General features: G+C 69.1%; 221 protein-coding genes, 4 tRNA genes, 4 pseudogenes and 1 riboswitch (1 of these 230 only partly in view). Of the genes and pseudogenes, 150 read left to right on the forward strand and 79 right to left on the reverse strand.

All coding sequences use genetic code 11. The features are described 5' to 3' along the window. Window positions 1–372, forward strand: a pseudogene (locus tag ACWDAG_RS20775) (RICIN domain-containing protein); the annotation flags it as partial. A 181-nt stretch (window positions 373–553) separates the two neighbouring features. Here ACWDAG_RS20775 and ACWDAG_RS20780 read toward each other — a convergent pair. After that, complete coding sequence (locus ACWDAG_RS20780) at window positions 554–1954, reverse strand: glycosyltransferase family 39 protein (RefSeq protein ID WP_450697066.1); 1401 nt, start codon at window positions 1952–1954, stop codon at window positions 554–556. Window positions 1955–2516: 562 nt separating this feature from the next. On the opposite strand from ACWDAG_RS20780, the gene ACWDAG_RS20785 reads away from it, so the two are divergent. Further along, window positions 2517–2873 (forward strand): hypothetical protein, encoded by a 357-nt coding sequence (locus tag ACWDAG_RS20785; protein WP_450697067.1) that lies wholly within the window; start codon window positions 2517–2519, stop codon window positions 2871–2873. Between the two features lie 183 nt (window positions 2874–3056). Here ACWDAG_RS20785 and ACWDAG_RS20790 read toward each other — a convergent pair whose 3' ends face one another. The 10 genes from ACWDAG_RS20790 to ACWDAG_RS20835 form a co-directional block, all read right to left on the reverse strand. Next, window positions 3057–4250 (reverse strand): peptidoglycan DD-metalloendopeptidase family protein, encoded by a 1194-nt coding sequence (locus ACWDAG_RS20790; protein ID WP_450697068.1) that lies wholly within the window; start codon window positions 4248–4250, stop codon window positions 3057–3059. Between the two features lie 340 nt (window positions 4251–4590). Beyond that, on the reverse strand, window positions 4591–5661 hold the full coding sequence (locus ACWDAG_RS20795; RefSeq protein WP_450697069.1) for a pentapeptide repeat-containing protein: 1071 nt from the start codon (window positions 5659–5661) through the stop codon (window positions 4591–4593). Between the two features lie 177 nt (window positions 5662–5838). Beyond that, window positions 5839–9081 (reverse strand): type ISP restriction/modification enzyme, encoded by a 3243-nt coding sequence (locus tag ACWDAG_RS20800; protein WP_450697070.1) that lies wholly within the window; start codon window positions 9079–9081, stop codon window positions 5839–5841. Between the two features lie 359 nt (window positions 9082–9440). Next, window positions 9441–10265 carry a phosphotransferase gene (locus ACWDAG_RS20805; RefSeq protein WP_450697071.1) on the reverse strand — a complete coding sequence of 275 codons (825 nt, stop codon included), beginning with the start codon at window positions 10263–10265 and terminating at the stop codon, window positions 9441–9443. Beyond that, window positions 10246–11154, reverse strand: a complete 909-nt coding sequence (locus ACWDAG_RS20810) for an aldo/keto reductase (RefSeq protein WP_450697072.1) — start codon at window positions 11152–11154, stop codon at window positions 10246–10248. The genes ACWDAG_RS20805 and ACWDAG_RS20810 overlap by 20 nt, the downstream gene beginning before the upstream one ends. Continuing rightward, the gene (locus ACWDAG_RS20815) at window positions 11151–12338 is read right to left on the reverse strand and encodes a cupin domain-containing protein (RefSeq protein WP_450697073.1); all 1188 of its coding nucleotides are present in this window, start codon (window positions 12336–12338) and stop codon (window positions 11151–11153) included. Before ACWDAG_RS20815 ends, ACWDAG_RS20810 begins: the two co-directional genes overlap by 4 nt. A gap of 16 nt (window positions 12339–12354) precedes the next feature. Next, window positions 12355–12501, reverse strand: coding sequence for a hypothetical protein (locus tag ACWDAG_RS20820; protein ID WP_450697074.1), 147 nt, complete (start codon window positions 12499–12501; stop codon window positions 12355–12357). Window positions 12502–12677: 176 nt separating this feature from the next. Then, window positions 12678–12812, reverse strand: a complete 135-nt coding sequence (locus tag ACWDAG_RS20825) for a hypothetical protein (RefSeq protein WP_450697075.1) — start codon at window positions 12810–12812, stop codon at window positions 12678–12680. 46 nt (window positions 12813–12858) lie between these two features. Beyond that, window positions 12859–13275 (reverse strand): hypothetical protein, encoded by a 417-nt coding sequence (locus ACWDAG_RS20830; RefSeq protein ID WP_450697076.1) that lies wholly within the window; start codon window positions 13273–13275, stop codon window positions 12859–12861. Then, window positions 13275–13694, reverse strand: coding sequence for a hypothetical protein (locus ACWDAG_RS20835; protein ID WP_450697077.1), 420 nt, complete (start codon window positions 13692–13694; stop codon window positions 13275–13277). Before ACWDAG_RS20835 ends, ACWDAG_RS20830 begins: the two co-directional genes overlap by 1 nt. Before the next feature lie 119 nt (window positions 13695–13813). Between ACWDAG_RS20835 and ACWDAG_RS20840 the strand changes: the two genes are divergently transcribed. The 4 genes and pseudogenes from ACWDAG_RS20840 to ACWDAG_RS20855 all read left to right on the forward strand — a co-directional run bounded on the left by ACWDAG_RS20840 (window position 13814) and on the right by ACWDAG_RS20855 (window position 16834). Next, on the forward strand, window positions 13814–14857 hold the full coding sequence (locus tag ACWDAG_RS20840) for a helix-turn-helix domain-containing protein (protein ID WP_450697078.1): 1044 nt from the start codon (window positions 13814–13816) through the stop codon (window positions 14855–14857). Further along, window positions 14854–15541: pseudogene (locus tag ACWDAG_RS20845) on the forward strand (YdcF family protein). The gene ACWDAG_RS20840 and the pseudogene ACWDAG_RS20845 overlap by 4 nt, the downstream one beginning before the upstream one ends. After that, window positions 15483–16277, forward strand: coding sequence for a WbqC family protein (locus ACWDAG_RS20850; protein ID WP_450697079.1), 795 nt, complete (start codon window positions 15483–15485; stop codon window positions 16275–16277). Before ACWDAG_RS20845 ends, ACWDAG_RS20850 begins: the two are co-directional and overlap by 59 nt. Then, window positions 16274–16834 carry a flavoprotein gene (locus ACWDAG_RS20855; protein WP_450697080.1) on the forward strand — a complete coding sequence of 187 codons (561 nt, stop codon included), beginning with the start codon at window positions 16274–16276 and terminating at the stop codon, window positions 16832–16834. The genes ACWDAG_RS20850 and ACWDAG_RS20855 overlap by 4 nt, the downstream gene beginning before the upstream one ends. Here the strand turns inward: ACWDAG_RS20855 and ACWDAG_RS20860 are convergent, their stop codons facing one another. The 5 genes from ACWDAG_RS20860 to ACWDAG_RS20880 form a co-directional block, all read right to left on the reverse strand. Then, complete coding sequence (locus ACWDAG_RS20860) at window positions 16835–18532, reverse strand: relaxase/mobilization nuclease domain-containing protein (RefSeq protein ID WP_450697081.1); 1698 nt, start codon at window positions 18530–18532, stop codon at window positions 16835–16837. Continuing rightward, window positions 18529–19140 (reverse strand): plasmid mobilization protein, encoded by a 612-nt coding sequence (locus ACWDAG_RS20865; RefSeq protein WP_450697082.1) that lies wholly within the window; start codon window positions 19138–19140, stop codon window positions 18529–18531. Before ACWDAG_RS20865 ends, ACWDAG_RS20860 begins: the two co-directional genes overlap by 4 nt. Window positions 19141–19271: 131 nt before the next feature. Beyond that, window positions 19272–20033 (reverse strand): DUF2637 domain-containing protein, encoded by a 762-nt coding sequence (locus ACWDAG_RS20870; protein ID WP_450697083.1) that lies wholly within the window; start codon window positions 20031–20033, stop codon window positions 19272–19274. 212 nt (window positions 20034–20245) lie between these two features. After that, window positions 20246–21502 (reverse strand): DUF3631 domain-containing protein, encoded by a 1257-nt coding sequence (locus tag ACWDAG_RS20875; protein WP_450697084.1) that lies wholly within the window; start codon window positions 21500–21502, stop codon window positions 20246–20248. Between the two features lie 139 nt (window positions 21503–21641). Continuing rightward, the gene (locus ACWDAG_RS20880) at window positions 21642–21890 is read right to left on the reverse strand and encodes a helix-turn-helix transcriptional regulator (protein ID WP_450697085.1); all 249 of its coding nucleotides are present in this window, start codon (window positions 21888–21890) and stop codon (window positions 21642–21644) included. Window positions 21891–22259: 369 nt separating this feature from the next. Between ACWDAG_RS20880 and ACWDAG_RS20885 the strand changes: the two genes are divergently transcribed. Beyond that, on the forward strand, window positions 22260–22568 hold the full coding sequence (locus ACWDAG_RS20885; protein ID WP_450697086.1) for a helix-turn-helix domain-containing protein: 309 nt from the start codon (window positions 22260–22262) through the stop codon (window positions 22566–22568). Between the two features lies 1 nt (window position 22569). Continuing rightward, window positions 22570–23901 (forward strand): tyrosine-type recombinase/integrase, encoded by a 1332-nt coding sequence (locus ACWDAG_RS20890; protein ID WP_450697254.1) that lies wholly within the window; start codon window positions 22570–22572, stop codon window positions 23899–23901. A gap of 72 nt (window positions 23902–23973) precedes the next feature. Here ACWDAG_RS20890 and ACWDAG_RS20895 read toward each other — a convergent pair whose 3' ends face one another. The 7 genes from ACWDAG_RS20895 to ACWDAG_RS20925 all read right to left on the reverse strand — a co-directional run bounded on the left by ACWDAG_RS20895 (window position 23974) and on the right by ACWDAG_RS20925 (window position 31039). Beyond that, entirely contained in the window at window positions 23974–24519 is a 546-nt protein-coding gene (locus tag ACWDAG_RS20895) for a Pycsar system effector family protein (protein WP_450697087.1), read from the reverse strand. Between the two features lie 54 nt (window positions 24520–24573). Further along, on the reverse strand, window positions 24574–24957 hold the full coding sequence (locus ACWDAG_RS20900; RefSeq protein WP_399077209.1) for a hypothetical protein: 384 nt from the start codon (window positions 24955–24957) through the stop codon (window positions 24574–24576). Next, window positions 24954–25928, reverse strand: a complete 975-nt coding sequence (locus ACWDAG_RS20905) for a hypothetical protein (protein ID WP_450697088.1) — start codon at window positions 25926–25928, stop codon at window positions 24954–24956. Before ACWDAG_RS20905 ends, ACWDAG_RS20900 begins: the two co-directional genes overlap by 4 nt. A gap of 99 nt (window positions 25929–26027) precedes the next feature. Next, a complete protein-coding gene (locus ACWDAG_RS20910) occupies window positions 26028–28295 on the reverse strand; it encodes a hypothetical protein (protein WP_450697089.1) in 2268 nt (755 codons plus the stop codon). Beyond that, the gene (locus ACWDAG_RS20915; protein WP_450697090.1) at window positions 28292–29122 is read right to left on the reverse strand and encodes a hypothetical protein; all 831 of its coding nucleotides are present in this window, start codon (window positions 29120–29122) and stop codon (window positions 28292–28294) included. Before ACWDAG_RS20915 ends, ACWDAG_RS20910 begins: the two co-directional genes overlap by 4 nt. Window positions 29123–29291: 169 nt before the next feature. Beyond that, the gene (locus ACWDAG_RS20920) at window positions 29292–29966 is read right to left on the reverse strand and encodes a Crp/Fnr family transcriptional regulator (protein WP_450697255.1); all 675 of its coding nucleotides are present in this window, start codon (window positions 29964–29966) and stop codon (window positions 29292–29294) included. 434 nt (window positions 29967–30400) lie between these two features. Continuing rightward, window positions 30401–31039 carry a hypothetical protein gene (locus ACWDAG_RS20925; protein WP_351462708.1) on the reverse strand — a complete coding sequence of 213 codons (639 nt, stop codon included), beginning with the start codon at window positions 31037–31039 and terminating at the stop codon, window positions 30401–30403. A gap of 386 nt (window positions 31040–31425) precedes the next feature. Here ACWDAG_RS20925 and hemL point away from each other — a divergent pair, with 386 nt between their 5' ends. From hemL to ACWDAG_RS20965, 8 genes are all read left to right on the forward strand, one after another. Then, window positions 31426–32757: a glutamate-1-semialdehyde 2,1-aminomutase gene (hemL, locus tag ACWDAG_RS20930; protein WP_450697091.1), complete on the forward strand. Its 1332-nt coding sequence runs from the start codon at window positions 31426–31428 to the stop codon at window positions 32755–32757. Next, window positions 32754–33452: a histidine phosphatase family protein gene (locus tag ACWDAG_RS20935; RefSeq protein ID WP_450697092.1), complete on the forward strand. Its 699-nt coding sequence runs from the start codon at window positions 32754–32756 to the stop codon at window positions 33450–33452. Before hemL ends, ACWDAG_RS20935 begins: the two co-directional genes overlap by 4 nt. A gap of 237 nt (window positions 33453–33689) precedes the next feature. Then, complete coding sequence (locus tag ACWDAG_RS20940; protein WP_450697093.1) at window positions 33690–34982, forward strand: hypothetical protein; 1293 nt, start codon at window positions 33690–33692, stop codon at window positions 34980–34982. 66 nt (window positions 34983–35048) lie between these two features. Beyond that, a complete protein-coding gene (locus tag ACWDAG_RS20945; RefSeq protein ID WP_450697094.1) occupies window positions 35049–35672 on the forward strand; it encodes a TlpA family protein disulfide reductase in 624 nt (207 codons plus the stop codon). Between the two features lies 1 nt (window position 35673). Continuing rightward, a complete protein-coding gene (locus ACWDAG_RS20950; protein WP_450697095.1) occupies window positions 35674–36447 on the forward strand; it encodes a cytochrome c biogenesis CcdA family protein in 774 nt (257 codons plus the stop codon). 3 nt (window positions 36448–36450) lie between these two features. After that, a complete protein-coding gene (gene resB / locus ACWDAG_RS20955; RefSeq protein ID WP_450697096.1) occupies window positions 36451–38217 on the forward strand; it encodes a cytochrome c biogenesis protein ResB in 1767 nt (588 codons plus the stop codon). Further along, window positions 38214–39317: a c-type cytochrome biogenesis protein CcsB gene (ccsB, locus tag ACWDAG_RS20960; protein WP_450697097.1), complete on the forward strand. Its 1104-nt coding sequence runs from the start codon at window positions 38214–38216 to the stop codon at window positions 39315–39317. Before resB ends, ccsB begins: the two co-directional genes overlap by 4 nt. 25 nt (window positions 39318–39342) lie before the next feature. Beyond that, the gene (locus ACWDAG_RS20965) at window positions 39343–39735 is read left to right on the forward strand and encodes an SRPBCC domain-containing protein (RefSeq protein ID WP_450697098.1); all 393 of its coding nucleotides are present in this window, start codon (window positions 39343–39345) and stop codon (window positions 39733–39735) included. Here the strand turns inward: ACWDAG_RS20965 and ACWDAG_RS20970 are convergent. Further along, entirely contained in the window at window positions 39722–40696 is a 975-nt protein-coding gene (locus ACWDAG_RS20970) for an isopenicillin N synthase family dioxygenase (RefSeq protein ID WP_450697099.1), read from the reverse strand. The genes ACWDAG_RS20965 and ACWDAG_RS20970 overlap by 14 nt on opposite strands. After that, entirely contained in the window at window positions 40689–41156 is a 468-nt protein-coding gene (locus ACWDAG_RS20975; protein WP_450697100.1) for a nucleoside deaminase, read from the reverse strand. The genes ACWDAG_RS20970 and ACWDAG_RS20975 overlap by 8 nt, the downstream gene beginning before the upstream one ends. Before the next feature lie 99 nt (window positions 41157–41255). Here ACWDAG_RS20975 and ACWDAG_RS20980 point away from each other — a divergent pair, with 99 nt between their 5' ends. Continuing rightward, window positions 41256–42569: a PucR family transcriptional regulator gene (locus tag ACWDAG_RS20980; RefSeq protein WP_450697101.1), complete on the forward strand. Its 1314-nt coding sequence runs from the start codon at window positions 41256–41258 to the stop codon at window positions 42567–42569. A gap of 73 nt (window positions 42570–42642) precedes the next feature. Here the strand turns inward: ACWDAG_RS20980 and ACWDAG_RS20985 are convergent, their stop codons facing one another. Continuing rightward, window positions 42643–43620, reverse strand: coding sequence for a quinone oxidoreductase family protein (locus tag ACWDAG_RS20985; RefSeq protein WP_450697102.1), 978 nt, complete (start codon window positions 43618–43620; stop codon window positions 42643–42645). 135 nt (window positions 43621–43755) lie between these two features. Here ACWDAG_RS20985 and ACWDAG_RS20990 point away from each other — a divergent pair, with 135 nt between their 5' ends. Together ACWDAG_RS20990 and ACWDAG_RS20995 are read left to right on the forward strand one after the other, a co-directional pair. Continuing rightward, the gene (locus ACWDAG_RS20990; protein WP_123966838.1) at window positions 43756–44091 is read left to right on the forward strand and encodes an ArsR/SmtB family transcription factor; all 336 of its coding nucleotides are present in this window, start codon (window positions 43756–43758) and stop codon (window positions 44089–44091) included. Window positions 44092–44151: 60 nt separating this feature from the next. Further along, on the forward strand, window positions 44152–44781 hold the full coding sequence (locus tag ACWDAG_RS20995) for a hypothetical protein (RefSeq protein ID WP_450697103.1): 630 nt from the start codon (window positions 44152–44154) through the stop codon (window positions 44779–44781). Here the strand turns inward: ACWDAG_RS20995 and ACWDAG_RS21000 are convergent. Further along, the gene (locus tag ACWDAG_RS21000; protein ID WP_450697104.1) at window positions 44754–46166 is read right to left on the reverse strand and encodes a purine-cytosine permease family protein; all 1413 of its coding nucleotides are present in this window, start codon (window positions 46164–46166) and stop codon (window positions 44754–44756) included. The two genes, ACWDAG_RS20995 and ACWDAG_RS21000, sit on opposite strands and share 28 nt — an antisense overlap. A gap of 179 nt (window positions 46167–46345) precedes the next feature. Here ACWDAG_RS21000 and ACWDAG_RS21005 point away from each other — a divergent pair, with 179 nt between their 5' ends. Next, window positions 46346–47308, forward strand: a complete 963-nt coding sequence (locus ACWDAG_RS21005) for a DMT family transporter (protein ID WP_450697105.1) — start codon at window positions 46346–46348, stop codon at window positions 47306–47308. Here ACWDAG_RS21005 and ACWDAG_RS21010 read toward each other — a convergent pair. The 4 genes from ACWDAG_RS21010 to ACWDAG_RS21025 all read right to left on the reverse strand — a co-directional run bounded on the left by ACWDAG_RS21010 (window position 47205) and on the right by ACWDAG_RS21025 (window position 50280). After that, window positions 47205–48089 (reverse strand): LysR family transcriptional regulator, encoded by an 885-nt coding sequence (locus ACWDAG_RS21010; protein ID WP_450697106.1) that lies wholly within the window; start codon window positions 48087–48089, stop codon window positions 47205–47207. The genes ACWDAG_RS21005 and ACWDAG_RS21010 overlap by 104 nt on opposite strands. Window positions 48090–48104: 15 nt before the next feature. Further along, window positions 48105–48503, reverse strand: a complete 399-nt coding sequence (locus ACWDAG_RS21015) for a PLD nuclease N-terminal domain-containing protein (protein ID WP_450697107.1) — start codon at window positions 48501–48503, stop codon at window positions 48105–48107. 221 nt (window positions 48504–48724) lie between these two features. Further along, window positions 48725–49645 carry a pyridoxamine 5'-phosphate oxidase family protein gene (locus ACWDAG_RS21020; protein WP_450697108.1) on the reverse strand — a complete coding sequence of 307 codons (921 nt, stop codon included), beginning with the start codon at window positions 49643–49645 and terminating at the stop codon, window positions 48725–48727. Then, window positions 49642–50280 (reverse strand): hemerythrin domain-containing protein, encoded by a 639-nt coding sequence (locus ACWDAG_RS21025; protein ID WP_450697109.1) that lies wholly within the window; start codon window positions 50278–50280, stop codon window positions 49642–49644. The genes ACWDAG_RS21020 and ACWDAG_RS21025 overlap by 4 nt, the downstream gene beginning before the upstream one ends. Before the next feature lie 213 nt (window positions 50281–50493). Here ACWDAG_RS21025 and ACWDAG_RS21030 point away from each other — a divergent pair, with 213 nt between their 5' ends. Genes ACWDAG_RS21030 through ACWDAG_RS21045 form a run of 4 tightly spaced genes read left to right on the forward strand, consistent with a single transcriptional unit; the run spans window position 50494 to window position 56849 of the window. Further along, window positions 50494–53832, forward strand: a complete 3339-nt coding sequence (locus ACWDAG_RS21030; protein WP_450697110.1) for a BTAD domain-containing putative transcriptional regulator — start codon at window positions 50494–50496, stop codon at window positions 53830–53832. A 49-nt stretch (window positions 53833–53881) separates the two neighbouring features. Beyond that, window positions 53882–55333: a menaquinone biosynthesis decarboxylase gene (locus ACWDAG_RS21035; RefSeq protein WP_351462667.1), complete on the forward strand. Its 1452-nt coding sequence runs from the start codon at window positions 53882–53884 to the stop codon at window positions 55331–55333. Next, window positions 55330–56232 (forward strand): menaquinone biosynthesis prenyltransferase MqnP, encoded by a 903-nt coding sequence (mqnP, locus tag ACWDAG_RS21040; protein WP_450697111.1) that lies wholly within the window; start codon window positions 55330–55332, stop codon window positions 56230–56232. The genes ACWDAG_RS21035 and mqnP overlap by 4 nt, the downstream gene beginning before the upstream one ends. A gap of 44 nt (window positions 56233–56276) precedes the next feature. Continuing rightward, window positions 56277–56849: a Uma2 family endonuclease gene (locus ACWDAG_RS21045; RefSeq protein ID WP_450697112.1), complete on the forward strand. Its 573-nt coding sequence runs from the start codon at window positions 56277–56279 to the stop codon at window positions 56847–56849. Here the strand turns inward: ACWDAG_RS21045 and ACWDAG_RS21050 are convergent. Continuing rightward, a complete protein-coding gene (locus ACWDAG_RS21050; RefSeq protein ID WP_450697113.1) occupies window positions 56840–57445 on the reverse strand; it encodes a rhomboid family intramembrane serine protease in 606 nt (201 codons plus the stop codon). The genes ACWDAG_RS21045 and ACWDAG_RS21050 overlap by 10 nt on opposite strands. 144 nt (window positions 57446–57589) lie before the next feature. Between ACWDAG_RS21050 and ACWDAG_RS21055 the strand changes: the two genes are divergently transcribed. From ACWDAG_RS21055 to ACWDAG_RS21085, 7 genes are all read left to right on the forward strand, one after another. Beyond that, window positions 57590–58222 carry a UbiX family flavin prenyltransferase gene (locus ACWDAG_RS21055; RefSeq protein ID WP_450697114.1) on the forward strand — a complete coding sequence of 211 codons (633 nt, stop codon included), beginning with the start codon at window positions 57590–57592 and terminating at the stop codon, window positions 58220–58222. 58 nt (window positions 58223–58280) lie between these two features. Continuing rightward, the gene (locus ACWDAG_RS21060; RefSeq protein WP_356446292.1) at window positions 58281–58736 is read left to right on the forward strand and encodes an Lrp/AsnC family transcriptional regulator; all 456 of its coding nucleotides are present in this window, start codon (window positions 58281–58283) and stop codon (window positions 58734–58736) included. 59 nt (window positions 58737–58795) lie between these two features. After that, complete coding sequence (mqnE, locus tag ACWDAG_RS21065; RefSeq protein WP_030945402.1) at window positions 58796–59959, forward strand: aminofutalosine synthase MqnE; 1164 nt, start codon at window positions 58796–58798, stop codon at window positions 59957–59959. Between the two features lie 78 nt (window positions 59960–60037). Next, complete coding sequence (locus ACWDAG_RS21070; RefSeq protein ID WP_450697115.1) at window positions 60038–60685, forward strand: UdgX family uracil-DNA binding protein; 648 nt, start codon at window positions 60038–60040, stop codon at window positions 60683–60685. A 16-nt stretch (window positions 60686–60701) separates the two neighbouring features. Next, window positions 60702–61226, forward strand: coding sequence for an N-acetyltransferase family protein (locus ACWDAG_RS21075; protein ID WP_450697116.1), 525 nt, complete (start codon window positions 60702–60704; stop codon window positions 61224–61226). Window positions 61227–61324: 98 nt separating this feature from the next. Then, entirely contained in the window at window positions 61325–61633 is a 309-nt protein-coding gene (locus ACWDAG_RS21080; protein ID WP_450697117.1) for a DUF4229 domain-containing protein, read from the forward strand. 38 nt (window positions 61634–61671) lie between these two features. Next, entirely contained in the window at window positions 61672–62322 is a 651-nt protein-coding gene (locus ACWDAG_RS21085; protein ID WP_450697118.1) for a TetR/AcrR family transcriptional regulator, read from the forward strand. Here the strand turns inward: ACWDAG_RS21085 and ACWDAG_RS21090 are convergent. Continuing rightward, a complete protein-coding gene (locus tag ACWDAG_RS21090) occupies window positions 62317–63180 on the reverse strand; it encodes a MaoC family dehydratase (protein WP_450697256.1) in 864 nt (287 codons plus the stop codon). The genes ACWDAG_RS21085 and ACWDAG_RS21090 overlap by 6 nt on opposite strands. A gap of 283 nt (window positions 63181–63463) precedes the next feature. Here ACWDAG_RS21090 and ACWDAG_RS21095 point away from each other — a divergent pair, with 283 nt between their 5' ends. Then, the gene (locus ACWDAG_RS21095; RefSeq protein WP_450697119.1) at window positions 63464–65416 is read left to right on the forward strand and encodes an AMP-dependent synthetase/ligase; all 1953 of its coding nucleotides are present in this window, start codon (window positions 63464–63466) and stop codon (window positions 65414–65416) included. Window positions 65417–65653: 237 nt separating this feature from the next. Continuing rightward, window positions 65654–67570: an AMP-dependent synthetase/ligase gene (locus ACWDAG_RS21100; RefSeq protein WP_450697120.1), complete on the forward strand. Its 1917-nt coding sequence runs from the start codon at window positions 65654–65656 to the stop codon at window positions 67568–67570. Between the two features lie 401 nt (window positions 67571–67971). Here ACWDAG_RS21100 and ACWDAG_RS21105 read toward each other — a convergent pair. Next, a pseudogene (locus ACWDAG_RS21105) lies at window positions 67972–68735 on the reverse strand (PIG-L deacetylase family protein). Window positions 68736–68802: 67 nt separating this feature from the next. On the opposite strand from ACWDAG_RS21105, the gene ACWDAG_RS21110 reads away from it, so the two are divergent. The 3 genes from ACWDAG_RS21110 to kstD all read left to right on the forward strand — a co-directional run bounded on the left by ACWDAG_RS21110 (window position 68803) and on the right by kstD (window position 71633). After that, window positions 68803–69303 (forward strand): RipA family octameric membrane protein, encoded by a 501-nt coding sequence (locus ACWDAG_RS21110; RefSeq protein ID WP_450697121.1) that lies wholly within the window; start codon window positions 68803–68805, stop codon window positions 69301–69303. Further along, the gene (locus tag ACWDAG_RS21115) at window positions 69300–69599 is read left to right on the forward strand and encodes a DUF7701 domain-containing protein (protein ID WP_450697122.1); all 300 of its coding nucleotides are present in this window, start codon (window positions 69300–69302) and stop codon (window positions 69597–69599) included. The genes ACWDAG_RS21110 and ACWDAG_RS21115 overlap by 4 nt, the downstream gene beginning before the upstream one ends. Before the next feature lie 249 nt (window positions 69600–69848). After that, window positions 69849–71633, forward strand: coding sequence for a 3-oxosteroid 1-dehydrogenase (kstD, locus tag ACWDAG_RS21120; RefSeq protein ID WP_450697123.1), 1785 nt, complete (start codon window positions 69849–69851; stop codon window positions 71631–71633). Here kstD and ACWDAG_RS21125 read toward each other — a convergent pair. The 3 genes from ACWDAG_RS21125 to ACWDAG_RS21135 form a co-directional block, all read right to left on the reverse strand. Further along, window positions 71630–72313 carry a class I SAM-dependent methyltransferase gene (locus ACWDAG_RS21125; RefSeq protein WP_450697124.1) on the reverse strand — a complete coding sequence of 228 codons (684 nt, stop codon included), beginning with the start codon at window positions 72311–72313 and terminating at the stop codon, window positions 71630–71632. The genes kstD and ACWDAG_RS21125 overlap by 4 nt on opposite strands. 188 nt (window positions 72314–72501) lie before the next feature. Further along, the gene (locus tag ACWDAG_RS21130) at window positions 72502–72816 is read right to left on the reverse strand and encodes an AzlD domain-containing protein (RefSeq protein WP_450697125.1); all 315 of its coding nucleotides are present in this window, start codon (window positions 72814–72816) and stop codon (window positions 72502–72504) included. Beyond that, window positions 72813–73496 (reverse strand): AzlC family ABC transporter permease, encoded by a 684-nt coding sequence (locus ACWDAG_RS21135; protein WP_450697126.1) that lies wholly within the window; start codon window positions 73494–73496, stop codon window positions 72813–72815. Before ACWDAG_RS21135 ends, ACWDAG_RS21130 begins: the two co-directional genes overlap by 4 nt. A gap of 92 nt (window positions 73497–73588) precedes the next feature. Between ACWDAG_RS21135 and ACWDAG_RS21140 the strand changes: the two genes are divergently transcribed. Next, window positions 73589–74155: a helix-turn-helix domain-containing protein gene (locus ACWDAG_RS21140; RefSeq protein WP_450697127.1), complete on the forward strand. Its 567-nt coding sequence runs from the start codon at window positions 73589–73591 to the stop codon at window positions 74153–74155. A 97-nt stretch (window positions 74156–74252) separates the two neighbouring features. On the opposite strand, the gene ACWDAG_RS21145 is transcribed toward ACWDAG_RS21140, so the two are convergent. After that, a complete protein-coding gene (locus ACWDAG_RS21145) occupies window positions 74253–74456 on the reverse strand; it encodes a cold-shock protein (RefSeq protein ID WP_003992177.1) in 204 nt (67 codons plus the stop codon). Between the two features lie 308 nt (window positions 74457–74764). Here ACWDAG_RS21145 and ACWDAG_RS21150 point away from each other — a divergent pair, with 308 nt between their 5' ends. Next, entirely contained in the window at window positions 74765–75613 is an 849-nt protein-coding gene (locus ACWDAG_RS21150) for a menaquinone biosynthetic enzyme MqnA/MqnD family protein (protein ID WP_450697128.1), read from the forward strand. 67 nt (window positions 75614–75680) lie between these two features. Continuing rightward, window positions 75681–77480, forward strand: coding sequence for a protein kinase domain-containing protein (locus ACWDAG_RS21155; protein WP_450697129.1), 1800 nt, complete (start codon window positions 75681–75683; stop codon window positions 77478–77480). Between the two features lie 12 nt (window positions 77481–77492). Here the strand turns inward: ACWDAG_RS21155 and ACWDAG_RS21160 are convergent, their stop codons facing one another. Further along, window positions 77493–78614 (reverse strand): sugar ABC transporter substrate-binding protein, encoded by a 1122-nt coding sequence (locus ACWDAG_RS21160; RefSeq protein ID WP_450697130.1) that lies wholly within the window; start codon window positions 78612–78614, stop codon window positions 77493–77495. A 151-nt stretch (window positions 78615–78765) separates the two neighbouring features. Beyond that, window positions 78766–80532 carry a sigma-70 family RNA polymerase sigma factor gene (locus ACWDAG_RS21165; RefSeq protein WP_450697131.1) on the reverse strand — a complete coding sequence of 589 codons (1767 nt, stop codon included), beginning with the start codon at window positions 80530–80532 and terminating at the stop codon, window positions 78766–78768. Window positions 80533–80755: 223 nt separating this feature from the next. Between ACWDAG_RS21165 and ACWDAG_RS21170 the strand changes: the two genes are divergently transcribed. From ACWDAG_RS21170 to ACWDAG_RS21190, 5 genes are all read left to right on the forward strand, one after another. Continuing rightward, complete coding sequence (locus ACWDAG_RS21170) at window positions 80756–81211, forward strand: SsgA family sporulation/cell division regulator (protein WP_450697132.1); 456 nt, start codon at window positions 80756–80758, stop codon at window positions 81209–81211. A gap of 43 nt (window positions 81212–81254) precedes the next feature. Continuing rightward, window positions 81255–81881, forward strand: coding sequence for a prepilin peptidase (locus tag ACWDAG_RS21175; RefSeq protein WP_450697133.1), 627 nt, complete (start codon window positions 81255–81257; stop codon window positions 81879–81881). Between the two features lie 49 nt (window positions 81882–81930). Then, window positions 81931–83130 carry a cyclic dehypoxanthinyl futalosine synthase gene (gene mqnC, locus ACWDAG_RS21180; protein ID WP_450697134.1) on the forward strand — a complete coding sequence of 400 codons (1200 nt, stop codon included), beginning with the start codon at window positions 81931–81933 and terminating at the stop codon, window positions 83128–83130. Between the two features lie 7 nt (window positions 83131–83137). Next, complete coding sequence (locus ACWDAG_RS21185; RefSeq protein WP_450697135.1) at window positions 83138–83584, forward strand: imidazolonepropionase-like domain-containing protein; 447 nt, start codon at window positions 83138–83140, stop codon at window positions 83582–83584. 110 nt (window positions 83585–83694) lie between these two features. After that, on the forward strand, window positions 83695–84387 hold the full coding sequence (locus tag ACWDAG_RS21190; RefSeq protein ID WP_450697136.1) for a demethylmenaquinone methyltransferase: 693 nt from the start codon (window positions 83695–83697) through the stop codon (window positions 84385–84387). A gap of 3 nt (window positions 84388–84390) precedes the next feature. On the opposite strand, the gene ACWDAG_RS21195 is transcribed toward ACWDAG_RS21190, so the two are convergent. Next, on the reverse strand, window positions 84391–84726 hold the full coding sequence (locus ACWDAG_RS21195; protein ID WP_450697137.1) for a PASTA domain-containing protein: 336 nt from the start codon (window positions 84724–84726) through the stop codon (window positions 84391–84393). A gap of 83 nt (window positions 84727–84809) precedes the next feature. Beyond that, window positions 84810–85334, reverse strand: coding sequence for a GNAT family N-acetyltransferase (locus ACWDAG_RS21200; protein WP_450697138.1), 525 nt, complete (start codon window positions 85332–85334; stop codon window positions 84810–84812). Window positions 85335–85433: 99 nt separating this feature from the next. On the opposite strand from ACWDAG_RS21200, the gene ACWDAG_RS21205 reads away from it, so the two are divergent. Beyond that, window positions 85434–86750 (forward strand): geranylgeranyl reductase family protein, encoded by a 1317-nt coding sequence (locus ACWDAG_RS21205; RefSeq protein ID WP_450697139.1) that lies wholly within the window; start codon window positions 85434–85436, stop codon window positions 86748–86750. Here the strand turns inward: ACWDAG_RS21205 and def are convergent, their stop codons facing one another. Continuing rightward, window positions 86751–87377: a peptide deformylase gene (gene def / locus ACWDAG_RS21210; RefSeq protein WP_450697140.1), complete on the reverse strand. Its 627-nt coding sequence runs from the start codon at window positions 87375–87377 to the stop codon at window positions 86751–86753. 90 nt (window positions 87378–87467) lie between these two features. Here def and ACWDAG_RS21215 point away from each other — a divergent pair, with 90 nt between their 5' ends. Next, window positions 87468–89288 carry a hydroxysqualene dehydroxylase gene (locus ACWDAG_RS21215; protein ID WP_450697141.1) on the forward strand — a complete coding sequence of 607 codons (1821 nt, stop codon included), beginning with the start codon at window positions 87468–87470 and terminating at the stop codon, window positions 89286–89288. A gap of 105 nt (window positions 89289–89393) precedes the next feature. On the opposite strand, the gene ACWDAG_RS21220 is transcribed toward ACWDAG_RS21215, so the two are convergent. Beyond that, window positions 89394–90188, reverse strand: coding sequence for a C40 family peptidase (locus tag ACWDAG_RS21220; RefSeq protein ID WP_450697142.1), 795 nt, complete (start codon window positions 90186–90188; stop codon window positions 89394–89396). Between the two features lie 766 nt (window positions 90189–90954). On the opposite strand from ACWDAG_RS21220, the gene ACWDAG_RS21225 reads away from it, so the two are divergent. From ACWDAG_RS21225 to recQ, 15 genes are all read left to right on the forward strand, one after another. Beyond that, entirely contained in the window at window positions 90955–91314 is a 360-nt protein-coding gene (locus tag ACWDAG_RS21225) for an NADH-quinone oxidoreductase subunit A (RefSeq protein ID WP_003992243.1), read from the forward strand. Window positions 91315–91327: 13 nt separating this feature from the next. Next, the gene (locus ACWDAG_RS21230; protein WP_003998928.1) at window positions 91328–91882 is read left to right on the forward strand and encodes a NuoB/complex I 20 kDa subunit family protein; all 555 of its coding nucleotides are present in this window, start codon (window positions 91328–91330) and stop codon (window positions 91880–91882) included. Next, complete coding sequence (locus ACWDAG_RS21235; RefSeq protein ID WP_450697143.1) at window positions 91879–92622, forward strand: NADH-quinone oxidoreductase subunit C; 744 nt, start codon at window positions 91879–91881, stop codon at window positions 92620–92622. The genes ACWDAG_RS21230 and ACWDAG_RS21235 overlap by 4 nt, the downstream gene beginning before the upstream one ends. After that, window positions 92619–93941 (forward strand): NADH-quinone oxidoreductase subunit D, encoded by a 1323-nt coding sequence (locus ACWDAG_RS21240; RefSeq protein ID WP_351462612.1) that lies wholly within the window; start codon window positions 92619–92621, stop codon window positions 93939–93941. The genes ACWDAG_RS21235 and ACWDAG_RS21240 overlap by 4 nt, the downstream gene beginning before the upstream one ends. Further along, complete coding sequence (gene nuoE, locus ACWDAG_RS21245) at window positions 93938–94813, forward strand: NADH-quinone oxidoreductase subunit NuoE (protein ID WP_450697144.1); 876 nt, start codon at window positions 93938–93940, stop codon at window positions 94811–94813. Before ACWDAG_RS21240 ends, nuoE begins: the two co-directional genes overlap by 4 nt. Continuing rightward, a complete protein-coding gene (gene nuoF / locus ACWDAG_RS21250; RefSeq protein WP_181922353.1) occupies window positions 94810–96159 on the forward strand; it encodes an NADH-quinone oxidoreductase subunit NuoF in 1350 nt (449 codons plus the stop codon). Before nuoE ends, nuoF begins: the two co-directional genes overlap by 4 nt. Beyond that, complete coding sequence (locus tag ACWDAG_RS21255) at window positions 96156–98660, forward strand: NADH-quinone oxidoreductase subunit G (protein WP_450697145.1); 2505 nt, start codon at window positions 96156–96158, stop codon at window positions 98658–98660. Before nuoF ends, ACWDAG_RS21255 begins: the two co-directional genes overlap by 4 nt. Next, on the forward strand, window positions 98657–100021 hold the full coding sequence (gene nuoH / locus ACWDAG_RS21260) for an NADH-quinone oxidoreductase subunit NuoH (protein ID WP_450697146.1): 1365 nt from the start codon (window positions 98657–98659) through the stop codon (window positions 100019–100021). Before ACWDAG_RS21255 ends, nuoH begins: the two co-directional genes overlap by 4 nt. Continuing rightward, window positions 100014–100655, forward strand: a complete 642-nt coding sequence (gene nuoI / locus ACWDAG_RS21265; RefSeq protein WP_099930706.1) for an NADH-quinone oxidoreductase subunit NuoI — start codon at window positions 100014–100016, stop codon at window positions 100653–100655. Before nuoH ends, nuoI begins: the two co-directional genes overlap by 8 nt. After that, complete coding sequence (locus ACWDAG_RS21270; protein ID WP_450697147.1) at window positions 100652–101494, forward strand: NADH-quinone oxidoreductase subunit J; 843 nt, start codon at window positions 100652–100654, stop codon at window positions 101492–101494. The genes nuoI and ACWDAG_RS21270 overlap by 4 nt, the downstream gene beginning before the upstream one ends. Further along, window positions 101491–101790, forward strand: a complete 300-nt coding sequence (nuoK, locus tag ACWDAG_RS21275) for an NADH-quinone oxidoreductase subunit NuoK (protein ID WP_020130147.1) — start codon at window positions 101491–101493, stop codon at window positions 101788–101790. The genes ACWDAG_RS21270 and nuoK (ACWDAG_RS21275) overlap by 4 nt, the downstream gene beginning before the upstream one ends. A 14-nt stretch (window positions 101791–101804) precedes the next feature. Continuing rightward, entirely contained in the window at window positions 101805–103751 is a 1947-nt protein-coding gene (nuoL, locus tag ACWDAG_RS21280) for an NADH-quinone oxidoreductase subunit L (protein WP_450697148.1), read from the forward strand. A 5-nt stretch (window positions 103752–103756) separates the two neighbouring features. Continuing rightward, complete coding sequence (locus ACWDAG_RS21285; RefSeq protein WP_450697149.1) at window positions 103757–105331, forward strand: NADH-quinone oxidoreductase subunit M; 1575 nt, start codon at window positions 103757–103759, stop codon at window positions 105329–105331. Continuing rightward, a complete protein-coding gene (gene nuoN, locus ACWDAG_RS21290; protein ID WP_450697150.1) occupies window positions 105328–106986 on the forward strand; it encodes an NADH-quinone oxidoreductase subunit NuoN in 1659 nt (552 codons plus the stop codon). The genes ACWDAG_RS21285 and nuoN overlap by 4 nt, the downstream gene beginning before the upstream one ends. A 168-nt stretch (window positions 106987–107154) precedes the next feature. Further along, the gene (gene recQ / locus ACWDAG_RS21295; RefSeq protein WP_450697151.1) at window positions 107155–109152 is read left to right on the forward strand and encodes a DNA helicase RecQ; all 1998 of its coding nucleotides are present in this window, start codon (window positions 107155–107157) and stop codon (window positions 109150–109152) included. 12 nt (window positions 109153–109164) lie between these two features. Here recQ and ACWDAG_RS21300 read toward each other — a convergent pair whose 3' ends face one another. The 8 genes from ACWDAG_RS21300 to fahA form a co-directional block, all read right to left on the reverse strand. Further along, window positions 109165–111930 carry a fumarate reductase/succinate dehydrogenase flavoprotein subunit gene (locus tag ACWDAG_RS21300; RefSeq protein WP_450697152.1) on the reverse strand — a complete coding sequence of 922 codons (2766 nt, stop codon included), beginning with the start codon at window positions 111928–111930 and terminating at the stop codon, window positions 109165–109167. An 11-nt stretch (window positions 111931–111941) separates the two neighbouring features. Beyond that, window positions 111942–112709 (reverse strand): ABC transporter ATP-binding protein, encoded by a 768-nt coding sequence (locus ACWDAG_RS21305; RefSeq protein WP_450697153.1) that lies wholly within the window; start codon window positions 112707–112709, stop codon window positions 111942–111944. Next, window positions 112693–113613, reverse strand: coding sequence for an ABC transporter permease (locus tag ACWDAG_RS21310; RefSeq protein ID WP_450697154.1), 921 nt, complete (start codon window positions 113611–113613; stop codon window positions 112693–112695). Before ACWDAG_RS21310 ends, ACWDAG_RS21305 begins: the two co-directional genes overlap by 17 nt. Further along, the gene (locus ACWDAG_RS21315; protein WP_450697155.1) at window positions 113610–114953 is read right to left on the reverse strand and encodes an ABC transporter substrate-binding protein; all 1344 of its coding nucleotides are present in this window, start codon (window positions 114951–114953) and stop codon (window positions 113610–113612) included. The genes ACWDAG_RS21310 and ACWDAG_RS21315 overlap by 4 nt, the downstream gene beginning before the upstream one ends. 16 nt (window positions 114954–114969) lie before the next feature. Then, on the reverse strand, window positions 114970–115197 hold the full coding sequence (locus ACWDAG_RS21320; protein ID WP_030347217.1) for a 4Fe-4S dicluster domain-containing protein: 228 nt from the start codon (window positions 115195–115197) through the stop codon (window positions 114970–114972). A gap of 42 nt (window positions 115198–115239) precedes the next feature. Continuing rightward, window positions 115240–116028: a GntR family transcriptional regulator gene (locus ACWDAG_RS21325; protein ID WP_450697156.1), complete on the reverse strand. Its 789-nt coding sequence runs from the start codon at window positions 116026–116028 to the stop codon at window positions 115240–115242. Between the two features lie 203 nt (window positions 116029–116231). Next, complete coding sequence (locus tag ACWDAG_RS21330; protein WP_450697157.1) at window positions 116232–117173, reverse strand: M56 family metallopeptidase; 942 nt, start codon at window positions 117171–117173, stop codon at window positions 116232–116234. 211 nt (window positions 117174–117384) lie between these two features. Further along, window positions 117385–118614: a fumarylacetoacetase gene (fahA, locus tag ACWDAG_RS21335; RefSeq protein WP_450697158.1), complete on the reverse strand. Its 1230-nt coding sequence runs from the start codon at window positions 118612–118614 to the stop codon at window positions 117385–117387. Between the two features lie 242 nt (window positions 118615–118856). Here fahA and ACWDAG_RS21340 point away from each other — a divergent pair, with 242 nt between their 5' ends. From ACWDAG_RS21340 to ACWDAG_RS21350, 3 genes are all read left to right on the forward strand, one after another. Next, on the forward strand, window positions 118857–120116 hold the full coding sequence (locus ACWDAG_RS21340) for a carboxylate--amine ligase (RefSeq protein WP_450697159.1): 1260 nt from the start codon (window positions 118857–118859) through the stop codon (window positions 120114–120116). A gap of 76 nt (window positions 120117–120192) precedes the next feature. Next, complete coding sequence (locus ACWDAG_RS21345; RefSeq protein WP_450697160.1) at window positions 120193–121395, forward strand: NAD(P)-binding domain-containing protein; 1203 nt, start codon at window positions 120193–120195, stop codon at window positions 121393–121395. Window positions 121396–121528: 133 nt separating this feature from the next. Then, a complete protein-coding gene (locus ACWDAG_RS21350) occupies window positions 121529–122386 on the forward strand; it encodes an HAD family hydrolase (protein ID WP_450697161.1) in 858 nt (285 codons plus the stop codon). Between the two features lie 125 nt (window positions 122387–122511). Here ACWDAG_RS21350 and ACWDAG_RS21355 read toward each other — a convergent pair whose 3' ends face one another. Continuing rightward, window positions 122512–122994: a transglycosylase SLT domain-containing protein gene (locus tag ACWDAG_RS21355; protein WP_450697162.1), complete on the reverse strand. Its 483-nt coding sequence runs from the start codon at window positions 122992–122994 to the stop codon at window positions 122512–122514. A gap of 4 nt (window positions 122995–122998) precedes the next feature. Beyond that, window positions 122999–123171, reverse strand: a riboswitch (cyclic di-AMP (ydaO/yuaA leader). Between the two features lie 766 nt (window positions 123172–123937). Here ACWDAG_RS21355 and ACWDAG_RS21360 point away from each other — a divergent pair. From ACWDAG_RS21360 to ACWDAG_RS21380, 5 genes are all read left to right on the forward strand, one after another. Then, window positions 123938–124948, forward strand: a complete 1011-nt coding sequence (locus ACWDAG_RS21360; RefSeq protein ID WP_450697163.1) for a polyprenyl synthetase family protein — start codon at window positions 123938–123940, stop codon at window positions 124946–124948. 158 nt (window positions 124949–125106) lie between these two features. After that, window positions 125107–126054, forward strand: a complete 948-nt coding sequence (locus tag ACWDAG_RS21365) for a CHRD domain-containing protein (protein WP_450697164.1) — start codon at window positions 125107–125109, stop codon at window positions 126052–126054. Window positions 126055–126308: 254 nt separating this feature from the next. Further along, window positions 126309–127556: a LolA family protein gene (locus tag ACWDAG_RS21370; protein ID WP_450697165.1), complete on the forward strand. Its 1248-nt coding sequence runs from the start codon at window positions 126309–126311 to the stop codon at window positions 127554–127556. Window positions 127557–127640: 84 nt separating this feature from the next. After that, window positions 127641–128618 carry an ABC transporter ATP-binding protein gene (locus ACWDAG_RS21375; protein WP_450697166.1) on the forward strand — a complete coding sequence of 326 codons (978 nt, stop codon included), beginning with the start codon at window positions 127641–127643 and terminating at the stop codon, window positions 128616–128618. Continuing rightward, window positions 128605–129483 carry an ABC transporter permease gene (locus ACWDAG_RS21380; RefSeq protein ID WP_450697167.1) on the forward strand — a complete coding sequence of 293 codons (879 nt, stop codon included), beginning with the start codon at window positions 128605–128607 and terminating at the stop codon, window positions 129481–129483. Before ACWDAG_RS21375 ends, ACWDAG_RS21380 begins: the two co-directional genes overlap by 14 nt. Here ACWDAG_RS21380 and ACWDAG_RS21385 read toward each other — a convergent pair. Next, window positions 129473–129982, reverse strand: coding sequence for a DUF6668 family protein (locus ACWDAG_RS21385; protein WP_450697168.1), 510 nt, complete (start codon window positions 129980–129982; stop codon window positions 129473–129475). The genes ACWDAG_RS21380 and ACWDAG_RS21385 overlap by 11 nt on opposite strands. 250 nt (window positions 129983–130232) lie before the next feature. Between ACWDAG_RS21385 and ACWDAG_RS21390 the strand changes: the two genes are divergently transcribed. Then, window positions 130233–131438 (forward strand): tetratricopeptide repeat protein, encoded by a 1206-nt coding sequence (locus ACWDAG_RS21390; RefSeq protein WP_450697169.1) that lies wholly within the window; start codon window positions 130233–130235, stop codon window positions 131436–131438. Between the two features lie 13 nt (window positions 131439–131451). On the opposite strand, the gene ACWDAG_RS21395 is transcribed toward ACWDAG_RS21390, so the two are convergent. The 4 genes from ACWDAG_RS21395 to ACWDAG_RS21410 form a co-directional block, all read right to left on the reverse strand. After that, on the reverse strand, window positions 131452–132396 hold the full coding sequence (locus ACWDAG_RS21395; protein ID WP_450697170.1) for a M28 family metallopeptidase: 945 nt from the start codon (window positions 132394–132396) through the stop codon (window positions 131452–131454). Between the two features lie 137 nt (window positions 132397–132533). Then, a complete protein-coding gene (locus ACWDAG_RS21400) occupies window positions 132534–133004 on the reverse strand; it encodes a VOC family protein (protein ID WP_450697171.1) in 471 nt (156 codons plus the stop codon). A gap of 169 nt (window positions 133005–133173) precedes the next feature. Then, a complete protein-coding gene (gene rarD, locus ACWDAG_RS21405) occupies window positions 133174–134124 on the reverse strand; it encodes an EamA family transporter RarD (RefSeq protein WP_450697172.1) in 951 nt (316 codons plus the stop codon). Window positions 134125–134306: 182 nt separating this feature from the next. Further along, a complete protein-coding gene (locus tag ACWDAG_RS21410; protein WP_450697173.1) occupies window positions 134307–135161 on the reverse strand; it encodes an SDR family oxidoreductase in 855 nt (284 codons plus the stop codon). Between the two features lie 94 nt (window positions 135162–135255). Here ACWDAG_RS21410 and ACWDAG_RS21415 point away from each other — a divergent pair, with 94 nt between their 5' ends. The 3 genes from ACWDAG_RS21415 (at window position 135256) to ACWDAG_RS21425 (ending at window position 136875) form a co-directional block, all read left to right on the forward strand. Next, on the forward strand, window positions 135256–135666 hold the full coding sequence (locus ACWDAG_RS21415; protein ID WP_450697174.1) for a winged helix-turn-helix transcriptional regulator: 411 nt from the start codon (window positions 135256–135258) through the stop codon (window positions 135664–135666). Window positions 135667–135903: 237 nt separating this feature from the next. Next, window positions 135904–136473 (forward strand): DUF6082 family protein, encoded by a 570-nt coding sequence (locus ACWDAG_RS21420; protein WP_450697175.1) that lies wholly within the window; start codon window positions 135904–135906, stop codon window positions 136471–136473. A gap of 144 nt (window positions 136474–136617) precedes the next feature. Then, window positions 136618–136875 carry a hypothetical protein gene (locus tag ACWDAG_RS21425; RefSeq protein ID WP_450697176.1) on the forward strand — a complete coding sequence of 86 codons (258 nt, stop codon included), beginning with the start codon at window positions 136618–136620 and terminating at the stop codon, window positions 136873–136875. A 63-nt stretch (window positions 136876–136938) separates the two neighbouring features. Here the strand turns inward: ACWDAG_RS21425 and ACWDAG_RS21430 are convergent, their stop codons facing one another. The 5 genes from ACWDAG_RS21430 to ACWDAG_RS21450 form a co-directional block, all read right to left on the reverse strand. Then, window positions 136939–138018 (reverse strand): 2-oxoacid:ferredoxin oxidoreductase subunit beta, encoded by a 1080-nt coding sequence (locus ACWDAG_RS21430; protein WP_450697177.1) that lies wholly within the window; start codon window positions 138016–138018, stop codon window positions 136939–136941. Beyond that, a complete protein-coding gene (locus tag ACWDAG_RS21435; protein ID WP_450697178.1) occupies window positions 138011–139939 on the reverse strand; it encodes a 2-oxoacid:acceptor oxidoreductase subunit alpha in 1929 nt (642 codons plus the stop codon). Before ACWDAG_RS21435 ends, ACWDAG_RS21430 begins: the two co-directional genes overlap by 8 nt. A gap of 289 nt (window positions 139940–140228) precedes the next feature. Continuing rightward, the gene (locus tag ACWDAG_RS21440; protein ID WP_311736815.1) at window positions 140229–140888 is read right to left on the reverse strand and encodes a response regulator transcription factor; all 660 of its coding nucleotides are present in this window, start codon (window positions 140886–140888) and stop codon (window positions 140229–140231) included. Window positions 140889–141250: 362 nt separating this feature from the next. Then, window positions 141251–142609: a sensor histidine kinase gene (locus tag ACWDAG_RS21445; protein ID WP_450697179.1), complete on the reverse strand. Its 1359-nt coding sequence runs from the start codon at window positions 142607–142609 to the stop codon at window positions 141251–141253. Between the two features lie 128 nt (window positions 142610–142737). Then, entirely contained in the window at window positions 142738–143931 is a 1194-nt protein-coding gene (locus tag ACWDAG_RS21450) for a sensor histidine kinase (protein ID WP_450697180.1), read from the reverse strand. A 251-nt stretch (window positions 143932–144182) separates the two neighbouring features. Between ACWDAG_RS21450 and ACWDAG_RS21455 the strand changes: the two genes are divergently transcribed. From ACWDAG_RS21455 to ACWDAG_RS21515, 13 genes and pseudogenes are all read left to right on the forward strand, one after another. Further along, on the forward strand, window positions 144183–144590 hold the full coding sequence (locus ACWDAG_RS21455) for an NADH-quinone oxidoreductase subunit A (protein ID WP_450697181.1): 408 nt from the start codon (window positions 144183–144185) through the stop codon (window positions 144588–144590). Continuing rightward, window positions 144581–145219 (forward strand): NADH-quinone oxidoreductase subunit B, encoded by a 639-nt coding sequence (locus ACWDAG_RS21460; RefSeq protein ID WP_450697182.1) that lies wholly within the window; start codon window positions 144581–144583, stop codon window positions 145217–145219. Before ACWDAG_RS21455 ends, ACWDAG_RS21460 begins: the two co-directional genes overlap by 10 nt. Continuing rightward, window positions 145216–146895, forward strand: coding sequence for an NADH-quinone oxidoreductase subunit C (locus ACWDAG_RS21465; protein WP_450697183.1), 1680 nt, complete (start codon window positions 145216–145218; stop codon window positions 146893–146895). Before ACWDAG_RS21460 ends, ACWDAG_RS21465 begins: the two co-directional genes overlap by 4 nt. Further along, window positions 146892–147860: a complex I subunit 1/NuoH family protein gene (locus tag ACWDAG_RS21470; protein WP_450697184.1), complete on the forward strand. Its 969-nt coding sequence runs from the start codon at window positions 146892–146894 to the stop codon at window positions 147858–147860. Before ACWDAG_RS21465 ends, ACWDAG_RS21470 begins: the two co-directional genes overlap by 4 nt. Then, on the forward strand, window positions 147860–148471 hold the full coding sequence (locus tag ACWDAG_RS21475) for a NuoI/complex I 23 kDa subunit family protein (protein ID WP_450697185.1): 612 nt from the start codon (window positions 147860–147862) through the stop codon (window positions 148469–148471). Before ACWDAG_RS21470 ends, ACWDAG_RS21475 begins: the two co-directional genes overlap by 1 nt. Before the next feature lie 35 nt (window positions 148472–148506). Beyond that, a complete protein-coding gene (locus ACWDAG_RS21480; protein WP_450697257.1) occupies window positions 148507–149199 on the forward strand; it encodes an NADH-quinone oxidoreductase subunit J family protein in 693 nt (230 codons plus the stop codon). Continuing rightward, the gene (nuoK, locus tag ACWDAG_RS21485; RefSeq protein ID WP_450697186.1) at window positions 149199–149579 is read left to right on the forward strand and encodes an NADH-quinone oxidoreductase subunit NuoK; all 381 of its coding nucleotides are present in this window, start codon (window positions 149199–149201) and stop codon (window positions 149577–149579) included. Before ACWDAG_RS21480 ends, nuoK (ACWDAG_RS21485) begins: the two co-directional genes overlap by 1 nt. After that, a complete protein-coding gene (locus tag ACWDAG_RS21490) occupies window positions 149576–151570 on the forward strand; it encodes an NADH-quinone oxidoreductase subunit 5 family protein (RefSeq protein WP_450697187.1) in 1995 nt (664 codons plus the stop codon). Before nuoK (ACWDAG_RS21485) ends, ACWDAG_RS21490 begins: the two co-directional genes overlap by 4 nt. 6 nt (window positions 151571–151576) lie before the next feature. Then, the gene (locus tag ACWDAG_RS21495; protein WP_450697188.1) at window positions 151577–153151 is read left to right on the forward strand and encodes an NADH-quinone oxidoreductase subunit M; all 1575 of its coding nucleotides are present in this window, start codon (window positions 151577–151579) and stop codon (window positions 153149–153151) included. Beyond that, window positions 153148–154668, forward strand: coding sequence for an NADH-quinone oxidoreductase subunit N (locus tag ACWDAG_RS21500; protein WP_450697189.1), 1521 nt, complete (start codon window positions 153148–153150; stop codon window positions 154666–154668). The genes ACWDAG_RS21495 and ACWDAG_RS21500 overlap by 4 nt, the downstream gene beginning before the upstream one ends. Before the next feature lie 192 nt (window positions 154669–154860). Then, window positions 154861–155724: a zinc metalloprotease HtpX gene (htpX, locus tag ACWDAG_RS21505; protein WP_450697190.1), complete on the forward strand. Its 864-nt coding sequence runs from the start codon at window positions 154861–154863 to the stop codon at window positions 155722–155724. Then, window positions 155721–156113, forward strand: a complete 393-nt coding sequence (locus ACWDAG_RS21510) for a YccF domain-containing protein (protein ID WP_450697191.1) — start codon at window positions 155721–155723, stop codon at window positions 156111–156113. Before htpX ends, ACWDAG_RS21510 begins: the two co-directional genes overlap by 4 nt. Window positions 156114–156232: 119 nt before the next feature. Then, window positions 156233–156768, forward strand: a pseudogene (locus tag ACWDAG_RS21515) (SMI1/KNR4 family protein); the annotation flags it as partial. A 214-nt stretch (window positions 156769–156982) separates the two neighbouring features. On the opposite strand, the gene ACWDAG_RS21520 reads toward ACWDAG_RS21515, so the two are convergent. After that, entirely contained in the window at window positions 156983–158233 is a 1251-nt protein-coding gene (locus tag ACWDAG_RS21520; RefSeq protein WP_450697192.1) for an APC family permease, read from the reverse strand. 183 nt (window positions 158234–158416) lie between these two features. Between ACWDAG_RS21520 and ACWDAG_RS21525 the strand changes: the two genes are divergently transcribed. Next, window positions 158417–158683, forward strand: a complete 267-nt coding sequence (locus tag ACWDAG_RS21525; RefSeq protein ID WP_450697193.1) for a GlsB/YeaQ/YmgE family stress response membrane protein — start codon at window positions 158417–158419, stop codon at window positions 158681–158683. Between the two features lie 139 nt (window positions 158684–158822). Here the strand turns inward: ACWDAG_RS21525 and ACWDAG_RS21530 are convergent, their stop codons facing one another. Next, the gene (locus ACWDAG_RS21530) at window positions 158823–159311 is read right to left on the reverse strand and encodes a YajQ family cyclic di-GMP-binding protein (RefSeq protein WP_030945172.1); all 489 of its coding nucleotides are present in this window, start codon (window positions 159309–159311) and stop codon (window positions 158823–158825) included. A 232-nt stretch (window positions 159312–159543) separates the two neighbouring features. Here ACWDAG_RS21530 and ACWDAG_RS21535 point away from each other — a divergent pair. Both ACWDAG_RS21535 and ACWDAG_RS21540 read left to right on the forward strand, forming a co-directional pair. Then, a tRNA-Tyr gene (locus ACWDAG_RS21535) sits at window positions 159544–159625 on the forward strand. Window positions 159626–160135: 510 nt separating this feature from the next. After that, entirely contained in the window at window positions 160136–160348 is a 213-nt protein-coding gene (locus ACWDAG_RS21540) for a hypothetical protein (protein WP_450697194.1), read from the forward strand. Between the two features lie 6 nt (window positions 160349–160354). On the opposite strand, the gene ACWDAG_RS21545 is transcribed toward ACWDAG_RS21540, so the two are convergent. The 3 genes from ACWDAG_RS21545 to ACWDAG_RS21555 all read right to left on the reverse strand — a co-directional run bounded on the left by ACWDAG_RS21545 (window position 160355) and on the right by ACWDAG_RS21555 (window position 163058). Continuing rightward, window positions 160355–160756, reverse strand: coding sequence for a nuclear transport factor 2 family protein (locus tag ACWDAG_RS21545; RefSeq protein ID WP_450697195.1), 402 nt, complete (start codon window positions 160754–160756; stop codon window positions 160355–160357). Between the two features lie 2 nt (window positions 160757–160758). Next, window positions 160759–161415: an NAD(P)H-binding protein gene (locus tag ACWDAG_RS21550; protein WP_450697196.1), complete on the reverse strand. Its 657-nt coding sequence runs from the start codon at window positions 161413–161415 to the stop codon at window positions 160759–160761. Window positions 161416–161753: 338 nt separating this feature from the next. Next, window positions 161754–163058 (reverse strand): amidohydrolase family protein, encoded by a 1305-nt coding sequence (locus ACWDAG_RS21555; RefSeq protein ID WP_450697197.1) that lies wholly within the window; start codon window positions 163056–163058, stop codon window positions 161754–161756. A 266-nt stretch (window positions 163059–163324) separates the two neighbouring features. On the opposite strand from ACWDAG_RS21555, the gene ACWDAG_RS21560 reads away from it, so the two are divergent. The 5 genes from ACWDAG_RS21560 to ACWDAG_RS21580 all read left to right on the forward strand — a co-directional run bounded on the left by ACWDAG_RS21560 (window position 163325) and on the right by ACWDAG_RS21580 (window position 164886). Beyond that, window positions 163325–163397 (forward strand) — tRNA-Thr (locus ACWDAG_RS21560). A gap of 46 nt (window positions 163398–163443) precedes the next feature. Beyond that, window positions 163444–163516, forward strand: a tRNA-Met gene (locus ACWDAG_RS21565). A 90-nt stretch (window positions 163517–163606) separates the two neighbouring features. Continuing rightward, window positions 163607–163771, forward strand: a complete 165-nt coding sequence (rpmG, locus tag ACWDAG_RS21570; protein ID WP_003948671.1) for a 50S ribosomal protein L33 — start codon at window positions 163607–163609, stop codon at window positions 163769–163771. 225 nt (window positions 163772–163996) lie between these two features. Next, window positions 163997–164449 carry an FAS1-like dehydratase domain-containing protein gene (locus ACWDAG_RS21575; protein WP_450697198.1) on the forward strand — a complete coding sequence of 151 codons (453 nt, stop codon included), beginning with the start codon at window positions 163997–163999 and terminating at the stop codon, window positions 164447–164449. Window positions 164450–164457: 8 nt separating this feature from the next. Then, window positions 164458–164886: a MaoC family dehydratase gene (locus tag ACWDAG_RS21580; RefSeq protein ID WP_450697258.1), complete on the forward strand. Its 429-nt coding sequence runs from the start codon at window positions 164458–164460 to the stop codon at window positions 164884–164886. A 59-nt stretch (window positions 164887–164945) separates the two neighbouring features. On the opposite strand, the gene ACWDAG_RS21585 is transcribed toward ACWDAG_RS21580, so the two are convergent. Beyond that, window positions 164946–165503 carry a hypothetical protein gene (locus ACWDAG_RS21585; RefSeq protein ID WP_450697199.1) on the reverse strand — a complete coding sequence of 186 codons (558 nt, stop codon included), beginning with the start codon at window positions 165501–165503 and terminating at the stop codon, window positions 164946–164948. 88 nt (window positions 165504–165591) lie between these two features. Between ACWDAG_RS21585 and ACWDAG_RS21590 the strand changes: the two genes are divergently transcribed. From ACWDAG_RS21590 to ACWDAG_RS21600, 3 genes are all read left to right on the forward strand, one after another. Further along, the gene (locus ACWDAG_RS21590; protein ID WP_450697200.1) at window positions 165592–166161 is read left to right on the forward strand and encodes a TetR/AcrR family transcriptional regulator; all 570 of its coding nucleotides are present in this window, start codon (window positions 165592–165594) and stop codon (window positions 166159–166161) included. Between the two features lie 131 nt (window positions 166162–166292). Continuing rightward, entirely contained in the window at window positions 166293–167735 is a 1443-nt protein-coding gene (locus ACWDAG_RS21595; protein WP_450697201.1) for a DHA2 family efflux MFS transporter permease subunit, read from the forward strand. Window positions 167736–168265: 530 nt separating this feature from the next. Continuing rightward, window positions 168266–169321: a UDP-N-acetylmuramate dehydrogenase gene (locus tag ACWDAG_RS21600; protein WP_450697202.1), complete on the forward strand. Its 1056-nt coding sequence runs from the start codon at window positions 168266–168268 to the stop codon at window positions 169319–169321. A gap of 19 nt (window positions 169322–169340) precedes the next feature. Here the strand turns inward: ACWDAG_RS21600 and ACWDAG_RS21605 are convergent, their stop codons facing one another. Then, the gene (locus tag ACWDAG_RS21605; RefSeq protein WP_450697203.1) at window positions 169341–169973 is read right to left on the reverse strand and encodes an NAD(P)-dependent oxidoreductase; all 633 of its coding nucleotides are present in this window, start codon (window positions 169971–169973) and stop codon (window positions 169341–169343) included. 103 nt (window positions 169974–170076) lie between these two features. On the opposite strand from ACWDAG_RS21605, the gene ACWDAG_RS21610 reads away from it, so the two are divergent. Beyond that, window positions 170077–170673 carry a TetR/AcrR family transcriptional regulator gene (locus ACWDAG_RS21610; RefSeq protein WP_450697204.1) on the forward strand — a complete coding sequence of 199 codons (597 nt, stop codon included), beginning with the start codon at window positions 170077–170079 and terminating at the stop codon, window positions 170671–170673. Between the two features lie 31 nt (window positions 170674–170704). Here the strand turns inward: ACWDAG_RS21610 and ACWDAG_RS21615 are convergent, their stop codons facing one another. Both ACWDAG_RS21615 and ACWDAG_RS21620 read right to left on the reverse strand, forming a co-directional pair. Further along, the gene (locus ACWDAG_RS21615; RefSeq protein ID WP_450697205.1) at window positions 170705–171733 is read right to left on the reverse strand and encodes an adenosine deaminase; all 1029 of its coding nucleotides are present in this window, start codon (window positions 171731–171733) and stop codon (window positions 170705–170707) included. 123 nt (window positions 171734–171856) lie between these two features. Continuing rightward, window positions 171857–173083, reverse strand: a complete 1227-nt coding sequence (locus ACWDAG_RS21620) for a pyridoxal phosphate-dependent aminotransferase (protein ID WP_450697206.1) — start codon at window positions 173081–173083, stop codon at window positions 171857–171859. Between the two features lie 282 nt (window positions 173084–173365). On the opposite strand from ACWDAG_RS21620, the gene ACWDAG_RS21625 reads away from it, so the two are divergent. The 17 genes from ACWDAG_RS21625 to ACWDAG_RS21705 all read left to right on the forward strand — a co-directional run bounded on the left by ACWDAG_RS21625 (window position 173366) and on the right by ACWDAG_RS21705 (window position 194500). Continuing rightward, window positions 173366–173438, forward strand: a tRNA-Trp gene (locus tag ACWDAG_RS21625). A gap of 108 nt (window positions 173439–173546) precedes the next feature. Further along, complete coding sequence (gene secE, locus ACWDAG_RS21630; RefSeq protein WP_099930761.1) at window positions 173547–173834, forward strand: preprotein translocase subunit SecE; 288 nt, start codon at window positions 173547–173549, stop codon at window positions 173832–173834. 80 nt (window positions 173835–173914) lie between these two features. After that, entirely contained in the window at window positions 173915–174745 is an 831-nt protein-coding gene (nusG, locus tag ACWDAG_RS21635; RefSeq protein ID WP_450697207.1) for a transcription termination/antitermination protein NusG, read from the forward strand. Between the two features lie 177 nt (window positions 174746–174922). Further along, window positions 174923–175357: a 50S ribosomal protein L11 gene (gene rplK, locus ACWDAG_RS21640; protein WP_037858373.1), complete on the forward strand. Its 435-nt coding sequence runs from the start codon at window positions 174923–174925 to the stop codon at window positions 175355–175357. An 80-nt stretch (window positions 175358–175437) separates the two neighbouring features. Continuing rightward, on the forward strand, window positions 175438–176163 hold the full coding sequence (gene rplA, locus ACWDAG_RS21645; RefSeq protein ID WP_450697208.1) for a 50S ribosomal protein L1: 726 nt from the start codon (window positions 175438–175440) through the stop codon (window positions 176161–176163). Between the two features lie 141 nt (window positions 176164–176304). Next, a complete protein-coding gene (locus ACWDAG_RS21650) occupies window positions 176305–177237 on the forward strand; it encodes a hypothetical protein (RefSeq protein WP_450697209.1) in 933 nt (310 codons plus the stop codon). A 109-nt stretch (window positions 177238–177346) separates the two neighbouring features. After that, the gene (locus ACWDAG_RS21655; protein ID WP_450697210.1) at window positions 177347–178204 is read left to right on the forward strand and encodes a DUF1396 domain-containing protein; all 858 of its coding nucleotides are present in this window, start codon (window positions 177347–177349) and stop codon (window positions 178202–178204) included. A gap of 280 nt (window positions 178205–178484) precedes the next feature. Further along, window positions 178485–179015 (forward strand): 50S ribosomal protein L10, encoded by a 531-nt coding sequence (gene rplJ / locus ACWDAG_RS21660; protein WP_365834949.1) that lies wholly within the window; start codon window positions 178485–178487, stop codon window positions 179013–179015. Between the two features lie 81 nt (window positions 179016–179096). After that, entirely contained in the window at window positions 179097–179525 is a 429-nt protein-coding gene (gene rplL, locus ACWDAG_RS21665) for a 50S ribosomal protein L7/L12 (RefSeq protein ID WP_450697211.1), read from the forward strand. 557 nt (window positions 179526–180082) lie between these two features. After that, window positions 180083–183568 (forward strand): DNA-directed RNA polymerase subunit beta, encoded by a 3486-nt coding sequence (gene rpoB, locus ACWDAG_RS21670; protein ID WP_450697212.1) that lies wholly within the window; start codon window positions 180083–180085, stop codon window positions 183566–183568. 99 nt (window positions 183569–183667) lie between these two features. Next, a complete protein-coding gene (locus ACWDAG_RS21675) occupies window positions 183668–187567 on the forward strand; it encodes a DNA-directed RNA polymerase subunit beta' (RefSeq protein WP_344404673.1) in 3900 nt (1299 codons plus the stop codon). Between the two features lie 145 nt (window positions 187568–187712). Next, window positions 187713–188363: a DUF1707 and DUF4190 domain-containing protein gene (locus ACWDAG_RS21680; RefSeq protein WP_450697213.1), complete on the forward strand. Its 651-nt coding sequence runs from the start codon at window positions 187713–187715 to the stop codon at window positions 188361–188363. A gap of 341 nt (window positions 188364–188704) precedes the next feature. Continuing rightward, entirely contained in the window at window positions 188705–189076 is a 372-nt protein-coding gene (gene rpsL / locus ACWDAG_RS21685; RefSeq protein ID WP_003948652.1) for a 30S ribosomal protein S12, read from the forward strand. Window positions 189077–189078: 2 nt separating this feature from the next. Beyond that, window positions 189079–189549 (forward strand): 30S ribosomal protein S7, encoded by a 471-nt coding sequence (rpsG, locus tag ACWDAG_RS21690; RefSeq protein ID WP_003992340.1) that lies wholly within the window; start codon window positions 189079–189081, stop codon window positions 189547–189549. Between the two features lie 39 nt (window positions 189550–189588). After that, window positions 189589–191715 (forward strand): elongation factor G, encoded by a 2127-nt coding sequence (gene fusA, locus ACWDAG_RS21695; RefSeq protein WP_450697214.1) that lies wholly within the window; start codon window positions 189589–189591, stop codon window positions 191713–191715. Between the two features lie 171 nt (window positions 191716–191886). Continuing rightward, a complete protein-coding gene (gene tuf / locus ACWDAG_RS21700) occupies window positions 191887–193080 on the forward strand; it encodes an elongation factor Tu (RefSeq protein ID WP_115906452.1) in 1194 nt (397 codons plus the stop codon). A 277-nt stretch (window positions 193081–193357) separates the two neighbouring features. Then, the gene (locus ACWDAG_RS21705; protein ID WP_450697215.1) at window positions 193358–194500 is read left to right on the forward strand and encodes an acyltransferase family protein; all 1143 of its coding nucleotides are present in this window, start codon (window positions 193358–193360) and stop codon (window positions 194498–194500) included. 119 nt (window positions 194501–194619) lie between these two features. Here ACWDAG_RS21705 and ACWDAG_RS21710 read toward each other — a convergent pair whose 3' ends face one another. Together ACWDAG_RS21710 and ACWDAG_RS21715 are read right to left on the reverse strand one after the other, a co-directional pair. After that, a complete protein-coding gene (locus ACWDAG_RS21710) occupies window positions 194620–195987 on the reverse strand; it encodes a S41 family peptidase (RefSeq protein WP_450697216.1) in 1368 nt (455 codons plus the stop codon). Between the two features lie 182 nt (window positions 195988–196169). Further along, complete coding sequence (locus ACWDAG_RS21715; protein ID WP_450697217.1) at window positions 196170–196334, reverse strand: hypothetical protein; 165 nt, start codon at window positions 196332–196334, stop codon at window positions 196170–196172. Between the two features lie 636 nt (window positions 196335–196970). On the opposite strand from ACWDAG_RS21715, the gene rpsJ reads away from it, so the two are divergent. The 31 genes from rpsJ (at window position 196971) to truA (ending at window position 214499) form a co-directional block, all read left to right on the forward strand. Further along, window positions 196971–197279, forward strand: coding sequence for a 30S ribosomal protein S10 (gene rpsJ / locus ACWDAG_RS21720; protein WP_003948644.1), 309 nt, complete (start codon window positions 196971–196973; stop codon window positions 197277–197279). Window positions 197280–197296: 17 nt separating this feature from the next. Further along, window positions 197297–197941 carry a 50S ribosomal protein L3 gene (rplC, locus tag ACWDAG_RS21725; RefSeq protein ID WP_189933353.1) on the forward strand — a complete coding sequence of 215 codons (645 nt, stop codon included), beginning with the start codon at window positions 197297–197299 and terminating at the stop codon, window positions 197939–197941. An 8-nt stretch (window positions 197942–197949) separates the two neighbouring features. Further along, window positions 197950–198606, forward strand: a complete 657-nt coding sequence (rplD, locus tag ACWDAG_RS21730; protein WP_266958977.1) for a 50S ribosomal protein L4 — start codon at window positions 197950–197952, stop codon at window positions 198604–198606. Beyond that, the gene (gene rplW / locus ACWDAG_RS21735) at window positions 198606–199025 is read left to right on the forward strand and encodes a 50S ribosomal protein L23 (RefSeq protein ID WP_099930777.1); all 420 of its coding nucleotides are present in this window, start codon (window positions 198606–198608) and stop codon (window positions 199023–199025) included. Before rplD ends, rplW begins: the two co-directional genes overlap by 1 nt. A 38-nt stretch (window positions 199026–199063) precedes the next feature. Continuing rightward, a complete protein-coding gene (gene rplB / locus ACWDAG_RS21740; RefSeq protein WP_115906448.1) occupies window positions 199064–199900 on the forward strand; it encodes a 50S ribosomal protein L2 in 837 nt (278 codons plus the stop codon). 12 nt (window positions 199901–199912) lie between these two features. After that, the gene (rpsS, locus tag ACWDAG_RS21745) at window positions 199913–200194 is read left to right on the forward strand and encodes a 30S ribosomal protein S19 (protein ID WP_030930516.1); all 282 of its coding nucleotides are present in this window, start codon (window positions 199913–199915) and stop codon (window positions 200192–200194) included. A gap of 43 nt (window positions 200195–200237) precedes the next feature. Continuing rightward, entirely contained in the window at window positions 200238–200585 is a 348-nt protein-coding gene (rplV, locus tag ACWDAG_RS21750; protein ID WP_003974262.1) for a 50S ribosomal protein L22, read from the forward strand. Beyond that, window positions 200585–201412: a 30S ribosomal protein S3 gene (rpsC, locus tag ACWDAG_RS21755; RefSeq protein WP_030839666.1), complete on the forward strand. Its 828-nt coding sequence runs from the start codon at window positions 200585–200587 to the stop codon at window positions 201410–201412. Before rplV ends, rpsC begins: the two co-directional genes overlap by 1 nt. Window positions 201413–201417: 5 nt before the next feature. Beyond that, window positions 201418–201837, forward strand: coding sequence for a 50S ribosomal protein L16 (gene rplP / locus ACWDAG_RS21760; RefSeq protein ID WP_009327094.1), 420 nt, complete (start codon window positions 201418–201420; stop codon window positions 201835–201837). Further along, window positions 201837–202061, forward strand: coding sequence for a 50S ribosomal protein L29 (gene rpmC / locus ACWDAG_RS21765; RefSeq protein ID WP_030930505.1), 225 nt, complete (start codon window positions 201837–201839; stop codon window positions 202059–202061). Before rplP ends, rpmC begins: the two co-directional genes overlap by 1 nt. Continuing rightward, window positions 202061–202351 carry a 30S ribosomal protein S17 gene (gene rpsQ, locus ACWDAG_RS21770; protein WP_450697218.1) on the forward strand — a complete coding sequence of 97 codons (291 nt, stop codon included), beginning with the start codon at window positions 202061–202063 and terminating at the stop codon, window positions 202349–202351. Before rpmC ends, rpsQ begins: the two co-directional genes overlap by 1 nt. 312 nt (window positions 202352–202663) lie before the next feature. Next, window positions 202664–203032 carry a 50S ribosomal protein L14 gene (rplN, locus tag ACWDAG_RS21775; RefSeq protein ID WP_003998823.1) on the forward strand — a complete coding sequence of 123 codons (369 nt, stop codon included), beginning with the start codon at window positions 202664–202666 and terminating at the stop codon, window positions 203030–203032. Window positions 203033–203034: 2 nt separating this feature from the next. Next, on the forward strand, window positions 203035–203358 hold the full coding sequence (gene rplX / locus ACWDAG_RS21780) for a 50S ribosomal protein L24 (protein ID WP_018543913.1): 324 nt from the start codon (window positions 203035–203037) through the stop codon (window positions 203356–203358). Then, on the forward strand, window positions 203358–203915 hold the full coding sequence (gene rplE, locus ACWDAG_RS21785; protein ID WP_007494758.1) for a 50S ribosomal protein L5: 558 nt from the start codon (window positions 203358–203360) through the stop codon (window positions 203913–203915). Before rplX ends, rplE begins: the two co-directional genes overlap by 1 nt. A 5-nt stretch (window positions 203916–203920) precedes the next feature. After that, entirely contained in the window at window positions 203921–204106 is a 186-nt protein-coding gene (locus tag ACWDAG_RS21790; protein ID WP_003948630.1) for a type Z 30S ribosomal protein S14, read from the forward strand. 213 nt (window positions 204107–204319) lie between these two features. Then, complete coding sequence (rpsH, locus tag ACWDAG_RS21795) at window positions 204320–204718, forward strand: 30S ribosomal protein S8 (RefSeq protein ID WP_115906446.1); 399 nt, start codon at window positions 204320–204322, stop codon at window positions 204716–204718. A 24-nt stretch (window positions 204719–204742) separates the two neighbouring features. After that, entirely contained in the window at window positions 204743–205282 is a 540-nt protein-coding gene (gene rplF / locus ACWDAG_RS21800) for a 50S ribosomal protein L6 (protein ID WP_030046383.1), read from the forward strand. 3 nt (window positions 205283–205285) lie between these two features. Further along, window positions 205286–205669: a 50S ribosomal protein L18 gene (gene rplR / locus ACWDAG_RS21805; RefSeq protein ID WP_147995165.1), complete on the forward strand. Its 384-nt coding sequence runs from the start codon at window positions 205286–205288 to the stop codon at window positions 205667–205669. Between the two features lie 36 nt (window positions 205670–205705). Then, complete coding sequence (gene rpsE / locus ACWDAG_RS21810; protein ID WP_009190144.1) at window positions 205706–206311, forward strand: 30S ribosomal protein S5; 606 nt, start codon at window positions 205706–205708, stop codon at window positions 206309–206311. Between the two features lie 2 nt (window positions 206312–206313). Then, window positions 206314–206496, forward strand: coding sequence for a 50S ribosomal protein L30 (gene rpmD / locus ACWDAG_RS21815; protein WP_003974250.1), 183 nt, complete (start codon window positions 206314–206316; stop codon window positions 206494–206496). 2 nt (window positions 206497–206498) lie between these two features. Then, a complete protein-coding gene (rplO, locus tag ACWDAG_RS21820; protein ID WP_003974249.1) occupies window positions 206499–206954 on the forward strand; it encodes a 50S ribosomal protein L15 in 456 nt (151 codons plus the stop codon). Window positions 206955–207141: 187 nt separating this feature from the next. Then, entirely contained in the window at window positions 207142–208455 is a 1314-nt protein-coding gene (secY, locus tag ACWDAG_RS21825; RefSeq protein WP_450697219.1) for a preprotein translocase subunit SecY, read from the forward strand. Further along, window positions 208455–209117, forward strand: coding sequence for an adenylate kinase (locus tag ACWDAG_RS21830; RefSeq protein ID WP_450697220.1), 663 nt, complete (start codon window positions 208455–208457; stop codon window positions 209115–209117). Before secY ends, ACWDAG_RS21830 begins: the two co-directional genes overlap by 1 nt. 99 nt (window positions 209118–209216) lie before the next feature. Beyond that, entirely contained in the window at window positions 209217–210053 is an 837-nt protein-coding gene (map, locus tag ACWDAG_RS21835; protein WP_450697221.1) for a type I methionyl aminopeptidase, read from the forward strand. A gap of 225 nt (window positions 210054–210278) precedes the next feature. Continuing rightward, a complete protein-coding gene (infA, locus tag ACWDAG_RS21840) occupies window positions 210279–210500 on the forward strand; it encodes a translation initiation factor IF-1 (protein WP_003948620.1) in 222 nt (73 codons plus the stop codon). Between the two features lie 59 nt (window positions 210501–210559). Beyond that, window positions 210560–210673: a 50S ribosomal protein L36 gene (gene rpmJ, locus ACWDAG_RS21845; protein WP_003998809.1), complete on the forward strand. Its 114-nt coding sequence runs from the start codon at window positions 210560–210562 to the stop codon at window positions 210671–210673. Window positions 210674–210869: 196 nt separating this feature from the next. Further along, window positions 210870–211250: a 30S ribosomal protein S13 gene (gene rpsM, locus ACWDAG_RS21850; protein WP_020135802.1), complete on the forward strand. Its 381-nt coding sequence runs from the start codon at window positions 210870–210872 to the stop codon at window positions 211248–211250. A 70-nt stretch (window positions 211251–211320) separates the two neighbouring features. Continuing rightward, window positions 211321–211725, forward strand: a complete 405-nt coding sequence (gene rpsK, locus ACWDAG_RS21855) for a 30S ribosomal protein S11 (RefSeq protein WP_003956432.1) — start codon at window positions 211321–211323, stop codon at window positions 211723–211725. A 149-nt stretch (window positions 211726–211874) separates the two neighbouring features. Then, complete coding sequence (locus ACWDAG_RS21860; RefSeq protein ID WP_003966937.1) at window positions 211875–212897, forward strand: DNA-directed RNA polymerase subunit alpha; 1023 nt, start codon at window positions 211875–211877, stop codon at window positions 212895–212897. Between the two features lie 85 nt (window positions 212898–212982). Continuing rightward, window positions 212983–213501 (forward strand): 50S ribosomal protein L17, encoded by a 519-nt coding sequence (gene rplQ / locus ACWDAG_RS21865; RefSeq protein ID WP_450697222.1) that lies wholly within the window; start codon window positions 212983–212985, stop codon window positions 213499–213501. 140 nt (window positions 213502–213641) lie between these two features. Next, window positions 213642–214499, forward strand: coding sequence for a tRNA pseudouridine(38-40) synthase TruA (truA, locus tag ACWDAG_RS21870; RefSeq protein ID WP_450697223.1), 858 nt, complete (start codon window positions 213642–213644; stop codon window positions 214497–214499). Here the strand turns inward: truA and ACWDAG_RS21875 are convergent, their stop codons facing one another. Further along, window positions 214500–215384 (reverse strand): hypothetical protein, encoded by an 885-nt coding sequence (locus ACWDAG_RS21875; protein WP_450697224.1) that lies wholly within the window; start codon window positions 215382–215384, stop codon window positions 214500–214502. A 337-nt stretch (window positions 215385–215721) separates the two neighbouring features. On the opposite strand from ACWDAG_RS21875, the gene rplM reads away from it, so the two are divergent. The 4 genes from rplM (at window position 215722) to ACWDAG_RS21895 (ending at window position 218892) form a co-directional block, all read left to right on the forward strand. Then, the gene (gene rplM, locus ACWDAG_RS21880; protein WP_030930458.1) at window positions 215722–216165 is read left to right on the forward strand and encodes a 50S ribosomal protein L13; all 444 of its coding nucleotides are present in this window, start codon (window positions 215722–215724) and stop codon (window positions 216163–216165) included. Between the two features lie 42 nt (window positions 216166–216207). Continuing rightward, a complete protein-coding gene (gene rpsI, locus ACWDAG_RS21885; RefSeq protein ID WP_115906438.1) occupies window positions 216208–216729 on the forward strand; it encodes a 30S ribosomal protein S9 in 522 nt (173 codons plus the stop codon). Between the two features lie 152 nt (window positions 216730–216881). Then, window positions 216882–218240 (forward strand): phosphoglucosamine mutase, encoded by a 1359-nt coding sequence (gene glmM / locus ACWDAG_RS21890; RefSeq protein WP_450697225.1) that lies wholly within the window; start codon window positions 216882–216884, stop codon window positions 218238–218240. Between the two features lie 118 nt (window positions 218241–218358). Then, on the forward strand, window positions 218359–218892 hold the full coding sequence (locus ACWDAG_RS21895) for a hypothetical protein (RefSeq protein ID WP_450697226.1): 534 nt from the start codon (window positions 218359–218361) through the stop codon (window positions 218890–218892). Here ACWDAG_RS21895 and ACWDAG_RS21900 read toward each other — a convergent pair. The 4 genes from ACWDAG_RS21900 to ACWDAG_RS21915 all read right to left on the reverse strand — a co-directional run. After that, entirely contained in the window at window positions 218889–219836 is a 948-nt protein-coding gene (locus ACWDAG_RS21900; RefSeq protein WP_450697227.1) for a DUF389 domain-containing protein, read from the reverse strand. The two genes, ACWDAG_RS21895 and ACWDAG_RS21900, sit on opposite strands and share 4 nt — an antisense overlap. Before the next feature lie 22 nt (window positions 219837–219858). After that, window positions 219859–220827, reverse strand: coding sequence for a type I pantothenate kinase (gene coaA / locus ACWDAG_RS21905; RefSeq protein ID WP_450697259.1), 969 nt, complete (start codon window positions 220825–220827; stop codon window positions 219859–219861). Between the two features lie 142 nt (window positions 220828–220969). Further along, window positions 220970–221692, reverse strand: coding sequence for a hypothetical protein (locus tag ACWDAG_RS21910; RefSeq protein ID WP_450697228.1), 723 nt, complete (start codon window positions 221690–221692; stop codon window positions 220970–220972). A 2-nt stretch (window positions 221693–221694) separates the two neighbouring features. Beyond that, a protein-coding gene (locus ACWDAG_RS21915) for an RICIN domain-containing protein (protein ID WP_450697229.1) crosses the window boundary here: on the reverse strand, window positions 221695–225696 show its 3' portion. 1023 nt of this gene lie beyond the right edge of the window; the window shows 4002 of its 5025 coding nt (coding positions 1024–5025); its start codon lies beyond the right edge, outside the window; it ends in the stop codon at window positions 221695–221697.

Consider the following 225696-nt stretch of genomic DNA (forward strand, 5'->3'; position numbering starts at 1 on the left):
ACCGACGTGTCGGACCGCGACGCGGGCTGGTACGCACAGCCGGCCCACGGCGGCAGTGACCACTTCTGGAACGACCAGAAGGCCGCCGCCGCACTCGGGTTCTACAAGACGATGGCCGAGTCGGTGGGCAAGCCGGTGGCCCTGTGGCAGATCCCCCTGGGCAACATGGCGCAGAACAACACCCTCAACCATTACAAGGACGACAAGGTCGACTGGTTCTTCTCGCACATGGACCAGGTGGCGAACGCCCATGTCGCCGGCCTGTTCTTCGGTGCAGGGCAGCAGGAACAGACCACGGTCGAGTCCGACGGCGGAAACCTGATCAACAAGACGATCGCGTACCACAACTCGGGCGGCACGCCGCTCAAGTAGCCACCCGCAGCCGGTCGGCCCACCCTTCGACGGGGCCGAGTTCACCGCCCCGTCGTCCCGCCGAGCACTTCTCGGCCGGTGCCGACCGGCTGCCGCCGTCTGCGGGCGCGGGCCGTGGCGCGCATTGGACACCGACGGCGGCAAGGCCCTGACCAGCTACGACAGCAATCGCACGGGTCGTTCAGCGTGCCGGCGCGAGTCGCTCGTACACCGTCACCCTTCGCCCGTGCACCTGCTGATCGGCCACGACCTTGAAGTACTTCTTCAGCACGGAGGTCTTCATCCTGTCCCGCTCGGTCGTCACCGGTCTCGCCACCTCGCTCGCGTCCGTCACCAGCAGGATGCGTCGCTGCATCAGCATCGAGGCACGAATTTGAGTCGGGTTCGCCTCGATGCCTTTCAGAGTCCCGGACTTCTGCGGGGTCTGCGTCAGAGCGATGTCCCGCAGGCCGTAAAAGGCGCTCGGAGTCACGGACTTGGTGTCCCTGCGCGCTGCGGGGACGAAGAGTACGGCATCCCCGATCTCCTTGATCTGCCGTACGTCCGAGGCGACCGCCAGAACGTCGTCCACCCGGCTGGAGGGGGATCGCTTGGCCAGCGACTGCGGCAGCAGCGCCACCATCGCCACGGCTGTCACCACGGGGAGAACCCACGCCGATGCTCTCGGGAGGCGGGGCTTCACCGCTTGTACCGTCGAGCCGATCACCGTACCGATCAGCAGTGCCAGCCCCAGCAGGCTGAAGAGAACGTACCGGTCCAGGAACAGCGGCTGGATCAACGACAGACCCATGAGGCCGATCTGCGGCACCGCCAGCAGCGGTAGCCCGACGGTCGCCACGGACAGCCGGCCCACCCGGGGGCGATCCAGCAGAGCGCCGAGTCCGCCTATCAGCAGCAGGACCGCCGGGCCGATCAGCATGTGCCAGGTGAGCGGCGGTATCCATGCCACCTGTGCGGCCTGACCCCGGCTGAAGAGCACCAAGGGCAGCGCGCAGGCCGTGGCGGTCGCGGAGGCGGCCGCCCAGCGGGTTCGGATCCCGCGGCCGGCCCGGGCCCAGACCAGCGTCGCCAGGTGTGCCGGAAGGATCAGGAGCGAGAGCCAGTTCAGCAGGGCGCACAGCAGGACCGTGGCGCCGTAGGCGACCCAGTGCACCGGGCGGACACGGCGTTGCAGCGCGGTCACGAGCAGCAGGGTGGAGATCCCGGCCCCGGCTGCGACAAGTGCGTACGGCCGACCCTCTTGAAGGTAGAACTGCACGGCCGGCAGCAGCCCGAACGCCATCCCTCCTCCCAGGCCCACCCACAGGCCGGCCAGCCGGCGGCCGATGACGCCCACGCACGCCGCCGCCACCGCCATGGCCAGCACCGAGGGCAGCCGCAGGGTCGTGGTGCCGGGCCCGAAGCACTCGAACAGGGCGTGCATCAGCAGGTAGTAGCAGCCGTGCACGACGTCGACGTTCCCCAGCATGTGCCAGATCTCAGCCGTGGAGCGCTCCGCCACCTGCCAGGTCGCGGCCTCGTCCAGCCACACGGTGTTCTGCCGCGATATGCCCCAAAGGCCGAGGGACACCGTCCACAGCATAGGTATCAGCCAGACGAGAACCACCTGATGCCGTGGCGTACTTGGCAATGCCTCAGGCGGTTTTCCGGCCCGGTAGGAACGCGGAGACGAGTGAAAGACATGGGTGATGGGCATGAAAGAGGGATTCCGGAAAGGCTGTTGAACAGGGCTGAGTGTCAGCGGCGCGAAGTGGCGGCTGCATGAAGAAGCAGCAGCGCGGAAGCCATTCATCGCCCGCGAAGCGTATGAACCCGAAGTCCCCCCGTGGATCCCCCGTGTGCGTGGCCCGGTCGAAGCCACCTTGATCGAGGATGCCATCACGGCGTCCGCATGTCCCACCCTTTTCGGTCACACCCCGGCCTGCGCCTCTTTTGGTCACGCCCCACCGCTGAATGACCGAAACCCGCCCAACCATTTGGCTACGGGTATTTCAGGTTGCCTTGACCGCGCAGCTATTCGGTTGCGATGCGGCGGCGGCAGTCCAAGCCTTCTGGGGCGAAGAACGTGGCTGAGTATGTGCGGGTAGCGCCGCGTTCCCCTTGCCTCCACAGCTGCTTTTCACCGTTTCAATTCTCCTGAAAGCGTGCTCGCCGAGCGCCCTCGACCTAGGTGTCCGATGCTGCATCGAGGCATACGATTCGTCCACGCCGCCCTTTCGGCGTTCTCCGCGGTACTGGCCTTTCCGTTCCTGCGTGGCATTCATGAGAACGCACCGTTGGGAAACTCGGCGCCGGTCGATGTTCTGGACCCCGACGACTCGGTGAGTGCGTCGTTCGCGGCCGAACGCGGAGTCGGCGTCGCTCGCGATGTGACCGATCTGAAGAACCCCGACGGGGTGCGGAATCTCCATGTGGCCTCAGACGGCTGCTACGTCGTCGACATCCTGTGCCTGGGTGGTGTTCGGGTCGCGGTTGAGGCCGCCGCGGGTGGCGTCGGGTGACTGGTCGCCGCAGTCGCCGGCGCCGAAGTACACGCCGATGCCCTCAGCCGCTGCCTGGCGGAACAGCATGTTCCAGGCTCTGATGAGGTCGGGCGTGAGGTGTGGCCGACTGCTGTGGATGACCTCGGCCCACGCGGGGAAGGGGTGTGGCGCATCGCGGGGTGTTGGAGGGCGCGTGCTGCTTCAGGCGCGGATCATCCGCCCGCGGTGCAGTCGCCCAGGCACTCCGGTGAACTCCAGGTCCAGCCCGATGCCGTCGCGTTCGGCGTGGATGTGCAGGTGCGGCTCGGTGGTGTTTCCGGTGTTGCCGACCTCGCCGAGGAGTTGGCCCGCGCGGACGATGTCGCCCTTGGCCACCGTCACCGAGCCGGGGCGTAGATGTGCCAGCTTGACGATCTCCCGGCCGGTGTCGAGGAACACGTGGTTGCCATAGGGCGGCTGGTAGCGGATTTCACCCGGCCGTTGGTCCTGGACCGTGTCGGCGGCAGAGATCACGCGGCCGTCGCAGGGAGAGCGGACGGGGCGCCCGTAGGCGGCGTATGCGGTCAGGTCACTGCCCGGCCGAATGCGGGTGCCTCGCGGGCCGAGCGCTACCAGGTCGAGGGCGCCGCGCTGCTCCGGTACCCGGGCATGGTGATTCAGAATGCGGCCGCCACCCTGCACGACGTACCACGTGCCCTCCAGCGGGAACAGCAGCGGCTGGGACAGCGGTGCCTTCCAGCGGTGCCGCCGGGCGGCGGCGACCAGCCACACGGCTCCCGCCAGGAGGGCGCCGCCGCCGACGAGGCGCAGGATGCCATGCCCCGTCGGCAGACCGGGCAGTCGGCATGCGGACGCGAGGGCTGCCACGGCGGCTGCTTCGACCGTGCGGCGCAGCAGCCGGGGTTGCTGCGCAGGCGCGCCGCATCCCTCGACGACCACGTAGAAGGTGGCCAGGCCCGCCATGCCGCCGAGCCAGGCGGTGCGGTCTGCGGCCGTCCAGACGGTCAGGACGTTCCAGAGGGTGACCAGTGCCAGATACCCCGCCCAGGCCAGAGGCGCGGGCAGACCCCGGCGACGCCGGGGTGGCGTGTAGCGGGCGCTTTCGATGCGCAGTGCCGTGAGTTCGCCGTCGGGTGCCGCTTGGGCCCAGGCGCGTACCTGGCCGTTGCTACCGGAAAGGATCAGCCCGTCGGGACTGTCTGTCACGGTGCGGAGCTCTCCGATGCGGGCGGTCGTGGCGCGGACGATCCGCTCCAGAGTGTCCGTTCCGACCTCTTCCGTCACGCGCGGTGCGAGGTGGGGCCACTCGTCCGGGCCCGCGGTGAGGAACCGCGACAGAGCTTGTGCTTCCGGCAGTTGGGCCGGGAGTTGCGGCTCGGGCGTCAGATCGCGCACGTATGCTCCCACGGCCCGGGGATGCGGTGCCGATTGCGGGCGACCAGTCTGTGGATCGCGTCGGCTGCATGCCGTACGCCCCTGGCCGCCTGACGGCCCCTCCCCGGCACCAAAAGGGCGAGGCCCGAAGACCCCGCCCGATCCGCAAGAAACCCCATCTCACGGCCACACAAGGCAATACGGCTGATGCCCCGCCTCATGCAACCGATGGCTGAAGTCCTGCCACTCGTGCAGCGATTGGTGACGGGAGGGCGCTGACCTGCGGTTTCGCCGGGAGATGTGCGTTGACCTGGGAAAACTCCTCTCGGTAGTTCTCACGGGTCAACGCCGTTTCCCGGGCTCATGTGCCCTGGATGTGCCCTGGGTCGCTCACTGGTGGGCTCGGCTCGGGAGGCGGAGTGGCTGAGCTGACCCGGCGGAGGCGCCGAAGCCTCCTGCGCTGGCCTTCATCCTGGGACTGCAGGTACGCAGGGAGTGCAGTCCGGCCATCAATATGCGCGAGCTCATGAAGGTTCGCAGGTAGGCCGCTGGCTTCTGAAAGATTGGCCCCGAGCAGGCGAGTGTTGTCCCATTTCGCGAGTCGGAGATCCGCTCCTCGAAGATCGGCTTGTTCCAACTCTGTGTGGGTCAGATCTACATCAATCAGGTTGGCAGAGGTGAGCCGAGCTGTGTTCAGGTTGGCCATCGCCAGCGTCGCGCCGTTCAGGTCCGCGCCGGAAAGGTCGACGCCCTCCAGGTGCGTATCGGTGAGGTCGACGCTGGGCAACATGGCTCCCGCCAGGTGCAGTCCGTGGAGGTCGAGGACGACCACACGCGGATCGGCGTGAAGGCGCATCAGATCGCTGGTGAGGGCTGTGAGGGCAGCCTGTACGTCGGCTGCAGGTTCGACTGGCAGTGAGATGTTGTCCCCACCGCGCATGCGTGCCAGCCGCTTTCGGCGAGAGCGTTGTGCCTTTGGCGCCCGGTTGCGGATGAAATGCACGAGGACCCGGGCGGCGTCCGGGGCTGCTTGTTCCGGGGCATCCTGAACGATCTGTTCCAGGTTGAGGACGCCACCTATGCGTACATATTCGTGCTCGGAGCCGAGGCGTTCCAGGGCCTTGTTGAATCGATCGGTGATCTGACCGCGACGTGTGAGGCGGTAGGTGCGGGCGGTGTATACCAGGGCCACGCCGGCACCGATCGCGGCAAGCATGGCGACCAGAGCGGTACGCAGGCCGCTCACGAGTGCCGCTGACCCCTTCGCCAGCTCCTCCCGGTCCAGGTACTCGCGGTCGAGTGCGTACGGTCCGCGCCATACGAGCCACGGGATTCCGATCAGCAGAATCAGAGACCCAATTACCCCTAGCGCGCGGATCAAGCGCTTCCGTACCCGCTGCTTGCGCCACAACTTGGCGATGCGCTCGTTCATGTTGGGGTTGGAGGCGTCTGTGGGGCCAATGAGATTCCGCTTCATGTCTCGTACACAAGCGCACGGTGCTTGCCGGTTGCATGCCCCGTGACATATCTGAGTCGCAACTTACCCTTTCGCCGTATTCACCCTGTGATTCTGGACAGAGGTGCGCCGCGATGCCTCTGTTGACCCGGCTCACCTCGTGAAATCGAAGCTTCCCTGGCCGGTTCCCGGGTCGCGCCGAGACGCTCGCGGTGCCTTCGGTTCCTTGGCCGCGTAGGGCGGGACCGGTAGGACGCCCTGCTCCTGGAGGTCGTGAGCGGTGATGAGCGGGCCCGCGGTCACGGCGTCCAGGAGCCTGGCTTGTTCGGGTTCGAGCGCTATGAGAAGGGCGAGAGCGTTGACGAGATCCAGCAGATCAATGGTCCATCGCGTAGGCCATGCTGGGGGCAGGATGTCGTTCAACGGGCTCTGCCACTCGACATCGGGTTTGCGCTTGCGGAATCCGAACCACTTACGGATTACCTGTACGCCGCCGATTCGGTAGTCCCAAACCTCCGCCGCCACAGGTCCGATGGAGCCAGTTCCAACAGTGAGGGTGCGGGTCTTCGCGTCGTAGGCGATGCTGTCGGGCATCCCGCTGCCGTCCTCACCAATAGGGATGGTGCAGATGGGCTGTTCCGCTTCGGGAAGTCTCGGGGTCTGACCGGATGGGCGGCCGTGCTGTGCCGACGCGAAACGCTGGCCGTATGTGTGTATCCATATCGTGCGTCGGCCTGCCTCAGCCACCTGCGACCACAGGTCGGGGTCCCGGGTCAGGGGGATGCGTGAGCCACGGGTCGTCAGGTGGTCCGCGAAATGGAGGGTGTAGCCGCTGTGGCCGGCTATTCCCGCGATGTATGCGAACAGATCCTCTGCTGTAACCGTCGCACCCAGAATTTGCGACAGCGCCTTCAGTAGCCCGGGCGTCACATTCGCCTCTGCAAGTTCCGCGTGTCGATAGAGCGGCGCGACTCGGCCGCCTTCTGTGCCTTTGAAGTGATGCATGTCGGGGATGAGAGCTGTAAATCCCACAGCCGGCCCCGCCCGCCCCGACTCCGAGTGTAGTTCGGACAGATAGATCTGGCGGTCGCTGTGAGCGAACCACAAGGCGGGTCGCGGAAAGTCGATCACGCGCCGGTCTGCAATGATCCATTGCCGGTCGAATGTCATCCTGCCGTACTCGGTGAGGACCGGTGAGCGCTCCGTCTCGTCGGCGAGAGGGCCCCGTCGTTCGTGTCCCGGAAGCGGCTGTTCAGGCTTGTCAGGGCGGCGGTCCCGAGTGCTCTTCAGCAACGCCCCTTTGGCTGATTTCGGAGCCTGGACGAGTGTCCGCCAGCGTTCTTGCAGAACGGTCTTGCTGGGCGAGACCGGCCAACTGCGATTGTTTTTGTTGCCGGAACTTGTCCAGGGCAACAGGGAATCCACGGTGGGCATCGCTGTCCACTCAGGGGCGGCTACGGCCTGAAAGGGGGTGGTCCACCCTGAGGAACAGGGTCGCCATGGTGTTCCGTCCTCGGCCTGGTGTCCGTTGATGCTGAGTCCGTCGAGCCAGCCAAACTTTTCTTCTCGGGTTCCGGCTGGTACGTCGAGTCGCCACACGCGCGCAGGCCGATCCGGGTCCGGGGACCCTCGGCGGACGAAGACTGCGATGCAGACTTCGCGCTTCACGTCCTGGAAGACACGTGTGCGAGGGTCGGAGTAGGAGCCTTCGGGAGAGAGCCCGATGATCCAGCCTTCGTCGGCTGCCTCGCGCAGATAGCGCCGCATGCCGGCGGCGCCCGCACTGTCCAGGAATCCGGAGTTGGTGATGAGGGCGACGATCCCGCTTGGTGCTTCCGGTGCGCCCAAGGCCGTCACCTGGTCGAAGACTTTCCAAGTCGACCACGCCCAGAAGTACACGTAGAGATTGTCGAGAGCATATCCGATACGCCCGTTGTCCTCGGGATGGAAGCGCGCCAGGATTGCCCCCCGGTCGTTCGGATTCCCCTCGGTGACCCAGCGCCCGACCCCAGACTGTTTGGCACCGCGTAGGTAGGGAGGGTTGCCGATGACCACCATCACTTTCTCCTCGGCCTTGACCTTGTTGGCCAGTCGGCGGTGTCGGGCGATTGCCTCGTACATCAGCCCCAGATGGTGCTCGACAGCCGGGTCGTCCAACGTGTCGGCCACCAGGAGCCTTGGCGCGTAACCGGTGATGTCGGTCCGATGGGCCTTGAAGGCGTGGTGCACACGGAGTTCAGCCACTGCGTAGGGGCCAGTCTGCTTCTCTAGACCGACGAGACGCCCCGCGAGTTCCCGGAGGAGTCCGCTCTTGAGGGCGTCACGATGCTTCAGCGCCAGATCCTTGGCAACGTGGTCGACGATGTTGATGAGGAAGGTTCCGGTGCCCATAGCGGGATCGACCACGGTGACGTCCTCACTGCCGTACCCGTCCTCCTGACTGAGTCGGTCACGCAGCACCTCATCGGTGAACCGGACCATGAAACGGACAGCCTCGCTGGGCGTGTAGTACGTACCTGTGCGTCGTCGCAGTTCCGGGTCGTAGGTGCTCAGGAACCCCTCGTAGAAGTGGAGGTAGGCGTCCCCACTGTTGTCCTTGAACATTTCCGGGTCGACAGCGGAGATGACGTCGATCAGCGTGTCGATGACTCCGCGAAGATCGTCAAGAGCTTCGTCGGTCAGCACCGAGAGGGCTTTGCCCATCAGAGAATGACGTTTTCCCAACCTTCCTGCGACGTCGGGTAAGGAGAGCCTCTCCATGTCGATACCCTCGAGGCGGGCCAGCAAGATCGCGAAGGTGAGCGTCTGGCTGTAATGGTCGGCGAACTCGGCTGGCAGGGCGTCTGGGAAGAGGAGGTCTTTCCAGTTGCCCGCGAGAATGGAGAACGCAGCGTCGGCCTCTCCGCGTTCCTCACGGGTGAGACGTTCCGTGACCTCGTCCCGTAGAAGGGCACAGATTCTAGCGATGCGCTTGACCAGTTCACTGATGCTGTCGACGGCCAAGGGCGCTGGAGCGAGGAAGAGGGCGATGGCCCGCTCGAATCCGTCGTCTGCTGGCGTGAGTTGTTGATTGCCGCTGAGCAGGTCTCCCGCCAGGTGTCCGATGGGGCCTATTTGCACGCCGAATCGGTACACAGCCCAGTCGTAACCATCGGAATACAGAACATTAGGGAGAGCCTTGAGCTTCTCCCACTGTTCCCGGTCATGGCTCTTCGCGGACCAAGTCTGTGGGTCGACGCCTTTGCCTGGACGCTTCAACTCGACGTGTCCGATGGTCCTTCCGCCAGCGCTGATGGCGAAGTCAGGCCGCACGCCAAGTCTCTTGATGCTGTTCTGGCCGTGAGCGATCAGCTTCATGTGCTGTCGCCCGGCCATGCCTCGCAGCAGCTGCTCCACCGGTGCGGTGAGGCTCTCCTCCTTCCCGCTGCTCGCCCCCGCGGGGCCCTGAAGCTTGGCTCTGACCTCCTGCCCGAAGCGGGCGACGAGGTCGGCGACCGACCTAGTGGCTCTGTTTCCTGCTCCGGTGTCCCTTCGTAGCAACGTCCACCCCCATGGCGGTGCGCACGCACGGTGATCGCACCCATACACACTGCCCATGATTCTGCAACTGGCAAACGCCTAGGGGCATTTGTCAGCGGGGATCCGGGCATACGCCGAACTCGCCTCGCAATGCCGCGAGGGTGGGCGGACAGCTCCTTGGCACCGGCTGGAGGCGGACGGTGCCAATCCCGGGCGGTCGCCGCGCAGCGGCCCGTTCAAGCAAGCTCTGCTGCGAGGGCACAGAGTGCTGGGACGAGTTCGGGATGATCTCCACGCGAAGCCGACTGCAGTAGCTCGGTGATGACGATGATCTGTGCGACGCGTCCGGGCTCCGTTTTGAGTACGGGGAACGCGTCGCGGACGCGGTTGGCGAAGGCCGGTGCGAGCAGGGAGTACGCCAGCAGCATGGCGGCGTCGTAGCCGACGGGCGCCTGGCCGAAGCCTTCCCAGTCGAGAAGGTAGGGGGTGGTGCTCGTGAGGTTGGCGGTGTGCAGGTCTCCGTGGGCCGTCGCCCAGTCCGTGATCCGAGGGCCGGGCATGTGGAGGAAGCGCGGGACGGTGCGGTCCACCCACTCCTGTCGCACGGCGAGGCGGTCCGTGGAAACGGTGTTCACGTGCTCCAGGTCGGTGCGTAGGGAATCCCACCACTTGGTCGGAGGGTCCAGGTCTGTGCGTAGGACGGGGCTGGGGGAGGCGATGGGGTCGGCAATGTATTGGTGCAGCTCGGCCTGGTACGCGTAGCCGTCGTCGCCTGACTTCTCGGTGTCGTAGAGCAGTGGCTTGTGGATGAGTCCGTCGAACAGCGCGGCGGCCTGGCGGTTGCCCTCCCAGATCTTGCCCGTTGCTTTGTCATGCGGTGCGGAGAGTAGCCTCAGCCAGCAGGCTCCTCGGTCCGGGTGCTCGACGTGGCTGCTGAGTGTGCGGCCGTGCCAGCCCCACACCTCGGGGCCAGCGATCGTGGCGCCCAGCGTCTCCGCTGACCACGCGAAGGCCCGGCGCATGCGCTGCTGGTCCGTGGGGTCAGTCGGCGGCGAGTACATCCAGCACCTTTCGTAGCGCAGGGACTGGGACAGCCGGCTTCTGTAGAGCGGCCTGGGCTTCGGCCCAGTGTGCCGGAGTGGAGGCAGAGAGCAGAATTCGTGTTACTCCGGGACAGGATGCTGCCGCCAGCAGGCATGCCTGGACGGTGGTGAGGTCCGAGTCCAGCAACGCGGTGAGTTCGCGTGTAGCCAGCTGAGGCAGTTCGCCGCCGAATAGGGGCGCCGAGGCATACACCTGCCATCCGAGTTCGGCGGCCTGCGCAATGGGGCCTTCGCCGTCCAGGGCTTGTACGAAGGCGGTGGCGGTAACGAGGGATACGGGTAGCTGGACGGCTCGCAGGTGGTGCTGCTTGGTGCCGGCCACCTCGGTGGCCAGCTGGTGCAGGGCGGGGACGCTCAGAGCACCGGTGTCGAAACCATCCCAGGTGGCGAGGCCGTACGCCCTCAGGGCGCCGGCTGCCGCTTCTGCTTCGAGGGCGGTGAAGGCATGGCGCAGGGCATCGTGCGGGTCGCCGTCCGTGCGTTCGGGGTTGTGCGCGAAGACGAGGTCGAGACGGTCACGGCCGAGTTCGGTTCGGTTGCGGGCGCACTGCCAGCGAACGTACGGCAGGCTCAGGCAATGTCTGCGTTCCGCTTCACGAGACGTGATGGCTCCGTCGGCGACGGCGTTCTCCGCGGTCTCAGTGGTGAGGAAGCCGATCTTCGTGGACACCGGGATCGGGTGCTGATCGAGGAACGGAGCGAGCAACGGCTGGGCTTGCCCGTCGAGGTAGTTGGGCGCGGTGTCGATCCATGCTGTCGCTGGATCCGCGGCTACGCGGGCCACGGCGTCGCTCAGCGCGGAGGGTCGAATGCGGTAGGTGCCCAGGCCCAGGGCTGCCTTCGTCATGGCTCGGTCCTCTCCACTGTGATCGCTTGGCCGACCAGGAGTTCGGAGACGACGACTGCCACATCCGCGACCGAGATTCCGGCTGCGTCGGCCAGTTCGTCGAGGGAGACGGCGGTAGGTGCTGCTGACATCAGCCGTTGGAGCAGCGGCATGGCTTCCTTTGCCATCTCCCACTCGTTGTCGCAGGCCCGGAAGACCACCCCGTCCTCGTTGGGCGCCAAGAGTGCCCGGGCGGTCGTGAGCCTGACGCGGATATTCGGGACTGCGGGGAGGCTGGTGAGGTGGGGGAGACTCGGCCGCAGGCGGGTGAGGTCGGTTCCGTCGCGCATCGCCGCATACCGGCCCATGAGCTCTGGGTCTTCCAGGGCGGTGGTGACCTCGTCGCGCAGCCGCTCCAGATAGATCACCTGCGCGGCGGGGGTCGCGTGAACGGGCAGGTCTTCGCGGAGGACGTCGTGTCGGCGCAGGTCGTCAGCGAGCCAGGACAGGAGTTGGGCACCGGTGGTGGTCTGGACGCCGAAGGTGAGGTGGAGTGAGTGTTCGCCCTCGGAAGCGGCCACCGAGTGCCACCAGCCGCGCGGCAGATACAGCATGTCCCCAGGCCGAAGCACGAGTTCTGCTACTGGCTTCTCCGGTGGAGGTTCGGGCTCGTCGGTGTCCTTGTACATGGGGGCGCTACGGGTCGGGCCGTAGAGCTTCCAGCGTTTGGCGCCATCGATCTGGGTGACGACGACGTCGTGGTCGTCCCAGTGCACGCCGAAGCCCTCGCGTGCGGTCCACGAGGCGTACAGGTTGGCCTGCACTCCCGTGCGCAGCCACCTTTCCAGCTCCATGGCCGCGCGGGCGACGGGCGGGTGCAGTTCGTCGACGGCATCGATGACCAGGGAGGCGCCCTCGGCGAGTCGGGCGTGCAGCTCCGCGGGGTGCAGGCGCTGCCAGACGGTGTGCCGGCGGGTGGTGACCGGCGCGGTGTAGCGGTGGGCCGACAGCATCTCGCCGTCCGCGGACAGGCGGAAACGAGGTGGCTCCAGGCGGTGGGTGGCCAGGATGGTGTTGACGTCGTCCCAGGTGATCAGCTTGTCCGGGTCCTGGATGGCTGCGGGGACGTGGCGGTAGCGGCGGTGGAGCACCTGGGCCAGGAACTCGTCCTGGCCCAGGTGAGCCGCCAGATTCAGCGGCGACAACGTGTTTCCTCCCGGATCAGTCGTTGCCGTCGGTGCGGCCGGTGCTGCCGCCGTCGGACGGAGTGACGCCGCGCTCGCGGGCGGCCTGGATCCGGCGGCGTGCCTTGACCAGTCCAGCCTGTGCCGGTCCGGTCGTCGGGGCAGTGACCGTGTTGTTCTGCATTGTTCCTCCTGTGGTTGGGTTGAAGTGGCCTTGCGAGCCCGCCCCGGACGGCGCTCGACCTGTCCAAGGGCGCGGGCGGTTGATCAGCCCGGGGCGGGGGTTTGCGGCCCGCCCCTGCCGGGGCTTCTCGGGGGTGGGGAGCCTTCCGATCGGCTACGTCCGGCAGGGACGGGAACTCAGGGGCCGGCCTGGGCGGTGGAGACCGCGACGCCGATCACGAAGCCGCACGAGGCGGAGATCAGCACGATCAGCAGCGGGCCTGTGTAGCGGGCCAGCCGGTCGACTGCGCGGCCCATCACGGCTTCCACCACGCCAGCCACGTTCGGGTGATGCCCTCCCAAACGACTGCGTGAGTGCTCACCGGCTCACCTCTTCCAGAGAGGCACCGATATACGAGTGCTGGAGTGCGGCGTGGAGGGTGTCGGCGTCGGTGAGGGTGTCGTCGCCGGGGAGTTCGCACCAGCCGCCGAACCAGTCGTCGATCAACTCCGGGCCGGGCGCGACGAGCCATGAGGTGATGGAGAGGTGCCGCACTGGCAGGTCTCCCCAGATGCCGGCGGTGCCGGGCTTGATGGCGTAGTAGAGACGTTCGTAGGGCCCGTCGTGCAGCACGGGGCCGATCACCGCTCCAGTTGCTCGCAGGTGGGCAAGGGCCAGAAAACCCATCTCTGCGGGGGTTCGTACGAGGTCCCAGTCGTCGCCCACTCGGAGCAGGCGCAGCCCGGGCACATCTTTGACCATCGGGGCGCTGCGCAGCGCGTCGCGGACGGACATCAGGTATCTCCCAGGCGCTGGAGGCCGGCACTTGCTCCGAGGGAGGGGGCGGAGGCCGTCGTCGTTCTGGTGGTGGAGCGGACCATGATCAGGCGGGCGCTCGACGCCGTTATCTGCCGCTTCCGTTCGCCGGAAACGCGCTTCGGGCCGAGGTGGCTGAGGGCGGGAACCACGGCGCCATAGGTATCGGGCAGTTCGAGCGCGTCCAGGAGGCCGACGAAGGCGGGGGAACGGACGGCCACCGCTGTGTCGCGGTCGGTGAATACGCCGCACAAGGTCAGCTCATGCTGTCGGCAGTACTCGGTGAGGCAGCCGACGAGCGCCGCGTGGCGGGCCAGGCCGCCGGTCACGTGGCGCAGGTAGCCGAAGACCTGGGGAAAGGCTACGGAGCGGCGTTCGGTGATGAGTTCGTCGTCCATGCCCACAGCTTCGATTGCTGCGAACGGCCTTGAAATGACCTGCTGTTGTACTTCCGTTGCACTTCCCGCCCCACGTCGTCACCGAGAGTGCTTCCATACGTGACGGAGGGAGGTCATCCGTGGTCAGTGTGCAGCAATGGACGGGTCGGGAGGCGAGCGCCTTGCGCGCCGCGCTGCGTATGAGCACGCGCGCTTTTGCCGAGCACCTCGGTGTCGCGCTGCGCACGGTGGCCAAGTGGGAGAGCCTCGGCACCGAAACCCAGCCCCGACCGGACACACAGGCCATCCTCGACACCGCCCTCGCCCGTGCGGACTCAGCCTCCCATTCCAGGTTCGAGGCGCTGTTGTTCCCCGAGCGGAAGAGCGCGCGGCCGGCGGACTATGAGACCTGGACCGAGGACATCGAGCGCGCTGTCGTCTGCGTCAGCCGCCAGAACTTCCCCTTCGCCGCCACGCTGTTGAACCGTTGGCTGGGCAGCCACGACCCGCATCGCCTGGACGACAAGGGCCTCTACCTCTACGGCCGTTCCCTCGTCCTTCTCGGCGACCTTCAGCGTGACCAGGGCGCGATCCTCGGTCCGCTCTCCGCCCGGCACTCGTACCTGACCGCCTGCGGCATGTTCTCCGAGCTCGACATCCCGCGCCGGGTGGCCCAGATCGAGCTCTCACTCGCCGTTGTCCAGGAGATGTCCGGTCAGCTGGAGGTCTCGGCCCGCCAGTACGAACTCCTCGCTGCGGATGAGCGCTTGAGCCCGCGCGACCGGGCCAGGGCTCGGCTTTGGGTGGGTACGGCGCTGAGCAAGGAGGGTGACAACGAGTACGCGACCAACGCGATGACGGCCGCCACTCGTGCCTTTGAGGACTTGGGCGAGCCGGAGGACTGGTCGGTCGCCCACCAGAAGCTGGCGCTGGCCCATCGCGGTGCCGGCGACCTGAAGCAGGCCCTGCACTACATCGACATCGCGCGCACCACCGGCACGGTCGACTCCCCGATGCAGCGGGTGAGGCTGGACACCGCGTACGGGCACATCCTTCTGTCGGATGCGGCGACCCGGAATGATGGGCTGTCCGTCCTCGATCAGGCGGCACAGGTGGCCCGGCAGTACGGGCTGAGCCACCAGCTGCGCAGTATTGAGGGCATCCGAAAGGGCCAGCAAGGATGAGCCAGGGAGTGCCAGTGCCGGAGCACGAGCAGCGCCAGATCACCGACGAGCAGTTCCACGACGCGACGCTGATCTGGAACTACCACCAGATGCGCCACGAGCAGCGGCCCTGCTCGGCGGCGATCGGCCTGGGTAGCCACGACCTCGGGGTCGCGACCACTGCGGTCGACCTTTATCGCGCTGGCCTTTTCCCGGTCGTGGTCTTCAGCGGCGGCAACAGCCCCACCACCCGCGCTCGCTTCCCGCGCGGCGAGGCCGTCCACTACCGCGAGCACGCGCTGAGCCTGGGGGTGCCGGACGAGGCGATCATCGTGGAGTCGAAGGCCGCAAACACCGGCCAGAACATCACCTTCTCCCGTGAGCTGCTGGCCGAGGCCCGGGTGGAAGCAGTCGCTGCTGCTGATCTCCAAGCCCTACATGGAGCGCCGCTCGTATGCGACCTGCCGCAAGCTGTGGCCCGAGGCTGAGGTCGTGTGCGCCTCCGAGCCGCTGGAGTTGGACGACTACATCAAGTCCATCGGCGACGAGAAGCTCGTCGTCGACATGCTCGTCGGTGACCTGCAACGGGTGATCGAGTACCCGAAGCTCGGCTTTGCCGTCGAGCAGGACGTACCGGGGGATGTGTATGACGCTTACGAGCGCCTCCTGGGCGCCGGCTTCGACAGCCGCCTCATCAGCACCTGAGCCGCCCCGCGCCGATGCGTCGGACGGGCTGTGCGCGATCCACCAACCGAACCTGTTTCCCCGGCTGTCCACGCTGGCGAAGCTGTTCTCCGCCGACCTCTGGATCGTCCTGGACGACGTGCAGTTCGCCCGGCGCGACTACCAGCACCGCGCCCGTCTCGCCGCCCTGGACGATCCATCCCGACAGCAGTGGCTCACGCTCCCGACGCACCTTCCTCACGGGCGCCCGACGTTGATCAGCCAGGCACGGCTCGTTGATCCGCGTCGCTCGCGCCGGACGGTCCAGCTCCTCGTCCGCCAGCACTACGGCCGCAGCCCCTACTGGGGCGCTGTGTCCGAGGTGCTGGACGCACTCGACGAGTCGGACCGTGTGGCCGACCTGGCGAGGACATCGACGATCGCCCTGCTCAGCGCTCTCGGTTGGTCTGGGAAGGTACGGGACAGCAGCGAGATCCCAACCCGGCAAGGCCGCTCCGAGCGCCTCGCCGACCTGGCGGCAGCCACCGGCAGCACCCACTATCTGTGCGGCACCGGTGGTCTGCGTTACCTCGACGGTTCTCCTTTCGACGCCCACGGCATTCCCGTGCTGCCCTTCCACACCCCTGTGGACAACCCGCTCTGGCGGTGGGCACGTCGATCCAGCAGCCTGTGGGCTCTGAGCAAGATCGGGCCCGCTGCGCTGGCCAATCAGCTGGCTGCCCAACGAAAAGCCCACCATCCTGGAGCCCACGCGTGACCGAGCCCACCACCAAGGAACCGGCCAAGAAGCCCTTCCTGTACGTCGTCGTCTGCGCGTGCGGCATCGCCGGTGACGTCGGCAAGCTGATCACCGCAGCACACGAACGGCACTGGGACGTCGGCGTCATTGCCACCCCGCAAGGGCTCGGCTTCCTCGACGTGGAGGCGGTCGAGGCGCAGACCGGCCGCCCCATCCGCTCGGCCTGGCGATCACCGGGCGAACCGCGCCCGACCCGGCCCGCGGACGCGATCGCGGTCGCCCCGGCCAGCTTCAACACCATCAACAAGTGGGCCGCCGGGATCTCCGACAATCTCGCCCTGGGCGTCCTGTGCGAAGCACCCGCCATGGACATCCCGGTCGCTGTGCTGCCATACCTGAACTCGGCCCAGGCGGCCCACCCCGCGTACCGCCAGAGCCTGGAACGGCTACGCGAGATGGGCGTCATGATCGGCTCGTACGAGCCGCACCGGCCAAAGGCCGGCGGCGGGGCCGACCGCTACCGCTGGGAGGAAGCCCTGGAACTCCTCGCGCCCAAGCTGTCCGCCCCCGCCTGATCAGCGCCGCCGTGTCGGTGACCCCTGTGGTGGCTGGCCAATGGCTGCCGCGGGGTGGACCGGCACGCTGGGCTGTTGCATGGCGCTGTGGGCCCTGGCTGCCTGGGCCCATGGACCGGGAACGTGGCGCTCGCCGAGGCGGCGGATGCGCCAGGTCAGCGCGCGGGCGGGACTGCGGGCGTCGTCCAGGGTGCGTTGGTGCAGCGCTTGGCCGAGGACGGTGGCTGCGTTGTGTCCTGCTGCCTCTGCCTCGGCGAGCACGGTGGCGAGTGCGTCCCAAGCGGGGTCGTTGAGGATGCGCTCGGCGTGCTCCGGAACCACGTCCTGAAGGTGGTGGGCGAAGCGGCGCTTGGTCTGTGGGCCGGGTGCCCGGCTGGCGAGGCCGACCAGGACGGGCTCGGCGGTCTGCGCGTACCCGGCCTGCAGGTGGAGGAGGGCCTGTTCGGCTGCCGCCTCCTGCTGGGCGTGCTGGCGGGCGCGGTGCCAGTGCAGCGCGAAGGCGACCGCGGTGAGTGCGGCGTCCAGGAGCATGGTGAGCCCGGTGCTGTCACTGTCCTGTGGCCTCTCGCGCCAGATGGTCTGGATGCTGCGGCGCAGGGCGCGGGTGCTGTCGAGGTCGGCGGCGATGCGGGAGCGGGTGGCGCGCTCGAAGGCAGCGGCGGCTTGTTCGAGGTCGGCCCGCGCCGCAATCGGTGCCATGACGGGCAGCAGGTCCAGCGCCGCGCCGAGCGCGACGAGTTGGCCTTGGGCGGTCTGCTCGTCGCTTTTCGTGAGGTGGTGGGGGATGCGTTCGGTGGCGGCGGTGGCCTGGTGCCAGGGGTTGCCTGGCTGGATGGTGGCCGGCTCGGGGCTGGTGGTGGCGAGGCGTTCGCGGATCTTGGGCAAAGAAAGGTCAGGGGCGAGGGTGGAGCCCGCGAACCACACCGGGTCGCCTTCCTCGTTCACGTTGCCGGGCAGGGCGAAGTTGCAGCCGAGCGCGTCGCCGGAGGGAGCGAGCTTGAGGCGTACGTCCACGCCGGTCGCCTCCAGCAGCGAGAAGAACTCGGCCTCGTCGGCCGCGGCGGCGACCGCGCGGCGCACCCGCATGCGCAAGATCTCGCGGGCGGTGGCGTCCTGGCCCTGGCGTTTGGCCTTGAAGTGTTCCTTGCTGGTGGGGCGTTTGGCGGCGGTGCCGTCGCCGGGCTTCAACCGCCTCAGCCCGTAGTCGACTTCGATCTGGCGGGCCTCGCGTTGGACGGCCCGGATGTCGTAGTCCCGTTTGGGGCGGCGGCCGTCTTGGCGGACGAGGGTGGCGGCGATGTGGATGTGGTCGTGGGCGTGCCGTACGGCCACCCAGCGGCAGGCTTCGGTGTCTCCGGCGGGGGCGATGCCGGCGGCAGCCACGATCCGGCGGGCGATCTCGGCCCAGTGGGTGTCGGACAGGATGGGGTCCTCGGGGGCGGCGCGGACCGGGCAGTGCCAGACCGTGGTCTGGGGAGCCCGGCGGCCGAGCATCGCCACCGGCTGGTCGAGCTGCGTGTAGAGCTGTTTCTCCACCTCCTTGGGGTCGCGGTGCGGGCTGCGGCCGGGGTCGGGGGCGAAGTCGTTCCAGGACGCGACCAGGTGCGGGTCGACGTGCTCGTTGGCGTCGCCCTTGCCGAAGAGGTAGGCGATCAGACGGCGGGTGCTGCCCTTGCCGGTGATGATCTTCGGTATCACCGGCCCTGCCGTCCCTCGGTGACCTGGGCGACGGCGGTGTCCACGTCGGCGATCGATGCTTCGACGCGGGCCAGAAGGCGGTGGACGACGTCGGGTTCGGGCCAGGCGCCGTCCTTGTTGAGGTGCCAGGTGAGCTGGTTGAGGTTGTTGCCGAGGCCGCCGAGCTGGCGGTTGGCGGCCATCAGTGCCTTGACCATGGCGCGGTAGTCGGCGATCGCGGCGGTGGGGTCCTCGGCGCGGGCGGCGGCGAGCGACGCCTCGGCAACGTAGCCGCCGATCTGCATACGGCTGAGCGCGGCGGCGTGGGCGAGGTCGGTGAACTCGCTGTCGCTGTAACGCGGATGGACGCGGCGCTCACGTAGGCGCGGCTGACGCAGGCGGCGCTGCGGCGTCGGCGTCTGCGCGGCGTGCGGCGACGGTCTGGTGGCTCCCGTCTCGGTCGGCTCCCCCGGGCCGGCCGATCCCGGTGCCCCCTCGGCGCCGGGTGCCTCCGCCACCCCAGGGGCGGAGGCCGGGTAAGGACTCCTTACCCGACAACTTGCTGCGCGGTTGAGGTCGGTGGTCATCTCCGGCTGGGGGGTGGGCAGTTCGTGGTGCGGGTTGTGCATGGGGGTTCTCCGGGGGTTGCTTGGGTGTCGGGTGCTTCGCTGTGCGCGGCCCCCGTGTCCCCGTGCTGGGCTGCACGGGGACACGGGGTGAGCCCGGGAGGGCGGCGGGGCGATTGGTGCGAACGCCTAGGTCAGGCGGCGCTGGCAGGGGCCTCGTCGAGTTCCCTGTGCTGCGGGGAGGCGGCTTCGTCGAGTTCGGCCTGGAGGATGTCCTTGAGCCTGTCTGCCTCCGTCCTTCCGATGGTCAAGTCCCTGCTGCGGAAGGTGGCTTCGATGTGGCGGCGCGAGGCGCGGCCCTTGCGTCCCAGTCGTGCGGTGCGCGCGAGGGCAAGGCGTTCGGGAGAGATTTCGCGGGGCTCGTGATCCTGCGGTTCAGCGGAGGATTGCGGGTCCTCAGCCACTTCGGTGGTGTCCGGAGCCACGTCGGCAGCCTCCCGCGCCACATCGGCGGGACCGTGAGCAGCTGGGTGGCGGTGGACGACGAGGTAGAGGTGGACCGCGCCGGCCAGGGCGAGTGGGGCGATGGCGGACAGGGCGCCGACGGTGAAGTCGTCCAGGCGGAGGCTGTCACCTTGGCGGGTCTGCTGGTTGAGGCGGACGGCATGCAGGGCGTTGGCCCAGATACTCGTCACGGTTGCGGCGCCGACGAGTGTCCATACGTAGGCACGGGACCATGCCGAGGCGGCGCGCAGCATCACGAGGGCGCCGACGCCGATGGCGATGAACCCGTCGATCACGAGGGGGAAGGCGAAGGTGAGCAGCCAGCGGATGTGGATGGCGACGGCCATCTGCCGCAGGGCGTCGTAGGAGAGAGCGAAGGCGAACACGGCGAGCAGGGCGATGCCGAAACGGATTGCGTCGGTGCCACGTATGGCGGTGATGCGGTCAAGCAAGCGGGGTACTCCAGGTGGGCTTGAGGGCGGCGGCCACGGCGCGGGGAAGGGCAAGGCCAGGCCGCCGTGAGGTGTGATGTCTCGTACCACTCGTCGCGTGCCTGGTCAGAGCAGGTACGAGTGAGCTGGTGATGTCGAGACGACTCGTTGCGGGCCGTTCACTCGTCCCCGCGCTGACCTGGGCGGGGACGAGTGCGACGAGACACGTCGGGTCAGGCTGCGGTGCCGGGAGGGGGCTCGGCCGCCGGTGCCGGTTGGGGGCAGTAGCGGGCCCAGGTGTCGAGGAATTGGTTGCGGGCGAAGCCCTTGGCCTGGGTGCCGTCGGGGAAGCGGCGGTTGGCCGAGCTGATGCCGTAGGGCTGCAGCAGCAGCTGCAGGCCGCGCGGGGTCAGGCCGTTGGCGCCGTACTCCGCCCACGGGGCTTCCTTGTCCGCGTTGAGGTGCTCCAGCAGGCGCCTGGTGCCCAGCACGGCCGGGTCGTTCTCGGCGGCGAAGGCGCGGCGGATACCGACCAGGAGGCGGGTGCGTAGGCCGCCTTCCTCGTCCTGCCCGGCCTCGTAGTCGGTCATGACGCGGCAGGCGGTGCGGGCGAGAGCGGGCCATTCGCCCCCGGCGAGGTCGGCGATGACCACCAGGGGTTCCCAGGTGTCGGCCGCGCGGTCCTCGACCGGCATGGGCGGCTCCATCCCCAGTGCCCGCTGGTACAGCGGCTGGAGCCAGGCGGAGAGCCGGTCGCGGATCGCGTGCAGGGCTGGGGTATCCCGGGTGGTGCGGAAGGCCGCGACCTTCTCGCCTGCCGCACGGCGCCGCATCCGGATGACCGCCGACCGGTCCATCACCGTGTCGGGCAGGTCACCGATCCCGGCGAGCGCCGCCATGGCGAACGTGGGGAACGCAGTGGGCTTGTGCTCGGGCCCGGTCACCCGCAGCGTGGGCCGGTTGCGCTGATGCCCGGCGTTGATCAGGCCGCGCACCTCCTCGTTCTTCTCCGCCGCCTTGACGGTGCCGAAGAGGGTGTCGGCCTCGTCGACCAGGAGCGTGGGCGGGTCCTCGTCGTCGATCGAGCGGAAGATCGCGGCGGGGCTGGCGTTGACCGTGATCAGGGCGTTGCGCACGGTCTCGGTGATCACGTCCAGCAGCCGTGACTTGCCGCACCGCTTCTCCGGAGCCACGATCGCCAGCCGCGGCGCGTGCTGCCACGCGCGCTGCAGGTGCGTCGCCGCGATCCACAGCGTGACCGCAGTCAGGGCCTCCTCGCTCGGCATCACCACGTACCGCTTGATCTGCGCCCGCAGGTCGGCCAGGATCTGCGCGCCCTCGGGCAGCAGCTCGGCCGCATGCGCGTCGTCGCGGTTCCCGTCCGGGGGAGGTGCGGCGAGGATGGCCGGCTGGCCGAGGACGCCGACGACCGGCGGCACGTCGGGCGTCGAGGATGAGGTGGAGGCGGGGAAGGACGTAGGTTCGTCCACAGGCGTTCCTCTCTGGTGGGCCGGACGGGCAAGGCCCGGCCGCACCGGATCGATCGTTCGGGCAAGGGCGATGAGGCAGGGACTCTCGCGGCTGGCGGCGGTGGCTCGCCGTCAGCCGCGTCGCTGTCCCGAGCGGGCTTTAGACCGCGAGGTCGTACGTGGCCTGGGCGTTCAGCCAGGCGTCCACCTCGGGCCAGCGGTAGCGCAGGTGGCGGCCGACCTTGTGGACGTTGGGGCCGATGCCCCGGTACTTCCACTGGTAGAGGGTCTTCACCGGCACCCCGAGGTAGGCGGCGACGTCGGCCGGGGTGGCCAACGGACCGCGCCCGGTTGCAGCGGCAGAGGCGGTGGTGGGGGTGCGGGTGTGGCGGGCGGAAGGGCTCGGCACAGGGCTCCTTTTCGGTATGGGACATTCGGGCCTGGACAACACAGCCACACCTTCGGCGAAGAAGTCCAGTGTTAGCTCTGAAACTCCGTACAACTTCTCGGTGTGGCCGGTGATGTCAAAACAGTAGGGGCGGATCCCCGGTTGCCGAAATCGCTATCGGCGGGGCCCAGAATTTCCGCACCCTGCTCCAGCGAGGGCAAGCTTGCTGCTCAGGACACCCGACGACCTTGCAGCATCAGGTTCGGGGACACCTTCACCGCAGCCCTGCTTACTCTCAAAAAATGGAATAGTGACAGCCACGGCCACTTTTCTTGAATGCTTGAGCTAACTATTGCCACGGCAGCCAATTGCAAGCTACATCTGTCTGTCATGCCAAACCGACCTGTAGAAATAGGCCCCGCCGGCCTGCACGCCGCCCGCGCCATCGAGCACCTACGTCTCGCGCGCGGCCTGACCCAGCAGCAACTCGCCGCCCGCTGCACCGCACTGGGCCGCCCCATGACCAACACGGCCCTCAGCCGCACCGAGCGCGCCCGCCGCCGCTGCGACATCGACGACCTCGTCGCGATCGCCACCGCACTCGGCATCTCCCCCGCGGCCCTCCTGCCCATGGGGCCCTCGGTGTCCCGCACCGCCCCAAAGCCCCTCGACCGCCTCCAGGAGGCCCTTCTTGGCTGACGTGTACGACCGCTGGCACAAGTCCCACCCCAAGCCCGCCGAGGCCGAGTGCGGCGAACACAAGAGCCGTACGAAGCGGATGGTCCCGACCGCCGATCACGGCATCGGCAAGCGCTGGCAGGTCCGATACCGCGACCTGGATGGCCATCAGCGCAAGGAGAACTTCCACACGAAGGCCGAGGCGGACAACCGCGCCGCCGAGGTCGACGTCGAGATCCGACGCGGCTCCTACGTCGTCCCGGCCGAGACGAAGCAGACGCTCAGCGCCTACGCGCAGAAGTGGCTCGACGCGAACTCCGTCGGCCCGACGACCGCGCTCCGCTACGAGGCGACCGTCCGCAACCACATCGTCGAGCACCTCGGCCGGCGCGAGCTGCGGTCCCTCAACCAGCCCTCGGTCATCCAGGGTTGGATCCGCACCCTCCAGGACGCTGGCCTTGAGGTGTCAACGATCGAGGGCATCTTCGACATCCTCTCCAGCATCCTCGGCACGGCTGTGGAGGACGGGCTGCTGCCGAAGAACCCCTGCAAGGCGAAGTCGGTCAAGCTGCCGACCGCGACCAAGAAGAAGATCATCCCTTGGTCGCTGGAGCGCGTCCGTGCGGTCATCGCCGCACTTCCAAAGCGCTTCCAGGGCGGCGGCAGACTCGCCTTCGGCTGCGGTCTGCGGCAGGGCGAGGTGTTCGGCTTCGCCGTCGAGGACATTGACTTCAAAGGCGGTTGGATCCACGTCAACCGCCAGGTACGGCTCGTCGGCACGAAGCCTGTCTTCGCCCTGCCCAAGGGCAACAGGATCCGGTCAGTGCCCCTGTCGGCTCAGCTGGCCTCGGCCCTCAAGGCTCACATGAAGGAGTTCCCGCCGGTCGAGGTCACCCTGCCCTGGGCCAAGCCGGATGGCGAGCCGAAGACCTTCCGCCTTCTCTTCGTCGACGAGAAGAAGCGGGCCTACAACCGCAGCGTGTTCAACATGGGCGCCTGGAAGCGCGCCCTTGCCGCCGTCGGCGTCATACCTCCCCGCGAGCGCGGCGCGCGCTACCTCCAGGCGGCCCCCGAGGACGGCATGCACGCCCTCCGGCACGCCTACGCCTCCGTACTCCTGGATGCGGGGGAGAGCATCAAGGCGCTCTCGGAATATCTCGGCCACTCGGATCCGGGCTTCACGCTGCGGACGTACACGCACCTGCTGCCGTCCAGCGAGACCCGCACCCGCAAGGCGATCGATGACGCCTTCACCGAGGCCAACGCTGAAGACCGAGGTAGCACTTCCGATGGTGAGGGCGCATCCGTGCCTACACCGCAACCAACGTGCGAGCGTTGCGCACTGGCCGCCTGACAGCCTCCTCCGGCACATGACGAGAGCGGGGCGGTGGGCGAAACGGCCTGCATCGATTGGATTGTTCGCGGCTCAGGCTGCTGCCAGCACGCTCCCCCCAAGGGCAATCGTTCCGAGGAGGAAGCAGACCAGTCCTGTCCTGATCCACCGGTGTTTGGCCGCGACGATGTCGCTCGTGTTGCGGAGCGCGATCACCAGGCCCGACATCTGCTCCTCTTCGGTGGTGCGCAGAGCATCAGCGAGTACTCCGGAATCCGCGGCCCGACGGATGTCGAGGAAATACGTCAGGGGACTGCCGGCCCGCCACTGGCTCGCCCGGTAGCGAGGGGCTGTCGCGAACAGTAGAAAGCCCAGTGCAAGAAACCAGCTCAGAGCACTGGCCGTGCCCAGGGTTCGACTGAAGCCTGTGGCCGGCATCCTGCTCCAGTACGTGCTCAGGACGACTCCGGCACACACACCCAGCGCGCCAATGAGAACCGATGCCTTGGTGTCGGCACGACCGATTTCGGTTCGCACCTCGGCCAGCAAGCGTTCCGCGGCATGCACACCTGCGGGATTGGAATTGAGCCTTGGGGCAGGCCCGTGAGAGGAGGACGTTGTGCTCGTGACACCCATCATCTTCGATTCTCCTGACATCGATTCAGGTTGGAGACATCCCCTGCGGCCTTCACATCACGGCAAGCCGGACCACAGGAGGGCACCGGCCACCAGCAGGCCGCCCCACAGGGCGCCGCGGTGACCGAGCTGGCCTACTGCCTCGCGCAGCGCCGACAGCACGGTGCCCACACAGCGGTGTCCGGCGCTTGCGACAGCGCACACCGCGTCTCCGTAGGTGTAGGCGAAGGGGGCGGCGTGGCCGGAGACACGGCGCTGCGCCCGGGTCCAGCAGTATTCGGGCAACAGCAGTCCGACGACCATGACATTCATCGCGTACTCCATGCCGGTCTCCAGGTGCGTCAGCAGTGGTACCGCAGCCCAGCGGAGCAGCACGTAGCAGGCGATGCCGACGACGAGAGCGGGCACGAGGGCCCGTTCAACGTCCGCGGGCGTGGTCACCGGTCTTCTCCCGATGCGTCCGGTCGCTCATCCTGATCACTGGTTCCCCGCTCCAGCTGTTCCCGGTAGAGGGGGTGTTTGCGTGTCCGGCCCCGGCCGGCGTCGTTGAGCCGCTCCTTCACAGCCGACAGAGCCGCCCGCGACGCATCTTCCAGCATGTGGTCCTCAACTGCTCCGGAGTCGAGGACCCGCTCGATGACGCGGATCTGGTTGGCGCTGGCCTCGCGCTCGTCGTCACGAATGGATTCGATTGCGAGCGGGATGTCGGCCGGATTCTGCGCGAGGTGCGCGCCCCAGCGCTCGAACTCGCCCTGAGACAGCAGCCGGGCGTAGAAGGAGCTGCGCTCCTCCATGACTTCGTGTTCGTTGTGGGTGCGCAGCCTGGTCAGTTCGTGCTCGCTCCGCGTCCGCTGCTTGGTGTAGTCGAGGGAGCGCAGTGAGGACAGTTGGCCGACCGCCTCCTCGTCGAGGCTGAGCCTGACTTCGCATTGGATGTCCAGCCCTTCGTCGACCGCCAGAGGCGTGGTGGCCAGCGCCTCCATCACTGCGGCCTCGGCAGCGGCGCTCTCCTCGATGGCGTACCGGCGGCTTTCCCGGCGCATCCGGGTCAGCAAACGGGGCTCCAGCAGCGCACGGACGTCGCGGATCTGCCGTTCCACCACCTTGGCGGGGTCGATGACCCGCCAGGTTAGATCGGTCTCCGCGGAGAAGAACGCGGCATCGCCGTCGCTAGGCAGCCGGTGCTCCAGCGACATGTGTTGGATGCCCATGTCCACTTCGTACAGTGTGCGGAAGTTGCTGGTCACCAGCTCTCCGCGGGTGGGCTGCTGATGCGGGAGATACGTCTGCGGTCGTCCTCCGGACGTCAGGAACACGAGTGCGCGTTCCGCGTAGGTCGGTGGCCGGTGGCGTACGTATTCGAAGCGGCCCAGGCTCCGTATCTGGCGCACAGGGTCGTTGACCAGTTCCATGAGTTCTCCTGTTTTCGGGGCATTGCATACGAGGCGGTGAGTCGCGTGAGGCTGGCCGAGTGTCGGCGGCGGCCGGAATCGGGGATGACGGGTCTGCCGTCACAGGGGACGGGGCAGTGCCGCGGGGCCTTTGGCGAGGGCGGTCCTGAGCCGGGCGGCCGTGGGGCTCTGGCCTCCGTCCGGGGTTTTGACCCGGCGCAGAAGGAAGTCCAACCGGTCCCAGTCGTTCTGGTTTTCGACCAGCAGAGGGAGCAGTCTGCCCAGCGCCTCCTCTACGTCCGACACCGTGTCGTACCGGTCCGTCTGCTCGAATGGCGCCTCGGTCGTAAAAGCTCGGTGCCGTGCCGCTTTCACGGACGCACGCTCTGCGACCCGGACCCAGCGAACCAGTTCGTCACGTGCCGCGTCGCGGCTGGAGCGACTGTCCAGCAACGCCCGCCATATCACGACGGCGTACCGTCGGGCGTGGGCGTCGTGTTCCGCCAGCCACAGAAGGCTCGGCCAGGTCGTCGCCTCGTTGCTCACGGCCCGGTGGCGCCTGCGCGCACCCCGCAGAAATCCTGCTACTGCCAGTTCGCGCAGGGGACCACGGCTTGCGTGCCACTGCACGAGTCGCTCCAGAACGGTGACGGCTGCGGGCCCCTGAAGCAGCGCCTCCAGGGCCTGCTCAAGCGCTGACTGGAGCGCGCTGTCCGGTGGCGGTTCGGTCGCGGCCATCCGCCCGATGTCCCGGAGCGCACTCGGGGCCGTGGCCCCGCCCAGCAGAGCGTATGAGCGAGCGACCGTCCACCTGCGTGCCAGGTGATGTCGGCTGCTCCAGTCGGAGAGTAAGCGCCTGACGGCTGTGTCCATGCCATGTTCGGCGGCGGTGTACAGCGCCCATGCGGCGAGCTGCCGCTGCATCGGCCTCGGCGAAGAACCCCACTGATTGAGGAAGCTGTCGTAGGCGTAACCGAAGTCCGCGGCCGCCAGTACTCCCGAGGCCACCGCGGCTCGGAGCCGTACGAAGGTCCGGCGGTCCGTCACGAGGGTGTCGAGCCAGGCCAACAAGGGCTTTCTGACAGCTGGATGGCTGGTCCAGACATGGCGCAGGGCGATGCTCCAAAGGGAGTCGTTCTGGAAAGCGACGACCCGTTCGGGCAAGCGTCCCCATGCGGTGTCGGTCTCTTCGTCGTGTTCCTGGGCCCTGGCCAACCTCAATCGGTCTTCCGGGGATGAACCGAAGACGGGATATCCGGCGGTGCGATCGGGTTCCTCGACGGTGCGAAGCCGCATGTAGAGGAGGTCTCCGAGTTCGGCCACCAACGGATATGGCAATCCGTCGAATACGGCGAGCGAGATCAGAAACGCCTTGTCGCGCAGCGGGGCGCCGCCCGACTGCTGGTCTTCACTGAACCACCTGCTGGCGATCTCCTCGGCCGATCTACGGCCGTACCCGGAAAGCTCCTCATCGTCGCAGCGTCCCGCTGCGTACTCCACGAGAAGCCGAGCGAAGTCGGCGGCCTCCGCGGGTGACGGGCCGGAGCTCAAATACCGTACGGTCGTCTCCAGTTCAAGCAAACGCCGCACCCTGTCGGCCGCCGCGGCATCACCGGCCGGTCCGTCTGCCGCTGAGCCCTGGATCGCGTGCAGCAAGTGAGCCCGTGTGATGTCGGCGGCGGGAAGCGGTTGCCAATCGTGCGCTGTCACTTCCTCCATGACGGTGCCGTGCGCTGCGACGACGACAAAGAGACCGTCGTCCCCGAGACCGCGGCGGATGGCGTTGAGATGGATGTCCCGCAACGGACTGTCCTGGCTGGTGATCGGGTCCACCACCACATGGGCCCTGCCGGGCTGGACGTGGTTGGCGAAATCGGCCGACTCCGTGCCTGGGTCCAGCGCAATCACTTCGCCGGCTTTCGGACCGACCTGCATGAGCATGTGCAGGGCCGCGGTCCTGCGACCGGTGCCGGGCCGCCCGCGTAGAACGAGGACGCGTCGGGCGCTGAGTTGCGCGCACAACTCGTCGTACCGCCGATTCGGTGCGAACGTCTCGGCCAAGTGGTCGAGTTCCGCTGTCGGCAGAGGGCCGACAGTGTGCAACCGGGGCAGGCGTCTTTCGTGCAGGTGTACATCGACGCGCTTGTCGCCTGCGACGACATCGCCGGATACCTGGGTGTCCCCCATGACATTGGCCCGCCCTGACCGCAGGTGCGGGGCGAGAGCAAAGAGCTGCTCGATGGCCTCCCATGCCTCCGGGGCGGGGTCTTCATCCGGTGTCGGTGGCACCACGTCCCCGGTGTCGGCGGCCCGCCCGGGATCCTTCTCTGCCTCGGGTCCGGCGCCGGCGTCCTCTGGGTCTAAGGAGGCGTCCACGTGCTGGTTCACTCTCCGGTTCCTTCCACGTCCCGCTGCCGAGTCGACTCGGTGGAACTGGTACCAACGTGCTTGTCACCCGCAATGGCGTCCCCGGCGATGCTCGCGGTCCCGAAGAAGAAATTGCCCGTGCGCGTGTGCAGCGCCGGAGCCAGAGCCGCGTCGGCTGAGTGCTCGGACCTGGGTACCGGTACGGCCGCCTGGGCGGGGATGGACGATGCGGTCGACTCCGCGGTGGGCCGCTCCGATCCGGCGGTGTCGGTGTGCTGTCGCGAGCTGTCGTGGTACCAGCCCGTCAGCGTGGCACCTTCTTTGCTGTCGACGGTCAGTGGATGGAAGTGCTCGGGCCGTACACCCGGATGCGCGTGACGCACCACGCCCTGATACACGGCGTTGGACACGCAAAGGACACTCGGCTCCGACCTCGCGGCAAGCTCCTCTCGTAGCGCCGGTGCGTCCAGGAGCCGGAAAGCATGGACGAGATCCGCGCCGACTGCACCGAACTCGTCCAGTGCCACTTCGCCGGTATGGACGACGATCCGCAGCCTGATCCGAGCACCCTCGGCGGCCAGCCGATTGGTGCTGACGAGTTGCTCAGGTGTCGCCGTCAGCAAAGCCCTGAGCAGCGCGGGCTTCGGCACGGCCGGATCGATAAGGACGAAGACGCCGTCGCCGCGGTCCTCGCTGCGATACTCGGTCGGCTCGATGGCGGCAGTCGACAGCGTCTCATGGAGGACTCTGTACAACATGCGGTGAATGACGGCTTGTTCGCTGTCGCGACGCCGACCCGATCCCTCCATGTCCATGAGCAGGATCGTCTTGTTGCTGGGTTCCGCCATGTGTCTCTCCTCAGAAGCGCGCGACCGGCGCGTCAGGCCGAATCGAAGTGCGGGAGGGGCAATCGACTGCCGGGCCGACCAACCTGGTCGGTCAGGACCACTCCATGCCCAGGGTCAACCAGCACGTCGTGCGCCGCGAGGATCGTTGCCGCACGGTTGATGTGACGGATTACGCAGAGCCGCCGATCCGCCGCAACATCTCCGGCTTGACCACCACCAGAGCTTGACGGTGTGTGGTGACATAGCCGCGCTCCCGTAGTTCGCCAAGAAGCCGGGTAACCGACTCACGGGACGCCCCCACGGCCCCGGCGAGTTCCTGCTGGGTGAGTGGCACCCTGACGAGAACGCCCTCCGGTACTGGCGCACCGTGGTACTGAGCCAGCTCCAGCAGCAGGCGCGCCAGTCTCTCCTTGACACTGCAGGCCGCGAGCTCCAGCCGCTTGCGATCCCCGGCGCGCATCCGGTCTGTGAGCACGGCCATGAGCTGACGCCCCGCGATCGGGTGCGCGTCAAGGAACGCCTTGAAGCGGTCCGACGAGATGACCACCGCCCTTATCGGCTCCAGCGTGGTCACCGAAGCGGACCGTGTCGTGTCCTCGAGTGCGGCGCTTTCACCAATGATGTCCCCCGGCCCGCGCAGAGCCAGCAGCGCTTCGTGCCCGCCGGGGGAACCGTCGGTCACCTTCAGCCAACCTTCCAGGACGAGCAGGACGTGGGAGGACGGCTCGCCCTTCATGAGCAGGACGGTACGAGCCGGATAACGCAGCTCGGATCCGGCGCTGATCAACGCTGCCGAGGCTGCCTCCGGGAGCCGGGCGAGGTAAGGGACGCGGTCATCGGTCAGAAGAGGTACGGCGGCCTCAGCCTGAGCGCGTAAGGCTCCTGGCTTCGCGCTTCCAGCGGCGCTCTCCACAGCAGTGTCCTTCCCGCAACGGAACTCACTCGCTCCCAACGCCGCCTGTCAAGCGGGCACCCAAGCAGTTCGCGGAAGCCTGCGGGATCGTCCGTGGCACGAGGTTTCGTCAAATGCCCGACGATTCTGGCGCATGCCTCTGACGATGGGCAATGTTGAATGCACAACGCGTCACCGGCATCCCATCGACCCACGCGCAGTACCGGGACGGGCAGAGCACCAGCTCCCGAGAGGGCGCGGGCGTACGCCAGTGCCCTGATCGCAACCCATGTGCCCTCAATGTGCCCTGGCCGCCTGACGGCCCCTCTCTGGCACCAAAAAGGGCGAGGCCCGAAGACCCCGCCCGAAACCAATGAAACCCCAGGTCAGGGCCACACCAGGCAATAAGGCTGATGCCCCGCCTCATGCAACCGATGGCTGAAGTCCTGCCACTCGTGCAGCAGTTGGTACACATTGAACGCATCCCGCGGTCCCCCGCGGTCCGGCACCGTCGACCAGATGAACGCCGCCGCGCCCACCGCCTCCTCGCCTATGCCGCGCAGTGGGTCGACGACCGTCATCGGGAGCTTGACCACCGCGTAGTCGGGGTGCAGGACGACCAGTTCGAGGGGCGGGACCTTGTGGAGGGGGACGCCTTCGATGCCCGTCAGCACCATCGCCGCCATCGTCTCCGGCTTGATCTTGGTGAACATGCCGTTCATGCCGAGCTCGTCGCCGCCGAGTTCCTCGGGGCGCATCGAGATCGGGACACGGGCCGCGGTCGCGCCGTCCGGCGCGCCGAAGTACTTGTACGTCACCCCCACCCGACCACCATTCCTGCTCCCCGCCCGGAGCGCGTCGCCCCGGCGGTCGATCCGCCGGTCGATCTGCTCGGGCTCACTCGGTGCACCCTGTCCCCGACGTGCCTCGGTAGCTTCCTCCGCCTCGCGTCGGTGCCTTCCTCGATGGGCACGTCGAGGACCCAGGTCATCAGTCCCCTCGCCCAGTCCGCCACCGCGATGCATATCTCCACCCGACTGCTTTTTTAGGACGCGTGGCCCCCGCCGCGCAACCCGATCATCGTGTCAGTGACCTCCCCCACGGCCGCCCGCCGAAACGTGCGCTGAAACACCTGTCCGCAGGATCTTCGCAGCCTCTGAACAAGCCTCCGTACACCTCGTCGTACACCTGGCCGCGCACCCGGTCGTACATCCGTCCGTACACCTATACGTACGCCGGCGCCGTATGAGCTGTGTGTATCAGGTCCCAGTTTCGCAGATCGCGCGGGGCGGCGGCTGTCTCTCCGGTCAGCAGCGGCGCCCGCTGCCGCCCGTGCACCCTGGCCTACCCTGAGGAGGTCACTGGCAACCGGAGCCCGAGAAGTCGGGGAAGGTCGGAGAAGTCGCAGGTCATGAGCGAACCGCCCAATTCACTGCCTTATTCATACGAAGCGCCCCACTCGCAGGCACTGTTCGACCGTGCTGCGGCCGTCACGCCCGGTGGTGTGAACTCCCCGGTGCGCGCGTTCCGTGCCGTGGGCGGTACGCCCCGGTTCATGGTGTCCGGTACGGGTCCGTATCTGACCGACGCGGATGGCCGGCAGTACGTCGATCTTGTGTGTTCCTGGGGGCCCATGATTCTCGGGCACTCCCATCCCGAGGTCATCGCCGCTGTTCAGGACGCCGTCTCGCGCGGTACCTCCTTCGGTACGCCCGGTGAGGGCGAGGTCGCGCTCGCCGAGGAGATCGTCGAGCGCGTCGGGCCCGTGGACCAGGTGCGGCTCGTCAGCAGCGGTACCGAGGCCACGATGAGTGCCATCCGGCTCGCCCGTGGGTTCACGCGGCGCACCAAGGTGATCAAGTTCGCCGGGTGTTACCACGGTCACGTCGACTCGCTGCTCGCCGCCGCCGGCAGTGGTGTGGCCACCTTCGCGCTCCCCGACACGCCCGGGGTCACGGGCGCCCAGGCGGGCGACACCATCGTGCTGCCGTACAACGACCTGGAGGCCGTGCACGAGGCCTTCCACCGGCACCCCGGTGAGATCGCCTGCGTGATCACCGAGGCCTCGCCCGGGAACATGGGTGTCGTACCGCCCCGGCCCGGGTTCAACCAGGGGCTCAAGGACGCCTGCTCGAAGAACGGTGCGCTTTTCATCTCCGACGAGGTCATGACCGGGTTCCGGACCAGTCGGGCCGGGTGGTTCGGGATCGACGGGGTCACGCCCGATCTGATGACCTTCGGGAAGGTCATGGGCGGCGGGTTCCCCGCCGCCGCCTTCGGCGGGCGCGCCGATGTGATGGCGCATCTCGCGCCCGCCGGCCCCGTCTACCAGGCCGGCACCCTCTCCGGGAACCCGGTCGCCACCGCGGCCGGCCTCGCCCAGCTGCGCCTCCTCGACGAGGCCGCCTACGACAAGGTCAACGCCGTGTCGGAGAGCATCCAGGGGCTCGTGACCGAGGCCCTGAGCAAGGAGGGCGTCGCGCACCGGCTGCAGAGCGCCTCCAACATGTTCTCCGTCTTCTTCACGGACCGGGAGGTCCGCGACTACGAGGACGCCAAGAAGCAGGAGTCCTTCCGCTTCACCGCCTTCTTCCACTCGATGCTGGCGCAGGGCGTCTATCTGCCGCCTTCGTCCTTCGAGTCCTGGTTCGTGTCCACGGCCCACGACGAACAGGCCGTACAGCGCATCGCCGACGCCCTTCCGGCGGCGGCCCGAGCGGCGGCGGAGGCCACGGCAGCATGAGTGACAGCAACAGCACGGCGGGCGCCGACATCACCGTCGTACACGTCATGCGGCACGGCGAGGTCGCCAACCCGGACGGGGTCCTGTACGGGCGGCTGCCCGGCTACCGGCTGTCCGAGCTGGGGCGGCAGATGGCCGACCGGGTCGCCGAGCACCTCGCGCCCCGCGACATCACCTACGTCTGCGCCTCCCCGCTGGAGCGGGCCCAGGAGACGGCCACCCCGATCGCCAAGACGCACGGACTCGACCTGGCCACCGACGAGCGGCTCATCGAGGCCGACAACGTCTTCCAGGGCAAGACCTTCGGGGTCGGGGACGGCGCGCTCAGGAAGCCCGGCAACTGGAAGCACCTCGTCAACCCGTTCAAGCCGTCGTGGGGCGAGCCGTACGTCGACATCGTCGTCCGGATGATGCAGGCGCTGGACTCGGCCAAGGACCAGGCGCGGGGGCACGAGGCCGTCCTCGTCAGCCACCAGCTGCCCATCTGGATCGTGCGGTCGTACGTCGAGAAGCGGCGGCTGTGGCACGACCCGCGCAAGCGGCAGTGCACGCTCGCCTCGTTGACGTCCTTCACGTACCAGGACGACAAGCTCGTGTCCGTCGGCTACAGCGAGCCGGCCCGCGATCTCGTCCCGGCCCATCTCCTGGCGGGCGCCAAGCCGGTGAAGGGGAAGGACAAGGCCTTCGGGGCGTGAGCGCTCCGCTGGTAGGCCGTTGATCATCTGCGGGTCCGTCGTGGCTGGTCGCGCCCACGCGGCGGAGCCGCATATCGACACAGCCCCGCGCCCCTTTCGGGGCGCGAGCATCCCCTTTTGGGTTTCATGACACGTTTGTGACATTTGTTGCGAGATCCATGTGATCGTGAGGAACCTCCGCCTTCGTCATGTCCTCTGACTGGGTGACCACCAAAGGACATGACGATCGGGGTTGGAATGCGCAATCGCAGCGCTCTCACTCGCAGGGGAATGCTCGGTATCGGCGCGGGCGCCGCCGCCGCTGTCGGACTGTCCGGATGCGGCACCCTCACGCCGTCAGACGGGTCGACCCGCTCCTCGGGTTCCCATGGCGGTGGCAAAACCGGCGGCACGTCCCACCCCGCCAAGCCCATCGGCGACGGCTCGACCTCCTTCACCGGCAAGCAGCCCCACCAGCCCGCGAAGCCCGAGCCGCTGGAGCCGGGGCAGACCCCGCCGCAGTTCGTGATCTTCTCCTGGGACGGCGCCGGCGAGGTGGGCAACGGGCTCTTCCCGCGCTTCCTCGACCTCGCCAAGCAGCACGGCGCGTCCATGACCTTCTTCCTCTCCGGGCTGTATCTGCTGCCCGAGTCGAAGAAGCGCCTCTACAACCCGCCGAACAACCCGCGCGGCGCCTCCGACATCGGCTACCTCACCGACGCGCACGTCAAGGCCACGCTCACCAACGTCCGCCGCGCCTGGCTCGAAGGGCACGAGATAGGCACCCACTTCAACGGCCACTTCTGCTCCGGCTACGGCACCGTCGGCAACTGGACGCCCGCGCAGTGGAGGAGCGAGATAGCGCAGGCCAAGGCCTTTGTGAAGGAGTGGCGGACCAACACCGGCTGGACCGACATGCCGTCCCTGCCCTTCGACTACGAGAAGGAGCTCGTCGGCGGCCGCACGCCCTGTCTGCTCGGCCAGAACAACCTGCTGCCCACCGCCAAGCAACTCGGCTGGCGCTACGACGCCTCCTCGCCCGGCGGCCGCCAGATCTGGCCGCAGAAGAAGCTGGGCATCTGGGACCTGCCGCTGCAGCAGATCCCGTTCCCCGGGCGCAGCTTCGAGGTCCTGTCGATGGACTACAACATGCTCGCCAACCAGTCGGTCAACTCGACCAAGGCACCCGCCTACAACTACCCGGGCTGGCGCACCCAGGCCTCGAAGGCCTACATAGCAGGCTTCCAGCGGGCATACGAGACAAACCGTGCACCCTTCTTCATAGGCAACCACTTCGAGCACTGGAACGGCGGCATCTACATGGACGCCGTCGAGGAGGCGTTCAAGCACATCGCACAGGAGAAGGAGAAGGGCGCGGACGTACGCCTCGTCTCCTTCCGGCAGTTCGTCGACTGGATGGACGTGCAGAAGCCGGAGGTGCTCGCCAAGCTGCGGACCCTCGAGGTCGGTCAGCGGCCGGTGGGCGGCTGGAAGGCGTTCCTCAAGGAGACCCCCTCCTCTTCTGCCTCGCCCACCGGGTCGGCCGCCTGAAATGCGGTTTTCCCCCCGCAAGGGGGGTGCGCACAACCCCCGGAACGGGCATGCGAAACTTTTCACATGAGTGCCGCCAGCCGCGCCTTCGTGCGCTCGAACCGCGCACGTCGCCGAGCCGTCCTGACCACCGCCGGTGCCGCGGTCGCCACGCTGCTGATGTCCGCCTGCTCCTCCGGAGGGACCTCCGGCGGCGGCGGTGACACCAACTTCGTGATGGGCAAGGACGGCATCTCCACGGCGAAGAAGGGGGAACGGGCCGCCGCGCCCGACCTCTCCGGCGAGACGGTCAACGGGGGACAGCTCGACGTCGCCTCCTACAAGGGCAAGGTCGTCGTCCTGAACGTATGGGGATCCTGGTGCGCGCCCTGTCGCGCCGAGGCGCCGAACTTCGAGAAGGTCTACCAGGACCTCAAGAGCAAGGGCGTCCAGTTCGTCGGCATCAACACCCGCGACACCAGCACCCAGAACGCGGTCTCGTTCGAGAAGCAGCAGGGCATCACCTACCAGAGCCTCTATGACCCCACGGGCAAGCTGATGCTCCGCTTCCAGAGGGGCACGCTCAACCCGCAGGCGGTCCCCTCCACGCTCGTCCTCGACCGGGAGGGCAGGATCGCCGCCCGCTCGCTGGCCGCGCTCGGCGAGGACAAGCTGCGCGCGATGATCGCCCCCGTTCTCGCGGAGAAGTGACGTGACCTCAGTCACCACGCTCGCCGCAGCGACGGGCTACAACGACACGGTGCTCAACGGCGCTCTGCTGCTCGCGTTGCCCATCGCGCTGCTCGGCGGACTCGTCTCCTTCTTCTCCCCGTGCGTCCTGCCGCTCGTCCCCGGCTATCTGTCATACGTCACCGGGGTCGCCGGCACCGACCTGGCCGAGGCCCGGCGCGGGCGGATGGTCGCGGGCGCCTCCCTCTTCGTGCTCGGCTTCACCGCCGTGTTCGTCTCCAGCGGGGCGCTGTTCGGCTACTTCGGCTACACGCTTCAGGACAACAAGGGCATCCTGTCCAAGGTGCTGGGCGCGCTCATGATCCTCATGGGTGTCTTCTTCATGGGCCTGATGCCCTGGATGACCCAGCGGGAGTTCCGCTTCCACAAGCGGCCCGTGGCCGGCCTCGCCGGCGCCCCGCTGCTCGGCGCGCTGTTCGGCATCGGCTGGACCCCCTGCGTCGGTCCGACCCTGGGCTCCGCGCTGTACCTGTCCGCTCAGCAGTCGAGCGCGGGCCGGGGCGCCCTGCTGACCGTCGCCTACTGTCTCGGTCTCGGTGTGCCCTTCGTGCTCGCCGCGGTCGCCTTCCGTAAGGCGCTGGGCGTCTTCGGCTGGGTCAAGCGCCACTATGTCTGGGTGATGCGGATCGGCGGCACGATGATGATCGTGACCGGTCTGCTGCTGCTGACCGGCGCCTGGGACCGCCTCGTGCAGGACATGCAGTCCTGGTCCGCCGGATTCGTCGTGGGGATCTGATCGATGAGCAAGACCACCAGCACCGGCACTACCCCCGAGCGGGCCGACGACCCGGATCTCGGCGCCGCCGGCTCCCAGCTCTCCACCGCCCCCAGGGAGGAACTGGCGAACCTGCCCGGCCTGGGCGTCATCGGCTGGGCCCGCTGGTTCTGGCGGCAGCTCACCTCCATGCGGGTCGCGCTGCTCCTGCTCCTGCTCCTCTCCCTCGGCGCGATCCCCGGCTCGCTCATCCCGCAGTCCGGCATCGACGAGACGAAGGTCGCCGACTTCCGCAAGGCGCACACCTTCCTCGCGCCGGTCTACGACAAGCTCGGCCTCTTCCACGTCTACAGCTCGGTGTGGTTCTCCGCGATCTACATCCTGCTGTTCGTCTCCCTCATCGGCTGCATCATCCCCCGCACCTGGCAGTTCATCGGCCAGCTGCGCGGCCGCCCGCCGGGCGCCCCCAAGCGCCTGACCCGGCTGCCCGCCTACACCACCTGGCGCACCGAGGCCGAGCCCGAGCAGGTCCGCGAGGCCGCCCTCGCCCTCCTCAAGAAGCGCCGCTTCCGCGCGCACCTCGCCGGTGACGCCGTCGCCGCCGAGAAGGGCTATCTGCGGGAGGTCGGCAACCTCGCCTTCCACATCGCGCTGATCGTGATGCTGATCGCCTTCGCCTGGGGCCAGCTCTTCAAGTCCGAGGGCAACAAGCTGGTGGTGGAGGGCGACGGCTTCTCCAACACCACCACGCAGTACGACGACTTCAAGTCCGGCAACCTCTTCAGCACCGACGACCTGGTGCCGTTCAGCTTCAAGCTGGACAAGTTCACCGGCACCTACGAGGCCAGCGGCCCCAACCGCGGCACCCCGCGCACCTACCAGGCCGCCCTCACCTACAACGAGGGCGCCTACGGCAAGGGCAAGAAGGACCTCGTCAAGGTCAACGAGCCGCTGGAGATCGGCGACGCCAAGGTCTACCTCACCGCCCACGGCTATGCCCCCCTCATCACCGTCCGCGACGGCAAGGGCAACGTCGTCTACCGCGATGCCGTGCCGCTCCTCCCGCTCGACTCCAACGTCACCTCCACCGGTGTGGTCAAGGTCCTCGACGGCTACAAGAACGCCGACGGCGTCAGCGAGCAGCTGGGCATCTCGGCCTTCCTCCTGCCGACCTACACCCCCGGCAGCGAGACGGCCTCCACGTTCCCCGCGCTGCGCAACCCGGTGCTGAACCTGACGCCGTACCACGGCGACCTCGGTGTCGACTCCGGCATCCCGCAGAGCGTGTACCAGCTCGACAAGGCGCATGTGAAGGAGTTCAAGGACTCCAAGGGCGCCCAGCTCAGGGACAACCTGAGGCCGGGCCAGACCATGAAGCTCCCGAACGGTGCCGGTTCGATCACCTACGAGACCACCAAGCAGTGGGCGAATTTCCAGGTCGTCCAGCAGCCCGGCACCACCTGGGCGCTCGCCGGTTCCCTCACCGCGATCTTCGGCCTCGCCGGCTCCCTGTTCATCCAGCGCCGCCGCGTCTGGGTGCGGGCAGTCAAGGGCGCCGACGGCGTGACGGTCGTCGAGATGGCCGGCCTCGGCCGCAGCGAGTCCGCCAAGGTGCCGGAGGAACTCGGCGACCTTGCCGGAATCCTGTACGACCAGGCGCCGGGCGCACCCGAGCCCGACGACGACACAGAAGACCACCCCGACGCCGAAACCGACGCCGGCTCCGCAGACCAAGACGACAAGACCACCCCCGACACCGAAGTCGTACCTGCCGAAGGGGCTGAGAAGTGACCCTCGCCGCCGGAACCGAGTTGGCCACGGCCACCAACGAACACCTCGCGAACATCAGCAACACGCTGATCTACTCCGCGATGGCCGTCTACACCCTGGCCTTCTTCGCGTACATCGCCGAATGGCTCTTCGGCAGCCGCAGCAGGGTCGGCCGCACGGCCGCCGCGCTCACCACGGAGGCGAAGGGGGCCACGGGCAAGGCCCCCGCCGTCACCGTGAACAAGGCCGGCGGCACCGCCGTACTGGAGCGGCCCAAGGTCGTCGTGCGGGCCTCGGCCGGTGCGCGGGACGTGCCCGACGGGCCCGGGGCGCACGGCGGGGACGAGCAGGGCGACCTCTACGGGCGTATCGCCATCTCGCTCACCGTCGTCGCGTATCTCGTCCACCTCGGCGGCGTGATCGCGCGCGCGGCCTCGGTGGAGCGGGCGCCGTGGGGCAACATGTACGAGTTCAACATCACGTTCTCCGCGGTCGCCGTCTCCGTGTACCTCACGCTGCTCGCGCTGAAGAAGAACGTCCGCTGGCTCGGGCTGTTCCTGATCACCACGGTCCTCCTCGACCTCGGCATCGCCGTCACTGTCTTGTACACCGCCAGTGACCAGTTGGTTCCCGCCCTCCACTCGTACTGGCTCTACATCCACGTCTCGACGGCCATCCTGTGCGGCGCGGTCTTCTACGTGGGCGCCGTCGGCACGCTGCTCTACCTCTTCAAGGACTCGTACGAGACGAAGCTGGAGAACGGCGGCACGCCCGGCCGCTTCGCGACGTCCTTCCTGGAGCGGCTGCCCGCCTCCTCGTCCCTGGACAAGTTCTCCTACCGCATCAACGCGGCCGTCTTCCCGCTGTGGACGTTCACGATCATCGCGGGCGCCATCTGGGCGGAGTCGGCCTGGGGCCGCTACTGGGGCTGGGACCCCAAGGAGACCTGGGCGTTCATCACCTGGGTCGCCTACGCCTGCTACCTGCACGCCCGTGCCACCGCCGGCTGGAAGGGCCGCAAGGCCGCCTATCTGGCGCTGATCGCCTTCGGCTGCTGGCTGTTCAACTACTACGGCGTCAACATCTTCGTCTCCGGCAAGCACTCGTACGCGGGCGTCTGAGCCACAGTCGGCCGACACTGGTGTCATGAGCGGTTCCATCGCGCAGGGCACCAGTCAGAGCCACGGGAACACGCACATGCTCCACTTCCTGGTGCGGGTCCCACGGCGCATGGAGGACGTCTGGCCGGCGGTGGCCACCCCCGAAGGGCTCGCGGAGTGGTTCACCGCCGCCGACGTCCTCGAACCCAGACTCGGCGGCGCGGTCACCCTGCGTGACCTGGGCAGCGGCCGGGTCACCGCCTGGGACGTGGACCGGGTCGCCGAGTACACGCTGGACGACGGCGACCGGATCCGCTTCCACCTGGAACGGGACGGCGCAGCAGGCACCGCCCTCCGCTTCACCCACGAGTACCGGGGAGACAGGGCGGCGGAGCCCGCCTGGCGGGCCCGCTTCGAGAAGCTGGTCAGCCGACCGTGATCGAGTCCAGCTTCTCCCGCAGATAGATGTGCGAGTCGACGGGCTCGTACGCCACCCGCCCCAGCGGCGCCGGTACGGACTCCACCAGCGTCCCCGGTGTGCATTCGCCGAAGTACACGAGCGACATCAGCTCCTCGGCGGGCGCGTCCGCGGGCGGCGGCAGCACCCGGTGGCGCCCCGACCGCCACCTGTCACCGGTCCAACGGGCCATCAGATCCCCGATGTTGATGGTGAAGGCCTCCGGGTCGAAAGGCGCGTCCTCCCAGCCGCCCTCGTCCGTGTAGACCTGCAGCCCGCCCTTGCCGGCCTGCCGGTCGAGGATCGTGACCGTCCCGAAGTCGGTGTGCGGACCGATGCGGAACTGACCCGGCTGCGGCTCCCCGAGCACCTCGGTGCCCGGGTACCAGTTGATGTTGAAGCCGTACGTCGGGTGGTCCATGTGCCGGGAGAAGAAGTCCGGTTGCAGGCCGAGCGCCTCGCCGAGCAGGGAGAGGAGCTGCTTCTCCAGGTCGCCCATCCGCTCCAGGTACTCCTCGCACAGCGCCCGGAGCTCCGGCACTTCCTGCGGCCACACGTTGGGCGCGTACCACTCCGCGTTGACGACGGGGTCCTCGAAGGGCTCGTGCGTCGCGAACGTCAGCGACTCCTTCAGGTCCGGCGGGGTCTGCGTGCCCTCCGAGTAGCCGTTGGCCTCGGCGCCCGGCCCGAGCCAGCCGCGGCCCCCGACCTTCGCCGCGTACGGCTGCTTGACACCGGCGGGCAGCCGGAAGAACGCACGCGCCGCCTCCCGGATCGCGGACCGCAGCGCCGGATCCACACCGTGCCCGGTGACCAGCAGAAACCCGGCGGTCTGCAGGGCCTCGTCGACGGTGCGGGCGATGGCGGCGCGGGCGTCCTCGTCGCCGTCGAGCCAGGGCCGCAGATCGATGGTGGGGATACGGGGGATACGCGGGTCACTCACCGATGTCCTCATTCCACAGTGCCGGATGGTTCTTGATGAAGTCGCGCATCATCCCGATGCACTCGGCGTCGTCCAGCAGCACGATCCGCACGCCGTGCTCCGCCAGCCAGTCGTGGCCGCCGTGGAAGGTGGCCGCCTCGCCGACCACCACCCGCGAGATCCCGAACTGGCGGACCAGACCGGAGCAGTACCAGCACGGCGAGAGGGTCGTGACCATCGTCGTACCGCGATACGAGCGCTGCCGTCCCGCATTGCGGAACGCGGCCGTCTCCGCGTGCATCGAGGGGTCGTCGTCCTGGACGCGCCGGTTGTGGCCGCGGCCGAGCAGGGTGCCGTCCGCGCCGTAGAGCGCGGCACCGATCGGGATGCCGCCCTCCGCGAGCCCGGCGCGGGCCTCGGCGACGGCGGTGGCGAGCCAGGTCCGTGCCGTCGTCCGATCCATGGGGTCCACAAGGTCCATGTCCTCACTCTGCTGTGGCCGAAACACGAGGGCAACGTGCGGAAAGTACTCTCCGGGCATCCCGCCGCCGGACGAACTGTCCACGCCCTGGAGGTGCCCGTGGCCGCACTCACCCTCCGCGAAGTCCTGGACCTCGATCCCGTACGCGCCTCCGAGCCCGTCCTCCTCGCCGGCGAGGGCGCCCTGGACCGCCCCGTGCGCTGGGTGCACTCCAGCGAGGTGTACGAGGGCGCCAACTTCCTGGACGGCGGAGAACTGCTGCTCACGAACGGTTTCGGCCTGACCGACGCCGACGAGGACGTACGGCGGCGGTACGTCCGCGAGCTGGCCGCGCGGGGTGCCGCCGGGCTGGCGGTGGAGGTGGGCCGCTCCCTGCCGCAGATGCCCCCCGAGGTCGTCGACGAGGCCCGCCGCCTCGGCCTGCCCCTGCTGGCCATGCACCGGGTCGTGCCCTTCGTGCGCATCACGGAGGCGGCGAACCGCGCGATCGTGGCGCGGGGGCTGTCCGGGCGGTCGGTGGTACGTCCCTGGGGCGGCGATCACACGGCCGCCCTGCTCGCCGACCTGGCAGACCGCGCGGCCCTGAACCAGCCGGAGGTCGAGGCTCGGTCGGCGCTCGCCGGGTTCCACCCCGGCCCGGGGGCCCGGCTCATCGGGGTGTCGGTGCACGGCACGCGCGAGGTGGGCGCCGTGGACCGGGCGGTACGGCTGCTGGGCGGCGCGGGGGTGCTGCGGGCGCCCTTTCCGGGGGATGTGCTGGCACTGCTTGCGCTTCCCGGCGACGGCGGCCGGGGCGGCGGGAGCGGGCGCGGTAGCGCGGGCATCGGCGGGGGCCTCGGCTCCGGTGACCCGATCCGCGCCGTCCAGGAGGCCTTTCGTACGGCAGCCGACGCCGGGCTCACCGTCGCCGTCGGGCACGCCGTCGACGCCGGCAGCGGCTGGCTGCGCTGGAGCGACACGCTGCGGGCGGCCCGGACGACGCTGGAGCTGGCGCTGACCGTCCCGGCGGCCGAACCGTCCGTCCCCGAGGGCCCGTTGGTCACCTCCGCCCGCGCGCTCGCCCTGGAACGGGAGCTGACCCGCGGCGGCATCGACACCAACCGTGACCGCCTCGGCCGACTGGTCCAGCACACCCTGGGCCCGCTGCTGGCCTGGGAGGCGGCCCACCCCAGCGACCTGGTCCGCACCCTGGAGGTCCATCTGCGCCACGGCTGCTCCCCGACCCGCACCGCGGCCCTGCTGCACATCGGCCGCCAGTCGCTCTACCAGCGCCTGGAGCGGATCGAGTCCCTGCTCGGCCTGGAGATCGACGATCCGGACCTGCTGGGGGAGCTGCTGGCGGCGGCGTGTGCGCATCGGGTCGTGCGGGGGATGGCGGCGGCCTCGGTCCACGGGCTGCGAACCGTTGCGTGAGCTCAGCGCAGGGTGAGGTGGCTCGGCCCGTTGTACGGGGCCGAGCACAGCACGGTCTGTGGAGCCGGGGCCCTCAGTCGCCCGCCACCCGCAACAGCAGCTTGCCCGTGCTCGTGCGCGTGCCCATCAGCCGGTGCGCCTCCGCCGCCTCCTCCAGCCCGAACTCGGTGGTGACCGGCAGGGACACCGTGCCGTCCACCGCCTTCGCGAAGGCCCGCTCGGAAAGGGAGCGCAGCTCGCCGGGGGCCGTCTTCGCCAGCGTCAGGATCGAGAAGCCGCCGACCGAGACCCCGGAGGGGTAGAGCTCCGGCTGCCCCACGTTCCACGCCGGTGCCGAGCTCGCGTTGCCGAAGGACACCAGGCGCCCGAAGACCGCGAGCGAGGCCAGGCTGCCCCGGAACGTCTCGCCGCCGACCGGATCGAGCGCGAGGTCGACGCCTCGGCCGCCGGTCGCCTCCCGCACCGCCCCGGTGAACTCGCCGACGAACACTTCGTCGTAGCCGTACTCCCGCGCGTACTCCGCCTTCGCCGCGCCCGACACCACGCCGTAGACCGCACCGGCGCCCGCCGCCTTCGCCAACTGCCCCACCGCCGTGCCGACGCCGCCCGCCGCACCCTGCACGAGCACCGTCTCGCCCGGCTGTAGCCGGCCCACCGCGTGCACCAGGATGTACGCCGTCGGCAGCACCGTCGGCAGGGTCGCCGCCGTACGCAGGCCGACGCCGGCCGGGACCGGGAAGACGGTCGAGGCGTTCGCCAGCGCCACATCCGCGTAGGCGCCGCCCTCCGTCAGCGCCGTCACCTCCTGGCCGACGGACAGGCCCGTGACCCCCTCGCCGAGCGCGCGGATGCGCCCGGATGCCTCCAAGCCCGGGACGAAGGGCAGCTGCGGTACCCGGTAGCCCTCGCCACGCGCCTTGAGGTCGGCGAAGTTCACCCCGGTGTACGCCACGTCGATGCTCACCTGGCCCGGACCCGGCTCGGGGACCTCCGCCTCCACGACCTTCAGGACCTCGGGTCCGCCGTACTCCTGGAACTCCACCGCACGCATGCCATACCACCCATGACTGTTCAGTCCACGACTGCTCGATGACTGTTCAATGAAAAGCGAACAGTCGCGAGTGTATGCTTTTCATCGAACACTCGGCAAGGCGTGAACCCTCGGCACGGCGTGAAGGAGCCCCGCATGGCGCAGCGCACCAGTCATCGGGCCGCCCCCGAGCACACCCACCCCGACGACGTCTCCGTCCAGACCGCTCTCGCCGCGCTCGCCGATCCCGTGCGCATCAGCCTCGTCAGGGAGCTGGCGGGCTCGGCGGAGTGGTCGCGCAGCTGCGGCAGCTTCGACGTGCCGGTCGGCAAGGCGGCGCTCAGCCATCACTTCGTGGTGCTGCGGGGCGCGGGCCTGGTCGAGCAGCGCGACGAGGGGCCCCGGCGGGTCAACCGGCTGCGACGCGCGGAGTTCGAGGCCCGCTTCCCGGGTCTGCTGGACCTCGTCCTGCGGGACGAACCGACGGACTGAACCCCTCCGCCCCCTCCGGCGTCACAGGGCTGACGTCAACGCACGGGGACGGAGGGGGACATGCGCAGCAACCGAACCTGGATCGCATCGGCAGGAGCGACCGTCGCGCTGGTGGTGGCCGCGGGCCTGTACGTCCAGGCACTGGAGATGGCCCGCACGGACGGAGGCCTGGTGGCGGATCCCGGCCGGATCAAGTCGGCGGCGGTGAACCGGACCTGTGTCGGCACCCGCCCGGTCGACAGCCTTCCCGGTCGCGACGACGACACCCCGCTGACGCGCGTGGTCATACACGTCGATGACCTGGCCGAGAAGAAGTACTCCGATGTCTACACCGGCCTCTCCGTCGACGAGGACCACCAGTCGGCCGACGTCTGGCGCATGGCCTCCGCCGCCTTCGACGACGAGGTCTGCGGGGCGGCCGCCCGGGGCGTGACCGTGCGGCTGCACGACACCGACGTCAGCGGAAAGACCCTCGACGCCCTCTCCGAGCGGATCGGAGACGACATGCGCCGCTGGGACGGCACCTTCGAGATGCGCGAAGTCGCCGCGGACGAACGGGGCTTCGTCGTCGTCGGGGTCGACGACCCCGACACGGCGGAACCGATCCTCAAGAAGGCCTACGGCGAGCACAACAGCAGGTACATCAGGGTCGAGTACGCGGATCAGGCGGAACCGCTGGACGCGGACTGAGGCTTCCCCCGGCGCAGCACCGCATACAGCCCTGCGCTCACCACGAACCCGACCACCGGCGTGATGTCGCCGAAGGACGGCCAGTGCTTCGGTACGTAGCCGACGAAGTCCTCCTGGTTGGAGAAGAGTGGGACCGACACCGCGACGCCGATCAGCAGGGCTGCCAGCCCCGGCCAGTTGGTGAAGGAGCGGTCGGTCAGGCGGGCCGCCAGCTGTGCGTCGGTCGCCGTGCGACCCTGCAGCCACCGCTCCACCAGGACGACCCCGAGCCACGGTGCCACCCAGTAGGCGATGACCAGCAGGAACGCCTCGTACGCCGAACCGGCGTCCGACAGCGACGCCCACGCCGCCGCCGTACCGGCGACGCCCGACACCACGACCAGCACGCTGCGGCTGAGCCAGGCGGGGAGCTTCAGGCCGAAGGAGGCGATGGAGATCGCGCCCGAGTAGATGTTGAGGGCGTTCGCGGAGATGCCGCCGAGGATGATGGCGAGGAGCACCAGGTCGCCCAGCCAGCCCGGGAGATGGCCGGTGAAGGCCGCCGTCGGGGTGGCGTCCTTCGGGGCCGCGATGGTCGCCGAGGCCGCGCCGATCACCGCTACCAGGGCGACGGACACGAACAGGCCGACAGCCGGGTAGAGGACCGTCCTGAACCTGTTCGCCGTACGCGGCAGATAGCGGGAGTAGTCCGTGGCGTACGGGTTCCAGCCCGCCGCATAGCCCCAGGCCGCGCTGAACGCGAGGAGGAAGCCGCCGATGCCGCCGCCGGTTCCGCCCCCGCCGAGGTCGGCGTCCTTGAACGTCCACACACCCGCCAGCAGGAAGATCACCGCGAGGGCCGGGAAGGCGTACCTCTCGAAGGTGTGGACGAAGTTGTGGCCGATGAAGCCGATGAGGATCTCGGCCACGACCACCAGGAGGAGGGAGGGCAGCGGGCGCAGGCCCGTCAGTGTGTTGAGGGCGAAGGCCGCGCTCACGCTGTTCACCGCGAACCAGCCCACGCCTGCCACCAGACCGTTGGCGGCGGACGGCAGGATGTTGCCGAAGTGGCCGAAGGAGAAGCGGCCGACCACCATCTGCGGCACCCCGAACCGCGGCCCGTCCAGGGACAGCACGCCCTGTGTGATCGCGCCGAGCGCGGTGCCCAGCACGATGGCGGCCGTGGCCTGCCAGAAGCTCAGCCCGAAGAACAGCACCGAGATCACACCGATGAAGACGGTCGCGAACTCGATGTTGGGGGAGGCCCAGGTCCACAGCAGCTGGATCGGCGAGCCATGGCGTTCGGCGTCGGGGATGGGCTCGGAGCCCGCCGTCTCGACGGCGATGACCTTGTCACCGTATTCGGGGGCGAGGGTGCCGGAGGAGTCGGCGGGAGCAGTCGTCATGCGAGGTAAGTGTCCGGTTCCGGCCGGTCCGGGCACAGGGGCGCATTGTCCGCACCGGGAGCCTCGTAGGCGTACAACCTGTAGGCACCTGGGGTCATCGCCGGGACCGATGGGGGCATCGGCAGGACACCCCACTGGCGCGTGGACCTGCGACGGAGCCCGCTCCTACCTTCGTGGTCATGACCACGCAGATCAAGTCCGCAGAGAGCAGGGGCGTCGCCCAGCTGATGACCGCGATGGTGCTGTCCGGCACCCTCGGCGTCTTCGTCGTCGAGTCCGGCGCGTCCCCCTTCAACGTCGTGTTCTTCCGCGTCGTCTTCGGCGCCCTCGCCCTCGGGACCTACGTCCTGTCCCGCGGCTGGCTCCGCGACCACGGCTTCACCCCGCGCACCTTCGGACTCGCCGTCCTGGGCGGCGTGTTCATCGTCTTCAACTGGGTCTTCCTCTTCCAGTCGTACGAGAACACGTCGATCTCGGTCGCCACGGTCGTCTACCACACGCAGCCGTTCTACGTGGTCCTGCTCGGCGCCCTCCTCTTCCGCGAGCGCCTCACGGCCGCCAAGGTGGGCTGGATCGCGCTGGCCTTCGTGGGCCTGATCCTGGTGTCAGGGGTGACCCCGGCCGACTTCACGAGCGGCGGCACCTACCTCACCGGTGTCGGCCAGGCCCTCCTCGCAGCGCTCCTCTACGGCCTGTCCACCCTGGTCACCAAGCGGATCACCGGCGTGCGCCCGCACCTCATCGCCCTGGTCCAGGTCGTCGTCGGCATCCCGCTGCTGCTCCCCTTCGCCGACTTCGGCGCGATGGCCGGCACCGGCTGGGACTGGGGCTGGCTGGTCGGCCTCGGCTTCATCCACACCGGCGTGATGTACGTCCTCATGTACGCCGCCTACGCCAAGCTTCCGACCTCGAAGATCGCCGTCCTGGCCTTCGTCTACCCGGCGGTCGCGATGGTCATGGACTGGGCGGTGTACGGCCACCACATCGGTCTCGTCCAGGCACTGGGCGTCCCGCTGATCGTGCTGGCGAGCCTGAAGGTCACCCTTGCTCGGCCACGAGCTTCCGTGTCTGCTCCAGAAACAGCCGTACGTGCGCCGGAAGCCGCTTCCCGGCCCGCCATGCCAGTTGAGTGCGAAGCGTGAACGGCGGCTCCCACGACAGCCGTACCAAAGACCCCTCCGCGAGTTCGGCGGCGACCGTCACCTCGGGCAGCAACGAGACCCCGAGACCGGCCGCCGCCGCGCGTTTGGTGGCCTCGATCGTCCCGAACTCCATGAAGTCGACCGGCTCACCGGACGACTTGAGCTCCAGCTCGAACAAGTCCCGGTAGGCGCAGCCCGGCTCGGTCGCGAGGAGGGGCTGCCGTACGAGATCGGTGGTGCCGAACTCCCGCCCGGCGAGGGCGTGTCGGGGCGAGGCGACCAGTGCGAGCGGCTCCTCGCACAGCACCAGGCTCTCCAGCCCCGGGTGCTCGGTCGCCTCCTCCATCAGGAAGCCGAGGTCGTACGTCCCCTGCCGCAGTGCCTGCCGGGTCTCGTCGCCGATCGTCGTACGCAGGGAGAGCCGCACCTTGGGATAACGGTGGTGGAAGAACTCCAGCAGCGGCGGCAGCCGGTACGAGGTCAGCGACTCCATCGTCCCGACCACCAGCGAACCGGCGGGCTCCTCGGTCCCGGCGACCGCGCCCCGCGCCTCCTCGGTGAGCTCGATGATCTGCCGCGTGTAGGGGAGCAGCCGCTCCCCGGCCTCCGTGAGCCGGATCCGGCTGCCGAGCCGGTCGAACAGCTCGACACCCAGCGACGACTCCAGGGCCCGTACCTGACTGGTCACGCTGGACTGCGCGTACTTCAGCTCGGCCGCGGCCTGTGTGAAGCTCAGCACGGTCGCGACCTTCTCGAAGGTGACGAGCAGCCGCAGTTCCATCAGTCCGCCTCGGGGTCAGTCGGCCTTGGGGTCCTCGCCGCGCTCCCGCCGCCGCAGCTCCTCCTCGCGGCGCCGCAGGTCGGCCTCCCAGTCCTTGAGCAGGGCCTCGTCCTTCTTGTTCTCCTCCTTGAGGGACTTCAGGAACTCGGGATTGTCGTCGGGTGCGACGAACTCCGTGCGGTGGTTGCGGTGCCACTCGGCGGGCGTGGATCCGCCCGCCGGGACGGGCCCGCGGTACTTGCCCGCGACCAGCCAGGCGATCGGCCCGACCAGCACCTCCCCGAACAGCAGGATGATGATGACCCAGACCACCTTGGGCAGCCCGCGCACCTGCTCCTCGGGGGTGTTCAGGCAGTCGATGAAGGCGTAGATCCACAACGCCAGGACCAGCAGGAACGGCAGATACCGGAACATGGTGTGCGATCCCCCAAAGACGGTGACGGGGCGCTGTCGGGCCCTTGTGACGGGGTCAGGGTAGCGGGTGGCCGCAACTCCTCCCCCGTCCGCCGGTCAGTGGTGGGGCGAGCGCATCACGTGCCGGATCCGGTCGGTGTCGGGGTGCCGGTGGGGCCGGTGGCAGAGGGCCCGGACGCCGGCCGCGACGCCCGCCGTGAGGACGAGGACGATCACGGCGGTCATCGTGGACCGGCCAGCGTCCGGAACGCCTCCCACCGCACCCGTGGCCGGGGCAGCCCACGCCGTTCCAGATAGCGTGCGGTGGCCCGCTTGGTCTGGCGCAGCACTCGTACCGCGTCGGTGGGGCGTCCGGAGCCCATAGGCTCCACCACCCGGCCGGGGACCAGCAGCCAGCCGTCGCCGGCCTGACGCAGCTCGCCGCGCACGAGCGTGTTCTGCATGTGGTTGAGCCGCTCGTCGTGCCGGTGCACCAGCAGGGAGGCGGGGCCGGCCGTCACGGCGCAGTCCGCGGGCACCGTCAGCGCGAAGCCCGCGTCCGTCGCCACCGGCAGGATCCGGGCGAGCACGGGCGCTCCCGTCTTGTCGCAGGCCGCCAGCACCGCGCTCGGGTAGCGGGCGAGCTGCGCGGCGCCGAGCGGAGCCGCGGCGGGCTCCGCCCCGGTGGCCGGCCCCTCCGCGAGCAGGGACGCCAGCGGAGGGCGTACGACGACCTGTTCCGGGGTGACGGTGATGAGCAGGCGCAGGTAGTACCACTCCATCAGCCGCCTGAAGCCGGGGGCGAGATAGGACCGGCTGTGCGGCTGCCGTTCGAAGAGCATCCGCCAGTAGTCCTCGGCGCCCTCCGGTCCCGTCATGATGTCGTCCGGGCACACGGCGAGGCCGCCGACGAAGATCTGCGGGGCGTCTTCGAGGCCGCTGCCGGTGGGGTCGGACCAGAGCAGGGCCACGCGCCCGTCGCGGCGCACGTTCAGCGCCTTCTGGGCGAACGCCAGGGACGTGGTCAGCAGCAGCGTCCCGTCGTCGTTGCGCCGGACCGCGGCGGGCCAGGCCACCGGTGCGCCGTCCCGGCCGAGCGTGACGAACTCGCAGGTCCGGTAGGCGTCCAGGGCGCCGAGGGGCGCGGAGTCGAGCACGGTCACCGGCCCGTCTCCTCGTGCAGTGCGCCGCGCAGGGCACGGCAGGACGCGGCGTACTTCCGCCGGCCGACGAGCCACCACATCAGGCGGCCGAGGAGCGGGGCCCGGCCGAGGAAGTAGGCGCGCTCCTCGGGCGTCGCGTCCTCCAGGATCGCGCCGACGGCCAGCAGCACCTTGTCCTTGGGCAGCCCCTCAAGACCGCGCCGGCCCACCAGCTCCCATTCGGCGACGCTCAGATGCTCGGCGACCAGCGGCAGCACCAGTCGCTCCTCGTCGTCGAGATGCTCAAGGAGGACCGTGTGGTGCTCGGTCAGCGCCAGGGCCAGTTCCTCCCGGGCGATGGGGCTCGCCTCCCGCAGCCATGCGGGCAGCCACTCGGCCACCACCGCGAGGGTCCGGTCGATGCGCTGGTGCTGCTCCTCCATCCGCTCGACCAGTCCGCCGTCCGCGCCCCGCGCGTGCAGCAGGGGCCAGATCAACTCGTCCTCGAGGGCGTGGTGATGGTGCAGCCCCATGACGTAGTCGTCCAGGTGGGCCGCGACCTGGGCCGCGCGGGCCGTGCCGCCGTCCGGCACGGCCCGTACCAGACGGGGAGCCAGCGCCGACTCGCGCCGGAAGACCCGGTGGACGACCACCATCTCGTGTGTGTAGGGCCGTTGGCCCGGGGGTGCGGGAAATGCGGTACTGCGGGACACGCCTGCCTGCTCCAAGGATGAGGTACCGATCAGGAACGCCCACCGTCGCGCGGCCGTCTTGGCGCCCACTTGGCAGCGCACTTGGTGCGCCGCCGACCAGGGCGTTTAGCGAACCGTTAACGCTCCGCAACCACCGCTCGGGTAGATTCGCGCGGCGTGCTGCGCATACGTATACGAGTGCTGGGCTCCCTGGGTGCCGAGGCCGGCGGGCTGCCGGTCGAACTGGGCGCCCCCCGGCAGCGGGCCGTACTCGCGCTGCTGGTCGCGGCCGGCGGGCGGGTGGTGCCCGTCGACCGCATGATCGACGAGCTGTGGCGCGGGGTGCCCCCCGCCAGGGCCACCGTGTCCCTGCACACCTACGTGTCCCATCTGCGCCGCCTGCTGGAGCCGGAGCGGCTCCCGCGCGCCCCCGCGTCCGTGCTGGTCACCTCCCCGCCGGGCTATGCCCTGCGGCTGCCCCCCGAGGCGGTGGACGCCTGGTGGTTCGAGACCCTGGTGTCCCGGGCCCGCAGCGCTCCGCCCGACCGGGCGAGGGAGCTGCTGTCCGAGGCGCTCGGCTGGTGGCGGGGTCCCGCGTTCCTGGAGCACGCGAGTGAACCGTGGGCGGAGTCCGAGGTGGCCCGGCTGACCGAACTGTGCGCCCAGGCCCGCGAACTCGCCGTCGCGGCCGACCTGCGCACCGGGCGCCCGGCCGAAGCGGTGCCGGCGGCCGAAGTCCTCGTACGGCAGAGCCCGTTGCGGGAGGAGGGCTGGCGGCTGCTCGCCCTCGCCCAGTGGGCCTGCGGACGTCAGGGAGACGCCCTGGCGTCCCTGCGCCGGGCCGCCGCCGTGCTTCGGGAGGAACTCGGCTGCGATCCCGGGCCGGCCCTGGCCGAGCTGGAACACGCCGTGCTCAACCGGCGGCTGGACGTGCTGCGCGCGGCCGTGCCCCTTGCCCCGCTGGAGACCGCTGCCCCCGCCGCACCCGAGGACGAGGGCGGCCTCTTCGTCGGCAGGGAGGCCGAGCTGGGTGCCGCGGCCGCGGCCGCGCGGGCCGCCCGGCGAGCGGGCGGTGTCGTCCTGGTCACCGGCGAGGCCGGAGCGGGGAAGTCGGCGCTGCTCGAACGGTTCGCGGGACGGCTGCGGGCGGCGGGGTGGACGGTGGTGATCGGCCGCTGCCCCGAGTACGAGGGCGCGCCGCCCGCCTGGGCCTGGGTGGAGGCGCTCGGCGCCCTGGCCGGTGTCGTGCCGCCGGCCCGCCCCGAGGAGCTGACCGCCCTGCTGCACGAGCCTCAGGCGGTGGCCGCCATGACGCGTGACGAGGCCGCCGCGGGCCGCTTCCGTACCCACCTGGCCCTCGCCGCCTGGCTGCGGGACGCGGCCGCCGGCCAACCCCTCGCCGTCGTCCTGGAGGATCTGCACCGCGGCGACGGCGAGACGCTGGCCCTCCTGGAGACGGCCGCGCAGATCACCGGCGTACCCCTGCTGATCGTGGCCGGCTACCGGCCGGCGGAGGTCGGCGATGACCTGGTCAAGACCCTTGGCCGGCTCGCTCTGCGGGCCCCGCGGCGCATCGCGCTCGGCGGCCTGTCGACCCGGGACGTCGCGACCGTGGTCACCGCCGTCTGCGGCGAAGGGGTCGACGACGCCACGGTGACCGCGCTCGCCGAACGCACCGGCGGCAACCCCTTCTACGTCCTGGAGAGCGCCCGCCTGCTGGTCGGCGAGGGCGCTCTGGTGGCCGTGTCGGAGGTACCCCAGGGGGTACGGGACGTGCTGCGCAGGCGGCTCGCCCTGCTGCCGGCCGAGGCCCGCTCGGCGCTGCAGCTCGCGGCCGTCGCGGGGCCGGAGGCCGAGGTCGCCCTCCTCGTCGACGCGGCCGACGCCGACGAGGACACCGTGCTGGCGGGACTCGACGCCGCGGTGAGAGCGGATCTGCTGACCGAGCCCGCGCTGGGCCGGGTCCGTTTCGTGCACGCACTGGTCCGCGACACCGTCTACACCGACCTGTCCGGGGTCCGGCGGGCCCGTCTGCACGACCGCATCGCGCAGGGCCTGCGCCGCCACCGCCCGCACGACCTCGCGGCCCTCGCCTTCCACTTCGCCCGCACGGGCCGTACCGCGAACGCGCCCCTGGCCGTCGACTACGCGCTGCGGGCGGCCGAACTGGCCGAGCGGCGGTACGCGCACGACGTGGCCGTCGAGCTGATCGAGCACGCCCTGGAGGCACACCGGGCGGCCGTGGCCGACCCCGATGCCGACCCGGACGACACGGTGGCCCTCCACGTACGGCTGCTGGCGGCACAGTTGCGGGCCGGGTCCACCGACGCCGCCCGGCACACCCGGCAGCGGGCGGTCGACCTCGCGGTGCGGGCCGGCCGGGACGACCTGGTCGCCGCGGTCTACGGCGCCTGGACCGAGCCCTCGCCCTGGCGCTCCCGGCTGGAGGGGCTCTTCGACCGCACCGCCCTGGCCCGGCTGGAACGGCTCGCCGACGACCCCGCGCTCGACGGCGCGACCCGCGCCCGGGTCCTTCAGGTCCTCGTCGACGCCGTGGCCGCCGAGGAGGCACCGCGGGCCCTGCGGGCGGCGCACGCGCAACTGGCGCTGGCCCGGGCCGAGGCCGAACCGCGCCTGCTGGCCTCCGCGCTGATGACATCCGCCAAGCTGCTGCCGCACGAGGCACAGGGCGCGCTGCGCACGCCGCTCGTCGCGGAACTGCGGCAGTTGGCCGAGGCACACGACCTGCCGGCCTACCGCTGGGTCTGCGAGCACCTCGACGGCATGACCGCCGCGACCCGCAACGACCCCGACGGGCTGCGCCGGCACAACACCGAAGCCCTGGAACTGGCCCGCCGCTACCGCATGCTGTGGGCGCAGGGCATCGCCGCCGCGACCTCGGCCATGCTGGCCACGGTCACCGGCCGCTTCGACGAGGCGGAGGCCCGCTACGCCGAGGCCGACGGCCTGCTGCGGCGCGTGGGCGCCCACCACGCCACCGGCCCCCGCACGCTGGGCCTGCTGACCATCCGGCTCGCCCAGGGCCGGGCGGCCGACATCGAGGGGGTCTTCCGCGACCTCTACGCGGAGATCGGCACCCCGGTGGCGGTGGCGCACGCCCTGGTCCTGGCCCGGCTAGGACGGCTGGACGAGGCGGCCGCGGTGTCGATCGCGCCGCGACCGGTGACGGACCACCTCTACGGCCTGGAGCTGGACTACCGCTCGGAACTCGCGGTCCTGCTCGGCGACACGGAGACGGCGGCCATGCTGATCGGACATCTGCTGCCGATCCGCGACCAGTTCGCCGGGACGGCCGGCGCCGCCTACGCCACCCGGCCCCTCGCCCACGCCCTCGCGGACCTGTACCGGCTCCTCGGCGAGGACGGGTCCGCGGCCGAGAACTACGCGCTGGCCGAACGCGTCGCGTCCGCCTGGGACTCGCCGCACCGCCTCGCCGAGGCACGCCGTGCGGCCGCCCGGCTGACCGCCGAGCGGGAGCGCCGGCGAACCGCCTGAGGGCGGGGCGGGCGTCGGGGGCCCCAGGGGCTCGGCGATACTGGGACGCATGGCTTACGACGATCTTCGCTCCCTGCTCAGGGCCCTGGAACGCGAGGGTGACCTCAAGCGCATCAAGGCCGAGGTGGACCCGTATCTGGAGGTCGGAGAGATCGTCGACCGGGTGCAGAAGGCGGGGGGCCCGGCGCTGCTCTTCGAGAACGTGAAGGGCTCCGCCATGCCCCTCGCGATGAACGTCTTCGGCACCGACCGGCGCCTGCTGAAGGCCCTCGGCCTGAAGTCGTACGGCGAGATCAGCGAGAAGATCGGCGGCCTGCTCCGCCCCGAACTCCCACACGGCTTCGTCGGCGTCCGCGAGGCCTTCGGGAAGCTTGGCGCGATGACGCACGTACCGCCGAAGAAGGTGAAGGAGGCCCCCGTCCAGGAGGTCGTCCTCACCGGCGACGACGTGGACCTCGACCAGCTGCCCGCCCTCTTCACCTGGCCGCAGGACGGCGGGTCCTTCTTCAACCTGGGGCTCACCCACACCAAGGACCCGGAGAGCGGCATCCGGAACCTGGGCCTGTACCGGCTGCAACGCCACGACCGGCGCACCATCGGCATGCACTGGCAGATCCACAAGGACAGCCGCAACCACTACCAGGTCGCGGCGCGGCGGGGCGAACGGCTGCCGGTCGCGATCGCCTTCGGCTGCCCGCCCGCGGTCACCTACGCCTCGACGGCCCCCCTCCCCGGCGACATCGACGAGTACCTCTTCGCCGGGTTCATCGCGGGCAAGCGGATCGAGATGGTGGACTGCAAAACGGTCCCGCTGCAGGTCCCGGCTCAGGCCGAGGTCGTGATCGAGGGCTGGCTGGAGCCCGGCGAGATGCTTCCCGAGGGACCCTTCGGCGACCACACCGGGTTCTACACCCCGCAGGAGCCCTTCCCCGCCCTCAAGATCGACTGCGTGACGATGCGGAAGCGGCCGCTGCTTCAGTCGATCGTCGTAGGCCGCCCTCCGACGGAGGACGGACCGCTGGGTCGTGCGACGGAGCGCTTCTTCCTCCCGCTCCTGAAGATCATCGTGCCGGACATCGTGGACTACCACCTGCCCGAGGCCGGGGGCTTCCACAACTGCGCGATCGTCTCGATCGACAAGAAGTACCCGAAGCACGCCCAGAAGGTGATGCACGCGATCTGGGGGGCACACATGATGTCCCTGACGAAGCTGATCGTGGTCGTCGACTCCGACTGCGACGTCCACGACCTCCACGAGGTCGCGTGGCGCGCGCTCGGCAACACGGACTACGCCCGCGACCTCAGCGTCGTCGAAGGTCCCGTCGACCACCTCGACCACGCCTCCTACCAGCAGTTCTGGGGCGGCAAGGCAGGCATCGACGCGACCAAGAAGTGGCCCGAGGAGGGCTACACGCGCGACGGCGGCTGGCCCGACATGGTCCTGTCCGACCCGGAGACGGCGGCGAAGGTCGACCGCCGCTGGAAGGAGTACGGCCTGTGAGCAGCGCCTCCGCCGCGATCCCGCAGCCCGGACGCACCAAGGCGTTCCTCCGCCTGGTGATGATCGAGCACTCGGTCTTCGCCCTGCCCTTCGCCTACATCGCCGCGCTCACCGCGATGTTCCAGTGGGACCGGAACATCCACTGGGGGCGGCTGCTCCTGGTCACCATCTGCATGGTCGGCCTGCGCACCTTCGCAATGGCCGTCAACCGGATCATCGACCGCGAGATCGACGCCCGGAATCCGCGCACGGCCCAGCGGGAACTGGTCACCGGCGCGATGTCGGTGAAGCACGCCTGGACCGGCGCGCTGATCGCGGTCGCCGTCTTCCTCGGATCGGCGGCCCTGCTCAATCCGCTGTGCTTCGCCCTGGCCCCCATCGCGGTGATCCCGATGGTGGTCTACCCGTACGGGAAACGCTTCACGAACTTCCCCCAGGCCATCCTCGGCCTCGCCCAGGCGATGGGCCCGGTCGGCGGCTGGCTGGCGATCAGCGGGGAGTGGTCCTGGGACGCCACGATCCTGGGCCTGGCCGTCGGCATCTGGATCGGCGGCTTCGATCTGATCTACGCCTGCCAGGACGTCGAGACGGACCGCGAGACCGGCGTCATGTCGGTCCCGGCGCGCTTCGGTGTCCCCGCCGCCATCTGGGGCGCGCGGGTCTGCCACGTCGTGGTGACGGCACTGCTCGTCTGGTACGCCGTGGTGACGGACGCGGGCGGCTTCTTCTGGGTGGGCCTGATGATCGTCGCGGGCGCGTTCGTGTACGAGCACAACATCGTGCGCCCGCACGACCTGTCCCGCCTGAACAGGGCGTTCTTCAGCGTCAACGGGTTCATCGGGATTGCCCTGTTCGTGTGTGCGCTGCTCGATCTTCTGGTTCGGGGTCTGACCGTGTAGTTACGGTGCGGCCTACCATCGAGTGCAGAGAGAGGGAGGCTGACGTGACCGTCTCGGACAGCGACCGCCTGCACTCGCAGCTCGCCCGGTACGAGGACATGTTCCGCGGATACCGGATGGAGATTGTCGAGGGCAACATCGTGATGAGTCCGCTCAGGCCGTTCCACAACGAGACCATCGTGCGGCTGTGGACCCAATTGGAAGCTCAGCTCGGCCAGGAGTGGGCCTTCATCAGCGATGTCGCGATCCCGTTCAGCGACGACTTCGAGTTCTGCCCTGACCTTGCCCTCATCCCGGCGGCCGAGAAGAACCGCAATCTCACCGCCTACGCGCCCGACCTGATCGAACTCGCCATCGAGGTCGTTTCTCCGTCCAGTGTCCGCAACGACTACGAGGTCAAGAACAAGCAGTACGCGGCACGAGGCATCCCGAACTTCCTGATCTTCGATCCCATGAAGGGACATCTCGTCACGCTCTGGAACCCCGGTCCAGACGGCTACCTGGGACGCGACACGTTTCCCTACGGCGGCAAGGTCACCGTGGAGACCAAGCTCGGACGGCTGGCCATCGACACCGACCGCCTTCCCGTGGATCCGGAAGCGCGCCCTCAGCCCTGAATCGCGCGGGGCTCCGCGGCCCGCCGCCGGAACCAGAACGCCGCCCCCACGCCCGTCGCCAGCCCGATCAGGTGGCCCTGCCAGCTGACGCCCGTCTGCAGCGGGGAGAGGCCGAGCAGGATCGAGCCGCCCCACACCGCACCCACCAGCAGACCCACCACCACGCCCAGCGGCCGGCGCTCCACGAACCCGCTGACCAGCAGGAAGCCGAACAGGCCGAAGATCAGGCCGGACGCGCCCGCCGTGTTGGTGTGCGCCGGGGCTATGAGCCACACCCCCAGTCCGTCGGCCACGATGACGACCAGGCACACGGCAGCGAACCGGCGTATCCCGCCAAGCGCAGCGAGGAAGCCCATGACCAGCAACGGCACGCTGTTGGCGGCCACATGGGCGAAGCCGAAGTGGATGAACGCGGCGGGCACGACATCCACCAGCTCAGAGGGCTCGCGCGGCGTGATGCCCAGCCCGTCCAGCGCATGGCCGCTGATCACGTCGACCACTTCCAGCAGCCACAGCAGCGCGACCCAGCCCACCATCAGCTTGGCCGCGGCCTTCGCACGGTCCCCGCGCGACCACTCGAGCCCGCTGTCCGACATGGCAACCCCCACCGCTCACTCGTCCCCGACCTGAAGAACGCCCGAGCCCCCTCGACCGGTTCCCACCCTGCGAGGCCGGATAGGCTCGGTGTTGTGAACCCAGCCAAGCCAGGAGAGACGGCGCGTACACCTTGGATCGTAGGGGTGTCCGGGGCCTCCGGCACGCCTTATGCCGCGTCGGTGCTGCGCGCACTCCTGGAGGCCGGCGAAAGCGTGGACCTGGTGGTCAGCCGGGCCTCGCGGCTCACGCTCCTGGACGAGACGGGGATCTCGTTCCGGGACGCACACTGGCAGGACGACCTGCGGGAATGGCTGGGCCGGGGAGCCGACGGCAAGCCCGGGGTGCACGACGCGGACATCGACGGGGTGCGGTACTGGCCCGCCGGGGACCTGGCCGCGGGGCCGTCCTCGGGCTCGTACCCGAGCAAGGGCATGTTGATCGTGCCCGCCTCCACCGCCTGTGTGGCCGGTGTCGCCCTCGGCCTTTCCAAGGACCTGCTCCAGCGCGCGGCGAGCGTCACGCTCAAGGAACGCCGGCCGCTGGTCGTGACCGTGAGGGAGACCCCCTTGAACGGTCAGACCCTTCGGCACCTGGTGGCGCTCGACGACGCGGGCGCGACCGTGGTGCCCGCCTCGCCCGCCTTCTACGCGGGCGCCACCCACATCCAGGACCTGGTGGACTTCGTCGCCGGGCGGGTGCTGGACGCGGCGGGCGTCGAGCACGGGCTGTACCGGCGCTGGGCGGGCGAACTGGGCGGCGGGAGCGCCGGCCGGTAGCGCACATGGCAGTACCTCTCATCTACTCGGGAATCTTCAGCGGAAGGCATCGAATCGCATGGACGCGGTGGACAGGCAGCTCATCCAGGCCCTGAGGGAGAACGGCCGGGCCTCGTACGCGGAGCTGGGGCGCCTCGTCGGCCTGTCGGGACCCAGCGTCACCGACCGCATCAACCGGCTGGAGGCGGCCGGCGTCATCACCGGCTACCGCGCCACCGTGGACGCCGCCTCGCTCGGCCTCGGCGTCACCGCCCTCATCGGTATCTCGCTGTCCGACGCCACCGACCACGAGGACGTGGCCCAGCGCCTGAAGGACCTCTCCGAGATCGAGGACTGCTGGTTCATCGCGGGCGACGACTCGTACATGCTCAAGGTGCGAGCGGCGGACGTGGACGGCCTGGAGAAGATCATCCGGCGGCTCAGCGGTACCAAGGGCGTCTCCCGCACCCGTACCACCATCGTGCTCTCCACGAAGTGGGAGAACCGGGTCGGGGAACTGCCCGAAGAGGTCTAGCCGTACGGTTGTCGGAGTCGTCGAAGACATCGTCGGTGTCGTCGGAGAAAGGTGTGGGCATGGACGTCGGGCTCAAGCGCGAGCTGGAGGACAAGGTCAGGGCCGGTGAACGGCTGACCCGCGAGGACGGCATCGCGCTGTACGAGTCGGACGACCTGGCGTGGCTCGGCGGCCTCGCCCACGAGGTGCGCACGCGCAAGAACGGTGACGTGGTCCATTTCAACGTCAACCGGCACCTCAACATGACCAATGTCTGCACCGCCTCCTGCGCCTACTGCTCCTTCCAGCGCAAGCCGGGCGAGAAGGACGCGTACACGATGCGCATCGAGGAGGCGGTGAAGCTCGCCAAGGCGATGGAGGGCGAGAACCTCACCGAGCTGCACATCGTCAACGGCCTGCACCCGAACCTGCCGTGGCGCTACTACCCGCGTTCGCTGCGGGAGCTCAAGGCCGCCCTGCCGAACGTCTCGCTCAAGGCCTTCACGGCCACGGAGATCCACCACTTCGAGACGATCTCCGGGCTGAGCGCGAGCGAGATCCTGGACGAGCTGATCGACGCGGGCCTGGAGTCCCTCACCGGCGGCGGCGCGGAGATCTTCGACTGGGAGGTCCGGCAGCACATCGTCGACCACCGCACCCACTGGGAGGACTGGTCGCGCATCCACCGCCTGGCGCACGAGAAGGGTCTGAAGACCCCGTGCACCATGCTGTACGGCCACATCGAGGAGCCGCGCCACCGCGTCGACCATGTGCTGCGGCTGCGCGAGCTCCAGGACGAGACCGGCGGCTTCCAGGTCTTCATCCCGCTGCGCTACCAGCACGACTTCGTGGACATGAAGGACGGCAAGGTCCGCAACCGGCTCCAGGCCCGTACCCAGATGGCCACCGGTGCGGAAGCCCTGAAGACCTTCGCGGTCTCCCGGCTGCTGTTCGACAACGTCCCGCACGTCAAGGTCTTCTGGGTCATGCACGGCGTCCAGACCGCGCAGCTCGCCCTGCAGCACGGCGCGGACGACATGGACGGGTCGGTCGTCGAGTACAAGATCACCCATGATGCGGACAATTACGGCACGCCGAACAAGCTGACCCGTGAGGACCTGTTGGATCTGATCCGGGATGCCGGGTTCCGGCCGGTGGAGCGGAACACTCGGTACGAGATCATTCGGGAGTACGACGGGCCCGACCCGGCTCGGCGGGAGTCGCCGCAGCCCATGCGGGTTTGAGAGCTTGTACTTCGTCTGCGGGTGTGTGGGGGGCTGTCGCGCAGTTCCCCGCGCCCCTTAGGGGGGTACCCGGGGCGCATGGTTACGAAGGCGCCCGAGGATGCCTATACCGCCGAACCATTCCTTCCGGAGCGCGGTGGGCTGTCTGCCCTGCGTAAGGCGGCGGCTGAGTGCCGGGGGTGCCCCCTGCACCTCGCCGCCACGCAGACGGTGTTCGGGGAAGGCGCCGCCCACGCGCGCGTGATGCTCGTCGGGGAGCAGCCCGGCGACCAGGAGGACCGCCAGGGAAAGCCGTTCGTCGGCCCGGCGGGCAAGCTGCTGGACCGGGCCCTGGCCGAAGCCGGTCTGGACCCCGCGGACGCGTACGTCACCAACGCCGTCAAGCACTTCAAGTTCACCCGGGCCGAACCCCGCAAGCGCCGTATCCACAAGGCACCCAGCCTGCGGGAGATGACGGCGTGCGGGCCGTGGCTGGCCGCCGAGCTGGCTGTGGTCGAACCCGAGCTGATCGTGGTGCTGGGGGCGACCGCCGGGAAGGCGCTGCTGGGCTCCTCGTTCCGGGTCACGCAGGTGCGCGGGACGGTGCTGGAGGAGGAGATCCACGGCAGGCGGGAGCGCCTGGTGCCGACCGTGCACCCCTCTGCCGTACTGCGGGCGGACGACAGGGAGGCGGCCTACCGGGGCCTCGTCTCGGATCTGGAGGTGGCGGCGCGGGCACTGTCGTAATGCGTACTATGGCGCGGTGTCCCTTACCTTCACTCTCGACCCCGCCGTCACTCCCGCCCTGCGCGACGGGATCCTCGACCTGTGGGCCGACGTCTCGAACGAGGGCGGTTCGGTCGGTTTCGTACCGCCGGTCACGGCCGAGGACGTACGGCCGGAGCTCGTGAAGCACTTCGTCGCCATGGCGGAGGGCCGGACCCGGCTGCTGGTCGGCCTGGACGAGTCCGGCACGGTCGCCGCGACCGCCTTCTTCAGCTTCAACACCCACCGGCTGATGACGCACTGGGTGTGGCTGTACACGGTGATGGTGCACCCCCGCCACCAGGGCAAGGGATACGGCCGGGACCTCCTCGCCGCCGCCGAGGACGCGGCCCGCGGCTTCGACGGGATCGAGGCGATCCGGCTCACCTGCCGCGGCGGGAACGGCCTGGAGCGCTTCTACGGCTCCTGCGGCTACAAGGAGGTCGGACGGGTCCCCGGCGCCATCCGCGTCGCCCCGGACGACTACCGCGACGACGTCTTCATGCTGCTGCCGCTGGGCTGAGGGGCCGCACACCCCCCTGCAAGATCGGGTCCCGGGCGTGCTTCACTGGACGGTGCCCTTTGGGAATGTTCGTACCGTTGACGGAAGAGTGGATTGAGATGCTCCGCTACACGCTGATGCGCCTCGGGATCTTCGCGGGCTGCTTCGTGGTCGTCTGGGGCCTCGTCTACTCCGGCATCGTCCCGCGCGGCTACGGCGCCTCCAACTTCATGTGGCTGCTCCTGCTGTCGCTGGTGATCTCCGCCCCCATCAGCTTCGTCGTCCTGCGCAAGGAGCGGGACCGCGCCTCCGTGACGGTCGCCGATCGCGTCGAGCGGATGAAGGCCGGCTTCGCGGCGAACGCCTCCCAGGAGGACGAGGCGGACGACGCGAGCCGCTCTCAGGGTCAGGCACCCCAGGCCTCCTGACGGGGTTGAGGGCGCCCGCTCCCAATTACCCTTGCCCCATGGGTGCCGTGAAGACCAAGCGGATGCCGCGCGCGGTCCGTGAGCAGCAGATGTTGGACGCCGCCGTGCGGACCTTCGGGCAGCGTGGGTACATGGCCGCGTCGATGGACGAGATCGCCGAACTGGCGGGCGTGTCCAAGCCGTTGGTGTACCTGTACCTGAACTCGAAGGAAGACCTGTTCACGGCCTGCATCCGCCGGGAGGCGACGGCGCTCGTCGAGGCGGTCCGGGCCGGGGTCAGGCCCGAGCTGCCCGCCGACCGCCAGCTCTGGGAAGGGCTGCGGGCGTTCTTCACCCACACCGCGCAGAACCCGGACGGCTGGGCCGTGCTGCACCTTCAGGCCCGTACCCGCGAACCCTTCGCGGCCGAGGTGACCGCGATGCGCGAGGAGATCGTCGCGTTCGTGACGCAGCTCATCGTGGTCGCGGCCAGGGAGGCGCACCGCAATCCGAACCTCCCCGAGCGGGAGGTCGCCGGGCTCGCCGAGGCCCTGGTCGGCGCCGCCGAGGCCCTCGCGGCCTGGGCGAACGCCACCCCCGGCACCACGGCCCGCCAGGCGGCGGCCACCTTGATGAACTTCGCCTGGGCGGGCCTGGGCAACCTCATGGACGGGCGGCCCTGGTCAGCGCCGCACACCCCGGAGTCATGACGCGGCGTCAGCCGCCCCGAGGTCGCCGACACTTCCGCTCACATGGACGCGGCCCCCGCTCCCGCGCAGCTCGAACCGATGCCCGTCCGCCGCATACGTCACCGTCCCCGGCAGCAGCACCGGCGCCCTGAACCGGGCCTCCACGCGGGCATGTTGGGGCACCCCGTGCGCGGCGAGGCAGCGGGCCACCGTCCACATGCCGTGCGCGATGGCGCGGGGGAAGCCGAAGAGGCGGGCGGTGAGCGGGTGCAGGTGGATGGGGTTGCGGTCGCCGGAGGCGGCGCCGTACCGCCGCCCGACATCGGCGGCCAGCCGCCACTCGGCCACGGCGGGCAGCTGTTCCCGGTCGTCCCCCGTCGGCTCACCCGGATGCTGCGTCCGGTGCCGCGCCAGATACGTGCTCCGCGACTCCCAAACGACCTCCCCGTCGTCCCCGTCGGCCCGCATCTCGGTGATCACCGAGGCCTCGGTGCCGCGCCGGTGCGGCTCCAGTCCGCCGATGTACACGGCGACTTCGTACTCCCCGGTCGCGGCGGGCGCGCGCCGCTGAGTGATCTCGATCGAGGTGTGGACGAGGCCGAGCAGCGGCAGCGGGAAGCCCCGGTCGCTCATCAGCCGCATGGCCAGCGGGAAGCCCAGCACATGCGGATAGGTCGGCGGCAGCGCGTCGTCGCCGGTCGCGAAGCCGCACACCCGCTCGTACGCCGCCAGTCGCGCGAGGTCGATGCGCAGTCCGGGCAGGACGAGCCGGGTGCGGGGGAAGTCGGCGTCCGGGCGGGGGCGTTTGAAGGGGGACAACAGCGCGCCGCGGGCGAGCAGCGGCCCGAGGGCCGGGGCACCGGGCAGGACGACGGACATCGACATTCCGAGACTCCCCACGGACGCTCTTCTTACTTCAGAGTCAGGTTACCCGAGGTAAGGGCAGGTGGGGGTGGGTCAGAAGATGAAATACGTTCACCATCCCGTCCGGTGCGGCCCTATCGGCCAGAAAAGCCACGAGCTTGCACATCCCCGACGCATCCCCGCCGCCGGACCACCTTGGAACCCACACGGGGTCATCACGGGCGCGCCGTACGATCACCTCCCCCGACCTGCGGTAACTCCCCCGCAGGGCAACTCCTTTGAACCTCTGGAGTCGCCCGTGTCCACCTCGCAGCCGTCCGCGCCCGCCGCCGTCCACTCCACGACGTACGACGGCATGCCGGTTCTCGTGGAGCCCGTGATCCGGCGGCTGGACGGCGAGGTGCGCGAGGTCTCCGTGCCGCCCTTCGCGGCGCCGGTGACCCACGGCTCGCTCGCCGACCTGCCTTTCGACAACGCGCACATCGCCCCCGACGACAAGGTGCTCAGCCGCCGTGCCGAGTCGGGCCGGTGGACGGACGTGACGGCGGCCGAGTTCGCCGACGAGGTGCTGGCCGTGGCGAAAGGGCTGATCGCCGAGGGGCTGGTACCGGGGGACCGGCTCGGCGTGATGGCGCGGACGGTCTACGAGTGGACGCTCCTCGACTTCGCCGCGTGGGCGGCCGGCCTGGTCACCGTCCCGATCTACCCCACCTCCTCGGCCTTCCAGACCCGTTGGATCCTCCAGGACTCCGGTGCGGTCGCACTCGTCACGGAGACCGCCGCCCAGGCGGCGGCCCTCGGCCCGGAACTCGACCGGGTGCCGGATCTGCGGCACCTGTGGGTCATCGAGAAGGGCCATGTGGAGCGGCTGGCGGAGCAGGGCGCCGAGGTGCCGGACCAGGAAGTGGCCGTACGGCGCGGGATGTTGGGCCCCGACACGCTCGCCACCGTCGTCTACACCTCGGGCACCACCGGCCGCCCCAAGGGCTGTGCGATCACCCACGGCAACTTCTTCGCCGAGGTCGACAACGCCATCGAACTCCTCTACCCGGTGTTCCGCTCGCGGACCAGCGAAGAGGCGTCCGTCCTGCACTTCCTCCCCATGTCGCACATCTTCGGCCGCATGGTGGCGGTCGCCTGCATCCGCGCCCGGGTACGACTGGGCCACGCGCCGAGCCTGAAGGCGGACGAACTCCTTCCCGACCTGGCGAGCTTCCGTCCGACCTGCCTCGTCGCCATCCCGTACATGCTGGAGAAGGTGTTCAACGTGGCCCGCGCGAAGGCCGAGACCGGCGGCCGGGTCACCGCCTTCGACCGCGCGGCCGGCGTGGCCCGCCGGTACGGGGAGGCGGTGGAGGCCCGTCACGCCGGCACGGGCCCCGGCCCGAGCGCCGCGCTGAAGGCCGCCCGCACCTTCTACGACCCGCTCGTATACCGCCGTATCCGGGGCGCCATGGGCGGCAGGGTCCGCTACATGATCTGCGGCGGCTCCCCGCTGGGCCGCCGGCTGGCTGCGTTCTACTCCGGGGCGGGCATAGAGATCTACGAGGGCTACGGCCTGACGGAGGTGACGGGTGCGTCCACCGTGACCCCGCCGCTCAAGCCCCGCTTGGGCACGGTGGGTTGGCCCATACCGGGCACGAAGGTCCGCATAGCCGCCGACGGCGAGATCCTGCTCGCCGGTGACCACGTCCTGCGCGGCTACTGGGACCCGAACGCGGGCGGCGTCGTCCCGGCCACCGTCGACGGCTGGCTGGCCACCGGCGACATCGGGCGGCTGGACGAGGAGGGCTACCTCTACATCACCGGCCGGAAGAAGGAACTGCTGATCACGGCGGGCGGCAAGAGCGTCGCCCCGGCCCCGCTGGAGAACTGGCTGCGCGCCCACCCCCTGATCTCCCAGGTCATGGTCGTCGGCGACGCCCGCCCCTACGTCGGCGCCCTGATCACCCTGGACATGGAGGGCGTCAGCCACTGGCGCCGGATGCACGGCAAGTACCCCGTACCCGCGGGACTCCTCCTGGACGACGACGAGTTGAGACAGGTCCTGCAACGCGCAGTGAACGAGGCCAACAAACTGGTCTCCCGCCCGGAGTCCATCCGCCGCTTCACGATCCTCCCGCTCGACTTCACGGAGGAGGCGGGCCATCTGACCCCATCGATGAAGCTGAAGCGGGAGCTGATCGCAGAGGAATTCGCCGAGCAAATCGAGCAGCTCTACGACCCTTACGGCACAGCAGCGCCCCATTAAGGGGCGCGGGGAACTGCGCGACAAGCCACGACGCAGCCGCAGACGACAACCGGCAGCCCCCGGCACAACCCCACCGCAAAACCCCCGGAGGCCCCGCACGAACTCAACACGCCGGACACGTACGATCACGTAACCCGCGGTAACTCTGCCGCCGCACACCGCCGGTGAACGTCTCGGTACGCCCTGCACGTACCTCAACAGCAGAGCGGAACCGAGCTGCACGCCCCAGGAGCTGCCATGTCCGTGCCCGTGCCCTATCCGTCCGCGTCCGACTACGACGGCGTGCCCCAGTTGGTGGAGCCCGAGATACGGCGGCTGGACGGCGAAGTGCGTGAGGCGTCGGTGCCGCCGCTCGTCCCGCCGCCCACCCATGGCTCGCTCGCCGACCTGCCGTTCGACAACGCGGAGGCGGCACCCGACGCCCGCGTCCTCAGCCGCCGTACCCAGGACGGGGACTGGGCGGACGTGACCGCGGCGGAGTTCGCGGAACAGGTCCTGGCCCTGGCCAAGGGCCTGATCTCGGAGGGGCTGGTCGCCGGCGACCGTATCGCCGTCATGGCGCGGACGATCTACGAGTGGACGCTCCTCGACTTCGCCGCCTGGGCCGCCGGCCTCGTCACCGTCCCGATCTACCCCACCTCCTCCGTCTACCAGACCCGTTGGATACTCCAGGACTCCGGTGCGGTGGCCCTGGTGACGGAGACCGCCGGGCAGGCGTCGGCCCTCGGCCCGGAGCTCAGCCGCCTGCCCGACCTGAAGCACATGTGGATCGTGGAGAAGGGACACCTGGAGCGGCTGGCCGAACTCGGCGTACCCGTCCCCGACCAGGAAGTCGCCGTACGCCGCGGCATGTTGGTCCCCGACACGCTCGCCACGGTCGTCTACACCTCGGGCACCACCGGCCGCCCCAAGGGGTGCGTGCTCACGCACGGCAACTTCCTCGCCGAGGTCGACAACGCGACCGAACTCCTCTACCCCATCTTCAAGTCGAAGTCGGAAGACCCGGCCACGCTTCTCTTCCTCCCCATGTCGCATGTCTTCGGCCGGATGGTGGCGGTCGCCTGTATCCGCGCCAGGGTCCGCCTGGGCCACGCCGCGAGCCTGGAGGCGGAAGACCTCCTGGCCGACCTCGGCGCCTTCCGGCCGACCTTCCTCCTCTGCATCCCGTACATGCTGGAGAAGGTCTACAACAACGCCCGCGCCAAGGCGGAGATCGGCGGCCGGGTCTCCGCCTTCGACCGGGCGGCGAGCGTGGCCGTCCGTTACGGCGAGGCGATGGAGGCCCGTCACGCCGGCACCGGCTCCGGCCCCGGCGCCTCCCTCAAGGCGTCCCGCGCCTTCTACGACCCGCTGGTCTACCGGCGCATCCGCAGCGCGATGGGCGGGCGCATCCGCCACATCATCTCCGGCGGCTCCCCGCTCGGCCGCCGCCTGGCAGCCTTCTACGCGGGCGCGGGCATGGAGATCTACGAGGGCTACGGCCTCACCGAGTCCACCGGCGCCGCCACGGTCACCCCGCCCCTCAAGCCCCGCCTGGGCACGGTGGGCTGGCCCATGCCCGGCACCAAGGTCCGCATCGCGGCGGACGGCGAGATCCTGCTGCAGGGCGGCCAGGTCTTCCGCGGTTACTGGGACCCGCACGGCGGTGGAGTGATCCCCTCCTCGGCGGACGGCTGGTTCCCGACCGGCGACATCGGCCGTCTCGACGACGAGGGCTACCTCACGATCACCGGCCGCAAGAAGGAGATCCTGATCACGGCGGGCGGCAAGAACACCGCGCCGGCCCCGCTGGAGAACTGGCTCCGCTCGCACCCTCTGATCTCCCAGTGCATGGTCGTCGGCGACCGCCGCCCGTACATCGCCGCACTCATCACCCTCGACATGGAGGGCGTCGGCCACTGGCGCCGGATGAACGGCCGGCACCCCGTCCCCGCGGAACTCCTGGTCGACGACGACGAGTTGAGGGCGATCCTGCAACGGGCGGTGGACGAGGCGAACAAACTGGTCTCCCGCCCCGAATCCATCCGCCGCTTCGTCATCGTCCCCCGTGACTTCACGGAGGAGGCGGGCCATCTGACCCCGTCGATGAAGCTGCGGCGGGAGGCCGTGATGCGGGACTTCGAGGCGGAGATCGAGGGTCTGTACGAGCGGTGAGCCGCCCGCTGCGACCTCCGGCTCGTCGTGGCCGCGACCCTGCGAGGCACGGTGCACACCCCGGACGGGCGGGCGCTGGACGACGCCCGCGTATCCCTGATCGACGCCGCCGGCAAGGTCGTGGGGACGCGCACCACGAGCGTCGACGGTGCGGTAGGTGATCTTGGGATGGACGTCCACGTCGAGGGAGCCCGCGGAGCGCAGATGGTCCCGGCGACCTCGATCCGTGCCCCGAACTCAGTGAACCGCCCGTGCACACTGGTCAGCCCGAGGTGCCGGGCCACGGCGCTCACGCCGGAGTGCGCCGGGTCGATCGTCCACAGCCCGGGCGGCGGAAGTTCCGCCTGCTTCGGCGGTCGTCATGGTCGGTGGAAGCAGGAGGGAGCGAAACAGTCTCGTACCTACGGGGCCGGCTCGGACCGGGCCTCCACCGGAGCCGTGGCGCCGTACCGCACGTACCACTCGGTGGACATCACCCTGGACCGGTCCGTCGGCCGGAGCGCGGCGAGGCGGCCCGGGAGCGCCCCCCGTTCCACCTCGCTGCGATGAGCCATGATCGCGTCCAGTTTCCGTTCCACCCACGGCCCGACATCCACCACCGCCGACACCCACTCGTCGGGCACGCTGTACTCCGCCCGGGCCGGCCGGAGCAGCACCTCGCGCCCCAGAGCGCGTACTGCGGATTCCGGATGCGTGGCCAGGTAGAGCGCACTCGGCTCCCAGGCCGCCCCCGCCTCCGGATACAGCCGCCCCCAACCCGCCGCCTGCACGGCCGGCACCGTCACCCGATGGGCGTGCACATGATCCGGATGCCCGGACAGATTCCCGTACGCGTCATGCGTGATCACGATCTCCGGCCGGAACTCCCGTACATGCGTGACCAGCCGCTCCACGACCTCGTCCAGCGGCGCATCGCAGAAGCGTGGAGCGCCCGGCGCCGACTCGGGAACGCGTGCATCGGCGTACCCGAGCATCCGCGGTTCCCCGCCCCGAGAATGCGCAGCGCCTCGGCCGGCTCCCCGGCCCGCCGGGTGCCTTCGGCCCAGGTGGCGGTGACGACCGCGGTCGGCGCCCCCGAGGCAGCGTGCCGGGCGAGCACTCCGCCGGACACCAGCGACTCGTCGTCGGGGTGCGCGAAGACGGCCAGGAGGCTCGGGAGAGGCATGTCCGCATCGCCCTTCGTCGTAAAGGACCAAGGTTAGAGGCAACTACGGTCAGGGCATCAGGAGTTGGTGACGCCTGAACCGGCCGCCCCCGACGGGGACCCTGCCCCTGCGGAAGGGCCCGACCTCGCACCGGAACTGCTCGACCTCTACAAGATGGCCGTCGAGATGTCGGACCGGGTCTCCGCCCGGCGGGGTGCCGCGAACGCCTTCTTCCTCTCCGTCCAGACCGCATTCATCGGCGCACTGGGCATCACCGCCACGGAAAAACAGAATGTGCCGTGGTGGGCCGCGCTCGTACTGACGCTCGCCGGAATCTCCATCTCCCTCGTCTGGTGGCTCCAGTTGCGCAGTTACCGCGTGCTCAACCGCGCAAAATTCGACATCATCAATGCCCTCGAACCGCGACTGCCGCTACAGATATTCGGCGAGGAGTGGGAGATATTGACGGGGAATCAAGACGGGCCGTGGTGGACCAAGTACACCGAGTTGGGGGCGACCGAACGGAAAGTCCCCTGGGTATTTGCGGCATTGCACGCAGGTCTGTTCATAGGCATACTCTGCACGTGAGTTATCTGCGCGCGGACGCCGGTCTGATCCGCGAACTCCTGCCGACGGAGGCCCGGCCCCCGTCGGACGCCGACGGTCTCTTCCTTCTCTACGCCGTCCTCATGCGCGCCAAGGGGGAACTGGTCACCGCGACCGACGTCCACGACGCGTGGGCCGCCTGGATGGAGAACCGGGACCCGGACCATGCCGCAATCGTCCCCTTCGACGAGCTCTCCCGGACCACCCAGCGCGAGGACGAGCCCTACGTCCAGGCCATCCAGGCCGCGGCCCGGGTCCGGGCGAAAGCCGGGTCCTGAAGGCGACGACAGGCGATCCCCGAAAGAAGGGCGGAAATAAGGGATCCGATTCTCTCGATCGGGCATCTCCTTCGCCGTCGGCCGGCTCCGAGGTCGTTCCGGAATCCCATTCGCCGCCGACCGCCGGAATTCCTCGTACCGCTTCTGCCTTCGGCCTTGACTTCCCAAGACCCCCGCGCCACATTCCCACCCCGCACCTCCGCACCTGCGCAACTCACCCCACCCCTCGTCCGGTTGGAGCGACCTGCCATGGCCACGAGCGCGGAATCTGCGAGACGTACAGCACGACCCACCCGGAGACAGGTGCTCGGTACCACGGCCGCCACCGGACTCGCGCTGGCCGCCGGTGCCGGCACGCGCACGGCCACCGCTGCCGACCTCCCCCTCCTCGGCACCTATGACGTCGTCGTCATCGGCTCCGGCGCGGCCGGCATGACCGCCGCGCTCACGGCGGCCAAGCAGGGGCTGAGCACCGTCGTGGTCGAAAAGGCACCGACCTTCGGCGGATCCGCCGCCCGATCCGGTGCCGGCATCTGGGTTCCCAACAACCCCGTGATCCTCGCCGCCGGTGTCCCGGACACCCCCGCCAAGGCGGCCGTCTACCTCGCCGCGGTCGTCGGCCCCGACGTGCCCGTCGCCCGGCAGAACGCCTTCCTCGCCCACGGCCCCGACATGATCTCCTTCGTCATGGCCAACAGCCCGCTCCGCTTCCGCTGGATGGAGGGGTACAGCGACTACTACCCGGAGCTGCCGGGCGGTCTGCCGGGCGGCCGCTCCATCGAGCCCGACCAGTTCGACGGCAACCTCCTCGGCGCCGAACTCGCTCATCTCAATCCGCCGTACATGCAAGTCCCCTCCGGCATGGTCGTGTTCAGCGCCGACTACAAGTGGCTCGCCCTCGCCGCCGTGAGCGTCAAGGGCGCCGCCGTCGCCGCCCAGTGCCTGGCGCGCGGCACGAAGGCGGCGGTGCTGGGGCAGACGCCGCTGACCATGGGGCAGTCGCTGGCCGCCGGGTTGCGGAAGGGGCTGCTGGACGCAGGCGTCCCCGTCCGGCTCAGCACCCCGCTCACCGACCTGTTCACCGAGAACGGTGCCGTCACCGGGGCGGTGGTCACGAAGGACGGCACCCCCGGCCTCGTACGCGCCCGCCGCGCCGTCGTCGTCGGCTCCGGCGGCTTCGAGCACAACGGGGCCATGCGCACCCAGTACCAGCGCCGGCCCATCGGTACGGAGTGGACGGTCGGAGCGAAGGAGAACACGGGCGACGGCATCCGAGCGGGACGGCAACTGGGCGCCGCACTCGACCTCATGGACGACGCCTGGTGGGGACCGGCCATCCCGCTCCCCGGCCAGCCCTACTTCTGCCTCGCCGAACGAACCCTCCCCGGCGGCCTCCTCATCAACGCGGCGGGCTCCCGCTTCGTCAACGAGGCCGGCCCCTACAGCGACGTCGTCCACACCATGTACGACCGCAACCCCACGGACCCGGACATCCCGGCCTGGCTGATCGTCGACCAGAACTACCGCAACCGGTACCTGTTCAAGGACGTCGTCCCGACCTTCACCTTCCCCGACGACTGGTACAGCTCGGGGGCCGCTCACAAGGCCTGGACCCTCGACGCCCTCGCCGCCTCCGTCGGTGTTCCCGCGGCGGCCCTGCGCGCCACGGTCGACCGCTTCAACTCCCTTGCGCTGAAAGGGAGCGACAGCGACTTCCACCGCGGCGACAGCGCGTACGACCACTACTACACGGACCCCTCCGTCCTCCCCAACTCCTGCCTCGCACCCCTGTGGCTGCCCCCGTACTACGCCTTCCGTATCGTCCCCGGGGATCTCGGGACGAAGGGCGGGCTGGTCACGGACGCGAGGGCGCGGGTGCTGCGGCCGGACGGCTCGGTGATTCCAGGCCTGTACGCCGCCGGGAACGCCAGTGCCGCCGTGATGGGACACAGCTACGCCGGGGCCGGGTCGACCATCGGGCCCGCGATGACGTTCGGGTACATCGCGGCGCTGGACATCGCGGGGGTGCTCTAGGAGGCCGTCGCTGCAGGCTTCCGGGCTATGAGGAAGGCCTGCGGGGAGGTCTCCTCCAGGCTTTCCTCAGGTTCCCGCACCGTCTGCGAGAGGAGCGTGAAGCCCGCGTCCGCCAACAGCCGGACCATGTCCTCCGGCCGGCGGCGCCGGAAGGTCAGCGCGACGGGGCGGCCCCAGGGGCGGTCGTGGTGGCGGTGCTTGTCGCCCGCCTGGAAGCCGACCAGGAGGGGGCCGCCGGGCGCGAGCACCCTGTGGAACTCGGCGAAGAGGGCGGGCAGTTCGTCCGCAGGGGTATGGATGGAGGAGTACCAGGAGAGCGCCCCGGCCAGCGTCCCGTCGGGAATGTCCAGGTCCAGCATCGAGCCCTGCTCGAAACGCAGCCCCGGGTTCTCCCGGCGGGCCACCGCCAGCATCGACTCCGACAGGTCGAGGCCGAAGACGTCCAGCCCGAGCGAGGCGAGGCGCGCAGTCGTCCGGCCGGGACCGCACCCCAGGTCGGCCACCGGCCCCTCGCCACCCACGAGTTCGGCGAACACCTGGAGTATCGCCCGCTCCAGCGGCCGGTCCGCGAGCTCGCGCTCGAACAGCGCGGCGTAGTCCTCGGCCACGGCGTCGTAGAACGTCCGGGTGCTGGTGAGGAAGTCGGGTTCGGACGCGGTCTCGTCACGGGTCTCGGTCATGCTCAAAACCGTAGCGACCACCACTGACAACGGCCCGCCACCGGCCTCCTCGACCCCCCTGCGCGGCTGCACCTGTTCGGCTGCACCTGTTCGGCTGCACCTGTTCGGCTGCTTCCACTCGACTGCTCCCGCTTGGGCGCTCCTCTTCGGCTGCTTCTGCGCGGCTGCTCCTCTTCGGCCGCTCCCGCTCAGCCCACCCCCACCGCCCGCAGTACCGCCGCCGTCCCCGCAGCCCCCAGTACCACCACCGCGAACGGCGCCCGGCGCCATGCCAGCAGGCCCCCGACCAGCACCCCGGCCGGCCGTGCCCACCCCGCAAAGGCTCCGTTCTCCGTCAGTGCGCCCGTCGCCAGCAGGGCGGCCAGCAGCACGACCGCTCCCGCCGACAGCAGCTCCTGGACCCGGGCCGGGAGCTCCACGCGCCCGTGCAGCGCCGGGCCGACCAGACGGAAGGCGTACGTCCCGACCGCCAGGGCCAGGATCACCGCGACCGTGGCGTTCATGCGGAGACCCCCTTGCGGCCGTGCAGGACCAGCCCGGTCAGCGCCAGCAGCACCGGCACCCCTGCCGGGACGGCAGGCGTCACCGCGAGGGCCAGGGCGGCGCCGAGCAGCGCGCACCGCCGTATCCGGGTGTCCGCCCGCAGGGTGGGCAGGACCAGGGCCACCAGCACCGCGGGGAAGGCCGCGTCCAGTCCGTACGTCGCCGTGTCGCCCAGCGCGCCCCCGGCCAGCGCTCCGGCCAGGACACCCACGTTCCATACGACGAACAGGCCGATCCCCGAGACCCAGAACGCCCTCCGCCGCCGTACCGGATCGGTCTGGGCCAGGGCGAAGGCCACCGTCTCGTCGGTGACGAGGTGCGCGCCGAGGAGGCGGGTGAGGCGGCCCGGGCCGAGGGTGTCGGCGATCGCGAGGCTGAAAGCGGCCGTACGGGTGTTGAGGAGGAGGCCGGTGGCCGCCGCGGCGATCGGGCCGCCCCCGGCCAGCAGGACGCCGACCGCGCTGAACTGGGCGGAGCCCGCGTAGACCACGAGGGACATCACCACCGGCGCCCACACCGGCAGACCACCGGCCACGGCGATCGCGCCGAAGGAGACACCGACGATGCCGCTGGCCAGCCAGACGAGGGAGGCGTCGCGGATCAGATCACGCGGAAGGGTGCGGGCCGATGGTCGGGACATGGAGGGCGTTCGATCTGCCGTACGCATGTTCTCTAGAATGAACAGGAGAGCTTCCGTTCGTCAAGACGAACATTCGTACCGATGGAGCGAACATGACGTCCGAGCTGCCACCCCGGCTCCCCCTGGACTGGATCGCGGCCGCGCTGCGGCGCGAACGCACCCGTGCCGGGCTGTCCCTCTCCGAGCTGGCCAAGCGGGCCGGGATCGCGAAGTCGACGTTGTCGCAGCTGGAGGGGGCGGGCGGGAACCCGAGCGTGGAGACGCTGTGGGCGCTGGGGGTGGCGCTCGGGGTGCCGTTCAGCACGCTGGTGGAGCCGCCGGTGTCGCCCGTGCAGGTGATCAGGGCGGGGCAGGGGCCGACCGTCGCCTCGGAGAAGGCCGAGTACGCGGCCACGCTGCTGTCCGCGAGCCCGCCCGGTGCACGCCGGGACATCTATCACCTGCGGGCCGAGCCGGGGGCGGTCCGAGAGTCGGAACCGCATATTCCGGGCTCGGTGGAGCACCTGATCGTGTCCACGGGCAAGGTGAAGGCGGGGCCGGCGGGGGAGACGGTGGAGCTCGGGCCCGGGGACTACATGACGTACCGCGGGGATGTGCCGCACTCGTACGAGGCGCTGGCGCCCGGGACGACGTTCGTGCTGGTCATGCAGCACGTATAGGTCCCCGGAAAAGGCAGGAGCCCCGCTGCCTTGCGGCGCGGGGCTCCTTGGGTACTGCTCTCAGTTCCGGATCAAAGCACCAGGCTCCGAGACCGAATCAGACGGGGGTGACGTTCTCCGCCTGCGGGCCCTTCGGGCCCTGGGTCACGTCGAAGGAGACCTGCTGGTTCTCCTCCAGCGAGCGGAAGCCGCTCGCGTTGATGGCGGAGTAGTGGACGAAGACGTCCGGGCCGCCACCTTCCTGGGCGATGAAGCCAAAGCCCTTTTCGGCGTTGAACCACTTCACGGTTCCGGTAGCCATAAGCCCTCCTTGGGCCCAAAGGGTTGCCCTGCTCCAGAACCTGCAAGTGTGAAAACAGTGCTGCACAACTGCATACGTCTGAAAACGACGAGAGCCCGCGGTTACATGCTCCGCAGGCTCTGTACTGCAAGGGAAACCAAACTGCAACTTGCGGCGAGCCTAGCACGCGGGCAGCCGAAAGCAATAGAGGGCAAGATCACGTCACCCAGACGTTTGAAGATCGTCCGGGTGGGGTTGACGGGGCGCCGGTGACGGCGACACACCACCCTGAAGGCTGCACCGTACCCCATGGGGTCTAGCCTCGCGATGTGGACAATTCTCGCACCCGGCCGCGCGTCGGCCACATCCAGTTCCTGAACTGCCTGCCCCTGTACTGGGGGCTTGCGAGGACGGGCACGCTCCTCGACTTCGAGCTGACGAAGGACACCCCGGAGAAGCTCAGCGAGCAGCTGGTGCAGGGAGACCTCGACATCGGTCCCATCACCCTCGTCGAGTTCCTCAAGAACGCGGACGACCTGGTCGCCTTCCCGGACATCGCGGTGGGGTGCGACGGCCCGGTGATGTCCTGCGTGATCGTCTCGCAGGTCCCGCTGGACGAGCTGGACGGCGCCCGGGTCGCGCTCGGCTCGACCTCGCGCACCTCCGTCCGCCTCGCGCAGCTCCTCCTGGCCGAGCGCTACGGCGTCCAGCCCGACTACTACACCTGCCCGCCCGACCTCAGCCTGATGATGCAGGAGGCCGAGGCGGCCGTACTCATCGGGGACGCGGCCCTGCGGGCGAACCTCCACGACGGGCCGAGGTTCGGCCTGGAGGTGCACGACCTCGGCGCGCTGTGGAAGGAGTGGACCGGGCTGCCGTTCGTGTTCGCGGTCTGGGCGGCGCGCCGGGACTACCTGGAGCGCGAGCCCGTCATCACCCGACGCGTCCACGAGGCCTTCCTCGCCTCCCGCAACCTCTCCCTGGACGAGGTCGGCAAGGTCGCCGAGCAGGCGGCCCGCTGGGAGGAGTTCGACGAGCGGGTCCTGGAGCGGTACTTCACCACGCTGGACTTCCGCTTCGGCGGGCCGCAGCTGGCCGCGGTCGCCGAGTTCGCCCGGCGGGTCGGGCCGACCACCGGCTTCCCGGCGGACGTCAAGGTGGATCTGTTGCAGCCGTAAGCCGTACGGGAACGGCGCACTACCCTTTTCTCGTCGTTACGGGGGATACGGGGGAGGGGTGGACGCCATGCAGCCGCTCGGAGCCGACGAGCCCACCGTCGTGGGGCCCTACCGGCTGCTCGGCCGGCTCGGCTCCGGCGGGATGGGCCGCGTCTACCTGGGACGCAGCGCCGGGGGCCGCACGGTCGCGGTCAAGATCGTGCACCCGCACTTCGCGCTCGACGAGGAGTTCCGCGCCCGCTTCCGCCGCGAGGTGGAGGCCGCGCGGCGGGTGGGCGGCGCCTGGACGGCTCCGGTGCTCGACGCGGACCCCGGGGCGGCCGTCCCCTGGGTGGCCACGGCTTATGCGGCGGGTCCGTCGCTGGCGGCGGCCGTCGCGGACGGCGGCCCGCTGCCCGCTCATTCGGTACGGGTGCTGGGTGCGGGCCTGGCGGAGGCACTGGCGGCGGTGCACGAACTGGGTCTGGTGCACCGGGACGTGAAGCCGTCCAACGTCCTGCTGACGCTCGACGGACCGCTGTTGATCGACTTCGGCATCGCGCGGGCGACGGACGGCACGGCGTCCCTGACGTCCACCGGCGTGTCCATCGGCTCGCCCGGCTACATGTCGCCCGAGCAGATCCTCGGGAAGGGGGCCTCGGGAGCGGCCGACGTCTTCTCGCTGGGCGCGGTGCTGGCGTATGCGGCGACGGGGGAGCCGCCGTTCCCCGGGGATTCGTCCGCGGCTCTGCTCTACAAGGTCGTCCACGAGGAGCCCGAACTCGGCTCGCTGAGCGGTGAGTTGCGAGATGTGACGGAGGCGTGCCTGGTCAAGGAGCCGGAGCGGCGGCCGACGCCGGGTGAGGTGGCACGGCGGCTCGCTCCCGAGGGAGCGGCGCGGATGGTGGCGGGCGGGTGGCTGCCGGGGACGCTGGTGGAACAGGTGAGCCGCAGTGTCGTGAAGCTGCTGAACCTGGAGGCGGGGGACGAGGCGCCCTCGGGGCCGGTGGGGTTCAGCAGCCCTTCGGTCGGGGATGCGGTGACGGCGGGTGGGGAAGGGGCTGCGCAGTCGACGGCCGGCCGGGAGGCGGCTGGGCAGCCGACGGTGGGGGAGTTCGGACCGGCGCCGGTGATGCCGGCAGCTGCGGCCTACTCCGGCTCCCCGGTTTCCGCGCCTGCGCCGGCCGGTCCTGTCTCCGCCGGTCCTGCCTCTGCCGTTCCTGCGCCTCCCGGCTCCGTGCCCGAGCCGCAGGACGCCCCTCCCGTCGAGCAGCGTCCCGGCAGGTTCACCGTGTCCGTGGCGGCGGCGTCCGCGCCGGGGGACGGCGGGCGCGGACGGCGGCTGAGCTGCACGGTGGCGCTGGCGGTCGCGGGGGCGTTGGCGGCGGTGACGGTGGGGTCGGTGTTCCTGTTCGACCTGTTGCCGGGCAGCAGTGAGAACGACGCGGGCGGTGCCGGCACCGGCGCGTACTCCCCGGGGCCGCGTGGCACTGCGAGCGCCTCACCCACCGGCGACTCCACCGCCGCGGAGGGCGCCGCCGTCCCCGACGGCTACCTCGGCACCTGGGAGGGCCAGGGCCTCGTCCTCGACGGCGCCCTGCCCGCGGGAACCTTCCGGGTGACCGTCCATCAGGCGCGCGTGGGCGAGGAGTTGGGCAGAGTCCGGCAGACCGACCAGCTCGGCGGTGTCTGCAACGACGTACTGACCCTGAAGAAGGTGACGAAGAAGGAACTCGTCACGACGTCGGTGGGCGCCAGGTCCAACCACGCGGGGTGCAACCCCGATGCGCACACGGTGCGGCTGGCCCGGGTCGGCAACGACCTGACGTACATGTCGGACAGCGACGCGGAGGGGAAGCCCACGGCTCGGATGTCGAAGGTCAAGTAGACGAAGCCCAGGTCAGGGGTTGTTGCCCCAGAGGGAGGTGTCGTCGCTCCTGAGACTGGGAACCCCGCCGTAGGTCCCGCCGCCCGCGGTCACCAGCGGGGCGGAGAGCTGGTCCTCCAGCACACCGTCGCGGACTTGGACGATCGTGCTGCCGTGGTCGGTCCTGCCCGGCTTGAACCTCTTGCCTTCGATCGCCGCCTTCAGATACGAGAGGGCGTACTTCGCGTAGAGGTCGGCCGGCTGGGAGACCGTGGCGTCGATCTTGCCCTGGGCGATGTCCTGGAGCTCCCTGGGGGTGCCGTCGTTGGAGACCACGAACACGTGCCTGTCGTCCTTCGGACCGACCAGCAGACCCTGCTGCTTGAGCACCTGCAAAGTGCCCGAGAGCGCGGAGCTGGCCTGCATGTAGACGCCCTTGATGTCCGGGTGGGCGGTGAGGTCCGTCTGCAGCTTCCGGGCCGCGATCGCCCCGTCCCAGTTGGTCGGCTCGCCGAAGACCTCGATCTTGGGGTAGTTCTCCTTCATGCACCCGTTGAAGCCATCGGTGCGGTCCCGGGCATTGATCGAGGCGAGGTCGCCTTCGAGCATGACGACCTTGCCCTCGCCGCCGAGCTTGGTGCCGAGGAACCGGCAGGCCTTCTCGCCGTACGCGCGGTTGTCGGCGCGGACGATCATGTAGACGTGGCCGGTGTCAGGGCGGGTGTCCAGGGTGACCACGGGGATCTTCGAGGCGGACAACTGCCTGAGGACGGGCCCGATCGCGCCGGTGCTCTGCGGAGCCATCGCCACGCCCTTCACCCTGTGGATGATGAGCGTCTGTACGTTGGCGGCGAGGTTGCCGACGTCGTTCTGCGAGTTGGTCGCCTCCAGCCGCAGGCCGAGCTCCTTGGCGAACTGAGGGGTGTACTTGATGTACGAAGTCCAGAAGTCGGTGTCGGAGCGGGGATAGTCGACGCCCACCACCGGGGCGTCGTTCGCACCGCCCCCCGAGTCGGTACCGGAGCCGCCGCAGGCGCTGAGCGCGGTGACGGCGAGGACGATGACGGCGCCGAGGCCGGGATGTCGGAGGCATCGGGTCTGCACCGGGGAGCGGGCTCGCGACGTACGCGAGTCGGTGTGGTTTCCGCTGCTCATCAGGCCTCCTCGTCCCCACTGTAGACGTCGTGCCCGCCCGGCAGGCGGGTGCTCGGCGGGCGCATCGGGCACCTGTGAGCAAGCCGGCGCCGAAGCCGACGGCGACGTCGGGTCCGTGACGTGGAGCGGGGCCGAATTGGTGGCGGCGGCTTTACTCCGAGCCGTGCCCTGCGCTGCCGGGCGCGCCCGGGCAGCCGTCTCCGGGAGGCGTGGAGACCGGTGGGGCGGCGGGCCCGGAGCCGGGTGGGGGCTCGGTCCCGGTGGGGCCGGGCGTGGTCGGTGCCGGGTCCTGGGCCGGCGGTGCGACGGGGGGCGTGTCGGTGTCGTCCGCCGGGGGCGCCGGGTCTTCAACAGGCCCGGGCTCCACAGGAGTCGGGGCCTCGGGCTCCGATGCGGGCGGCGGCGAGGGCGCGCTCGGGGGAGCGGCTTCGGGTGTGTGATCGGAGGGGGGTGCCGGAGTCGAGGGGGAGTCGTCGTCAGCGGGCGGGGCCGGGGTCTCCGGGGTGTCCTCGGTGGGGGGTTCCGGGCTTTCCGGAGGCTCCTGGGTCGGAGGCGCGGGAGTCTCGGGGGGCTGCTCGCTCGGGGCCGGAGCCTTCGGGTACGGGTCGGTGGGCGAGGGCGGGGCCTTCGGCTCTTCGTCCGAACCGCCCGTCTTCGGGGGAGCCGGAGGCGTGCCCTTCGGTGCGGGATCGGCCGGCTTCTCCGGTGCGGTCCCGGCGGGCGGCGGTGTGTCGTCCGTCCTGCTTCCGGACGTGTGCCCACCCGGCGCCGGCGCGGGCTCATCGGCGTCACCGGGTCTCGATACGGCCGTTGCGGTCCCGTCGGTATCGGCCGCGCGCACCCGCTCGCTGCTCGGAACGCCGGTCGTACGAGCCGACGTACCGTCCTTCTTCGGTGCCCCGCTCCTGGCACCCGTCGCCGGCGTACCGGCCACCGGGACGTGAGCCGCGGGCGCGTCGGCCACCGGCGTCCGCCGGGCCGGAACCCGACCCGGGTCGGCCGGGCCGATGACGAGGAGGAGCGCGGCGGCGCCCGCCACGACCGCCCCGGCAGCCGCCGCCACCTGCGTCTTCGAACCGCCGACCGCCGCCTGGCGCACCCCGTGCAGCAGCCCGTGCCCGCCGGCCGCGGTCGCCGCACCGGCCGATCCGGCGGTGAGGGTGAGCAGGAACTTGCCCGCCCCGCCCACCGCGAACACGAGAAGTGCCGGCCCGACGAGCGCGGGCAACCGGTCGTTGGCGCTCATCAGGGCGGCCAGCCGCGCCCGGCAGTCGTCACACGCGTCCACATGCCCGAGCAGTCGTTCGGACTGCTTCGCCGTCGCCGCACCCCTCACATACGCGGGCATACGCGCCCAGTACACCTGGCACGCGGGGTCGTCGGGCGCACCGGTCTGGGTCCGCAGGAACGCCTGCCGCATACCCTCCCGGGCCCGGTGCAACAGCACGGCCGTGGCACCCTCCTTGGTCCCGAGCTGCGGACCGATCGCGGCCAGCGGCTGCCCCTCCGCCTCGGCCAGCCACAGCGCCTTCACCCACCGCTCGGGCAACTGCCCCAGCACCCGTACCACCAGGTCGACGGAGGACACCCGCTCGGCGGGGTCGTCCGTGTGCGGGTGCCCGTCCGACTCGACCCGCTCCTCGCCGTGCGGATCCCGCGGCGTCTCGCGCACCGCGCTCCCGGCTGCGATCGCGAGGTGGCGCACCGTCGTCATCAGATACGCCGGCACGTTGTCGATCTCGTGGCCCGCGGCCAGCCGCCGCCACACCCGGAAGTGCGCCTCGGCGACCAGGTCTTCGGCGGTCCAGGCGTTCCGGGTGAGCGAGCGGGCGTATGCGACGAGTCGCGGCTGCTGTTCCTCATAGATCCGGGCGTACGCGGCCGTGGCGGCGTGGGACGCGGAAGCCGGTCGGGACACTGCAGTGGAACCGTCGGACATGGCGGAACGCTCCAGTTGCCTACTACTGAGGGCCGGGGGAAGGTTTTGTAAGGCTAGATGGCAAAAGCTTCAATCAAAGTTGCGGTGAATCGCGGATGTGGCGCACGTCACGAAAGTTGACTTCTATTACGGCGTAATGCCCGGGCCTCCCGGGTGCTCCCAAGGGGTACACGGGCCCAACTGGCCCCCCGCAGAACCCGACATGCTCGAAATGCTCTACATGCCCGAAAAGGGAGCCCCCCTCGTGTACATAGCCCTGGAGCAGCCCACCGGCGCCCACCTGCTCACCCCCGACCACGACGAACTGGCGGTGCCCGTCACCCTGCGGTACCTCTCCGAGGACCCGCTGGCGGTCCATCTCGTCTTCCCGGCCTGGATCTCCCTCGACGACGAGGAGGTCATCTGGACCTTCGCCCGCAGCCTCCTGGAGGAGGGCCTGGGTGCCCCCGCGGGTCTCGGCACGGTACGGCTCCGCCCGCACGGCCCGGCCCACACCCTCGTGGAACTCCACGCCCCGCAGGGCATCGCGGCGGTCCGCTTCGAAACCACGGCCCTGCACCGCTTCCTGCTCCGCTCCTACACGGTCACCGAGCCGGGCGGCGAACCCCTGGAACCGGCCCTCGACCGGGGGCTCGCCTCTCTGTTCGGCGCCGTGTGAGGCTGGGGGCAACGGTTTCGCAGGCCAACGACCCCCGGAACGGATGAAGTTGCTGATCGCCGTCGCCGCGCTCTGGGGCGCGGCAGCAGGGGCGCTGCTGCCACGGGCCGCCCACCGGTTCTCCGTACGGTCGTACGGACCCGGCGCCCCCGCCCTCGTCACCGCCTCCGTCTGTGCCGCCCTCGCCGCCGCCACCGGCACCCGCCCCGAGCTCGGTGTCTGGCTGCTGCTCGGGCCCGTCGGGGTCCTGCTGGCGCTCGTCGACCTGAGGGTGAAGCGGCTGCCGGACGTTCTGACGCTGCCGCTCGCGGGCGCCGCCCTCGTGCTGCTCGGCGTCGTGGCGCTGCTCCCCGAGCACGCCGGTGACTGGACGACGGCGCTGTACGGGGCCCTCGCGCTCGGTGGGTTCTTTCTCGTGCTGTCCCTCATCGAGCCGGACGGCATGGGCCTGGGGAACGTCAAGTTGACGCTCGGGCCGGGCGCCGCCCTGGGGTGGTACGGCTGGCCGACGCTCATGCTCGGCACCCTCGCCGCGTTCCTGCTCGGGGCGCTGTACGCGGGCGCACTCGCCGTCGCGGGGCGGGCCGGGCGCGAGACGGCTGCCGCCTTCGGGCCGTTCCTGCTCGGCGGGGCGTTTCTCGGGCTGCTGATCGGGGCGTACACGGCCTGACGTAGGCTGGGCAGGTCTGTCCACAACCCTTGACGAAAGGGACGCCCCGGTGACCGAGAAGGCCGACCTTCAGTCCGTCCTCGACCGTGCCGCGGCCGGTGGTCGGATCACCCCCGAAGAGGCACTCGACCTCTACCGCGACGCCCCGCTGCATGCGCTGGGCGCCGCCGCCGACGCCGTGCGCCGCCGTAAGTACGCCGGCACCGAGCACATCGCGACGTACATCATCGAGCGCAACATCAACTACACGAACGTGTGTGTCACGGCGTGCAAGTTCTGCGCCTTCTACGCCGCTCCCAAGGACACCGCCAAGGGCTGGACGCGGGATCTGGACGACATCCTGCGGCGCTGCGCGGAGACCGTCGAGCTCGGCGGCACCCAGATCATGTTCCAGGGCGGGCACCACCCGGACTACGGCGTGGAGTACTACGAGAAGCACTTCGCCGCCATCAAGAAGGAGTTCCCGCAGCTCGTCATCCACAGCCTGGGGGCGAGCGAGGTCGAGCACATGGCCCGGATCTCCAAGGTGAGCGTGGAGGAGGCCATCTCCCGTATTCACGCGGCCGGGCTCGACTCCTTCGCGGGCGCCGGCGCCGAGCTGCTCCCCGAGCGGCCGCGCAAGGCCATCGCGCCCCTCAAGGAGAGCGGCGAGCGCTGGCTGGAGATCATGGAGACCGCGCACAACCTGGGTGTCGAGTCGACGTCCACCATGCTCATGGGCACGGGCGAGACCAACGCCGAGCGCATCGAGCACCTGCGGATGATCCGTGACGTACAGGACCGCACGGGCGGCTTCCGTGCCTTCATCCCGTACACCTACCAGCCCGAGAACAACCACCTGAAGGGCCGCACCCAGGCCACGCTCTTCGAGTACCTGCGGATGATCGCCATCGCGCGGCTGTTCATGGACAACGTCCAGCACATCCAGGGGTCCTGGCTGACCACCGGCAAGGAGGTCGGGCAGCTCTCCCTGCACTACGGCGCCGACGACCTCGGCTCCATCATGCTGGAGGAGAACGTCGTCTCCTCGGCCGGTGCCAAGCACCGCTCCAACCGGCTCGAGATCATCGACCTCATCAGGAAGGCGGGGCGCGTTCCCGCCCAGCGAACCACGACGTACGAGCACATCGTCGTCCACGACGACCCGGCGAACGACCCCGTCGACGAGCGGGTGATGTCGCACATCTCGTCCACGGCGATCGCGGGCGGCACGGCCCACCCCGAGCTGAAGCTGCTGGCTTCCAACTGACGTACCGGTGCTGACGATTCACGCGGCGGACGAGGTCCGGACCGGCCGCGACGCCGAGCCGATCAAGGACGGCGCCGTGGCGGTCGAGGGGAACCGGATCGCCGCGGTGGGTCCGCTGGCTCAGGTGCGGGACCGGTTTCCGCAGGCACGGGTGCGGAGTTGGCCGGGCGTCCTGGAGCCCGGGCGCCTCCACGAGGGTCCGCTTCCCGATGCCCCGAGCCCACGTGAACGCGTTCATGCCGTGCTGAAGTCGGGCGCCGTGGCGATCCTCGCGCAGTACGCCGACTCACCCGAACTGCGGGCGGCGGCCGACCGGAACGACGTCCTCGTCCTGTCCGGTACGCGGCCCCCGGCTCTGGCCGAGTCCGGCCGGGCCGACCTCGCCGTGTTCGACGAAACCGGCGCGTGCCTCGCGACGGTGTGCGCGGGGCGCCTCGTACACCGACGTCGTTAGCCCGCGACCGCCTTCCCGAACGCTCCCGAACTCTCCCTCGCCCCGCGAAGAAGAAGCCCAGGTTCCTCCCCTGAGCGGGAGCCGCGGGCGGTGCTGCAAGAATGGCGGGCGTGACCCGCGCCTCCCTGAACAAGCAGCCGCACGAAGTCGCCTCGATGTTCGACGACGTGGCGGAACGGTACGACCTGACGAACGATGTGCTGTCGCTCGGCCAGGACCGGGTGTGGCGCAAGGAGGTGGCCCGGGCGGTCGACGCCCGGCCCGCGCAGAAGATCCTGGACCTGGCCGCCGGTACGGCCACGTCCTCGTTGCCCTTCGCCCGCACGGGCGCGTACGTCGTCCCGTGCGACTTCTCCCTCGGCATGCTCCAGGTCGGCAAGAAGAAGCACCCCTGGCTGCCGCTGACCGCGGGCGACGCGACGAAGCTGCCGTTCAAGGACGACACCTTCGACGCCGTCACGATCTCCTTCGGGCTGCGCAACGTGCAGGACTTCGACACGGCCCTGCGTGAGATGCACCGGGTGACCAAGCCCGGCGGCCGGGTGGTGATCTGCGAGTTCTCGCACCCGACCTGGGCGCCCTTCCGCACGGTCTACACCGAGTACCTGATGCGCGCCCTGCCGCCCGTCGCCCGCGCGGTCTCCTCGAACCCGGAGGCCTACGTCTATCTCGCCGAGTCCATTCGCGCCTGGCCCGACCAGCCCGCGCTGGCCGAGCATCTGCAGAAGGCCGGCTGGTCGAAGGTGGCGTGGCGGAACCTGACGGGCGGGGTGGTCGCCCTGCACCGAGGTTTCAAGGGCTGACGTTCAGGCGGAGCTGACGACGTACGGGTCGCCCGGCTCGTCCAGCTCGCGCTGCAGTCCCCCGGTGGGGGGCCTGGGAATGCGCGGCTCGCGCACGCCTCCGCCGCCCTCTCCTTCGCCGAAGTCGAACCACACGTAGATCACGGAGTCCCGCGGTACCTCCGCATTGGGCTGCGGGTACTGCCGTACGACGTACTCGACCACGGTCTGGTGGAAGTCGGGCCGGTCCGGCGCATTCAGGAAGAGGCCGGTCGCCTCCGCCGTCTTGCGCGCGTCCATGGCCATCAGTCCGACGAGCCGTGGTACGCGTACCTCGGGTGTTTTGGGTGTTATTCGCACAGATGTCACCCCCAGCGGTACTGGAAGAGTAACCGCACGGGGGTGCCATCCGGAAGCGCCAAGTATCTTTCTGTAGCAGTCGATTACTGTGCGTGACCATTTTGGAGCTGGAGCCGGAAACAGAGGGCGTCCTCCTGGAACCGGGGGTGCGGGTAGCTCTCCGCCGGCTTCATGCCCAGCCGCCGGGTGACCGCGATGGACCGCTCGTTCCCCGGTCTGACCATCGCCATCACGGTCGGCACGCCCACCGCCCTGAGCCGTTCCAGCGTCATCTGCGCGGCCGTGGTGGCATATCCCTTGCCCCAGAACTCGCGCCCGAGCCGCCAGCCGATCTCGATCTCGCCCGTGGGGCCCCACTCGTGCGGCCATGGCTGGGCGCCCGTGAAGCCGATGACCTGCCCGGACTCGTCCACCATGGTCCACAGGCAGAAGCCGAGCTCCGCGTCGTGTCTGCGCTGCCGGGCGGTGAGCTCCTCGTAGACGGAGAGTTCGGCCGATTTCCCGCCCCAGAACTCCATGACCTCCGGATCGTCGAAGAGCCGGTGCCAGGCGATCGCGTCCTCGTCGGTGGGGACGCGCAGCCGTACTACGGGGAGAGCTCGGTTCACGAGGACAGCCCTTCAGCCGGGTGATCAATTCTGCTGAATAGACTGCCTGTGTCCAGTGCCGCTCGGCACAGAGATTTTCGAACTTGGGGAGATCCCGCCGTGACCGTCGTGACCGAGCCCCACTCCGAGCCCTCCCCCGAGCCCTTCTCCGAGAACACCGCCGATGTGATCGTCGTGGGCGCGGGCCCGGCCGGCTCCACGACGGCGTATCACCTCGCCAAGTCCGGCCTCGACGTACTCCTGCTGGAGAAGACCGAGTTCCCGCGCGAGAAGGTATGCGGCGACGGCCTGACCCCGCGCGCCGTGAAGCAGCTCGTGGCGATGGGCATCGACGTCTCCGAGGAGGCCGGCTGGCTGCGCAACAAGGGGCTGCGCATCATCGGCGGCGGCGTCCGCCTCCAGCTGGACTGGCCGGATCTCGCCTCCTTCCCGGACTACGGCCTCGTCCGCAAGCGCGACGACTTCGACGAGCAGCTCGCCCGCAACGCCCAGAAGGCGGGCGCCCGGCTCTTCGAGCGCTGCAACGTCGGCGCCCCGATCATCGACGAGCGCACCGGCCGCATCACCGGCGTGCACGCCAAGCTCGGCGAGGAGAAGCGCGAAGTCACCTTCCACGCGCCGCTCGTGGTCGCCGCCGACGGCAACTCGACCCGCCTGTCGCTGGCGATGGGCCTGCACCGCCGTGAGGACCGCCCGATGGGCGTCGCGGTCCGTACGTACTTCGAGAGCCCCCGACACGACGACGACTACCTGGAGTCCTGGCTGGAACTCTGGGACCGCCGGGGCCCCCAGGACCGTCTGCTCCCCGGCTACGGCTGGATCTTCGGCATGGGCGACGGCACGTCCAACGTCGGCCTGGGCGTCCTGAACACCTCCGACTCCTTCAAGGAACTGGACTGGCGCGAGGTGCTGAAGGCCTGGTGCGCCTCCATGCCGGAGGACTGGGGCTACACCCCGGACAACATGACCGGGCCCATCCGCGGCGCCGCCCTCCCGATGGCCTTCAACCGCCAGCCCCACTACACCAAGGGTTTGCTCCTGGTCGGCGACGCCGGCGGCCTGGTGAACCCCTTCAACGGCGAGGGCATCGCCTACGCCATGGAGTCCGGCCAGATCGCCGCCGACGTCATCGTCCAGGCGCACGCCCGCCCGACGCCCGCGAGCCGCGAACTCGCCCTGCAGCGCTACCCGCGCATCCTCAAGGACACCTACGGCGGCTACTACACGCTGGGCCGCGCCTTCGTGAAGCTCATCGGCAACCCGAAGGTCATGAAGATCGCAGCCCAGCGCGGTCTGACCCACCCCATGCTGATGAAGTTCACCCTGAAGCTGCTGGCGAACCTCACGGACCCGTCCGGCGGCGACGCGATGGACCGCATCATCAACGGGCTGAGCAGGGTGGCCCCCAAGGCGTGACTAGCTCCTGAGAGCCTCCACGTTGGCGGCCCGGCGCGCGAACACCTCGTCGCGCCGGTCCGCCACCTGCCTGAGCGCGTCCTTCCGCTCCCGCTGGGAGAGCCGGTCCAGGTAGACCTGGCCGTTCACATGGTCCGTCTCATGGGCCAGGCAGCGCGCGAAGTACCCGGTCCCCTCGATGACGAGCGGCTGCCCGTCCTTGTCCAGTCCCCGCACCACGGCCCGGTCCGGACGCGGTACGTCCATCACGGCGCCCGGCACCGACAGGCACCCCTCGCTCTCGTAGAGCAGCCGGCGCCGGGCCGGGTCGAGGGTGTCGAGGACCGGGTTGACGACGTGCCCGACGTGCCGCGCCCCGTCGTCGTCCGGGCAGTCGTACACGAAAAGGCGCAGATCGACGCCCACTTGGTTCGCCGCGAGACCGGCTCCCTCGGCGATGTACATGGTCAGGAACATGTCGTCGATGAGCGCGGCGAGGTCCGGCCCGAACTCGGTGACGTCCCTGCAGGGCTTGTGCAGGACCTCCTCGCCGACCTCGGTCACGCGCCGCACCTTCCCGCGCCGGGCCTCGGGCGCGAGCCGCGGATACGAGTCGACGGGCCTTCCCTGTACGAACACACTGGGCATGGCTGTGCCTCCTTGTGATTGTGAGGATGCTGTGGGTGGCGGGAGAACCGGGTTCCGGCCTGCGGAGCCGCTCCCTACCCTCCGTTGTTCATGACAACAGAACACGCGCAGCAGGCGCAGGAGAACACCGGCCACACCCGCAGACGCTTCCTCACCGGCGCCGGGGGAGCGGCCGGCGCCCTCGCCTTATGGCCCGCCGGACGCGCGACCGCGGCCTCCGCCTCCGCCGGCAAGCACGTCGCCGTCCTCGGCGGCGGGGTCTCCGGCCTCAGCGCCGCCCACGAACTCGCCGAACGCGGCTACGCCGTCACCGTCTACGAGTACTACGACGTCCTCGGCGGCAAGGCCCGCTCGATGCCCGTCCCGGGCACGGGAACCGGCGGCCGGGCGCCGCTCCCGGCCGAGCACGGCTTCCGCTTCTTCCCCGGCTTCTACCGGAACCTGCCGGACACGATGCGCCGCATCCCCTTCCCCGGCAACGCGAACGGCGTCCACGGCAACCTGCGGAACGCCACCGAGGAACTGTTCGCCCGCAGCTCCGGCCGCCCGGACCTGCACTTCCCCCTGCGCCGCGTCACGACCCCGCCCGCGCCCGGCGACATCACCCCGTCCTGGATCCGCGACCAGATCCTCTCCGCCCTGGACCTGGGCACCCGCCTCCCCGCCCACGAGGCCGCCTATTTCGCCGACCGCCTCCTCGTCCACCTCACCAGCTGCGACGCCCGCCGCGAGGACCAGTGGGAGAAGACCGCCTGGTGGGACTTCATCCGCGCCGAGGAGATGAGCGAGGAGTACCGGACCCTCCTCGGCATCGGCCAGACCCGCAACCTCGTCGCCACCCGCGCGGAGGTGGCGTCCACGCGCACCGTCGGCCGCGTCATCATCGAGGCCCTGATCCTCTGGGGCGTGCTCGGCCGCGGCCTGGACGGCGACGCCGACATCGACCGCGTCCTCAACGCCCCCACCAGCGAGGCCTGGATCGACCCCTGGGAGACCCACCTACGCTCCCGGGGCGTCGAGTTCGTGCTCGGGACGCAGGTCCGGGAGGTCGTGTACGAGGGTGGCCGCGTGACCGGCGTACGTGTCGCGGCCCGCGACGGCAGCCAGGAGCGGATGGTCACCGCCGACCACTACGTCTCCGCCATGCCCGTCGAGCACGCGCGCGGGACCTGGGGCAGGGCGCTGCGGGCGGCGGACCCGCAGCTGGCGCGCTGCGACGCCCTGCAGACGGACTGGATGACCGGGGTGATGTTCTATCTGCGCACGCCCACCCCCGTCGTGCACGGCCACATCAACTGCCTCGACTCGCCCTGGTCGGTGACGGGCATCGGGCAGGCCCAGTTCTGGGACGCAAGGGACTTCTCGCGTGACTACGGCGACGGACAGGCCCACGACTGCCTGTCCGCGATCATCTCCGAGTGGGACAAGCCGGGCATCCTGTACGGCAAGACGGCCAAGGAGTGCACGAAGGACGAGATCGTCGCCGAGCTGTGGGCCCAGCTGAAGGACGGCCTCAACGACGCCGGCAAGACGACCCTCACGGACGAGGACCGCCTCGGCTGGTTCATGGACCCGGCGGTGACGGGCCTCGGCGGCCCGGACCCGCACAACCGCGAGCAGCTCCTCATCCACCCCACGGGCACGCTCTACAACCGCCCCTCGGCCCGCACGAAGGTCCCGAACCTCTTCCTCGCCGGCGACTACGTCCACACCGATGTCGACCTGGCGACGATGGAGGGGGCCAACGAATCCGCGCGACGAGCCGTCAACGCCCTCCTGGACGCGGACAATTCGGACGCCGAGCCGTGTGAGATCTGGGAGCTGTACCGGCCACCGGAGATGGAGCCCCTGAAGCGGGTCGACGAACTGCGCTACAAGCTCGGCCTGCCCAACACCTTCGACCTGGGATAGGCCCGCCCGGGACGGGCCCGGCGGAAACGACGGAGGGGCCGCTGCCCCCGAGCGGCTGCGGCCCTTCCGTACGTCCGTGCAGCACGTGTTGTGCTGCGGGGTGCGTCAGAGCACCCGCACCGCGCCGGTCGGCGGGTCGTAGGAGAGCGGCCTCTCGACCACACCGGTCGACGGGTTCTGCGCGCCGACGAACATGCCGTCGCCGACGTACACCGCCACGTGGTACGCGCTGCCCGCGCTGCCCCAGTACAGGATGTCGCCCGGCAGCAGGTTGCTCAGCGAGACCTGGGTGCCGGCGGTCGACTGGTCCTGCGAGACCCGCGGCAGGCTGATGCCGATCTGCTTGAAAGCGGTCTGCACCAGGCCCGAGCAGTCGTAAGCGGACGAACCGGTCGCACCGGACACATAGGCCTTACCGACCTGAGCCTTGACGAAGTTGACGATCGCGGCGGCCGAACCGGTGGCCGTGGACGTCGAGGTGCTCGTCGTGGTGGCGGCGAGGGTGGTCCGCTCCGCGCTGCGGGAGGCGGCCTTCTCGGCGGCGGCCTTGCGGGCGGCCTCGGCCTTCTCCTTGGCCTCGGCCTTCTTCTTCGCCTCCGCGAGGTCCGCCTTGGCCTGCTTCGCGGCCTTTGCGGCGGCCGCGTCACGCTCGGCCTGCAGCTCGTAGTTCGCGGCCGCCTGCTGAGTGGCGTCCGCGGACTGGGCGACCTGAGAGGCCAGATCGGCCGTCAGGGTGGGCAGTTGCAGGGTCTGTGTGGTCTCGGCAGCGCTCGCCGAGGCCGAGGCGCCTGCCGCAGCCATGCTGAGGACGCCACCGGCAACTCCGGCACGCACCGCGAGACTCGTCGTCGCGTTGCGGCGGGGCTTCCGGTGGCTGCGTATGTGAGCGGTGTGGGACATGAGAACAACGGGTATCAGGGGCTCCTCCATACCTTCAAGAAACGTGTGGTGCGCCACAGTTGTTCAGCCAACGGCCCGAATTCCGGGCGGCTCGCTCTTTATTGACGCCGTAACGGACATTGCGGGCGCGGCCCATCAGGCCCGTGATCACGGCGTTTCATGATTACGCCCGAATTGCCCCGTGCCTACCACTGGTTGGGACGGGTGGCCAAGCCCCGCTCTCGGGCGCCTCTCGCGGTGTGGCGGAGGTCACGCAACGGTCACGGCAATGTGCGCGTCTCGCGCGAAGATCACGACCAGATTGCGCTCGCGTCACGGCCGGGTCCCGCTCGTGAATGTGTGCACGCGTCCACACCGGACGGTGCACCTCCCTCTGATGTGTGAACGCGGCGCAATATCAGGACATCTCGTCCAACACCAATTTGCATGCAAGGGAAGTCTCTTGATATTGAGACGCCCCTCCCGAGCTGCGCCGACGAGCGAAAATGTCACCTCTGGTGATCACTTGGACGCTTCGCGTACGAAGATCACCGCTCATCCGACTTCATGATCCTTCATCAGGTGGTGGAGATCACAAAGCTTGTGCAATACCCCGTGTCGCAGATCACAGAGCGGCGGGCATAAGATGCGAGGCAGTTGGGCTTGTGACCTGCTTCACATGTTCTCGATCTTCGCCGGGACGGGCGGGGTTGGGGAGACGCATGAGGTTGGTGTGAGTCCAATGCCATCGCCAGCAGTCAGTGCCGACTGAGAGGAGCGAGGAGCGGTGAACGCGTATGCGCCCATCCTCGTACTGGGAGCCCTCGGGGCAGGCTTTGCGATCTTCTCCGTGGTCATGGCCACGCTGATCGGTCCGAAGCGGTACAACCGGGCCAAGCTCGAGGCCTACGAGTGCGGAATCGAGCCGACCCCCACGCCGGCCGGCGGCGGGCGCTTCCCCATCAAGTACTACCTGACGGCGATGCTCTTCATCGTCTTCGACATCGAGATCGTCTTCCTCTACCCCTGGGCCGTCACCTTCGACGCCCTGGGGATTTTCGGGCTCGTGGAGATGCTGCTCTTCGTGCTCACCGTCTTCGTCGCGTACGCGTACGTATGGCGGCGCGGCGGCCTGGAATGGGACTGAGGGGCCTTAACACATGGGACTCGAAGAAAAGCTGCCGAGCGGATTCCTGCTGACCACCGTCGAGCAGGCCGCGGGCTGGGTGCGCAAGGCGTCCGTCTTCCCGGCCACGTTCGGCCTCGCCTGCTGCGCCATCGAGATGATGACCACCGGCGCCGGCCGCTACGACCTGGCCCGCTTCGGCATGGAGGTGTTCCGCGGTTCGCCCCGCCAGGCGGACCTGATGATCGTTGCCGGCCGGGTGAGCCAGAAGATGGCGCCGGTGCTGCGCCAGGTCTACGACCAGATGCCGAACCCCAAGTGGGTGATCTCCATGGGGGTCTGCGCCTCCTCGGGCGGCATGTTCAACAACTACGCGATCGTCCAGGGCGTCGACCACATCGTGCCGGTCGACATCTATCTGCCCGGCTGCCCGCCACGGCCCGAGATGCTGATGGACGCCATCCTCAAGCTGCACCAGAAGATCCAGACCTCCAAGCTCGGCGTGAACGCCGAGGAAGCGGCCCGCGAGGCGGAGGAAGCGGCGCTCAAGGCCCTGCCCACGATCGAGATGAAGGGGCTGCTGCGGTGAGCGACGCGAACGGCGCCAACGGCGTCAACCCGGAGAAGGATCTCGGCGCCTCCAACCTCCCCGGCCAGCGCGGCGAAGGCGGTGAGGAGATCCGCGTCCAGCGCGGCATGTTCGGCGCCAACAACGGCGGCGACACCTCCGGCTACGGCGGTCTGGTCCGCTCGGTCCGCCTCCCGGGACCGGCGGCCCGCCCCTACGGCGGATGGTTCGACGAGGTCGCCGACGAACTGGAAGGCGCTCTGGAGGAGCAGGGACTCCTCCCGGACAACGCGATCGAGAAGACGGTCGTCGACCGCGGCGAACTCACCTTCCACATCGAGCGTGAGCACCTGCTGCGCGTCGCCCGCACCCTGCGCGACGACCCCGCCCTGCGCTTCGAGCTCTGCACCGGCGTCAGCGGAGTCCACTACCCGCACGACAAGGGCCGCGAGCTGCACGCCGTCTACCACCTGCGCTCGATCACCCACAACAGGCTGATCCGGCTCGAAGTCAGCGCTCCGGACGCCGACCCGAAGATCCCGTCCCTGGTCTCCGTCTATCCCACCAACGACTGGCACGAGCGCGAGACCTACGACTTCTTCGGGATCGTCTTCGACGGTCACCCGGCCCTGACGCGGATCATGATGCCGGACGACTGGCAGGGCCATCCGCAGCGCAAGGACTACCCGCTCGGCGGCATCCCCGTCGAGTACAAGGGCGCCCAGATCCCGGCTCCGGACCAGCGGAGGTCGTACTCGTGAGCACTTCGCAAGCCTCTCCTCGCGAGACCACGGAAGGCACCGTATATACGGTCACCGGTGGCGACTGGGACGAGGTCGTCCAGTCCGCGGCCCGCGCCGACGACGAGCGCATCGTCGTCAACATGGGGCCCCAGCACCCCTCCACCCATGGAGTGCTCCGTCTGATCCTGGAGATCGAGGGCGAGACGGTCACCGAGGCCCGCTGCGGCATCGGCTACCTGCACACCGGGATCGAGAAGAACCTCGAGTTCCGCACCTGGACGCAGGGCACCACGTTCGTGACGCGCATGGACTACCTGACGTCCTTCTTCAACGAGACCGCCTACTGCCTCGCCGTCGAGAAGCTCCTCGGCATCGAGGACCAGATCACCGAGCGAGCCAAGATCATCCGGGTGCTCCTGATGGAGCTGAACCGGCTCTCCTCGCACCTCGTGTGCATCGCCACCGGCGGCATGGAACTCGGCGCCACCACGATCATGATCTACGGATTCCGTGATCGTGAAATGATTCTCGACATCTACGAGCTCATCACGGGCCTGCGCATGAACCACGCGTACATCAGGCCCGGCGGACTCGCGCAGGACCTGCCGCCCGGCGCGGTGGACCACATCCGCGAGTTCGTGAAGAAGATGAAGAAGAACCTCCCCGAGTACGACAAGCTCGCCACCGGGAACCCCATCTTCAAGGCCCGTATGCAGGACGTCGGCTATCTCGACCTGGCCGGCTGCATGGCCCTCGGCGCCACCGGCCCGATCCTGCGCTCCACCGGCCTCCCGCACGACCTGCGCAAGACGCAGCCGTACTGCGACTACGAGACGTACGACTTCGACGTCCCGACCGCCGACACCTGCGACTCCTACGGGCGCTTCCTGATCCGCCTGGAGGAGATGCGCCAGTCCCTCCGGATCGTCGAACAGTGCCTGGACCGGCTGCAGCCCGGCCCGGTCATGGTCGCCGACAAGAAGATCGCCTGGCCCGCCCAGCTCGCCCTGGGACCGGACGGGCTCGGCAACTCCCTCGACCACATCAAGAAGATCATGGGCACCTCCATGGAGGCCCTGATCCACCACTTCAAGCTGGTCACCGAGGGCTTCCGCGTCCCGCCGGGACAGGCGTACGCGGCCGTCGAGTCACCCAAGGGCGAACTCGGGGTGCACGCCGTGTCCGACGGCGGCACCCGGCCCTTCCGGGTCCACTTCCGGGACCCGTCCTTCACCAACCTGCAGGCCATGGCGGCGATGTGCGAAGGCGGCCAGGTCGCCGACGTCATCGTCGCCGTCGCGTCCATCGACCCCGTGATGGGAGGCGTCGACCGGTGACCACCAGTTCTTCGGAGCGGGGCGTCAGCCTGGGCATGCCCGAACTGCCCGCGCCCGCCTACCCGGACGACGTCCGAGCCCGGCTCGAGGCGGACGCGCGCGAGGTGATCGCCCGCTACCCCGACTCCCGCTCGGCTCTCCTGCCGTTGCTGCATCTCGTGCAGTCGGAGGAGGGTCATGTCACGCGCACCGGGATGCAGTTCTGCGCGGACGTGCTCGGCCTGACCACGGCCGAGGTGACCGCGGTCGCCACCTTCTACACCATGTACCGGCGCAAGCCGTCCGGTGACTACCAGGTGGGCGTCTGCACCAACACCCTCTGTGCGGTGATGGGCGGTGACGCGATCTTCGAGGAGCTCCAGGAGCACCTGGGCGTCGGCAACGGTGAGACCACTGACGACGGCAAGGTCACTCTGGAGCACATCGAGTGCAACGCGGCCTGCGACTTCGCGCCGGTGGTGATGGTCAACTGGGAGTTCTTCGACAACCAGACCCCGGCCAGCGCCAAGCGCCTCGTCGACGACCTGCGTGCGGGACGGGACGTCGAACCCACGCGCGGGGCGCGCCTGTGCACTTTCAAGGACACCGCGCGGATGCTGGCCGGCTTCCCCGACGAGCGGCCAGGGGCCGTCGAGGAGAGCGGCAGTGCGGGACCGGCGTCGCTGGTGGGCCTTCGCCTGGCTAGGGGAGAGGCCGCACCCGCGCGTGTGGTCCATCCGCGGGACGGCGGCCCGCACGAGGACGAGCCGCAGGACAGGGCAGTGCACGAGCCGTCGCCGACCGAGCACCTCAGCTCACACGATGCGCCACAGGACACGTCGGCCTCCGACCCGGCCCACCCGGCAGGGCCTGCCGCCGAGGAGGGGGAGTGATGACCTTGGCACCCGAACTCAGGAACAACAGCCCCGAGAAGCTGCTCGCACCCGTGCTGTCGGCCTTCTGGGACGAGGACCGGTCCTGGACGCTGGACGTCTACCGAAGGCACGAAGGGTACGAGGGGCTCCGCAAGGCGCTCGCGATGTCCCCGGACGACCTGATCGCGTACGTCAAGGACTCCGGGCTGCGCGGCCGCGGCGGCGCGGGATTCCCCACGGGAATGAAATGGCAGTTCATTCCCCAGGGAGATGGAAAGCCGCACTATCTAGTTGTCAACGCCGACGAATCGGAGCCGGGAACCTGCAAGGACATCCCGCTCCTCTTCGCGAACCCGCACAGCCTCATCGAGGGCATTGTCATCGCGTGTTACGCCATCAGGTCTTCGCATGCCTTCATCTATCTGCGTGGTGAAGTCGTCCCCGTTCTGCGGCGGTTGCACGAGGCCGTGCGCGAGGCCTACGAGGCCGGCTACCTCGGCGAGAACATCCTGGGCAGCGGGCTGAACCTCCAGCTCACCGTGCACGCCGGCGCCGGCGCGTACATCTGCGGTGAGGAGACCGCACTGCTCGACTCGCTCGAAGGCCGCCGGGGTCAACCGCGGCTCCGTCCCCCCTTCCCTGCGGTGGCGGGCCTCTATGCGTGCCCGACTGTTGTGAACAACGTCGAGTCGATCGCGTCGGTTCCCGCAATTCTGAACCGGGGCAAGGAATGGTTCCGGTCGATGGGCAGCGAGAAGTCCCCCGGCTTCACGCTCTACTCGCTCAGCGGCCACGTCGCCAGCCCCGGCCAGTACGAGGCCCCGCTCGGCATCACACTCCGCCAGCTGCTGGAGATGAGCGGCGGCATGCGGCCCGGCCACCGGCTCAAGTTCTGGACGCCGGGCGGCTCTTCGACGCCGATGTTCACCGACGAGCACCTCGACGTACCCCTCGACTACGAAGGAGTGGGCGCCGCCGGATCCATGCTCGGCACCAAGGCCCTGCAGTGCTTCGACGAGACGACCTGCGTCGTACGCGCCGTCACCCGCTGGACCGAGTTCTACGCCCACGAGTCCTGCGGCAAGTGCACACCCTGCCGCGAAGGGACGTACTGGCTCGTGCAGTTGCTGCGCGACATCGAGGCCGGCAAGGGCGTGATGTCCGACCTCGACAAGCTGAACGACATCGCCGACAACATCAACGGCAAGTCGTTCTGCGCCCTCGGCGACGGCGCCGCCTCGCCGATCTTCTCCTCGCTGAAGTACTTCCGCGAGGAGTACGAGCAGCACATCACGGGCCGCGGGTGCCCCTTCGACCCGGCCAAGTCGACGGCCTGGGCCGACCGCACGGAGGTGAACGCATGACCGTGACCACCAGCGCTCCCACGGGTGGGGGAGAGGCGGCGGTCCCGCCGGAGGATCTCGTCTCGCTGACGATCGACGGCGCCGAGATCAGCGTGCCCAAGGGCACCCTGGTCATCCGGGCCGCCGAGCAACTCGGCATCGAGATCCCCCGCTTCTGCGACCACCCTCTCCTCGACCCGGCCGGTGCCTGCCGCCAGTGCATCGTCGAGGTGGAGGGCCAGCGCAAGCCGATGGCGTCCTGCACCATCACCTGCACGGACGGCATGGTCGTGAAGACCCACCTCACCTCGCCGGTCGCCGAGAAGGCCCAGCACGGTGTGATGGAGCTCCTCCTCATCAACCACCCGCTGGACTGCCCGGTCTGCGACAAGGGCGGCGAGTGCCCCCTGCAGAACCAGGCCATGTCCCACGGGCAGGCCGAGTCCCGCTTCGAGGGCAAGAAGCGGACCTACGAGAAGCCCGTCTCGATCTCCACGCAGGTGCTGCTCGACCGTGAGCGGTGCGTGCTGTGCGCCCGGTGCACCCGCTTCTCCAACCAGATCGCGGGCGACCCGATGATCGAGCTGGTCGAGCGGGGCGCCCTGCAGCAGGTCGGCACCGGTGAGGGCGATCCCTTCGAGTCGTACTTCTCCGGCAACACCATCCAGATCTGCCCGGTCGGCGCGCTGACCTCGGCGGCCTACCGCTTCCGCTCCCGGCCCTTCGACCTCGTGTCCTCGCCGAGCGTGTGCGAGCACTGCTCCGGCGGCTGCGCCACCCGCACCGACCACCGGCGCGGCAAGGTCATGCGGCGGCTCGCCGCCAACGACCCCGAGGTCAACGAGGAGTGGATCTGCGACAAGGGCCGCTTCGGGTTCCGGTACGCGCAGCAGCGGGACAGGCTCCAGACGCCGCTCGTACGGAACGCGGAGGGGGACCTCGAACCGGCCTCCTGGCCGGAGGCGCTGCAGATCGCGGCTCAGGGACTGCTCGCCTCCCGCGGCAGGACCGGCGTCCTGACCGGCGGCCGCCTCACCGTCGAGGACGCCTACGCGTACAGCAAGTTCGCGCGTGTGGCCCTCGACACGAACGACATCGACTTCCGCGCGCGCGTGCACAGCGGCGAGGAGTCCGACTTCCTCGCTGCGAAGATTGCCGGACGCGGACGTGATCTCGACGGTACGGGCGTCACGTACACCTCCTTGGAGAAGGCGCCCGCCGTTCTGCTGGTCGGGTTCGAGGCCGAGGAAGAGGCTCCCGGCGTCTTCCTGCGGCTGCGCAAGGCCTGGCGTGGACACGGTCAGAAGGTGTTCTCGCTGGCCACGCACACCACGCGCGGCCTGGAGAAGGCCGCCGGCACACTGCTGCCGGCCGCCCCCGGTACCGAGACCGAGTGGCTGGACGCACTCGCGAGCGGCGTCGGACTGGAGGACGACGGGGCCAGGGCGGCCGAGGCGCTGCGCGCCGAGGGTGCGGTGATCGTCGTCGGTGAGCGGCTGGCCGCCGTGGCAGGCGGACTCACCGCCGCCGTACGGGCCGCCTCCGCGACCGGCGCTCAGCTGGTGTGGATCCCGCGGCGGGCCGGTGAGCGCGGTGCCCTGGAGGCGGGCGCGCTGCCTTCGCTGCTGCCGGGCGGACGTCCGGCCACCGATCCACGCGCGCGTGAGGAGGTCGCCGCGGCCTGGGGCGTCGCCGAACTTCCGCACCGCTACGGCCGCGACACCAGCCAGATCGTCGAGGCAGCCGCGACGGGCGAGCTGCAGGCACTGCTGGTCGCGGGCGTCGAGGTCGCCGACCTGCCGGACCCGGCACGCGCGCGTGAAGCGCTGCAGGAGGCCGGCTTCGTGGTGTCGCTGGAGCTGCGCCCCAGTGAGGTCACCGAACGTGCCGATGTCGTCCTTCCCGTCGCCGCGGTCGCCGAGAAAGCAGGCACCTTCCTCAACTGGGAAGGCCGGGTGCGGTTCTTCGAGGCCGCGCTCAAGCCGGACCAGATGACCCGCCGCCTCGCGCCCACCGACGCGCGCGTGCTGCAGATGCTGGCCGACGCCATGGACATCCACCTGGGGCTGCCGGATCTGCGCACCGTACGCGCGGAGATCGACCGGCTCGGCCCGTGGGACGGGCCCCGGGCCACGGAACCCTTGGAAACCGCGGCCCAGTTGCCGCGGCCCGCCGCCGGTGAAGCCGTACTGGCCGGGCACCGGCTGCTGCTCGACCAGGGGCTCCTCCAGGAGGGTGACGAAGCGCTCGCCGGAACCCGGCACGCCGCCCACGCGCGCGTGTCGGCCGCGACCGCCGCCGAGGCGGGCGTCAAGGACGGCGACACCATCGCTGTGACCGGCCCCTCCGGAGCGGTCGAACTGCCGCTGCGGATCGCTCAGATGCCCGACCGGGTGGTCTGGCTCCCGCTGAACTCCGCAGGCGGGGGCGTTGCCTCCGACACCGGGGCGCTGCCCGGCGCTCTCGTCCGTATCGGCCCGGCGACGCTCGTCGGCGAGGCCCCCGAGGAGGTGGAGGCATGAGCCCGTACCTCGCCGCTGAAGACCTCTCGATGTTCGGCCGCGACCCCTGGTGGCTGGTCGTCATCAAGGCCGTCTTCTGCTTCGCCTTCCTGATGGTGACCGTGCTGTTCTCCATCGTCTGGGAGCGCAAGGTCGTCGCCTGGATGCAGCTGCGCATCGGCCCGAACCGGCACGGCCCCTGGGGCATGCTCCAGTCGCTCGCCGACGGCATCAAGCTGATGCTCAAGGAAGACGTCATCGTCAAACGCGCGGACAAGGTCGTCTACGTCCTCGCACCGATCGTCGCGGCCATCCCGGCCTTCATGGCGATCGCGGTGATCCCCTTCGGCCCGGCCGACAACGAGATCTCGATCTTCGGCCACCGTACGACCATGCAGCTGACCGACCTGCCGATCGCGATGCTGTACATCCTCGCGGTCGCCTCGGTCGGCATCTACGGCATCGTGCTGGCGGGTTGGAGTTCCGGATCCACTTACCCGCTCCTCGGTGGCCTGCGCTCCTGCGCGCAGATGATCTCGTACGAGATCGCGATGGGCGCCGCCTTCGCCTCCGTGTTCCTCTACTCGGGGTCGATGTCGACGTCGACGATCGTCGAGCAGCAGCACGACCGCTGGTACATCGTCCTGCTGCCGGTCTCCTTCATCCTCTACATCGTCACGATGGTCGGCGAGACCAACCGCGCCCCCTTCGACATGCCGGAGTCCGAGGGCGACCTGGTCGGCGGCTTCAACACCGAGTACTCGTCGATCAAGTTCGCGATGTTCATGCTCGCCGAGTACGTGAACATGGTGACGGTCTCGGCCGTGTCCACCACGCTCTTCCTCGGCGGCTGGCGGGCCCCCTGGCCGATCAGCACCTTCTGGGAGGGTGCCAACCACGGCTGGTGGCCGCTGCTCTGGTTCGTGATCAAGGTGCAGCTGCTGCTGTTCCTCTTCATCTGGCTGCGCGGCACGCTCCCGCGGGTCCGCTACGACCAGCTGATGAAGCTCGGCTGGAAGGTCCTCATCCCGGTCTCCGTGGTCTGGCTGATGCTGGTCGCGACCGTCCGGGCCCTCAGGAACGAGAACTACGACTTCGCCGACATCACCCTCTACATCGTCGGCGGTGTCCTCGCCCTGCTTCTTCTGTCCTTCATCGCCGACATCTTCCGCGACAAGGGAGGGAAAGCCGAGCAGCCTGCCGAACAGGCCGCCGGATTCGACCCGATGGCGGGCGGATTCCCCGTACCGCCACTGCCGGGACAGGAGTTGCCGGCGGTGCCGAGGCGCAGTCCGCGCCGCGAGCGAGAGCTGATTGTCAGTGGTGGGTCGGATACTGCCAGTGACGGATCTTCGGATGGAAAGGAGGCGTCCGATGGCTGAGGAGCCCAAGGAGACCAAGCCCGGTTTCATGAACCCCGTCGCAGGCTTCGGCGTGACCTTCAAGGCCATGTTCAAGAAGCGGCTGACTGAGCAGTACCCGGAGCAGCAGAAGACCACTGCCCCCCGGTTCCACGGACGGCACCAGCTCAACCGCCATCCGGACGGCCTGGAGAAGTGCGTCGGCTGCGAGCTGTGCGCCTGGGCCTGCCCCGCCGACGCCATCTACGTGGAGGGCGCCGACAACACGGACGAGGAGCGCTACTCGCCGGGCGAGCGGTACGGGCGCGTGTACCAGATCAACTACGCCCGCTGCATCCTGTGCGGCCTGTGCATCGAGGCGTGTCCCACGCGCGCGCTCACGATGACCAACGAGTTCGAACTCGCCGACTCCAGCCGCGCCAACCTCATCTACACCAAGGAGCAGCTGCTCGCCGGCCTCGAAGAGGGCATGGTCGACAGCCCGCACGCCATCTACCCGGGGATGGACGAGCAGGACTACTACCGGGGGCTCGTCACCGAGGCCGCGCCCGGCACCGAGCGCCAGGTGGCCCTCTCCAAGGGCGAGGTCGTCCAGGAGGCCGCCTCCACCTTCGGTGAGGACGAGCCCGCCTCGGAGAAGGTGATCGGCCGATGAGCGCGCAACTCGCCGCCTACTCCACCTCCACCGGAGAGGCCTTCCAGTTCTGGGTCCTCGGCACCGTCGCCGTGATCGGAGCCCTGGCGACCGTCTTCATGAAGAGGGCCGTGCACAGCGCGCTCTCGCTCGCCGGCACCATGATCATCCTGGCGATCTTCTACCTCGCCAACGGCGCCTACTTCCTGGGCATCGTGCAGATCGTCGTCTACACCGGCGCGATCATGATGCTGTTCCTCTTCGTGGTGATGCTCGTCGGCGTGACGGCCGCGGACTCACTGAAGGAGACCATCAAGGGCCAGCGCTGGCTGGCCCTTCTGTGCGGGCTCGGCTTCGGCATCCTGCTGCTCGCCGGGATCGGCAACGCGTCCCTCAAGGAGTTCAACGGCCTGGGCGACGCGAACGCCCACGGCAATGTCGAGGGCCTCGCAGCCCTCATCTTCACCAAGTACGTCTTCGCGTTCGAAATCACCGGCGCCCTGCTGATCACCGCCGCGGTCGGAGCGATGGTGCTCACGCACCGCGAGCGCACCGAACGCGCCAAGACCCAGCGCGAGCTGTCCGAACAGCGCGTCCGGGAGGGCAAGTACGTGCCGCCGCTGCCGGCGCCCGGCGTGTACGCCCGGCACAACGCGGTGGACATCGCGGGCCTGCTGCCCGACGGCACCCCGTCCGAGCTCACGGTCAGCAAGACGCTGCGTGAACGCGGCCAGATCCGTGACGTGTCGGCGGAGGCGCTCAACGACCTGCGGGCGCTGGAGCAGCGTGCGGAGGAGCGCCTGGAGCGGACCGCGATCGATCCGGCGAACCTCAAGCGGGCCGAGGAGGCGTCGAAGTGAACCCGGTCAACTACTTGTATCTCGCCGCCCTGTTGTTCACGATCGGCGCCACCGGCGTACTGATCAGGCGCAACGCCATCGTCGTGTTCATGTGCATCGAGCTGATGCTCAACGCCTGCAACCTCGCGTTCGTCACCTTCTCCCGGATGCACGGCAATCTCGACGGCCAGATCATCGCCTTCTTCACGATGGTCGTCGCCGCCGCGGAGGTCGTGGTCGGGTTGGCGATCATCGTGTCCCTGTTCCGTTCCCGCCACTCGGCCTCGGTCGACGACGCCAGCCTGATGAAGCTCTGAGGGGTCGCTGAATCGTGGAGAACCTGATTGCGCTGCTGGTGGCGGCGCCACTGCTCGGAGCAGCCGTACTGCTGTGCGGCGGCCGGCGGCTCGACGCCGTCGGCCACTGGATCGGCACGGTCCTCGCCGGCGCCTCCTTCGTCATCGGCGTCGTCCTCTTCGCCGACCTGCTCGGGAAGAACGCCGAACACCGGACCCTGATCCAGCACCTGTACACCTGGGTCCCGGTCGAGAGCTTCCAGGCGGACGTCACCTTCCGCCTCGACCAGCTGTCGATGACGTTCGTCCTGCTGATCACCGGCGTCGGCTCGCTGATCCACCTGTACTCGGTCGGGTACATGGAGCACGACGAGCGCCGCCGGCGTTTCTTCGGCTATCTGAACCTGTTCCTCGCGGCGATGCTGCTGCTCGTCCTCGCCGACAACTACCTGCTGCTGTACGTCGGTTGGGAGGGCGTCGGCCTCGCCTCCTACCTGCTGATCGGCTTCTGGCAGCACAAGCCCAGCGCGGCGACCGCGGCGAAGAAGGCCTTCCTGGTCAACCGCGTCGGCGACATGGGCCTGTCCATCGCCATCATGCTGATGTTCACGACGTTCGGGACCTTCGCCTTCGGGCCGGTCCTCAGCCACACCGGGGACACCGGCGAGGGCAGGCTCACCGCCATCGGCCTGATGCTCCTGCTCGCCGCCTGCGGCAAGTCCGCCCAGGTGCCGCTGCAGTCCTGGCTCGGGGACGCGATGGAGGGCCCGACCCCGGTCTCGGCCCTCATCCACGCCGCGACCATGGTGACCGCGGGCGTCTACCTCATCGTCCGCTCCGGAGCGATCTTCAACGCCGCGCCCGACGCGCAGCTGGCGGTCACCGTGGTCGGTGCCGTCACGCTCCTGTTCGGTGCGATCGTCGGTTGCGCGAAGGACGACATCAAGAAGGCGCTGGCCGGCTCGACCATGTCGCAGATCGGCTACATGGTGCTGGCGGCGGGCCTCGGCCCCATCGGCTACGTCTTCGCGATCATGCACCTGGTGACGCACGGCTTCTTCAAGGCCGGGCTCTTCCTCGGCGCCGGATCGGTCATGCACGGCATGAACGACGAGGTCGACATGAGGAAGTACGGCGGCCTGCGCAAGTACATGCCGGTCACCTTCATCACCTTCGGCCTCGGCTACCTCGCCATCATCGGCTTCCCGGGTCTGTCCGGCTTCTTCTCCAAGGACAAGATCATCGAGGCGGCCTTCGCGAAGGGCGGCACCGAGGGCTGGATCCTCGGCGGCGCGGCCCTGCTGGGCGCGGCCATCACCGCCTTCTACATGACGCGCGTGATGCTGATGACGTTCTTCGGCGAGGAGCGCTGGCGCAACCAGCCCACCCGCTCCCCGGAGGCGCCCAGCGCGGAGCCCGCCGCCGAGCAGCACGGCGAACACGCGGAACCGCACCCGCACGAGTCCCCGAAGGTCATGACGATCCCCATGATCGTGCTGGCCGTCGGCTCGGTCTTCGGCGGCGCGTTCTTCAGCATCGGTGACCGCTTCCTGCACTGGCTGGAGCCGGTCACCGGCCACAGCGAGGGCAACTCCCCGCTCAGCGCGGCGGCGGTCACCGGCGGGACGATGGTCTGCCTGCTCATCGGCGTCGGCATCGCGTACGCCATGTACGGGCGTCGCCCGGTCCCGTCCGTCGCCCCCCGCGGATCGCTGCTCACCCGGGCCGCCCGGCGCGACCTGCTGCAGGACGACTTCAACCACGTCGTCCTGGTCCGCGGCGGCGAACACCTCACACGCTCCTTGGTGTACGTCGACCACACCCTGGTCGACGGCGTCGTCAACGGCACGGCGGCCTCGGTCGGCGGCCTGTCCGGGCGCATGCGCAAGCTGCAGAACGGCTTCGCGCGGTCGTACGCGGTCTCGATGTTCGGCGGTGCGGCGGTCCTCATCGCCGCGACCCTGCTGATGAGGGCGGTCTGATACCGATGTCCTTTCCTCTGCTGACAGCGACGGCGGTGCTCCCGGCAGTCGGGGCCATCGCCACGGCCGCCGTACCGGCCGCGCAGCGCACCGCAGCCAAATGGCTGGCGCTGCTCGTCTCGCTCGCCACACTCGCCCTCGCGGTCACGATCCTGGTCCGCTTCGACCCGGACGGCGACCGCTACCAGCTCACCGAATCCCACGCCTGGATCAAGGACTTCGGAGTCAGGTACGAGCTGGGCGTCGACGGCATCGCGGTGGCGCTGATCGCGCTGACCGCCCTGCTGATCCCGTTCATCATCCTCGCGGGCTGGCACGACGCCGACCCGCTGGAGACCGGAAGCAAGCGGTGGCGGCCGACGCAGGGCTTCTTCGCCCTGATCCTCGGCGTCGAAGCGATGGTGATCATCTCCTTCGAGGCCACCGACGTCTTCCTCTTCTACATCTTCTTCGAAGCCATGCTGATCCCGATGTACTTCCTCATCGGCGGCTTCGGGGACCGTGCCCACGAGCACGGCGAGGAAGCGGCGTCGACGCAACGGTCGTACGCAGCCGTCAAGTTCCTCCTCTACAACCTGGTCGGCGGTCTGATCATGCTGGCCGCCGTGATCGGGCTGTACGTGGTGGCCGGGAACTTCAGCCTCCAGGAGATCGCGCAGGCCCGCGCGAGCGGCTCGCTCCACATGGCGACCGACACCGAACGCTGGCTGTTCCTCGGCTTCTTCTTCGCCTTCGCGGTGAAGGCGCCGCTGTGGCCCCTGCACACCTGGCTGCCCAACGCCATGCAGGAGGCCACCGCCCCGGTCGCCGTCCTCATCACCGCGGTCGTCGACAAGGTCGGCACCTTCGCGATGCTCCGCTTCTGCCTCCAGCTGTTCCCGGAGGCCTCGAAGTGGGCGACGCCCGCCATCCTCGTCCTCGCCCTGATCAGCATCATCTACGGGGCGCTGCTCGCCGTCGGGCAGCGGGACATCAAGCGGCTGGTCGCCTACGCGTCGATCTCGCACTTCGGGTTCATCATCCTGGGCATCTTCGCGATGACCAGCCAGGGCCAGTCCGGAGCGACCCTCTACATGGTCAACCACGGCATCTCCACCGCCGCGCTGATGCTGGTCGCGGGCTTCCTGATCTCCCGGCGCGGGTCGCGGCTCATCGCCGACTACGGCGGTGTGCAGAAGGTCGCCCCGGTGCTCGCCGGCACCTTCCTGGTCGGCGGCCTGGCGACCCTGTCGCTGCCTGGTCTCGCGCCGTTCGTGAGTGAGTTCCTGGTCCTGGTCGGCACGTTCACGCGCTACCCGGCGATCGGGATCATCGCCACCTTCGGCATCGTGCTCGCCGCGCTCTACACCCTCGTCCTCTACCAGCGGACGATGACCGGCCCGGTGAAACAGGAGGTCTCCGCGATGCCGGACCTCAGGGCACGCGAACTCGTGGTCGTCGCCCCCCTGATCGTGTTGCTGATCTTCCTGGGCGTCTACCCGAAGCCGGTCACCGACATCGTCAACCCGGCGGTGAAGTCGACCTTGTCCGACGTACACAAGAAGGACCCCAAGCCTGAGGTGGAGGCGGTGGCCAAGTGAGCGCAGCAGCCGTCCACAGCCTGTGGACAACGGCGGCAACCGCGGCCGATCCGATCTCGAAGATCCCCGCGCCGAAGATCGAATACGGGCAATTGTCGCCCACCTTGATCGTTGTGGGCGCGGCGATCGTCGGAGTGCTGATCGAGGCCTTCGTGCCGCGCAAGTCCCGTTACTACGCCCAGGTGTTCGTGTCCGCCATCGCGCTCTGCGCCGCCTTCGCGGCGGTCGTCGGACTCGCGGCAGACGGATACGGCACCACCAAGGCGCACATCGCGGCGATGGGCGCGATCGCGGTCGACGGACCGTCCCTGTTCCTGCAGGGCACGATCCTGCTCGCCGGACTGGTCGGCCTGTTCACCTTCGCCGAGCGCCGCCTGGACCCGGAGGCGCACGGCAACCGCGTCGACTCGTTCGCCGCGCAGGCCGCGTCCGTGCCCGGCAGTGACAGCGAAAAGGCGGCCGTGAAGGCCGGGTTCACCACCACCGAGGTGTTCCCGCTGCTGCTCTTCGCGATCTCCGGCATGCTGGTCTTCCCGTCGGCCAACGACCTGCTGACCCTGTTCGTGGCCCTGGAAGTCTTCTCGCTGCCGCTGTACCTGCTGTGCGCCCTGGCCCGCCGCAAGCGGCTCATGTCGCAGGAAGCCGCCGTCAAGTACTTCCTGCTCGGCGCGTTCGCCTCCGCGTTCACACTGTTCGGTATCGCCCTGCTCTACGGCTACGCGGGTTCCGTGTCGTACGCGACGATCGCGCATGTCGTCGACGGTTCGGTCACGACCGTCGACCCGGTGCTCGCCAACACGATGGGCAACGACGCGCTGCTGCTCGTCGGCGGCGCGATGATCGTCATGGGGCTGCTGTTCAAGGTCGGCGCCGTCCCGTTCCACATGTGGACGCCGGATGTCTACCAGGGCGCACCCACGCCGGTGACCGGGTTCATGGCGGCGGCAACGAAGGTGGCCGCGTTCGGTGCGCTGCTCCGGCTGCTCTACGTCGTGCTGCCCGGCCTGCGCTGGGACTGGCGGCCGGTCATGTGGGCCGTCGCGATCGTCACCATGCTCGGCGGCGCGATCGTCGCGATCACGCAGACCGACATCAAGCGACTGCTGGCGTACTCCTCGATCGCACACGCCGGATTCATCCTTGCGGGTGTCATCGCCACGTCGAAGGACGGCGTCTCCTCCGTCCTCTTCTACCTGGGTGCCTACTCCTTCGTGACCATCGGCGCCTTCGCGGTGGTGACACTGGTGCGCGACGCGGGGGGCGAGGCGACGCACCTGTCCAAGTGGGCCGGGCTCGGCCGGCGTTCACCGCTGGTGGCGGCCGTGTTCGCGGTGTTCCTGCTGGCCTTCGCCGGCATTCCGCTGACCTCCGGCTTCGCCGGGAAGTTCGCCGTGTTCAAGGCGGCGGCGGAGGGCGGGGCGGCCCCGCTGGTCGTGGTCGGTGTGATCTCGTCCGCGGTCGCGGCCTTCTTCTACATCCGGGTGATCGTGCTGATGTTCTTCAGCGAGCCACGGCCCGAGGGCCCGACGGTCGCCGTGCCGTCGCCGCTGACGATGACCGCGATCGGGCTCGGCGTCGTGGTCACGCTGGTGCTCGGTGTGGCACCGCAGTACTTCCTGGACCTGGCGAGCCAGGCAGGAGTCTTCGTGCGCTGACCTGCACGAACCTGCGTTGCATGGAGGTGGGCCCCGGTTCTCGGAAGGGAACCGGGGCCCACTGTCGTGCGGAATGCGGATACGGGGCTGTGGATAACTCCTGAGCTGTCAGTGCGGGCCCCTATCGTGGAGGCAGTGGTCGAGGGACGACGTACGGGGGACGGAACTATGGGTGGGATGGGCGGGATCAGCGAGATGTCAGGGGTGATCGAGAGCGAGGCGCTGGCCACGCTGCACCGTGTCTTCGGCTACGAGGCCTTCCGCGGCGAGCAGGAGGCCGTCATCGAGCATGTGGTGGCCGGCGGCGACGCCGTTGTCCTCATGCCGACCGGCGGCGGCAAGTCGCTGTGCTACCAGATCCCCGCCCTGGTCAGACCCGGTACGGGCATCGTGATCTCACCCCTCATCGCGCTGATGCAGGACCAGGTGGACGCGCTGCGGGCGCTCGGCGTGCGCGCCGGGTTCATGAACTCCACGCAGGACTTCGACGAGCGCAGGATCGTCGAGGCCGAGTACTTGGCAGGCGAGCTGGACCTGCTCTATCTCGCACCGGAGCGGCTGCGGCTCGACTCGACGCTGGACCTCCTCTCCCGCGGCAAGATCGCGGTCTTCGCGATCGACGAGGCGCACTGCGTGTCCCAGTGGGGCCACGACTTCCGCCCCGACTATCTCGCCCTCTTCCTCCTCGGCGAGCGCTGGCCCGACGTCCCACGGATCGCGCTCACGGCCACGGCCACACACGCCACGCACCAGGAGATCACCCAGCGGCTGCACATGCCGACGGCCCGGCACTTCGTCGCGAGCTTCGACAGGCCCAACATCCAGTACCGGATCGTGCCCAAGGCCGACCCCAAGAAGCAGCTGCTGGGCTTTCTGCGTCAGGAGCACGAGGGGGACGCGGGCATCGTGTACTGCCTGTCCCGCAAGTCGGTGGAGTCGACGGCGGAGTTCCTGTCGCGCAACGGCATCGAGGCGGTGCCGTACCACGCGGGCCTGGACGCGGGCACGCGCGCGGCACACCAGTCCCGGTTCCTGCGGGAGGAGGGCCTGGTCGTGGTCGCGACCATCGCCTTCGGCATGGGCATCGACAAGCCGGACGTCCGGTTCGTCGCGCACCTCGACCTGCCGAAGTCGGTCGAGGGCTATTACCAGGAGACGGGACGCGCCGGTCGGGACGGGCTGCCGTCGACGGCATGGATGGCGTACGGCCTCAACGACGTCATACAGCAGCGCAAACTGATCCAGTCCGGCGAGGGCGACGAGGCGTTCCGGCGCCGGGCCGCCGCCCACCTGGACTCGATGCTGGCGCTGTGCGAGACCGCCCGGTGCCGGCGCGGCCAGCTGCTCGCCTACTTCGGCCAGGACCCGGATCCCGCGGGCTGCGGCAACTGCGACACCTGCCTGATCCCACCGGAGACCTGGGACGGCACGGTCGCGGCGCAGAAGGTGCTGTCGACGGTGGTGCGGCTGCAGCGGGAGCGGGGGCAGAAGTTCGGTGCCGTCCAGATCGTCGACATCCTGCTCGGCAAGCGCACAGCCAAGGTGATCCAGTTCGACCACGACCAGCTGTCCGTGTTCGGCATCGGCGAGGAGCTCGACGAGGGCGAATGGCGGGGCGTCGTACGGCAGTTGCTGGCGCAGGGGCTGCTCGCGGTCGAAGGGGAGTACGGCACGCTGGTGCTGACCGAGGCCAGCGGCTCGGTGCTCCGGCGCGAACGGGAGGTACCGCTGCGCAAGGAGCCCAAGAAGCCGGCGCCCGCGCGCTCGGCATCTGGTTCCTCCAGCAAGGGCGAGCGCAAGGCCAAGACCGCGGCGGCCGAGCTTCCCGAGGAACTGCAGCCCGCGTTCGAGGCACTGCGCGCCTGGCGTGCCGAGCAGGCCCGGGAACAGGGCGTCCCGGCGTACGTCATCTTCCACGACGCCACGCTCCGGGAGATCGCCACCGCCTGGCCGACGTCGGTGACGCAGCTCGGCGGCATCAGCGGGGTCGGCGAGAAGAAGCTGGCGACATACGGGGAGGGCGTGCTCGAGGTGCTGTCCTCCCTGGCCACCACGACCGAGGACAGCCCCACCGGGGACGCTCCGACCGCCGACGACCGGGCCCCGGCCGCCGTGACCGACGACTGGCCGGAGCCGGACGAGGAGCCGGAGCCCGACTGGATATAGGCGCCGCAGGCGTCACAGCCCCCGCGCCGCGTACGCCCTGACGTCCGCGTCCGGGTCCGACGTGACGGTGGCGAGGGCCGCCCGGGCCTCCGCTGTGCCGTTGTGCCGGGTCAGGGCGAGCACCGCCGCCTTGCGCACGTCCGCGTTGGGGTCGGCGAGCGCCTTGGCGAGGGCGGGCACTGCCGTGTCGGCGGGCGCGGCGGACAGGGCGGTGGCGGCACCGGCGCGGACCTGCCACGCCGGGTCGGCCAGCGCGGCCACGGCGCGCGCGGCGAGCGGGGCCGGGCAGCCGACGGTGGCCAGCGCGCCGAGCGCTGCACCGCGGACCAGGGGGTCACTGTCCTCGGTGAGCCGGACCAGGGTGCCGGTGAGCCGCTCCCGGCCGCTCGCGGCAAGGGCCTCGGGGCTGACGGCGGCGAGCGCCTTGGCCACGGTGACGCGGACCTCGCGCGAGGCGTCGTCCGCCGCACCGGACAGCGGTTCGACCGCGTCGACCGAGACGAGCGCGCGCACGGCTTCGATACGGACGGCGATGTCGGGATCGTCCAGCGCCCCGGTGAACACGCCGACGTTCCCCAGGCGCAGGGCGCGCAGTACGTCGAGGGCGGCGGCGCGGACCACTGGGTCGGCCCCGGCGACCGCAGCGGTGAGTGCGGCACCCAGGTCGGGTTCGGGCGGGAGGGTCTCGACCAGCTCGCGCAGCGAGGCCGCGGCGGCCGCACGCACGTCAGCGTCGGGGTCGCCGAGGGCGCCGGCCAGGGCCTGCCCGGTGCCGGGCGGCACCGTCTCGGTGAGGACCGAGACCGCAGTGCGCCGCACGGCGGCGTCGAGGTCGGTCAAGTAGGGCTCGATCGCGGCGAGTTCCGGTTGCTCCTCGGCCAGCTCCAGCAGCTCCAGGAGCCGCGGCGAGGCGGTCTCGCCCGAGCCGTGGCCCACGGGCCTGTCGGCAGGTGCGGAGGTCGGTCCCGTGGCGACCGGCGCCACATCCCGCGACCCGGCGGTCGCCACGCCCTCGGCGTGGACCTCGCCGATGTGCCGTGAGGGGCCGCCCACCGGCGTGAACTCGTCGACGGGAACCAGATACGGAGCCACGGGACGGGCCGTGAACTCCATCGAACCGGAGGGGGACTTGTGCAGGTCGAGGTGGTGGAACCAGGAGGCGTCGTCGCGCCGGGGGTGGTCGATGCGGTCGTGGTAGAGCCCCCAGCGCGACTCCGTGCGGGCCAGGGAGGCCCGGGCGGCCATTTCCGCGCAGTCGCGGATGAAGGAGACCTCGGCGCAGCGCATCAGTTCGTGCGGGGTGCGCGCACCCATCGCCGCGATGTCGTCGTGCATCCGCTCGAAGGCCTCCAGGGCCAGGGACAGGCGGGCGCCGGACTTCGGCGGGGCCACGTAGTCGTTCACGAAGCGGCGCAGTTTGTACTCGACCTGGGGTTGCGGCGGGCCGTCCGGGTTGCGCAGCGGGCGGTAGATCAGTTCGTGCGCCTCGCGGAGCTGGTCGGCGGGCAACTCGCCTTCGTACGGCGTGTACTGGGAGGCGTCCGCGCCCGCGAGGTCGCCGAAGACGAACGCGCCGATCATGTAGTTGTGCGGCACGCAGGCCAGGTCGCCGGCGGCGTACAGACGGGGCACGGTCGTGCGGGCGTGGTCGTCGACCCGTACGCCCGAGGCCGAATGGCCGCCGCACAGGCCGATCTCGGAGATGTGCATCTCGACGTCGTGGGTGCGGTAGTCGTGGCCCCGGCCGGCATGAAAGGTCCCCCGCGTGGGCCGCTCCGTCGAGTGCAGGATCGACTCCAGGGCGGAGATCGATTCCTCCGGGAGGTGGCTCAGCTTCAGGTACACGGGGCCCCGGTCGCTCGCGATCTCCGCCGCGAACTCGGCCATCATCTGGCCGGACCAGTAGTCGGAGTCGACGAAGCGTTCGCCGTGCCGGTTGACCTGGTAGCCGCCGAAGGGGTTGGCGACGTAGGCGCAGGCCGGGCCGTTGTAGTCCTTGATCAGCGGGTTGATCTGGAAGCACTCGATGCCGGTGAGCTCGGCGCCCGCGTGGTAGGCCATGGCGTAACCGTCACCGGCGTTGGTCGGGTTCTCGTAGGTGCCGTACAGGTAGCCGGAGGCCGGGAGGCCCAGCCGGCCGCACGCGCCGGTCGCCAGGATCACCGCGCCCGCGCGCACCACCACGAACGCGCCGGTGCGCGTGTTGAAACCGACCGCCCCCACCGCGCGCCCTTCGGCGGTGAGCACGCGCACCGGCATCACCCGGTTCTCGATGCGGATCCTCTCCCGCATCTCGCGCCGCCGCAGCTGCCGGTAGAGCACCTTCTTGACGTCCTTGCCCTCCGGCATCGGCAGGACGTAGGAGCCGGAGCGGTGGACCTGGCGGACCGCGTACTCGCCGTGCTCGTCCTTCTCGAACTTCACGCCGTACGACTCCAGGCGCTGCACCATGCCGAAGCCGCGGGTGGCGGTCTGGCGGACGGTGGACTGGTCGACGATGCCGTCGTTGGCGCGGGTGATCTCGGCGACGTAGTCGTCGGGCTCGGCGCGGCCGGGGATGACCGCGTTGTTGACGCCGTCCATGCCCATGGCGAGCGCGCCGGAGTGGCGGACGTGGGCCTTCTCCAGCAGGAGGACGTTCGCGCCGTGCTCGGCGGCGGTCAGCGCGGCCATGGTGCCGGCGGTGCCACCGCCGACGACGAGGACGTCGCAGCGGATCTCCTCTGCGTCGGTGAGGGCGGGGATCTCCAGGGGCGTGTTCAAGGACGGGGTGGTCACCGGGGGGCCTTTCAGGTACCGAGCGAGGTGAGGACGTCGCGCCGCAGCGCCACACGCCCGGGATCGTCGTGTGCCGTACGGTCGCGCGGGCACGGCACATCGCGTACGGCGGTCAGCCGGCCGTTGCCGAGGAGGGCCACGCGGTCGCCGAGGAAGAGGGCTTCGTCCACGTCGTGGGTGACGAAGACGACCGTCGCGCCCGTGCCGCGCAGCACCTCCACCAGCAGGTCCTGCATGCCGGCGCGGGTCTGGGCGTCGAGGGCGCCGAAGGGTTCGTCCATGAGGACGGCGCGGGGTGCGCCCGCCAGCGCGCGGGCCAGCTGGGCGCGCTGGCGTTGGCCGCCGGAGACGCGGTGCGGCAGCTGCCGGGACTGTTCTCCGAGGCCGACGCGCTCCAGCCAGTCCTCCGCCTGGCGTCGGCGCTCCGCACGGGGCAGTCCCTTGATGGCGAGGGGCAGTTCGACGTTCCCGCGCAGGGTGCGCCAGGGCAGGAGGGCGTCCTCCTGGAAGATCAGGGCGCGGTCGGCGGCGGGGCCGGTCAGCGGCTGTCCGTCCTGGCCGACGTCTCCGGCGAGGGGTGCGAGCAGTCCGGCCAGGGTGCGCAGCAGGGTCGACTTGCCGCAGCCGGAGGGGCCGACGAGGGTGAGGATCTCGCCGGGGGCCACGTCGAGGTCGACTCCCTCCAGCACGGGCGCGCCGGGCCGTCCGAGTGTGGCGTCCCGCAGCGCCAGCCCCGCACCGGTGCGGGAGGGCGAGCGGAGGTCAGACGAGCTGGTCATGGGTCGCCTCCTCCTTGGCGGTGGGGCTCACCGGCGCGGGGGCGGCGGCACCGCGCGCCGGACGGGGAGTCCGTGCGCCGGGGATGTACGACGTGCGCGGCAGCCAGCGGGTCAGGCGGCGGCCGAGGAGTTCCACGGCAGTGGACGTGACCCAGCCGAGTACGCCGATCGTGATCATGCCGACGAAGACTCCCGCGTAGTCGACGACGGTGTAGTCCTGCCAGGTGCGGTATCCGACGCCGTACTGGCCGGAGATCATCTCGGCGGAGATCACACAGATCCACGAGACGCCGATGCCGACCGACAGCCCGCCGAAGATGCCGGGCAGTGCGCCGGGCAGGACGACCGAGCCGAGGATCCGCCACCGGCCGCCGCCCATGGTGAGGACCGCTTCCTCCCACACCGGGGTCAGGGCGCGGACCGCATGGCGGGTGGAGACCAGGACGGGGAAGAAGGCGGCGGTGCAGGTGATGAAGACGATGCCCTGTTCGTTGGAGGGGAAGAGCAGGATCGCGACGGGGACCAGGGCGATCGCCGGGATCGGGCGGACGACCTCCAGCACCGGCCCGAGCAGGTCCTCGGCGAGGCGGGAGCGCGCCACGAGCACGCCCGTCGCCACGCCGAGCACGGCGGCGAGGAGGAAGCCGGTGAGGATGCGGGTGACGCTGTCGGTGAGGTCCGTCCAGTAGTCGGGCCCGGCCAGCCGGTCGGCGAAGGTGCGGGCCACGTCGGTGGCGGTCGGGAACTGGGAGAAGCGCAGCCAGAGGTCGACCTTCAGGCCGGCCAGCAGTTGCCAGGCGCCGAGGGCGGCCGCCAGCGAGGCGAGCCGCAGGGCGAACCGGCTCGCGCGTCGCGGACGGCGAGGCGTGAACCGGCTCTCCGGGCGCGGCGTCTGCCGGGTCATGACGACCGCCCCAGCGCCTCGGTGTACGTGATGACACGGGCGCCCCTGTGGGCATCGACGTACGCCTTGGCGGTGGCCGGTGCGACGAAGGGGACGAGCCGGCTGCCGTCGGCCACCCAGACAGCCTTGTCGGCGAACCAGAGGGTGCCGGTGGTGGCGTCGGGGACGTAGGCGGCGCGGATGCCGTCCTTGTGCTTCTTCACGTAACTCAGCAGCTCGGCGGGCGACTTGAAGGAGACGGTCTTCTCGGCGCCCTTGGGCCACACCTCGCTCGCGGAGGCCGGCGGCGTCGCGGCGAGCCGCTGGGCGTAGTCCGCTCCGAGGGACTTCTTCACGTACTGGTCGTCGACGAAGGAGTCCACGTCGATGTCCCCGGTCAGCTTGGCCGCCTTCAGGACCGAGACGTCCTTCTTCAGCGCGGAGATCAGCTGCGGCTTGACCGCCGGGTCGAAGGTGGAGATCCCGTGGGCGCCGTTGTAGAGGTAAACGACCTCGGCGGGCAGTCCGGTGGCCTTGGCGACCGACTCGGCGGCGGCGACCGGGTGGGCGTTCAGATAGTCGGTGGCCTCCGACTGGGCCTTGAGGAAGGCCTCCAGCACGGCCGGCCGCTGCTTGGCGAAGTCCTCGCGGGCGGTGACGCCGTGGAAGGTGGGGAGGTTCAGCCGGCCGCCGTCGTACAGGGCCTTCGCCTTGCCCTGGAAGGCGAGCAGGCCGGGCCAGGCGACGAACTGCGACAGGGCGTCCGCGCTGCCTGCCGACAGGGCCGAAGCGCCGACCGCGGGCTGCTGGTTGAGCTTCTGGATGCCCTTGTCGGGGTCGATGCCGGCGCGCTGCAGGGCTCGTACGAGGGTGCCGTCGGCGGCGGAGCCGACGCTCGTGGAGACCTTCCTGCCCTTCAGATCGGTGAGGGTGGCGAGCTTCGAATCCGGGGAGGTGACGATCGTGTTGAGGCCGCCGCGCAGGTTGTAACCGGTGACGGAGACCAGGTGGGTCGGCTTGCCGAGCTGTCTGCCGCGGGCCGCGTTGATGAGGAGCGGGAAGTCGCCCATCGATCCGATGTCGATCTTCCCGGCGGTCATCTGGGCGGTGATGGGGGCGCCCGTGGCGTAGTCCTGCCAGTCGACCCGGTAGTGCTTGCCGTCGCCCAGCGAGTTCAGCTCCTTCTCGAAGTAGCCGAGGAAGCGCAGGAGGGTGCCCGCGGTGACCGTGTTGATGGTCTTCGACTGGTAGCCGACGGTGACGGTGACCGTGGAGCCGTCGCTTCCGGCGGCCGCGTTGCCGCCGCAGGCCGTGAGCGGGAGGAGAAGGAGGGCGGCTGCGGCAACTGCTTTGTGCTTCATGGGAGTCAGGGGCCTTTCACCGGAGCAGATAGGGCATGTTGACCGTCACGGCTCCGGTGGGACAGCGGGCCGCGCACGGGCCGCAGTACCAGCACTCGTCGACGTGCATATAGGCCTTGCCGCTGCTCTCGTCGATGGCGAGGGAGTCCAGCGGGCACATGTCCACGCAGAGGGTGCAGCCGTCGATGCACTTCGACTCGTCGATGGTCACGGGCACGTCGGCCCGCTGGGGTGCCAAAGGCATGGCTGTCTCCAGGAAACGGGTCTGAAAGGGGGCGGGGAGAGGTCAGAGGGAGCGGTGCAGCAGACCGCTCATGGTGATGCGGTCGCCGCGGAAGCGGATGAACTCCAGGTCGACCGGGCGGCCGTCGGCGAGGTGGGTGAGCCGTTCCAGCATGAGGACGGCCCCGCCGCGCGGGGCTTCGAGTACGGCCGCGGCGTGGGCGTCCGCGTTGACCGCCTCCAGGGTGATCTCGGCGTGCCCGAGACGCCGGCCGGTGATCGTCTCCAGGAGGCGGAAGACGTCGGTGTTCTCCAGGTCGGCGCCGAGCAGTGCGGTGCCGATGTCGAGCGGGATGTAGGTGAGGTCGAGGGAGAGGGGGAGGCCGTTCAGCCGGCGCAGGCGTTCGATGTAGAGGACGTCGTCGCCGGCGGGGACGCGGAGGCGTTCGGCGACCGGGGCGGGTGCGGGGGCGGGGCCCATGGTGCGGACCTCGTTGGTGACGCGGCCGTGCTCGTGGAGGGTCTCCGCGAGACCCATCAGACGGTCGAGGCCGTGCGGGTACTTCTCGGCGACGACCACGGTGCCCACACCGGGGAGCCGTTCCACGAGGCCTTCGGCCCTGAGCAGGTCCAGAGCCTGGCGGACGGTGTTGCGGGTGGCGCGGTACTCCGTGGCGAGGGTCGTCTCGTGGGGGAGTGCGCCGTCCGGGAAGCCGCCGGCCAGGAGCTGGTGGCGGAGCAGGTCGGCGAGCTGCCTGGCCTGATCGGCGCGCAGCCGACGCCGCGCACGGTGGGCGGCGACGGTGGTCGCGCCCTGTCCGGCGTGGTCTCGGATGCGGTCGGCGGGAGGCATGCTTCGAACCATAGCGAGCTGGTCGGGAATGCAGTGTTGCAGCAGTGTTGCGCCACTTGCCAGGGCGTCAGTGAGGCCGCTGACCTGGGAGTACGTTCACTCTCAAGCAAGATCTGCCACGACGTACCAGCCCGTGGGGCGTTTGAGGACGAGGCCGTCCAGGGCGAAGCGGGGGTCTGCGGGCGGCAGCCCCCAGGACAGGGTCACCCCAGCGCCGTCAACCCCGGCGCGAACGCGATCAGCAGCGGCAGCAACGGCACCAGCGCCGCCACCGTCGTCGTCAGCGCGCGGTGCCGGCGCCCCAGCCGCGGCGGCGGTTCGAGGAGGCGGTCCACGCGTTCGCCGAGGAGGCGGTGGCTGGAGGCGCAGGACAGGACGCCGCGGTGCTGGTTCAGCTCGATCAGGGCGAGCGCGGTGGTCAGATGCCCGCAGCGGCGGGACGCCGTGTCGTCAGCGGCCAGCTCCACCAGCCGGTGGGTCTGCTCGCAGAAGTGCGCGAACAGCGGGATGCGGGGAAAGCCGGTGGCCAGCGCGCTCGACAGGTGCAGCAGCCAGTCGTGGTGGGCGCGGGCGTGGTCGCGCTCATGGGTCAGGACGGCGTCGAGCTGGTGGTCGGTGAGACGGTGCAGCGCGCCCGTCGTGACGACCAGCTGGGGCGGGTGGCCGGGCATCCACCAGGCGTCCGGGTACTCGTCCTCCAGCACCAGTAGCGGGCCGCGCGCCGCGCCCTCCAGTCCGGCGGGCAGCTCGGGGGCGCGTTCGCGCAGGTGCGCCCGGGTCTGTCCGCGGCGGCGGCGCGCCTCGACGAGTTCACGGGCGAGCATCGCCGTCGTCCAGGCGGCGCCGCAGGCCAGCAGCAGGGTGAGGGCCGCGGACCAGGCGGGCGCGGCGGTCAGGTCGTAGGCGGCGGTCACGGCCGGCGGCGCCGGCGCGAAGACATGGTCGCGGAAGGTGTGGAAGACGGCGGCCGCGCCCAGCACGAGCGCCGTCAGACAGCACAGCAGGACGGTGGCGACCAGGCACTGCCACACCCACAGCGCGACCACGGGCTCCCGCTCGGGCCACGCCGACCGCACCAGCGCACGCGGAACCGGCACGGCGGCCATCACGGCGACGATGCTCAGCAGGAGCAGACAGACGGTCATGCCACGGTCTCCGGATCCTGGTCGGAGGAAGGGGCGGGGCGGTGGGGTGGTGCGGCTCGGCGCACAAGACGCCCGCCGCCAGTATGACGGCGAACGGCGCCGGAGTCAGGGGACGACGGCCATCCCGTACGACACACCTCGTACATCTCGCACGGCTCGTACGACCACCCGCACGACCCGTACAGCCGCCGTCACGCCCCGCAACTTCCGCTCACTCCACCGGGCTTGCCACGATCCGGCCGCTCACCTCGCCGAGGCCCACGCGGGTTCCACCCGGTCCGGGCGCCCACGCCGACAACGTCACCACGTCCCCGTCCTCCAGGAACGTCCGCTTGCCCTCGGGAAGTTCCAGCGGATCCCGCCCGTTCCAGGTCAGTTCGAGCAGCGACCCGCGCTGGGCGGGCTCAGGACCGCTGACCGTGCCCGATCCGTACAGGTCGCCGGTCCGCAGGGAGGCGCCGTTCACCGTCATATGGGCCAGCTGCTGTGCGGCCGTCCAGTACATGGTGGAGAACGGCGGCTCGGAGACGACGGAGCCGTTGATCGCGACGGAGATCCGCAGGTCGTACCCGCCGGGCTCGTGGCCTGAGTCGGCTGAGTCGTCCAGATACGGCAGCAGCGCATGGGTCCGCTCCGGCGGTGCCACCCGCGCGTCCTCCAGTGCGTCCAGCGGGGTGATCCACGCCGACACCGACGTCGCGAAGGACTTGCCGAGGAACGGGCCGAGGGGCACGTACTCCCAGGCCTGGATGTCACGCGCGGACCAGTCGTTGAGCAGGCACAGCCCGAAGACGTGATCCCGGAAGTCGCCGAGCGCCACCGGCCGCCCCTGCTGCGAGGGCACACCCACCACGAAACCGACCTCGGCCTCGATGTCGAGGCGCACGGACGGCCCGAAGACGGGCGCCGCATCGGCGGGGGCCTTGCGCTGCCCGGACGGCCGTACGACGTCCGTGCCCGACACCACGACCGTGCCGGACCGCCCGTGGTAACCGATCGGGAGGTGCTTCCAGTTCGGCGTCAGCGAGTCGGCGGCGTCCGGGCGGAAGATCTGGCCGACATTCCGGGCGTGGTTCTCCGAGGCGTAGAAGTCGACGTAGTCCGCGACCTCGAAGGGAAGGTGGAGCGTCACCGACGCCAGCGGATGCAGGAAGGCCCCGACCGCCTCCTGGTGCGCCGGCACCGTCACCCACGCCGTCAGCGCGCGCCGCACGTCCGACCAGGTGGTGCGGCCCGCGGCGAGCAGCGGGTTCAGCGAGGGCTGCGCGAGCAGGGAGGCGTACGGCGAGCTGAGGGCCCGCGCCGCCGCGCCCGCGTCGAGGACATGGTCGCCGAGCCGGACGCCGACGGTCCGCTCCGTCGAGCCGGCAGGGGTGAAGACGCCGTACGGAAGGTTGTGCGGACCGAAGGGGTCGCCCTCGGGGACATCGAAGGGGGGCATGGGGTGCTGCCTCGCTCTCACTGTGTCGCGGACCGTCTGTCGTGTGCCACCTGCGCGAACCGTTATATGGCCGCTGTGTGGCCGCGCCACACGTTACGGCCGGGTTGCCAGTCCTGGGCAGTGTCTAAAGAGTTTGCAATGTCCGAATTGGGCTTGTCGGACGTGGCAATTCCGGCTTAGCGTCCTTTGGGGGACACGGACGGGGTGGGTCCGGTCCGTAGGGGGGACGCGTGGGGGGACCCGTGGCCAGCAGCACCAGCAGTGTGCCTTTCACGGCCGATCGTGAAGTGCCCGGCCTGATCGTCAAGTTCGGCGACTACCCGCTGCACCACGGCGGTGTCGGTGCGATACGCAGCCTGGGCCGCCTCGGTGTGCCGATGTATGCGATAACCGAGGACCGTTACACGCCCGCCGCCTCCTCCCGTTACCTGAGAAAAGCCTTCGTCTGGCCGACCACCGGCACGGAGGAGCCCGCCCGTCTGGTGGAGGGCCTGCTGCGCATCGGGCGCCGCATCGGCCGCCCCACCGTCCTCGTCCCCACCGACGAGGAGGCCGCCGTCCTGATCGCCGAGCACCAGGACGAACTCGCCGGCCGCTTCCTGTTCCCGCGGGTCGAGCCCCTCCTGCCCCGCCGTCTCGCGAGCAAGCAGGGTCTGCACGAACTGTGCGTGGAACACGGCATCCCGAGCCCTACGGCCGCCTTCCCGCAGTCGTACGACGACATCGTCACGTTCGCCGAGAAGGCCCGCTTCCCGGTGGTGGCGAAGAACCGCGAGGCGTTCGTACGGCGCAAACGGCCGGCGGTGAACGGCACCACGCGGATCTCCACCCCCGAGGGTTTGCTCCGCCTCGCCCGAGACTGGGGCGAGTGCCCCGGGGTGATCCTCCAGGAGTACCTGCCGAGGGAGGACGCCGAGGACTGGATCGTGCACGCCTACTTCGACCAGGACTCGACCCCGCTCGCCATGTTCACCGGCGTGAAGGTGCGCTCCTGGCCGCCGCACGCCGGGATGACGGCGAACGCGTACGTCGTCGACAACCCGGAACTCGCGGACATCGCCGCGCGTTTCATCAAACAGATCGGCTTCACCGGCGTCATCGACCTCGACCTGCGCTTCGACCGGCGCGACGGACAGTACAAACTCCTCGACTTCAACCCACGCATGGGCGCCCAGTTCCGGCTCTTCGAGAACGAGTCGGGGGTGGACGTCGTCCGCGCCATGCATCTGGACCTGACCGGCCGCACCGTCCCGGAGGGGGAACAGCGCGCCGGCCACCGGTACATCGTGGAGAACATCGACCTGCCCGCCCTGCTCGCCTACCGCCGCAGCGGCTATACGACGCCGCACGCACCGGCGCGCGCGAGCGGGACGGAACTGGCGTGGCTCGCGGGTGACGACCCGCTGCCGTTCCTCACGATGCTCGCGCGTTTCGTGCGGCCGGGCGCGAAGCATCTGTATCAGCTGTGGCGGACCAACCGCCGCGGCAGCACCACCAGTTAGGGCGGTCAGCCGACCGGTCAGCCGCCCGAGACGAACCACACGAAGTGACGAAGTAAACGTCCTGGGGAGGGACTTCGTGATTCAACCGGTTGCAGTCATCGGCGCCGGGCCCTTCGGCCTGTCGACCGCCGCCCATCTCCGAGCACGTGGACTGCCGGTCCGCGTCTTCGGCGAGCCCATGGTCAGCTGGCGCGACCACATGCCCGCCGGAATGCTCCTCAAGTCGACCCCCGCCGCCTCCAGCCTGGACGCGCCGCAGCAGGGTCACACGCTCGCCGACTACTGCGACGCCGCCGGCATCAGGCGGCTGGTGACGGACGAGGACATCATCCCCGTCGAGACTTTCATCGCCTACGGCGAGTGGTTCCAGCAGAAGCTCGTGCCCGAACTGGAGCAGGTGCGAGTGGTATCGGTGGACCGGCACAAGGGCGGCGGCTTCGAACTGAAGCTGGACTCCGGCGAGTTGTTCACCGCCCGCGCGGTCGTCGTGGCGACCGGCCTGTCCGGCCTCGCGCACCTGCCGACCGAACTGGCCATTGCCGCGGCGGACGGACCCACCCCCACGGGCCCGGTCTCCCACAGCTCCCAGCAGCACGACCTCACGCGCTACGCCGGCAAGGAGCTGATCGTGATCGGCGCCGGCCAGTCCGCGCTGGAGACGGCGGCGCTGGCGGCGGAGGCGGGCGCACAGGTGCGGGTGGTCTCCCGCGGCCGCGGCCGGGTCGCCTTCGGCGCACCGCCGTGGAAGCAGCCGAAGCTGCGGCCCGAGTCGCCCTTCGGCCGCGCCTGGTCCCTGTGGGCCCTCAGCTACTACCCGCACCCCTACCGCTACCTGCCGGCCGAGGCCCGCCACTACCTGGTGCGTCGCGTCCTCGGCCCGCTCGGCGCGTGGTGGCTGCGGGACCGATTCGAGGGGAAGGTGCAGGTCAGCGAGGTCGACCGGATCGTGCGGGCGGACGCGGCCGACGGCAGCCCGAAGCTGACGGTCCGCACCCACGCGGGCCGCATCCAGGACATGTCCGCGGACCATGTCATCGCGGCCACCGGATACCGGGTGGACATCGCGGCCATGGACTTCCTCGGCCACGAACTGCGCACGCGCCTCGCGGTGAGCCGCGGCACACCCAAACTGGGTGCGGGATACGTCTCCTCGGTCCCCGGCCTGTACTTCACCGGCCTGCCGGCCGCGGCATCGTACGGCCCGGTGATGCGCTTCGTGTGCGGCACCGAGTTCGCCTCTCCGAGGCTGGCCGGACACCTGGCGGCAGCGCACGGGTAGGCCCGGCCGGCGGGCTCGGTCCGGTGGTGAAGAGCCCATAAGGATAGGGGAGTTGAAGAAGGGACGGGAGTGCGCTCCGCCGTCGTCCGGTTCGCGATGAGTCGGTGGGGCGTCCTGTCCGTATTCTCTGATCATGGCCACGCACAACGCATATGCACTCATCGCCACCGACCTGGACGGCACGCTGCTCCGAGGCGACGACACGCTCTCCGACCGGTCACTCGCCGCGCTCGCGCGGGTGGCCGGGGCCGGCGCCCGGCACCTGGTCGTGACGGGCCGGCCGGCCCCCAGGGTGCGGCCGCTCTTCGACCAACTGGGCAGCGGGGGGCTCGCGGTGTGCGGGCAGGGCGCGCAGGTGTACGACGTGGGCGCGGACCGTCTGCTGTGGTCCGTCACCCTGGACCGGGAGCTGGCTGAGACCGCCCTCGGCAAGATCGAGGCGGAGGTGGGCCAGGTGTACGCGGCGGTCGACCAGGACGGTGTGGAGGGACTCACGCTCATCGAACCCGGCTATCTGATGCCGCATCCGACGCTGCCGGCCGTCCGGGTCGACCGGCGCGACGACCTGTGGTGCGAACCCATCAGCAAGGTGCTGCTGCGCCATCCCGACCTGTCCGACGACGAGTTGGCGGCGACGGCGCGCTCGGTGGTGGGTTCCCTGGCCACCGTCACCATGTCGGGGCCGGGGACCGTCGAACTCCAGCCATGCGGCATCACCAAGGCGACGGGCCTCGCACTGGCCGCCGCCCACCTGGGACTCGGTCCGCAGCAGACGATCGCCTTCGGCGACATGCCCAACGACATCCCGATGTTCGACTGGGCCGCCCACGGCGTCGCCATGGCAAACGCCCACCCCGAACTCAAGGCGGTGGCCGACGAGATCACCCTCTCGAACGAGGACGACGGCATCGCCGTCGTCCTCGAGCGACTGTTCTTCGAGTTCGGGGAACTCGATGAGCTCCATGAGCTCGGGGAGCTGGAGGAGCTCTGAGCGGCCTCAGCGAAGTCCGCTACGGTCCGGCAGCGCGCCCCTTTTAGGGGCGCGGGGAACGGCGCGACCAGCCACGAAGGCGCCGCAGCCAACGAACGGCCAATAGCGGCACTCCCACGGAGGGCTCAGTACGCACCGAACACGTTGTCGATCGACCCGTACCGCGCGGCCGCGTACTTGCAGGCGGCCGTGATGTTCGCGATCGGGTCGAAGGGGTTCATCGCCGTGCCGGGCACGTGGTAGGCGAGGAACGTCGGGTCGATGACCTGCAGCAGGCCCTTGGACGGGGTGCCGGCGACCGCGTTCGAGTCCCAGTTGTTGATCGCGGCCGGGTCGCCCGAGGACTCGCGGATGATGTTGCGGTAAATGCCGTTGTACGTCCCGGGGATGCCGTTCTGCTTCATGACCTGGAGGGCGCCCCGGATCCAGCCGTCGAGGTTGTCGGCGTAGCCCATCGACTTCACGCTGGCCACGGTCGGGGTGGCCGCGGACGCGGTGTTCGCCCCGATGAGCGGGAGGGCGAGAACGGCGGCGCCCGTACCGGTGACGGCGAGCTTGCGGGCGAGGCGGTTGTTTCTGGGGCGGCGGTGCTGACCTGTTGCAGACATGGCGGGATCCTCTCCGTCGCCTGCGAGGTGAGCTGTCGGGTTCGGGCGGGGAGATGCCCGGCCGCGCAGCCGTACGGCAACGCGGCTTCACCCCTAGCCGGCCCGGGGGATGCCCGTTCCGGCGGCCTACCTGGTTCCCCCGCTCCTGCCGTGCGAGTGAGTTGGTCGATGGTCGTGCCCGGGCGGCGGCAGGATTCGGCGTCCACCCGACTGGCCGGGAACGTATGCGAGAGCACACGGCGGGAACAAGTGCCGACTTCACAGATCAGGCCTATTGACCTTGGTCTGAGGCTTATGGGGCACTTGATCCTTTGCGGTTGCCAAGCCTCAACTGGCGTACGGGAAAGGGGAGGCGGCGAGAGGCTGACCGTCCCCGGCCCGCACTGCGGTGTGAGTCAAGTCACCGGCATCCGCAAGAACGGCAAATAGGGCAATGGCCTCAACTCATAGTCAATCAGCCGTCCATCGCCTCATTGGGGGGCGAAAGCGGAACCTGTCATGTGGTGCACGTCGTTGTCATGACGGTCGCCCGTCGAGCACCCCGTGCTGGGATCCGGAGGTCCTCGTGAGTCGTTTCGTGGGGGGAGGGCGTTCGGGCGTGCCGGCTCGTACGGACGTGCGCGGGCGTCGCGGCGGCTCCGGTCGCGGGGGCGGGGGGTGCCGGGGCGGGCATCCGAGGGACACGCCGACGGGCGTACCGGGGGGCGCGCCGGGGGGCTCGCCGAGAGGCGCGTCGGCCGACACCCCGATAGACAAGTCGAGAGATATCCGTTCTTATCGGTTGATCAAAAACATACCGGTCGTGATCCGATACCGCCCGGGCTGCACGGGTGGGCGGCATCGGTGATCGAAAGGTGACCGGATACGCTGACTTGAGTGATGTCAGCGACCTATCGACAAACCGTGTAACCGCCAGTAGACACCAGCAGACAGGAGACCCCTCGTGACCGTCGTCGGGCCGTTCGGGCTGAGCGTGCGGGACCAGGCTCTGGAAGCCGATGTCCAGGCCGGATTGGCGGCCGTCGAGGAAGGTTTGCTCGAAGCCACCAAGAGTGAGGTGCCCTTCATCACGGAGGCCGCCCAGCACCTGGTGCGGGCGGGCGGGAAGCGGTTCCGCCCGCTGCTCGTGATGCTCGCCGCCCAGTTCGGTGATCCGTATGCGCCGGGGGTCGTGCCGTCGGCCGTGGTGGTGGAGCTGACCCATCTGGCGACGCTGTACCACGACGACGTGATGGACGAGGCCGCCGTGCGGCGCGGCGTCGACAGCGCCAACACCCGCTGGGGCAACTCGGTGGCGGTCCTCACCGGCGACTTCCTGTTCGCCCGCGCCTCGCACATCCTCGCCGACCTCGGGCCCGAGGCGGTCCGGGTGCAGGCCGAGGCGTTCGAGCGGCTGGTCACCGGGCAGATCCTGGAGACGGCGGGGCCGCAGGACGGACGGGACCCGGTCGACCACTACCTGGACGTGCTCGGCGGCAAGACGGGTTCGCTGGTGGCCGTGTCGTGCCGCTTCGGGGCGATGATGTCGGGCGCCGACGAGACGGTCGTGGACGTGCTGACGCAGTACGGGGAGCGGCTGGGGGTGGCCTTCCAGCTGGCCGACGACGTACTGGACATCGCCTCCGAATCGCGCGAGTCCGGCAAGACGCCGGGGACCGACCTCCGCGAGGGAGTCCCCACGCTTCCGGTGCTACGGCTGCGGGAGCGGGCGGCGCGGCTGGGGCTCGCCGAGGACATCGCCCTGTGCGAGCTGCTGGACTCCGACCTCAGCGACGACGCGCGGCACGCCGAGGCGCTCGCCGGACTGCGGACGCACCCCGCGCTGGAGCAGGCGCGCAGGGACACGGTGCGGTACGCGGAGGACGCGCGAGCGGCGCTGGCTCCGCTGCCGGAGTGCGATGCGAAGCTCGCGCTGATGGAGATGTGCGACGCGGTGGTGCATCGGGCCGGTTGAGCTGCCGCTCGACCCTCCGCTCGACCCACCGCTTCACGTGTGTGATACACGTCACAGATCTGGACTGAGTCCAGAATGAGATCGCCTCCGTAGTGATACGCAGAAGGCCGACGCAGGGGGTGTCGGCCGGTCTACGGAGAGAAAACAGCATCATGGGCATGTACGCGACGTTCTCGAAGCGCCGTAAGAGCCTGGTGGTCACCGCTGTCGCGGTGGCCGCCGCCGGGGGGATCGCCGCCGCGGTGATTCCGGCCCACGCCACCGGAGGGACCGTGTCCGGCGGCACCGGGGGGACCCTTCTGGCCGCCGGTCTGCGGGGGGCCAATGAGGTTCCCGTGGCGGGCGGTCCGGCCGTCGGCGACAAGGACGGCGCCGCTCTGGAGTTCATCAAGGTGCAGGACGACAAGGTGTCCGTCGCCGTGACCTGGCGCGGCACCGGCAAGCCGACCATGCTCCACATCCACCAGGGCGCCAAGGGCACCAACGGCGGCGTCAAGGTCGACTTCACCGACCTGCTGAAGAACAGCAAGCGGCACAGCGTCACCGGCACGGTCGAGGTCAAGGACGCGGGCCTGCTCGCCGCTCTCAAGTCCGACCCCGGTTCGTTCTACGCCAACCTGCACACCACCGAGTTCCCCGGCGGGGCCGTCCGCGGCCAGCTCCACCAGGTCACCGTCGCCGCCTTCGACTTCCGTGACGCCCTGCACAACTTCCAGGCGTCCGTGATCAAGGGCAAGCAGATCTACGAGTGCAAGCCGGCCGCCGGCGGCGGCTACGCCTTCGCCCAGCGGGACGTCGCGGCCCTGCTCGGCGGCGGCATCCGGCACTCCTTCGTCGCGCCCAACTCCGGTACGCCGCAGTGGGTCGCGCCGGACGGAAGCGCGGTGACCGGGGCCGTCCTGTCCAAGACGCCGAACGGGGACGGCAACATACCCGAGCTCGACCTCAAGGCCACCCAGGCCGGCAAGCGCCACGGTCTGCTCGCGAACACCGCCGAGATCCTGCGGCTCAACACCGTGGGCGGAGTGGCCCCGGCCGGCTCCTGCACGCCCGGCGCGATCGTCGGCGTCCCGTACCGGGCGGATTACGTCTTCGTGCAGAACTGACGGGAGCTCACCTCGGGCGGCGTCTCCCTCATACGACCCCTACGGGTCGGGGGAGGTGTCGCCCTCTCGCGTCATACCCCAGGTGTACACGGAGTTGGCCCCCGGGGCTGACGCTTCCTCCTGGCCGATTTGGTGAGATGGAAACCACGGAAATCACCACTCCTCACCGATTCGGGTGAGAATGGCGGCTCGGGGTGGACAACAGAAGCACGCGAGTTGGACAAGCCGCCGCCGACGACGGAGGTAGCGCACACATGGCACCGTACGAATCCGACGACAGCACGACCGCCGGGGAGGCCGACGACCTGCGCGCAGGTCGGCGCAAGGCCGCGCGGTACGTGGTCCCGGTCGCGGTGGTGGGGGTGGCGGCGGCGACCATCGGGCTCGTCCCGGCGCTCGCCGACTCCGGCGACCCCGACCTGCCGAAGATCAGCGCGCAGCAACTCATCGACAAGATCGCCAAGTCGGACGTACAGCAGATGTCCGGCACGGTGAAGATCACCACGGATCTGGGGCTGCCGGACCTCGGCGGTCTCGAAAGCAGCCTGACGTCCGGCGCCGCGAAGTCGGGCGACGGCTCGTCCGCCGACCCGACCTCCAAGCTCACGGAGCTCGCCACCGGCACGCACACCCTGCGGGTCGCGGCCGACGGCCAGGACAGGCAGAAGCTGTCACTGCTGGAGCACGCGGCCGAATACAGCATCATCCACAACGGCAAGGACCTCTGGGGCTACGACAGCCAGTCGAACGAGGTCTACCACTCGACCGCCCCCGCCGGCGCGGGCAAGCAGCCGAAGGAAGACGTCCCCGCCACACCCGAGGGCCTCACCAAGGACGCCCTGAAGTCGGTCGACGACACCACCTCGGTGACCGTCGAGGGGACTGCCCAGGTCGCGGGCCGTGACGCGTACCGGCTGGTCATCAAGCCGAAGCAGTCCGGTTCGACGGTGGGTCAGATCACCGTGGCCGTGGACTCGAAGACCGGGCTGCCGCTGAAGTTCACCCTGACCCCGGCGAGCGGCGGCGCCGCCGTGATCGACGCCGGCTTCACCCAGGTCAGCTTCGCCAAGCCGAGCGCGTCGACCTTCGCCTTCACCCCGCCCAAGGGCGCGAAGGTCACCGAGGACAAGCAGAGCGACCACGCGAACGGCCACTTCGAAGGCGGCCTGAAGGGCGACCACAAGGCCGGCGAGCCCCACGGCAAGCCCGGCAAGTCCGACCAGGACCTCTCCAAGGGCCTCGACGGGCTGAACGTCCTGGGCAAGGGCTGGAGCTCCATCGCCACCTTCGACACCGGCGGGAAGGGCATGCCGTCCGGCTCCGAGGTCGGCGGACAGTTCGGCGGGTTCCTCGACTCGCTCGGCGACAAGGTCTCCGGCAAGTTCGGCTCGGGCACGGTCTTCAAGACCCGCCTGATCAACGCCCTGATCACCGACAACGGCAAGGTCTACGTCGGCGCGGTGACCAAGGACGCATTGGTCAGGGCGGCGAACGCGGGCTAGCCCGGGAACCTTGCGCGGCGCCCGTACGTAGTCACTGTACGTAGTCGCCGCGTGAGGTCGTACCAGCACGAATCGAGGGAGCCGATGGACGAGGAGTCCACCACGGAGCCGGAGCAGAGCGAGCCGCCGGGTGACAGCGTCATCGCCACCCATGGGCTCACCAAGCGCTACCGCGGCGGACAACTCGCCGTCGACGGCCTGGACCTGACCGTCCCGGCGGGCAGCGTCTTCGGCTTCCTCGGTCCGAACGGCTCGGGCAAGACCACCACCATCCGGATGCTGATGGGCCTGATCGAGCCCACATCGGGTACAGCGCGTGTGCTCGGGCGGCCCATGCCGCGGGCCTCGCGCACCGTGCTCCCGCACGTCGGCGCCCTCATCGAGGGCCCCGCCCTGTACGGCTTCCTCTCCGGCCGTGACAACCTGCTGCGTTACGACGCCGCCGACCCGACCGCCGATCCCCGCACCCGCCGTACCCGCGTCGCCGCCGCGCTGGACCGGGTGGGCCTGACCGCGGCGGCCGGCAAGAAGGCGAAGGCGTATTCGCTGGGCATGAAGCAGCGGCTCGGCCTCGCGGCGGCGCTGCTCCAGCCCCGCAGACTGCTTGTGCTGGACGAGCCGACCAACGGGCTCGACCCGCAGGGGATGCGCGAAATCCGTTCGCTGGTCAGAGAGCTGGCCTCCGACGGTACGACGGTCTTCCTCTCCTCCCACCTCCTCGACGAGATCGAGCAGGTCTGCACCCATGCCGCGGTGATGGCACAGGGCCGCCTGATCACCCAGGGCGCCGTGGCCGACCTGGCCGCGGGAGTGCGCGGCCGGCTGGTCGTCACGACGCCCGACCCCGGGGACGCGGCCCGGGTTCTCAAGGAGCAGGGCGCCGCCGACGTCGTGGTCGCCGAGGACCGGGTGAGCGCCGAGCCCCCGGACCGCGACCTCGCCGAGGTGAACGCCGCGCTGGTCACGGCCGGCGTCCGCGTCCGCGGCTTCGGCGTGGAACGGGCCTCCCTGGAGGACGCGTTCGTGGCACTCACGGGGGAGGGATTCGATGTCGCAGGCTGAAGCGGTCGGCGGTCTCCGCGGTCCACGGATGCTCTGGACCTTCGGGCTCCTGCGCAACGAACTGCTCACCACCTTCCGCCGCTGGCGCACCCTCGCCCTCCTCGCCGTACTCGCGGCCGTCCCGATCCTGGTCGGCATCGCAGTCAAGATCGAGACCAGCGGCGGTTCGGACGGCGGCCCCGGTCGCGGCGGCGGCCCCGCGTTCATCTCGCAGATCACCAACAACGGCCTGTTCCTGGTGTTCACCGCGCTGGCCGCGACGCTCCCGTTCTTCCTGCCGATGGCGATCGGCGTCATCGCGGGCGACGCCATCGCCGGCGAGGCGAACTCGGGCACCCTCCGCTACCTGCTGGTCGCGCCCGCCGGCCGCACCCGCCTCCTGCTCACCAAGTACGCGACCGTGATGGCCTTCTGCCTGGTCGCCACCCTGGTGGTGGCCGTCTCGGCGCTCATCGTCGGGGCGATACTCTTCCCGCTCGGCGATCTGACGACCATCTCCGGCACCCAGATCAGCTTCAGCGAGGGCCTGGGCAGAGCCGTGCTGATCGCCCTGGTCGTCGCCGTCTCCCTCATCGGCGTCGCGGCGCTCGGTCTGTTCGTCTCCACCCTGACCGGCAGCGGCATCGCAGCGATGGCGACGACCGTCGGACTGCTGATCACCGTTCAGATCCTCGACCAGATACCCCAGCTCCACGCGATACAGCCGTACTTCTTCTCCCACTACTGGCTGTCCTTCGCCGACCTGATGCGCGACCCCGTCTACTGGGACGACCTGGTGAAGAACCTCGAGATCCAGGCCCTGTACGCGGCCGTCTTCGGCTCGGCGGCGTGGGCGCGGTTCACGGCCAAGGACATCACCGCCTAGCCGACCCGGTGAGGCGGGCCAGTGCCTCCGTCTCGCGCGGCGGCCTCCCGCCGAGGTCGCCGAGGCGCCAGTCGGACACCCAGGGCACGCGGTACACGTCGATGAGCGACTCGATCAGCCGCACCTGCCGGTCGAGGGGCCGCGGCAGCCGCCCCGGCGCGTCCGCGACGAGCACCACGGCGTCGAGGTCGAGCCCCGGCGGAGCCTGACCGAGCCGGAAGACCTCCAGGGTGCGCAGGGCGGCCGCCAGCCCCGACGCATGCGTACGGGCGACGAGCAGGACGGACGGCGGGTCCTCGGGGCCGGGCCAGCCACGGCCGCAGTCGTGACCGCCGTAGACGGCGGCGAGTGTGGACACGCCCGCGCCGCCGTGCGTGCCCACCCAGGAGTAGCGCCGGGCGGTGGCGGCGGACGGGGCGGGCTGCTGCGGTCCCGGCTCCGGTACGGTGACCGGGCCGCGGATCCAGATCTCCGGTCCCTGCTGCACGTCCGTCCGCATGCCCGCCTTCCCTCTTCGTACACCCACCGGTGCTCACAGCACAGGCCGGCCACGCGACGGGGGCGGGCTCCTGGGACGAGTCTGTGACGCCATGGTGACCGGAGGACCGGCAGCGACCGGCGAGACTCAACAGTACGTGCACGAACGGATCTTGACGCCGGGGGAGCGGAAACCCGACGGCGGGAGGGAGCACCATGGAACCCGAACGCGCTGTCCGCAGACTCCCCGACGCATCCGAGTGAGGGAACCGATGGCTCGACTCAGCCGCGAGAAGAAGCGGGAACAGAAGCGCGCCGAGGGCCGGACGGCCCTCGTGGGAGCACCGATCGACGTTCGCGTACCAGAAGCCGGTGCGGTGGGCGCCTGGGTGGGCGGTGTGCCGGTCACCTCGGCCGCCGGCGAGGAGATCCAGCAGGCCGTCCTCAACCATCTCCACCGCATCGCGCTCGCCACCGGTCACCCCGTCCACGCCACCGTGCACGACGAGCGGATCGGTTGCGTCGTACACCTTCAGGTGGACACGGACGGGGCCAGCAGTTTCACCGGGGAACCCGTGGGGATGACTGCTCCCGCCGCGGAGAGTCCCTCGCGGTCCCGGGAGCGACAGTCCGAGCAGCCGCCCCAGGGCGACAAGCCGACGCATGTTCTCAGGGCGCCCGCGGAACCCGCGCGGGAGACTTCTCCGACCTTCGTGCTGCGTGCGCTGCCTCAGCCGCCCCAGGACCGGGCTCCGGGCACGGTGATGGCCCCGACCGGCGAGTTCGGCCCGCCCCCGCCCATGGATGCGGTCCCGCAGCGCGACCCGGAACCCGAGGACGCACCCGTACCCCTACCCGTCAAGGATTCAGCCCCCAACCGCTCGACGACCGGCCTCCTCCTCCCGGTCCCCCCGGACCCGGCCCTCGACCCCGATCCCAAGCCCACCCCCGCCCGCGGCTTCGACGCCGTGGCCGAGGCCGTCCTCGGTGACGAACCTCCGACCGCCCCCGCGTTCCTCGCGGAGCCGATGGTGCAGATCAATGAGGCCGTGAAGGCGGGGCGGATAGAGACGGCGGCCGGGCTGGCCGGGACCACGGTCGAGGAGGCGTCGGCGGCGCTCGGGCCGGAGCACTCCGAAGTGCTGCGGCTGCGCGAACTCACCGCGTACATCGCCTATTTGGCGGGCGACTCGATCCGAGCCTTCCGGCTCTCGCTCGACCTCGCCCGGATCCACCGCCGCGCCGGGGACGCGGAGGCGGCCTACGGCAACGTCCAGAGCGCGGCCTCCGCTTGGCGTGCCGTGCGCGATCCGCAGCAGGGCCTGGAGCTCGGCCGTGATCTGATCGGCCTGTGGACCGAGCTGACGGCCGAGGAGGGCCCGGCGGCCGAGGACATCGAGCGGCTGGAGTCGGCCCGCGCCCGCATGGGCCGGCTCACGGAACGCGCCCGCAAGTCGGCCCAGCAGACATCGGGTTGACGACCTGGGACGGTTACTCGGACAGCTCCCACACCGCATGGGCGATGGCGTCGCTGTTGTGGTCCAGAGCGGTCTCGTCGATGTTGGACGCCGTGTCGCAGGAGCGGTGGTAGCAGGCGTCGAAGGCCTTCCCCGACGTACCGCCCCACTTGGCCGCCTGCGCCGCCGTCTTGACGTAGTCGGCGCCGCTGAACAGCCCGCCCACCGGGACCCCCGCGTCCTTGAACGGCGCGTGGTCGGAGCGGCCGTCGCCCTCGGTCTCCGGCTCGGTGGCGATGCCGAGGCCGGTGAAGTAGTCCTTGAACGTCTTCTCGATCGCCGGGTCGTCGTCGTAGACGAAGTAACCGGGATTCGGTGAGCCGATCATGTCGAAGTTCAGATAGCTGCTGATCTTCGAGCGATTCGTCGAGGAGAGGCCGTCGACGTAGTGGCCGGAGCCGACGATGCCCAGCTCCTCCGCGCCCCACCAGGCGAAACGCAGATGCTTGGTGGGGTGGTAGCCGGCCCGTGACACGGCGAGGGCGGTCTCCAGAATGGCGGCCGAGCCGGAGCCGTTGTCGTTGATGCCGGGCCCTCTGCTGACGCTGTCCAGGTGGGAACCCGCCATGACGACCTGGTCGGCGTTCCCGCCCGGCCAGTCGGCGATCAGGTTGTAGCCGGTGCGGCCGGAGGACGTGAACTGCTGCACGGTGGTGGTGAATCCGGCCGCGTCCAGCTTGCCCTTCACATAGTCGAGGGAGGCCTTGTAGCCGGCGCTGCCGTGGGCGCGGTTGCCGCCGTTGGCGGTGGCGATGGACTGCAGCTGGGCGAGGTGGGCCTTGACGTTCGCCACGGAGATGTCGGGCGCGGTGGCCGCCGCCGGTGAGGGCGCCGCACCGGCTATGGAACCGCCGGTCAGGAGCATGACAGCCGATACGCCAACGGCTGCCACCGCACGGCCGGAAACGGAGAAGTTCATGTGGGGGGCTCCGAATTCCTTGGAGTGAATTGGATCCCCGGATGGTGAATCTTTTACCAACCGACCGTCAAGAGCGTTATCAGGACAGCAGGTTCGCATATCCGAACATCCGGCCCAGCGGCACTCCCCGCTGTGACCTACTGCACGCAGAACTCGTTCCCCTCCGGGTCCGCCATCACCACCCACTCCCCGGCGGGCTCCTTAACCCGCCGCAGCACACTCGCCCCCAGCCCCACCAGCCGCTCGACCTCCCCGTCCCGCCGCCCCTCGCCGGGATGCAGATCGAGATGCAGCCGGTTCTTGACGCTCTTCGCCTCCGGCACCCGCTGGAACAGCTGCCGCCGCCCGAGACCCGTCCCCCGCTCCTTGTCGTACGGATCGTCCGGATGCCGCACCGCCATCAGATCCCGGAAGGCACGGCCCCCGTGGAACTCGACGGTGGCCGCAACAGGCAGTGCCCCGAGCTCCAGCAGCCGCTCCACGAACGCACTGTTGTCCTCAACCTCGTACCGCAACGCGGCGGCCCAGAAGTCGGCCTGCGCATGGGGATCGGCCGCGTCGATGACGAGCTTCCAGTGAACGGCGCCGGCTTCGGATGTCTGTGTCATGGGACCACTTATAGCGGCCGGGTACGACACTCAGCCCTTCCGGCGGCAGCGGACGGGCGCGACACCCGGCCTGTCCGGCGACAGCGGTCGGGCACGACACTCAGCCTGTCCGGCGTTTGAGGACGAGGCCGTTCAGGCCGACACGGGGGTCTGGGGGCGGAGCCCCCAGTCAGACGTCCACCGCAGCGGACGGCGCCGCCTCGACCTTCGGCACGCCCACCTCGCTCCGCAAGCGCAGCGCCCCGCGCCAGGCATCCCAGGTCAGCAGGGACAAGGCCACCCACACCAACGCGAACCCGGCCCACCGCTCCACCGGCATCGCCTCATGGAAGTACAGAACCCCGAGCAGAAACTGAAACACCGGCGCCAGATACTGCAGCAACCCCAGCGTCGACAACGGCACCCGAATCGCCGCCGCCCCGAAACACACCAGCGGCAACGCGGTCACCACCCCGGTCGCGGCGAGCAACGCCCCGTGCCCCGCCCCCTCCGTCGCGAACGTCGACGAGCCCCGCGAGGTCAGCCACAGCAGATAACCCACCGCGGGCAGGAACTGGATCGCGGTCTCCGCGGCCAGCGACTCGATCCCGCCGAGCCCGACCTTCTTCTTCACCAGCCCGTACGTCGCGAACGAGAAGGCGAGCGTGAGCGAGATCCACGGAGGCTGCCCGTATCCCACCGTGAGCACGACCACCGCGACGAAGCCGGTCCCGACCGCCACCCACTGCACGGGCCGCAGCCGCTCCTTCAGGATCAGCACGCCCATGGCGATGGTGACCAGCGGGTTGATGAAGTACCCGAGCGAGGCCTCGACGACATGCCCGCTGTTCACGGACCAGATGTACACGCCCCAGTTGACGGTGATGACGGCCGCGGCGACCGCGACGAGCCCCAGCCTGCGCGGCTGCCGCAGCAGCTCGCCCGCCCAGGCCCAGCGCCGCATCACGACGAGCGCGGCGCCCACGAAGACAAGGGACCAGGCCATCCGGTGGGCGAGGATCTCGACCGCGCCGGCGGGCTTCAGCAGGGGCCAGAAGAGGGGGACGAGTCCCCACATCCCGTAGGCGGCGAAGCCGTTCAGCAGTCCTATGCGCCGCTCACCCCTCGACTTCCCGGTCACGGGTCTCCTCCTCACCTCGTCGCGCACGCGTGCCAGGCAGAAGGTAACGCCGAGCGCCCCCGCCTGTCATGCTCGTATCGCCATACGGTCATGACAGGCGGGGGCGTAGTGCCCGGGGCCGGCAGGGGAGTCCGGCCCTCGGGCTGCCTGATTGTCCAGGTCGTCCAGGGCGCCCGGGAGCGTCAGCCCTTGAGCGCCACCGCGATCGCGTCGGCGAGCGGGGTGGTCGGACGACCGGCCAGGCGGGACAGGTCGCCGGAGGAGACGACGAGCTCGCCCTTCTCGATGGAGGCGTCCACGCCCGCAAAAACGGCGGCGAGCGGGCCGGGCAGCCCGGCGCCGGTCAGGATCCCGGTGTAGGCCTCGACGGAGACGGGGCTGTAGGTGATCTCCTTGCCGGTCTGCTTGCTGAGCTCGGCCGCGTACTCGGCGAAGCTCCACGCCTCGTCGCCGCCCAGCTCGTACGTCTTGTTCTCATGCCCCTCACCGGTCAGCACGGCAACGGCGGCGGCGGCGTAGTCGGCGCGCGAGGCGGAGGAGACCCGGCCCTCACCGGCGGCGGCGACGACGGCGTTGTGCTCCAGCACGGGGGCCAGGTTCTCGGTGTAGTTCTCGTGGTACCAGCCGTTGCGCAGCAGCGTGAACGGGACGCCGGAGGCGAGAAGCGCCTCCTCGGTGCCGCGGTGGTCGTCGACGAGTGCGGCCGTCAGGCTGCCGGGGCCGCTGGTGTAGGCGAGCAGCGCGACACCGGCGGCCTTCGCGGCCTCGATGACCACCTTGTGCTGGCCGACTCGGCCCTTGTCGAACTCGTTGCCGGAGATGAGCAGCACCTTGTCACCGGCCGAGAAGAGGCTGTCGAAGGTCTCGGGCGCGTTGTAGTCGGCGACCGCCAGCTTCACACCGCGCGCGGCGTAGTCGGCGCCCTTCGCCTCGTCGCGTACGACGGCGGTGATCTGCTCTGCCGGGACCTTCTCCAGCAGCTGCTCCACGACATGGCGGCCGAGGTGTCCGGTGGAACCGGTGACGACGATGCTCATGATCTGCGATCTCCTTGTGGGGTGCGGATGTGTCACTAACCCTAGGAGGTGCGCTAACTATTGGAAAGTACCCACTTTGAAGTAAGGTACTTGCATGGCAGTAAGTACCCCGGAACCCGCCGTCGAGCCGGGCCCCGTCGCCAAGTACGACACCGGCGAGGCGATGTGCCCCTACCGCCTCGTCCTGGAACACCTGACCAGCCGCTGGGGCGTCCTCGTCCTGATCGAACTCCTGGAGCGCCCCTACCGCTTCAGCGAACTGCGCAGGGCCATCGGTCGCGTCAGCGAGAAGATGCTCACCCAGACCTTGCAGACCCTGGAGCGCGACGGACTCGTGCATCGCGACGCCAAGCCGGTGATCCCGCCGAGGGTCGACTACTCCCTCACCGACCTGGGGCGCGAGGCGGCGCAGCAGGTGCGGGCCCTGGCGTTGTGGACCGAGCAGCGGATGGACGCCGTACAGCAGGCGCGAGACGTGTACGACGCGGCGAAGCGGCAGCGCTGAGCAGGGCCGACGCGTCCGTCGGCGGCCGCCGGACGCATGCGGCGGGCGCTCACCGGGCACACGAGTGTCAGGGTGCGGACGGGCAGGAGCGGTACGTCCTTCCATGCGCCCCCTCTCCGCCTTCCGCACCGCCTGGCGGCACCGGGCACGCTGGAGGCGAGATGTCATGCCCTGCGTGCGCCGGTCCGTGCATCGCCCGCCGGTACACGGCCACCCGATCCAGGGGGATTCCTCGAGATGGCTTTACGGCGGAACGCGGCCGCACGAAGTATCGGTTCTGCAGTAGCGGCGGGACTGGGGCTGACGGGGGTGTCCTTCGCATGGGGCACGCGGCGCCGACGCCAGGAGGAACTGCTGGCCGAGCTGCTGAAACAGCTCGCGCTCCTCACTGAGGAGATCCGTCGCGCGAACCTCATCCAGTACTACCGCCTCAACGGCGACCAACTGGACCGGGCCACGGACGACACGGCGCTGGCCGACGCGTCGAGCACGCTCGAGGGGATCTCCCAGGGCCGGCGCCGCCAGCTGATGTACGCCAACCGTCAGTACGCCTCACTGGTGCTGGCCTACCGGGTCGGCGTCTTCGACTGGGACCAACTTCTCGGCCATCTCAGGGTGTTGTGCCGCAACGCCGTCTTCGCCGAGTACTGGGACCGCACCGGTGAGCACCGGCTGAGTCTGCCGGCGGACTCGGCGGAGGCGCGGATCGGCGTGGCCGTGGACGTCATGATGGAGGAGCTGGCCGACGACCCCGACGAATGGTGGGTGGTAGGAGGCGCCGTCCCCGAGCCTCCGGCGCACGCCTGAGCGCCAGTGCGAACCCCAGAACCACTGTTTCTCGGCCGATCGTCCGGGTCATGCATATGGCGTCACGGTGAGCCAGGGGTGGGGCGGCGACTGCTGTCGCCACCCCGTTGTGCGGGGCCGCAGGCCCCGGAGGGGACGACTCAGGTGCACGACGCGTTCTCGGCCGTACAGATATCCCGCCGCCTCGGCGACCCCCCTCGCAAGAGAGGGAGCGTGACTCAGGAAACCTGCCCCGACATCTTTGAGTTGACTGACGGAAGTTTCGCGGTCATCGGCACCGAAGCCACCACTGCCCTCGACCCCCATCTCCCCCCGGACGCCGCCCGCGCCGACTACGAACGCATCGTCGTCATCACCCGCGAGACCCTCATCCGTGCCAAGAAGGACATCCCCGACGTGTGACACCGCAGGGGAGGGCCCGGATGCCGCACCGTCGCATCCGGGCCCTCCGTAGGTACGGATCGGTCAGCCGACGACCGTCCAGGTGTCCCCGCCCGCCAGCAGCGTGGCCAGGTCGCCCTTGCCGTTCTGCTCGATCGCCGTGTCCAGCTGGTCGGCCATCTGGGTGTCGTACACCGGCCGGTCCACGGACCGCAGCACACCGATCGGGGTGTTGTGCAGGGTGTCCGGGTCGGCCAGCCGGGACAGTGCGAAGGCGGTGGTCGGCGACTCGGCGTGGGCGTCGTGGACCAGAATCCGGGACTCGTTGTCCGCGGTCACGTCGACCACCTTCAGGTCACCGGTGACCGCATCCCGGACGACGCCCTTGGACAGGTTGCTGCCGAAGCGGATCGGCTGCCCGTGTTCGAGCCGGATCACCGCCTCCTCGGCCTGCTGCTTGTCTTTCAGTGCCTCGAAGGCGCCGTCGTTGAAGATGTTGCAGTTCTGGTAGATCTCGATCAGTGCGGTGCCCGGGTGGGCGGCCGCCTGGCGCAGCACCTCGGTCAGATGCTTGCGGTCGGAGTCGATGGTGCGGGCGACGAAGGAGGCCTCCGCGCCGATCGCCAGCGACACCGGGTTGAAGGGCGCGTCCAGCGAGCCCATCGGCGTCGACTTGGTGATCTTGCCGACCTCGGAGGTCGGCGAGTACTGGCCCTTGGTCAGGCCGTAGATCCGGTTGTTGAACAGCAGGATCTTCAGGTTCACATTGCGGCGCAGCGCGTGGATGAGGTGGTTGCCGCCGATGGACAGGGCGTCGCCGTCACCGGTGACCACCCACACGGACAGATCCCGCCGGCTGGCGGCGAGCCCGGTCGCGATGGCGGGCGCCCGGCCGTGGATCGAGTGCATGCCGTACGTGTTCATGTAGTACGGGAAGCGGGACGAGCAGCCGATGCCCGAGACGAAGACGATGTTCTCCTTGGCGAGGCCCAGCTCCGGCATGAAGCCCTGGACGGCCGCCAGGATCGCGTAGTCACCGCAGCCGGGGCACCAGCGCACTTCCTGGTCGGACTTGAAGTCCTTCATGGACTGGCGGGCCTCGGCCTTGGGGACGAGCGAGAGCGCCTCGATCGTGCCCGTGCCTTCCGTGGACGTCTCAGCCATCGATGGCCTCCTTGAGAGCCGTGGCGAGCTGCTCAGCCTTGAACGGCATGCCGTTCACCTGGTTGTACGAGTGGGCGTCGACCAGGTACTTCGCCCGGATCAGCGTGGCGAGCTGACCGAGGTTCATCTCGGGAATCACCACTTTGTCGTAACGCTTCAACACCGTGCCGAGATTCCTCGGGAAGGGGTTGAGGTGGCGCAGATGGGCCTGCGCGATGGACTCCCCGGCCGTGCGCAGCCGCCGTACCGCCGCCGTGATCGGTCCGTACGTCGAACCCCAGCCGAGCACCAGCGTGCGCGCCTCGTGCGGGTCGTCGACCTCCAGTTTCGGCACGTCGATGCCGTCGATCTTGGCCTGGCGGGTGCGGACCATGAAGTCGTGGTTGGCGGGGGCGTACGAGATGTTCCCGGTCCCGTCCTCCTTCTCGATGCCGCCGATGCGGTGTTCGAGGCCGGGGGTGCCGGGGATGGCCCAGGGGCGGGCGAGGGTCTGCGGGTCGCGCTTGTACGGCCAGAAGACCTCGGTGCCGTCCTCCAGGGTGTGGTTCGGTCCCTGCGCGAACTGCACGGTCAGGTCCGGGAGTTCGTCCAGTTCCGGGATGCGCCAGGGCTCCGAGCCGTTGGCCAGATAGCCGTCGGAGAGCAGCATCACCGGGGTGCGGTACGTCAGCGCGATGCGCGCCGCCTCCATGGCCGCGTCGAAGCAGTCGGCCGGGGTTCTGGGGGCGATCACCGGGACCGGGGCCTCACCGTTGCGCCCGAACATGGCCTGCAGCAGATCGGCCTGCTCGGTCTTGGTCGGCAGACCGGTGGACGGCCCGCCGCGCTGGATGTCGATGACGAGCAGCGGCAGCTCCAGGGAGACGGCGAGTCCGATGGTCTCGCTCTTGAGCGCCACACCCGGGCCGGAGGTCGTCGTCACCCCCAGCGAGCCGCCGAAGGCCGCGCCCAGTGCCGCGCCGATGCCGGCGATCTCGTCCTCGGCCTGGAAGGTCCGTACGCCGAAATTCTTGTGCTTGCTCAGCTCGTGCAGGATGTCCGAGGCCGGAGTGATGGGGTACGAGCCCAGGAACAGCGGCAGGTCGGCCTGGCGCGAGGCGGCGATCAGGCCGTAGGCGAGGGCCAGGTTCCCGGAGATGTTGCGGTAGGTGCCGGTCGGGAAGGCGGTCGTGGCCGGGGCGATCTCGTAGGAGACCGCGAAGTCCTCGGTCGTCTCGCCGAAGTTCCAGCCCGCGCGGAACGCGGTGAGGTTCGCCTCGGCGATCTCGGGCTTCTTCGCGAACTTGGTCCGCAGGAACTTCTCGGTCCCCTCGGTGGGCCGGTGATACATCCAGCTCAGCAGCCCCAGCGCGAACATGTTCTTGCTGCGCTCGGCCTCCTTGCGGCTGAGGTCGAAGTCCTTGAGCGCCTCGACCGTGAGGGTGGTCAGCGGGACCTCGTGGAGGCTGTACCCGTCGAGCGAACCGTCCTCCAGCGGAGAGGCGGCGTACCCGACCTTCTGCATCGCCCGTTTGGTGAACTCGTCCGTGTTGACGATGATCTCCGCGCCGCGCGGCAGATCGGCGATGTTGGCCTTGAGCGCGGCGGGGTTCATGGCGACCAGCACATTGGGCGCGTCACCCGGGGTGAGGATGTCGTGGTCGGCGAAGTGCAGCTGGAAGGACGACACACCCGGCAGGGTCCCGGCAGGAGCCCGGATCTCGGCGGGGAAGTTCGGAAGAGTGGACAGATCGTTCCCGAAGGACGCGGTCTCGGAGGTGAAGCGGTCACCGGTGAGCTGCATACCGTCACCGGAGTCCCCCGCGAACCGGATGATCACCCGGTCCAGCCTGCGTACGTCCTTTGTTCCGCCCGGCCCCCGCTGCTCTCCGACGACGGCTCCGTCTGCCTGCTCCGCTGTCCTGCTGACCTGGCTGGTCACTGAACTGGACCTCCCTCGAGGCGGCTGTCTGGGACCGGCCTTCCCGTAGGCCTTCCCAAAATCAACCCTACGTCGGTTAGGGTCGCCTTCCCGTGGCCATTCGCATCATGGACACGGTTTTGAGACGGTGTGGCGCCCTGACTTGTCATGATTTCTCGCCCCCCGGCGTTCCCTTTGAAGACGCTTCGTGCGATTCGTTCGGTTCTTGGGGTGGACGGACGCTGGACTGACAATGGACCGGCAACGGGTCGACGACTGAGCGCGCGATTACTGACTCAGTGTCAGCCCGTCAGGAGTTCAGATAGGTGAGGACGGCGAGAACGCGCCGGTGATCCCCGTCACTCTGGGACAGTCCGAGCTTCAGGAAGATGTTGCTGACGTGCTTTTCGACGGCGCCGTCGCTCACGACCAGCTGCCGCGCAATGGCCGAGTTGGTACGCCCCTCGGCCATCAGCCCCAGCACCTCCCGCTCCCGCGGGGTGAGCCCGGCCAGCACGTCCTGCTTACGGCTGCGCCCGAGCAGCTGCGCGACCACTTCCGGGTCCAGCGCGGTACCCCCCTGGGCCACCCGCACCACGGCATCCACGAACTCCCGGACCTCGGCCACCCGGTCCTTGAGCAGATATCCGACGCCATGACTGGAACCGGCCAGCAGTTCGGTGGCGTAGCGCTCCTCCACGTACTGCGACAGCACGAGCACACCGAGCCCCGGATGGGCCTTCCGCAGCTGCACCGCCGCCCGCACCCCTTCGTCGGTGTGCGTCGGCGGCATCCGCACGTCCGCCACCACGACATCGGGCAGCTCGCCCTGCGCGTCCAGCTCGGTGATGGTCTTGATCAGCGCGTCCCCGTCACCCACCCCGGCGACCACATCATGTCCACGGTCGGTCAACAGCCGGGTCAGCCCCTCCCTGAGCAGCACTGAATCCTCGGCGATGACCACCCGCACCCTGTCCTCCACGATCCCCGGCCCCCCAGCCCGACTGCCTCTGCCAGTAGTCCAGCATTCCAGCATTCGGACCCGACCGCCCGTGACCAACGTGAATCAGTGCGAATACGTGCACGGTACGACGGCTTCCGGCCAGGCATTTTCAGCCCGTCGGGCGTTCACGTCTGGCAGGGAGGGCACTCTCAGCCGGTCCGGCGTTCACGTCTCGGCGGGGCAGGCGCTTTCAGCCCGTCCGGCGTTTGAGGACGAGGCCGTTCAGGCCGATCGGGGGTCCAGGGGGCGGAGCCCCCTGGCGGGGCCGCAGGGGCAGCGCCCCCGGGACGGGAAGGGTAGGGCCGGCGGGGGCGAAAGAGGGCCGGCGCTCACCCCAGCGCCCGCTCCCCCCGCCACGGCAACTCCGCAGTCACCCGAGTAGGCCCCCCCACCGGCGAATCCACCACCAGAATCCCGTCCACCGCATCCAACCGCTCCGCAAGCCCCTTCAGCCCAGACCCCCCGGAGGCCTCCGCCCCACCCGCCCCGTTGTCCACAACCTGCACCATCAGCCGGTTCTCCACCCGCCACACATCCACCGCAGCCCACGTCGCCCGCGCATGCTTGCTGATGTTCTGCAGCAACTCCGACACCGTGAAGTACGCGATCCCCTCGATCGCCGGCGCCGGCCGCTCCACCAGATCCACCTCCACCTGCACCGGCACGGTGCACCGCGAGGCCACAGCGGACAGCGCCGCATCCAGCCCCCGGTCCGTCAGCACGGCCGGATGAATCCCGCGCGCCAGATCCCGCAGCTCCTGCAGCGCCGTCTTCACCTCACCGTGCGCCTCGTCGACCATCTGCGCCGCCGCCCGCGGATCCTCCGCCAGCTTCTCCTTCGCCAGCCCCAGATCCATGGCCAAGGCCACCAGCCGGGCCTGCGCCCCGTCGTGCAGATCCCGCTCGATCCGCCGCAGATCGGCAGCCGCCGTGTCCACCACGACACCCCTGTCCGACTCCAGCTCCACCACCCGCGTCGCCAGCCGGGACGGCCCGAGCAGCCCGTGCACCAGCACCCGGTCCACCATGGTCAGCGCCCGCACGATCCACGGCGTGGCCAGCGTGAACAGCAGCCCCACCAGCGCGGTGACGGTGATCTCGAAGGGGTTGTCGAGGTAGATGCTGTGGCTGCCGTCGCCGTACAGCTGAAGCCCGCCCTGACCGCCGTACATCGGAAAGAGCCAGAACCACAGCGGATACGTCAGCAGCCCCCAGCCGTACGCCCAGAAGTTGACGGCGACCACGAACGAGAACACCGACCACGGGAACTGCACCAGCGCATACAGCAGCGCCCGCCACGAGGTGCCGCTCTTCAGCACGGCCCCCATCCAGGCCATCACCCCGGGCTTGCGCATCCGCAGCGGCTCCGGTTCGGCCACCTCAAGGCCCAGCAGCCCCCGCGCCCGCGCCCGCTCCAGCGCTCCGAACCCGCGGCAGCCGGCCAGCCCCGCCGCCAGCACCGGAATCCCGAGGAACGTCACCAGAAGTCCCGCCCCGAGCGACACCATCGTGACGGCGTAGACGAAGAGCATGATGCCGATCGGCAGGCTCAGCAGCACATACCCGAACTCGCGCCAGCTGCGCCCCTCGAACGGAGCCCGCAGCCCAGCGGGCAGCCGGCGCCGCGTCCCCTCGGTGAAGGCGAGCCCGCTGTCGTGCCCGTAGCCCTGTCCGTACTCCGTGGCCATCGGCGTCGTCCGTTCTACTCGTCCCGTTCGCCCTGTCCGGCTGCGGCTGTCCTGCCGTACCCCCACACTGCTGCGCCGCAGGTCCGCGGACCATGGAGGCCGTCGGCGTCTTGGAAGTGGGGTTTTCCCTACCCCTGGCCGGGAGCGCGGTCGCGCCACGGCAGCTCCGCCGTGATCACAGTCGGGCCGCCCTGCGGCGAGTCGATGACGAACAGGCCGTCGACGGCGTCCAGCCGGTCGGCGAGGCCCTGCATCCCCGAGCCTCCGTCCAGGCGCGCACCTCCGCGGCCGTCGTCCTCGACCTGGATGAGCAGCCGGTCCGTCGCCCGCCACACCTCGACGGACGCGTTCTTCGCCGCGCTGTGCTTGCTGATGTTCTGCAGCAGCTCGGACACGGTGAAGTAGGCGATGCCCTCGATGGCCGCGGCAGGCCGGGACGCCAGATCGACCGTCACCTTCACGGGCACCGTGCAGCGCGAGGCGACCGCGGACAGCGCGGCATCGAGCCCCCGGTCCGTCAGTACGGCGGGATGGATCCCCCTGGCCAGGTCCCGCAGCTCCTGCAGTGCGAGCTTCACCTCGCCGTGCGCCTCCGCGACCATCTCCGCCGCCGAGTCGGGGTCCTCCAGGAGCTTCTCCTTGGCCAGGCCCAGCCCCATCGCCAGACTGACCAGGCGGGCCTGCGCCCCGTCGTGCAGATCGCGCTCGATCCGCCGCAGATCGGCGTTGGCCGTGTCGACCACGACCCCCCGGTCCGACTCCAACTCCGCGATACGCCGCTCCAACTCGTCGGAGGGCGACAGCAGCCCGCGCACCATCGCCCGGTCGGCGTTGGCCAGACCCCGCGCGATGAACGGCAGCACCGGCCACAGCACGAACAACGAGGTCAGCGTGATGACGAAGGTCAGGATCCCCCAGGGCAGCCGGATGAAGTCGTACAGCACCGTGCGCCAGCCCACCGGGTCCTTCACCCTCATCCACAGCCGCGGGACGAAGCCCGTGCCGCGTCCGGGCAGCGGGCTCGGCTCGTCCACCCGCACCCCGAGCAGCTTCCGCGCCCGCGCCCGCTCCATCCTGCCCAGCAGCCGCGCGCCCGTCAGACCGGCGGCCAGCAGCGGGAACCCGACCACCGTCACGGTCAGCCAGAAGCCGGTGAACAGCACCGTCACGACGTAGATGAACCCGATCAGCGACACCGGAAGGTTCGCCAGCAGATGCGCGATCTCCTTCCAGGTGTGCCGGTCGTAGGCGAAACGGGCAGGCGGCAGTCGGTCGCCGTCACCTTCCGGGGCCCCCATCGGGCGCGAGTGTCGTTCGGTCATATGGGCTAGCGTGCCGCGCGCCGCGCGCCCGCGCCATGAGGTCGGCCGCCCCCGTCCCCTGGGGAAAACCCCACCCCTGCGGCTCCCCGGCGGCTTCCCTTAGGTCTTCCCCGCATCTCAAGGACGTCTCAAAGGACGTTCCAAGCGGTGACGGGCTGCTTACCGTCTCTTTATCAGGGCCTAGACTCCCGTGCGTACAGATCGTCGAACAGCAGCGTTCATCAAAGTCGCAGGGAGCGAGGGGTACGGACGTGCGGGAACCGACCGTCGCCGATCCGGCCGTCGTCGCGGCGGGCTACTTCCAGTCCTACTCGGTCGTCGGACTGCTCGCCGTCGTCGGCGTGCTCTTCGTCGCGGTCGCCTTCGGGGCCGGCCGACTGCTACGGCCCGTGGTCCCCACCCCCGAGAAGCTCCTGACGTACGAGTGCGGAGTCGACCCCGTCGGCGAGGGCTGGGCCCACACCCAGGTCCGCTACTACGTCTACGCCTTCCTGTACGTCATCTTCGCCGTCGACTCGATCTTCCTGTTCCCCTGGGCGACGGTGTTTGCCGCCCACGGGTACGGCGTGACCACACTGGTGGAGATGTTCATCTTCCTCGGCTTCCTGGCCGTGGGCCTGCTGTACGCATACAAGAAGGGCGTCCTGGCATGGACGTGACGACGCCGGACACCAACGGTCAGCCCGTACTCCTCCCGGAGCCGAAACGGCTGGGCGCCCTCGCCCGCCTGGCCCCCGAGCCGATGAAGGTGGTCCTCAACTGGGGCCGCCGGTACTCGCTCTGGGTCTTCAACTTCGGCCTCGCCTGCTGCGCGATCGAGTTCATCGCCGCGTCGATGGCCCGCCACGACTTCATCCGCCTCGGCGTCATCCCCTTCGCACCGGGCCCCCGCCAGGCCGACCTGATGGTCGTGTCCGGCACGGTCACGGACAAGATGGCCCCGGCCGTGAAGCGCCTGTACGAACAGATGCCGGAACCCAAGTACGTCATCTCCTTCGGCGCCTGCAGCAACTGCGGCGGCCCCTACTGGGACTCCTACTCCGTCACCAAGGGCGTCGACCAGATCATCCCGGTCGACGTCTACGTCCCCGGCTGCCCGCCCCGCCCCGAGGCCCTCCTCCAGGGGATCCTGAAGCTCCAGGAGAAGATCGCCCGCGAGTCGCTGGGGGAGCGGTACGGCACGGGACCGGCACGCCCGTCGGCGGCGGCCCTGCAGAGCGGCCTGGTGAAGCCACCGGCTGCCGGATCCCCGTCGGCTCCCGACGCTCCTTCGGGGGAGGACCGATGAGCACGGTCGGCTGGCTCCCCGCCCCCGCCGACGAGCTGTTCGGCACGGAGGCCACCGCCGAGGAGTCCTACGAGCTCCTGACGGTCGACGTCCCGCCGACCACCTGGCTGGAAGCGCTGGAAGTGGCCCGCGACCGGCTGTCGTGCACCTACTTCGACTGGCTGAGCGCGGTCGACGAACCGGGCACGGGTTTCCGCGTCTCGGCCCACGTCGTCTCCCTGTCTCCCGTGCGCCGCCTGCTGCTGCGCACCACGGTCCCGCACGAGGCGCCGAGGCTGGCCTCCGCCGTCGACATCTACGCGGGCGCGGCCTGGCACGAACGCGAGACCCATGAAATGTTCGGCGTCGTCTTCGAGGGCCACCCCGCCCTGGACCACCTCCTCCTCCCGGAAACCTTCGAAGGCCACCCCCTCCGCAAGGACTTCGTGCTGGCCGCCCGCGTGGCCAAGGCCTGGCCGGGCGCCAAGGAACCCGGAGAGTCCGACCACGGCGGCCCCAAGCGCCGCCAGATGCTCCCCCCGGGCGTCCCCGACCCGAACGAATGGGGCCCCCTGAAGGGCCAACTCCCTCCGGCCCCGGCCCGCCCCACCCGAGCCGCAGGCCGCCCCTCGCCCGACCGCCCGGCTCGCGCATCAGGCGACCGCCCGGTGCGCCGCGCCCGCTCGGCGGCGGAGGGCTCGGCGAGCCAGGCGACGCCCCCACCCTCTGCCGACGCCCCGGCTGCTCCGCGGCGTGCGCGCTCGGCGTCGGAGGGGTCGGCGAGTCAGGCGGAGAGTTCGGCTGAGGGTGCTGCGGGGTCTCCGGCTGCATCACGGCGTACGGGTTCGCCGGCGGAGGGGTCGGTGAGCCAGGCGGAGGGTGCGAGCAGTCGGGCAGCGGACGCAGGGCTTGCCGATGCCCCGGCTGCTCCGCGGCGTGCGCGTTCGGCGTCGGAGGGGTCGGCGAGCCAGGCGGCGTCGGCTTCGGCTGAGGGTGCCCCGGCCGACCGGCAGCCTGGTGCCTCCGGTGCGACAACGCCGCGACGCACACGCAGCGCGAGCGAAGGCTCGGCCTCGCAGCCCACCCGAACCCCGTCGCCGGCGACCCCAACCACCCGGCCCGCACCCGGCCCCCGCAGCGCAGACGCCCCGTGGCACCACGCCCGCCCGGCTTTCGACGAGCCGGAGAGCCAGCCGAGGCCGGAGGACGAGCCGAAGCCGGAGGACAAGTCGGCGTCGGAGAGCGAACCGAGGCCGGAGAGCGAACCGGGCTTGGAGAACGGTCTGGCCCCGGAGAGCGGGCCAGGCTCGGAGACTGGACCGAGGCCTGGGACGAAGTCGAGCCCGGAAATGAAGCCGAGCGCGGACACGAAGCCGAGCACGGACACGATGTCGTCCTCGGAGGGCGAGCCGAGCCCGGTACCGGAGCGGCAGCCGACGATCGAGCCGAGCCCGGATGCTGAGCCCGTTGCTGAACCGCCGGTCCGAGCTGAACCCTCCCCGAAACCGTCCGCCGGTGCCGACGCCGACTCCGAAGCGGGTTCAGGCTCCGCCGAAGCAACCCCGGGTGACAGCCCCACAAGGCCGACCTCCTCCAAGGAGGCCCCCGCCGAGAAGTCACCCCACTCCACCCCCGAAGATCCATCCGCGGAAGATCCGGCCGCGAACCCCGAAGACCGTGCAGGAGGCCCGCAGTGACCGACGCTCTGGACGTCACCCTGCGACTCCTGATCGTGTTCGTCGTCTTCCTCACCTTCCCCCTGATCGTCGGCCAGACCGAGCACAAGGTCATGGCCCACATGCAGGGCCGCCTCGGTCCGATGTACGCCGGCGGCTTCCACGGCTGGGCCCAACTCGTCGCCGACGGCGTGAAGTTCGCGCAGAAGGAAGACGTCGTCCCGGCGGGCGCGGACCGCCGCATCTTCCAGCTCGCCCCCGCCGTGGCCCTCCTCCCGTACCTCCTGGTGCTCCTCACGATCCCCATCGGCCCCGGCGAGGGTGCGGTCGGTCAGGTCCTGGACGCAGGCATCTTCTTCGTCCTGGCGGTGATGGGCGTAGGCGTCCTCGGCTCCCTCATGGCCGGCTGGGCCTCCGCCAACAAGTTCTCCCTCCTCGGCGGCCTCCGTACCGCCGCGCAGCTCCTCGCCTACGAACTCCCGATGCTCCTCGCCGCCGCCTCCGTCGCGATGGCGGCCGGCACGGTCTCCCTCCCCGGCATCCTGGACGCCTTCCACTGGTGGTGGCTGCCCTGGCAGATCGTCGGCGCGATCGTCTTCTTCGTTGCCGGTCTCGCAGAACTCCAGCGCCCGCCCTTCGACATGCCCGTCGCCGACTCGGAGATCATCTTCGGCGCGTACACCGAGTACACCGGCCTGCGTTTCGCCTTGTTCCTCCTCGCCGAGTACGCCGGAATCATCGTCCTGTGCGGCCTCACCACCGTCCTCTTCCTGGGCGGCTGGCACGGCCCGTGGGGCGCCGACGGCCTCGGCTGGGTCTGGACCCTGCTCAAGACGGCCGTCCTCGCCTTCCTTGTGATCTGGCTCCGCGTCACCTATCCCCGCCTGCGCGAGGACCAGCTCCAGAGACTCTCCTGGACCCTCCTCGTTCCTCTCTCCCTCGCTCAGATCGCCCTCACGGGCATCGTCAAGGTGGTGATCTCCTGATGGCTGAGCCGCTCCCGCCCACCCGGTCCCGCATCCCCGGCTCCGGCCTGGCCAAGGGCCTGGCGGTCACCCTCCGCACGATGACGCGGAAGACCGTCACCGAGCAGTACCCCGACGTCCAGCCCGACCTGCCGCCCCGCACCCGCGGCGTCATCGGCTTGTTCGAGGAGAACTGCACGGTCTGCATGCTCTGCGCCCGGGAGTGCCCGGACTGGTGCATCTACATCGACTCCCACAAGGAGACGGTTCCGGCGGCCACCCCCGGCGGCCGCGAACGCAGCCGCAACGTCCTCGATCGCTTCGCCATCGACTTCTCCCTGTGCATGTACTGCGGTATCTGCATCGAGGTCTGTCCTTTCGACGCCTTGTTCTGGTCCCCGGAGTTCGAATACGCCGAGACCGACATCCACGAACTCACCCACGAACGCGACAAGCTCCGCGAGTGGATGTGGACAGTCCCGGCCCCGCCGGCCCTCGACCCCGGCGCGGAGGAGCCGAAGGAGATCGCAGCGGCCCGCAAGACCGCGGAGAAGCTTGCGGCCGCACAGGCTGAGCCCACCGAACCTGCCGAGCCTGTCCTGCCGACCGAACCCGAGGGAGGTGCGTCGTGACCGCCATCGCAGCCACCGCGACGGTGGTGCATGCCATGGCCGCTCACGCGACGGCAGCCCACGCCACCGCGCCCACGGCCGCCGCCGGCACCCACGGCTTTCTCTCCCCGACCGGCGTCGAGATCGCCTTCCTCCTCGTCGGCCTGGCCACTTTCGGCGCAGCCCTGGTCACCGTCACCACTCGGCAACTGGTGCATGCCGCCCTTTGGCTGGTCGTCACCCTGGGTGGCCTTGCCGTCGAATACCTCCTGCTCACCGCCGAGTTCATCGCCTGGGTACAGGTCCTCATCTATGTGGGTTCCGTCGTCGTCCTCCTCCTGTTCGGTCTGATGCTCACCAAGGCCCCGATCGGCCGCTCCCCGGATGCCGACTCCGGCAACCGGTGGGCCGCGCTCACCGTGGCCGTCGCCGCGGCCGCCGCCCTGGTCTGGGTCGTCGTCGACGCCTTTCGCACGACCTGGATCGACCTGGACGGCCCAGCCGCCGGCTCCACGGCTGTCACCGGAGCGAGCCTCTTCCAGAACTGGGTCCTCCCCTTCGAGGCTCTCTCCGTCCTCCTCCTCGCCGCCCTGGTCGGCGCCATCGTCCTGTCCCGCAAGGCAAAGGCGGAGATGAGCTCTCCCCCTGTGAACTCCCGGGCCGCAACCGGTAGTTCCCCATCTGTCCCTGATTCCCGTAATCACCCGATCGAGGGAAACAGCCCGGCCGAGCAGGAAGGCGTCCGCTGATGCACCTCGCCTATCCCGCCGTCCTCTCCGCCCTCCTCTTCTGCACCGGCCTGTACGGCGTCCTCGCCCGCCGCAACGCGATCCTGGTCCTGATGTCCGTCGAGCTGATGCTCAACGCCGTCAACCTCAACCTCGTCGCCTTCGACGTCTGGCTGAGCAAGGCCGCCCAGGAAACGTTGCATTCCGGCCAGGCCCTGACCCTGTTCACCATCGCCATCGCCGCCGCCGAGATCGGTATCGGCCTGGCGATCGTCCTCGCCGTGTACCGCAACCGCGGCACCTCGGACATCGACAAGCTTCGCGACAGCGCCGAGGGCCACGAGAGCGACGGCAACGCCCTCACGGCGGAAGAGACCGGGAAGGCCGAGGCCGCCGCGTGACCACGACCACCCTCGCCGTCCTCGTCCCCCTCCTGCCGTTCCTGGGCGCCGCCTCCGGCCTGCTCCTGGGGCGCACGGCCCCCGGCTTCGTCCGCCCGCTCGCTGTTCTGCCGACCCTTGCCTCCCTCGTGCTGGCCGTGCTGGTCGCCGTGCGCCAGGGCGGTGACCAGGCGATCGACGCCGCCACCGAGCTCACGCCCACCGGCTCGGTCCCCATCGAACTCGCCCTGCACGTCGACGGCTTCGCCGCGCTCGTCGCCGTTCTGGTCGGCGTCGTAGCCACTTGCGTGCAGATCTACTCGACGGGCTACCTGCGCGACGACCCGCGCTACCCCTCGTACGCCGCCCTGGTGTCCCTCTTCACCTCCGCGATGCTGCTCGTCGTCTACTCCGGCGACCTGATCGTGCTGCTGGTCGGCTGGGAGATCATGGGTATCTGCTCGTACTTCCTGGTCGGCCACTACTGGGAGACCCCGGAGGCCCGCGCCGCCTCCATCAAGGCCTTCCTGGTGACCAAGCTCGGTGACGTCCCCTTCCTCATCGGCCTGTTCGCCCTCGCCACGGACGCCGGCTCCTTCCGCATCACCAAGGTCCTCGATGCGGTCGCGAGCGGCGGACTCGACCACCCGACACTGATCGCCCTGCTGCTCCTGGCAGGCGTGGCGGGCAAGTCGGCGCAGTTCCCGCTGCACACCTGGCTCCCCGACGCGATGGCGGGCCCCACGCCCGTGTCCGCGCTGATCCACGCCGCGACGATGGTGGCCGCCGGTGTCTACTTCATCGCCCGCCTCCTCCCTGTCTTCGAGGCCTCCCGGGCCGCGATGGTCGTCCTCGCCGTCATGGCCGCCGTCACGATGGTCGGCTCGGGTCTTGCCGCGCTCGCCCAGGACGACATCAAGCGCGTCCTCGCCTACTCGACGATCGGCCAGCTCGGCTACATGACCGGCGCCCTCGCTGTCGGCGACCGCTCAGCCGCCGTCTTCCACCTCCTGTCCCACGGCGCCTTCAAGGCGCTGCTGTTCCTCGCGGCCGGCGTGATCATCCATGCCGCCGGCACCAACTCGCTGGCCGCCATGTCCCGCATGCGAGGCCTCCGTGAACGCATCCCCGACGCCTACTGGACGATGACCGTGGCGCTTCTCGCGCTCGCCGCGATCCCGCCCTTCAGCGGCTTCTTCTCCAAGGAGTCCGTCCTCGGCGCCGCCGAGCACGTGGTCTCCGGCCACACGGGGCACGCCCCCGTCGCCGCAGGCTGGATCACGCTCCTCGCGGGCCTGTTCACCGCCGTACTCACCGCGGCGTACGCGATGCGCCTGTGGCTGCTGGCCTTCCACGGCCGGGGTGCAGAGGCCCCCGACCACGGCCGCCAGCCGCTGACCATGACCGTGGTGCTGTGGGTGCTCGCCGTACCCTCCCTCGCGCTCGGGGGGCTCGCCTACCGCTCGCTGCCCGAATGGTTCGACGGCCGCGACCTCACCCCGACGCTCACCACCTCCGTGCTCGGCACGGGTGTGGCCCTGGTCGGCGGCATCGTCACCTATGCGGCCTGGCGGCACACCACCACCCTTGCGTCCCGTGTCCCGCTCGGCGCGGTCGCGGCCCACCCCGAGGGCGACGCCGGACTCGTCGAGGCCGAGGCCATCGCCAGCCACGCGCCCGCCTACGGGGGAGTGGCCTACGCGCCCGACCCGGCGGACCCGGGACGGCTGCTGCTCGGCCCACTGCACCGGCACGCAGCCGTCGGCTTCCACCTCGACGCCGTGTACGCGGCCCTCTTCGTCCGACCGGTCCAAGGCGGAGCGAGTCTCGTCCGCTTCCTGGACCGCGAGGTCGTCGAGACCTACGTACGCGGTGCAGGCGCCCTACCGCGTCTGCTCGGTGCCGCCGTACGGCGCGCCCAGACCGGCAATGTGCAGACCTACGTGAGCGCGCTGCTCGCCGGCACCGTCGTCCTGGCGGTCGCCGTCCTCCTCGTCGCCACGGGAGCGTGAGCAGGCGTGATCGATATCAACGAGTCCGTGATGCAGTTCCTTCTGGCATTCGTCGTCGTCGGCCCGCTCCTCGGGGCGGTCGCCGCTCTTCTGCCCGCCCCGCCCGGACTGAAGGGGAAGTCACCCGAGCAGGCCGTGCTCCGCCACGGCGTGACCGTGACCGGCGCGGTCCTCATCGCCGCGATCGCCCTCGCGCTCGGCTTCGACCACGACCACCCGTCGAAGATGCAGGCCACGACCGACATCAGCTGGATTCCCGCGCTCGATGTGCGGATCCACCTCGGCATCGACGGCATCTCCCTCCCCCTTCTGGTCCTGACCGCGCTGCTGACCTTCCTCTGCGCGCTCTACTCGTACTTCAAGATGCCTTCGGGTCCGACCCCGAAGGCCTTCGTAGCGCTGCTGCTGGTCCTCGAGTCCGGCACCCTTGCGAGCTTCGCCGTCCTCGATCTGCTGCTGTTCTTCCTCGCCTTCGAGATGGTCCTCATCCCGATGTACTTCCTCATCGCCCGCTGGGGCGGCGAGGGCAGGACCCAGGCCGCCTGGCGGTTCATCCTCTACACACTGCTCGGTTCGGTCGTCATGCTGCTCGGCCTGCTCCTGATCGGGATCAAGGCCGGCACATTCGACATGGTGGCACTCGCCACTGACAACGGCCGGTCGCTGACCACATCCGTGCAGGTCATCGCAGTTCTGGCGATCGGGATCGGGCTTGCGGTCAAGACGCCGATGTGGCCGCTGCACAGCTGGCTGCCCGACGCCCACACCGCCGCACCGACCGTCGGTTCGGTCCTGCTGGCCGGGGTCCTGCTGAAGATGGGTACGTACGGGTTCGTCCGGATCCTCCTCCCGATCGCGCCGGACGGATTCCACACCTTCGCGCCCTACCTCGCCGCCTTCGCCGTCGTCGGGATCATCTACGGATCCCTGGCCTGCCTGGCCCTCGCCAAGCAGGGTGCGAAGGGCGATCTCAAGCGCCTCATCGCCTACTCCTCCGTCGGTCACATGGGCTTCGTCCTGCTCGGCATCTCGACCATGACCCCGACCGGCGTGAACGGCGCCCTGTTCGCCAACGTCGCCCACGGCCTCATCACCGGCCTGCTGTTCTTCCTGGTCGGTGCGTTGAAGGACCGCACGGGTACGACCGACCTCGACACCCTCGCCGAGGACACCGGCGCCGCGCTCTACGGCAAGGCCCCCCGCCTCGGCGGCCTGCTCGCCTTCGGCGCGGTCGCCTCGCTCGGACTGCCGGGTCTGGCCGGATTCTGGGGCGAGATGCTGGCGCTGTTCGGCGCGTTCAAGCCCGCCCACGACCTCAGCCGCCCGGCCTTCCTCACCTTCATGGCGATCGCGGCCTTCGGTACCCTCCTCACCGCCGCGTACATGCTGGTCGTGGTCCGCCGCGTCTGCATGGGCGCCGTACCGCAGGAAGCGCCGCAGCTCGCCGACGTCCACACGTACGAGTTCGCGGCCTGGACCCCGCTCGTCGCCCTCACCGTCGCCGCCGGCCTGTGGCCCAAGGCCCTCCTCGGCCTGACCGACCCGGCCGTACAGCAGCTCCTCTCAGGAGGCACCCGATGAGCTCCCTGGCCCAGCCGCTGGCCGCGAGTCTCGTCCAGTCCGTCGACTGGCTCGCCATTGCGCCACCCACCCTCACTGCGGTCGTCGGACTCGTCGTCCTCGTCGCCGACCTGTTCGTCGCCGACGCCAGGAAGGCACTCCTCGGCTGGGTCTCGGTCGCCGGCCTCGCCGCCTCCGCGTTCCTGTTGCTGCCCCTCCTGGACGGCGACCGCAGCACCTTCTGCGTGAACGGCACACACGCGTGCAGCTATACCGCGGACCGCTTCACGCTCGTCATCCAGTTCCTGGTCCTCGGCGGCGCCCTCCTCGCAGCCCTCCTGTCGGTGACAGCCCTGAAGGACGCCGACAGACAACTCCCCGAAGGGGAGTACTGGTTCCTGCTGCTCTCCTCCGCGGCCGGCGCCGCTCTCCTGCCCGCCTCCCGGGACCTCGCGACCCTGATCGTCGCCCTGGAGGTCGCTTCGCTGCCGGCCTTCGCCCTCGTCGGCATCCGGCACGGCGACAAGAAGTCCTCCGAAGCGGCCCTGAAGTTCTTCCTGTCGTCGGTCACCGCGACCGCCGTCAGCCTCATGGGCATCAGCTTCGTGTACGCCACCACCGGCACCCTCTACCTCACCCAGGTCGCCGACCGGATCCAGCACGTCGACGGACAGCTCCACACGCTCGCCCAGACCGGTGTCGTGCTCACCCTCGTCGGCTTCGCCTTCAAGACGGCCGCCGTGCCCTTCCACTTCTGGGTCCCCGACACCTACGTCGGGGCGCCTCTGCCCATCGCCGCCTATTTGTCGGTCGTCGGCAAGGCGGTCGGCTTCTCCGGCCTCATCCTCGTCACGGTGGTCGCGTTCCCCTCGTACGCCGACGTCTGGGGGCCCGCGCTCGCGGCGCTGGCCGCGCTCACCATGACGGTCGGCAACGTCGGTGCCCTGCGCCAGCAAGCCACGCGCGCGTACAGCGCGGTGCGGCTGCTGGCCTGGTCGTCGGTCGGCCAGGCCGGCTACCTCCTCGTACCGATCGCCGCGGCCGCCTACTCCGACAACGCCGAGCACTCGATCGGTTCCACGGTCGCCTACGCCCTCATGTACGCCGCCGTGAACCTCGGAGCCTTCGCGATGGCCGCACTGGTGGGCCGTACCAGGTCCGCGAACCGCATCACGGACTACCGCGGCCTCCACGCGAGCAATCCGGTCGCCGCCCTCCTGCTGGCCTTCTTCCTGCTCTGCCTGGCCGGACTGCCCCCGGGCATCATCGGCCTGTTCGCCAAGGTCACCGTGTTCTCGGCGGCGGTCGACGCGGGACTCGGCTGGCTGGCCGTGGTCATGGCCGTCAACGTCGTCATCGCCCTCTTCTACTACCTCCAATGGACGGCACTGCTGTTCCGCGCCCCCGAGGGCGAGCCCGTCAAGCACCGCCTCCCGGCACCCCTCACGGCGGCGCTCACCCTCACCGGCGTCCTCGGCGTCGTCCTTTCCGGTGCACCCCAGCTGGTCCTGCGCTTCGCCGGCACGACCCTCTTCTGAGCCGACGTTGACCACCCAGGGCCGCAGTCACCCGGACGGCCCACGCAGGCCGCCGTACGCACAAGGGAACTAGTGGCCCTCGCCTGGCGTTGACCAGTACGGGAGGGTCCACTGGACGTGACACCACGGCACCAGTGGCACCGAGATCAGCAAGCAAAGGGTTCCCCTGCTGCACGACTTGGAGGGCGTACCGTGCACCGCCGGCACAACGGGCTAAGGACCGCAGTTCTCCTCGGAGGACTGTCCGCCCTCATCATCGTCATCGGCAGCTTCTTCGGCCGCATGGGGCTCGTCGTCGCGGTTGTGATCGCTTTGGGGACGAATGCGTACGCGTACTGGAACAGCGACAAGCTGGCGCTACGCGCGATGCGCGCGCGCCCTGTCAGCGAGTTCGAGGCCCCCGCCCTGTACCGCATGGTCCGCGACCTCTCGACCCAGGCTCGCCAACCCATGCCGCGCCTGTACATCTCCCCGACGGAGGCGCCGAACGCCTTCGCGACGGGCCGCAACCCGCGCAACGCGGCCGTGTGCTGCACGGAAGGCATCCTGCGCATCCTGGACGAGCGCGAACTGCGCGGCGTCATCGGCCACGAGCTCAGTCACGTCTACAACCGCGACATCCTCATCTCGTCGGTCGCCGGCGCCCTGGCCTCCGTGATCATGTTCCTGGTCAACTTCGCCTGGCTGATCCCGGTCGGCCGCTCCAACGACGACGACGGCCCGGGCATCCTCGGCATGCTGATGATCATGATCCTGGGCCCACTCGCGGCCACCCTCATCCAGCTGGCCATCAGCCGCTCCAGGGAATACGAAGCCGATGCCTCCGGCGCCCAGTTGACCGGCGATCCCCTCGCGCTCGCCGGCGCGCTGCGCAAGCTCGAAGCAGGTACCAAGCAGCTGCCGTTGCCGCCTGAGCCGCGCATCGAGACCGCGAGTCATATGATGATCGCGAACCCGTTCCGCCCGGGCCAGGGACTCTCCAAGATGTTCTCGACACACCCGCCGATGGCGGAGCGCATCGCCCGGCTCGAGAAGATGGCAGGTCGCCCCCAGTGAAAACCATCCTGAACGTCATCTGGCTCGTCCTGAGCGGATTCTGGCTGTTCCTCGGCTACCTGGCCGCGGGCATTCTTCTCTGCATCACGATCATCGGCATCCCGTTCGGCATCGCGGCGTTCCGCATCGGTGTCTACGCCCTGTGGCCCTTCGGGTACACGACGGTCGAGCGTCGTGACGCCGGTGCGCCCTCCTGCGTCGGCAACGTCCTGTGGCTGATCCTCGCGGGCTGGTGGCTCGCGCTCACGCACATCGTCACCGGCATTGCCCTGTGCATCACGATCATCGGCATCCCGTTCGGCATCGCCAACTTCAAGCTGATCCCGGTTTCGCTGCTGCCGCTCGGCCGCGAGATCGTGCCGACGGACCAGCCGTTCGCCACTCGCTGAGCGACCGGGACCAGGGTGGGGCAGGCCGCTCGCCCCCATCCGAGTGACCGGGTTTTCCACAGCCCGTAGGTTGTCCACAGGACGGCCCGACTGTCAGTGGCGCCTTGCATCATGAACCCATGACCGAGAACGAGCAGTTGCCGGCACGGGTGTCAACCAAGGCACACAACGCCCGCCCCTGGGGCTGGCCTTCACTCCCGGAGCCCGCCGACGCGTCCACGCTCGCCCGCGCGGAGAGCACCCTGGGCTTTCCCCTCCCGCCCCTGCTCGCCGACCTCTACCTGGGCATAGGAGACGGCGGATTCGGCCCGGAGTACGGCCTGTTGCCTCTCCTCGACAGCCCGCCCGCGGGTGAGCCCGCCGCCGTGGTGCAGTACCTCGCCAATCGCGAGAGCGCCCGCAGGGACCCCGACTGGCCCTGGCCCGAAGGCGTCCTGCCGATATCCCACTGGGGCTGCGCGATGTACGCGTGCGTGGACTGCTGTACCCCGGAAGCTCCAGTCCTCCTCTTCGAGTCGAGCGCCGATCACGCCGACGACGCCTGGCACGTCGACGCCCCAGCCTCAACGCCTGGCTGAGGTCCTGGGTGGATGGCACGGGCTGGTACGAGGAGACGAACGAGGAACGAGAGATGGCCCCTTGGACCGACTTCCGCAATACGCGCCACGGCGGCACGAGCCTCCTAGCAGCCCCGACACCATGCGTACGACAGCGCGGCGATCCCGTTAGTACGGCGGTCGCGGAGATCCCGCGAGGCAAAAACCGGAAGAGCGTGCTCGCCCCGCCCTGATCACCGGACCACCACGCGCACCCTGACCGGAAGCCTTGCCCAGGTGCCCACCCACCCCGACTGCCTTCGGCCCACCCCGCTACCGCGCAGCCACCCATCGACGTACGCCATACGCGCCCACACCAACCGCCAACACACCCGCGCCCACAACCACGGAAACCCCCGGCAGCGAGAACGCCAGCACCACGCACCCGAGAAGACCCACCGCAGGCAACAGCCGCGCCCTCGTGGCCGAACTCAGCGTCCAGGCAGAGGCGTTGGCCACGGCGTAGTACGCCAGCACACCGAAGGAGGAGAAACCGATCGCACCCCGTACGTCCACCGTGGCGGCCAGGGCGGCGACCACGGCACCCACGGCCAGTTCGGCCCGGTGCGGTACCTGGAAACGCTGATGCACGGCCGACAGCGCGCCGGGAAGGTGCCGGTCGCGGGCCATGGCCAGCGTCGTCCGCGAGACGCCCAGGATCAGGGCGAGCAGCGAACCGAGCGCCGCCACGGCGGCCCCCACCCGCACCACCGGAACCAGCCCCGGCACCCCGGCCGCCCGCACCGCGTCGGCCAGCGGAGCACCCGCACGCCCGAGACCGTCGGCCCCCAGCACGGAAAGGACAGCCACCGCCACACACACGTACACCGCCAGCGCGATGCCCAGGGCCAAAGGGATCGCGCGCGGGATGGTGCGCGCCGGATCCCGTACCTCCTCGCCCAGGGTCGCAATGCGTGCGTACCCGGCGAACGCGAAAAACAGCAGCCCGGCCGCCTGCAGCACCCCGCCCGCACCGCCCGAGGTACCTACGTCCAGGCGCCCCGCGTCGGACATCCCGGACCCCAGGCACACCACCACGACGGAAGCGAGGACAGCCAACACCACCGCCACGATCACCCGCGTGACCCACGCGGACTTCTGGACCCCGCCGTAGTTCACCGCGGTCAGCGCCACCACGGCCGCGACCGCCACGGCGTGCGCCTGACCTGGCCAGACGTACGCCCCCACAGTGAGCGCCATCGCCGCACAGGAGGCGGTTTTTCCGACCACGAACGACCAGCCTGCGAGATAACCCCAGAACGGGCCGAGCCGCTCACGCCCGTACACATACGTGCCGCCCGAGGCCGGGTACAGGGCGGCGAGCCGGGCCGACGCCATGGCGTTGCAGTAGGCGACAACGGCGGCGACGGCAAGGCCGAGCAGCAGCCCGGACCCGGCCGCACGCGCTGCGGGTCCCAGGGCGGCGAAGATCCCGGCTCCCACCATCGAGCCGAGCCCGATGACGACGGCGTCGCCCACGCCCAGCGTGCGCCGCAGTTCGGAAGCAGAACCGGTCGATGCCATGTCCCGCACCCTACTGATCACTGCAACCGATGAGTGCCGCTGCGACGTCCTGTTCATCAACAGAGCACGAACAAGCAAGAGAACAAGCAAGAGCAGCAACAAGCACGTGGCGCACAGCGGATCTTGACCGAAATCTCACTGTCCGGAAAGTGCAGGCACAGTGCGGAAGGGCAGGTTCACGGCATGACCATCATCAGCTGGATCATCCTGGGGCTGTTGGCCGGAGCCATCGCCAAGTTTCTGCTGCCGGGCCGCGACCCGGGCGGCTTCATCGGCACGACGCTCATCGGCATCGCGGGTGCGTTCATCGGCGGCTGGATCTCGGCCCGCTGGCTGGACCATCCCATCACCAAGAACTTCTACGACGGCGCGACATGGGCCGCGGCGATAGGCGGCTCACTCGCGCTCCTGATCGTCTACCGCATCCTGTTCGGCAACTCGCGCAACTGAGCACGACCGAGCACGCCCCGGACCGCAGCCAGCAGGCGAGAAGGGTGGGCACCCGCCAGGTGCCCACCCTTCCTCGTGGACTGGCGGCCGACGCCGGCCGACGCCGGTGAGTTTCAGTCGGCAACGGTGAATCAGTGGCTCACCGGTAGTTCACGAACTGCAGCGCGAAGTCGAAGTCCTTGCCCTTCAGGAGCGCGATCACGGCCTGCAGGTCGTCACGGCTCTTCGAGCTGACGCGCAGCTCGTCGCCCTGCACCTGCGCCTTGATCCCCTTGGGGCCCTCGTCCCGGATGATCTTCGCCACCTTCTTCGCGTTCTCCTGGGAGATGCCCTCCTCGATCGACGCGAAGATCTTGTACTCCTTGCCCGAGAGCTGGGGCTCGCCCGCGTCCAGCGCCTTCAGGGAGATCCCGCGCTTGATCAGCTTGGACTGGAAGACGTCGAGGACGGCCTTGACCCGGTCCTCGGAGTTCGCCTCCATGAGGATCTTGTCGCCGGACCACGAGATCGAGGCACCCACGCCCTTGAAGTCGTAGCGCTGCGAGATCTCCTTGGCGGCCTGGTTGAGGGCGTTGTCGACCTCCTGCCGCTCGACCTTCGAGACGATGTCGAAACTGGAGTCGGCCATGTCCTGTGGCTCCTTGTATCGGTGCGTGATGGGGTGCGTACGGGGGCGTATCGGCGTACGTGGGGGTGGGCGCCGAGCCCGGCGTGGTCCGGGCCGCATCCGGACAAGCCTAGCCACCCGTCGTCCTCCGGGCGCAGATCAATCGGGTGGCGAAGCACCCCTCGGCATCGGGTATTGTTTACGTCGTTGCCAGGGAGCACCGCCGAAAAGCGGTTCGAACGGCAGCAAACCCGGCGGTGTGCCCGAGCGGCCAAAGGGAGCAGACTGTAAATCTGCCGGCTCAGCCTTCCCAGGTTCGAATCCTGGCGCCGCCACTTTGATGAAGAGACCCCGGCTGGTCTGCGGAAACGCAGACCAGCCGGGGTCTCTTCATGTGCGGCCGTCGTCCTCACGTTCACGCCATTCTCCGGCCCGGCGCGGTCGGACGCCGGGGCGTTCAGGAGCTTCGGCAGCTCCGGGATGATCGGGATCACCAGGGTCTCTGCATCACGAGACCACGATCCCGCCGAAGGCCAGGGCCGCGACGACGGCATTGGCCCGCGGCGCTGCGGACACCACCCCGGCGGCGGGTCGGGGAAGGGTGTGGGACATGGGTCGGGCCTCCGTGGACAAGTGGCATCGGGCGTACGCGACGCCCTTAAGCCAAATCGGTTGATTGACTTAAGCAAGCGTATTCGGATTTCGTAGGACCCCGGTGAAGGCTTCGGGGTGACCGGGGCTGCGGGGGAGGGGGTATCGCCGACACGGCGGCGCGCGATGCCCATGCACGGACCGGAGCGTGTGCCCCGCGCACAACACGCCCCCGCCCGGGGCACACTGACCCCATGTCCACTCGCCGCAGACGCTGCCCCGAATGCCGTCGCGAGATCGCCGTCGTCGCCGGACGGTTCGCTCGTCACGACCCGCCCGGCGCGCGCGAGAACGGCGTACTCGTCTCCTGTCCCGGCTCGCGCAGCCAGGCGCAACTCGACGCGGCCCAGCCGTCGCTGGACGGATACGTCGTCCCGGAGATACCTGGTCAACTGCCCTTGTTCTAAGGGGAGTCAGGCGCCCCCTGTGGCCTCTCCCGTCCTCTCCCGTACGTCCATCCGCGTCACCAGCCCGTCCCCGTCGAACCGGTAGACGTGCTCGACCGTCTCCTCCGCCCACCGGTCACCCGACGCGTCCCGCGTCCCGGGCCGAACGGTCGCCACCACCCCCTCGCCGTCCCCGTCGAGCCGCAACCCCTCCAGCCGTACGAGGGGGTGCCCGGCCGCGAACTGCCGTGCCCAGTAGGCGCGTACCTCCTCGCGGCCGTGCAGCCGGGCGCTGTCGAGGACGTTCGGCCAGTCGACGTCCGGCGCCAGGCACAGCAATACGAAGGCGTCGCGTTCGTCGGTCGAGAAGACCTCGTACATGCGCCGCAGCAAGGCCTCCCGCGCGGCCGGAACTCCCTCGCCGGGCACCCTCAGTTCCCGGCCACCGACTTCACCGCGACCGACACCGGCGCCGATCCGCTGACCAGCTCCAGGGTCAGGCCGGCCGTCGCCGGGGTCTCCACCAACTCCGCCAGTACGGCAGCCACGTCGTCGCGGGGGACGGTGCCGCGGCCCGTGTGCGCCTCCAGTCGTACGAGGCCGGTGCCGGCGTCGTTCGTCAGCATCCCGGGGCGCAGAATCGTCGAGTCCAGGGCGTCCTGACGCAGCACGTACGCATCGGCCTCGCCCTTCGCGCGCAGATACACGTCGAAGATGTCGTCGCCCTGGTGCGCGGGATCGGCGCCCATCGACGAGACGACCACGTGTCGTCGTACGCCCGCCCGAACCGCCGCGTCCGCAAACAGGATCGCCGCCCCCTTGTCCACCGTGTCCTTGCGGGCCGCCCCGCTGCCGGGACCCGCACCCGCCGCGAACACCGCCGCGTCGGCGCCCTGCAGATGAGCCGCGACCTCTTCGACCGAGGCCGACTCCAGATCGAGCAGAACCGGTTCGGCACCGGCCTCCCGCAGGTCGTTGCCCTGTTCGGCGTGACGGATGATCCCCGCGACCTCATCTCCGCGCGCAGCGAGCAGCCGCTCCAGCCGCAGCGCGATCTGACCATGACCACCAGCGATGACAATGCGCATGTTTCCGACCGTACGCCCGGACGGCCGCGTCCGCCGCACGACTTGAGCCACGCCTCAGGGTGCGCACGCGGAGCGCACAGGTGGACGGTATGCGCCGGGCGCATGAGCGCCGACCATGCGCTCCCGGCGCACGCCGTTGATGCCCGCACTGCCCACTCGCACACGGCACCCATGCTGGGCAGTCGCACACGCCTGGCGTGCGCGCCCCGCGCACAACGCCACACCGACCGCCCCTAACGCCTGCACGCGCCCCCAGCCCGCCCCTTCGACCCTCACCGGGGCCCCTCGCCACCCCACACCCTCACAAGGCGCCCCCACTCCAACCCCCGCTCCGCCCCTCACGACAACTCACCCCGCCCCTGCCGAGGCAACCCCAGCTCCGCCGCCGCGGCCGAGTTGCAGTACTCCCGGACCGCGCTCGTCCGCGCCACCACCCGCCCCCGATGCACCACGATGCGGCTGTACGCCAGCGACAACGCCCCCGCCAGCCGGTCGCCACGTAGGGCCAGCAACTCGGCCGGGAAACCCGCCTCCACCCGCACCTCGGGCAGCCCCATGACCGACCGCGCCGAGGAACTCACCGCCTCGTACGAGTCCTCGGGCCGCAACCCGTACCGCGAGGCCAGCAGATAGGCCGCCTCCAAGGGGTCGCCGCGTCCCACCGGGTTCGACACGTCGCGCAGGGCGCCGCTGCCCGCGGCCACCCGTACGCCGGCCGCCCGCAGCAGCCGTACCGGAGCCGTCTCGCGCCGGTCGGTGCCGCCGCAGCCGCCCTGAGGCAGACAGACCACCGTCACCCCGGCCGCCGCGAGCTGGTCGGCGGTGCGCCGCGCCGTCTCGGCGGGCAGCTGACCGAGACCGCCGCACGGTCCGAGCGTCACCCCGGGACGCAGTCCCCCGGCCATCGCGGCGATTCGGGCGAGGCGGGCCGGATCGGCGGCGTCGGTGTGCAGGTCGACGGGGCAGCCGTGTTCGGAGGCGACTTCGAGGACCGCCTCCACGTAACCGGTCGGATCCGGGTCCAGGTCAGGACAGCCGCCCACTACGGAGGCGCCCATCTTCAGGGCGTCCCGCAGCATCGCCAGCCCGTCCGCCCCGGCCACGCCGGTCAGCATGCGCGGCATCGCCACCGTCGTCAGTTCCGTCAGCCCGCGCAGCGAACGCCGCGCCTGGAGTACGGCACCCAGCGCGCCCAGCCCCTGGACGTCACCCACGCGCACATGTGCCCGCAGCGCGGTCGCCCCGTGCCCCAGCTGCAACAGCGCCGACTCGGTGGCCCGGCGCTGGACGTCCTGGGGCTCGTACGAGGCCGGACCGTCCTCCTCGGCGGACAGCGCGGTGTCCCCGTGCGCGTGCGGTTCGGCCGGGGCCGGCAGCAGCAGATAGCCACTGAGATCCACACGCATGCCGCAGTCCCGCGCTCCACCGGCAGCCAGGCTCCCGGCCGTGCCGACCGCCTCGATGCGCCCGCCGCTCAGCCGTACGTCCACGGTCCGGCCGTCGGTCAGCCGGGCCCCGCACAGCAGCAGGGCGGCCGGGTCGCCCACCCGTCCCGAGGACCCCGGAGAACCCGAGGACCCCGATGAGGAGGACGAGCCCGAGGAGGAGGACGAGTGGGGTGGCTGCGGCTGGCTGTCGGGCATCGCACTCCAGGGGCTCGGGGGCTGCGCAGGGAACGCAAGATCACGCAGAGTGAGTCGAGCCTAGGGTGGCGATCCGCCCGTGTCGGGGAGGAGCGCAATAGTCGTACCGGTGTGGTCCGCCGTATCGGAGCGGCCTCGGTGGCTCCTGGGAGAGCCGGGAAAGGGGCCGGGGCAGGGGCCCGGACCGCCTGTGGAACAGGCCGGGACGGGGGCTGCGAAACGGATTTGGGTGAACGGCGGCCGAGCGTGTAATGTCTTCATCGCTCGCCCCAATAGCTCAGTCGGCAGAGCGTCTCCATGGTAAGGAGAAGGTCTACGGTTCGATTCCGTATTGGGGCTCTGGTGTGTGAGGTTCCCGTCGCGAGGCGGGAACGGATCGCATCACAGCGGTGTAGCTCAGTCGGTAGAGCAAGCGGCTCATAATCGCTGTGTCACCGGTTCAAGTCCGGTCACCGCTACTGACAGTAGCCGATTGTGGGGTCGGTCCTTCGATCGGCTACTCTTCTATGCGTTAAACCCGTCCCATCCGTTCGTCAAGGAGCACTCACGTGGCTGCCACCGACGTCCGCCCGAAGATCACGCTGGCCTGCGTGGAGTGCAAGGAGCGGAACTACATCACCAAGAAGAACCGGCGTAACAACCCGGACCGACTGGAGATGAAGAAGCACTGCCCGCGTTGCAACGCGCACACCGCGCACCGCGAGACGCGATAAATCAGGCTCGTACGCGAGGCCGCCCCCACCAACAGGGGGCGGCCTCGCGTCGTTTCAGCCCCGGTTACCGGCCGGTTCCGGCCGATCACAGGGCGCGCGGAGCAGACATCCGTCGGCATCCGCAGAGATCGGCAGTCAGAGCCAGCACTCAGAGCCAGTAGCCAGTAGTCAAGATCCAGTAGTCAGTAGTCAGCAGTCGCAGGCAGACACAGGAGGTGCCGAGCCATGGCGCTCGACCAGTCCTTCGTGGGGCGGAGCTACCCGCCCACCGATCCCTACGAGGTGGGCCGGGAGAAGATCCGCGAGTTCGCCGAGGCGGTGGGGGACTCCAACCCCGCCTACACGGACCCGGAGGCCGCCAAGGCACTCGGCCACCCCGACGTCGTCGCCCCGCCGACCTTCGTCTTCGCGATCACCTTCAAGGCGGCCGGACAGGTCGTCCAGGACCCCCGGCTCGGCCTGGACTACAGCCGAGTCGTCCACGGCGACCAGAAGTTCTCCTACGTCCGCCCCGTCCGCGCCGGCGACCGCCTCACCGTCACCTCCACCATCGAGGCGATCAAGTCCATGGCGGGCAACGACATCCTGGACATCCGCGGCGAGGTCCACGACGAGGCCGGCGAGCACGTCGTGACCGCCTGGACGAAGCTCGTCGCACGCGCGGCAGAGGAGGCGTGAGCGAGAACATGACGGCGAAGATCGCATACGACGACATCGAGGTCGGCACCGAACTGCCTGCCCAGACCTTCCCCGTGACCCGCGCCACGCTCGTCCAGTACGCCGGCGCCTCCGGAGACTTCAACCCCATCCACTGGAACGAGAAGTTCGCCAAGGAGGTGGGCCTCCCGGACGTCATCGCGCACGGCATGTTCACCATGGCCGAGGCGATCCGGGTGGTCACCGACTGGACCGGCGACCCTGGCGCGGTCGTCGAGTACGGCGTCCGTTTCACCAAGCCCGTCGTAGTCCCGAACGACGACCAGGGCGCCCTCATCGAGGTCAGCGCCAAGGTGGCCGCCAAGCTCGACGACAACAAGGTCCGCGTGGACCTCACGGCGACCAGCGCCGGGCAGAAGGTGCTCGGGGTGTCACGGGCGGTCGTACGGCTCGCCTGAGGGGCGCAACTGACGTGACGTAAGGGGCTTTTTCCATTGCGGGCGCCCCTTACGACGCCTCAGCTGCCGTCCGTGTTCGAGGCGGGTGTCGTGTCGTCGAGCGCGGCGCGGGCGGCAGCGGTGAAGGCGCTGATTCGTTCGGAGACGCGGGTCACCTCGACGGCATGCCGTTCCACGAACTTCACGTTCCGGTCGAACGCGCCCTCCGCCGAGTCGCGCCATGCGAGCAGCGTCGTCTGCATCGAGTGCAGGGCGGTCTTGACGCAGTGGGCCAGCTGTTCCACCGCCTCGGGACCTTCGACGGCGAGAGCGGCCCAGGCCGCGTGCACCGCCGTCAGGTTGTCGTGGGCGGTCTGGAGCCGACGGTCCGCCTCGCTCACGTCCACCTCGCCGATCAGCGACCGGGCGGCCTGTTTCAGCGCGTTGCCCGCCTCGTGCGCGGGCGCGAGGAAGGCGCTGTAGGCGTCCCGCCGGGCCTGTCTGCGCCACTGCGCATGATCGATTCCGGCCTGGGCCCGTAACTGCTGACGGCTCGACCATCCGGAGATGGCAGCGGCGGCCACGGTGCCGAGAACCCCGACCGTCGCCCCCAGCAGGGCCGCGATTCCCTGATCCACGAGGCGATTGTGCCCGCTCCGCAGACCTCCGGGGAAGGCGCCCCGCGACCCCTTGACGTAGTTAGTGATTGAGTACTAACTTACTTGCATGGTCAGGATGAGCGCAGAAGAGCGGCGCGAGAGCGTCATTCGAGCGGCGACCACGGAGTTCGCCCGCGGCGGCTACCACGGTACGTCGACCGAGGCGATCGCCAAGCGGGTCGGTGTCTCGCAGCCCTATCTCTTCCGCCTCTTCCCGGGCAAGAAGGCGCTCTTCCTCGCGGTGGCCCAGCGGTGCATGGAGGACACGATCCGCACCTTCGAGGAGGCCGCCAAGGGGCTGGAGGGCGAAGAAGCCCTGCGCGCCATGGCGAACGCGTACACCCGGGTCATCGCGGAGCAGCCCGAGCGGCTGCTGATGCAGATGCAGATGTACGTCACCGTGGGCGCCGCCGAGCAGGCGGGCGACCCCGAGCTCGGCGAGGCGGTGCGCAACGGATGGATGCGACTGTGGGACACGGTCCATCTGCCGCTGGGCGCCGATGTCGGCGAGACGACGACGTTCATGGCGTACGGGATGCTCATCAACTGCCTGGTGGCCATGGGTTTTCCTCCCGAGCATCGAGTCTGGGAGGGGCTGTATCCGGAGGCGCGGCTGGAAGGCCGTCTGGAGGAGTAGTCGAAAAGGTCGAGGGAGTCCCCTCAATGCGCGGGAAAGGCGCCGCAATCGCCTTTTCATAGCCGCGAAAGTTAGTCATCAATAACTAACCAAGAAGGCAGTCAAGCGACTGATCACCCTCTGGGGGAGCGATGTCACAGCAGACCGCACGTCGCGGGGGAACCGTCTGGGCCCTCGTCATCACCAGCGTCGCCGGATTCATGGCGGCCCTCGACAATCTCGTCGTCACCACCGCCCTGCCCTCCATCCGCAAGGACCTCGGCGGAGCGCTGGACGACCTGGAATGGACGGTCAGCGCCTACACCCTCACCTTCGCCGTCCTCCTGATGTTCGGCGCGGCACTCGGCGACCGGTTCGGCCGCCGCCGGCTCTTCCTCGCCGGCATCACCGTCTTCACCGGCGCCTCCGCGGCGGCGGCCATGGCGAACGGCATCAACGGCCTGATCGCCGCCCGAGCGGTCCAGGGCGTAGGCGCAGCGATCATGATGCCCCTGACACTCACCCTCCTCACGGCCGCCGTACCCGCTGCCAAGCGCGGAATGGCGTACGGAATCTGGGGCGCAGTCAACGGCCTCGCAGTAGCCTCGGGCCCCCTCATCGGCGGCAGCCTCACCGAGCACGTCTCCTGGCACTGGATCTTCTGGCTGAACGTCCCGCTGGGCCTCGCCCTGCTGCCCCTGGCCCGCCTGCGCCTCGCCGAGTCCTACGGCACCGGCGCCCCGCTCGACGTCCCCGGCACCCTGCTCGCCAGCGGCGGCCTCTTCGGGATCGTCTACGGCCTGGTCCGCGGGCCCGCCGACGGCTGGACCGCCCCCTTGGTCCTGACCGGCCTCTTCGCCGGAACCGCACTGCTCACAGCATTCGTCGGCTACAGCCTGCGAGCCAAGACCCCCATGCTCCCGATGCGACTGTTCCGTTCCCGTGCCTTCTCCGGCATCAACGCCGCGAGCCTGCTGATGTTCCTCGGCATGTTCGGCTCGATCTTCCTTCTGAGCCAGTTCATGCAGGGCGTCCTCGGCTACTCGCCCACGGAGGCGGGACTGCGCATGCTGCCCTGGACCGGCATGCCGATGATCGCCGCGCCGATCGCCGGCATCCTGTCCGACCGCATCGGCGGCCGCCCCGTCGTCGCCACCGGCCTCTTCCTGCAGGCGGTCGGCCTCGGCTGGATGGCCTCCGTGGTGGCGCCCGGCGTGTCCTACGCCGCCCAGCTGCCCGCCCTGATCATCAGCGGCGTCGGCATGGGACTGTACTTCGCCCCGGCCGCCAACCTGGTGATGTCCAGTGTCCGCGCCAAGGAGCAGGGCATCGCCTCCGGGGCCAACAACGCGCTGCGTGAGGTGGGCGGTGCGCTCGGCATCGCGATCATGTCGTCGATCTTCTCGGCGCAGGGTGGCTACGAGTCGGCGCAGACCTTCGTCGACGGTCTGCAGCCGGCCCTGGTGACCGGATCCGCGGTCGTGGCGCTGGCCGGGGTGGCGGCACTGCTGATCCCCAGGCGGCGCACCACACAGCCCACCGCGCCGGCACCGACGGACGAACCGACTCCGACCCTGGAGCCGATCGCCGGATGACCCCCACCGCAACGGCCCCGTCCGAAAGGGCGGGGCCGATCCGCACGCCCGCCGACCAGAACCGGACCGGGGGACGGTTCACTCACCCGCGCGTGCGGGGTGCCGCTGCGGGAACGTAGCCGCCCGCCGAAGAGGTACGCACCCGCAGCGGCGTACGGCGGGAAGGGGACGTGGCGGGGGGTGTCCGCCCGCAGCGGCCGGCGTCAGCCCCGAGCACGGCTGCCCCCAACAGCAACCGCCGGACCGAGGACGGACACCCCCCGGCGCGGCCCCGCCCCACCCCCGAACCGCAGGCGCGGCCCGCACCCCCACCGATGCCGCACATGCGCCGCAGGCATCCGCACCCCCACCGATGCCGCACAGCCGCCGCAGGCATCCGCACCCCCACCGAAGCCGCACAGCCGCCGCAGGCATCCGCACCCCCACCGAAGCCGCACAGCCGCCGCAAGCACCGGTGTCCAGACAGCCGCACAGGCGCCGCAGGCATCCGCGCCCAAGCCACCCACCCCCCGTCTCGTACCCTTGAGCCCGTGCAGGAACGACACGACGCCCCCCTCGCCCCGCTGACCACCTTCCGGCTGGGCGGCCCCGCGACCCGTCTGATCACCGCCACCACCGACGCCGAGGTGATCGCGGCAGTCCGTGAGGCCGACGACACCGGCACCCCGCTCCTGCTGATCGGCGGCGGTTCGAACCTGGTCATCGGCGACAAGGGCTTCGCCGGCACCGCACTCGTCATCGCCACCAAGGGCTTCGACCTCGACGGCACGCGCCTGGAGCTCGCCGCCGGCGAGGTGTGGACCGACGCCGTCGCCCGCACCGTCGACGCCGGACTCGCCGGCATCGAGTGCCTGGCCGGCATCCCGGGCTCGGCCGGCGCGACCCCCATCCAGAACGTGGGCGCGTACGGCCAGGAGGTCTCCTCGACCATCACCGAGGTGATCGCCTACGACCGCCACACCCGCGAAACGGTCACCGTCCCGAACGCCGACTGCGCCTTCTCGTACCGCCACAGCCGCTTCAAGGCCGATCCCGAGCGCTACGTCGTCCTCCGCGTCCGCTTCGAGCTGGAGGACGCCGACGGCCTGTCCGCCCCCCTCAAGTACGCCGAGACGGCCCGTGCCCTCGGCGTGGAGCCCGGCGACCGCGTCCCGCTCGCAGCCGCCCGCGAGACCGTCCTCAAGCTGCGCTCCGGCAAGGGCATGGTCCTGGACCCCGAGGACCACGACACCTGGTCGGCCGGTTCCTTCTTCACCAACCCGATCCTCACCGACACCCAGTTCGCCGCGTTCCACGCGCGCGTGCAGGAACGGCTCGGCGACGGTGTGGAGCCCCCCGCCTACCCGGCGGGCGAGGGCCACACCAAGACCTCTGCGGCCTGGCTGATCGACAAGGCGGGCTTCACCAAGGGCTACGGCACGGGCCCCGCCCGCATCTCCACCAAGCACACCCTCGCCCTCACCAACCGCGGCGACGCCACCACGGAGGACCTGCTCGCACTGGCCCGCGAGGTGGTCGCCGGAGTCCGCGAGGCCTTCGGCATCACCTTGGTCAACGAGCCGGTGACGGTCGGCGTCAGCCTGTAGCACCCGCACAGGGAGCGCCTCAGTACGCCACCCCCACCCCCTGCTTCACCGTCCCGGGATCCCTGGCCATCGCCAGCATCGCGTGCGCCACATCCGCCCGCCCGATGAACCGCCCCTTCTCCGGGAACCCGCCCACCACCGTCCGGTACACCCCCGTGACCGGCTTGTTCTGCAGCCGCGGCGGCCGCACGACAGTCCAGTCCGTCGTACTACGGGCCAACTCGGCCTCCATGGCGCCGAGATCGGCGTAGACGTCCTTGAGCAGCGCGGAGACGACGCCGCGCATCGCGCGGTCGAGTGCCCCTTCCCGCTCGGCCGGCGGCCCGACCGGCGCAGCGCTCACCACGAGCAGCCGCCGCACCCCCTCGGCCTCCATGGCGCCCAGCACCGTACGCGTGAGCCGGTCCGCCACCCCCGCCTCCTTGCGGCTGCGCGCGCCGAGCCCCGACAGCACCACATCCCGGCCGGCCACCGCGGGCCGCACCGCCTCCGGGGCGGTCAGGTCGTCCCGGAACACCTCCAGCCGTTCGCCCGTCACGGACAGCCGCGCGGGATCCCGTACGACCGCCGTGACCTCGTGACCCGCGTCCAGGGCCTGGCGGACGATTTCCCGGCCGATGCCGCCGGTGGCGCCGAAAACGGTGAGTTTCATGGGGACTCCCATGCTCGTGGGCGGTGGGTGAGTACTCACTCACCCTTCCTCCCACTAGAGTGAGTAAGCACTCACCCACTCGTCAAGCCCGATGGGACGACACATGGAAACGAAGCCGGCCCGTGCCCGCATCCTCGATGCCGCTCACGAGCTGATGCTCACCGTCGGGCTGGCCCGCGCCACCACCAAGGAGATCGCCAAGGCGGCCGGATGCTCCGAGGCCGCGCTGTACAAGTACTTCACCAGCAAGGAAGAGCTGTTCATCTGCGTGCTCGCGGAGCGCCTGCCCCAGTTGACACCACTGCTGCGCAGCCTTGCCGCGGAGCCCGGACAGAAGACGCTTCAGGAGAACCTCACCGAGATCGCCCGCCACGCCGCCCTCTTCTACGAGCAGAGTTTCCCGATCGCCGCGTCCCTGTACGCCGAGACCCAGCTCAAGCGTCGGCACGACGACGTGATGCGGCAGATGGGAACGGGCCCGCACAGGCCGATCCAGGGAGTGGACACATACCTGCGGGCAGAGCAGGAACTCGGCCGGGTCAGCCGCGACGCGGACACCTTCGCGGCCGCGTCGCTGCTGCTCGGCGCCTGCGCACAGCGGGCCTTCGCCTACGACGCGACACAAGAGGCACTGCGCCCGCCGGTGGACGAGTTCGCCCGACGACTGGCACGGACCCTGCTGGCAGGCATCGCCGACTGACCGAGGCCGGGCCCGGCTGACCAGAGCCGACCTAGGCCAGCCAGTCCTCCACCTCGGCCAGCAGCTTCGCCTTCACATCCTCCGGCGCCGCCGAAGCCCGCACCGACTGCCGGGCCAGTTCCGCCAACTCCTCATCCGTGAAGGCGTGGTGGCGCCGGGCGATGTCGTACTGCGCGGCCAGCCGGGAGCCGAACAGGAGCGGGTCGTCGGCGCCCAGGGCCATCGCGACACCGGCGTCGTACAGCCTCCGCAGCGGAACGTCCTCGGGCTTCTCGTACACGCCCAGGGCCACGTTCGAAGCGGGGCAGACCTCACACGTCACACCCCGCTCCGCGAGCCGCTTCAGCAGCCGGGGGTCCTCCGCGGCCCGCACCCCGTGCCCGATCCGGTTCGCGTCCAGGTCGTCGAGACAGTCCCGTACCGACGAGGGACCCGCCAGCTCGCCGCCGTGCGGCGCCGACAGCAGTCCGCCCTCCCGGGCGATGGCGAACGCCCGGTCGAAGTCCCTCGCCATGCCCCGGCGTTCGTCGTTGGACAGCCCGAAGCCGACCACCCCCCGGTCGGCATACCGCACGGCCAGCCGGGCCAGCGTGCGCGCGTCCAGAGGGTGCTTCATACGGTTCGCGGCGACCAGCACCCGCATACCCAGGCCGGTCTCCCGCATCGTCGTGTCCACCGCGTCCAGGATGATCTCCAGCGCCGGGATGAGACCGCCCAGACGGGGCGCGTACGAGGTCGGGTCGACCTGGATCTCCAGCCACCCCGAGCCGTCCTTCAGATCCTCCTCGGCGGCCTCCCGCACCAGCCGTTGGATGTCCTCGGGCTCCCTCAGGCACGAACGCGCGGCGTCGTACAGCCGCTGGAAGCGGAACCAGCCCCGCTCGTCCGTGGCCCGCAGCCTCGGCGGCTCCCCGCTGGTCAGCGCCTCGGTCAGGGCTTCGGGCAGTCGCACACCGTACTTGTCGGCCAGCTCCAGCACGGTGGTGGGCCGCATCGACCCGGTGAAGTGCAGATGGAGATGGGCCTTGGGCAGCTCAGAGACATCACGTACACGCTCCATTCCAGGATCCTGCCGTACGTCACTGCCGTCCCGGTAGCGGATTCCCCGTACGTGGTCTTGCTCGCACAAAGAAACAGGGGGCTGCTCCGAAAAACCGGAGCAGCCCCCTGTACAGGGCGGACGTCAGTCCTGTGCCTCCGCCAGCAGCTTCTGGATCCGGCTGACACCCTCGACGAGATCCTCGTCACCCAGGGCGTACGACAGCCGCAGATAACCGGGCGTACCGAAGGCCTCGCCGGGGACGACCGCGACCTCGGCCTCCTCCAGGATCAGCGCGGCCAGCTCGACCGTGTCCTGCGGGCGCTTGCCGCGGATCTCCTTGCCGAGCAGGCCCTTGACCGACGGGTACGCGTAGAAGGCGCCCTCGGGCTCGGGGCAGAGCACGCCGTCGATCTCGTTGAGCATCCGCACGATGGTCTTGCGGCGGCGGTCGAAGGCCTCGCGCATCTTCGCCACGGCCTCCAGGTCGCCGGAGACGGCCGCCAGCGCGGCGACCTGTGCGACGTTCGACACGTTCGACGTGGCGTGCGACTGCAGGTTGGTCGCCGCCTTGACCACGTCCTTCGGGCCGATGACCCAGCCCACGCGCCAGCCGGTCATCGCGTACGTCTTGGCGACACCGTTGACCACGATGCACTTGTCGCGCAGCTCGGGCAGCAGTGCGGGCAGGGACACGGACACCGCGTCGCCGTACACCAGGTGCTCGTAGATCTCGTCGGTCAGCACCCACAGGCCGTGCTCGACGGCCCAGCGGCCGATCGCCTCGGTCTCGGCCTCGGAGTACACCGCGCCGGTCGGGTTGGACGGCGACACGAACAGGACGACCTTGGTCTTCTCCGTGCGGGCGGCCTCCAACTGCTCGACCGAGACGCGGTAGCCGGTGGTCTCGTCGGCGACGACCTCCACCGGCACACCACCCGCGAGACGGATCGACTCCGGGTACGTCGTCCAGTACGGCGCGGGCACGATGACCTCGTCGCCCGGGTCGAGGATCGCGGCGAAGGCCTCGTAGATGGCCTGCTTGCCGCCGTTGGTGACCAGGATCTGCGAGACGTCGGGCTCCCAGCCGGAGTCACGCAGCGTCTTCGCGGCGATCGCGGCCTTCAGCTCGGGCAGACCACCGGCCGGCGTGTAGCGGTGGTACTTCGGGTTCGAGCAGGCCTCGATCGCGGCCTGGACGATGTAGTCCGGGGTCGGGAAGTCGGGTTCACCGGCGCCGAAGCCGATCACCGGACGCCCGGCGGCCTTGAGGGCCTTGGCCTTGGCATCCACGGCGAGGGTGGCGGACTCGGAGATCGCGCCGACTCGGGCGGAGACCCGGCGCTCGGTGGGAGGGGTTGCAGCGCTCATGGGACCCATCGTTTCAGACCGGAAACGCCCCCGGCACGCGGGTTTCACAGACTGAACATGTGTGGGTCGGCCACTGAACACCTGTCCGGAATCAGCCGGTGGCCTGGGTGATCTTCCACCGGTTTTCCGGCGATCTTTCTCCGCCAAGGCCCCTACGGGCGCTTTCTGTTCGACGATGCGCTCCGGACCACGTACACTCTCACCTCGTTGGCCATCAACTGCCGCGCCGCGAACGGTGCACACCGAGCACCCGGTCGGATGCGGTACGTTGGGGACACACAAAGGGTCGTAGCTCAATTGGTAGAGCACCGGTCTCCAAAACCGGCGGTTGGGGGTTCAAGTCCCTCCGGCCCTGCTACACACACCTTCGCCAGGATGTGTGCGCATGTACGTACAGCTTTGCAACGCCGTGCGGCTCAGACCGGGCGCGGCACGGCCACGACCCGGGAACAGGTGAGGACGAATGGCGGACGCCGTGGGCTCCATCGACACGCCTGATGCCCAGGACGAGGCGCAGGAGTCGAAGAAGAAGGCCCGCAAGGGCGGCAAGCGGGCCAAGAAGGGTCCGTTCAAGAGGCTTGCCCTCTTCTACCGCCAGGTCATCGCCGAGCTCCGCAAGGTCGTCTGGCCCACGCGTAACCAGCTGACGTCGTACACCACCGTGGTGATCTTCTTCGTCACCGTCATGATCGCCTTGGTGACCGTGATTGACTATGGGCTCAACCACGCGGCCAAGTACGTCTTCGGCTGAGCCGAGAGCGAAGGGCGCCGAGGTACCCGGCGCCCCTTTCGCATGTTCCACCCCTATGTATCCAGGAAGAAGCAGCCACCGTGTCTGACACGAACCTGAACGACGACGCCATCGAGCCGGACGAGTCCGTGGACGACGAGCTCGACATCGTCGAGGGCGCGGACGACCAGGACGAGTTCGAGGCTGCCGAGGCCGAGGCGGGAGAGCCGGCCGAGGAGGCCGCCCTCCAGGTCGTGGACGAGGACGAGGCCGTCGAAGAGGCCGAGGAGGCCGTCGAGGAGGAGCCCGAGCCGGTCGACCCGGTCCAGGCCCTCCGCGAGGAGCTGCGCACCCTGCCCGGCGAGTGGTACGTCATCCACACCTACGCCGGTTACGAGAACCGCGTGAAGACGAACCTCGAGCAGCGCGCCGTCTCGCTGAACGTCGAGGACTACATCTTCCAGGCCGAGGTGCCGCAGGAAGAGGTCGTCCAGATCAAGAACGGCGACCGCAAGACGATCAAGCAGAACAAGCTCCCGGGCTACGTCCTCGTCCGCATGGACCTGACGAACGAGTCCTGGGGTGTCGTCCGCAACACCCCCGGCGTCACCGGCTTCGTGGGCAACGCCTACGACCCGTACCCGCTGACCCTGGACGAGATCGTCAAGATGCTCGCCCCGGAGGCCGAGGAGAAGGCCGCCCGCGAGGCCGCCGAGGCCGAGGGCAAGCCCGCCCCGCAGCGCAAGGTCGAGGTCCAGGTGCTGGACTTCGAGGTCGGCGACTCGGTCACCGTCACCGACGGCCCGTTCGCCACCCTGCAGGCGACCATCAACGAGATCAACCCCGACTCGAAGAAGGTCAAGGGCCTGGTGGAGATCTTCGGCCGCGAGACGCCGGTCGAGCTCTCCTTCGACCAGATCCAGAAGAACTAGAAGACCCAGCAGCTTCTGGACGCACCGCTTCCGCGCAGGTCAGGCGGGCTCTCGTAGCCGGTCTGACCTGCTCGGTTTTTAGCCGCGCATCTATACCCGCTATCGTTGTGCGGTATGCCTTCATCCGGGACGCGACCCGGGCGGAGGCACGCCTCAATCGAAAGGACCCGGAGAGTAATGCCTCCCAAGAAGAAGAAGGTCACGGGGCTCATCAAGCTCCAGATCAACGCCGGTGCGGCGAACCCGGCTCCGCCGGTCGGCCCCGCGCTGGGCCAGCACGGCGTCAACATCATGGAGTTCTGCAAGGCGTACAACGCCGCGACCGAGTCGCAGCGTGGCTGGGTGATCCCGGTGGAGATCACGGTCTACGAGGACCGTTCCTTCACCTTCGTCACCAAGACGCCGCCGGCCGCCAAGATGATCCTCAAGGCCGCGGGTGTGGAGAAGGGCTCCGGCGAGCCGCACAAGACCAAGGTCGCCAAGATCACCGAGGCGCAGGTCCGCGAGATCGCCCAGACCAAGCTCCCCGACCTCAACGCCAACGACCTGGACGCCGCGTCGAAGATCATCGCCGGCACCGCCCGTTCCATGGGCATCACGGTCGAGGGCTGAGCCCAACTCCCGCACGTAGCAGAAGTGGCAGGGCCTGCTCGGCCCGGACCACGACTCCTCAGACACACACAGGAGCAGTAGTGAGCAAGCGCAGCAAGTCTCTCCGCGCTGCGGACGCCAAGGTCGACCGGGACAAGCTCTACGCCCCGCTCGAGGCCGTCCGTCTCGCCAAGGAGACCTCCACGACCAAGTTCGACGGCACCGTCGAGGTCGCCTTCCGTCTGGGTGTCGACCCGCGCAAGGCCGACCAGATGGTCCGTGGCACCGTGAACCTTCCGCACGGCACCGGTAAGACCGCCCGGGTCCTGGTCTTCGCGACCGGTGACCGTGCTGCGGCCGCGGAGGCCGCGGGCGCCGACATCGTCGGCTCCGACGAACTGATCGACGAGGTCTCGAAGGGCCGCCTGGACTTCGACGCCGTCGTCGCCACCCCGGACCTCATGGGCAAGGTCGGCCGCCTCGGCCGTGTGCTCGGTCCCCGTGGTCTCATGCCGAACCCCAAGACCGGCACCGTGACCCCGGACGTGGCGAAGGCCGTCAACGACATCAAGGGCGGCAAGATCGAGTTCCGCGTCGACAAGCACTCGAACCTGCACTTCATCATCGGCAAGGTGTCGTTCGACGACAGCAAGCTGGTGGAGAACTACGGCGCCGCGCTGGAGGAGATCCTCCGTCTCAAGCCGTCCGCCGCCAAGGGCCGCTACATCAAGAAGGCCGCGATCAGCACCACGATCGGCCCCGGCATTCCGGTCGACCCGAACCGCACCCGCAACCTCCTCGTCGAGGAGGACCCGGCCGCCGTCTGATCCTGACGGCAGTCGCGCGTACGCGTTTTTTCCCACGAGCCCCGCAACCTCACCGGTGCGGGGCTCGTCCCTTTTCCCGGACGGGTGTCAGTGCCCTGCGTTAGCGTGCGGGTACAGCGATCGCATACGGGTGGGGGACCGATGAAGAGCACGACCGTGCGTCGGGTGGGCCTTTCGATCGCAGCGGTGACCGCGCTGACGGGGGCGGCCGCCTGCAGCTCCTCGGACTCCTCCGGCAAGGGCGCCAGGGCCTCCGGCAAGGGCGCGACGCATGTCAGCCCCATAGCGGCCCTGCGCACCGCCGAGAAGTCCACCGACGGCGCCGACTCCGCCAAGGTCGAGTCCACGACCACGCTGGGCTCCCTGATGTCCATGACGTCCGACGGTGCCCTCGGCTGGGCCCACGGCCTCACCGGCAGCCTGACCATCACGTACACCGGCGGCACGATGGCGAACACCATGCGCAGGACCGGCACCACGTCGATGGAGGCCCGCTATCTGCCCGACGCCTTCTACGCGAAGATGGGCGAGAAGTTCGCCGAGCAGGCGGGCGGCAAGCACTGGATCAGGTACGGCTACGCGGACCTCGCCGGCCTCGGCGGCAGCTCCGGCGCGTACCTCAGGAACCAGATGCAGAACACGACCCCCAACCAGTCGGTGAAGCTCCTGCTTGCCTCCGGGGACGTCAAGAAGGTCGGTACCGAGAAGGTGCGCGGCGTGAACGCCACGCACTACTCGGGCACGGTGGACGTCGCCGACCTCGCCCGCAAGAACTCCAGCCTCACCGCGAGCCAGCTCGCCGGCCTGAAGAGGCAGCTCACCCAGGCCGGCGTCAGTACGGAGTCCGTCGACATCTGGGTCGACGACCACAACCTCCTGGTCAAGAAGGTGGAGAAGGGCCGGATGTCGGCCGGCGAGTACGCCCAGACCGCGTACTACAGCGACTACGGCGTGAAGGTCTCCGCCACCGAGCCGCCCGCGAGTGACACCGAGGACTTCAAGCAGCTGATCAAGAAGCAGGGCTGGACACCGGGCAGCAGCGACACCGCCGGCGGCTCCGGCAGCAGCTCCTGAGACAGGCGGGGCTGCCGATGTCCGGGGGAATACGGAAGACTCGCGCAGCCTCCTGAGGTTAGGCTCGCGTCTTGCTGTGTATCGGCCATGCATTCCATGGGGGGAACCAATGGGGACTTCTGTACGTGTTTCAGCGCGCCGTAGAGCGACGGGAGCCGGGGTTGCGGCCCTGCTGCTCGCCGGGGGTGCGGTCGGCTGTCAGAAGAGCGACTCCGCCGAGTCGCCCGCGATGACTCCGGCGGCGGCCGTCGCCAAGGCGGCGAAGAACAGCGAGGCCATCAGGTCCGCGCATTACAGGATGACGGGCCAGGTCCCGGGGCAGGGCCGGATTTCCGCCGAGGCGGCGGTGAGCATCAAGCCGCTGACCATGAGCATGAAAATGACGGCTCAGAACCAGGCAACCAAGGGTCCGATCGAGATCCGCCTCCTCGGCAAGGCCATGTACATCGGCGGGAACGCCTCCATGGCCAAGGAGATGGACGGCAAGAGCTGGATCAAGCTCGACATGTCCGCGCTCGGCGGCGGCAAGGGGCTGAGCGCGGATCAGCTGGGCGCAGGCCAGGCCAACCAGAACCCGGCCGCCAACTCCACCTTCCTCACCGGCTCCAAGAACGTGAAGAAGGTCGGCACCGAGACCGTCGGCGGCGTGAAGACGACCCACTACGAGGGCAAGGTCACCGTCGAGGACCTCAAGGCATCCCTCAAGGACAAGAACAAGACCGTCCGGGAACAGCGCGAGAAGAGCCTCGAGCAGCTCGAGAAGATGGGCGTCGACTCGTTCGCCATGGATGCGTGGATCGACGGCGACGACCACACCAAGCAGTTCCGGATGCGTGGCGAGGCCGACAAGGGTCCGCTCGACCTGACGATCACCTTCCTCGACATCAACAAGCCGGTGAAGGTCACGGCCCCGCCGGCCAAGGACACCGCCGACCTCGCCGAGATGATGAAGGGCGCCCAGAGCTGATCCGTACGGGCGGATTTGCTCGACGGCCGTCCAGTCCCGTACTCTCCTCAGGAAGCCAAAGACCGCTGGTCGTTGCCGTGCGCTCCTGGAGGGTGCGGTGGCCGAAGGATCCGCTGAACCGCGGACGACCCGCGCAGGTGACTGTGGAAGTGCTCCCGGAGTTCGCAGCTGACGCTGTGATGATCCGGTCGAGCTACGCCCCGTGCGCCTGCGCCGGGGCGTTTCGTTTTTCACAGCCCCTTCCGAGCGGTCGTCATCACCCGGAAGGAGGCCGACGCTCATGGCAAGGCCCGACAAGGCTGCCGCGGTAGCCGAGCTGACGGAGCAGTTCCGCAGCTCGAACGCCGCCGTGCTGACCGAGTACCGGGGTCTCACCGTGGCGCAGCTCAAGACGCTGCGTCGTTCGCTCGGTGAGAACGCCCAGTACGCCGTGGTGAAGAACACGCTGACCAAGATTGCGGCCAACGAGGCCGGGATCTCTACGCTCGACGACCTGTTCAACGGTCCGACGGCGGTCGCCTTCGTCACCGGTGACCCGGTGGAGTCGGCGAAGGGTCTTCGTGACTTCGCCAAGGACAACCCGAACCTCGTCATCAAGGGCGGTGTCCTTGACGGCAAGGCGCTGTCCGCCGACGAGATCAAGAAGCTTGCGGACCTCGAGTCCCGCGAGGTTCTGCTCGCCAAGCTGGCGGGCGCCCTGAAGGGCAAGCAGACGCAGGCTGCACAGCTCTTCCAGGCGCTTCCGACGAAGCTCGTCCGCACCGTGGACGCCCTTCGCGCCAAGCAGGACGAGCAGGGCGGTGCCGAGTAACTCGGCTCGCATCATGATCGCCGCCTGAGGCAGTCCGCCTGAGGCAGCGGTCGTAGCGGGCCGAACGTACGCCCGCCAGACATGTACATCCCGGCACCAGCCGAAATTAGTGGAAGGAAAGCCATCGTGGCTCTCACCCAGGACGAACTGCTCGCCGAGTTCGAGGGCATGACCCTCATCCAGCTCTCCGAGTTCGTGAAGGCGTTCGAGGAGAAGTTCGACGTCACCGCCGCTGCCGCGGCCGTCGTCGCCGCCGGCCCGGCGCAGGGTGGCCCGGCCGCCCCCGCCGAGGAGGAGAAGGACGAGTTCGACGTCATCCTCACGGGTGCCGGCGACAAGAAGATCCAGGTCATCAAGGTCGTGCGTGAGCTGACCTCCCTGGGTCTGAAGGAGGCCAAGGACCTCGTGGACGGCGCCCCGAAGCCCGTTCTCGAGAAGGTCGCCAAGGACGCCGCCGAGAAGGCCGCCGAGTCCCTCAAGGGCGCCGGCGCCTCGGTCGAGGTCAAGTAAGACCTCTCAGCTCCCCAGGGGCTGTAACGCCTGAGCACAGAAGAGCGATCATCCATCCGGGTGGTCGCTCTTCGGCGTTCCTGGGCGTCGGGTGGTGGCTGCCTTGCACCCTCGGGTGTGCGGAGTATGGTGATCTTCGTCGTGCCTCCAAGCACCCCAGGTGGTATGTGGTTTGGGCCATGGGGGCCTTGACGAACTGCACGCAGCGCGCAATTCTCAGGACGCGTCGTCACAAGGATCCGAATCCGAGGCATGGATCGACGACGAAGAGGGCAGTATCAACGTGCATTGAGGGCGTGGGCTTGCCGCAGGTGTTGAGAACAACGAGGGTCTCAGAAACCGGGACTGGACATCAGTGTGCCGAGTGGCTACACTGACCCTTTGCGCTGCCTGTTAGCTGTCCCCTGCCCGTCACCAGGGGCATGCCCTCGCTTGAGCACCGACGATCGGAACGTCCCTGACCTGGCCTTTCGGCCAAATCGGGGAGTCCTGTCTCTGTGTGCGGGAGAGGGACCGGTACGCGCGTAGTGAGTCCGAGCCCTCGGAAGGACCCCCTCTTGGCCGCCTCGCGCACTGCCTCGACCGCGAATACGAACAACGGTGCCAGCACCGCCCCGCTGCGCATCTCCTTTGCAAAGATCAAGGAGCCCCTCGAGGTTCCCAACCTGCTCGCGCTGCAGACCGAGAGCTTTGACTGGCTGCTCGGGAACACCGCCTGGCAGAGTCGGGTCGAGGCGGCTCTTGAGTCCGGTCAGGACGTCCCCACCAAGTCCGGTCTGGAGGAGATCTTCGAGGAGATCTCTCCGATCGAGGACTTCTCCGGGTCGATGTCGCTGACGTTCCGCGACCACCGTTTCGAGCCGCCGAAGAACAGCATCGACGAGTGCAAGGAGCGCGACTTCACGTACGCCGCTCCGCTCTTCGTGACGGCTGAGTTCACCAACAACGAGACCGGCGAGATCAAGTCGCAGACGGTCTTCATGGGCGACTTCCCGCTCATGACGAACAAGGGCACGTTCGTCATCAACGGCACCGAGCGTGTCGTGGTGTCGCAGCTGGTCCGTTCGCCCGGTGTCTACTTCGACTCCTCCATCGACAAGACGTCCGACAAGGACATCTTCTCCGCCAAGATCATCCCGTCCCGGGGTGCCTGGCTGGAGATGGAGATCGACAAGCGCGACATGGTCGGTGTGCGTATCGACCGCAAGCGCAAGCAGTCCGTGACCGTTCTGCTCAAGGCTCTCGGTTGGACGACCGAGCAGATCCTGGAGGAGTTCGGCGAGTACGAGTCGATGCGCGCCACCCTGGAGAAGGACCACACCCAGGGCCAGGACGACGCACTGCTCGACATCTACCGCAAGCTGCGCCCGGGCGAGCCCCCCACGCGTGAGGCCGCGCAGACGCTGCTGGAGAACCTGTACTTCAACCCGAAGCGTTACGACCTCGCCAAGGTCGGCCGCTACAAGGTCAACAAGAAGCTGGGTGCGGACGCTCCGCTCGACGCGGGCATCCTGACCGTCGAGGACGTCATCTCGACGATCAAGTACCTGGTCAAGCTGCACGCCGGCGAGACCGAGACGACGGGCGACAGCGGCGGCACGATCGTCGTCGAGACCGACGACATCGACCACTTCGGCAACCGTCGTCTGCGCAGCGTCGGCGAGCTCATCCAGAACCAGGTCCGCACGGGTCTGGCTCGCATGGAGCGCGTCGTCCGTGAGCGCATGACGACCCAGGACGTCGAGGCGATCACGCCGCAGACCCTGATCAACATCCGGCCGGTCGTCGCCTCCATCAAGGAGTTCTTCGGCACCAGCCAGCTGTCGCAGTTCATGGACCAGAACAACCCGCTGTCGGGTCTCACCCACAAGCGCCGTCTGTCGGCTCTTGGCCCGGGTGGTCTCTCCCGTGAGCGGGCCGGCTTCGAGGTCCGTGACGTGCACCCGTCCCACTACGGCCGTATGTGCCCGATCGAGACGCCTGAAGGCCCGAACATCGGTCTGATCGGCTCGCTCGCCTCCTACGGTCGCGTCAACGCGTTCGGTTTCGTCGAGACCCCGTACCGCAAGGTCGTCGACGGCCAGGTCACCGACGAGGTCGACTACCTGACGGCCGACGAGGAGGACCGCTTCGTCATCGCGCAGGCCAACGCCACGCTCTCGGACGACATGCGGTTCGCCGAGAACCGGGTCCTGGTCCGCCGCCGTGGCGGTGAGGTCGACTACGTCGCCGGTGACGACGTGGACTACATGGACGTCTCGCCGCGCCAGATGGTGTCGGTCGCGACCGCCATGATCCCCTTCCTCGAGCACGACGACGCCAACCGTGCCCTCATGGGCGCGAACATGATGCGTCAGGCCGTGCCGCTGATTAAGTCCGAGTCCCCGCTCGTCGGCACCGGCATGGAGTACCGCTCCGCCGTCGACGCCGGCGACGTGGTCAAGGCCGAGAAGGCGGGTGTGGTCCAGGAGGTCTCCGCGGACTACATCACCACCGCCAACGACGACGGCACGTACATCACGTACCGCCTGGCCAAGTTCGCCCGCTCCAACCAGGGCACCTCGGTCAACCAGAAGGTCATCGTCAACGAGGGCGACCGCGTCATCGAGGGCCAGGTCCTCGCCGACGGTCCGGCCACCCAGAACGGCGAGATGGCGCTGGGCAAGAACCTGCTCGTGGCGTTCATGCCGTGGGAGGGTCACAACTACGAGGACGCGATCATCCTGTCGCAGCGCCTCGTGCAGGACGACGTCCTCTCCTCGATCCACATCGAGGAGCACGAGGTCGACGCCCGTGACACCAAGCTCGGCCCCGAGGAGATCACCCGGGACATCCCGAACGTCTCCGAGGAGGTCCTCGCCGACCTCGACGAGCGCGGCATCATCCGTATCGGTGCCGAGGTCATCGCCGGTGACATCCTCGTCGGCAAGGTGACCCCCAAGGGTGAGACCGAGCTGACCCCCGAGGAGCGCCTGCTGCGCGCGATCTTCGGTGAGAAGGCCCGTGAGGTCCGTGACACCTCGCTGAAGGTGCCGCACGGCGAGACCGGCAAGGTCATCGGCGTCCGCGTCTTCGACCGCGAGGAGGGCGACGAGCTTCCCCCCGGTGTGAACCAGCTGGTGCGCGTGTACGTGGCGCAGAAGCGCAAGATCACCGACGGTGACAAGCTCGCCGGCCGTCACGGCAACAAGGGTGTCATCTCGAAGATCCTTCCGATCGAGGACATGCCGTTCCTCGAGGACGGAACTCCGGTCGACATCATCCTCAACCCGCTGGGTGTGCCGTCCCGAATGAACCCGGGACAGGTGCTTGAGATCCACCTCGGCTGGCTCGCCAGCCGCGGCTGGGACGTCTCCGGTCTCGCCGACGAGTGGGCGCAGCGCCTGCAGGCCATCGGCGCCGACCAGGTCGACCCGGGCACGAACGTCGCAACCCCCGTCTTCGACGGTGCGCGCGAGGACGAGCTCGCGGGTCTGCTGCAGCACACCATCCCGAACCGCGACGGCGAGCGCATGGTGCTCCCGTCCGGCAAGGCGCGGCTGTTCGACGGCCGTAGCGGTGAGCCGTTCCCGGAGCCGATCTCGGTCGGCTACATGTACATCCTGAAGCTGCACCACCTGGTCGACGACAAGCTGCACGCGCGTTCGACCGGTCCGTACTCGATGATCACCCAGCAGCCGCTGGGTGGTAAGGCCCAGTTCGGTGGCCAGCGGTTCGGCGAGATGGAGGTGTGGGCGCTGGAGGCATACGGCGCCGCATACGCCCTCCAGGAGCTGCTGACCATCAAGTCCGACGACGTCACCGGCCGCGTGAAGGTCTACGAGGCCATCGTCAAGGGCGAGAACATCCCCGAGCCCGGCATCCCCGAGTCCTTCAAGGTGCTCATCAAGGAGATGCAGTCTCTCTGCCTGAACGTGGAGGTGCTGTCCAGCGACGGTATGTCCATCGAGATGCGCGACACCGACGAGGACGTCTTCCGCGCTGCGGAGGAGCTCGGCATCGACCTGTCCCGGCGCGAGCCGAGCAGCGTCGAAGAGGTCTGACGGGAGTCCGGCCGGAGGACCTGGTGAGGACCCTCCGGCCGGCCCCTGGACCCCCGTATCAGACCAAAGACTTACAACCCTGAGAGGGATTGACGCATAGTGCTCGACGTCAACTTCTTCGACGAGCTCCGGATCGGCCTGGCCACCGCTGACGACATCCGTCAGTGGAGCCACGGCGAGGTCAAGAAGCCCGAGACCATCAACTACCGCACCCTCAAGCCCGAAAAGGACGGACTCTTCTGCGAGAAGATCTTCGGTCCGACCCGGGACTGGGAGTGCTACTGCGGCAAGTACAAGCGTGTCCGGTTCAAGGGCATCATCTGTGAGCGCTGCGGCGTCGAGGTGACTCGCGCCAAGGTGCGCCGTGAGCGGATGGGCCACATCGAGCTGGCCGCTCCCGTCACGCACATCTGGTACTTCAAGGGTGTCCCGTCGCGTCTGGGCTACCTGCTGGACCTGGCTCCCAAGGACCTCGAGAAGGTCATCTACTTCGCGGCGTACATGATCACGTACGTCGACGAGGAGCGCCGTACCCGCGACCTGCCCTCCCTGGAGGCGCATGTCTCCGTGGAGCGCCAGCAGGTCGAGAACCGCCGGGACGCCGACCTGGAGGCCCGCGCCAAGAAGCTGGAAAGCGACCTGGCCGAGCTGGAGGCCGAGGGTGCCAAGGCCGACGTGCGCCGCAAGGTGCGCGAGGGTGCCGAGCGTGAGATGAAGCAGCTGCGCGACCGTGCGCAGCGCGAGATCGACCGTCTCGACGAGGTGTGGACCCGGTTCAAGAACCTCAAGGTCCAGGACCTGGAGGGTGACGAGCTGCTCTACCGCGAGCTCCGTGACCGCTTCGGTACCTACTTCGACGGCTCCATGGGTGCGGCTGCTCTGCAGAAGCGCCTGGAGTCCTTCGACCTGGAGGAGGAGGCCGAGCGCCTCCGCGAGATCATCCGCACCGGCAAGGGCCAGAAGAAGACCCGTGCGCTGAAGCGGCTGAAGGTCGTGTCTGCCTTCCTGCAGACCTCCAACAGCCCCAAGGGCATGGTCCTCGACTGCGTCCCGGTCATCCCGCCGGACCTTCGCCCGATGGTGCAGCTGGACGGTGGCCGCTTCGCGACCTCCGACCTGAACGACCTGTACCGCCGTGTGATCAACCGGAACAACCGACTGAAGCGCCTTCTCGACCTCGGTGCGCCCGAGATCATCGTGAACAACGAGAAGCGCATGCTCCAGGAGGCCGTCGACGCGCTGTTCGACAACGGCCGTCGTGGCCGTCCGGTCACCGGTCCCGGTAACCGCCCGCTGAAGTCCCTCAGCGACATGCTGAAGGGTAAGCAGGGTCGATTCCGTCAGAACCTGCTCGGCAAGCGTGTCGACTACTCGGCGCGTTCCGTGATCGTCGTCGGTCCGCAGCTGAAGCTGCACCAGTGCGGTCTGCCGAAGGCGATGGCGCTGGAGCTCTTCAAGCCGTTCGTGATGAAGCGCCTGGTCGACCTGAACCACGCGCAGAACATCAAGAGCGCCAAGCGCATGGTGGAGCGCGGCCGCACCGTCGTGTACGACGTCCTCGAAGAGGTCATCGCCGAGCACCCGGTGCTGCTGAACCGTGCTCCCACCCTGCACCGCCTCGGCATCCAGGCCTTCGAGCCGCAGCTGGTCGAGGGCAAGGCCATCCAGATCCACCCGCTCGTCTGCACCGCGTTCAACGCGGACTTCGACGGTGACCAGATGGCCGTGCACCTGCCGCTGTCCGCGGAGGCGCAGGCCGAGGCCCGCATCCTGATGCTGTCCTCGAACAACATCCTCAAGCCCGCCGACGGCCGTCCGGTGACGATGCCGACCCAGGACATGGTCCTCGGTCTGTTCTTCCTCACCACCGACGGCGAGATGCGCAACGTCAAGGGCGAGGAGCGTTCCTTCGCGTCCGTCGCCGAGGCGATCATGGCGTTCGACGCCGGCGAGCTCTCGCTGCAGTCGCGCGTGGACATCCGCTTCCCGGTGGGCACCATCCCGCCGCGCGGCTGGACCCCGCCGGCGCAGGAGGAGGGCGAGCCGGAGTGGCAGCAGGGTGACACCTTCCGCCTGCGGACGACCCTGGGCCGTGCGCTCTTCAACGAGCTGCTGCCCGAGGACTACCCGTTCGTCGACTACGAGGTCGGCAAGAAGCAGCTCTCCGAGATCGTCAACGACCTCGCCGAGCGCTACCCCAAGGTCATCGTGGCGGCGACGCTCGACAACCTGAAGGCGGCCGGCTTCTACTGGGCGACCCGTTCCGGCGTCACCGTGGCCATCTCCGACGTCGTCGTTCCCGAGGCGAAGAAGGAGATCGTCAAGGGCTACGAGGCGCAGGACGAGAAGGTCCAGAAGCAGTACGAGCGCGGTCTGATCACCAAGGACGAGCGCACGCAGGAGCTCATCGCGATCTGGACCAAGGCGACCAACGAGGTCGCCGAGGCGATGAACGACAACTTCCCGAAGACCAACCCGATCTTCATGATGGTGAACTCGGGTGCACGAGGCAACATGATGCAGATGCGTCAGATCGCCGGTATGCGTGGTCTGGTGTCGAACGCGAAGAACGAGACGATCCCGCGTCCGATCAAGGCGTCGTTCCGTGAGGGTCTGTCCGTGCTGGAGTACTTCATCTCCACGCACGGTGCCCGTAAGGGTCTGGCGGACACCGCTCTGCGTACCGCCGACTCGGGTTACCTGACCCGTCGTCTGGTGGACGTCTCGCAGGACGTCATCATCCGCGAGGAGGACTGCGGCACCGAGCGCGGTCTGAAGCTGCGGATCGCCAACCGCGGCGCCGACGGTGTGCTGCGCAAGGCGGACGACGTCGAGACCAGCGTCTACGCCCGCATGCTCGCCGAGGACGTCGTCATCGACGGCAAGGTGATCGCGCCGGCCAACGTGGACCTGGGCGACGTGCTCATCGACCAGCTGGTGCACCACGGTGTCGAGGAGGTCAAGACCCGCTCGATCCTGACCTGCGAGTCCCAGGTCGGCACCTGCGCCATGTGCTACGGCCGCTCGCTGGCCACCGGCAAGCTGGTCGACATCGGTGAGGCGGTCGGCATCATCGCCGCCCAGTCCATCGGTGAGCCCGGTACCCAGCTGACGATGCGTACCTTCCACACCGGTGGTGTGGCCGGTGACGACATCACCCAGGGTCTGCCGCGTGTCGTCGAGCTCTTCGAGGCCCGTACCCCGAAGGGTGTCGCCCCGATCTCCGAGGCCTCCGGCCGCGTCCGGATCGAGGAGACCGAGAAGACCAAGAAGATCGTCGTCACCCCGGACGACGGCAGCGACGAGACGGCGTACCCGATCTCGAAGCGTGCCCGACTCCTGGTCAGCGAGGGCGAGCACGTCGAGGTGGGCCAGAAGCTCACCGTGGGTGCCACCAACCCGCACGACGTGCTGCGCATCCTGGGCCAGCGTGCCGTCCAGGTCCACCTGGTCGGCGAGGTCCAGAAGGTCTACAACTCGCAGGGTGTGTCGATCCACGACAAGCACATCGAGATCATCATCCGGCAGATGCTGCGCCGTGTGACGATCATCGAGTCCGGCGACGCCGAGCTGCTGCCCGGCGAGCTGGTCGAGCGCTCGAAGTTCGAGGTCGAGAACCGTCGTGTGGTCCAGGAAGGCGGCCACCCGGCCTCCGGCCGTCCGCAGCTGATGGGTATCACCAAGGCCTCGCTGGCGACCGAGTCGTGGCTGTCGGCGGCGTCCTTCCAGGAGACGACCAGGGTCCTCACGGACGCGGCGATCAACGCCAAGTCCGACTCCCTGATCGGCCTCAAGGAGAACGTCATCATCGGTAAGCTCATCCCGGCCGGTACGGGCCTGTCCCGCTACCGCAACATCCGGGTCGAGCCGACCGAGGAGGCCAAGGCCGCGATGTACTCGGCCGTCGGCTACGACGACATCGACTACTCGCCGTTCGGCACGGGCTCCGGCCAGGCCGTTCCGCTGGAGGACTACGACTACGGTCCGTACAACCAGTAGGCGAGCGATCGCTTGAGCTGAAGGGCGGTCACCCCCGTTGGGGGTGGCCGCCCTTCGGCGTCATGAGGACGACCGAGCGATGGGCTGTGCCGGAAATGCTCTTTCGGCGCATCATGGAAGGACTCGGGGGTTCGGGGAGGTACTCGTGTCCAATCCGTCGTGGCAGCCCTGGCAGTCGGGGCAGGGGGACTCGCAGCGGGGGCAGGATGTCCCGCAGTCGGGGCAGGACGTACCCCTGCGGCCCTGGCAGCAGGGGCAGCGGGGCGTGCCGCAGGCGTGGCAGGGGGGCTCGCCGCCGGTCCAGGGCTTCTGGCAGGCGCAGACCGCGCCGTCCATGCTCGCCTCCCACGCCGACCGCGAGCGGGCCGTGGACGTGCTGCGGGCGGGGTACGCAGAGGGGCGGCTGGAGAAGGGGGAGTTCGACCGGCGGGTGGCGCGGGCGTACGCGGCTCGTACGGTGGGGGAGCTGGCCCTCCTGGTCGCTGATCTGCCGCAGGGCCCTGTGCCGGTCAATCAGGCCGCTGGGCCCGTGCCCGCGACCTTTCTGCCGGTCCTGCCGCCGACGAACGGCAAGGCGGTCGGCTCCATGGTCTGCGGGATCCTCACGTTCTTCACCGGCGGGCTCACCGGGATCCCCGCGGTCGTCCTCGGTCACTCCGCCCGCAGCGAAATGCAGCGCACCGGCGAGCGCGGCGAGGGCTTCGCCATGACCGGGCTGGTCCTGGGCTGGCTGTCGGTCGCCGGATGGGCGCTGATCATCACGATCCTCGTCGCGGCGGCTCTGGCCTCTGCGTGACACGCGGTGAGCTGCGATGATGTAGCTGTTCGAGGTGTCTGGAACGTGAAATCGAAGATCATGCACGGCGTAGGGTCTTGACATGCTTTGCATGGCGATGCGGGCGCGGCCCATTTGTTTTGACCGCAGCGTATGAGGTAGGTACGCTCAGACCTTGTGCCTGGGGTGTGCCCTGGCTCTCGTGCGTGCCTTCAACCGCATAGCGAGCCGTCATTGGCCACCGTGATCTGCGCCCTTTTCGCTTCGCGGCGAGAGTCTGCCGGATTCGACACACCCGACCGCGTGGGTCGGCGACGTTCCAGGTTAGCTGTACCCATCGGCACACAGAAACCGGAGAAGTAGTGCCTACGATCCAGCAGCTGGTCCGTAAGGGCCGGCAGGACAAGGTCGAGAAGAACAAGACGCCCGCACTCGAGGGTTCCCCTCAGCGTCGTGGCGTCTGCACGCGTGTGTTCACGACCACCCCGAAGAAGCCGAACTCGGCCCTGCGTAAGGTCGCGCGTGTGCGTCTGACCAGCGGGATCGAGGTCACCGCTTACATTCCGGGTGAGGGACACAACCTGCAGGAGCACTCCATCGTGCTCGTGCGCGGCGGCCGTGTGAAGGACCTGCCGGGTGTTCGCTACAAGATCATCCGTGGCTCCCTCGACACCCAGGGTGTCAAGAACCGCAAGCAGGCCCGTTCCCGCTACGGCGCCAAGAAGGAGAAGTAGAAATGCCTCGTAAGGGCCCCGCCCCGAAGCGCCCGGTCATCATCGACCCGGTCTACGGTTCCCCTCTGGTCACGTCGCTCATCAACAAGGTGCTGCTGAACGGCAAGCGCTCCACCGCCGAGCGCATCGTCTACGGCGCCATGGAGGGTCTGCGTGAGAAGACGGGCAACGACCCGATCATCACGCTGAAGCGCGCGCTGGAGAACATCAAGCCGACCCTCGAGGTCAAGTCCCGCCGTGTCGGTGGTGCGACGTACCAGGTTCCGATCGAGGTCAAGCCCGGTCGCGCCAACACGCTCGCGCTGCGCTGGCTGGTCGGTTACTCCCGCGCCCGTCGCGAGAAGACCATGACCGAGCGTCTGCTCAACGAGCTTCTCGACGCCTCCAACGGCCTTGGTGCCGCTGTGAAGAAGCGCGAGGACACGCACAAGATGGCCGAGTCCAACAAGGCCTTCGCGCACTACCGCTGGTAGTCGCTACCCACATCGAGACCGAGAGAAGACTGAAGCCTTATGGCTACCACTTCACTTGACCTGGCCAAGGTCCGCAACATTGGGATCATGGCCCACATCGACGCGGGCAAGACGACCACCACCGAGCGGATCCTGTTCTACACCGGTGTGTCTTACAAGATCGGTGAGGTCCACGACGGCGCTGCCACCATGGACTGGATGGAGCAGGAGCAGGAGCGTGGCATCACGATCACCTCTGCTGCCACCACCTGTCACTGGCCGCTGGAAGACGTCGACCACACCATCAACATCATCGACACGCCGGGCCACGTCGACTTCACCGTCGAGGTGGAGCGTTCCCTGCGCGTGCTCGACGGTGCCGTGACGGTGTTCGACGGCGTCGCCGGCGTTGAGCCCCAGTCCGAGACGGTGTGGCGTCAGGCGGACCGCTACGGCGTCCCCCGCATCTGCTTCGTCAACAAGCTCGACCGGACCGGTGCCGAGTTCCACCGCTGCGTCGACATGATCTCTGACCGCCTCGGCGCTCAGCCGATCGTCATGCAGCTCCCGATCGGTGCCGAGGCCGACTTCAAGGGCGTCGTCGACCTGGTCACGATGAAGGCGTTCGTGTGGTCCGCCGAGGCCACCAAGGGCGAGATGTACGACATCGTCGACATCCCGGCCACGCACGCCGAGGCTGCCGAGGAGTACCGCGGCAAGCTGGTCGAGACCGTCGCCGAGAACGACGAAGAGATCATGGAGCTGTACCTGGAGGGCGAAGAGCCTTCCGTGGAGCAGCTGTACGCCGCGATCCGTCGTATCACCATCGCGTCCGGCAAGTCCCAGGACACCACGGTCACCCCGGTGTTCTGCGGCACCGCGTTCAAGAACAAGGGCGTCCAGCCCCTGCTCGACGCGGTCGTGCGCTACCTCCCCTCCCCGCTCGACGTCGAGGCCATCGAGGGCCACGCCGTGAACGACCCGGAGGAGGTCGTCAAGCGCAAGCCGTCCGACGACGAGCCGCTGTCCGCGCTGGCGTTCAAGATCATGAGCGACCCGCACCTCGGCAAGCTCACCTTCGTCCGGGTCTACTCGGGCCGCCTGGAGTCCGGCACTGCCGTGCTGAACTCCGTCAAGGGCAAGAAGGAGCGCATCGGCAAGATCTACCGCATGCACGCGAACAAGCGTGAGGAGATCGACGCGGTGGGCGCCGGCGACATCATCGCCGTCATGGGTCTGAAGCAGACCACGACCGGTGAGACGCTGTGCGACGACAAGGCCCCGGTGATCCTGGAGTCCATGGACTTCCCGGCGCCGGTCATCCAGGTCGCCATCGAGCCCAAGTCGAAGGGCGACCAGGAGAAGCTGGGCGTCGCGATCCAGCGCCTGGCCGAGGAGGACCCGTCCTTCCAGGTCCACTCGGACGAGGAGACCGGCCAGACCATCATCGGCGGCATGGGTGAGCTGCACCTCGAGGTGCTGGTCGACCGTATGCGCCGTGAGTTCAAGGTCGAGGCCAACGTCGGCAAGCCGCAGGTCGCCTACCGCGAGACGATCCGCAAGGCCGTCGAGCGCGTGGACTACACCCACAAGAAGCAGACCGGTGGTACCGGTCAGTTCGCCAAGGTGCAGATCGCGATCGAGCCCATCGAGGGCGGCGACGCCTCGTACGAGTTCGTGAACAAGGTGACCGGTGGCCGCATCCCGAAGGAGTACATCCCTTCGGTGGACGCCGGTGCGCAGGAGGCCATGCAGTTCGGCATCCTCGCGGGCTACGAGATGACGGGCGTCCGCGTCACGCTCATCGACGGTGGCTACCACGAGGTCGACTCCTCCGAGCTCGCCTTCAAGATCGCCGGCTCGCAGGCCTTCAAGGAGGCCGCGCGCAAGGCCAGCCCCGTGCTGCTCGAGCCGATGATGGCCGTCGAGGTCACCACGCCCGAGGACTACATGGGTGAGGTCATCGGCGACATCAACTCCCGCCGTGGCCAGATCCAGGCCATGGAGGAGCGGGCCGGTGCCCGCGTCGTGAAGGGCCTCGTGCCCCTCTCGGAGATGTTCGGCTACGTCGGCGACCTGCGCAGCAAGACGTCCGGCCGTGCGAGCTACTCCATGCAGTTCGACTCCTACGCCGAGGTTCCGCGGAACGTCGCCGAGGAGATCATCGCGAAGGCCAAGGGCGAGTAACGCACCTGCGTTTAACGCACTGCGTTCACACGCCTTAGGCTTGACCCTGGAGCCTCACGGGTCGTTCCTCCACATTCGTGGCGGAATGGCCCAGGGCCCGGGATTTGACAGCAAAGATCACCTGGCGCCGTTGAAGTAAGGCGTACAGAACCACTCCACAGGAGGACCCCAGTGGCGAAGGCGAAGTTCGAGCGGACTAAGCCGCACGTCAACATCGGCACCATCGGTCACATCGACCACGGTAAGACGACCCTCACGGCCGCCATTACCAAGGTGCTGCACGACGCGTTCCCGGACCTGAACGAGGCCTCGGCGTTCGACCAGATCGACAAGGCTCCCGAGGAGCGCCAGCGCGGTATCACCATCTCCATCGCGCACGTCGAGTACCAGACGGAGACCCGTCACTACGCCCACGTCGACTGCCCCGGTCACGCGGACTACATCAAGAACATGATCACGGGTGCGGCGCAGATGGACGGCGCCATCCTCGTTGTCGCCGCCACCGACGGCCCGATGCCGCAGACCAAGGAGCACGTGCTCCTGGCCCGCCAGGTCGGCGTTCCGTACATCGTCGTCGCCCTGAACAAGGCCGACATGGTGGACGACGAGGAGATCCTGGAGCTCGTCGAGCTCGAGGTCCGTGAGCTGCTCTCCGAGTACGAGTTCCCGGGCGACGACGTTCCGGTCGTCAAGGTCTCCGCGCTCAAGGCGCTCGAGGGCGACAAGGAGTGGGGCCAGTCGGTCCTGGACCTGATGGCCGCCGTCGACACCGCGATCCCGGAGCCGGAGCGCGACGTCGACAAGCCGTTCCTGATGCCGATCGAGGACGTCTTCACGATCACCGGTCGCGGTACGGTCGTCACCGGCCGTATCGAGCGTGGTGTCCTGAAGGTCAACGAGACCGTCGACATCATCGGCATCAAGACCGAGAAGACCACCACCACGGTCACCGGCATCGAGATGTTCCGCAAGCTGCTCGACGAGGGTCAGGCCGGTGAGAACGTCGGTCTGCTGCTCCGCGGCATCAAGCGCGAGGACGTCGAGCGCGGCCAGGTCATCATCAAGCCGGGCTCGGTCACCCCGCACACCGAGTTCGAGGCGCAGGCCTACATCCTGTCCAAGGACGAGGGTGGCCGTCACACGCCGTTCTTCAACAACTACCGTCCGCAGTTCTACTTCCGTACGACTGACGTGACCGGTGTTGTGACCCTCCCCGAGGGCACCGAGATGGTCATGCCCGGCGACAACACTGAGATGAAGGTCGAGCTCATCCAGCCCATCGCCATGGAAGAGGGCCTGAAGTTCGCCATCCGTGAGGGTGGCCGGACCGTGGGCGCCGGCCAGGTCACCAAGATCAACAAGTGAGCTTGCTGATCTGACCTGGTAGCTCCAGCGCGAGCTCCTGAAGGGGCCCGTACGACTTCGGTCGTACGGGCCCCTTCGCTTGCCTCCGCGCCTGCCCCGCCGTCCGGGGGCGACGGTCGCACGGTGAAGTCTCGGCGAACCTTGCAGGACCTCTCGTGGAGGGTTGGGCCAACTCCCCGTTTCCGATGCCCCGAATGTTCTTGTCTGCTCACTGCGGGGCGGTGATGACCCCCTAGCGTGAGGGGTCGGAACAGGCAAGACACAGGGATGGTCGTTGATGTCCACGATGGTCGACCGGCCGACGCAACAGCTGCGGACGGTGCAGGTACGCCGTCAGGCGGCCCCACTCCGCCGCGAGCGTCCCCGCCTGTACGCCATCGACGGCATCCGTCTCGTCGCCGCCCTCATGGTGGCCGTGCACCACTACGTCGGCAGCTGGCGCGTCGACCAGCCGGGCAACGCCATCTGGGGCCGGCCGGTGTCCGACACCATGCCGACGGTCTTCCACTTCGCCGCCTACGGCTGGATCGGCGTCGAGATCTTCTTCGTGATCAGCGGCTTCGTGATCTGCATGTCCTGCTGGGGGCGCACCCCGCGGGACTTCTTCGTCTCCCGGGTGATCCGCCTGTACCCGGCCTACTGGTTCGGGATCGCCTTCACCACGGCCGTGCTGGTGGTGGCGCCGGGGCCGGGGATCTGGGACCGGCTGAAGCTGCGCGACATCCTGCTCAACTTCACGATGCTGCAGTCGGGTTCGGGCGTGGAGAATGTCGACCGCGTCTACTGGACGCTCTGGTCGGAGCTGCGCTTCTATCTGCTCTTCATGGTCGTCGTCGCCACCGGGCTGACGTACCGCAAGGTCGTGATCTTCTGCTGTGTGTGGGGTGCGGCCGCGATGCTCGCCCCGGTCTCGGAGTTCCACCTCATGACGCTGGCCGCCGACCCGGAGGGCGCCTGGTTCTTCATCGCGGGCCTTGCCCTCTACCTCATGCACCGCTTCGGCCAGGACCTGCTGCTGTGGGGAATCCTCGGGATGGCGTGGCTGATGGGGCAGCGGCAGCTGGGCCTGAGGATCGACGGCACCGAGCATGTCTCCGGGTGGCGGGGGAGCGTGGTGATCTACACCGTGTTCCTGCTCGTGATGGTCGCGATCGCGCTCGGTGCGACGGATCGCGTCCGGTGGAAGTGGCTGGTCACGGCGGGGAGCCTGACGTATCCGCTGTATCTGATCCACTACGTGGCCGGAACGACGGTGATCGGGCAGCTTCGGGACGCCATGGATCCGCGGTTGCTGGTTGCCGTTGTCATCGGCGGGTTTCTGGTGCTGAGTTGGGTTGTGCATCGGGTGGTGGAGCGGCCTGTGGCGCGGGTGCTGAAGCGGGGGCTGGATATGTCGTTTGCGCGGTTGCGCACGGTGTAGCTCCGCAGGGGTGCCGCGATGGGGCGTCGGTCGGCTGCAGGCCGGTGGGGGCTGGTCGCGCAGTTCCCCGCGCCCCTTGAGGGACGCTGCCGCACCGAAGCGGATTCCGCGCACCCTGATCAGCGGTCCAGTTCGTTCACCGCTCGGTCGAATGCCGAGTCCCTGTCCTGTGCGAACTCTTCCTTTGTGAAGACCGGCTCGGTGAGCTGGGGTGGGATGCCCGTGCCGTCGAAGGTGTGGCCCTCGTGGGTCAGGAACTCCTCGTTGGGGAGCCAGGCGGTCATGCCGTTCGGGAGCTTGCGGGACATGACGTCCGAGAAGACGCCCTGTGTGGGTTGGCCGATGCGTGTCGTCCTGCCCGGGCGGTCCAGGAGGGCCTGGGTGAAGGTCTCACCCGCGCTCACCGTGGAGCCGCCGGTCAGGACGGCGACGGGGCCGGTGTAGCGGGGCGCGTGGGCGGGGACCACGTGTACGGGCTCGGGGCGGGTGTGGTGGGTCGGGTCGGCCGGGTCGTTGCGGGCGCGCTTGGCGTAGGCGATGTACGGGCGGTCGGTGAGGCGCTCTGCGATGTGGATGCCGAGGGCGTCGGAGCCGCCGCCGTTGATGCGCAGGTCGATGATCAGGCCCGGCAGGCGCCGGGTGCGCTCCGCGGTGAGGACGGTGTCGAGCGCCTTGTCGAGCTCGGCAAGGTTGGCCGCGTACGAGCCGTGGTCGGCGGTCGTGTAGCCGCCGAAGCCGGAGATGCGCAGGTAGCCGGGGCCGTTGTCGGGCAGGTCGGCGTAGGTGATGCGCCCGGCAGCGAAGTCCCGCCGGTAGGGAGCCCGAGCGAGATCGCGCTTGACGGTGAACTCCTTGACCCTGGCGTCCAGTTGTTCCGTGGGTGCCTCGGTGCCGGGGCGGGCCTGGGCGAAGACGTGGTCGCCGTCCTGTACGGCGACATGGGCGTCGTGGAGCGGGGCGACCATCCGGCTGAAGACGTCGAAGAGCCGAGAGCGGCTCGTGTCCTTGTGGATCCACGGGCGGTAGCGGTCGCGTACCGCGTGCCAGTCGATGCCCTTGGCGGCGAAGAACGGGTAGTTCTCCTCGAAGGACTGCCAGAAGACGTCGAAGGCAGTACGGGGGTCCCTGGGCGTCGGCCGGGTGCACCGTCCGGGCAGTGCCGCGATCCGATGCAGCTGACGGTGGCCCACGGAACTGTCCGCCGAAAGCCGGGCGTGATCCTGGTCCCGGCCCCCGCGTACGGTCAGCACGACGCCGTCCGCCGCGTACGTCCCCGGGCCGGTCTGCCGCGCGGTGTCGCCCTTGAGGCAGCTCACCGCGGTGGTCTGGTACTCCTGGTAGACCCCGTGGCCGAGGGCGAGGACGGTGCCGTAGCCGTCCATGCGCCACAGGCCGTCCGTAGTGGATGTGCCGGCGTCGGCCGCGGTGGCCGGTGCGGCTCCCGCCGCCAGGGTCAGGATGACGGCGGTGGCCGTGACGATGCGCACGAGTGGTCCCTCCGGTGGCTGCGGGCTGTGTCACCACCGTGGCCGGAGCGGCTTCCCCCGGACCATCCGGCAAGCCGGTGTATCGGGGTGGGGGAAGCCCCAGGGGAGTCAGAAGCCCCTGGTCACGGCGTCACAGCAGCGGGAGCCGTTGGTGCCCGTCCAGAACTGGTCGGCCGTCGGCGTCACCGACGGTCTTGTCGTTCGAGCCGGCCCAGCCGCAGGCCGGTGTCGCGGTTGTACGCCGTTGCCGTGCGCTCGACGGTGAGGCCGTGGACGTGCCAGTGGTTCGCGTTCAGCCCGAGCCCGCGGTTCGACGAACTCTCGCTCTGTGCAGAGAAGTTGAGCACCGGGGTGTCGCCCGGTAGGCGGACAGGGTGGTGCGGGCGCCCGCGGTGCCGTTGTTGCCGGCCGGGATCGTGATCGGCGACGAGTACTGCGTGCCGGACAGCGCGACGAGCGCGCCGGACGGCAGGCTGACACACGCGATGCGCTTGCTATGGACGCGTCAACAGTTGGGTGCTTGGTTCGTGTTCATGGAGATGAACGCGAGAGGGGCTCCGGACAGGGTTCGTCCCGGGGGCGTCCGCGGCGCGTCAAGGGTGCGGGTTTGACCTGCGTCACCCCGGGGGTATTCTCTCCGGCTCGATTGGCCAGGCCCCTGCCCCGTATGGCAGACTGTCGGAGTTGCTCGGTCGAGTGTTGATGCTGCGCGCCTCCCGCCGGGAGGACCGGAAGCGAGTCCCACAGTACTCGTCGCCCTAACTGCCGTAAGGCAGCACTGGGGCGGACGTACGGGAATCTTCCGGGAAGTGTCAGTGCGGCACTGGCCAGGCACCCGGGTGAACCTCTTTCCCAGGCAAGGGATGTTCGAACAAGGGACATCTGTGTCAGTGAAAGCGCGACACGCCCGACCGCGTGGGTCGGCGAGGAGCGTGGAGGACCGGGTTCCAGAGCGTGAAGAGACAAAGGACTACTGAGTAGCCATGGCGGGACAGAAGATCCGCATCCGGCTCAAGGCCTACGACCACGAGGTCATCGACTCCTCGGCGAAGAAGATCGTCGAGACGGTGACCCGTACTGGTGCGTCGGTCGCGGGCCCGGTGCCGCTGCCCACTGAGAAGAACGTGTACTGCGTCATCAAGTCGCCGCACAAGTACAAGGACTCGCGCGAGCACTTCGAGATGCGCACGCACAAGCGCCTGATCGACATCCTCGACCCGACGCCCAAGACCGTTGACTCTCTGATGCGACTCGACCTCCCGGCCGGTGTCGACATCGAGATCAAGCTCTGAGGGTCGGTGATCTGAGAATGGCTAAGCAGATCAAGGGCATCCTGGGCGAGAAGCTCGGCATGACGCAGGTGTGGGACGAGAACAACCGTGTTGTTCCGGTCACCGTCGTCAAGGCCGGCCCGAACGTCGTCACCCAGGTGCGTACGAACGACAGCGACGGCTACGAGTCGGTTCAGATCGCCTTCGGCGAGATCGACCCGCGCAAGGTGAACAAGCCCCTCAAGGGCCACTTCGCCAAGGCCGACGTCACCCCCCGCCGCCACCTCGTCGAGATCCGTACCGCTGACGCCAGCGAGTACACCCTCGGCCAGGAGATCACCGCCGAGGTGTTCGAGGCCGGCGTCAAGGTCGACGTCACCGGCAAGAGCAAGGGCAAGGGCTTCGCCGGTGTCATGAAGCGCCACAACTTCGGTGGCCTCGGCGCCGGTCACGGCACCCAGCGCAAGCACCGCTCTCCCGGTTCCATCGGTGGCTGCGCCACCCCGGGCCGTGTGTTCAAGGGCCTCCGCATGGCGGGTCGCATGGGCAACGAGCGGGTCACCACCCAGAACCTGACCGTCCACGCCGTTGACGCGGAGAAGGGCCTGCTGCTCATCAAGGGCGCGGTTCCTGGTCCGAACGGCGGCCTCGTCCTGGTCCGCACCGCGGCCAAGGGGGCCTGAGGTAACCGATGAGCACTGTTGACATCCTTTCGCCGGCGGGCGACAAGGCCGGTTCCGTCGAGCTCCCCGCGGAGATCTTCGACGTCGAGAAGGTCAGCATCCCGCTGATCCACCAGGTCGTCGTCGCGCAGCTGGCCGCGGCCCGTCAGGGCACGCACAAGACCAAGACCCGTGGCGAGGTTCGCGGTGGCGGCAAGAAGCCGTACCGCCAGAAGGGCACCGGCCGCGCCCGTCAGGGCTCGACCCGCGCCCCGCAGTTCGCCGGTGGTGGCGTCGTGCACGGTCCCGTGCCGCGTGACTACTCGCAGCGGACCCCGAAGAAGATGAAGGCTGCCGCGCTGCGTCACGCCCTCACCGACCGGGCCCGCCACAACCGCATCCACGTCGTCTCCGGCGTCGTCGAGGGTGAGAACCCGTCGACGAAGGCCGCCCGGACGCTGTTCGGCAAGATCTCGGAGCGGAAGAACCTGCTCCTGGTCGTCGAGCGCGCCGACGAGGCCGCGTGGCTGTCCGCCCGCAACCTGCCCCAGGTCCACATCCTGGAGCCGGGCCAGCTGAACACGTACGACGTTCTCGTCTCGGACGACGTGGTCTTCACCCAGGCCGCTTTCGAGTCCTTCGTGTCTGGCCCCAAGGCCGCTGACACCGAAGGGAGCGAAGCCTGATGGCTACGCGTCACCCGAGCATTGCCTCCAAGGCTGCCAAGGCCGCCAAGGCCGCGCGCGTCGCCAAGGCGCGCCGCCACGCCGCCGAGGGCAAGAACACCGTCGAGACCCCGCTGAGCAAGTCGTACACGGACCCCCGTGACGTGCTGCTCAAGCCGGTCGTCTCCGAGAAGAGCTACGCGCTTCTCGACGAGAACAAGTACACGTTCATCGTCGACCCGAGTGCCAACAAGACCCAGATCAAGCAGGCCGTCCAGGCGGTCTTCTCGGTCAAGGTCACCGGGGTCAACACGATCAACCGCATCGGCAAGCGCAAGCGGACCCGCACCGGCTTCGGCCAGCGTGCGGCCACCAAGCGCGCGATCGTGACCCTCGCCGAGGGCGACCGTATCGACATCTTCGGCGGTCCGACCGCGTAAGCGGGTCGGATCGTCCGATATCGGACGAGGACTGAGAAATGGGAATCCGCAAGTACAAGCCGACTACGCCGGGCCGCCGTGGCTCCAGCGTCGCCGACTTCGTCGAGGTCACGCGGTCCACGCCGGAGAAGTCGCTGGTCCGCCCGCTGCACAGCAAGGGCGGCCGTAACAACGCCGGTCGTGTGACCGTTCGCCACCAGGGTGGCGGACACAAGCGCGCCTACCGAGTGATCGACTTCCGTCGTCACGACAAGGACGGCGTGCCGGCGAAGGTCGCGCACATCGAGTACGACCCCAACCGCACCGCGCGCATCGCGCTGCTCCACTACGCGGACGGCGAGAAGCGCTACATCCTGGCGCCGAAGGGTCTGACCCAGGGCGACCGGATCGAGAACGGTCCGGGCGCCGACATCAAGCCCGGCAACAACCTGGCGCTGCGCAACATCCCGGTCGGTACGACGATCCACTCCGTGGAGCTTCGTCCGGGCGGCGGTGCCAAGTTCGCCCGCTCCGCCGGTGCCTCCGTGCAGCTGCTCGCGAAGGAGGGCTCGATGGCCCACCTCCGCATGCCGTCCGGTGAGATCCGCCTGGTCGACCAGCGCTGCCGCGCCACGGTCGGCGAGGTCGGCAACGCCGAGCAGAGCAACATCAACTGGGGCAAGGCCGGCCGCAAGCGCTGGCTGGGCGTCCGCCCGACCGTTCGCGGTGTGGCGATGAACCCGGTTGACCACCCCCACGGTGGTGGTGAGGGCAAGACCTCCGGTGGTCGCCACCCGGTCAGCCCCTGGGGTCAGAAGGAAGGTCGTACTCGTTCGCCCAAGAAGGCGTCGAACAAGTACATCGTCCGCCGCCGCAAGACGAACAAGAAGCGCTAGGAGCGGGTTTAGATGCCGCGCAGTCTCAAGAAGGGGCCCTTCGTCGACGAGCACCTCGCCAAGAAGGTGGATGCTCAGAACGAAGCCGGTTCCAAGAACGTCATCAAGACCTGGTCCCGTCGCTCGATGATCGTCCCGGCCATGCTCGGCCACACGATCGCGGTGCACAACGGCAAGACCCACATCCCGGTGTTCGTCACCGAGTCGATGGTCGGCCACAAGCTCGGCGAGTTCTCGCCGACGCGCACCTTCCGGGGCCACGTCAAGGACGACCGGAAGTCGAAGCGCCGCTAAAGCGGATCGCATTCAGACACGTAAGTAACTGAGAGGGACAACCATGGAAGCCAGGGCCCAGGCGCGGTACATCCGCGTTACGCCCATGAAGGCCCGCCGCGTGGTGGACCTTATCCGTGGCATGGATGCCACGGAGGCTCAGGCTGTTCTGCGATTCGCTCCGCAGGCAGCCTCCGTGCCCGTCGGCAAGGTGCTCGACAGCGCCATCGCCAACGCCGCGCACAACTACGACCACACCGACGCCGACAGCCTCTTCATCTCCGAGGCGTACGTCGACGAGGGCCCGACCCTGAAGCGGTTCCGGCCGCGCGCCCAGGGCCGTGCCTACCGGATCCGCAAGCGGACCAGCCACATCACCGTGGTCGTCAGCAGCAAGGAAGGAACCCGGTAATGGGCCAGAAGGTTAACCCGCATGGGTTCCGGCTCGGTGTCACCACGGACTTCAAGTCCCGGTGGTACGCCGACAAGCTGTACAAGGACTACGTCAAGGAAGACGTCGCCATCCGTCGGATGATGACGTCCGGCATGGAGCGCGCCGGCATCTCGAAGGTTGAGATCGAGCGCACCCGTGACCGCGTCCGTGTGGACATCCACACGGCGCGCCCGGGCATCGTCATCGGCCGCCGCGGCGCCGAGGCCGACCGCATCCGCGGTGACCTGGAGAAGCTGACCGGCAAGCAGGTCCAGCTGAACATCCTCGAGGTCAAGAACCCGGAGACGGACGCTCAGCTGGTGGCCCAGGCCGTCGCCGAGCAGCTCTCCTCCCGCGTCTCCTTCCGCCGCGCCATGCGTAAGAGCATGCAGTCGGCGATGAAGGCGGGCGCCAAGGGCATCAAGATCCAGTGCGGTGGCCGCCTCGGTGGCGCCGAGATGTCCCGCTCCGAGTTCTACCGCGAGGGCCGTGTGCCCCTGCACACGCTCCGCGCGAACGTGGACTACGGCTTCTTCGAGGCCAAGACGACCTTCGGCCGCATCGGTGTGAAGGTCTGGATCTACAAGGGCGACGTCAAGAACATCGCCGAGGTCCGCGCCGAGAACGCTGCGGCCCGTGCGGGTAACCGCCCGGCCCGTGGTGGCGCCGACCGCCCGGCCCGTGGTGGCCGCGGTGGCGAGCGTGGCGGGCGCGGTCGCAAGCCGCAGCAGGCTGCCGGCGCCGAGGCCCCCAAGGCCGAGGCTCCCGCCGCCGCTCCGGCTGAGAGCACCGGAACGGAGGCCTGACCGACATGCTGATCCCCCGTAGGGTCAAGCACCGCAAGCAGCACCACCCGAAGCGCTCCGGCGCTGCCAAGGGCGGCACGCAGGTTGCGTTCGGCGAGTACGGCATCCAGGCGCTCACCCCGGCGTACGTGACGAACCGTCAGATCGAGGCCGCTCGTATCGCCATGACGCGTCACATCAAGCGTGGTGGCAAGGTCTGGATCAACATCTACCCGGACCGTCCCCTCACCAAGAAGCCTGCCGAGACCCGCATGGGTTCCGGTAAGGGTTCTCCGGAGTGGTGGATCGCCAACGTCAAGCCCGGACGCGTGATGTTCGAGCTGTCGTACCCCAACGAGAAGATTGCGCGTGAGGCCCTCACTCGTGCCGCTCACAAGCTGCCGATGAAGTGCCGGATCGTCAAGCGCGAGGCAGGTGAAGCGTGATGTCGGCCGGTACCAAGGCGTCCGAGCTGCGCGAGCTGGGCAACGAGGAGCTTCTCGCGAAGCTCCGCGAGTCCAAGGAAGAGCTGTTCAACCTCCGCTTCCAGGCGGCGACGGGTCAGCTCGAGAACCACGGCCGCCTGAAGGCGGTCCGTAAGGACATCGCGCGGATCTACACCCTGATGCGCGAGCGTGAGCTGGGCATCGAAACGGTGGAGAACGCCTGATGAGCGAGAGCAATGTGACTGAAGAGCAGACGACCGAGGCACGTGGCGCCCGCAAGACCCGTGAGGGTCTCGTCGTCAGCGACAAGATGGACAAGACCGTCGTCGTCGCTGTCGAGGACCGCGTGAAGCACGCGCTGTACGGCAAGGTCATCCGCCGTACGAGCAAGCTCAAGGCGCACGACGAGCAGAACGCCGCGGGTGTCGGCGACCGTGTCCTCCTCGCGGAGACCCGGCCGCTGTCCGCGACGAAGCGCTGGCGCGTCGTCGAGATCCTCGAGAAGGCGAAGTAATCAAGCGGGGGTTCGCCCCCGCTGCCCCCGCCGGGGGCTCGCCCCTGGGCCCCGGCCCGGCCGGGCGCTCCCGGCGAGGTTTCGCCCGATCGAAGAAAGACCGCCGCCCGGCGAGCTCCGTGAAACGACTTACGGAGCCGCCGCCGGGAAGCCCGGCCGAGGTGCGTGAGGCACTCGCGCTCGTCGCGAGAGCCGCCCCGCGGCCCGGCCGGGTCGGCAAGTAATTCCTGCGGGGGTATCCCGGCAGGACGGTTCCGCCAGGCTCTCCGGGCCAACCCCCGGAGGGAACCGGCAGACAAACAGGAGATAGACGTGATCCAGCAGGAGTCGCGACTTCGTGTCGCCGACAACACTGGTGCGAAGGAGATCCTTTGCATCCGTGTGCTCGGTGGCTCCGGTCGCCGCTACGCGGGCATCGGTGACGTCATCGTCGCCACCGTCAAGGACGCGATCCCCGGTGGCAACGTGAAGAAGGGTGACGTCGTCAAGGCGGTCATCGTTCGCACCGTCAAGGAGCGCCGCCGTCCGGACGGCTCGTACATCCGCTTCGACGAGAACGCCGCCGTCATTCTGAAGAACGACGGCGACCCTCGCGGCACCCGCATCTTCGGCCCGGTCGGGCGTGAGCTGCGCGAGAAGAAGTTCATGAAGATCATCTCGCTGGCTCCGGAGGTGCTGTAAGCATGAAGATCAAGAAGGGCGACCTGGTCCAGGTCATCACCGGCAAGGACAAGGGCAAGCAGGGCAAGGTCATTGCCGCTTACCCGCGCGACGAGCGTGTCCTGGTCGAGGGTGTCAACCGGGTCAAGAAGCACACCAAGGCCGGTCCGACCGCCAGCGGTTCGCAGGCCGGCGGCATCGTCACGACCGAGGCGCCGATCCACGTCTCCAACGTCCAGCTGGTCGTTGAGAAGGACGGCAACAAGGTCGTCACGCGTGTCGGTTACCGCTTCGACGACGAGGGCAACAAGATCCGCGTTGCCAAGCGGACGGGTGAGGACATCTGATGGCTACCACCACCACTCCGCGTCTCAAGACGAAGTACCGCGAGGAGATCGCGGGCAAGCTGCGTGACGAGTTCAAGTACGAGAACGTCATGCAGATCCCCGGCCTCGTCAAGATCGTGGTCAACATGGGTGTGGGCGACGCCGCCCGCGACTCCAAGCTGATCGAGGGCGCCATCCGCGACCTCACCACGATCACCGGTCAGAAGCCGGCCGTCACCAAGGCCCGCAAGTCCATCGCGCAGTTCAAGCTGCGTGAGGGCCAGCCGATCGGTGCCCACGTCACGCTCCGTGGCGACCGCATGTGGGAGTTCCTGGACCGCACCCTGTCGCTCGCGCTCCCGCGCATCCGCGACTTCCGTGGTCTGTCCCCCAAGCAGTTCGACGGCCGTGGCAACTACACCTTCGGTCTCACGGAGCAGGTCATGTTCCACGAGATCGACCAGGACAAGATCGACCGCGTCCGGGGTATGGACATCACCGTGGTGACCACGGCGACCAACGACGCTGAGGGCCGTGCGCTCCTTCGTCACCTCGGCTTCCCCTTCAAGGAGGCGTGAGCGAGATGGCGAAGAAGGCTCTGATCGCGAAGGCTGCTCGCAAGCCCAAGTTCGGCGTGCGTGGCTACACGCGCTGCCAGCGCTGCGGCCGTCCCCACTCCGTGTACCGCAAGTTCGGCCTGTGCCGCGTGTGCCTTCGTGAGATGGCTCACCGTGGCGAGCTGCCGGGCGTGACCAAGAGCTCCTGGTAATCCCGACTTTTAGGGATTCCCGAAGCTCTCGGTAAGCAATGGGCGTGTCAGGCGCCCTCCCTTCCATGGCTTAGGCTTGGAGGGTTGGGCGCCTGATGGTCGCCCGTACGACTTACTACGCCGTAGGTCCACCGCACCGCACCCGCCTCGTCTCGGATCGAGGAGAGGGATGGGCACCTGGAAACCCCGGCGAGAGAGGCCGAAGGCCAATTCATGACCATGACTGATCCGATCGCAGACATGCTTACGCGTCTGCGGAACGCGAACTCGGCATACCACGACTCCGTGTCGATGCCGGCATCGAAGATCAAGTCGCACATCGCGGAGATCCTCCAGCAGGAGGGCTTCATCACGGGCTGGAAGATCGAGGACGCCGAGGTCGGCAAGAACCTCGTTCTCGAGCTGAAGTTCGGCCCGAACCGTGAGCGCTCCATCGCGGGCATCAAGCGGATCTCCAAGCCCGGTCTCCGGGTGTACGCGAAGTCCACCAACCTGCCCAAGGTCCTCGGTGGCCTCGGCGTGGCGATCATCTCCACGTCGCACGGTCTTCTGACCGACAAGCAGGCCGGCAAGAAGGGCGTGGGTGGGGAAGTCCTCGCCTACGTCTGGTAGCGGAAGGGAACGGAGGAAAAAGCTATGTCGCGTATTGGCAAGCTCCCCATCACGGTTCCCGCCGGCGTGGACGTCACCATCGACGGCCGTACGGTCTCGGTCAAGGGCCCCAAGGGCACGCTGACCCACACCGTTGCCGCGCCGATCGACATCGCCAAGGGTGAGGACGGCGTTCTCAACGTCACCCGCCCCAACGACGAGCGTCAGAACAAGGCCCTGCACGGCCTGTCCCGCACGCTGGTGGCGAACATGATCACCGGCGTGACCCAGGGTTACGTGAAGAAGCTCGAGATCAGCGGTGTCGGTTACCGAGTGACCGCCAAGGGTTCGAACCTGGAGTTCGCTCTCGGCTACAGCCACCCGATCACCGTCGAGGCCCCCGAGGGCATCACCTTCAAGGTGGAGGCCCCCACCCGGTTCTCGGTCGAGGGCATCGACAAGCAGAAGGTCGGCGAGGTTGCGGCCAACATCCGCAAGCTGCGCAAGCCCGACCCGTACAAGGCCAAGGGCGTCAAGTACGAGGGCGAAGTCATCCGCCGCAAGGTCGGAAAGGCGGGTAAGTAAGCCATGGCATACGGACAGAAGATCCTTAAGGGCGACGCCTACAAGCGCGCCGCGATCAAGCGCCGCCACATCCGGATCCGTAAGCACATCAACGGAACGGCGGAGCGTCCGCGTCTGGTCGTTACCCGCTCGAACCGCCACATCGTGGCCCAGGTGATCGACGACATCAAGGGTCACACCCTTGCGTCGGCGTCCACCCTGGACACCTCGATCCGCGGTGGCGAGGGCGACAAGTCCACGCAGGCCAAGCAGGTCGGTGCCCTGGTCGCCGAGCGCGCCAAGGCCGCTGGTGTCGAGGCCGTCGTGTTCGACCGTGGTGGCAACCAGTACGCCGGGCGCATCGCCGCCCTGGCGGACGCCGCCCGCGAAGCCGGGCTCAAGTTCTGAGCCGCTCGTAGCTAGCGGAAAGAGAGAGGTAATCCAATGGCTGGACCCCAGCGCCGCGGTGGCGGTGCCGGTGGCGGCGAGCGGCGGGACCGTAAGGGTCGTGACGGTGGCGCAGCCGCCGCCGAGAAGACTGCTTACGTTGAGCGTGTCGTCGCGATCAACCGTGTCGCCAAGGTTGTGAAGGGTGGTCGTCGCTTCAGCTTCACCGCGCTGGTCGTGGTGGGCGACGGTGACGGCACCGTGGGTGTCGGTTACGGCAAGGCCAAGGAGGTGCCGGCCGCCATCGCCAAGGGTGTTGAGGAGGCCAAGAAGCACTTCTTCAAGGTCCCCCGTATCCAGGGCACCATCCCGCACCCCATCCAGGGTGAGAAGGCTGCCGGCGTCGTGCTGCTCAAGCCCGCGTCCCCCGGTACCGGTGTTATCGCCGGTGGCCCGGTGCGTGCCGTGCTCGAGTGCGCCGGTATCCACGACGTGCTGTCGAAGTCGCTCGGCTCCGACAACGCGATCAACATCGTGCACGCGACCGTGGAGGCCCTGAAGGGTCTGCAGCGTCCCGAGGAGATCGCGGCCCGCCGTGGTCTGCCGCTCGAGGACGTCGCCCCCGCGGCTCTGCTGCGTGCGCGTGCCGGGGCGGGTGCGTAATCATGGCGCAGCTCAAGATTACGCAGGTCAAGTCCTACATCGGCAGCAAGCAGAACCACCGCGACACCCTGCGCTCCCTTGGTCTCAAGGGCATCAACACGCAGGTCGTCAAGGAGGACCGCCCCGAGTTCCGCGGCATGGTGCACACCGTCCGCCACCTCGTGACGGTCGAGGAGGTCGACTGATCATGGCGGAGAACAACCCGCTCAAGATCCACAACCTCCGTCCCGCCCCGGGCGCCAAGACCGCCAAGACCCGTGTTGGTCGTGGTGAGGCGTCGAAGGGTAAGACGGCCGGTCGTGGTACCAAGGGCACGAAGGCCCGTTACCAGGTTCCGGAGCGCTTCGAGGGTGGGCAGATGCCCCTCCACATGCGTCTCCCGAAGCTGAAGGGCTTCAAGAACCCGTTCAAGACCGAGTTCCAGGTCGTGAACCTCGACAAGCTGGCCGCGCTCTACCCCGAGGGTGGCGAGGTCACCGTCGAGGGTCTGGTGGCCAAGGGTGCCGTTCGCAAGAACAGCCTCGTCAAGGTCCTCGGCCAGGGCGAGATCTCCGTGGCGCTGCAGGTGACGGTCGACGCCGTCTCCGGCTCCGCCAAGGAGAAGATCACCGCCGCCGGCGGCACCGTCACCGAGCTCGTCTGAGTTTTTCGGACGTCTCGATGACGTAAGAAGTCCCGACCGGGGATACCTCACAATGGGGTATCCCCGGTCGGTCGTTCCAAGGGGAGCCGTGCCGCCGGTAAGGTAGCCTGCACTGTTTCTTTTTGTATCCGTCGAACCTCAAGACCGTCACCCTTGACGCAGTTGCGCGGGGGTCGCAGGAGGCACCGTGCTCACCGCGTTCGCCCGGGCGTTCAGGACGCCCGACCTGCGCAAGAAACTGCTCTTCACGCTCGGCATCATCGTGGTGTACCGGGTCGGTACACACATCCCGATCCCGGGCGTCGACTACAAGAACGTCCAGCAGTGCATGGATGTGGCCAGCTCGAACCGCGGCCTGTTCAGTCTGATCAACATGTTCAGTGGCGGCGCGCTGCTGCAGATCACGATCTTCGCGCTCGGCATCATGCCGTACATCACGGCGAGCATCATCCTGCAGCTGCTGACCGTCGTGATCCCGCGCCTCGAAGCCCTCAAGAAGGAGGGCCAGGCCGGCACGGCGAAGATCACGCAGTACACCCGGTACCTGACGGTGGCGCTGGCCATCCTCCAGGGCACCGGTCTGGTCGCCACCGCCCGCAGCGGCGCGCTGTTCACCGGCTGCCCGGTGGCCAGCCAGATCGTTCCGGACCAGTCGATCTTCACCACCATCACCATGGTCGTCACCATGACCGCCGGCACCGGCGTCGTCATGTGGCTCGGTGAGCTCATCACCGACCGCGGCATCGGCAACGGCATGTCGATCCTGATGTTCATCTCGATCGCCGCGACCTTCCCGAGCGCCCTTTGGGCGATCAAGCTGCAGGGCAAGCTGGCCGGCGGCTGGATCGAGTTCGGCACCGTGATCGCCGTGGGTCTGGTGATGGTCGGCCTGGTGGTCTTCGTCGAGCAGGCCCAGCGGCGGATCCCCGTGCAGTACGCGAAGCGCATGATCGGACGCAGGTCGTACGGAGGCACGTCCACGTACATCCCGCTGAAGGTCAACCAGGCGGGTGTCATCCCCGTGATCTTCGCCTCGTCGCTGCTCTACATCCCGAGCCTGATCGCTCAGTTCTCGGGCGGCAATTCCGGCTGGAAGACCTGGGTCCAGAACAACCTGACCAAGGGTGACCACCCGGTCTATGTCACCACGTACTTCTTGCTGATCGTTTTCTTCGCGTTCTTCTACGTGGCGATCTCCTTCAACCCCGAGGAAGTCGCCGACAACATGAAGAAGTATGGTGGCTTCATCCCGGGCATCCGGGCTGGCCGACCGACCGCTGAGTACCTCAGCTACGTACTCAACCGGATCACCTGGCCGGGTTCGCTGTATCTGGGTCTGATCGCTCTCGTACCGACGATGGCGTTGGTTGGCTTCGGGGCAAGCCAGAACTTCCCGTTCGGCGGTACCAGCATCCTGATCATCGTGGGTGTTGGCCTCGAAACGGTGAAGCAGATTGAGAGCCAGCTTCAGCAGCGCAATTACGAAGGGTTCCTCCGCTGATGCGAATCGTCCTCGTCGGGCCGCCGGGTGCAGGGAAGGGCACGCAGGCCACTCGCCTTGCCGACAAGCTGCGCGTCCCGCACATCTCCACGGGCGACCTGTTCCGCGCCAACATCAGCCAGCAGACGGAGCTCGGGAAACTCGCGAAGTCCTACATGGACGCCGGCAACCTCGTCCCCGACGAGGTCACCATCGCGATGGCCAAGGACCGCATGGAGCAGGCCGACGCGGAGAACGGCTTCCTGCTCGACGGTTTCCCGCGCAACGTCTCGCAGGCCGAGGCGCTGGACGAGCTGCTCAAGACCGAGGGCATCAAGCTGGACGCCGTTCTCGACCTCGAAGTCCCCGAGGAAGAGGTCGTCAAGCGGATCGCCGGCCGGCGCATCTGCCGTAACGACTCGGCGCACGTCTTCCACGTGACGTACAGCCCCGCCAAGAAGGAAGGCGTCTGCGACGTCTGCGGCGGCGAGCTGTACCAGCGTGACGACGACTCCGAGGAGACCGTGCGCACGCGGCTCGAGGTCTACCACACGCAGACCGAGCCGATCATCGACTACTACAAGTCGCAGGGCCTGGTCGTCACGATCTCGTCCCTCGGCCCGGTGGCCGAGGTCACGCAGCGGGCGCTGGAAGCCCTCAAGCGCGAGGACGACGGCAAGTAGCCGTCAGCCAGTTACGGCCGTGGCACCCGACGGGGCGTCACGGCCGTACTGTTGTGTAGGTAACCGGTTGACGTGAGTGACGGAGAGCGCAGGCCATCCATGGTGCAGATCAAGACCCCCGAGCAGATCGCCAAGATGCGTGAGGCGGGGCTGGTCGTCGCCGCCATCCACGCGGCCACTCGTGAGGCCGCGGTGCCCGGGGCCACCACCAAGGACCTGGACCAGGTCGCGCGCAAGGTACTCGCCGAGCACAACGCCAAGCCGAACTTCCTCGGCTACGGCGGCTTTCCGGCGACCATCTGCACCTCCGTCAACGAGGTCGTCGTCCACGGCATCCCGTCCGACGACGTCGTCCTGAAGGACGGCGACATCATCTCCATCGACTGCGGCGCGATCATCGACGGCTGGCACGGCGACGCGGCGTACACCGCCTTCGTCGGCTCCGGCCACGCGCCCGAGCTGATCGAGCTCTCCCGGGTCACGGAAGAGTCGATGTGGGCCGGCATCGCGGCGATGAAGCAGGGCAACCGGCTGGTCGATGTGTCGAGGGCCATCGAGACGTACATCCGCCGCCAGCCGAAGCCGGGCGGCGGCAAGTACGGGATCATCGAGGACTACGGCGGTCACGGCATCGGTACCGAGATGCACATGGATCCGCATCTGCTGAACTATGTCGAGAAGCGCCGAGGGAAGGGTCCGAAGCTGGTTCCCGGCTTCTGCCTCGCGATCGAGCCGATGGTTTCTCTCGGCACCCCGAAGACCGAGGTCCTCTCCGACGACTGGACGGTCATCACGATCGACGGTACGTGGTCGTCCCACTGGGAGCACTCCGTCGCTCTGACCGAGCAGGGCCCCCTGGTGCTCACGGCTCCTGATGGCGGCAAGGCCAAGCTGGCGGAGCACGGAATTACTGCCGCGCCGGATCCGCTGGCTTAGGTCGTATGTGGTCTGCGGGTTGGTGGGGGCTGGTCGCGCAGTTCCCCCTGCCCCTGAAGGGGCGCTGCAGGCTCGGCGCGCTTAATGATCTCCCCTGCGGGGCATTCTTCCTCGATTCGTCTTTCCGAGTGCGCTGACGTAGACTGACTCGTCGGCTCTCGTGTACCCGCATGTCTTCATGCGCTGGCGGGAGTCGATCAAGGTAGTCGATTCGAAGGGCGAAGCGTGGCCAAGAAGCAAGGTGCCATCGAGATCGAGGGCACTGTCGTCGAGTCTCTTCCGAACGCCATGTTCAAGGTCGAGCTCCAGAACGGCCACCAGGTCCTGGCACACATCAGCGGCAAGATGCGTATGCACTACATCCGCATCCTCCCTGACGACCGGGTCGTGGTGGAGCTCTCTCCGTACGACCTGACGCGTGGCCGGATCGTCTACCGCTACAAGTAGATCTTGCCCGCATCCCGCTTCGGCGGGGTGGTGGCACTGACCCGGAGAACCTCAATCCCATGAAGGTCAAGCCGAGCGTCAAGAAGATCTGCGACAAGTGCAGGGTGATCCGCCGTCACGGTCGGGTCATGGTCATCTGCGAGAACCCGCGCCACAAGCAGCGCCAGGGCTGACGCACGATCGACCGATCCCTCTGCATCGATATCGCAGAGATTCGCGCGACGCGAGCTGAATATGTTCATACGCAGGACCCAGGCGAGCATTTGCCTGACACCCCCGGTTCGGAGGCCGGGGACCCAGTTCGTACCTGGTACGGCGGCTGGGAACCGGTTCTGTGGAAGACCTCCGAAGATCACCAGGAGCCATTGAATGGCACGCGTTTCCGGTGTTGACATCCCGCGCGAAAAGCGCGTGGAGGTCGCCCTCACCTACGTGTTCGGCATCGGCCGGACCCTTTCGCAGCAGACGCTGGCGGAGACGGGCATCGACCCGAACACCCGTGTTCGTGACCTGAGCGAAGAGCAGCTCGTCGCGATCCGCGAGTACGTCGACAACAACATCAAGACCGAGGGTGACCTCCGTCGCGAGATCCAGGCCGACATCCGCCGCAAGGTCGAGATCGGCTGCTACCAGGGTCTCCGTCACCGTCGCGGTCTGCCCGTCCGTGGTCAGCGCACCAGCACCAACGCCCGTACCCGCAAGGGTCCGCGTCGCGCCATCGCCGGCAAGAAGAAGCCGGGCAAGAAGTAGTCCTCAGCGGACAACGCTTCATCAGCGGTCTTCGCTGTAGGACCGACCACCTCCCCGTAGGAGTTTGTAGATGCCCCCCAAGGGTCGTCAGGGCGCTGCCAAGAAGGTGCGCCGCAAGGAAAAGAAGAACGTCGCTCACGGCCACGCGCACATCAAGAGCACGTTCAACAACACGATCGTCTCGATCACGGACCCCTCGGGCAACGTGATCTCCTGGGCCTCCGCCGGCCACGTCGGCTTCAAGGGCTCGCGCAAGTCCACCCCCTTCGCCGCGCAGATGGCCGCCGAGTCGGCCGCCCGCCGCGCGCAGGAGCACGGCATGCGCAAGGTCGACGTCTTCGTGAAGGGCCCGGGTTCCGGTCGTGAGACCGCGATCCGTTCCCTCCAGGCCACGGGCCTCGAGGTCGGCTCCATCCAGGACGTCACCCCCACCCCGCACAACGGCTGCCGTCCGCCGAAGCGTCGTCGCGTCTGACGCACGGCTGCTTCAGGGTTTTCCGGGCGGTACGGCTCCGTAAAAGGGCCGTATCGCCCGTACCCTTGCAGTACCCGTCCCTTTTGCCGGGGGCGGTTCCGTCGGGCGTCAAATAGCGGGCGTCCACGAATGAAGGATCTGATCCACACATGCTGATCGCTCAGCGTCCCTCGTTGACCGAAGAGGTCGTCGACGAGTTCCGCTCCCGGTTCGTGATCGAGCCGCTGGAGCCGGGCTTCGGCTACACCCTCGGCAACTCCCTGCGTCGTACGCTCCTCTCCTCGATCCCGGGTGCGGCGGTCACGTCCATCCGCATCGACGGCGTTCTGCACGAGTTCACCACCGTGCCGGGCGTCAAGGAGGACGTCACCGACCTGATCCTCAACATCAAGCAGCTGGTCGTCTCCTCGGAGCACGACGAGCCGGTCGTGATGTACCTGCGCAAGCAGGGCCCGGGTCTCGTCACCGCCGCCGACATCGCGCCCCCGGCCGGTGTCGAGGTGCACAACCCCGACCTGGTCCTCGCCACGCTCAACGGCAAGGGCAAGCTGGAGATGGAGCTCACGGTCGAGCGTGGCCGTGGTTACGTCTCCGCCGTGCAGAACAAGCAGGTGGGCCAGGAGATCGGCCGTATCCCGGTCGACTCCATCTACAGCCCCGTGCTGAAGGTCACGTACAAGGTCGAGGCGACCCGTGTCGAGCAGCGCACCGACTTCGACAAGCTGATCGTCGACGTCGAGACCAAGCAGGCGATGCGTCCGCGTGACGCCATGGCCTCCGCCGGTAAGACCCTGGTCGAGCTGTTCGGTCTCGCCCGCGAGCTGAACATCGACGCCGAGGGCATCGACATGGGCCCGTCCCCCACGGACGCCGCCCTTGCCGCCGACCTGGCGCTGCCGATCGAGGAGCTGGAGCTCACCGTTCGGTCGTACAACTGCCTCAAGCGTGAGGGCATCCACTCCGTGGGTGAGCTCGTGGCGCGCTCCGAGGCCGACCTCCTGGACATCCGCAACTTCGGTGCGAAGTCCATCGACGAGGTCAAGGCGAAGCTGGCCGGTATGGGCCTGGCCCTGAAGGACAGCCCGCCCGGATTCGACCCCACGGCCGCCGCCGACGCCTTCGGCGCCGACGACGACGCGGACGCGGGTTTCGTGGAGACCGAGCAGTACTGATCGGTCGTTGCCGGTGAGCATCCGCTCATCGGGTTCCTGACCCCGGTACCTGATACGGCCGGGGCAGACACACAGGAGAAGAACAATGCCGAAGCCCACCAAGGGTGCCCGTCTGGGCGGCAGCGCCGCGCACGAGAAGCTGCTTCTTGCGAACCTCGCGAAGTCGCTGTTCGAGCACGGCCGTATCACCACCACCGAGGCGAAGGCCCGCCGTCTGCGGCCGTACGCCGAGCGTCTGGTGACCAAGGCGAAGAAGGGCGACCTTCACAACCGCCGCCAGGTGCTGCAGGTCATCACGGACAAGAGCGTCGTCCACACGCTCTTCACCGAGATCGGCCCGCGCTACGAGAACCGTCCGGGTGGCTACACCCGCATCACCAAGATCGGTAACCGCCGTGGCGACAACGCGCCCATGGCTGTCATCGAGCTGGTCGAGGCGCTGACGGTCGCGCAGCAGGCTACGGGTGAGGCCGAGGCCGCCACCAAGCGTGCCGCCAAGGACGCGGAGGCCGCTGCCGCTCCGGCTGCCGAGGAGACCAAGGTCGACACGACCAAGGCCGACGAGGTCGAGGACGCTGCCGCCGAGGAGTCCAAGGACGCGTAAGCGTCTGCCGGGGGCTGTTCGGTTGCGGCTGCGGGTTCGTGGTGGCTGGTCGCGCAGTTCCCCGCGCCCCTTGCGGGGCGCTCAGTGGGCCCGTTCCTTTCGAGGAGCGGGCCCACTTTGGTTCTTGAGAGGATCTCTGTGTGAGTGACGAAGTAGAGCCTGGTTATGTACGTGTTCGTCTCGACCTCTCCTACGACGGCTCCGAGTTCTCCGGGTGGGCCAAGCAGGCCGGGGGGCGGCGGACCGTGCAGGGGGAGATCGAGGACGCGCTGCGGACCGTCACCCGGTCCGGAGGCGTCTCGTACGAGCTGACCGTGGCCGGGCGGACCGATGCCGGGGTGCATGCGCGGGGGCAGGTGGCCCATGTGGATCTGCCGCGGGAGGTCTGGGGTGCGCACCACGACAAGCTGCTCAAGCGGCTTGCCGGGCGGCTGCCGAAGGATGTGCGGGTATGGGCCCTCAGGGAGGCGCCCAGCGGCTTCAACGCCCGTTTCTCGGCGGTCTGGCGGCGGTACGCGTACCGGGTCACCGACAATCCGGGCGGGGTCGATCCGCTGCTGCGCAGTCATGTGCTCTGGCACGACTGGCCGCTCGACGTCGACGCCATGAACGAGGCCGCCGAGCGGCTGCTGGGGGAGCACGACTTCGCCGCCTACTGCAAGAAGCGGGAGGGCGCGACCACCATTCGAACGCTGCAGCAGCTGAGCCTGGTGCGCGGGGACGACGGCATCATCACCGCGACCGTGCGCGCCGACGCCTTCTGCCACAACATGGTGCGCTCGCTGATCGGGGCGTTGCTGTTCGTGGGGGACGGGCACCGGGGGCCGGAGTGGCCGGGCAAGGTGCTCGCGGCCGGCGTACGGGACTCGGCCGTGCATGTCGTACGGCCGCACGGGCTGACCCTGGAGGAGGTCGGCTACCCGGCCGACGAGCTGCTCGCCGCGCGCAACAAGGAGGCGCGGAACAAGCGGACGCTGCCCGGGGCCGGGTGCTGTTAGTTACTGGTTCGCCGCCGCCGACGCCTGGGCCTCGCCGCGGCTGCGGATCTGGCGGTAGGTGAACAGCCGCAGGTCGTTGCCGGCCGAGTAGACCGTCGTGGACTGGTTCGAGACGTCCTTGCCGGTGGTGAAGCCGGCGGTGGCGAAGTAGGCGTAGCGGCCGTAGGAGTTGGCTGTCGTGAGGCAGAGGGCGGCGTTGCAGAAGGCCTTCACACCGCTGCCGGCCAGTGCCTTGACGAAGCCCTTCTTGTCCGCCTGGGTCCTGGCCTTGGTCGCCTGTGCCTCGGTGTCGAAGACGGCGACGCCGATCGTCACCGCGACGTCCTTCCTGGTGTAGGTGACACGCAGGAGGCGGGTGCAGTCGTTGGCGGTGAGGACCTTGGTGAGGGTGCCCTGGGCGGTCGAGGCGCAGTTCTTCGTGTCGCTCGTCGCGCCCCTCTTGTACTGCGCCGAGCCCATGGGCAACTGGGCGTACGGGAAGAGGCTCTGCGCGCTGAGCGGGGCCGTGTCCTTGGCCTTGCTGGCGATGAAGTCCTTCGGGTCCAGCGGGGGCGGGGCGCTGGTCGGGGCGAAGGAGGGCGCCGAGGCGCTGCCGCTCGGGATGGACCCGCTGGCGGGCAGGTTGGACGGGTTGCCCGAGGCCTCGTTGTTGCCGTTCGCCGAGACGACGGCCATGGCGACGGCGGTGCCGATGGCGATGGTGGCGACCACGCCGCCGCCTATGAACAGCAGCCGGCGCTTCTTGTTGCGCGCCTCGGAGGCCTCGGCGAGCGCTGCCCAGTCCGGGGTCTGGCCGTCGTCGCCGCCGCTGGTCCACGGCTGCTGGGAGTGCGGTTTCCAGGGGTCCCACTGGGACTGGGGTCCCCCCTGCTGCCCAAAGCTCATGGGGCGCATCTTAGACGGGAGGCGGACGGTGCCGGTGTGCCTCCGGTGGAGCCGCCGGGGACCTTTCCGGCAGGGGGGCACATCTCGGTCCCCGTTCATTCTCCGGGGTGCGGCGGCGGCCTCGTTTTGACCCGTTCGGGGCTGCGCTAGTACCCTTGCGGTTTGTTATGCGTATCGGCTTGGTCTTTCTCACGAGAGAAGCCCTTACGTAGGTTCCCTGGAGCAGTTACCAGTGGGCGGCATACGGGCAGCGTTCCCGGCACTGTCGTCCCCAGCTGCACGATCGCTTCAAGGATGCCTTGTGTCAGCACCCATCCCTGAAGAAGAAGGCTGAGAAGTGCGTACGTACAGCCCTAAGCCCGGCGATGTGACTCGCCAGTGGCACGTCATTGACGCTCAGGACGTCGTCCTGGGCCGTCTCGCCACCACCGCTGCGTCCCTCCTCCGGGGCAAGCACAAGCCGATCTACGCCCCCCACGTCGACACCGGTGACTTCGTCATCATCATCAACGCCGACAAGGTGCACCTCTCCGGCAACAAGCGGACCCAGAAGATGGCGTACCGCCACTCCGGCTACCCGGGTGGTCTGCGCTCGGTCCGCTACGACGACCTCCTCGCGAACAACCCCGAGAAGGCCGTCGAGAAGGCCGTCAAGGGCATGCTCCCCAAGAACACCCTGGGCCGTCAGATGCTCTCCAAGCTGAAGGTCTACTCGGGCGACCAGCACCCGCACGCTGCCCAGCAGCCGGTGCCGTTCGAGATCACCCAGGTCGCGCAGTAAGTCCGGCCACCCCCTAAGACTGAAGAGAATCTGAGGAGAATCGTGGCCGAGACCACCGTTGAGCAGCCGGTCGAAGAGACTGAGCTCGTCGACATCGACAGCTACACCACCGAGTCCGAGGTCCCCGTCGAGGGCGAGTACACCTCGGAGTCCCTCGCGTCCCGCTTCGGCGAGCCCCAGCCGGCCGCCGGCCTGGGCCGTCGCAAGAACGCCATCGCCCGCGTCCGGATCGTCCCGGGCACCGGCAAGTGGAAGATCAACGGTCGCACCCTCGAGGACTACTTCCCGAACAAGGTGCACCAGCAGGAAGTCAACGAGCCCTTCAAGGTGCTCGAGCTCGAGGGCCGTTACGACGTCATCGCCCGCATCGCGGGTGGCGGTGTCTCCGGTCAGGCCGGTGCGCTCCGTCTCGGTGTCGCCCGTGCGCTGAACGAGGCCGACGTCGACAACAACCGCGGCCCGCTCAAGAAGGCCGGCTTCCTCCGTCGCGACGACCGTGCGGTCGAGCGCAAGAAGGCCGGTCTGAAGAAGGCCCGCAAGGCCCCGCAGTACAGCAAGCGCTAATCGCGTCCGCTGTCTTTGCAACGATCGCCCCGGCGGCACCTCTTGTGCTGCCGGGGCGGTTCGTTTACACAACCCCTACTGTTCCCGGACAGTCTCAGGGGATGTACTCGGGAGTGAGCCGCACTCTCTTCAGCAATACGGAGGACAACACAGTGGGACGACTCTTCGGCACGGACGGCGTGCGCGGCGTCGCCAACGCGGACCTGACGGCGGAGATGGCGCTCGGCCTCTCCGTGGCCGCGGCGCACGTACTGGCCGAGGCGGGCACCTTCGAGGGCCACCGGGCGACGGCGGTCGTCGGACGGGACCCGCGCGCGTCCGGGGAGTTCCTGGAGGCCGCCGTGGTCGCCGGGCTCGCGAGCGCGGGCGTGGACGTCCTGCGCGTCGGCGTGCTGCCCACTCCTGCTGTGGCGTACCTCACGGGCGCGCTCGGTGCCGACCTGGGCGTCATGCTCTCCGCCAGCCACAACGCCATGCCCGACAACGGCGTCAAGTTCTTCGCCCGCGGCGGCCACAAGCTCGCCGACGAGCTCGAGGACAAGATCGAGGCCGTGTACGACGCGCATCGGCACGGCGAGCCCTGGGAGCGGCCGACCGGTGCGGGCGTCGGGCGGGTGCGCTCGTACGACGAGGGCTTCGACCAGTACGTCGCGCATCTGACCGGCGTGCTCCCGAACCGGCTCGACGGGCTGAAGATCGTCCTCGACGAGGCGCACGGTGCCGCGGCCGGGGTGTCGCCGGAGGCGTTCTCGCAGGCCGGCGCCGAGGTGATCACGATCGGTGCCGAGCCGGACGGGCTCAACATCAACGACGGCTGCGGATCGACGCACCTGGGCCTGCTGAAGGCCGCCGTCGTCGAGCACGGGGCCGCGCTCGGCATCGCGCACGACGGCGACGCGGACCGGTGCCTCGCCGTGGACCACACCGGTGCGGAGGTCGACGGCGACCAGATCCTGGCCGTGCTGGCGCTGGCGATGCGGGAGCGGGGCGTCCTGCGTGAGGACACCGTTGTCGCCACGGTCATGTCCAACCTGGGCTTCAAGCTGGCGCTGGAGCGGGAGGGGCTGAATCTCGTCCAGACGGCGGTCGGGGACCGGTATGTGCTGGAGGAGATGAAGGAGCACGGGTACGCGCTCGGGGGTGAGCAGTCCGGGCACGTGATCATCCTCGATCACGCGACCACCGGTGACGGCACGCTGACCGGGCTGCTGCTGGCGGCCCGGGTCGCCGAGACCGGTCGTACGCTCAAGGACCTCGCGGGCGTCATGGAGCGGCTGCCGCAGGTGCTGATCAATGTGCCGGACGTGGACCGGGCGCGGGTGAAGACCTCGCCTGAGCTGGCGGCTGCCGTGGTCGAGGCCGAGCGCGAACTCGGTTCCACCGGGCGGGTGTTGCTGCGGCCGTCGGGGACCGAGCCCTTGGTGCGGGTGATGGTCGAGGCAGCGGACATCGACCAGGCTCGGGCGGTGGCCGGGCGGCTTGCCGATGTGGTGAAGTCGGCGCTGGGTTAGAGCCGACCCGCATCACCCGAAGGTTGTAACACAATGTGCCGAATGGGTTACTGATTGTTTCACTGACGTCGAGGCCGCCTGCGTGTGGCGTTCCCCCGACGGAAGTGAGAAAGGCACCATGAAGACAATCAGCAGAACCCTGAAGCGAGCAGCCGTTCCGGCCCTGGTCGCGAGTCTCGCGGTCCCCGCGCTCGCCACCCCGGCCGCGGCCCAGACTCCCGGCTCCACCGCGTTCCGTCTCTTCGGCATGGTGCTGCTCAGCGCCCGTTCAGGCGCGGCCAACCAGGTCACGGCCAGTACCTCCACCGGCCGTGTGATCCTCACGGACTCCACGGGCATCGCGCTGGGGCCGGGTTGCGCTCGCTTGTCGGCCACCAGCGTCGACTGCGGCAGTGTCGCCGGCACCTCCCAGCTCTCGATCGGGCTGGGTGACCTGAACGACAGCTTCGACGGGACGAGCGTGTCGCTGCGCACCCTCGTCGACGCCGGCACGGGCTCCGACACCGTGGCGACCGGCAGCGGCAACGACACGATCGGCGTGAGCGGCGACTCGCCCGCCGTCGACACGGTGTCCTGTGACGGTGGCTCGGCCGACGTGGTGTTCGCCGACCCCGGCGACAGCGTCGCCGCGGACTGCGAAACGCGTCACTAGCCGCCGCTTGCCCTGGCCGTGCGTTCACGCTGCCTGGCCCAGAGCCATTTCTGGGCCAGGAGTGTGAGGGTGCCGGCGAGGACGATGCCGAGCAGGTTCAGCAGGAGTTGCTCCGACGAACGCTCGGCCTGGTTGGTGTCGCTGTAGATCAGAGCCACGGCCGCGTTGGCGGCGGCGGGGACCGTCGTCACGGAGATGGCGACACCGACCAGCGCACCCGACTTGGCGGACGTCAGAGAGAGGGTGCCCGCGGCTCCGGCAAGGACCGCCACGACGAACGAGAACCAGTCCGGGGCGTAGATGAAGCCCGTGTTGGGCCGCTTCGCCTCCAGTTGGGCCTCGCTGAACAGGCCGACGGCATCCATGAACAGGCTGAAACCGACCGTCACCGCCATCGCCGCCGCGAAGCCCACCAACAGCGCGGTCAACGACCGCAGTGCCAGGCGCGGGGCACGCTGCACGATCGCTGTGCAGAAGCCCGCGAGCGGCCCGAACTCCGGTCCGACCGCCATCGCGCCCACGACCAGGATCGCGTTGTCGAGGACGACACCGCAGGCCGCGATCATCGTGGCGAGCGCGAGGAAGGCGACGTAGGTGACGGAGAGCGTGGACTCCTCGTGCGTCGCGTCGGTGAGGTGCTCCCAGAGCACGGCGTCCGCGCCTTCGCCGGGTGCCTCCGCCTCGGCCTTGTCCGCGCGCTTGGACAGCGACAGGTCGATGTTCTCGATGGCGATGGATCCGGTGCGGTCGAGCTCCAACTCCTGCAGCCCGGTGAGGAGTTCGTCGCCCGCCTCACGGGCCACGTCGCACATCACCACGTCCCCGGCGGGGTTGCGTGCGGCCCCCGGCAGCACGACGAGATGTGTGGTGCCGACGGTCCTCTCGATCAGGCGGACCACGTCGTCGGTCCTGTCGGACGGCGCGATCAGGCGCAAGTGCAGCATGGTTCTTTCTAACAGGCGGGGTCTACAGCTTGCGCAGCCGCAGGCGCTGGACCTTGTGGTCCGGGCCCTTGCGGACGACCAGGGTGGCCCGGCCGCGGGTCGGGGCGATGTTCTCCACCAGGTTGGGCTTGTTGATGGTGCGCCACTGGGTGCGGGCGTACTCGAGGGCCTCCTCCTCGGACACCTGCGTGTACTTGCGGAAGTACGAGTCCGGGTCCTGGAAGGCCGTCTGACGCAGCTTCTTGAACCGGTTGAGGTACCAGCGTTCGACGTCCTCGGGGCTGGCGTCGATGTACACGCTGAAGTCGAAGAAGTCGGCGAGACCGACGCGGGTACGGCCGTCCTTGCCGGGGAGGGCGGGCTGCAGGACGTTCAGGCCCTCGACGATCAGGATGTCCGGGCGGCGGACCGTGAGTCGCTGGTCGGGGACGATGTCGTAGATGAGGTGGGAGTAGACGGGGGCCGTCACCTCGTCCTTGCCCGCCTTGATGTCGGCGACGAAACGGGTCAGGGCGCGACGGTCGTAGGACTCGGGGAACCCCTTCCGCGACATGAGGCCACGGGCCTGGAGCTCCTTGGTGGGAAGCAGGAAGCCGTCGGTCGTGACCCGCTCGACGCGCGGGTGCTCGGGCCAGCGGGAGAGCAGGGCCTGAAGGAGGCGGGCGACGGTCGACTTGCCGCCTGCCACGGAGCCGGCGACCCCTATGACGAACGGGGTGCCGGACTGGGAGCCCTGTTCGCCGAGGAAGGTGTTCAGGGCGCCTCTGAGGCCGTCGGTGGCGCCGACGTAGAGGTTGAGGAGGCGGGACAGCGGCAGGTAGATGTCCCGCACCTCGTCGAGGTCGATGACGTCGCCGAGGCCGCGGAGCTTCTCGACCTCTTCGGCGGTGAGTGGCAGCGGAGTCTTGTCGCGCAGCGCGCTCCACTCGGAACGGGTGAGGTCGACGTAGGGAGTCGCCTCCGGCCTGGGCCGGTGGGCGCTCCGGGGCATCGAGGAGACCGGTGAGATCACAGTCCATTGTTAACGGAGTTTGAACGGGGGTGTGGGGTGGGGTGCGTCACGTGGGGCCGGGTGCGGACATGACACAGGGGCGGGCGGACTCTCTCTGTCCACCCGCCCCTGTGTCCCAGCGTCAGTCGGTTCGGTCGTTGAGCCCTTCACGTACGACCCAACGCGGGTAACCGAACCGCTCACCGAGGGCGACGAATCTGCGGTATATGTCGCCATCGGCCGGCACCGGCACGAAGTAGGCCTTCACCGCGCGCAGGAAGAGCCGGTAGCCGAGGTCGGCGCACGCCTCGGTGACCACCCGCTCCAGTGCGGGGACGAGGCCGGTCACCGGAGTTCCGAACGGAGGGTTCTCCGCGGCGTGGCCGAGGTGCTCCGCGGCCGAGTGGATCACCTGGAGGACGGCCTGCCTCAGTTCCTCGTCCACCACCGGATGTGGCGGCGGAGGGACGAACGCGCGATCGTCCCGGCGCACTCGGGCCAGCCATGCCTCTTCGGCGCGCTGCAGCCAGGCACGGGCGCTGATGCCGTACTCGGCTGGATCGAAGAGGCCGTGGGTCGCCCCGAGCCATGCCGTTCGAATCGTGTCCTCGGGGAGCGGCGACCGCAGGAGCCGCTGGATGTCCTGGCCCAACTGCACGGCCCTGGAGCGGTCGAACTCGTCGACGGCCAGTTCCGCGAAGCCGAGCCACTCCGCGAGGGGCCCCTCCTCGGGGCGGGAGTGGCGGTCCGGCTCCCGGTCGAACATGTCCACCAGGCGCCACCGCGAGGCGACCCAGGTCAGCCCGATGTCCGTCACGTAGACGTCCTCCAGGTACCCGTTCCCGGGATCCTTCTCCTCAGTCAAGATCACCCTTCCAGATAGGCGGTGTAGACGACCCACTTGCCGTGCGGGTGCTGCGCGTTCTTCTTGCCGATGTACTTCAGCTGCACGATGACCCAGTCGGTGTCGACAGCACTCTTCACTGCTTGAGTGCCGTTACGCACCCATTTGTCGCCCAGTTTGACTGACATGTCCCGCACCTCCCAGCGGATGGGCTTCAGGTCCGTCCGAGGGTCGAAGCGGCCGCCCTTCCCGAGCTTCCGGGCGATCTTGTCCTGCCAGGAGTTCAGGTCGGTCAGATGGTCCGGGTGGTGGTCCAGCCACTGCGTGATGGCCTTGTCGACGGCTTCGGCGGCGACGTCCTTGCTGGCCCATCGGGTCGCGATGCCCTCCCTGTTGTTCGGGTCCAGCGCCTTCGCCGCCATTTGGGCGTCCGTCTTGTTCACATGGTCACCGAGGGTGTGAGCGCCTTCAATGTCCTCGTCGGCGATGATGTTCACACAGTTGTGGACGAGAACGCTCTGAGGGTGGGCACCTTCGGTACTGACGTAGAAGGTGTGAATACCGTCGACCGTCAGGTCGTAGACCTCGCGAGGCGTCAGACCGGTCCGGTCCTTCACGGCCGTGACGATGCGGAACGTACCGGCCGGCGTGCGCAAGCTGTCGCCCACGTGCAGGGCGGAGACCAGCGTCCAGCCGTGATCCTTGACGAAGAAGCGGTGGCCTGCCGTGCTGGAGAGAACCCCGTCGCCCACCGTGATGTCCACCAGCCGCCGGGTGTCGTGCCGCATGGTGTCGGTCACGGGTCGCGCCGACGGCCGGCCGGTCTCCGGATCCGTGGCGCGGACCAGGTCCCCGACATGTATGTCGCGGATCGCCTTGTGGGATCCGTCTGCCATGAGGACCTGGGTGTCGCCCGGGAAACTGTTCCGGGGGCACGCGGTCGTGATCTCCTCGTAGAGCTCGACCTCCCTCTCGATCGCGGCGACCGCCGCCGCGTCCACGCCGTCGAGCGCCTTGAGCGCCTTGAACGCGTCCCGGACGCCGATGCCGGTGACGAACGCGGCGTCCACGGCCCGCAGTGCTTCCGCGATGGGCCGGATGATCTTGCCGGCGAACAGGCTCGCGACGTCCAGGGACGCCCAGGCGCATCCGCCCCAGCTGCCGCCCTCGAAACCGGAGGTGAACTTCTGGGTGCACTTGATCCAGCTGCCGAAGAGGATGTCGATGGGATCGACGCCGTCCTGCCACTCGGCGATCGTGATGTTGTGCGTGACCTCCTGGGACAGTTCCTTGGTCCGGACCTCGCCGAGGTACTTCGTCGCGTTGGAGGGGCACATGAACTTCTGCGGGTCCAGATCCTGTGCGGTGCACAGGTACAGGTCGAGGACGGCCTTGTACTTGATCTTCGAGGTGATCGTGCAGTTGCCGGTGTAGGCGAGGTGGTTCCACCAGTGGTCGCAGCCGTCGGTCTTCTTGACGACTTCCGGGTCGCCGACCTTCTCGATGTGGTCGACGACGTAGAAGACGTTGCCGATCGAGTGGCCGTTCTCGTCGGGAACGGTTCCGTCGCTGATCTGCTTGCCCTTGGCGGCCTTCTCGGCCCTGTCGGCTGCCTCCTGGGCTTCCTTGGCGTATTTGGCGGCGTCCTTGGCGGCCTGTTCGGCCTCGGTGGCGGCTGCGTCGGCGCGGTCGGCGGCGGAGCGGGCGTCCTTGGCGTCCTGTTCGGCCTGGGCGGCGGCGGAGCGGGCGGCTTCGGCGTCGAGAGCGGCGGCGTCGGCCGAGGCGCGGGCGTCCTTGGCGTAGCCCTCGGCGTTGCCTGCGGCGGTGTCGGCGGCTGCCGCGTCGTCGGCGGCCTGCTTGTCGTAGTCGATGGTGCGGGCCAGGGAGGCTGAGGCTGCCGCTGCGGCCTTGGCTGCGTCGGCCGCGTAGCCGAGGGCCTCCTTGGAGTAGGTGCGGGCGTCGGCGGCGTACTGGGCGGCGTTCGCCGCGTGCTGGTAGGCCTCCTTGGCGTCGCCCTTGGCCTGGTCGGCGAGGTTCTTCGCTGCCTGGGCCTCGGCTGCCGCGTTCTTGGCGTGCGCGTCGGCTACGGCCTGCTGCTGGTCGGCGATGGACTTGGACGCCTGGCCGGTCAGGACGACCAGACCTGCGGCGGAGTCGGTGTCGACATAGGCGGAGCCGAGCTGGATCGCGTCGTTGGCAGGGTTGGCGACCTGCTTTGCTGCTTCTCCGGCGTCCACGGCCGCCTGTGCGGTGACGTGAGCGAACCCGGCTGCCTTGGCGGAGGCGGCGAGCGCGTTTCCGGCTTCCTTGTTGGCGGCGTCGGCCTGGGTCTTGGCGTCCTTGGCGTGCTGCTCGGCCTCGTCGGCCAGCTTCACCGCGGTCCTGGCCTCGGCGGCTGCGTCCTGGGAGGCCTTGATGGCGTCGGCTGCGGCGCTGGTCGCGGTCTTCACCGCCGCGTCCGCCTTCAGCTTGTCCGCCTGAGCGGCATCCGCGTCGGAGCGGGCGCGCTTGGCGGCCGCCTCGGCGCGGGTGGCCGCGGCGTCCGCGTCGGCCGCCGCCTGGGTGGCGGCATCGGCCTCGGAACGGGCCCTGGTCGCGGCGGCTTCAGCGTCGTCGGCGGCATTGTCCGCGTCGTTGGCGGCGGCGCGGGCGGCGGTCGCGGCGTCCCCGGAGTCGAGGGAGTCGGCGTAGGCGTCCTTGGCGTCGGCCTTGGCGCGTGCGGCCTCGGCCTTCTGCTCCGCGTCCCACGCGTCGTCGCGCATCCCCTTGGCGTGGTCCTTGGCCGTGACCGCGTCGTCGCGCTTGCCTTCGGCGGTCTTCTCGGCGGCCTCGGCCTTGTCCTTGGCGTCCTTCGCGGCGGCCGCCTGGGTCTCGGCGTTCTTCTTGTGCTCGGCGGCCTCGGCCTGCTTGGCCGCGGCGGTCTCCTTCTCCGCCTTGGCCGTCTTCTCCTCCGCCTCGGCGGCCAGCCGCTTGGCATGGGCGTCGGCGGCAGCCGCCTTCGCGTCGCCCTCGGCCTTCAGAGCGGTGGTGAGCTTCGCCTCGGCCGTTTCCTTGTCGGCCTTGGCGTTGTCACGGTGGATCTTCGCCGCATCCGCGGCCGCCTTGGCCTGCAACTCGGCCGCCTCGGCGGCCTTCTTGCGGAACTCCGCCTTCGACTGAGCCGCCTGCGCGAGGGCACGCTGCGCGATCGTCTCGCTGTCCCCGGCCGCGGCACGGGTCGCGGCCTCCGCCGTCTCACCGGCCTTCTCCAGCGCCTGAAGTGCGGCAGCCGCACCCTTGGTGACCTGGTCCTTCTGCAGACCGACCAGCAGACCACGACCCCGCGGAGCACCCGCCGCATCAGCGATGCCGTACGCCGCCTGCAGCGCGGTGTCCGACGTGGTCGCGGCCTTCTGCCCGGACGTCAGCTGCGCCTTGAGTACGGCCAGCTGGCTCTTCGCGGCGCTCTGGGCGGCTGTGAGACCGGCCTTGGCCTTGGTGAACTGGGCCTTGTCCGGATAGCCCAGCTTGTCGTCGCCGGTGTGCCCCTCGGGGACGAGGCGGAACTTCTGCGCGGAGGAGCCGTTGCAGGTCGACAGCACGGCGTCTTTGCTGTTGTCGAACGTCGGCAGGTGCAGGCACTTGCCGGTGGCCGCGTTGAGCAGCGGGCCGGCGCTGCGGACATCGAACTTCCACTGCTGGGCCTTGGCGCTGCTGCAGTCGTGGATCTGGATCTTCGTGCCGTTGGCGTTGTTGCCGTTCAGCACCTCGAGGCACTTGAAGGAGTTCGGGTTGACCAGGGTGTAGCCGCCGTCGTAGCTGCCCAGCAGCTGCCACTTCTGGGAGGCGCCGCCGTTGCAGGTGTAGACCTGGACCGGGGTGCCGTTGGTCTTGCCGGCGCCCTGGACGTCGAGACACTTGCCGGAAGCGCCCGGCACCTGGATGACCAGCGGGGCGTCACCGATGTAACCGATGCCGCCGGGGGACCAGAAGTCCTGCCAGCGGGTGATGTGGTCGGCGACCCAGGAGTGCCCCAGCATGTCGCT

Source organism: Streptomyces sp. NPDC001157 (assembly GCF_053598255.1).

What these genes read in the sequence shown, in the direction of transcription:
- ACWDAG_RS21135 (WP_450697126.1), bottom strand. Translation starts at nt 73,496, where the DNA reads ATGTCCCGACCATCGGCCCGCACCCTTCCGCGTGATCTGATCCGCGAC.
- rplB (WP_115906448.1), top strand. Translation starts at nt 199,064, where the DNA reads ATGGGAATCCGCAAGTACAAGCCGACTACGCCGGGCCGCCGTGGCTCC.
- kstD (WP_450697123.1), top strand. Translation starts at nt 69,849, where the DNA reads ATGGCCACGAGCGCGGAATCTGCGAGACGTACAGCACGACCCACCCGG.
- ACWDAG_RS21575 (WP_450697198.1), top strand. Translation starts at nt 163,997, where the DNA reads ATGGCGCTCGACCAGTCCTTCGTGGGGCGGAGCTACCCGCCCACCGAT.
- ACWDAG_RS21140 (WP_450697127.1), top strand. Translation starts at nt 73,589, where the DNA reads ATGACGTCCGAGCTGCCACCCCGGCTCCCCCTGGACTGGATCGCGGCC.
- ACWDAG_RS21270 (WP_450697147.1), top strand. Translation starts at nt 100,652, where the DNA reads ATGAGCGCGCAACTCGCCGCCTACTCCACCTCCACCGGAGAGGCCTTC.
- ACWDAG_RS20985 (WP_450697102.1), bottom strand. Translation starts at nt 43,620, where the DNA reads ATGCGTGCGGTGGAGTTCCAGGAGTACGGCGGACCCGAGGTCCTGAAG.
- ACWDAG_RS21390 (WP_450697169.1), top strand. Translation starts at nt 130,233, where the DNA reads ATGGCTCGACTCAGCCGCGAGAAGAAGCGGGAACAGAAGCGCGCCGAG.
- rpsH (WP_115906446.1), top strand. Translation starts at nt 204,320, where the DNA reads ATGACCATGACTGATCCGATCGCAGACATGCTTACGCGTCTGCGGAAC.
- ACWDAG_RS21525 (WP_450697193.1), top strand. Translation starts at nt 158,417, where the DNA reads ATGACCATCATCAGCTGGATCATCCTGGGGCTGTTGGCCGGAGCCATC.
- rplL (WP_450697211.1), top strand. Translation starts at nt 179,097, where the DNA reads ATGTACATCCCGGCACCAGCCGAAATTAGTGGAAGGAAAGCCATCGTG.
- ACWDAG_RS21305 (WP_450697153.1), bottom strand. Translation starts at nt 112,709, where the DNA reads ATGACCAGCTCGTCTGACCTCCGCTCGCCCTCCCGCACCGGTGCGGGG.
- ACWDAG_RS20945 (WP_450697094.1), top strand. Translation starts at nt 35,049, where the DNA reads ATGAGTGCCGCCAGCCGCGCCTTCGTGCGCTCGAACCGCGCACGTCGC.
- ACWDAG_RS21285 (WP_450697149.1), top strand. Translation starts at nt 103,757, where the DNA reads ATGTCCTTTCCTCTGCTGACAGCGACGGCGGTGCTCCCGGCAGTCGGG.
- ACWDAG_RS21480 (WP_450697257.1), top strand. Translation starts at nt 148,507, where the DNA reads ATGGCCGCTCACGCGACGGCAGCCCACGCCACCGCGCCCACGGCCGCC.
- ACWDAG_RS21620 (WP_450697206.1), bottom strand. Translation starts at nt 173,083, where the DNA reads ATGAGCGCTGCAACCCCTCCCACCGAGCGCCGGGTCTCCGCCCGAGTC.
- rpmC (WP_030930505.1), top strand. Translation starts at nt 201,837, where the DNA reads ATGTCGGCCGGTACCAAGGCGTCCGAGCTGCGCGAGCTGGGCAACGAG.
- ACWDAG_RS21035 (WP_351462667.1), top strand. Translation starts at nt 53,882, where the DNA reads ATGGCTTACGACGATCTTCGCTCCCTGCTCAGGGCCCTGGAACGCGAG.
- ACWDAG_RS21090 (WP_450697256.1), bottom strand. Translation starts at nt 63,180, where the DNA reads ATGTCCGTCGTCCTGCCCGGTGCCCCGGCCCTCGGGCCGCTGCTCGCC.
- ACWDAG_RS20780 (WP_450697066.1), bottom strand. Translation starts at nt 1,954, where the DNA reads ATGCTGTGGACGGTGTCCCTCGGCCTTTGGGGCATATCGCGGCAGAAC.
- ACWDAG_RS21355 (WP_450697162.1), bottom strand. Translation starts at nt 122,994, where the DNA reads ATGTCTGCAACAGGTCAGCACCGCCGCCCCAGAAACAACCGCCTCGCC.
- ACWDAG_RS21370 (WP_450697165.1), top strand. Translation starts at nt 126,309, where the DNA reads ATGGCACCGTACGAATCCGACGACAGCACGACCGCCGGGGAGGCCGAC.
- ACWDAG_RS21230 (WP_003998928.1), top strand. Translation starts at nt 91,328, where the DNA reads ATGGGACTCGAAGAAAAGCTGCCGAGCGGATTCCTGCTGACCACCGTC.
- ACWDAG_RS21590 (WP_450697200.1), top strand. Translation starts at nt 165,592, where the DNA reads ATGGTCAGGATGAGCGCAGAAGAGCGGCGCGAGAGCGTCATTCGAGCG.
- ACWDAG_RS21445 (WP_450697179.1), bottom strand. Translation starts at nt 142,609, where the DNA reads ATGGCCACGGAGTACGGACAGGGCTACGGGCACGACAGCGGGCTCGCC.
- ACWDAG_RS21080 (WP_450697117.1), top strand. Translation starts at nt 61,325, where the DNA reads ATGCTCCGCTACACGCTGATGCGCCTCGGGATCTTCGCGGGCTGCTTC.
- ACWDAG_RS21330 (WP_450697157.1), bottom strand. Translation starts at nt 117,173, where the DNA reads ATGACCGTCTGTCTGCTCCTGCTGAGCATCGTCGCCGTGATGGCCGCC.
- fusA (WP_450697214.1), top strand. Translation starts at nt 189,589, where the DNA reads ATGGCTACCACTTCACTTGACCTGGCCAAGGTCCGCAACATTGGGATC.
- ACWDAG_RS21605 (WP_450697203.1), bottom strand. Translation starts at nt 169,973, where the DNA reads ATGAAACTCACCGTTTTCGGCGCCACCGGCGGCATCGGCCGGGAAATC.
- ACWDAG_RS20805 (WP_450697071.1), bottom strand. Translation starts at nt 10,265, where the DNA reads ATGTACTCGCCGCCGACTGACCCCACGGACCAGCAGCGCATGCGCCGG.
- ACWDAG_RS21580 (WP_450697258.1), top strand. Translation starts at nt 164,458, where the DNA reads ATGACGGCGAAGATCGCATACGACGACATCGAGGTCGGCACCGAACTG.
- ACWDAG_RS21595 (WP_450697201.1), top strand. Translation starts at nt 166,293, where the DNA reads ATGTCACAGCAGACCGCACGTCGCGGGGGAACCGTCTGGGCCCTCGTC.
- ACWDAG_RS21220 (WP_450697142.1), bottom strand. Translation starts at nt 90,188, where the DNA reads ATGTCCCACACCGCTCACATACGCAGCCACCGGAAGCCCCGCCGCAAC.
- ACWDAG_RS21385 (WP_450697168.1), bottom strand. Translation starts at nt 129,982, where the DNA reads ATGCGGACGGACGTGCAGCAGGGACCGGAGATCTGGATCCGCGGCCCG.
- rpsG (WP_003992340.1), top strand. Translation starts at nt 189,079, where the DNA reads ATGCCTCGTAAGGGCCCCGCCCCGAAGCGCCCGGTCATCATCGACCCG.
- map (WP_450697221.1), top strand. Translation starts at nt 209,217, where the DNA reads ATGGTGCAGATCAAGACCCCCGAGCAGATCGCCAAGATGCGTGAGGCG.
- ACWDAG_RS21315 (WP_450697155.1), bottom strand. Translation starts at nt 114,953, where the DNA reads ATGAAGCACAAAGCAGTTGCCGCAGCCGCCCTCCTTCTCCTCCCGCTC.
- ACWDAG_RS21655 (WP_450697210.1), top strand. Translation starts at nt 177,347, where the DNA reads ATGGGGACTTCTGTACGTGTTTCAGCGCGCCGTAGAGCGACGGGAGCC.
- rplD (WP_266958977.1), top strand. Translation starts at nt 197,950, where the DNA reads ATGAGCACTGTTGACATCCTTTCGCCGGCGGGCGACAAGGCCGGTTCC.
- rpmJ (WP_003998809.1), top strand. Translation starts at nt 210,560, where the DNA reads ATGAAGGTCAAGCCGAGCGTCAAGAAGATCTGCGACAAGTGCAGGGTG.
- ACWDAG_RS21705 (WP_450697215.1), top strand. Translation starts at nt 193,358, where the DNA reads ATGTCCACGATGGTCGACCGGCCGACGCAACAGCTGCGGACGGTGCAG.
- ACWDAG_RS21420 (WP_450697175.1), top strand. Translation starts at nt 135,904, where the DNA reads ATGGCTTTACGGCGGAACGCGGCCGCACGAAGTATCGGTTCTGCAGTA.
- ACWDAG_RS21900 (WP_450697227.1), bottom strand. Translation starts at nt 219,836, where the DNA reads ATGCTGCACTTGCGCCTGATCGCGCCGTCCGACAGGACCGACGACGTG.
- ACWDAG_RS21430 (WP_450697177.1), bottom strand. Translation starts at nt 138,018, where the DNA reads ATGGCTGAGACGTCCACGGAAGGCACGGGCACGATCGAGGCGCTCTCG.
- ACWDAG_RS21255 (WP_450697145.1), top strand. Translation starts at nt 96,156, where the DNA reads ATGACCGTGACCACCAGCGCTCCCACGGGTGGGGGAGAGGCGGCGGTC.
- rplC (WP_189933353.1), top strand. Translation starts at nt 197,297, where the DNA reads ATGGCTAAGCAGATCAAGGGCATCCTGGGCGAGAAGCTCGGCATGACG.
- resB (WP_450697096.1), top strand. Translation starts at nt 36,451, where the DNA reads ATGAGCAAGACCACCAGCACCGGCACTACCCCCGAGCGGGCCGACGAC.
- rplQ (WP_450697222.1), top strand. Translation starts at nt 212,983, where the DNA reads ATGCCGAAGCCCACCAAGGGTGCCCGTCTGGGCGGCAGCGCCGCGCAC.
- rpsS (WP_030930516.1), top strand. Translation starts at nt 199,913, where the DNA reads ATGCCGCGCAGTCTCAAGAAGGGGCCCTTCGTCGACGAGCACCTCGCC.
- ACWDAG_RS21000 (WP_450697104.1), bottom strand. Translation starts at nt 46,166, where the DNA reads ATGACGACTGCTCCCGCCGACTCCTCCGGCACCCTCGCCCCCGAATAC.
- ACWDAG_RS21160 (WP_450697130.1), bottom strand. Translation starts at nt 78,614, where the DNA reads ATGAGCAGCGGAAACCACACCGACTCGCGTACGTCGCGAGCCCGCTCC.
- ACWDAG_RS21610 (WP_450697204.1), top strand. Translation starts at nt 170,077, where the DNA reads ATGGAAACGAAGCCGGCCCGTGCCCGCATCCTCGATGCCGCTCACGAG.
- ACWDAG_RS21125 (WP_450697124.1), bottom strand. Translation starts at nt 72,313, where the DNA reads ATGACCGAGACCCGTGACGAGACCGCGTCCGAACCCGACTTCCTCACC.
- ACWDAG_RS21175 (WP_450697133.1), top strand. Translation starts at nt 81,255, where the DNA reads ATGAAGTTGCTGATCGCCGTCGCCGCGCTCTGGGGCGCGGCAGCAGGG.
- ACWDAG_RS21530 (WP_030945172.1), bottom strand. Translation starts at nt 159,311, where the DNA reads ATGGCCGACTCCAGTTTCGACATCGTCTCGAAGGTCGAGCGGCAGGAG.
- ACWDAG_RS21070 (WP_450697115.1), top strand. Translation starts at nt 60,038, where the DNA reads ATGGTTACGAAGGCGCCCGAGGATGCCTATACCGCCGAACCATTCCTT.
- hemL (WP_450697091.1), top strand. Translation starts at nt 31,426, where the DNA reads ATGAGCGAACCGCCCAATTCACTGCCTTATTCATACGAAGCGCCCCAC.
- rplP (WP_009327094.1), top strand. Translation starts at nt 201,418, where the DNA reads ATGCTGATCCCCCGTAGGGTCAAGCACCGCAAGCAGCACCACCCGAAG.
- ACWDAG_RS21650 (WP_450697209.1), top strand. Translation starts at nt 176,305, where the DNA reads ATGAAGAGCACGACCGTGCGTCGGGTGGGCCTTTCGATCGCAGCGGTG.
- ACWDAG_RS21310 (WP_450697154.1), bottom strand. Translation starts at nt 113,613, where the DNA reads ATGACCCGGCAGACGCCGCGCCCGGAGAGCCGGTTCACGCCTCGCCGT.
- nuoK (WP_450697186.1), top strand. Translation starts at nt 149,199, where the DNA reads ATGCACCTCGCCTATCCCGCCGTCCTCTCCGCCCTCCTCTTCTGCACC.
- ACWDAG_RS21555 (WP_450697197.1), bottom strand. Translation starts at nt 163,058, where the DNA reads ATGCCCGACAGCCAGCCGCAGCCACCCCACTCGTCCTCCTCCTCGGGC.
- ACWDAG_RS21010 (WP_450697106.1), bottom strand. Translation starts at nt 48,089, where the DNA reads ATGGAACTGCGGCTGCTCGTCACCTTCGAGAAGGTCGCGACCGTGCTG.
- def (WP_450697140.1), bottom strand. Translation starts at nt 87,377, where the DNA reads ATGCCCAGTGTGTTCGTACAGGGAAGGCCCGTCGACTCGTATCCGCGG.
- rplO (WP_003974249.1), top strand. Translation starts at nt 206,499, where the DNA reads ATGGCGGAGAACAACCCGCTCAAGATCCACAACCTCCGTCCCGCCCCG.
- rpsC (WP_030839666.1), top strand. Translation starts at nt 200,585, where the DNA reads ATGGGCCAGAAGGTTAACCCGCATGGGTTCCGGCTCGGTGTCACCACG.
- nuoH (WP_450697146.1), top strand. Translation starts at nt 98,657, where the DNA reads ATGAGCCCGTACCTCGCCGCTGAAGACCTCTCGATGTTCGGCCGCGAC.
- ACWDAG_RS21325 (WP_450697156.1), bottom strand. Translation starts at nt 116,028, where the DNA reads ATGCCTCCCGCCGACCGCATCCGAGACCACGCCGGACAGGGCGCGACC.
- rplV (WP_003974262.1), top strand. Translation starts at nt 200,238, where the DNA reads ATGGAAGCCAGGGCCCAGGCGCGGTACATCCGCGTTACGCCCATGAAG.
- ACWDAG_RS21860 (WP_003966937.1), top strand. Translation starts at nt 211,875, where the DNA reads ATGCTGATCGCTCAGCGTCCCTCGTTGACCGAAGAGGTCGTCGACGAG.
- ACWDAG_RS20865 (WP_450697082.1), bottom strand. Translation starts at nt 19,140, where the DNA reads ATGCACAACCCGCACCACGAACTGCCCACCCCCCAGCCGGAGATGACC.
- ACWDAG_RS21550 (WP_450697196.1), bottom strand. Translation starts at nt 161,415, where the DNA reads ATGCGCATTGTCATCGCTGGTGGTCATGGTCAGATCGCGCTGCGGCTG.
- ACWDAG_RS21520 (WP_450697192.1), bottom strand. Translation starts at nt 158,233, where the DNA reads ATGGCATCGACCGGTTCTGCTTCCGAACTGCGGCGCACGCTGGGCGTG.
- ACWDAG_RS21320 (WP_030347217.1), bottom strand. Translation starts at nt 115,197, where the DNA reads ATGCCTTTGGCACCCCAGCGGGCCGACGTGCCCGTGACCATCGACGAG.
- fahA (WP_450697158.1), bottom strand. Translation starts at nt 118,614, where the DNA reads ATGCCCCCCTTCGATGTCCCCGAGGGCGACCCCTTCGGTCCGCACAAC.
- ACWDAG_RS21395 (WP_450697170.1), bottom strand. Translation starts at nt 132,396, where the DNA reads ATGAACTTCTCCGTTTCCGGCCGTGCGGTGGCAGCCGTTGGCGTATCG.
- ACWDAG_RS21350 (WP_450697161.1), top strand. Translation starts at nt 121,529, where the DNA reads ATGGCCACGCACAACGCATATGCACTCATCGCCACCGACCTGGACGGC.
- ACWDAG_RS20940 (WP_450697093.1), top strand. Translation starts at nt 33,690, where the DNA reads ATGCGCAATCGCAGCGCTCTCACTCGCAGGGGAATGCTCGGTATCGGC.
- ACWDAG_RS21500 (WP_450697189.1), top strand. Translation starts at nt 153,148, where the DNA reads ATGAGCTCCCTGGCCCAGCCGCTGGCCGCGAGTCTCGTCCAGTCCGTC.
- ACWDAG_RS21130 (WP_450697125.1), bottom strand. Translation starts at nt 72,816, where the DNA reads ATGAACGCCACGGTCGCGGTGATCCTGGCCCTGGCGGTCGGGACGTAC.
- ACWDAG_RS20995 (WP_450697103.1), top strand. Translation starts at nt 44,152, where the DNA reads ATGCGCAGCAACCGAACCTGGATCGCATCGGCAGGAGCGACCGTCGCG.
- nuoI (WP_099930706.1), top strand. Translation starts at nt 100,014, where the DNA reads ATGGCTGAGGAGCCCAAGGAGACCAAGCCCGGTTTCATGAACCCCGTC.
- ACWDAG_RS21170 (WP_450697132.1), top strand. Translation starts at nt 80,756, where the DNA reads ATGCTCGAAATGCTCTACATGCCCGAAAAGGGAGCCCCCCTCGTGTAC.
- rpsK (WP_003956432.1), top strand. Translation starts at nt 211,321, where the DNA reads ATGCCCCCCAAGGGTCGTCAGGGCGCTGCCAAGAAGGTGCGCCGCAAG.
- ACWDAG_RS21215 (WP_450697141.1), top strand. Translation starts at nt 87,468, where the DNA reads ATGACAACAGAACACGCGCAGCAGGCGCAGGAGAACACCGGCCACACC.
- ACWDAG_RS21540 (WP_450697194.1), top strand. Translation starts at nt 160,136, where the DNA reads ATGTCCACTCGCCGCAGACGCTGCCCCGAATGCCGTCGCGAGATCGCC.
- ACWDAG_RS21410 (WP_450697173.1), bottom strand. Translation starts at nt 135,161, where the DNA reads ATGAGCATCGTCGTCACCGGTTCCACCGGACACCTCGGCCGCCATGTC.
- rplJ (WP_365834949.1), top strand. Translation starts at nt 178,485, where the DNA reads ATGGCAAGGCCCGACAAGGCTGCCGCGGTAGCCGAGCTGACGGAGCAG.
- ACWDAG_RS21895 (WP_450697226.1), top strand. Translation starts at nt 218,359, where the DNA reads ATGAAGACAATCAGCAGAACCCTGAAGCGAGCAGCCGTTCCGGCCCTG.
- ACWDAG_RS20795 (WP_450697069.1), bottom strand. Translation starts at nt 5,661, where the DNA reads ATGAACGAGCGCATCGCCAAGTTGTGGCGCAAGCAGCGGGTACGGAAG.
- ACWDAG_RS20810 (WP_450697072.1), bottom strand. Translation starts at nt 11,154, where the DNA reads ATGACGAAGGCAGCCCTGGGCCTGGGCACCTACCGCATTCGACCCTCC.
- ACWDAG_RS21085 (WP_450697118.1), top strand. Translation starts at nt 61,672, where the DNA reads ATGGGTGCCGTGAAGACCAAGCGGATGCCGCGCGCGGTCCGTGAGCAG.
- ACWDAG_RS20925 (WP_351462708.1), bottom strand. Translation starts at nt 31,039, where the DNA reads ATGCATCGCGGTGGCGGACTGGGCGAGGGGACTGATGACCTGGGTCCT.
- rpsQ (WP_450697218.1), top strand. Translation starts at nt 202,061, where the DNA reads ATGAGCGAGAGCAATGTGACTGAAGAGCAGACGACCGAGGCACGTGGC.
- rplW (WP_099930777.1), top strand. Translation starts at nt 198,606, where the DNA reads ATGGCTACGCGTCACCCGAGCATTGCCTCCAAGGCTGCCAAGGCCGCC.
- ACWDAG_RS20990 (WP_123966838.1), top strand. Translation starts at nt 43,756, where the DNA reads ATGGCGCAGCGCACCAGTCATCGGGCCGCCCCCGAGCACACCCACCCC.
- ACWDAG_RS20905 (WP_450697088.1), bottom strand. Translation starts at nt 25,928, where the DNA reads ATGGAACTGGTCAACGACCCTGTGCGCCAGATACGGAGCCTGGGCCGC.
- ACWDAG_RS21615 (WP_450697205.1), bottom strand. Translation starts at nt 171,733, where the DNA reads ATGGAGCGTGTACGTGATGTCTCTGAGCTGCCCAAGGCCCATCTCCAT.
- ACWDAG_RS21155 (WP_450697129.1), top strand. Translation starts at nt 75,681, where the DNA reads ATGCAGCCGCTCGGAGCCGACGAGCCCACCGTCGTGGGGCCCTACCGG.
- ACWDAG_RS21790 (WP_003948630.1), top strand. Translation starts at nt 203,921, where the DNA reads ATGGCGAAGAAGGCTCTGATCGCGAAGGCTGCTCGCAAGCCCAAGTTC.
- ACWDAG_RS21050 (WP_450697113.1), bottom strand. Translation starts at nt 57,445, where the DNA reads ATGTCGGACAGCGGGCTCGAGTGGTCGCGCGGGGACCGTGCGAAGGCC.
- ACWDAG_RS21060 (WP_356446292.1), top strand. Translation starts at nt 58,281, where the DNA reads ATGGACGCGGTGGACAGGCAGCTCATCCAGGCCCTGAGGGAGAACGGC.
- ACWDAG_RS21875 (WP_450697224.1), bottom strand. Translation starts at nt 215,384, where the DNA reads ATGAGCTTTGGGCAGCAGGGGGGACCCCAGTCCCAGTGGGACCCCTGG.
- ACWDAG_RS20830 (WP_450697076.1), bottom strand. Translation starts at nt 13,275, where the DNA reads ATGTCCGTCCGCGACGCGCTGCGCAGCGCCCCGATGGTCAAAGATGTG.
- ACWDAG_RS20835 (WP_450697077.1), bottom strand. Translation starts at nt 13,694, where the DNA reads ATGGACGACGAACTCATCACCGAACGCCGCTCCGTAGCCTTTCCCCAG.
- rplR (WP_147995165.1), top strand. Translation starts at nt 205,286, where the DNA reads ATGGCATACGGACAGAAGATCCTTAAGGGCGACGCCTACAAGCGCGCC.
- ACWDAG_RS20915 (WP_450697090.1), bottom strand. Translation starts at nt 29,122, where the DNA reads ATGGCGGAACCCAGCAACAAGACGATCCTGCTCATGGACATGGAGGGA.
- ACWDAG_RS21015 (WP_450697107.1), bottom strand. Translation starts at nt 48,503, where the DNA reads ATGTTCCGGTATCTGCCGTTCCTGCTGGTCCTGGCGTTGTGGATCTAC.
- rpmD (WP_003974250.1), top strand. Translation starts at nt 206,314, where the DNA reads ATGGCGCAGCTCAAGATTACGCAGGTCAAGTCCTACATCGGCAGCAAG.
- secE (WP_099930761.1), top strand. Translation starts at nt 173,547, where the DNA reads ATGGCGGACGCCGTGGGCTCCATCGACACGCCTGATGCCCAGGACGAG.
- ACWDAG_RS20935 (WP_450697092.1), top strand. Translation starts at nt 32,754, where the DNA reads ATGAGTGACAGCAACAGCACGGCGGGCGCCGACATCACCGTCGTACAC.
- rpsM (WP_020135802.1), top strand. Translation starts at nt 210,870, where the DNA reads ATGGCACGCGTTTCCGGTGTTGACATCCCGCGCGAAAAGCGCGTGGAG.
- ACWDAG_RS21100 (WP_450697120.1), top strand. Translation starts at nt 65,654, where the DNA reads ATGTCCGTGCCCGTGCCCTATCCGTCCGCGTCCGACTACGACGGCGTG.
- ACWDAG_RS21475 (WP_450697185.1), top strand. Translation starts at nt 147,860, where the DNA reads ATGGCTGAGCCGCTCCCGCCCACCCGGTCCCGCATCCCCGGCTCCGGC.
- ACWDAG_RS20895 (WP_450697087.1), bottom strand. Translation starts at nt 24,519, where the DNA reads ATGATGGGTGTCACGAGCACAACGTCCTCCTCTCACGGGCCTGCCCCA.
- ACWDAG_RS20850 (WP_450697079.1), top strand. Translation starts at nt 15,483, where the DNA reads ATGACGCTTACGAGCGCCTCCTGGGCGCCGGCTTCGACAGCCGCCTCA.
- mqnE (WP_030945402.1), top strand. Translation starts at nt 58,796, where the DNA reads ATGGACGTCGGGCTCAAGCGCGAGCTGGAGGACAAGGTCAGGGCCGGT.
- ACWDAG_RS21380 (WP_450697167.1), top strand. Translation starts at nt 128,605, where the DNA reads ATGTCGCAGGCTGAAGCGGTCGGCGGTCTCCGCGGTCCACGGATGCTC.
- ACWDAG_RS21400 (WP_450697171.1), bottom strand. Translation starts at nt 133,004, where the DNA reads ATGACACAGACATCCGAAGCCGGCGCCGTTCACTGGAAGCTCGTCATC.
- recQ (WP_450697151.1), top strand. Translation starts at nt 107,155, where the DNA reads ATGGGTGGGATGGGCGGGATCAGCGAGATGTCAGGGGTGATCGAGAGC.
- ACWDAG_RS21460 (WP_450697182.1), top strand. Translation starts at nt 144,581, where the DNA reads ATGGACGTGACGACGCCGGACACCAACGGTCAGCCCGTACTCCTCCCG.
- ACWDAG_RS21145 (WP_003992177.1), bottom strand. Translation starts at nt 74,456, where the DNA reads ATGGCTACCGGAACCGTGAAGTGGTTCAACGCCGAAAAGGGCTTTGGC.
- ACWDAG_RS21025 (WP_450697109.1), bottom strand. Translation starts at nt 50,280, where the DNA reads ATGGTGGTCGTCCACCGGGTCTTCCGGCGCGAGTCGGCGCTGGCTCCC.
- ACWDAG_RS21365 (WP_450697164.1), top strand. Translation starts at nt 125,107, where the DNA reads ATGTACGCGACGTTCTCGAAGCGCCGTAAGAGCCTGGTGGTCACCGCT.
- rplK (WP_037858373.1), top strand. Translation starts at nt 174,923, where the DNA reads ATGCCTCCCAAGAAGAAGAAGGTCACGGGGCTCATCAAGCTCCAGATC.
- coaA (WP_450697259.1), bottom strand. Translation starts at nt 220,827, where the DNA reads ATGCCCCGGAGCGCCCACCGGCCCAGGCCGGAGGCGACTCCCTACGTC.
- ACWDAG_RS21005 (WP_450697105.1), top strand. Translation starts at nt 46,346, where the DNA reads ATGACCACGCAGATCAAGTCCGCAGAGAGCAGGGGCGTCGCCCAGCTG.
- rplE (WP_007494758.1), top strand. Translation starts at nt 203,358, where the DNA reads ATGGCTACCACCACCACTCCGCGTCTCAAGACGAAGTACCGCGAGGAG.
- ACWDAG_RS21375 (WP_450697166.1), top strand. Translation starts at nt 127,641, where the DNA reads ATGGACGAGGAGTCCACCACGGAGCCGGAGCAGAGCGAGCCGCCGGGT.
- rpsE (WP_009190144.1), top strand. Translation starts at nt 205,706, where the DNA reads ATGGCTGGACCCCAGCGCCGCGGTGGCGGTGCCGGTGGCGGCGAGCGG.
- rpsJ (WP_003948644.1), top strand. Translation starts at nt 196,971, where the DNA reads ATGGCGGGACAGAAGATCCGCATCCGGCTCAAGGCCTACGACCACGAG.
- ACWDAG_RS21450 (WP_450697180.1), bottom strand. Translation starts at nt 143,931, where the DNA reads ATGACCGAACGACACTCGCGCCCGATGGGGGCCCCGGAAGGTGACGGC.
- ACWDAG_RS20965 (WP_450697098.1), top strand. Translation starts at nt 39,343, where the DNA reads ATGAGCGGTTCCATCGCGCAGGGCACCAGTCAGAGCCACGGGAACACG.
- rplF (WP_030046383.1), top strand. Translation starts at nt 204,743, where the DNA reads ATGTCGCGTATTGGCAAGCTCCCCATCACGGTTCCCGCCGGCGTGGAC.
- ACWDAG_RS21830 (WP_450697220.1), top strand. Translation starts at nt 208,455, where the DNA reads ATGCGAATCGTCCTCGTCGGGCCGCCGGGTGCAGGGAAGGGCACGCAG.
- rplX (WP_018543913.1), top strand. Translation starts at nt 203,035, where the DNA reads ATGAAGATCAAGAAGGGCGACCTGGTCCAGGTCATCACCGGCAAGGAC.
- ACWDAG_RS21465 (WP_450697183.1), top strand. Translation starts at nt 145,216, where the DNA reads ATGAGCACGGTCGGCTGGCTCCCCGCCCCCGCCGACGAGCTGTTCGGC.
- ACWDAG_RS20975 (WP_450697100.1), bottom strand. Translation starts at nt 41,156, where the DNA reads ATGGACCTTGTGGACCCCATGGATCGGACGACGGCACGGACCTGGCTC.
- ACWDAG_RS20820 (WP_450697074.1), bottom strand. Translation starts at nt 12,501, where the DNA reads ATGCAGAACAACACGGTCACTGCCCCGACGACCGGACCGGCACAGGCT.
- ACWDAG_RS20885 (WP_450697086.1), top strand. Translation starts at nt 22,260, where the DNA reads ATGCCAAACCGACCTGTAGAAATAGGCCCCGCCGGCCTGCACGCCGCC.
- ACWDAG_RS21415 (WP_450697174.1), top strand. Translation starts at nt 135,256, where the DNA reads ATGGCAGTAAGTACCCCGGAACCCGCCGTCGAGCCGGGCCCCGTCGCC.